This window comes from Enterococcus sp. DIV0421 (assembly GCF_051713745.1).
Taxonomy (GTDB): Bacteria; Bacillota; Bacilli; order Lactobacillales; family Enterococcaceae; genus Enterococcus_D; species Enterococcus_D casseliflavus.
Genome location: NZ_JBIOQM010000002.1, coordinates 173,015 through 403,700, shown reverse-complemented (window position 1 = coordinate 403,700; position 230,686 = coordinate 173,015). Strand labels below are relative to the sequence as shown.

At 44.0% G+C, this 230,686-nt stretch carries 196 protein-coding genes, 1 tRNA gene, 4 pseudogenes and 2 other annotated features (2 of these 203 cut by a window edge); of the genes and pseudogenes, 49 read left to right on the top strand and 152 right to left on the bottom strand.

All coding sequences use genetic code 11. The annotated features are described in order from the left end of the window. The 6 genes from IGI96_RS12970 to IGI96_RS12945 form a co-directional block, all read right to left on the bottom strand. Window positions 1-888 carry the 5' portion of a carbohydrate ABC transporter permease gene (locus tag IGI96_RS12970; RefSeq protein ID WP_005225516.1) on the bottom strand. Its footprint begins 33 nt before the window's first position, so the window shows 888 of its 921 coding nt (coding positions 1-888); the start codon lies at window positions 886-888; its stop codon lies beyond the left edge, outside the window. 13 nt (window positions 889-901) lie between these two features. Beyond that, on the bottom strand, window positions 902-1,783 hold the full coding sequence (locus IGI96_RS12965) for an ABC transporter permease (RefSeq protein ID WP_086294872.1): 882 nt from the start codon (window positions 1,781-1,783) through the stop codon (window positions 902-904). A 240-nt stretch (window positions 1,784-2,023) separates the two neighbouring features. Then, window positions 2,024-3,415 carry a glycoside hydrolase family 1 protein gene (locus tag IGI96_RS12960; protein ID WP_270287964.1) on the bottom strand — a complete coding sequence of 464 codons (1,392 nt, stop codon included), beginning with the start codon at window positions 3,413-3,415 and terminating at the stop codon, window positions 2,024-2,026. After that, complete coding sequence (locus IGI96_RS12955) at window positions 3,408-4,283, bottom strand: ROK family protein (protein WP_270287963.1); 876 nt, start codon at window positions 4,281-4,283, stop codon at window positions 3,408-3,410. Before IGI96_RS12955 ends, IGI96_RS12960 begins: the two co-directional genes overlap by 8 nt. A gap of 3 nt (window positions 4,284-4,286) precedes the next feature. Further along, window positions 4,287-6,965: an alpha-mannosidase gene (locus tag IGI96_RS12950; RefSeq protein ID WP_270287962.1), complete on the bottom strand. Its 2,679-nt coding sequence runs from the start codon at window positions 6,963-6,965 to the stop codon at window positions 4,287-4,289. A 73-nt stretch (window positions 6,966-7,038) separates the two neighbouring features. After that, a complete protein-coding gene (locus IGI96_RS12945; protein ID WP_142967119.1) occupies window positions 7,039-8,328 on the bottom strand; it encodes a glycoside hydrolase family 125 protein in 1,290 nt (429 codons plus the stop codon). Between the two features lie 155 nt (window positions 8,329-8,483). Between IGI96_RS12945 and IGI96_RS12940 the strand changes: the two genes are divergently transcribed. Then, on the top strand, window positions 8,484-9,536 hold the full coding sequence (locus IGI96_RS12940; RefSeq protein WP_270287961.1) for a GntR family transcriptional regulator: 1,053 nt from the start codon (window positions 8,484-8,486) through the stop codon (window positions 9,534-9,536). A gap of 5 nt (window positions 9,537-9,541) precedes the next feature. Further along, window positions 9,542-11,692: a GH92 family glycosyl hydrolase gene (locus tag IGI96_RS12935; RefSeq protein ID WP_270287960.1), complete on the top strand. Its 2,151-nt coding sequence runs from the start codon at window positions 9,542-9,544 to the stop codon at window positions 11,690-11,692. Window positions 11,693-11,777: 85 nt separating this feature from the next. Here IGI96_RS12935 and IGI96_RS12930 read toward each other — a convergent pair whose 3' ends face one another. Next, window positions 11,778-12,584, bottom strand: coding sequence for a Cof-type HAD-IIB family hydrolase (locus IGI96_RS12930; protein ID WP_015509304.1), 807 nt, complete (start codon window positions 12,582-12,584; stop codon window positions 11,778-11,780). Between the two features lie 172 nt (window positions 12,585-12,756). Here IGI96_RS12930 and IGI96_RS12925 point away from each other — a divergent pair, with 172 nt between their 5' ends. The 5 genes from IGI96_RS12925 (at window position 12,757) to IGI96_RS12905 (ending at window position 19,943) form a co-directional block, all read left to right on the top strand. After that, the gene (locus tag IGI96_RS12925) at window positions 12,757-13,752 is read left to right on the top strand and encodes an ROK family protein (protein WP_115232098.1); all 996 of its coding nucleotides are present in this window, start codon (window positions 12,757-12,759) and stop codon (window positions 13,750-13,752) included. Between the two features lie 37 nt (window positions 13,753-13,789). Continuing rightward, window positions 13,790-15,631: an FAD/NAD(P)-binding protein gene (locus tag IGI96_RS12920; protein WP_438785189.1), complete on the top strand. Its 1,842-nt coding sequence runs from the start codon at window positions 13,790-13,792 to the stop codon at window positions 15,629-15,631. A 192-nt stretch (window positions 15,632-15,823) separates the two neighbouring features. Continuing rightward, window positions 15,824-16,762 carry an AAA family ATPase gene (locus IGI96_RS12915; RefSeq protein ID WP_060791815.1) on the top strand — a complete coding sequence of 313 codons (939 nt, stop codon included), beginning with the start codon at window positions 15,824-15,826 and terminating at the stop codon, window positions 16,760-16,762. A 2-nt stretch (window positions 16,763-16,764) separates the two neighbouring features. Continuing rightward, window positions 16,765-17,808, top strand: coding sequence for a DUF58 domain-containing protein (locus IGI96_RS12910; RefSeq protein WP_060791814.1), 1,044 nt, complete (start codon window positions 16,765-16,767; stop codon window positions 17,806-17,808). After that, on the top strand, window positions 17,805-19,943 hold the full coding sequence (locus IGI96_RS12905) for a transglutaminase-like domain-containing protein (RefSeq protein ID WP_270287958.1): 2,139 nt from the start codon (window positions 17,805-17,807) through the stop codon (window positions 19,941-19,943). Before IGI96_RS12910 ends, IGI96_RS12905 begins: the two co-directional genes overlap by 4 nt. Window positions 19,944-20,001: 58 nt before the next feature. Here IGI96_RS12905 and IGI96_RS12900 read toward each other — a convergent pair whose 3' ends face one another. Further along, a complete protein-coding gene (locus tag IGI96_RS12900) occupies window positions 20,002-22,653 on the bottom strand; it encodes a cation-translocating P-type ATPase (RefSeq protein ID WP_016608271.1) in 2,652 nt (883 codons plus the stop codon). A gap of 349 nt (window positions 22,654-23,002) precedes the next feature. Here IGI96_RS12900 and IGI96_RS12895 point away from each other — a divergent pair, with 349 nt between their 5' ends. After that, window positions 23,003-23,746, top strand: a complete 744-nt coding sequence (locus IGI96_RS12895) for an NADPH-dependent oxidoreductase (RefSeq protein ID WP_270287957.1) — start codon at window positions 23,003-23,005, stop codon at window positions 23,744-23,746. Window positions 23,747-23,865: 119 nt separating this feature from the next. On the opposite strand, the gene IGI96_RS12890 is transcribed toward IGI96_RS12895, so the two are convergent. Further along, a complete protein-coding gene (locus IGI96_RS12890) occupies window positions 23,866-24,216 on the bottom strand; it encodes a hypothetical protein (RefSeq protein ID WP_074932192.1) in 351 nt (116 codons plus the stop codon). 160 nt (window positions 24,217-24,376) lie between these two features. Between IGI96_RS12890 and IGI96_RS12885 the strand changes: the two genes are divergently transcribed. Both IGI96_RS12885 and IGI96_RS12880 read left to right on the top strand, forming a co-directional pair. Then, window positions 24,377-24,685, top strand: coding sequence for a DUF5960 family protein (locus IGI96_RS12885; protein WP_008378984.1), 309 nt, complete (start codon window positions 24,377-24,379; stop codon window positions 24,683-24,685). 128 nt (window positions 24,686-24,813) lie between these two features. Then, complete coding sequence (locus IGI96_RS12880) at window positions 24,814-25,020, top strand: hypothetical protein (RefSeq protein ID WP_010747766.1); 207 nt, start codon at window positions 24,814-24,816, stop codon at window positions 25,018-25,020. A gap of 140 nt (window positions 25,021-25,160) precedes the next feature. Here IGI96_RS12880 and IGI96_RS12875 read toward each other — a convergent pair whose 3' ends face one another. Further along, a complete protein-coding gene (locus IGI96_RS12875; protein ID WP_060791810.1) occupies window positions 25,161-25,454 on the bottom strand; it encodes a hypothetical protein in 294 nt (97 codons plus the stop codon). Window positions 25,455-25,764: 310 nt separating this feature from the next. Here IGI96_RS12875 and IGI96_RS12870 point away from each other — a divergent pair, with 310 nt between their 5' ends. After that, window positions 25,765-26,220: a type II toxin-antitoxin system HicB family antitoxin gene (locus IGI96_RS12870; protein WP_060791809.1), complete on the top strand. Its 456-nt coding sequence runs from the start codon at window positions 25,765-25,767 to the stop codon at window positions 26,218-26,220. A gap of 162 nt (window positions 26,221-26,382) precedes the next feature. On the opposite strand, the gene pepV is transcribed toward IGI96_RS12870, so the two are convergent. Then, window positions 26,383-27,807: a dipeptidase PepV gene (gene pepV / locus IGI96_RS12865; RefSeq protein ID WP_005225493.1), complete on the bottom strand. Its 1,425-nt coding sequence runs from the start codon at window positions 27,805-27,807 to the stop codon at window positions 26,383-26,385. Between the two features lie 159 nt (window positions 27,808-27,966). On the opposite strand from pepV, the gene IGI96_RS12860 reads away from it, so the two are divergent. Next, on the top strand, window positions 27,967-28,803 hold the full coding sequence (locus IGI96_RS12860) for an NAD(P)H-hydrate dehydratase (protein ID WP_086292014.1): 837 nt from the start codon (window positions 27,967-27,969) through the stop codon (window positions 28,801-28,803). Between the two features lie 74 nt (window positions 28,804-28,877). On the opposite strand, the gene IGI96_RS12855 is transcribed toward IGI96_RS12860, so the two are convergent. The 9 genes from IGI96_RS12855 to IGI96_RS12815 all read right to left on the bottom strand — a co-directional run bounded on the left by IGI96_RS12855 (window position 28,878) and on the right by IGI96_RS12815 (window position 40,017). Beyond that, the gene (locus IGI96_RS12855) at window positions 28,878-30,932 is read right to left on the bottom strand and encodes a beta-galactosidase (RefSeq protein ID WP_270287956.1); all 2,055 of its coding nucleotides are present in this window, start codon (window positions 30,930-30,932) and stop codon (window positions 28,878-28,880) included. Next, window positions 30,929-33,169 (bottom strand): alpha-galactosidase, encoded by a 2,241-nt coding sequence (locus IGI96_RS12850; RefSeq protein WP_438785188.1) that lies wholly within the window; start codon window positions 33,167-33,169, stop codon window positions 30,929-30,931. The genes IGI96_RS12855 and IGI96_RS12850 overlap by 4 nt, the downstream gene beginning before the upstream one ends. 8 nt (window positions 33,170-33,177) lie before the next feature. Beyond that, window positions 33,178-33,645 (bottom strand): hypothetical protein, encoded by a 468-nt coding sequence (locus IGI96_RS12845; protein ID WP_086338491.1) that lies wholly within the window; start codon window positions 33,643-33,645, stop codon window positions 33,178-33,180. 53 nt (window positions 33,646-33,698) lie between these two features. Then, window positions 33,699-35,033, bottom strand: coding sequence for a PTS sugar transporter subunit IIC (locus IGI96_RS12840; RefSeq protein WP_086338492.1), 1,335 nt, complete (start codon window positions 35,031-35,033; stop codon window positions 33,699-33,701). A gap of 100 nt (window positions 35,034-35,133) precedes the next feature. Next, on the bottom strand, window positions 35,134-36,168 hold the full coding sequence (locus IGI96_RS12835; protein ID WP_016621049.1) for a LacI family DNA-binding transcriptional regulator: 1,035 nt from the start codon (window positions 36,166-36,168) through the stop codon (window positions 35,134-35,136). Window positions 36,169-36,309: 141 nt separating this feature from the next. Further along, window positions 36,310-36,825 carry a hypothetical protein gene (locus tag IGI96_RS12830; protein ID WP_438785187.1) on the bottom strand — a complete coding sequence of 172 codons (516 nt, stop codon included), beginning with the start codon at window positions 36,823-36,825 and terminating at the stop codon, window positions 36,310-36,312. Further along, window positions 36,779-37,657 carry a carbohydrate ABC transporter permease gene (locus tag IGI96_RS12825; RefSeq protein WP_438785186.1) on the bottom strand — a complete coding sequence of 293 codons (879 nt, stop codon included), beginning with the start codon at window positions 37,655-37,657 and terminating at the stop codon, window positions 36,779-36,781. The genes IGI96_RS12830 and IGI96_RS12825 overlap by 47 nt, the downstream gene beginning before the upstream one ends. After that, window positions 37,657-38,568, bottom strand: coding sequence for a carbohydrate ABC transporter permease (locus IGI96_RS12820; protein WP_270287954.1), 912 nt, complete (start codon window positions 38,566-38,568; stop codon window positions 37,657-37,659). Before IGI96_RS12820 ends, IGI96_RS12825 begins: the two co-directional genes overlap by 1 nt. A gap of 132 nt (window positions 38,569-38,700) precedes the next feature. Beyond that, the gene (locus IGI96_RS12815) at window positions 38,701-40,017 is read right to left on the bottom strand and encodes an ABC transporter substrate-binding protein (protein ID WP_270287953.1); all 1,317 of its coding nucleotides are present in this window, start codon (window positions 40,015-40,017) and stop codon (window positions 38,701-38,703) included. Window positions 40,018-40,260: 243 nt separating this feature from the next. Between IGI96_RS12815 and IGI96_RS12810 the strand changes: the two genes are divergently transcribed. Next, the gene (locus IGI96_RS12810) at window positions 40,261-40,779 is read left to right on the top strand and encodes an isochorismatase family protein (RefSeq protein ID WP_010747758.1); all 519 of its coding nucleotides are present in this window, start codon (window positions 40,261-40,263) and stop codon (window positions 40,777-40,779) included. Between the two features lie 55 nt (window positions 40,780-40,834). On the opposite strand, the gene IGI96_RS12805 is transcribed toward IGI96_RS12810, so the two are convergent. Further along, window positions 40,835-41,119, bottom strand: a complete 285-nt coding sequence (locus IGI96_RS12805) for a hypothetical protein (RefSeq protein ID WP_005225480.1) — start codon at window positions 41,117-41,119, stop codon at window positions 40,835-40,837. 287 nt (window positions 41,120-41,406) lie between these two features. On the opposite strand from IGI96_RS12805, the gene IGI96_RS12800 reads away from it, so the two are divergent. From IGI96_RS12800 to IGI96_RS12785, 4 genes are all read left to right on the top strand, one after another. Beyond that, window positions 41,407-42,540 (top strand): alcohol dehydrogenase catalytic domain-containing protein, encoded by a 1,134-nt coding sequence (locus IGI96_RS12800; RefSeq protein WP_074534994.1) that lies wholly within the window; start codon window positions 41,407-41,409, stop codon window positions 42,538-42,540. A 28-nt stretch (window positions 42,541-42,568) separates the two neighbouring features. Beyond that, window positions 42,569-42,904, top strand: a complete 336-nt coding sequence (locus IGI96_RS12795; RefSeq protein WP_077452782.1) for a YrhK family protein — start codon at window positions 42,569-42,571, stop codon at window positions 42,902-42,904. Between the two features lie 28 nt (window positions 42,905-42,932). Continuing rightward, the gene (locus IGI96_RS12790; RefSeq protein WP_270287952.1) at window positions 42,933-43,148 is read left to right on the top strand and encodes a DUF378 domain-containing protein; all 216 of its coding nucleotides are present in this window, start codon (window positions 42,933-42,935) and stop codon (window positions 43,146-43,148) included. A gap of 182 nt (window positions 43,149-43,330) precedes the next feature. Further along, window positions 43,331-44,173, top strand: a complete 843-nt coding sequence (locus IGI96_RS12785; protein ID WP_060791800.1) for a hypothetical protein — start codon at window positions 43,331-43,333, stop codon at window positions 44,171-44,173. 51 nt (window positions 44,174-44,224) lie between these two features. Here the strand turns inward: IGI96_RS12785 and IGI96_RS12780 are convergent, their stop codons facing one another. From IGI96_RS12780 to IGI96_RS12735, 10 genes are all read right to left on the bottom strand, one after another. Further along, window positions 44,225-45,088, bottom strand: coding sequence for a formylglycine-generating enzyme family protein (locus IGI96_RS12780; RefSeq protein ID WP_270287951.1), 864 nt, complete (start codon window positions 45,086-45,088; stop codon window positions 44,225-44,227). 15 nt (window positions 45,089-45,103) lie between these two features. Further along, window positions 45,104-45,880 carry a sulfite exporter TauE/SafE family protein gene (locus IGI96_RS12775; RefSeq protein ID WP_128488153.1) on the bottom strand — a complete coding sequence of 259 codons (777 nt, stop codon included), beginning with the start codon at window positions 45,878-45,880 and terminating at the stop codon, window positions 45,104-45,106. Next, the gene (locus IGI96_RS12770) at window positions 45,877-46,989 is read right to left on the bottom strand and encodes a radical SAM/SPASM domain-containing protein (protein ID WP_270287950.1); all 1,113 of its coding nucleotides are present in this window, start codon (window positions 46,987-46,989) and stop codon (window positions 45,877-45,879) included. The genes IGI96_RS12775 and IGI96_RS12770 overlap by 4 nt, the downstream gene beginning before the upstream one ends. Window positions 46,990-47,007: 18 nt before the next feature. Next, window positions 47,008-48,513, bottom strand: a complete 1,506-nt coding sequence (locus tag IGI96_RS12765; RefSeq protein WP_086338500.1) for a sulfatase-like hydrolase/transferase — start codon at window positions 48,511-48,513, stop codon at window positions 47,008-47,010. Window positions 48,514-48,560: 47 nt separating this feature from the next. Next, on the bottom strand, window positions 48,561-50,462 hold the full coding sequence (locus IGI96_RS12760) for a beta-glucoside-specific PTS transporter subunit IIABC (RefSeq protein WP_164890364.1): 1,902 nt from the start codon (window positions 50,460-50,462) through the stop codon (window positions 48,561-48,563). Window positions 50,463-50,559: 97 nt separating this feature from the next. Continuing rightward, window positions 50,560-51,384 carry a PRD domain-containing protein gene (locus tag IGI96_RS12755; RefSeq protein WP_205820711.1) on the bottom strand — a complete coding sequence of 275 codons (825 nt, stop codon included), beginning with the start codon at window positions 51,382-51,384 and terminating at the stop codon, window positions 50,560-50,562. Window positions 51,385-51,598: 214 nt separating this feature from the next. After that, a complete protein-coding gene (locus tag IGI96_RS12750; protein WP_128488149.1) occupies window positions 51,599-52,912 on the bottom strand; it encodes a DUF438 domain-containing protein in 1,314 nt (437 codons plus the stop codon). Then, window positions 52,909-53,142, bottom strand: coding sequence for a DUF1858 domain-containing protein (locus IGI96_RS12745; protein WP_010747746.1), 234 nt, complete (start codon window positions 53,140-53,142; stop codon window positions 52,909-52,911). Before IGI96_RS12745 ends, IGI96_RS12750 begins: the two co-directional genes overlap by 4 nt. Window positions 53,143-53,255: 113 nt before the next feature. Next, window positions 53,256-53,990 carry an ABC transporter permease gene (locus IGI96_RS12740; protein ID WP_270287949.1) on the bottom strand — a complete coding sequence of 245 codons (735 nt, stop codon included), beginning with the start codon at window positions 53,988-53,990 and terminating at the stop codon, window positions 53,256-53,258. After that, window positions 53,987-54,706, bottom strand: a complete 720-nt coding sequence (locus IGI96_RS12735; RefSeq protein ID WP_270287948.1) for an ABC transporter ATP-binding protein — start codon at window positions 54,704-54,706, stop codon at window positions 53,987-53,989. Before IGI96_RS12735 ends, IGI96_RS12740 begins: the two co-directional genes overlap by 4 nt. A gap of 96 nt (window positions 54,707-54,802) precedes the next feature. Between IGI96_RS12735 and IGI96_RS12730 the strand changes: the two genes are divergently transcribed. The 3 genes from IGI96_RS12730 to IGI96_RS12720 are packed head-to-tail and all read left to right on the top strand — an operon-like array spanning window position 54,803 to window position 56,985. Further along, on the top strand, window positions 54,803-55,555 hold the full coding sequence (locus IGI96_RS12730; protein WP_176323971.1) for a polysaccharide deacetylase family protein: 753 nt from the start codon (window positions 54,803-54,805) through the stop codon (window positions 55,553-55,555). Next, window positions 55,552-56,529, top strand: coding sequence for an ABC transporter substrate-binding protein (locus tag IGI96_RS12725; RefSeq protein WP_086338506.1), 978 nt, complete (start codon window positions 55,552-55,554; stop codon window positions 56,527-56,529). Before IGI96_RS12730 ends, IGI96_RS12725 begins: the two co-directional genes overlap by 4 nt. 51 nt (window positions 56,530-56,580) lie before the next feature. Continuing rightward, the gene (locus IGI96_RS12720) at window positions 56,581-56,985 is read left to right on the top strand and encodes an arsenic metallochaperone ArsD family protein (protein WP_086338727.1); all 405 of its coding nucleotides are present in this window, start codon (window positions 56,581-56,583) and stop codon (window positions 56,983-56,985) included. Window positions 56,986-57,006: 21 nt separating this feature from the next. On the opposite strand, the gene IGI96_RS12715 is transcribed toward IGI96_RS12720, so the two are convergent. Beyond that, entirely contained in the window at window positions 57,007-57,666 is a 660-nt protein-coding gene (locus tag IGI96_RS12715; protein WP_086338507.1) for a YczE/YyaS/YitT family protein, read from the bottom strand. A 92-nt stretch (window positions 57,667-57,758) separates the two neighbouring features. Between IGI96_RS12715 and IGI96_RS12710 the strand changes: the two genes are divergently transcribed. Next, complete coding sequence (locus IGI96_RS12710) at window positions 57,759-58,430, top strand: cyclic nucleotide-binding domain-containing protein (RefSeq protein WP_086338508.1); 672 nt, start codon at window positions 57,759-57,761, stop codon at window positions 58,428-58,430. 121 nt (window positions 58,431-58,551) lie between these two features. Here IGI96_RS12710 and IGI96_RS12705 read toward each other — a convergent pair whose 3' ends face one another. The 3 genes from IGI96_RS12705 to IGI96_RS12695 all read right to left on the bottom strand — a co-directional run bounded on the left by IGI96_RS12705 (window position 58,552) and on the right by IGI96_RS12695 (window position 62,556). Further along, the gene (locus IGI96_RS12705) at window positions 58,552-59,994 is read right to left on the bottom strand and encodes a glycoside hydrolase family 32 protein (protein WP_270287947.1); all 1,443 of its coding nucleotides are present in this window, start codon (window positions 59,992-59,994) and stop codon (window positions 58,552-58,554) included. Window positions 59,995-60,037: 43 nt separating this feature from the next. Further along, window positions 60,038-61,414 carry a PTS transporter subunit EIIC gene (locus tag IGI96_RS12700; protein WP_096741465.1) on the bottom strand — a complete coding sequence of 459 codons (1,377 nt, stop codon included), beginning with the start codon at window positions 61,412-61,414 and terminating at the stop codon, window positions 60,038-60,040. A gap of 146 nt (window positions 61,415-61,560) precedes the next feature. After that, complete coding sequence (locus tag IGI96_RS12695) at window positions 61,561-62,556, bottom strand: LacI family DNA-binding transcriptional regulator (protein ID WP_010747735.1); 996 nt, start codon at window positions 62,554-62,556, stop codon at window positions 61,561-61,563. Window positions 62,557-62,920: 364 nt separating this feature from the next. Here IGI96_RS12695 and mazE point away from each other — a divergent pair, with 364 nt between their 5' ends. Next, a complete protein-coding gene (gene mazE / locus IGI96_RS12690) occupies window positions 62,921-63,151 on the top strand; it encodes a type II toxin-antitoxin system PemI/MazE family antitoxin (protein ID WP_270287946.1) in 231 nt (76 codons plus the stop codon). 282 nt (window positions 63,152-63,433) lie between these two features. Here mazE and IGI96_RS12685 read toward each other — a convergent pair whose 3' ends face one another. The 6 genes from IGI96_RS12685 to IGI96_RS12660 all read right to left on the bottom strand — a co-directional run bounded on the left by IGI96_RS12685 (window position 63,434) and on the right by IGI96_RS12660 (window position 73,778). Then, window positions 63,434-63,775, bottom strand: coding sequence for a DUF7006 family protein (locus tag IGI96_RS12685; protein ID WP_270287945.1), 342 nt, complete (start codon window positions 63,773-63,775; stop codon window positions 63,434-63,436). Between the two features lie 176 nt (window positions 63,776-63,951). Continuing rightward, the gene (locus IGI96_RS12680) at window positions 63,952-69,432 is read right to left on the bottom strand and encodes a MucBP domain-containing protein (RefSeq protein ID WP_438785185.1); all 5,481 of its coding nucleotides are present in this window, start codon (window positions 69,430-69,432) and stop codon (window positions 63,952-63,954) included. 247 nt (window positions 69,433-69,679) lie between these two features. Beyond that, window positions 69,680-70,660, bottom strand: a complete 981-nt coding sequence (locus tag IGI96_RS12675) for a hypothetical protein (protein WP_438785184.1) — start codon at window positions 70,658-70,660, stop codon at window positions 69,680-69,682. A 56-nt stretch (window positions 70,661-70,716) separates the two neighbouring features. Then, window positions 70,717-71,157: a helix-turn-helix domain-containing protein gene (locus IGI96_RS12670; protein WP_438785183.1), complete on the bottom strand. Its 441-nt coding sequence runs from the start codon at window positions 71,155-71,157 to the stop codon at window positions 70,717-70,719. Window positions 71,158-71,707: 550 nt separating this feature from the next. Then, window positions 71,708-73,018: an NCS2 family permease gene (locus IGI96_RS12665; RefSeq protein WP_016610053.1), complete on the bottom strand. Its 1,311-nt coding sequence runs from the start codon at window positions 73,016-73,018 to the stop codon at window positions 71,708-71,710. Window positions 73,019-73,178: 160 nt separating this feature from the next. Beyond that, on the bottom strand, window positions 73,179-73,778 hold the full coding sequence (locus IGI96_RS12660; RefSeq protein ID WP_010747733.1) for an NUDIX hydrolase N-terminal domain-containing protein: 600 nt from the start codon (window positions 73,776-73,778) through the stop codon (window positions 73,179-73,181). A gap of 189 nt (window positions 73,779-73,967) precedes the next feature. Between IGI96_RS12660 and IGI96_RS12655 the strand changes: the two genes are divergently transcribed. After that, window positions 73,968-74,972: a DUF389 domain-containing protein gene (locus IGI96_RS12655; protein WP_230472233.1), complete on the top strand. Its 1,005-nt coding sequence runs from the start codon at window positions 73,968-73,970 to the stop codon at window positions 74,970-74,972. A 43-nt stretch (window positions 74,973-75,015) separates the two neighbouring features. Here IGI96_RS12655 and IGI96_RS12650 read toward each other — a convergent pair whose 3' ends face one another. From IGI96_RS12650 to IGI96_RS12540, 23 genes and pseudogenes are all read right to left on the bottom strand, one after another. Then, on the bottom strand, window positions 75,016-75,642 hold the full coding sequence (locus tag IGI96_RS12650; RefSeq protein WP_016610050.1) for a zeta toxin family protein: 627 nt from the start codon (window positions 75,640-75,642) through the stop codon (window positions 75,016-75,018). Continuing rightward, window positions 75,643-76,509, bottom strand: coding sequence for a class II fructose-bisphosphate aldolase (locus IGI96_RS12645; protein WP_010747730.1), 867 nt, complete (start codon window positions 76,507-76,509; stop codon window positions 75,643-75,645). Between the two features lie 22 nt (window positions 76,510-76,531). Next, the gene (locus IGI96_RS12640; RefSeq protein WP_016610048.1) at window positions 76,532-76,924 is read right to left on the bottom strand and encodes a hypothetical protein; all 393 of its coding nucleotides are present in this window, start codon (window positions 76,922-76,924) and stop codon (window positions 76,532-76,534) included. Window positions 76,925-76,942: 18 nt separating this feature from the next. Continuing rightward, complete coding sequence (locus IGI96_RS12635) at window positions 76,943-78,232, bottom strand: PTS sugar transporter subunit IIC (RefSeq protein WP_016610046.1); 1,290 nt, start codon at window positions 78,230-78,232, stop codon at window positions 76,943-76,945. Between the two features lie 31 nt (window positions 78,233-78,263). Beyond that, window positions 78,264-78,566, bottom strand: coding sequence for a PTS sugar transporter subunit IIB (locus IGI96_RS12630; protein WP_015509266.1), 303 nt, complete (start codon window positions 78,564-78,566; stop codon window positions 78,264-78,266). A 24-nt stretch (window positions 78,567-78,590) separates the two neighbouring features. After that, a complete protein-coding gene (locus IGI96_RS12625; protein WP_270287941.1) occupies window positions 78,591-80,660 on the bottom strand; it encodes a BglG family transcription antiterminator in 2,070 nt (689 codons plus the stop codon). A gap of 235 nt (window positions 80,661-80,895) precedes the next feature. Next, complete coding sequence (locus IGI96_RS12620; protein ID WP_005234658.1) at window positions 80,896-81,945, bottom strand: FUSC family protein; 1,050 nt, start codon at window positions 81,943-81,945, stop codon at window positions 80,896-80,898. Between the two features lie 261 nt (window positions 81,946-82,206). Next, on the bottom strand, window positions 82,207-83,427 hold the full coding sequence (locus IGI96_RS12615) for an NAD(P)H-dependent oxidoreductase (protein WP_270287940.1): 1,221 nt from the start codon (window positions 83,425-83,427) through the stop codon (window positions 82,207-82,209). 26 nt (window positions 83,428-83,453) lie between these two features. Next, complete coding sequence (locus IGI96_RS12610; protein WP_005225450.1) at window positions 83,454-84,059, bottom strand: NADPH-dependent FMN reductase; 606 nt, start codon at window positions 84,057-84,059, stop codon at window positions 83,454-83,456. A 24-nt stretch (window positions 84,060-84,083) separates the two neighbouring features. Further along, window positions 84,084-85,022 carry an FAD:protein FMN transferase gene (locus tag IGI96_RS12605; protein WP_270287939.1) on the bottom strand — a complete coding sequence of 313 codons (939 nt, stop codon included), beginning with the start codon at window positions 85,020-85,022 and terminating at the stop codon, window positions 84,084-84,086. 201 nt (window positions 85,023-85,223) lie between these two features. Next, the gene (locus IGI96_RS12600; RefSeq protein ID WP_270287938.1) at window positions 85,224-86,075 is read right to left on the bottom strand and encodes a helix-turn-helix domain-containing protein; all 852 of its coding nucleotides are present in this window, start codon (window positions 86,073-86,075) and stop codon (window positions 85,224-85,226) included. A gap of 67 nt (window positions 86,076-86,142) precedes the next feature. After that, the gene (locus IGI96_RS12595; protein WP_270287937.1) at window positions 86,143-86,865 is read right to left on the bottom strand and encodes a deoxynucleoside kinase; all 723 of its coding nucleotides are present in this window, start codon (window positions 86,863-86,865) and stop codon (window positions 86,143-86,145) included. Between the two features lie 15 nt (window positions 86,866-86,880). Further along, window positions 86,881-87,234: pseudogene (locus tag IGI96_RS12590) on the bottom strand (nucleoside 2-deoxyribosyltransferase); the annotation flags it as partial. A gap of 81 nt (window positions 87,235-87,315) precedes the next feature. Beyond that, complete coding sequence (locus IGI96_RS12585; RefSeq protein WP_156235558.1) at window positions 87,316-87,894, bottom strand: LOG family protein; 579 nt, start codon at window positions 87,892-87,894, stop codon at window positions 87,316-87,318. Window positions 87,895-88,216: 322 nt separating this feature from the next. After that, the gene (locus tag IGI96_RS12580; protein WP_128488860.1) at window positions 88,217-88,624 is read right to left on the bottom strand and encodes a helix-turn-helix domain-containing protein; all 408 of its coding nucleotides are present in this window, start codon (window positions 88,622-88,624) and stop codon (window positions 88,217-88,219) included. A gap of 279 nt (window positions 88,625-88,903) precedes the next feature. Continuing rightward, complete coding sequence (locus tag IGI96_RS12575) at window positions 88,904-89,080, bottom strand: hypothetical protein (RefSeq protein ID WP_156235561.1); 177 nt, start codon at window positions 89,078-89,080, stop codon at window positions 88,904-88,906. 9 nt (window positions 89,081-89,089) lie between these two features. After that, the gene (locus IGI96_RS12570) at window positions 89,090-89,668 is read right to left on the bottom strand and encodes a WxL domain-containing protein (protein ID WP_438785457.1); all 579 of its coding nucleotides are present in this window, start codon (window positions 89,666-89,668) and stop codon (window positions 89,090-89,092) included. Window positions 89,669-89,889: 221 nt separating this feature from the next. Continuing rightward, window positions 89,890-92,163: a pectate lyase-like adhesive domain-containing protein gene (locus IGI96_RS12565; RefSeq protein WP_438785182.1), complete on the bottom strand. Its 2,274-nt coding sequence runs from the start codon at window positions 92,161-92,163 to the stop codon at window positions 89,890-89,892. Window positions 92,164-92,712: 549 nt separating this feature from the next. Next, a complete protein-coding gene (locus tag IGI96_RS12560) occupies window positions 92,713-93,936 on the bottom strand; it encodes an amidohydrolase family protein (RefSeq protein WP_438785181.1) in 1,224 nt (407 codons plus the stop codon). A gap of 16 nt (window positions 93,937-93,952) precedes the next feature. After that, complete coding sequence (locus tag IGI96_RS12555) at window positions 93,953-95,314, bottom strand: citrate transporter (RefSeq protein WP_128488865.1); 1,362 nt, start codon at window positions 95,312-95,314, stop codon at window positions 93,953-93,955. Window positions 95,315-95,341: 27 nt separating this feature from the next. After that, window positions 95,342-95,479, bottom strand: a complete 138-nt coding sequence (locus tag IGI96_RS12550; protein ID WP_016610026.1) for a hypothetical protein — start codon at window positions 95,477-95,479, stop codon at window positions 95,342-95,344. 184 nt (window positions 95,480-95,663) lie between these two features. Beyond that, window positions 95,664-96,587 carry a peptide-methionine (S)-S-oxide reductase MsrA gene (gene msrA, locus IGI96_RS12545; RefSeq protein ID WP_016610024.1) on the bottom strand — a complete coding sequence of 308 codons (924 nt, stop codon included), beginning with the start codon at window positions 96,585-96,587 and terminating at the stop codon, window positions 95,664-95,666. Between the two features lie 315 nt (window positions 96,588-96,902). Beyond that, window positions 96,903-97,448, bottom strand: coding sequence for a cysteine hydrolase family protein (locus tag IGI96_RS12540; RefSeq protein WP_206617849.1), 546 nt, complete (start codon window positions 97,446-97,448; stop codon window positions 96,903-96,905). A 102-nt stretch (window positions 97,449-97,550) separates the two neighbouring features. Here IGI96_RS12540 and IGI96_RS12535 point away from each other — a divergent pair, with 102 nt between their 5' ends. Beyond that, on the top strand, window positions 97,551-97,976 hold the full coding sequence (locus IGI96_RS12535) for an Lrp/AsnC family transcriptional regulator (RefSeq protein ID WP_115232060.1): 426 nt from the start codon (window positions 97,551-97,553) through the stop codon (window positions 97,974-97,976). 225 nt (window positions 97,977-98,201) lie between these two features. Here the strand turns inward: IGI96_RS12535 and IGI96_RS12530 are convergent, their stop codons facing one another. From IGI96_RS12530 to rlmH, 4 genes are all read right to left on the bottom strand, one after another. Further along, window positions 98,202-99,722 carry a C40 family peptidase gene (locus IGI96_RS12530; protein WP_270287935.1) on the bottom strand — a complete coding sequence of 507 codons (1,521 nt, stop codon included), beginning with the start codon at window positions 99,720-99,722 and terminating at the stop codon, window positions 98,202-98,204. A 422-nt stretch (window positions 99,723-100,144) separates the two neighbouring features. Continuing rightward, entirely contained in the window at window positions 100,145-100,903 is a 759-nt protein-coding gene (gene map / locus IGI96_RS12525) for a type I methionyl aminopeptidase (protein ID WP_005234612.1), read from the bottom strand. Window positions 100,904-100,945: 42 nt separating this feature from the next. After that, window positions 100,946-101,683 (bottom strand): tRNA pseudouridine(38-40) synthase TruA, encoded by a 738-nt coding sequence (gene truA / locus IGI96_RS12520; RefSeq protein ID WP_270287934.1) that lies wholly within the window; start codon window positions 101,681-101,683, stop codon window positions 100,946-100,948. A gap of 65 nt (window positions 101,684-101,748) precedes the next feature. After that, window positions 101,749-102,228, bottom strand: a complete 480-nt coding sequence (gene rlmH, locus IGI96_RS12515) for a 23S rRNA (pseudouridine(1915)-N(3))-methyltransferase RlmH (protein ID WP_008379108.1) — start codon at window positions 102,226-102,228, stop codon at window positions 101,749-101,751. A gap of 373 nt (window positions 102,229-102,601) precedes the next feature. Between rlmH and IGI96_RS12510 the strand changes: the two genes are divergently transcribed. Further along, on the top strand, window positions 102,602-103,906 hold the full coding sequence (locus IGI96_RS12510) for a S1C family serine protease (RefSeq protein ID WP_010747716.1): 1,305 nt from the start codon (window positions 102,602-102,604) through the stop codon (window positions 103,904-103,906). A gap of 68 nt (window positions 103,907-103,974) precedes the next feature. Here the strand turns inward: IGI96_RS12510 and ytpR are convergent, their stop codons facing one another. From ytpR to pepA, 4 genes are all read right to left on the bottom strand, one after another. Continuing rightward, window positions 103,975-104,589 (bottom strand): YtpR family tRNA-binding protein, encoded by a 615-nt coding sequence (gene ytpR, locus IGI96_RS12505; protein ID WP_005225431.1) that lies wholly within the window; start codon window positions 104,587-104,589, stop codon window positions 103,975-103,977. Between the two features lie 579 nt (window positions 104,590-105,168). Beyond that, window positions 105,169-105,630: a universal stress protein gene (locus IGI96_RS12500; protein ID WP_005225429.1), complete on the bottom strand. Its 462-nt coding sequence runs from the start codon at window positions 105,628-105,630 to the stop codon at window positions 105,169-105,171. Between the two features lie 12 nt (window positions 105,631-105,642). Then, the gene (locus IGI96_RS12495) at window positions 105,643-105,963 is read right to left on the bottom strand and encodes a thioredoxin family protein (RefSeq protein ID WP_270288010.1); all 321 of its coding nucleotides are present in this window, start codon (window positions 105,961-105,963) and stop codon (window positions 105,643-105,645) included. Between the two features lie 127 nt (window positions 105,964-106,090). After that, complete coding sequence (gene pepA, locus IGI96_RS12490) at window positions 106,091-107,167, bottom strand: glutamyl aminopeptidase (RefSeq protein WP_034870266.1); 1,077 nt, start codon at window positions 107,165-107,167, stop codon at window positions 106,091-106,093. Between the two features lie 292 nt (window positions 107,168-107,459). On the opposite strand from pepA, the gene IGI96_RS12485 reads away from it, so the two are divergent. Next, entirely contained in the window at window positions 107,460-107,804 is a 345-nt protein-coding gene (locus IGI96_RS12485; protein WP_005225425.1) for a peptidase, read from the top strand. A gap of 60 nt (window positions 107,805-107,864) precedes the next feature. On the opposite strand, the gene IGI96_RS12480 is transcribed toward IGI96_RS12485, so the two are convergent. The 3 genes from IGI96_RS12480 to IGI96_RS12470 all read right to left on the bottom strand — a co-directional run bounded on the left by IGI96_RS12480 (window position 107,865) and on the right by IGI96_RS12470 (window position 109,810). Then, window positions 107,865-108,899 (bottom strand): hypothetical protein, encoded by a 1,035-nt coding sequence (locus IGI96_RS12480; protein WP_153883354.1) that lies wholly within the window; start codon window positions 108,897-108,899, stop codon window positions 107,865-107,867. Window positions 108,900-108,976: 77 nt separating this feature from the next. Then, window positions 108,977-109,378 (bottom strand): Ohr family peroxiredoxin, encoded by a 402-nt coding sequence (locus IGI96_RS12475; RefSeq protein ID WP_005225423.1) that lies wholly within the window; start codon window positions 109,376-109,378, stop codon window positions 108,977-108,979. A gap of 183 nt (window positions 109,379-109,561) precedes the next feature. Next, window positions 109,562-109,810 carry a GlsB/YeaQ/YmgE family stress response membrane protein gene (locus IGI96_RS12470; RefSeq protein WP_005225422.1) on the bottom strand — a complete coding sequence of 83 codons (249 nt, stop codon included), beginning with the start codon at window positions 109,808-109,810 and terminating at the stop codon, window positions 109,562-109,564. Window positions 109,811-110,216: 406 nt separating this feature from the next. Between IGI96_RS12470 and IGI96_RS12465 the strand changes: the two genes are divergently transcribed. From IGI96_RS12465 to IGI96_RS12455, 3 genes are all read left to right on the top strand, one after another. Next, a complete protein-coding gene (locus IGI96_RS12465) occupies window positions 110,217-111,476 on the top strand; it encodes an ABC transporter substrate-binding protein (protein WP_270287933.1) in 1,260 nt (419 codons plus the stop codon). Window positions 111,477-111,568: 92 nt separating this feature from the next. Next, complete coding sequence (locus IGI96_RS12460) at window positions 111,569-112,441, top strand: carbohydrate ABC transporter permease (protein WP_270287932.1); 873 nt, start codon at window positions 111,569-111,571, stop codon at window positions 112,439-112,441. Next, complete coding sequence (locus tag IGI96_RS12455; protein ID WP_270287931.1) at window positions 112,431-113,282, top strand: carbohydrate ABC transporter permease; 852 nt, start codon at window positions 112,431-112,433, stop codon at window positions 113,280-113,282. The genes IGI96_RS12460 and IGI96_RS12455 overlap by 11 nt, the downstream gene beginning before the upstream one ends. 72 nt (window positions 113,283-113,354) lie before the next feature. Here the strand turns inward: IGI96_RS12455 and IGI96_RS12450 are convergent, their stop codons facing one another. Then, entirely contained in the window at window positions 113,355-114,296 is a 942-nt protein-coding gene (locus IGI96_RS12450) for a magnesium transporter CorA family protein (RefSeq protein WP_167822949.1), read from the bottom strand. A 185-nt stretch (window positions 114,297-114,481) separates the two neighbouring features. Here IGI96_RS12450 and IGI96_RS12445 point away from each other — a divergent pair, with 185 nt between their 5' ends. Together IGI96_RS12445 and IGI96_RS12440 are read left to right on the top strand one after the other, a co-directional pair. Beyond that, complete coding sequence (locus IGI96_RS12445; RefSeq protein WP_005225417.1) at window positions 114,482-115,309, top strand: manganese catalase family protein; 828 nt, start codon at window positions 114,482-114,484, stop codon at window positions 115,307-115,309. Between the two features lie 135 nt (window positions 115,310-115,444). Further along, the gene (locus IGI96_RS12440; protein WP_270287930.1) at window positions 115,445-116,284 is read left to right on the top strand and encodes an aldo/keto reductase; all 840 of its coding nucleotides are present in this window, start codon (window positions 115,445-115,447) and stop codon (window positions 116,282-116,284) included. Window positions 116,285-116,635: 351 nt separating this feature from the next. Here IGI96_RS12440 and IGI96_RS12435 read toward each other — a convergent pair whose 3' ends face one another. From IGI96_RS12435 to IGI96_RS12410, 6 genes are all read right to left on the bottom strand, one after another. Next, window positions 116,636-118,165: a hypothetical protein gene (locus tag IGI96_RS12435; protein ID WP_270287929.1), complete on the bottom strand. Its 1,530-nt coding sequence runs from the start codon at window positions 118,163-118,165 to the stop codon at window positions 116,636-116,638. A 67-nt stretch (window positions 118,166-118,232) separates the two neighbouring features. After that, window positions 118,233-119,774 (bottom strand): hypothetical protein, encoded by a 1,542-nt coding sequence (locus IGI96_RS12430; RefSeq protein WP_270287928.1) that lies wholly within the window; start codon window positions 119,772-119,774, stop codon window positions 118,233-118,235. 804 nt (window positions 119,775-120,578) lie between these two features. Continuing rightward, on the bottom strand, window positions 120,579-123,668 hold the full coding sequence (locus tag IGI96_RS12425; protein ID WP_270287927.1) for an alpha-mannosidase: 3,090 nt from the start codon (window positions 123,666-123,668) through the stop codon (window positions 120,579-120,581). Then, window positions 123,665-124,495, bottom strand: coding sequence for a carbohydrate ABC transporter permease (locus IGI96_RS12420; protein WP_034858274.1), 831 nt, complete (start codon window positions 124,493-124,495; stop codon window positions 123,665-123,667). The genes IGI96_RS12425 and IGI96_RS12420 overlap by 4 nt, the downstream gene beginning before the upstream one ends. Window positions 124,496-124,504: 9 nt before the next feature. Next, complete coding sequence (locus IGI96_RS12415; protein WP_008379138.1) at window positions 124,505-125,398, bottom strand: carbohydrate ABC transporter permease; 894 nt, start codon at window positions 125,396-125,398, stop codon at window positions 124,505-124,507. 85 nt (window positions 125,399-125,483) lie between these two features. Next, window positions 125,484-126,860, bottom strand: coding sequence for an extracellular solute-binding protein (locus IGI96_RS12410; RefSeq protein WP_034870262.1), 1,377 nt, complete (start codon window positions 126,858-126,860; stop codon window positions 125,484-125,486). Between the two features lie 215 nt (window positions 126,861-127,075). Here IGI96_RS12410 and IGI96_RS12405 point away from each other — a divergent pair, with 215 nt between their 5' ends. Next, on the top strand, window positions 127,076-129,217 hold the full coding sequence (locus IGI96_RS12405; protein WP_270287926.1) for a helix-turn-helix transcriptional regulator: 2,142 nt from the start codon (window positions 127,076-127,078) through the stop codon (window positions 129,215-129,217). Between the two features lie 148 nt (window positions 129,218-129,365). Here IGI96_RS12405 and IGI96_RS12400 read toward each other — a convergent pair whose 3' ends face one another. From IGI96_RS12400 to IGI96_RS12380, 5 genes are read right to left on the bottom strand one after another with little or no spacing between them, the layout of a single operon-like run. Further along, entirely contained in the window at window positions 129,366-130,103 is a 738-nt protein-coding gene (locus IGI96_RS12400) for an SIS domain-containing protein (RefSeq protein WP_005225415.1), read from the bottom strand. Then, complete coding sequence (locus IGI96_RS12395; RefSeq protein ID WP_016610654.1) at window positions 130,104-131,354, bottom strand: PTS ascorbate transporter subunit IIC; 1,251 nt, start codon at window positions 131,352-131,354, stop codon at window positions 130,104-130,106. It abuts the gene before it with no gap. 2 nt (window positions 131,355-131,356) lie between these two features. Next, window positions 131,357-131,638 carry a PTS sugar transporter subunit IIB gene (locus IGI96_RS12390; protein ID WP_270287925.1) on the bottom strand — a complete coding sequence of 94 codons (282 nt, stop codon included), beginning with the start codon at window positions 131,636-131,638 and terminating at the stop codon, window positions 131,357-131,359. A 12-nt stretch (window positions 131,639-131,650) separates the two neighbouring features. Beyond that, complete coding sequence (locus IGI96_RS12385; protein ID WP_270287924.1) at window positions 131,651-132,079, bottom strand: PTS sugar transporter subunit IIA; 429 nt, start codon at window positions 132,077-132,079, stop codon at window positions 131,651-131,653. Beyond that, window positions 132,076-133,716 carry a BglG family transcription antiterminator gene (locus tag IGI96_RS12380; RefSeq protein ID WP_123834259.1) on the bottom strand — a complete coding sequence of 547 codons (1,641 nt, stop codon included), beginning with the start codon at window positions 133,714-133,716 and terminating at the stop codon, window positions 132,076-132,078. The genes IGI96_RS12385 and IGI96_RS12380 overlap by 4 nt, the downstream gene beginning before the upstream one ends. Window positions 133,717-133,917: 201 nt before the next feature. Here IGI96_RS12380 and ypfJ point away from each other — a divergent pair, with 201 nt between their 5' ends. Next, on the top strand, window positions 133,918-134,808 hold the full coding sequence (gene ypfJ, locus IGI96_RS12375; RefSeq protein WP_123834257.1) for a KPN_02809 family neutral zinc metallopeptidase: 891 nt from the start codon (window positions 133,918-133,920) through the stop codon (window positions 134,806-134,808). A 285-nt stretch (window positions 134,809-135,093) separates the two neighbouring features. Here ypfJ and IGI96_RS12370 read toward each other — a convergent pair whose 3' ends face one another. From IGI96_RS12370 to IGI96_RS12345, 6 genes are all read right to left on the bottom strand, one after another. Then, window positions 135,094-135,909, bottom strand: a complete 816-nt coding sequence (locus tag IGI96_RS12370; RefSeq protein WP_016610651.1) for an ABC transporter permease subunit — start codon at window positions 135,907-135,909, stop codon at window positions 135,094-135,096. Continuing rightward, window positions 135,906-136,790 carry an ABC transporter ATP-binding protein gene (locus IGI96_RS12365; RefSeq protein WP_123834251.1) on the bottom strand — a complete coding sequence of 295 codons (885 nt, stop codon included), beginning with the start codon at window positions 136,788-136,790 and terminating at the stop codon, window positions 135,906-135,908. The genes IGI96_RS12370 and IGI96_RS12365 overlap by 4 nt, the downstream gene beginning before the upstream one ends. Window positions 136,791-137,233: 443 nt before the next feature. Further along, complete coding sequence (locus IGI96_RS12360) at window positions 137,234-138,064, bottom strand: energy-coupling factor transporter transmembrane component T family protein (RefSeq protein ID WP_005225404.1); 831 nt, start codon at window positions 138,062-138,064, stop codon at window positions 137,234-137,236. Continuing rightward, complete coding sequence (locus IGI96_RS12355) at window positions 138,054-139,763, bottom strand: ABC transporter ATP-binding protein (protein ID WP_270287922.1); 1,710 nt, start codon at window positions 139,761-139,763, stop codon at window positions 138,054-138,056. The genes IGI96_RS12360 and IGI96_RS12355 overlap by 11 nt, the downstream gene beginning before the upstream one ends. A gap of 26 nt (window positions 139,764-139,789) precedes the next feature. Further along, on the bottom strand, window positions 139,790-140,344 hold the full coding sequence (locus IGI96_RS12350; RefSeq protein ID WP_005225401.1) for an ECF-type riboflavin transporter substrate-binding protein: 555 nt from the start codon (window positions 140,342-140,344) through the stop codon (window positions 139,790-139,792). Beyond that, window positions 140,341-141,189 carry an SAM hydrolase/SAM-dependent halogenase family protein gene (locus IGI96_RS12345; RefSeq protein WP_005225399.1) on the bottom strand — a complete coding sequence of 283 codons (849 nt, stop codon included), beginning with the start codon at window positions 141,187-141,189 and terminating at the stop codon, window positions 140,341-140,343. The genes IGI96_RS12350 and IGI96_RS12345 overlap by 4 nt, the downstream gene beginning before the upstream one ends. Before the next feature lie 91 nt (window positions 141,190-141,280). After that, window positions 141,281-141,520: a binding site (T-box leader), on the bottom strand. A gap of 452 nt (window positions 141,521-141,972) precedes the next feature. Between IGI96_RS12345 and IGI96_RS12340 the strand changes: the two genes are divergently transcribed. Beyond that, window positions 141,973-142,054: transfer RNA gene (locus IGI96_RS12340), tRNA-Leu, on the top strand. Between the two features lie 93 nt (window positions 142,055-142,147). Here IGI96_RS12340 and IGI96_RS12335 read toward each other — a convergent pair. Further along, window positions 142,148-143,800, bottom strand: coding sequence for a peptide ABC transporter substrate-binding protein (locus IGI96_RS12335; RefSeq protein WP_060791756.1), 1,653 nt, complete (start codon window positions 143,798-143,800; stop codon window positions 142,148-142,150). A 562-nt stretch (window positions 143,801-144,362) separates the two neighbouring features. On the opposite strand from IGI96_RS12335, the gene IGI96_RS12330 reads away from it, so the two are divergent. Further along, a complete protein-coding gene (locus tag IGI96_RS12330) occupies window positions 144,363-144,815 on the top strand; it encodes a DIP1984 family protein (protein WP_005234539.1) in 453 nt (150 codons plus the stop codon). Window positions 144,816-145,050: 235 nt separating this feature from the next. Here IGI96_RS12330 and IGI96_RS12325 read toward each other — a convergent pair whose 3' ends face one another. The 4 genes from IGI96_RS12325 to IGI96_RS12310 form a co-directional block, all read right to left on the bottom strand. Next, window positions 145,051-145,767 carry an NADPH-dependent F420 reductase gene (locus IGI96_RS12325; RefSeq protein WP_142971685.1) on the bottom strand — a complete coding sequence of 239 codons (717 nt, stop codon included), beginning with the start codon at window positions 145,765-145,767 and terminating at the stop codon, window positions 145,051-145,053. Beyond that, window positions 145,760-146,821 (bottom strand): LLM class flavin-dependent oxidoreductase, encoded by a 1,062-nt coding sequence (locus IGI96_RS12320; RefSeq protein ID WP_142971684.1) that lies wholly within the window; start codon window positions 146,819-146,821, stop codon window positions 145,760-145,762. Before IGI96_RS12320 ends, IGI96_RS12325 begins: the two co-directional genes overlap by 8 nt. 153 nt (window positions 146,822-146,974) lie before the next feature. Then, complete coding sequence (locus tag IGI96_RS12315) at window positions 146,975-147,337, bottom strand: TIGR02328 family protein (protein WP_142971473.1); 363 nt, start codon at window positions 147,335-147,337, stop codon at window positions 146,975-146,977. Window positions 147,338-147,351: 14 nt separating this feature from the next. Next, complete coding sequence (locus tag IGI96_RS12310) at window positions 147,352-148,320, bottom strand: NADP-dependent oxidoreductase (protein ID WP_270287919.1); 969 nt, start codon at window positions 148,318-148,320, stop codon at window positions 147,352-147,354. 267 nt (window positions 148,321-148,587) lie between these two features. On the opposite strand from IGI96_RS12310, the gene IGI96_RS12305 reads away from it, so the two are divergent. From IGI96_RS12305 to IGI96_RS12290, 4 genes are all read left to right on the top strand, one after another. Continuing rightward, window positions 148,588-149,667 (top strand): ABC transporter substrate-binding protein, encoded by a 1,080-nt coding sequence (locus tag IGI96_RS12305; protein ID WP_270287918.1) that lies wholly within the window; start codon window positions 148,588-148,590, stop codon window positions 149,665-149,667. Then, the gene (locus IGI96_RS12300) at window positions 149,668-151,272 is read left to right on the top strand and encodes an amidohydrolase (protein ID WP_270287917.1); all 1,605 of its coding nucleotides are present in this window, start codon (window positions 149,668-149,670) and stop codon (window positions 151,270-151,272) included. Between the two features lie 464 nt (window positions 151,273-151,736). Then, window positions 151,737-151,883 (top strand): hypothetical protein, encoded by a 147-nt coding sequence (locus tag IGI96_RS12295; protein ID WP_005234527.1) that lies wholly within the window; start codon window positions 151,737-151,739, stop codon window positions 151,881-151,883. Window positions 151,884-152,101: 218 nt separating this feature from the next. Further along, window positions 152,102-152,686: an SOS response-associated peptidase gene (locus IGI96_RS12290; RefSeq protein WP_005225388.1), complete on the top strand. Its 585-nt coding sequence runs from the start codon at window positions 152,102-152,104 to the stop codon at window positions 152,684-152,686. A gap of 81 nt (window positions 152,687-152,767) precedes the next feature. On the opposite strand, the gene IGI96_RS12285 is transcribed toward IGI96_RS12290, so the two are convergent. After that, a complete protein-coding gene (locus IGI96_RS12285) occupies window positions 152,768-153,373 on the bottom strand; it encodes a short chain dehydrogenase (protein WP_270287916.1) in 606 nt (201 codons plus the stop codon). 201 nt (window positions 153,374-153,574) lie between these two features. Then, window positions 153,575-153,806 (top strand) — a binding site (T-box leader). Between the two features lie 49 nt (window positions 153,807-153,855). Here IGI96_RS12285 and IGI96_RS12280 point away from each other — a divergent pair. Both IGI96_RS12280 and IGI96_RS12275 read left to right on the top strand, forming a co-directional pair. Beyond that, entirely contained in the window at window positions 153,856-154,695 is an 840-nt protein-coding gene (locus tag IGI96_RS12280; RefSeq protein ID WP_086338581.1) for a MetQ/NlpA family ABC transporter substrate-binding protein, read from the top strand. Window positions 154,696-154,830: 135 nt separating this feature from the next. Then, window positions 154,831-155,742 carry a LysR family transcriptional regulator gene (locus IGI96_RS12275; protein ID WP_086338582.1) on the top strand — a complete coding sequence of 304 codons (912 nt, stop codon included), beginning with the start codon at window positions 154,831-154,833 and terminating at the stop codon, window positions 155,740-155,742. Window positions 155,743-155,879: 137 nt separating this feature from the next. Here the strand turns inward: IGI96_RS12275 and IGI96_RS12270 are convergent, their stop codons facing one another. The 11 genes and pseudogenes from IGI96_RS12270 to fdrA (IGI96_RS12220) form a co-directional block, all read right to left on the bottom strand. Further along, a complete protein-coding gene (locus tag IGI96_RS12270) occupies window positions 155,880-157,628 on the bottom strand; it encodes an ABC transporter ATP-binding protein (RefSeq protein ID WP_086338583.1) in 1,749 nt (582 codons plus the stop codon). Then, window positions 157,612-159,366 (bottom strand): ABC transporter ATP-binding protein, encoded by a 1,755-nt coding sequence (locus IGI96_RS12265; protein ID WP_086338584.1) that lies wholly within the window; start codon window positions 159,364-159,366, stop codon window positions 157,612-157,614. Before IGI96_RS12265 ends, IGI96_RS12270 begins: the two co-directional genes overlap by 17 nt. A 463-nt stretch (window positions 159,367-159,829) precedes the next feature. After that, complete coding sequence (locus IGI96_RS12260; protein ID WP_086338585.1) at window positions 159,830-161,479, bottom strand: peptide ABC transporter substrate-binding protein; 1,650 nt, start codon at window positions 161,477-161,479, stop codon at window positions 159,830-159,832. A gap of 28 nt (window positions 161,480-161,507) precedes the next feature. Next, window positions 161,508-162,218, bottom strand: a pseudogene (locus tag IGI96_RS12255) (gamma-glutamyl-gamma-aminobutyrate hydrolase family protein). A gap of 293 nt (window positions 162,219-162,511) precedes the next feature. Beyond that, complete coding sequence (gene ssb / locus IGI96_RS12250) at window positions 162,512-162,994, bottom strand: single-stranded DNA-binding protein (protein ID WP_016610622.1); 483 nt, start codon at window positions 162,992-162,994, stop codon at window positions 162,512-162,514. A gap of 228 nt (window positions 162,995-163,222) precedes the next feature. Beyond that, entirely contained in the window at window positions 163,223-164,284 is a 1,062-nt protein-coding gene (allD, locus tag IGI96_RS12245) for an ureidoglycolate dehydrogenase (RefSeq protein WP_086338587.1), read from the bottom strand. A gap of 48 nt (window positions 164,285-164,332) precedes the next feature. Next, the gene (locus IGI96_RS12240) at window positions 164,333-165,550 is read right to left on the bottom strand and encodes a dicarboxylate/amino acid:cation symporter (RefSeq protein ID WP_015509197.1); all 1,218 of its coding nucleotides are present in this window, start codon (window positions 165,548-165,550) and stop codon (window positions 164,333-164,335) included. 13 nt (window positions 165,551-165,563) lie between these two features. Then, window positions 165,564-166,496 (bottom strand): carbamate kinase, encoded by a 933-nt coding sequence (gene arcC / locus IGI96_RS12235; protein WP_008379201.1) that lies wholly within the window; start codon window positions 166,494-166,496, stop codon window positions 165,564-165,566. After that, window positions 166,493-167,743 (bottom strand): MFS transporter, encoded by a 1,251-nt coding sequence (locus IGI96_RS12230; protein ID WP_086338589.1) that lies wholly within the window; start codon window positions 167,741-167,743, stop codon window positions 166,493-166,495. Before IGI96_RS12230 ends, arcC (IGI96_RS12235) begins: the two co-directional genes overlap by 4 nt. Window positions 167,744-167,758: 15 nt before the next feature. Beyond that, complete coding sequence (locus tag IGI96_RS12225; protein WP_086338590.1) at window positions 167,759-168,580, bottom strand: DUF2877 domain-containing protein; 822 nt, start codon at window positions 168,578-168,580, stop codon at window positions 167,759-167,761. Next, on the bottom strand, window positions 168,570-171,578 hold the full coding sequence (gene fdrA, locus IGI96_RS12220; RefSeq protein WP_015509195.1) for a DUF1116 domain-containing protein: 3,009 nt from the start codon (window positions 171,576-171,578) through the stop codon (window positions 168,570-168,572). Before fdrA (IGI96_RS12220) ends, IGI96_RS12225 begins: the two co-directional genes overlap by 11 nt. A 116-nt stretch (window positions 171,579-171,694) precedes the next feature. Here fdrA (IGI96_RS12220) and IGI96_RS12215 point away from each other — a divergent pair, with 116 nt between their 5' ends. The 3 genes from IGI96_RS12215 (at window position 171,695) to IGI96_RS12205 (ending at window position 175,415) form a co-directional block, all read left to right on the top strand. Next, window positions 171,695-173,272, top strand: coding sequence for a PucR family transcriptional regulator (locus tag IGI96_RS12215; protein WP_086338591.1), 1,578 nt, complete (start codon window positions 171,695-171,697; stop codon window positions 173,270-173,272). Continuing rightward, window positions 173,269-174,066 carry an alpha/beta hydrolase gene (locus IGI96_RS12210; protein ID WP_016610618.1) on the top strand — a complete coding sequence of 266 codons (798 nt, stop codon included), beginning with the start codon at window positions 173,269-173,271 and terminating at the stop codon, window positions 174,064-174,066. Before IGI96_RS12215 ends, IGI96_RS12210 begins: the two co-directional genes overlap by 4 nt. Window positions 174,067-174,269: 203 nt before the next feature. Continuing rightward, window positions 174,270-175,415, top strand: coding sequence for a cation:proton antiporter (locus tag IGI96_RS12205; RefSeq protein ID WP_060791741.1), 1,146 nt, complete (start codon window positions 174,270-174,272; stop codon window positions 175,413-175,415). A gap of 156 nt (window positions 175,416-175,571) precedes the next feature. Here IGI96_RS12205 and abc-f read toward each other — a convergent pair whose 3' ends face one another. The 4 genes from abc-f to IGI96_RS12185 form a co-directional block, all read right to left on the bottom strand. Beyond that, the gene (gene abc-f, locus IGI96_RS12200; protein ID WP_086338737.1) at window positions 175,572-177,041 is read right to left on the bottom strand and encodes a ribosomal protection-like ABC-F family protein; all 1,470 of its coding nucleotides are present in this window, start codon (window positions 177,039-177,041) and stop codon (window positions 175,572-175,574) included. 359 nt (window positions 177,042-177,400) lie between these two features. After that, window positions 177,401-178,669: a dicarboxylate/amino acid:cation symporter gene (locus IGI96_RS12195; RefSeq protein WP_438785180.1), complete on the bottom strand. Its 1,269-nt coding sequence runs from the start codon at window positions 178,667-178,669 to the stop codon at window positions 177,401-177,403. Window positions 178,670-178,687: 18 nt separating this feature from the next. Continuing rightward, complete coding sequence (locus IGI96_RS12190) at window positions 178,688-179,938, bottom strand: MFS transporter (protein WP_005225368.1); 1,251 nt, start codon at window positions 179,936-179,938, stop codon at window positions 178,688-178,690. A gap of 151 nt (window positions 179,939-180,089) precedes the next feature. Further along, window positions 180,090-181,304 carry a pyridoxal-phosphate-dependent aminotransferase family protein gene (locus tag IGI96_RS12185; RefSeq protein WP_086338592.1) on the bottom strand — a complete coding sequence of 405 codons (1,215 nt, stop codon included), beginning with the start codon at window positions 181,302-181,304 and terminating at the stop codon, window positions 180,090-180,092. Window positions 181,305-181,434: 130 nt separating this feature from the next. Between IGI96_RS12185 and IGI96_RS12180 the strand changes: the two genes are divergently transcribed. Then, window positions 181,435-183,066 (top strand): PucR family transcriptional regulator, encoded by a 1,632-nt coding sequence (locus IGI96_RS12180; protein ID WP_438785179.1) that lies wholly within the window; start codon window positions 181,435-181,437, stop codon window positions 183,064-183,066. 30 nt (window positions 183,067-183,096) lie between these two features. Here IGI96_RS12180 and arcC (IGI96_RS12175) read toward each other — a convergent pair whose 3' ends face one another. The 7 genes from arcC (IGI96_RS12175) to allC are packed head-to-tail and all read right to left on the bottom strand — an operon-like array spanning window position 183,097 to window position 191,065. After that, entirely contained in the window at window positions 183,097-184,032 is a 936-nt protein-coding gene (gene arcC / locus IGI96_RS12175; RefSeq protein WP_015509188.1) for a carbamate kinase, read from the bottom strand. Beyond that, window positions 184,005-184,868 (bottom strand): DUF2877 domain-containing protein, encoded by an 864-nt coding sequence (locus IGI96_RS12170; protein ID WP_086338594.1) that lies wholly within the window; start codon window positions 184,866-184,868, stop codon window positions 184,005-184,007. The genes arcC (IGI96_RS12175) and IGI96_RS12170 overlap by 28 nt, the downstream gene beginning before the upstream one ends. Before the next feature lie 38 nt (window positions 184,869-184,906). After that, complete coding sequence (locus tag IGI96_RS12165) at window positions 184,907-186,169, bottom strand: DUF1116 domain-containing protein (RefSeq protein ID WP_005234461.1); 1,263 nt, start codon at window positions 186,167-186,169, stop codon at window positions 184,907-184,909. Between the two features lie 12 nt (window positions 186,170-186,181). After that, entirely contained in the window at window positions 186,182-187,936 is a 1,755-nt protein-coding gene (gene fdrA, locus IGI96_RS12160; RefSeq protein ID WP_086338595.1) for an acyl-CoA synthetase FdrA, read from the bottom strand. An 8-nt stretch (window positions 187,937-187,944) separates the two neighbouring features. After that, window positions 187,945-189,021, bottom strand: coding sequence for an ureidoglycolate dehydrogenase (gene allD / locus IGI96_RS12155; RefSeq protein ID WP_086338596.1), 1,077 nt, complete (start codon window positions 189,019-189,021; stop codon window positions 187,945-187,947). A 13-nt stretch (window positions 189,022-189,034) separates the two neighbouring features. Continuing rightward, on the bottom strand, window positions 189,035-189,820 hold the full coding sequence (allE, locus tag IGI96_RS12150; protein ID WP_086338597.1) for a (S)-ureidoglycine aminohydrolase: 786 nt from the start codon (window positions 189,818-189,820) through the stop codon (window positions 189,035-189,037). Window positions 189,821-189,835: 15 nt separating this feature from the next. Then, window positions 189,836-191,065 (bottom strand): allantoate deiminase, encoded by a 1,230-nt coding sequence (gene allC, locus IGI96_RS12145; protein WP_086338598.1) that lies wholly within the window; start codon window positions 191,063-191,065, stop codon window positions 189,836-189,838. Window positions 191,066-191,234: 169 nt separating this feature from the next. Here allC and IGI96_RS12140 point away from each other — a divergent pair. Beyond that, a pseudogene (locus IGI96_RS12140) lies at window positions 191,235-192,097 on the top strand (alpha/beta hydrolase). Between the two features lie 278 nt (window positions 192,098-192,375). On the opposite strand, the gene fucO reads toward IGI96_RS12140, so the two are convergent. From fucO to rhaB, 4 genes are all read right to left on the bottom strand, one after another. Further along, on the bottom strand, window positions 192,376-193,527 hold the full coding sequence (gene fucO / locus IGI96_RS12135) for a lactaldehyde reductase (protein WP_034858251.1): 1,152 nt from the start codon (window positions 193,525-193,527) through the stop codon (window positions 192,376-192,378). 84 nt (window positions 193,528-193,611) lie between these two features. After that, entirely contained in the window at window positions 193,612-194,436 is an 825-nt protein-coding gene (gene rhaD, locus IGI96_RS12130) for a rhamnulose-1-phosphate aldolase (protein ID WP_005234418.1), read from the bottom strand. Window positions 194,437-194,443: 7 nt separating this feature from the next. Next, window positions 194,444-195,697, bottom strand: coding sequence for an L-rhamnose isomerase (gene rhaA / locus IGI96_RS12125; RefSeq protein ID WP_016610602.1), 1,254 nt, complete (start codon window positions 195,695-195,697; stop codon window positions 194,444-194,446). Then, window positions 195,694-197,109, bottom strand: coding sequence for a rhamnulokinase (gene rhaB / locus IGI96_RS12120; RefSeq protein ID WP_153883577.1), 1,416 nt, complete (start codon window positions 197,107-197,109; stop codon window positions 195,694-195,696). Before rhaB ends, rhaA begins: the two co-directional genes overlap by 4 nt. Window positions 197,110-197,308: 199 nt before the next feature. On the opposite strand from rhaB, the gene IGI96_RS12115 reads away from it, so the two are divergent. Continuing rightward, complete coding sequence (locus IGI96_RS12115; RefSeq protein ID WP_005225353.1) at window positions 197,309-198,190, top strand: AraC family transcriptional regulator; 882 nt, start codon at window positions 197,309-197,311, stop codon at window positions 198,188-198,190. Window positions 198,191-198,382: 192 nt separating this feature from the next. Here IGI96_RS12115 and IGI96_RS12110 read toward each other — a convergent pair whose 3' ends face one another. From IGI96_RS12110 to IGI96_RS12010, 21 genes and pseudogenes are all read right to left on the bottom strand, one after another. After that, window positions 198,383-200,212, bottom strand: coding sequence for a hypothetical protein (locus IGI96_RS12110; RefSeq protein WP_034858247.1), 1,830 nt, complete (start codon window positions 200,210-200,212; stop codon window positions 198,383-198,385). Next, window positions 200,187-202,451 (bottom strand): glycosyltransferase family 2 protein, encoded by a 2,265-nt coding sequence (locus IGI96_RS12105; RefSeq protein WP_438785178.1) that lies wholly within the window; start codon window positions 202,449-202,451, stop codon window positions 200,187-200,189. Before IGI96_RS12105 ends, IGI96_RS12110 begins: the two co-directional genes overlap by 26 nt. After that, window positions 202,448-203,488 (bottom strand): bifunctional glycosyltransferase family 2/GtrA family protein, encoded by a 1,041-nt coding sequence (locus IGI96_RS12100; protein WP_074932399.1) that lies wholly within the window; start codon window positions 203,486-203,488, stop codon window positions 202,448-202,450. The genes IGI96_RS12105 and IGI96_RS12100 overlap by 4 nt, the downstream gene beginning before the upstream one ends. Before the next feature lie 59 nt (window positions 203,489-203,547). Then, window positions 203,548-204,600, bottom strand: a complete 1,053-nt coding sequence (locus tag IGI96_RS12095; RefSeq protein WP_086338600.1) for a GGDEF domain-containing protein — start codon at window positions 204,598-204,600, stop codon at window positions 203,548-203,550. Between the two features lie 332 nt (window positions 204,601-204,932). Continuing rightward, window positions 204,933-206,042, bottom strand: a complete 1,110-nt coding sequence (locus tag IGI96_RS12090; protein WP_086338601.1) for a GGDEF domain-containing protein — start codon at window positions 206,040-206,042, stop codon at window positions 204,933-204,935. Window positions 206,043-206,046: 4 nt separating this feature from the next. Continuing rightward, window positions 206,047-206,754, bottom strand: a pseudogene (locus IGI96_RS12085) (EAL domain-containing protein). Window positions 206,755-207,129: 375 nt separating this feature from the next. Further along, window positions 207,130-207,537 (bottom strand): NusG domain II-containing protein, encoded by a 408-nt coding sequence (locus IGI96_RS12080; protein WP_005237322.1) that lies wholly within the window; start codon window positions 207,535-207,537, stop codon window positions 207,130-207,132. A 25-nt stretch (window positions 207,538-207,562) separates the two neighbouring features. Continuing rightward, entirely contained in the window at window positions 207,563-207,958 is a 396-nt protein-coding gene (locus IGI96_RS12075) for a hypothetical protein (RefSeq protein WP_005225342.1), read from the bottom strand. 37 nt (window positions 207,959-207,995) lie between these two features. Continuing rightward, complete coding sequence (gene rpmF / locus IGI96_RS12070; protein WP_005225341.1) at window positions 207,996-208,166, bottom strand: 50S ribosomal protein L32; 171 nt, start codon at window positions 208,164-208,166, stop codon at window positions 207,996-207,998. 29 nt (window positions 208,167-208,195) lie between these two features. Further along, window positions 208,196-208,330 carry a putative metal homeostasis protein gene (locus tag IGI96_RS12065; protein WP_005237325.1) on the bottom strand — a complete coding sequence of 45 codons (135 nt, stop codon included), beginning with the start codon at window positions 208,328-208,330 and terminating at the stop codon, window positions 208,196-208,198. 15 nt (window positions 208,331-208,345) lie between these two features. Then, entirely contained in the window at window positions 208,346-208,615 is a 270-nt protein-coding gene (rpsN, locus tag IGI96_RS12060; protein ID WP_005225340.1) for a 30S ribosomal protein S14, read from the bottom strand. Between the two features lie 16 nt (window positions 208,616-208,631). After that, window positions 208,632-208,784, bottom strand: coding sequence for a 50S ribosomal protein L33 (gene rpmG, locus IGI96_RS12055; protein ID WP_005225339.1), 153 nt, complete (start codon window positions 208,782-208,784; stop codon window positions 208,632-208,634). Between the two features lie 300 nt (window positions 208,785-209,084). Then, window positions 209,085-211,064, bottom strand: coding sequence for a S9 family peptidase (locus IGI96_RS12050; RefSeq protein ID WP_016610594.1), 1,980 nt, complete (start codon window positions 211,062-211,064; stop codon window positions 209,085-209,087). Window positions 211,065-211,154: 90 nt separating this feature from the next. Then, the gene (locus tag IGI96_RS12045) at window positions 211,155-212,099 is read right to left on the bottom strand and encodes a tocopherol cyclase family protein (RefSeq protein ID WP_034858240.1); all 945 of its coding nucleotides are present in this window, start codon (window positions 212,097-212,099) and stop codon (window positions 211,155-211,157) included. A 118-nt stretch (window positions 212,100-212,217) separates the two neighbouring features. Further along, window positions 212,218-213,039 carry a hypothetical protein gene (locus tag IGI96_RS12040; RefSeq protein ID WP_438785177.1) on the bottom strand — a complete coding sequence of 274 codons (822 nt, stop codon included), beginning with the start codon at window positions 213,037-213,039 and terminating at the stop codon, window positions 212,218-212,220. Window positions 213,040-213,045: 6 nt separating this feature from the next. Then, window positions 213,046-213,363, bottom strand: a complete 318-nt coding sequence (locus IGI96_RS12035) for a PadR family transcriptional regulator (RefSeq protein WP_008377296.1) — start codon at window positions 213,361-213,363, stop codon at window positions 213,046-213,048. Window positions 213,364-213,519: 156 nt separating this feature from the next. Further along, window positions 213,520-214,224 carry a DeoR/GlpR family DNA-binding transcription regulator gene (locus tag IGI96_RS12030; protein WP_016610590.1) on the bottom strand — a complete coding sequence of 235 codons (705 nt, stop codon included), beginning with the start codon at window positions 214,222-214,224 and terminating at the stop codon, window positions 213,520-213,522. Between the two features lie 67 nt (window positions 214,225-214,291). Further along, window positions 214,292-215,158 carry a ketose-bisphosphate aldolase gene (locus IGI96_RS12025; protein WP_086338603.1) on the bottom strand — a complete coding sequence of 289 codons (867 nt, stop codon included), beginning with the start codon at window positions 215,156-215,158 and terminating at the stop codon, window positions 214,292-214,294. Window positions 215,159-215,211: 53 nt separating this feature from the next. After that, window positions 215,212-216,615 carry a PTS fructose transporter subunit IIC gene (locus IGI96_RS12020; protein WP_016610587.1) on the bottom strand — a complete coding sequence of 468 codons (1,404 nt, stop codon included), beginning with the start codon at window positions 216,613-216,615 and terminating at the stop codon, window positions 215,212-215,214. After that, the gene (locus IGI96_RS12015; RefSeq protein ID WP_231473535.1) at window positions 216,612-217,094 is read right to left on the bottom strand and encodes a PTS sugar transporter subunit IIA; all 483 of its coding nucleotides are present in this window, start codon (window positions 217,092-217,094) and stop codon (window positions 216,612-216,614) included. Before IGI96_RS12015 ends, IGI96_RS12020 begins: the two co-directional genes overlap by 4 nt. Before the next feature lie 320 nt (window positions 217,095-217,414). Beyond that, the gene (locus IGI96_RS12010) at window positions 217,415-218,452 is read right to left on the bottom strand and encodes an NADH:flavin oxidoreductase/NADH oxidase (RefSeq protein WP_016610585.1); all 1,038 of its coding nucleotides are present in this window, start codon (window positions 218,450-218,452) and stop codon (window positions 217,415-217,417) included. A 263-nt stretch (window positions 218,453-218,715) separates the two neighbouring features. On the opposite strand from IGI96_RS12010, the gene IGI96_RS12005 reads away from it, so the two are divergent. After that, entirely contained in the window at window positions 218,716-220,854 is a 2,139-nt protein-coding gene (locus IGI96_RS12005) for a HelD family protein (protein ID WP_438785176.1), read from the top strand. Between the two features lie 164 nt (window positions 220,855-221,018). Here IGI96_RS12005 and IGI96_RS12000 read toward each other — a convergent pair whose 3' ends face one another. Beyond that, window positions 221,019-222,365: a CHAP domain-containing protein gene (locus IGI96_RS12000; protein WP_438785175.1), complete on the bottom strand. Its 1,347-nt coding sequence runs from the start codon at window positions 222,363-222,365 to the stop codon at window positions 221,019-221,021. 391 nt (window positions 222,366-222,756) lie between these two features. Between IGI96_RS12000 and IGI96_RS11995 the strand changes: the two genes are divergently transcribed. Further along, on the top strand, window positions 222,757-224,157 hold the full coding sequence (locus tag IGI96_RS11995; RefSeq protein WP_086338605.1) for a metallophosphoesterase: 1,401 nt from the start codon (window positions 222,757-222,759) through the stop codon (window positions 224,155-224,157). A gap of 450 nt (window positions 224,158-224,607) precedes the next feature. Here the strand turns inward: IGI96_RS11995 and IGI96_RS11990 are convergent, their stop codons facing one another. From IGI96_RS11990 to IGI96_RS11970, 5 genes are all read right to left on the bottom strand, one after another. Continuing rightward, window positions 224,608-224,961: a nuclear transport factor 2 family protein gene (locus IGI96_RS11990; protein ID WP_086338606.1), complete on the bottom strand. Its 354-nt coding sequence runs from the start codon at window positions 224,959-224,961 to the stop codon at window positions 224,608-224,610. A 557-nt stretch (window positions 224,962-225,518) separates the two neighbouring features. Then, a complete protein-coding gene (locus IGI96_RS11985; protein ID WP_005225331.1) occupies window positions 225,519-225,719 on the bottom strand; it encodes a cold-shock protein in 201 nt (66 codons plus the stop codon). A gap of 247 nt (window positions 225,720-225,966) precedes the next feature. After that, window positions 225,967-227,427 carry a glycoside hydrolase family 1 protein gene (locus tag IGI96_RS11980; protein ID WP_074536531.1) on the bottom strand — a complete coding sequence of 487 codons (1,461 nt, stop codon included), beginning with the start codon at window positions 227,425-227,427 and terminating at the stop codon, window positions 225,967-225,969. A 1-nt stretch (window position 227,428) separates the two neighbouring features. Then, complete coding sequence (locus IGI96_RS11975; protein WP_438785174.1) at window positions 227,429-228,871, bottom strand: glycoside hydrolase family 1 protein; 1,443 nt, start codon at window positions 228,869-228,871, stop codon at window positions 227,429-227,431. Then, a protein-coding gene (locus IGI96_RS11970; RefSeq protein WP_086338607.1) for a beta-glucoside-specific PTS transporter subunit IIABC crosses the window boundary here: on the bottom strand, window positions 228,868-230,686 show its 3' portion. Its footprint extends 53 nt past the window's final position; the window shows 1,819 of its 1,872 coding nt (coding positions 54-1,872); its start codon lies off the right edge, out of view; its stop codon occupies window positions 228,868-228,870. The genes IGI96_RS11975 and IGI96_RS11970 overlap by 4 nt, the downstream gene beginning before the upstream one ends.

Sequence of the window (230,686 nt, the reverse complement as noted above, 5' to 3'; positions counted from 1 at the left end):
GACAAAATACCGTTGGAAGAATGGATAGGTGATCGCAATCGGTAAGGTTGCAACAACAACGATTGCCATGCGAGCAGTTTCGCTTGGCAAAGCGGCCAAACCGCCTTGGATCTGGGCAGCCATACCAGAGCTTTTGGCTAGATAATCCAAGTTGCTTTGAATCCGCATCAAAAGTGCTTGTAACGGCACTAAAGAGTCTTTTTGAATATACAACAATGCATTGAACCAGTCATTCCAATAGCCAAGAGCGGCAAATAGACTGATCGTTGCGATCCCTGGAACGGCTAACGGCAACACGATGGACAGAAAAATCTTCATTTCGCTGGCACCGTCGATGCGCGCAGATTCTATAATACTATCTGGTACCGTCTTTTTAAAGAAGGTCCGCATAACAAGGATATTAAAAGGCCCTAAGGCAAGGGGCAAAATCAACGCCCAAATCGTGTCTTTCAATTGGATCAAGTTGACCATCACTAAGTAATTGGCAACCATCCCTGGCGCAAACAACATGGTGATCAAAGCGAAGATCGTAAAGAAACGACGGAATGGAAAATTTGAGCGAGAGATGACATAGGCATATAGCGAAGTCATCGTTGCATTGACGAAGGTACCAAAAACAGTGATAAAAATAGATACGCCAAATGCTTGGAAAATTTTGCTGCTCATTTGTCCGCTAAACAGGTAGGTATACGCTGCGAACGAAAATTCTTGTGGCCAAAAGCGATAGCCGTTTTCTGCCAAAGAGGTTTCACTGGTCAATGAGATCGCGATCACAAAGAGAAACGGCAAGACACAGGAAATCGCGAACAGACCGATCACGATATTAAAAATCAGGTTGACCGTTGGGTTAAAGGAGCGGATCTCGACTTTCGTTACTTTTTTCTTCATTTATCCATCCTCCTTAGAATAATGCTGAATCTGGTTCTAGTTTACGAACAACCAAATTCGCTGTTAGTAATAATAATGCCCCAACCACTGATTGATAAAGGCCAGCAGCTGCGGTCATCCCGAAGTCGCCTGTGGCAGTCAGTCCATTATAAATGTACGTATCTAAAACGGAGGTGACTTGGTACAACGCCCCAGAGTTTCGTGGGACTTGATAGAAAAGTCCGAAGTCGGCACGGAAGATCCCACCGATGTTCAAAATCAACAAAACAGAAATCATTGGAATCAGCTGTGGCAACGTCACATTTTTGATCTGCTGCCATTTGCTGGCGCCATCGACCATCGCGGCTTCGTAATACGTCTGATCGATCCCGACCACTGACGCATAATAGATGATGCTGTTGTAGCCTAAGCTCTTCCAGACATTCATAAAGACGAAAATAAACGGCCACCATTTCGGATCAGCATACCAGTTGATTCCTTCACCGCCCATACCCGTGATCCATTGGTTGATGATCCCTTTGTCTGGACTCAAAAAGGCATAGACAAAGTACGAAATAACCACCCAAGAAAGGAAGTACGGCAACAGGGACATCGTGTGATACACTTTTACCAAGCGCTTATTGCGCAGCTCACTCATAATAATGGCAAAGGCAATCGCAAAGAATAGGTTGAATGCTAAAAATACGATATTGTAGAGTAGGGTATTTCTAGTGATCAGCCAAGCATCATTGGATGCAAATAAAAATTTAAAGTTATCAAAGCCGACCCATGGGCTTTGTTTCAAACTGGCAAAAAAGCCGTCTGGTGAAATGTGGAAATCTTTGAACGCCACCACATTTGCGAATACAGGTATATAGAAAAAAAAGATAAACCAGACAACACCTGGCAAAGCCATCAATATCAATGCTTTGTATTGCCAGACATTCCTCCAAAACCCCTTTTTCTTCACATCTCATCATCTCCTTCATGCTACTAGAATAACGCTTTCATCCCTAAAAAATAAGGAACAAACTAAAGATAAAATGAAACAAATTAAAGGTCTTTGTTTATATTTTGTTTTTATTCTCTAAAAACCTGAAAAACGTCCTACCTTTTGCAAGATAGGACGCTTCATTGATTTGTTTTTTATGAATGATCAGTCGACAAAGCCGTTTTGTAGAATCACTTCGTGGAACCACTCACCAGACTTTTTGATGGTCCGTTTTTGGGTAGCCAAATCGACAGCAATAAACCCGTAACGATTTTTGAATTCATTCAGCCAAGACCAATTGTCCATGCAGGTCCACATGTGATACCCGCGGCACTGGCTGCCTTCTTGTATCGCTTGGTGAACATACCGCAAATGATCTTTGATAAAGGTGATGCGGTACTCATCTTGGATCTGACCGCTGGCATCGATAAAGCGTGTTTCATCTTCGACCCCCATGCCGTTTTCTGAAATATAACAGGGGATATTGCCGTAGTTGTCTCGTAGGTTGATCAAGGTATCATAGATGCCTCGTTCATAGATCTCCCAGCCTCGATGGGGATTGATTTTCTTTTCTGGCCAATCATACACATCGAAGTAATCTTCTGGCATTGGTGTGTCCGCTGTTTTGGCAGAACGCTTTTGCTGCACCCGCCGTGGCTGATAATAGTTGACCCCCAAGAGATCGACCGTGTTTTCTTTAATGATCTGCAAATCTTCTGCTCTGGTTTCTGGCATGATCGCCAACTCGTTTAAGACAGCGATCAATTCTACAGGAAAGGTGCCTTTGACCGCTGGATCTAAGAAGGATCGGTTAAAAAAAGCATCTGCCAGTTGCGCAGCTTGGACATCTTTTTCATCGTTCGGATCTTTCGGATAAGTCGGTGTCAAATTCAAGATGATGCCGATTTCGCCTGATTGCTGAGATTGACGGAAGCGATGGATCGCTAAGGAGCTGGCGAGTGCTTCATGGTAGCCGACTTGCACCGCATGTGCCAAGTTGATTTCTGCTGGGTAATGCTGTTGATACAAATACCCCATCTCCACTGGCACGATCGGTTCATTTTGCGTGAACCAATAACGGACTTGATCACCGAACAACTCAAAACACAAAGCGGCATAATCTGCAAATGCTGTGACAGTCTCGCGATTGAGCCAGCCGCCTTCTTTTTGCAGTGCCATCGGCATATCAAAATGATACAAATTGATGAAGGGTTCGATGCCATTTTCGATCAAAGTGGCGAAGTACTCGCGATAAAACGCAACCGCTTGTTGATTGACCGCTCCTCTTCCTTCTGGCAGCAAGCGACTCCACTGGATCGAGGTTCGAAAAGAATTAAAGCCGATCTCTTTCATCAACGCCACATCTTCTGGGTAACGCTGCAGCAGCTGGACGGTATCTTTTGGTCCCCGTTTTTGATAAAAACGTTCTGGCTCCGTTGCGTACCAATAGTCCCAAATCGAATCACCTTTGCCATCATCGGCCGTTCGTCCTTCAGTTTGCGGACCGCTGGCAGCAGCTCCCCACCAAAAATCTTTAGGAAAATACAGGTTAGTCATGGGCAGTCACCTGCTCTTTGCCTAACAAGAGACAGCCGATAATCCCGCTTTTGTTCGGCAAGCCCCAAGTGACGATGTAGTCTTCCACTGGTGGTGTCTCCATATAGCCTGCCATTTGTTTTTGGAAGGCTTGTTGGATTTGAGCGAGTAGATGCGGCTGATTCATGACCCCACCGCCTAAAATGATTTTCTCAGGTGCTAAGGTCAACGTGATATTGACCAGCGCTTGCCCTAGATAAAAGGCCTGCAACCCCCAAATCTCGTGCGCTTGCGGCAAGTCTTGTCCTTTGATCCCCGTACGTCCTTCTAAAGAAGGCCCTGCGGCTAATCCTTCCAGACAGTCGCCGTGATACGGGCATGTACCAGCATACGTATCTTCACTGTGGCGTTTGACATAGGTATGACCGATTTCTGGATGACCGATCCCCTCGAAAATCTTTCCTTCACGAACGACTCCTGCGCCAATGCCGGTTCCTACTGTCAAATAGACACAGCTGTCTTTGCCTTGCGCAGCTCCTTGGCGTAATTCCCCATAAGCGGCAGCATTGACATCTGTTGTCCAAGCAAATGCTGTCTCTGGGTAGCGCTTCTTCAATGCACCGAGAAAATCGAACTGCTGCCAGCCCTGTTTCGGCGTCGCTAGTATGTGGCCATAGGTCGCTTGGGTTGGATCGATCCCGATCGGACCAAAGGAACCGACCCCTAATGACACGAGATTGTAGGGATCGAAAAAGGCAAAGATCGCCGCTAACGTTTCCTCTGGTGTTGTCGTTGGGATCGACTCTTGGGCGATGATCGTCAACTGGTCATCGGCAACGGCACAGATCATTTTTGTGCCGCCGGCTTCAATTCCTCCATAAACCATCATTACTCACTCCTTTACTCCAATGGTACGAATTTCATATGGGTGTAATTGCTCATTGACGGTCGATGCTTGTTCTTCCTCTAAAAGGTTCAACAGACAGAGCGTCGCCTGCTCTTTTTGCACGTGAAAGGCAGTGGCTTGATCCGCCAAATTATAGCCCCGCAAAACGATCTGCTGGTCTTGGCGATTGCGTTTTAAGGCGGTGATAGCTACCGTCGTTCCATGAGCTTCCATGTATTGGTTGCTGCTGGCTAGCTTGCCTTGATGCTTGTCGGTCTGACTTGCCGTCCAAGGAACTTGGGTAGCTTGTGCTTGGCGATACGTTTCATAACGTTCTACAGGAGCCCCATGACAGGCTACGCCGTATTCAAAGGTGTGGCTGCCTAAGCATTGCGCTTCTGGTGTTGGGAAGTAGCCCCAATCGCCTAGCTCTCCCGTACAGCGCAACAAGGTCAAGCAGATCTGATCCTTCACGATTTCATATTCGTTCAAACCAAAATTAGAAACCGTCATGCCGCTAGTTTCATCATGCAAGTTGACAAAGGCGTGCTGATGCTGCGGATTTGTTGGGTTTTCCCAATGACTGGAAACCTGATTCGGCCGTTTTACGACTTCATAAATGCTGTCAGCTTCATGGAAATCCGTGATGATCCCTGTTGGGAATAACACTCGCAGTCGGTGATCTTTGCTTTGGTTGTTGACGGTGGTTTTAAATGCCAGGCGGTTGCTGGTTCGTTCTAAACGGATCTCCGTCTCGATCTTGAAAGCAACCAATTCTTGACTCCGCTGTGCCTTACGGAAACGGAAATCGACGACAGCTTTTTGTTCTTCTAACAAACGGTCATCTGCTGAAACGGGAATCTGCAATTCTTGCGTCAGTCGCACGATCCCCACCAGTGGATCGTTTTGTTCGATCGTCACGTGATGCGGAAATTGTGTCGATAAGATTGCTTGATCCCCTTCTGGTTGTTTGAAGATGTACTCATTGGCGATATCCCCCACATCCTCGAAAACCAGTAAATTGCGATACGTTTTTTGGGTTACTTTGTCTGTAATCGTCAAGCTGCCGTTTTCAGTAATGACGGCTTCCAAATGTGCGTTGGCAAGTTTGCGCCCTCCTTCTGAAACGATCGGGGCGCTCTCTACTGGCGTAGCGGCTTTTTCTACTAGGGCAAAGGTCTGCCATGAAAATTCTGGCAACTGGTTTGCTTCAACTTGGACCTTGACAAAGCGTTTCATGAAAGGAATCCGAAAAGCATCTTTAGGCAATTCATAGTCAAAAAGGACCTCTTCTTCACTGATGATCGCAGCAACAGGGTTCCCCTGTTCATCGATCACCGAATAAGAACCTTTTGGCTTCGCCAACAATTCGTGGTAAAGCTTGCTTGGCAATCCTTCACGGAATGTTTTACGCTCAAGTTCGATCACGACTTCCACTAAACCAGAACGGGTGCTGCCAGTGGTGTTGAAGACCACGAAGGGGCGACTCTCCTCAGGAAACTGGCTCGTGTCGATGGCGGCTACTAAATTGCGTAACGCTTCATCTGCCACGAACTTGCCGATTTCATTGGCTTTTTCAAAGCGCGGCATCATTTCTCGGTGTACTTCGTCCACTGAACAGCCGCAGATACTGTCGTGAGGATGATTTTGCATCAGGGTTTTCCACGCATGATCCAACATATCGTGAGGATAGCTGCCGCTTGCTTCATAAGCCATAGTTGCTAATGGCTCCGCAACATTTTCTAATTGGCGGGAAACCTTTGTATTCCATTGTTTTAGATAAACTCGGGAAGAGGCGGTATTGGCTAGAGTATACCAACCATCGGTTTCTTGACTGGTCAATTCACCTGTGACAGTTCCTAGGTCATCTGGCAGATCTGCTTGCACCGCTTCAAGGTATTCGGTAAAGCTGGCGTGTTTGAATTCATACTCTGGGAAAAGCTCGTTGGCTGTACGAATCGCTGCCGAAATATCTTTTTGGACGGGTTGATGATCGACCCCATTCATCATTAAGTAATGATTGGTGGCTCCAAATTTTTCTACATCTTGCAGTTTTTGTGTCCAAAAAGCTTTGGCTTCTGCTTTATCCACTGGAATCTCATTGCCATTGGAGTACCAGTTGGCAAAAAGTAGACCAAAGATTTGACTGCCATCTGGACCTTCCCAATGCATTTCAGAATATTGGGAAGTAAATTGATCATCGGGTAAAACTTCGTTGTCAAAGCCGATCGGTTTGACGCCACGCCCAAATGCAGCACTTTCAAGATTGGCTTGTAGCATCATTTGCGGAGTTTGTCCCATATTGCCGAAGGTATCTGGGAAATACCCCAACATAACGGGGGTGCCCCACTTTTTGCTTTCTGCCATTCCAATCAGCATATTACGGGTGTTTGATTCGGCACTGATCAAAAAGTCATCTTGCAAAATATAAAACGGACCGATCTGTAATTTCCCTTGTTTGATGGCCGCTTTGACCGCCTCGCGTTTTTCAGGCCGCACTTCTAAATAGTCATCCAAGATGATCGTCTGTCCATCTAGATGGAAGCTGTGGAACTCAGGGTCATTTTCAATTAATTCTAAAAGATCATCCATCAATTCCACTAGCCGCATGTGATGCTGTTCGTAAGGCATGTACCATTCCCGATCCCAGTGGCTGTGTGAGATGATATAAACTTGTTTCTTCATTGATTTTTACTCCTCGCTGTTTGCGTCGTTGGACTGCTTTTTGTGTCACTCGAATGGTGATGGGTCGTGCTGCTTATTTTTCCACTCGGATATCGAAATAATCCATAACCAATTCACAAAACATCATATTCGCCCACGAGAACCATTCTCTCGTGTATTGCGAAGGATCATCGACATCGAACCCTTCATGCATCAAATTTGTACCCGCATCTGTCGCCACTAACTGATCCAAAATTCGTTTCTTTTCTTCTTTGTCAGTGGTGGTCATCCCTTCCATTGCCATGGCGATCGGCCACACATAATTTTCTGGCGTATGAGAGCTACCAATGCCTTTGGCGTATTTCCCTTCATAGAAATACGGATTTTCACTGCTCAACAACGTTTTACGGGTTTGAAGATAAAGGGGATCTTCCATGCTGCCATACCCCAAGTAAGGGGCGGCGATCAAATTCGGCACATTGCTGTCATCCATCAGGGTGCCATTGCCGAATCCATCCACTTCATAGGCGTAGACTTCTTCGCCAGCTTGGTTCGTGGTCAACCCGTATGCTTTAATCCCTGCTTCAATGTCTGCTTGTAGTTTTTTCGCTTGTGCCACGATCGCTGCGTCTTCTAAAACCGTCGTAAAGATTTCTTGGATATAGCCTAAGACCACCACCGCAAACATATTGGAGGGAATCAAATAGCCGTATTTGCAGGCATCATCACTTGGTCGAAAGCCTGACCAAGTCAAGCCGACGGGTTTCACTGGTGCGCCTTTGCCGTCATGAGTCAAGGTATCTTCTTTTCGCCAGGTATCCCGTTCAAAGCGATATGGAGACTCCTCATGATTTTGTTCTGTCACAAACACCTCCAAGGCTTTTTTGATACCTGTTACAAAATCATCATTGAACTGATCGGTTCTGCTTGTGTTTTTATATAGCAGATAGGCCAGTTGGATCGGATAACATAGAGAGTCGATCTCATATTTACGTTCCCAGATCCAATCGTTCATTTCTGTATCGTCTGTTTGGTGGCCAGCGCCATTGGCTGATTCGTTAAAGGCATTTGCGTAAGGATCGATCGTAATATAGTAGAATTGCTTTTTAACTAACCCGCTGATCATGCTTGCTAAGTCTTCATCTTCTTTGGCGATCACCAAATACGGACGAACTTGTGCAGTGGAATCTCGCAGCCACATGGCTGGAATATCCCCCGTCAGTAAAAAGGTCGTGCCATCCTCATGACGCTTGACCGTCGTTAATAGTGTATTGGCGAAAGCTGCGTTAAAATTTTTCGCCCAATCGGCATGCGTTTCTCCGCATAGATCCGTAATCGTTTCCATAAATGTTGCTACTGAAGTTGGTATTTCTTTATAAACCATTCCATCACCTTCCCTGATTTGATATATCAATTTACGAACCTAGTATATCATGAATTATCTGAATGTCTAGCGCTTTTCCAAAATAATTAAAGGGTTTTCATTTTTATTGGTTTATGGTATGCTAACAAATATGATATATCAAAAGGGGTTTTCTTATGAAACAACCATTATATAAAAAAATTTACGCGGAGCTTCACGAAGCCATCGTTGAAGGGCGATTAGCGCCTGGCAGTCGTGTCCCTACTGAAAAAGAACTATCTGAACAATACCAAGTCAGTCGGATCACCTCTAAAAGAGCCTTGACGGAACTGGAACAAAATCAGCTGATCTATCGCGTGCAAGGCAGCGGCAGCTTTGTCCGAGAATTGAAGGAAAAAAAAGCGACTGGACGAATTTTGTTTGTCTTGCCCTTTGCCAATGATCTCTCTTTAGGAAACTTTACCGAAGGCATTTACCCCGTGATGCAAGAACACGGCTTTGAACTTTTGATGACACCAGTGGATTATTTGGAAAAAACGACGGCAGCTGAGCTGATGCAAGAATTCGACGGCCTGATCTATTACGCCAGCAATACGTTTTCTTACTATGACTTGCTGTTCGAATGTGCTGAAAAGCACTTTCCTATCGTGACCTTAGATAAAAAGCTGCATGAGTTTAATTTTCCAGCGGTGATGCCAGATAACTTTCAAGGCGGACAGCTAGCCACAGAGCATTTACTTGCGTTGGGGCATCACCGGATCGCTTATATTTTTGGTGATACCCATCATCCGCAATCCGTCCGTCAGCGTTATCTAGGTTACATCGATGCGCTGAAAAAAGCCCAAAGAACCTTTCGCACCAAGCTCGACGACACGGCTGCCAGCATCGCAAATGCGCTTGCCTACTTGGAAGAACATCAGGTCACGGCAGCCGTCTGTGAAAATGACTTGGTCGCCATTGAATTGATGCGTGCTTTGCGCCAAGCAGATTTGCACGTCCCTGCCAACATTTCCCTGGTTGGTTTCGATAATATCCAAGCCGCAGCCCTCGTTGATCCAGCACTAACGACTATCGGGCAGAATTTTGCTGAGATGGGGCGCTTGGCAGGAAACCAAGTGATTGAGAAAATCAACGCTGCGAAGGCAGCAACCCCAGTACCAACGGAGACGACCACCCATCTAGTGGCGGTTTCTTTGATCAAAAGAGAATCAACCCAATTAAAGGAGTGAACCAAGTGAACGTATCAATGATCGACACACGACACGGAACAGACAACCAATATAGTTTTTCCCACGGCAACTGCCTGCCTTATACAGGGGTTCCTTTTGGCATGAATTACTTTGCCCCGCAAACCAGCGATCAACGCGGCAGTTGGTGGTTTCATCCAGAAGATCGAACCTTTCAGGGCTTTCGCATCACCCATCAGCCTAGCCCATGGATGGGAGATTTCAGCCATCTGACGATGCTGCCGATAAACGGCACTCTTTCTGAAAATACCCTTTTCCATGCGCAAAGCTCGTATCGTCCCGAAGAAAGCACCTTTAATCCAGCCTTTCTTAAAATCAAGACGCAGCGGTATTTAACAACAACGACTTTGATCCCCAGTATGTATGGCGGTATGCTGACTATTGAAAACTGCGGGGATCAGCCAGGTCTTGGCTTGTCACTGCCGGGTGACTATGTCTTAGAACAGTTGGATGAACAAACAGTGGCTGGTCAACTGATCGTATTTTCAGGGTGCGAAGATGAACGCTTCACCTTCCATTTCGTCTATCGTTTTGAAACACCCATCACGGCGATCGAAGGTACCTTGACAGGCAAAGAAGCCTTCGTCGTTCTCCGCTTTGATGATTGCCAAACACAGACGATCCGTTTTGCGACCTCGTTTCTCAGTCGCGAACAAGCTTGTTTGAACTTGCAACGGGAACAGCAATGGGCTCCTGCCGATTATCTGGCTTCTGTCCAACAGCAATGGAATCATTTTTTGCAAAAAATCGAGATTGAGCATCACGATCAAACACAAGTTTCTACTTTTTATCATAATTTTTATCGCTTATTCTTGTTTCCTCAAACCTTCTTCGAAATCGACCAAGAGGGCCGCAAAATGCATTGGGATACCTTGGCAAAAGCAATCAAACCAGGACCACTGTATACAAACAACGGCTTTTGGGATACGTATAAAACTGTCTACCCGCTCTTTTCACTCTTGGCTGTCGAACAATTGGAAGACATGCTGGAAGGCTTTTTGAACAGTTATCGCGAAAGCGGCTTTTTACCAAAATGGCTATCGCCAGATGAGCGTGGATTGATGCCAGGGACGCTGATCGATGCCGTGATCGCTGATGCCGCAGTAAAAGGCATTCGTCCTGATTTGATGCCCGAATTTTTAGCAGCGATGAAAAAAGGCGCCACCGTCCAAAGTGAAAATCCCAATTATGGTCGGCGCGGCACGACGGACTATTTGACTTACGGGTATGTGCCATTGACGCATCATGAATCGGTCAATCACACCCTTGATTATTGTTACAGTGATTTTTGTATTTCACAAGTCGCGCAACAGCTGGGTGACGAGCAAGCAGACTATTATCAGCAGCAATCGCAAAACTACCGCAACATTTTCGATCAGGAAACTGGCTTTATGCGGGCAAAAGATCCCGATGGTGCCTTTCGTCCAGAATTCAGTGACATACGCTGGGGCTTAGATTATGCAGAAGGCAGTGCGTGGCAAAGCAGTTTTGCTGTTTACCATGATTTCGCTGGCTTGATCGCCGAACACGGCGGCAAAGCGGCCTTTGAAGCAAAACTGATCGACTTGTGCAATCAAGAACCTCGCTATACGACAGAAGGCTACGGCTTTGAGATCCATGAAATGAGCGAGATGGCTGCACTCGATTTTGGTCAGCTAGCGATCTCCAATCAACCAAGCTTCCACTATCCGTATCTATTCAGCTATTTGGGCAAACCAGAAATGGCACAGCCCTTGATCAAGCAGCTATTGACACAATGCTTCAATGACTCGCCCAAAGGCTTTCCTGGCGATGAAGACAACGGTAGCATGGCTGGTTGGTACATTTTCAACTCCTTGGGCTTTTATCCAGTCACACCAGGGACGGGGGAATATGTCATCGGCATGCCATTATTTGATCAAGCAACACTACATCTTGCTTCAGGCAAAGACTTAGTGATCAAGAGCACGCCCAATGCGCCGCAACAGCTCTTCGTGGATAAAATCACATTGAACGAAGAACCCTTCGAGCGATTGTTTTTCACCCACCAAGAATTGACTGCCGGTGGTACATTGAACTTCCAGCTAGGTATCGTCCCTCGCACCAAAGAGTGGTCAGCCGATGCCTATCCTTATAGCGTCAGTCAACCACATGCATAACGAAAAAACCGCTCCGTAGCAACAGGCAGCAGTCTACTTTCAGTCAAATGAAAGTACGCGCTGTCCCTGCTAGGGAGCGGTTTTTTTATTGGTTCATTTGTAGCGGTAACAGACGTTCGATGGTTTTCAGCACGCCATTTTCATCGTTTGACTTGGTCACAAACGCTGCCGCTGCCTTGACTTCCTCAAAGGCATTGCTCATGGCGAAACTAAACGTGCCAGCTGCCATCAACTCCAAATCGTTCAAGCCATCGCCGAAGACCATTGTCTCTTCTGGTGTGACGTGCAGCAATTCTTGCAAGTGTGCCACAGTCGTTCCTTTGTGGACGCCTTGATTGGTGATATCGATCCAAGCGGCTTCCGAAGCCACGATGTAGGCGTCGTTTGTAAACTCACCTAACTGTTGGACATGCTCAAAGCAACGTAGTTTGGGATCAAAAATAGTGAGCTTCACAAAATCTTCGGTGATGGTTTGATAATCCGTCACCGTTTTGACCACCCGATAAGAGCCGCGAACTTTCTGGGCATCTGCTTCATTGGTCGTTTCAGCAATGTACGCCGCAGTCGGTGTACAGGCGATGATCACATGATCTTGCGCAATCGCAGCGAGCTTCGCAATGATCCGCCGCCCTAATTCGTTTGGCAGCAGTGATTCAAAGATGTATTCGCCTTGATGTTTGATGCGGGTCGCGCTATCCCCAAGAATCCAAACATCCGCTGCTGCTTCACCAAACAGTTCTTCCACTCGTTCACACTGTTTGCCGGTACACGCAGCAAAAGCAACACCCGCTTCTTTCATTTGTTGGCTGACTTGTTCATAATAAGGCCGATCAAAACTGCCTTGGCTGTTCAAAAATGTGCCGTCTAAATCTGTGATGACTAATTTGATCATACGTTTCTCTTCCCCTCTACCTCGTGTCCTCTTTATGGCGAATCACTTAATTAACATTATTAATTAAGTATACTTATTTTCAAGTTTTCCGTCAAGTCAGTCTTTTAAAAACTTTACATCGTTTCATCCCGTCGGTATACTTAATTAAATCACTTCATTAAGGAGAACACCTATGGCTTCTACCACCCATTCCATTCGTCAGCAAAACAAACAGCTGGTTTTAAAAACCTTATTTCAAAACGGGGCATTATTCGCCTCCGATTTAGTAAAGAAAACCGGCATCAGCATGGTCACCACTAACTCATTATTAAAAGAATTGTTGGCAGAGGGGGAAATCACTAAAGGTCCGCTGGAGCAAAAAGAGCTAGGGCGGCCTGCCGTGACCTATCAGCTCAACCAAGACCGAGGCCATTCTCTTTTGCTTAGTTTTATCGATCACGATGGTTCCTTGGCTCTTTGGTCCATGCTGATCGACCGCAAGGGGAAGGTTTTGGCAAAACACGACCAGCCGTTTCCTGATGTTGCCCCTCATCGCTTTCAAGAATGTGTAACGAACGAGCTAGCATTATTTCCCTCTGTGGAACAGATCGCCCTCTTTTTACCAGGAAAAATCAGTGGAGGAACCGTGACTTCCAGCTGGTATGAAAAATTCAATGGCTGGCAGCTGGCAGCTCTCGTGGCAGAGGTCACTGCACTGCCCTTCTACTGTCAAAACGATGCCCATATTTTAACGATCGGCTATTGCATCGCCCAACAGATCTCTTTGCAGCAAACCATCGTCGGCATGTACAATCCCGAAAAAAGCATGCCTGGTATCACGCTCCTGGTCAATGGTGCACTTTTAGAAGGAAAAGATGCCCTAGCAGGAGAAGCAAAATTTTTGCCCGGCTACTTGGATCAAGGGGCACCGCAAGACCGCACGGCTTTGGTTCAGCGTCTGACAAGCTTACTGCCATTTTATAATGCAGCTTTTGCCCCCCACTGTATTATTTTAGCCAGCAGTGATGCAGTAAAAACCGATCTCTTAGACGCGATCCAAAAAAATCCATTGCTGCAGCAACAACCCAATCAGCCTGCTTTTCATTATATCGATGCCATCGAGGAAGCCATGGTGCTAGGCATGCACTGGCTGATTTTCCGCAAGACACCTTTTGACTTAGCCCGTTGATGACACAAAGACCATAGAATAATTGAGGCGGTGTGATATGAAAATAGCTATCATTGGTGCTGGTCCTCGTGGACTTTCACTTTCAGAACGACTGATCGCTCATAGCAAACAAAACAAACAAGCCATCGACTTGCTGCTGTTTGATCCCTTTCTTCCTGGGGCAGTTTGGCGCACGGACCAATCGGCGGATCTGCTATTGAATTCTGTAACCAGTCAAGTCACCCTTTTCACGGATGACACATTAAGCACCGGCGGTCCCGTGGTCAAAGGACCTACCTTATACGAATGGGCAGTGACAGAAGGGAAACATTTCGCAGCCACGCATGCCCCTGAGCTCGTTGCGGAATGCACAGCACTTGATTCACTTGATCCTAACGGGCATTGCTCGCGGGCGTTATATGGCCTCTATCAGCAGTGGTTTTATCAGCAGCTATTAAAAGAGCTGCCTGAATCCATTACCGTCAACCATCTGTCAGACAGTGTCAGCTCCTTGACCCCTCTTTCCAAAAATCGCTACCAGTTGACGACGGCTCACCACACATTTCTTGTTGATGCCGTCGTCTTAGCTACAGGCCATTCACAAGCCCAACTGTCAGCAGCAGAACAACGATTGGCGGCGGCCGCAGAAAATAATGGCTGGTTTTATGCACCGCCAGCCAATGCGGCAGATACGGATCTAACGGCGGTGAAAGCTGGCGAACCTGTGATTTTACGGGGACTAGGACTTGCCTTTTACGATTACGTCAACCGCTTGACCAGCGGTCGGAGCGGCACCTTCGTCAAAGTCAATGGATCCCTCGTCTATCAACCTTCTGGTGAAGAACCACAAATCATCGCAGGTTCTCGTCGGGGTGTCCCGTATCATCCTCGTGGCCGCAATCAAAAAACACCGACGCAGCAGCGAAAGCCCGTTTTTTTGACCCCTGAACGCCTCGCTGCTTGGCAAGCAGCCAAAACGGTTGCTGGCAAGACCCTACTCTTCTATTTAAAAAAAGAGGCAGAACTCGTCTATTATCAGACGCTGCTTTTAGAAAAACAGCTACTGGACAAAGATCAGCTTGCCGCTTTTACCGCCGCCTTTGTTGCCACGGAAGGATCTGAAGACTTGCTGAAAAAATGGCAGCTTCCTACGACGGAGTGGTGGTCATGGCAACAACTAGCCGACCCCTTTGCTCAGAAAAAGCAACAGTCGTTGCAAGACTTTTTCATTGCACTATTACGTACCCAAATCCAAGATGCCGAAAAAGGCAATCTAACAGGACCTATCAGCAGTGCCTTGGAAGTCTTCAAAGATCTGCGGGACCCGATTCGGTTTGTTCTCGATCATCAGCTAATGCCAGCACAAGACCTGAAAACACTCTTTTGGCAGTCTTTCGTTCCCTTGAACAGCTTTTTATCGATCGGACCGCCAGTTCAGCGACTGCAGGAACTGGTGGCATTGATGGAAGCGGGAGTGGTGACCTTACTAGATCCCGACATGACTGTTGAGATCGAGGAGGCTTACTGTACGTATTCAAAGGGATTTGACGACACACACTATCACGCGACGCAATTAATTGAGGCTCGCATTCCATCGACAGCGATTCGTCGAACCAACAATTCCTTGTTGCGGCAACTGCTAAACGATCGGATCATTCACCCGCACCAGTTGGCGATCCCCAATGAGGTGCCTTTTGAGACGGGTGCGATCGCCATCGATCCTGAGACCAATCAGATCCTTGGACCAGATGACCGTCCTTACCCTACCCTCTATTGTTTTGGGATTCCCACAGAAGGCATCCACTGGCTGACGGCTGCCACTGCTCAGCCAGGAACCGATGCTTGGAATTTACGGCAGGCGGACCAGATCGCCACTGACCTCTTGCATCACACCTTCTAGTCGCTTCTTTTCTATCAAACGCAAACTTCCGAGGAAACGCTTCGGGAGTTTTTTGTTTTTCTTTCGCAAATCCGCAGAAAGGATTTTTCTTTTTTTGAATATTCTTGAAATTTTCTTTAATTGTTACACGAAAATTGCGACAGTCCTAGAAAACCGTTACAATGGAAGAAACGAACGTAGGGAGGTTATCAGATGACCGCTGAATTACAAAAAATAGATGCCTTGATCGCAGAAGTGGAAAAAGTGATTTTAGGCAAACGAGATGTGATCCAATTTACCGTGGCTGCGCTGCTTGCTGGCGGACACGTTTTATTCGAAGATATCCCTGGTGTTGGGAAAACGATGTTGGTCAAATCGTTAGCCAAAGCCATTCAAAGTGACTACAAACGGGTACAGTTTACCCCAGACCTTTTACCTAACGATGTGTTAGGTGTGTCGATTTTTAATTCCCAAAGCCACCAGTTCGAGTTTCGTCCTGGCCCGATCTTCACCTCCGTCCTCTTGGCAGATGAGATCAACCGAACCACACCAAGGACGCAAGCCTCACTCTTAGAAGCCATGTCAGAAAATCATGTCACCATCGACAATCAAACGTACCCATTGAGTCCCCACTTTTTTGTTTTAGCCACGCAAAATCCAATCGAGTATGAAGGAACGTATCCTTTGCCTGAAGCCCAATTGGATCGTTTTTTGTTCCGCCTGCATATCGGTTACCCAGATTTTCAAGATGAGCTCGCCCTCTTGACTGGAAAACGACAGCAAAGCTTGGATCAGATCCAAACCATTTTACATGCTGATGAAGTGACCGCTTTAAAAGCGATGGTCGATGACGTGTATGTCGATGAGCAGGTCGCCCGTTACGCATTGCAGCTGGTTCAAGCGAGCCGTCAGCATAATGCCATTGACCTTGGTATCAGCCCTCGTGGTGGGATCGCCTTCTTAAAAGGGGCCAAAGCGTTAGCATTGACGGAAGGTCGGACCTTTGTCACGCCGCAAGACTTGCAGCGAATTTTACCAGCAGTCTTCGGTCATCGTTTATTACTGAAAGGTGGCGTTCATGCCAGCACGGAGACCCTTTCAGACTTGATGAAACAGATGATCCAACGAGTGCCTGTCCCAACGAGGAGATAGCGATGAAGAAAAAGAAGCTTGAACGCCTGCTGCGCCTCCTGTTGTTTAGCGCTGCTTATTTTCTGCTGCTGGCTTACTGTGTGATCTTCAATAATAATGCTGGCTGGAGCCTTTGGTTTTTACTGACTTTGTTATTGTTGCTTGATGCAGTATTCTTGCTCCCCTCCCTCAAGAAGGTCCAAATCATTTTAGAAGAATCGATCCAAGCTGAAACACACACAGCGATCACCTTACCGCTGCAAGTCTTCAAGTATCGCCCGACGCTGCTGCCGCTGGTCGATTTCACCTTACAATTTGACGATCGTTTCAAGGAAAGTCATCACAGCGCCTTTTATCGAGGCAATCTGATTCGGCTGCAGCTGCCTTGGACCCCAAAGGAGCGAGGCATCTATGAAGAATTGCCCGTTCAATTGTACAGCCAGGATCTCTTTGGCTTTTTTGAAAAAAGCTACGCTGCAGTTGCGAAACAATCGATTTTGATCCTGCCTAAATTGGCGCCAGAAGCCGTTACCCTGCTGCCATTTTTTAAACAGCAAGTCCGCAGCCAAACCCACGGGGAACCCAATTTTTCTATTCGACAGTTCCGTCAATACCAGTTAGGGGATTCATTAAAAAATATCGATTGGAAATTATCCAGCAAACAACAGGAATTGATCTATCGCGAACGAGAACATGAAGAAGAACAAGACATCGTTCTGCTCTTTTGGGGAGAAGATCATCCTGCTTTTGAAGAGACTTTGACACTGTTTTATTCGATCCACCATTTCTCGCAAAATCAACGACTTTTTCAGCCGCTCTTGATTGGTGACGGATTGACTTCTCCTTACCAAACGGATGCCGCTGCCTATGCCCAGATCCTTCCCTTCGAGAAAGTTCCTGAAGGGGTACCGCTTTTGACTGGCAGCCATCTTGTCTTCATTACCCCGGTTTTCACCCCACAACTGGAAGACTACCTCAGTCAGTTGGAAGCAAAAAACAGCTGCCAAGTGTTTACCTACGCTGATTTAATGAGGCAGTTGAATAAACTTGAGGAGGCGGTAGGATGAGATTTATTAAGAAAGCGCTGATTGGTCTTCTGACCTTTCTCAGTCTATCACTGGTGATCTTGCCGTTTATCGCAGTTTATGACCTTGGCAATCAGTTCACCCTTTTAACTTATGCCTTTAGTGTCTGTTTGATTTTGACCGTGGTGCCGAAAGTCCGTTACAGTTTGCCTTTGCTGGCAGCCGCTTGGCTGATCGTCTTGTATCGGATCTTTCCTTATGGGACTGCCTTTTCTTTTGATTGGCTGTTGCGTTTTTGGCTAGACCTGCACCGTGCCTTTCAAGAAATCCTCAGCGGTGAAGTCGGCTATATCACCGAACTGGCGGCGGTGACATTGATCGTTAGTTGGGTTTTGTTTTTAGCGATCTTACCGATCGCTTATCAACGCTTTTTCTTGATTTACGCTACCATGATCGGCTACTTGCTAACAGTCGTGATTTTTAATCAATTTGATCTGACGTGGCATTTGATGGGTATTTTTCTTTGTGCCTTGGCTTCTTCACTGATCCAGCGCAGCGTCTTTCAATCCAGTCAAACGATCGCTCCCTGGTTCGCTGTGATGCTATTGATTGGTGGATTAGCCGTCACTGCTGTCTACTTGCCGCAAACGAGCCTGCGGGAACAGTTGGCAGCCCGTTCCACGCCTATACGGACAAATCTGAATCAGCTGGGTTTTTATCAATTTATTGAAGAACATGGCACGCCCAGCGGCTCTCGCACTGGATTCAGTGAAAACGACCGTCAATTAGGTGGACCACTACTGGATGATGCGACGATTTTATTTGAAGCACAACAAGAAACCCCGCATTACTGGCGGGTGGAAAGCAAAGATTTTTATTCTGGTAAAGGCTGGATCAGTACGAGCCGCGAAGAGGCTCGCTTAGAAGCAGAGGGCGTCACGATCGCGGATCAAAACTATCAGCAAGCCTATCTTGAGAACGAGTCTGTTCGGGTCCAATTTCAAAACCATGGAGACTATGTCCCATTGCCCTATGGACGCAGCACGTTGTCCCTTGAAAACGGTGCTCGCGGGTTTCAGATCAGCGACGCCATCCAGCGGGTCGATCTCATTGATCCACTCCCAGACACCACCTTGACCCTCGATTGGGACCATCCAGATTTTGCCGCAGAAAATCTCCAAAATCTGCCTTTGATCTATCCGGATTCTCCGATCGATTATATCCAGTTACCCGATTCTTTGCCGCAGCGGGTACGAGATCTCGCAGCTGAGATCACCGCTGACAGCAACAGTCTGTTTGATCAAGTCACGGCGGTTGAAAGCTATCTGAAAGATCCGCTAGTATTCCGCTATTCCAAAACCGATGCCGTCGTGCCTGCAGAAGAGCAAGATTATGTTGATCAATTTTTATTTGAATCACAAGTCGGCTACTGCGACAATTTTTCCACGGCAATGGTCGTGCTACTACGGAGTTTAGAGATCCCTGCTCGCTGGGCAAAAGGCTTTTCTCCTGGATCTCCTGCGACAGAAAACGGCATCACTACCTATACCGTTCGCAACTTGAATGCCCACTCATGGGTGGAGGTCTACTTTGACGGATACGGTTGGGTGCCTTTCGAACCGACCCCTAGTTTCCAAAATCCAGATCGTCCCGTGTTGACGCAAGAATCTACTAGCTCCGAAGAAACGCCGACCGCTAGCAGTGAAACAACACCAACGAGCAGCAGGGAAACAGAAAGCAGTGAAACCACGACCAGCAGTTCTGCAACAGCCGCGGTTACCGATGACGTTTGGTTGACTGAGGAGCTGAAACAAACGCTGCGCAATGGCTTCTTTGGAGGCTTAGCTATACTAGGACTTGGCCTACTTTTCTATTTCCGCCATTCGTTTTTCCGTATTCATTTATGGTTGATCTGCCGCTTTAACAAACAGCCGCTAGTTGCTGCCTATCCTTTGTTTTTGCGGCAAACGACGAAAGTTCTGTACCGTAACGAGGCGGAGCCGTTGATCGATTATGCCCAACGACTCGAAGCATTCTATCCACTGTTCCATGGTGATTTTATCCACTTGACGCAGCAATACGAAGCCTACCTTTACAGCCAAGAACAGCCGGCTAGTCAAGAAGCCTTCTTGAAGCAAGTCGCTGCCCAAATCAGTCAGCTGAAAAAAATCAACTAAGCAGTGAGGATAAACGACAAAAAAACGTATCGATCAAACGATCGATACGTTTTTTGCTTTAGGCGTTTCCTTGACGTTTTTGAACGGCAATAATAATCAGTTTCGTGATTTCCATCAAAACAACTGCCACAGCAGCCATTGCGATACATAGACCGACATGTCCTAAAGTGAAGGTTGCTGGAATCGCAAAGACTTCACGGATGCCAGGAATCAAGGTAATGCTGTATAGTCCACCACAAACGACGATCGCCAGCCATACCATTTTATTGGCAAAAAGGCCAGCTTGCCAAGCAGTCTCAGTGTTTGAGCGTGCTGGTAATGTTTGCAATGTTCGGCTCCAGATAAGTGTTGAGAAGGCCATCGCTACACCTAATTCAGGTGATTGGTTCATTCCTAACCATTGTGCCAAAATCACGACAGCGGCAATCAAAATACCGCGATACGTTACTGAGATCAATGTTTTTCCAGTGAAGATACCAGCATTTGGATCTCTTGGCTGGCGCTGCATGATCGTTGGTTCGGCCTTTTCCATTCCTAGAGCAATCGCTGGTAATGAGTCGTTGACTAGGTTGATAAAGAGTAGCTGCAAGGCAGTAAATGGATTGTCCCAACCCATCACTAAGGCAAAGACGATCGCAATGATCGCACCTAAGTTTCCAGCAAACAAATAGGAAATGGCTTTTTTGATGTTGTCAAAGACGTTTCGGCCAACTTCTACGGCTCGAATGATCGAGGCAAAGTTGTCATCCGTCAAGACCATCGCCGCTGCGTCTTTGGCAACGTCCGTTCCAGTTCCCATTGCGATCCCGATATCCGCTTGTTTCAAGGCGGGTGCATCATTGACCCCATCCCCGGTCATGGCAGAGATCTTGCCTTTGTCTTGCCAAGCCCGCACGATACGGATTTTGTTTTCTGGCGAAACACGAGCATAGACTGTGATTTTGTCTAATTGATCCGCTAGTTCGGTTTCAGAAAGAGCATCCAATTCCGTACCAGTCAAGGCTAAGTCGCCCTCGGCTGAAATACCGATCTCTTGTGCGATCGCCACGGCTGTCGTTTTGTGGTCCCCTGTGATCATAACTGTTTTGATACCGGCAGATTTAGCATCCGCTACGGCTTGTTTGACTTCTTTACGAGGAGGATCGATCATCGCCATCAAACCAACTAAAATCAGCTCATTTTCATCCTCAAGTGTCAATTCTCGTGATTGGGCATCGGTCAATGGACGGTAAGCAAACGCCAAGACCCGTAAGGCCCGTTTTGAGAATTCTTCGTTTTGATGCTGCAATTTCTGCTTGATTTCATCTGTTAAAGGCACGACTTGATCATCGATCAAGACTTTGGTACTGCGGCCAAAGACGATGTCTGGCCCACCTTTGGTCAACAATAAATGTTCGCCATCGATCTCATGTAAGGTTGACATCAATTTACGATCAGAATCGAAAGGCAATTCTTGCAAACGAGGAAACTGTTGACGAATTGCCCGATAAGGCTGATTTAGTTTCTCACTGTAATCCAGAAAAGCAATTTCAGTAGGGTCTCCTAGCTTCGCCCCATCTTCACTGATGGCAGCATCATTGGCCAAGACACTGATCTCTACTAAGCGTTTTTCAGGCAATGTCCAGGTAGTTGGCTCATCGGAGAACGTGCCCGTTTGCCCATTTGGTAAATAGTAGTCAACAACGGTCATTTTGTTTTGGGTCAAAGTCCCGGTCTTATCGGTACAAACGATACTCGTTGAACCCAATGTTTCAACCGCTGGTAGTTTTCGAATGATGGCATGACGCTTCGCCATTTGTTTTGTTCCGATCGAAAGAACGATCGTCACGATCGATTGCAAGGCTTCTGGAATCGCTGCAACGGCTACGGCTACCGCAAACATAAAGGCGTTGACTAAGTCTTGTGTCATATCACCTGTTCCGTCACCTAAGAACAACCGTGCGACTTGAACCCCTAAAATAATCAATGAAAGGACTAAAATCGCCAAGCTCAGTTTTTTACTGAAGCTGTCTAATCCTCTTTGCAATGGTGTTTTGTGTTCAACTGTACTTTCCAATAAGCCAGCCACTTGACCGATTTCCGTCACATTACCAGTCGCAGTTACGATAAACCGACCACGCCCATAAGTGACGATCGTTCCACTGAAGACCATGTTGTCACGGTCGCCGATCGGTGCGGTACGATCGATCACACCTAATTCTTTTTCCGCTGGCGTTGATTCCCCGGTCAGCATTCCTTCATCGACCTTCAAAGAACCCTCTTCGATCAATCGACCATCTGCTGGTACATAGTCCCCAGCTTCTAAAATAACGATATCACCGACAACCAATTCTTTCGCCAGCACACTTTGTTCTTTGCCATCCCGAATGACGTTAGCATCTGGTGCCGATAGGCTTTTCAAGGCGTCTAACGACCCTTCGGCTTTTTTCGTTTGAATCACACTGACGACGGAATTCAACAAGAGTACTGCGAAGATAACGATCGACTCAACGTGGGCACCCATAACCATTTGGATGATTGCCACGATCAGCAAGACGATCACCATCGCATCTTTGAAGGTATCTAAGAATAAGGCAAAGCTAGATTTCTTAGGTGCTTCCTTCAGCTGGTTCAAGCCATTTTCTAACCGCTTGGCTGCCTCTTGCTGCGTCAACCCCTCTGGACTGCTCTGGACCTCTGCCATAATTTCCGAGATTTCTTTTTGATACATTTCTTTCGCCAATTTTTTTGCCCCTTTTAATTTTATTTTCCTTAGGCACTCTGCTAGAAAAAAAGAGACCTAAGACAAGTATACGCTTGTCTTAGGTCTCACCATTTCAAATAATACCAGAAAGCTGTCGCCAGCTTACTTACTGTTGATATTATCGCAGCTTGCGCCACCGGTTACTCCCCTAAGGAATAATAATAAGAATGTATCATTATCATAACGGAAACTTTTGTGCTTGGCAACTATAAAACATCAATTTGAAAATTTTTTGAAAACATTCTTTTTGTCCCCATTCCTTTTTTTCTGTTACACTAAGGAAGAAAGAAATTTGTACGTTACAGGAGGAAAAACGATGGATCTTTTTGATACTTTTACCCGCCACAGCTCTGTCCGAGATTTTCAACCCCGCCCACTATCAAAGGAACTCAAGCAAAAATTAGTAACGGTTGCCCAGAGCGGTTCCAGTTCGAACTTTGTTCAAGCCTATTCGATCATTGAGGTCAGTGATCCTGAAAAACTGGCTGCCATCGAAAAAATTGCCGGTGCCCCAAATTACATCACTCGAACGGGCGTCTTCTATCTTTTTGTCGCCGACTTACATAAACACCAGCAGCTGCTGACCCAAGCAGGGGTGCCTGATACCCACTTAACCACGATGGAACCATTTATTGTGTCTGTCGTTGATACGACCATCGCTGCCCAAAATATGGTAGCTTACGCTGAAGCACAAGACTTAGGAATTTGTTACATCGGCGGCATCCGCAATGATTTGCCTCGTATCGCAGAACTTGTCGGCTTACCAAAATTGACGTTTCCGTTATTCGGTTTAACGATCGGCTATCCGCAACACAGAAATGAGCCGAAAGTCCGCTTGCCCCAAGAAGCGATCGTAAGTGTCGATCAGTATCAACCGCTGACGCAGGAGCAAACAGCTCAGTACAACCAAACAACAGAAGCCTATTATGCACAGCGCAGCAGCAATCAACAGCAAACCAATTGGCAAACGAAAATGACGGGATTTTTCCGTGAACCGCGACGTCCAGATGTCGCTGCCTTTATGAAGCAACAAGGCTTCTCAGACCACTTCGGCGAATGAGGACACTAATTTCCACGGGAAAATAAAAAACGATCTTTGGCAAGGAATCTTGTCAGGATCGTTTTTTGCTTAGTGTAAAAAATCAAGTTCAGGCGGCTCTTGTATCTTTGTCGCGCTAATTAACGTGTGGCTTCTTGTGCGGCTTCGTTGACGGCAACTGCCTGCTCACATTTTTCCATTAATTCTACTAACGCTTTATCTAACACTGCTTCATTTTCGGAGGTTCGCTGACTGATTTGCGTCATAGGCTGCGCCGCAAGATCCAGCAAATAGGTAGGGATTGCTTCTTTTTCAGCAAAAGTGCCCTTGATCAGCGGCTGGTAGACAGACTCGCCACAGGGTCCGGTTTTGATAAAGGCTAGTTCGAACTGCGCCTTCCCTGACAAACGCAACCGATAGACCCCTTCTTTGGTCAGCAGTTTTTCATCGGCAAAGCGTGCCTGCAATCGTGCGAAACGTTCGTAATCCATGGTATCTGCTCCTTTTTGATTCCTTCTTTTCTCTAGTGTAGCAAATTTCTTGTTAGCAAAACATCTTTTTCATAGAGAACGCCCCCTTTTTCCTCGCTTGGTGATTTTTCACTTTACAAACAGAACAAACGTTCGTATAATTCAAGTGAGGTGAATGTGTATGCCAGCTGCAAAAATCGCTTATGCAAAACAAGAAACCTATGCATTTGAAAAACACTATTATGAATTGGTAAACTTTCCCACACCAGTGGCGCTTTTGTTTGATGAATTCGCACTGACGATGGAGCGCAATCAAAAATCGTATATTGCGATCCCCGCGCGCTATTCCGTCTTAAAGGTTCCGCTCGTCTTTGTTTTTCGACTAGAGACTAAGGATGCGCCTGTTTATTATTATGAGCACGTACTCGCTGAAAATAAGATCATTCGCCGCTACAACCCCGAGCGTAACTATTTGCCCGGCGGAAGATAGACCAATGGCTCAACCCGTTTGCCATACTTAGCGGTTGCACTCTCCTGATGCATATCACTGAGCAGCAGTTCGAATATTTGTCATCCAAACGAAACCCCTCTATACTAAAAAGAAAGGGGTTTTTCACAATGACGAAAAAACCGCCGCAAACGTCTAAAGAAAAGGAAGCCGCTTCTAACAATATGGGACTGGGGATCGGTGTCGGAATGGCATTAGGTGCTGCATTTGGGCTGCTGTTTTTTGACAATCTAGCATTAGGCATGGGTTTAGGCATCGCACTAGGTGTAGCGATCGGTGCGGGCATGGATCAAAAAAGCAGCAAAGACAAGAAATAGCTGCAGCAAGGAGCTGTGTTTATCTGTCACAGCTTGCTGCCCAGTAAATACCAAAAAAGCCTAGGTTCTGCACTTGTTGTGCAGGACCTAGGCTTTTTTACTTCGAGCAATATTCTCGAAAGCAGCTGCTTCACAGTTGGTTACAGCAGATTTCTTTTCGCCATTTCTGCGCGATACAGTTCATAGATCGCATCACTTTGCTTTGCATGGCTGCGGTAAAAGAGCCCATAAGAGAAAATCGCTTGGAAATTGCTTCCTTGATTTGCTCGTGCTACAGCGTGGTACAAATTCGCCAACTGCTGATCAGACATCTTCCCGCTTTTGATTCGTTTGGCAACTGCTTTTTGGGAAAGGGTAAATAAAATCGTCGTAAATACTTGATAAACCACCCAAATCGCCAGAATAACCAAAATAAATTTCACCAAATCAGGCATCACTTTTCAACTCCTTACAAAAAGTAAATCATTCAGATGATTTGATGTCAATAATAAAATAGAACATTTTCATTGATAATAGACACAAAGATTTTTAAATTACCACAAAAGATGATGTTCTTTCAATCATCAGAATTTCTGAATTGATACTCTCCTCTTAAAAAAAATTGCCTATTGTTCAGTATTTATGACACTGGTACAATTGAAAAAGCGACAACTCTTGCTTAAGACTACTGGGTACTAGTAAAAAATAAGAGCGCTACCATTGTAATCAGATCTGTAGAGAATCGCGAAAAAGGAGTTGTACACTATGTTAGCAAGTTACCCTGCATTGTTTTATTACACCGATACAGACGGAAGCGAAGTGAAGTATTTTATTTCTTTTCCTGATTTTCCTGAGCAAGTCGGCACTCAAGGCTTAGACATCGCCGATGCTTTATTCATGGCATCCGATTGGCTCGGAATCGTTTTGGCAGATTGTATTGAAAATAATCGGGAGATTCCGCTCTCTACCCCCATTAATTGTTTATCACTGGAAGCGAACAATCCATTTATAGACGATTTAGATTTTGAATTCGATTACGATAAAGAAAAATCATTTCTATCGATGGTCCTTGTCGATGTTTCAGAATATTTAGAGAATCAAACCTTCGTCGAGAAAAAACTGGCGATTCCTCAATGGGCGGATAAACTAGGACGAACTATGCATTTAGATTTTTCAGAAATCCTCACTGACGCAATCCTAAAGAAAAAATGTAAAGACTGATTGCTTCTACACCTCATCACTATGAGGTGTTTTTTACTACTCAGCCCGCTATTCTATACTAAAAAAGTGCGGCATTCTCTCACATGAAAAAGATACGAGAATGCCGCACGAAACGTTCAATTGTATTTATTTAGCGAGTGAACAGACCCAATCAATGTCTCTTTATTTCGCCAAACGGTAGATAGCATCTGCATAGATCACCGCTGCGTTGAAGAGGTCATCCAAGCTCATGAATTCATTGGCTTGGTGCATGGTGTCGACATAGCCAGGGAACATTGCGCCATAGGCAACGCCGCGTTTCAATAGACGGCCGTATGTGCCGCCGCCGATGATTTGTTCGAAGCCTTTTTCGCCAGTGTGTTCTTCATAAACCGCCAATAAAGTTTCTACCAATGGATCATCTGCTGGCACGTAGTGAGGTTCCATGTTGCGGTCATTGCGGGTAACGGTTGCCCCTTCCATACCGACGGTGCGTTCCACACCGATTTCAAGTCCTTCCGCAGTTACGCCTTTAGGATAACGGAAGTTCAATGCGATAAAGTTGTCTGCTTGCGTTCCTGCTTGGTTCGCTTTGAAAGCAAACAAGCCAGCATTCATGGTCAATTTACCCATTTTTTCGTCTTCGTACGCCACACCTAATTTTTCACCGTAGAAATCTTCATGGACATAGGCTGCTGCTGCATGGATGAATTGTTTTGCGCCGCCGCCAAAGGCATAGTTATCTAAGAAGACTGCTAAGAAAGTCCCCGCATTGATTCCTGATTGTGGGCTGGCACCATGAGCACCTTTACCGACTAATTCGATCGTCACTTGTTCATTTTCTGTTTCAATCGTCCCCGTCACTGGATTGGCTTCAACGTAATCGAAAAAGGCTTTTTCGATCGCTAATGCTTCTTCTGTTGATGGAGCAATGAAGCTTGCTGTTGCCGTTCCTGGTACCATATTTTCTCGCAAGCCAGCAGTAAAGCTTTGCAGCGTGAAGTCTCCTTCATTGTTGCCTTGGAAATGGATCCCTAATGTCACATTTCCTTTTTCTCCATTAATGATTGGGAAATTGGCATCTGGTGAGAAGCCAAAATCAGGCTTTTCTTCATGCTCAAAGTAGTAATCCATATCTGCCCAGCCGCTTTCTTCATCAGAACCAACGACAAAACGGATTTTTTTCGATAATGGCAAGCCTAATTCTTTGATGATCTTCATCCCATAATAGGCAGCCATTGAAGGACCTTTATCATCAGAAGAACCACGAGCATAGATTTTGTTGTCATTGATGACTGGATCATAAGGATCGGTTGACCAGCCGTCACCTGCAGGAACAACATCCATGTGGCCGAAGATCCCTAATGTTTCGTCTCCTTCACCAAATTCGATGTGACCAGCGTAGTTATCGACGTTTTTGACTGTGAAGCCATCACGTTCGCCATAAGCTAGCATGTGTAGCAACGCATCACGAGGTCCAGGACCAAATGGCGCATCCGCAGTCGCTTTATCATCTTCTCTTTCACTTTTCACTTTCAATAGATCAATCAAGTCGTTCAGCAAATCGTCTTTGCGGGCTTCGACCTCTTTTTTCCAATCGATTGTCATAGTGTTCCCTCCATTTCTGTTCTCGCTATTTATGATAACACTCTTAAACCAAAAAAGGAAAAAAAATTGCGCCTTTTTCCATGGGTCTTTTCTATGAAATTTCTAGGAAACAGGTATAATAAATATAACTCGATTTTGATTAACGAAAGGAGTCATTGCATGGAGCAACTTGATTCTGCAATTTTATCCAAAGTGATCCAACAGCGCCCGACAAAAAGCCACAAAGGCACTTTTGGCCGAGCCGTTTTAGTAGGGGGCAACCGCCAATTCGGTGGGGCGATCTTAATGGCTGCGCAAGCCTGTGTGTATGGGGGAACTGGTTTGACCACCGTGATCTCCGATGGCGTCAACCGAACCGCCCTGCACGCCCGCTTGCCTGAAGCGATGTTTGTCGATTGGCAGCAAACAGAACTGATCGATACGGTCACCGAATCGGCAGACGTCCTACTGATTGGTCCTGGATTAGGCGAAGGAAAAAGCAATTTTGATCTGCTGCAGCGGATCGTTTCTGCCCAAAAAGAACACCAATGGTTGGTGATCGATGGTTCGGCGATCAATTTGGCTGCCAAATATCCGCTGATCATCCCCTTTCCTGAACAAGTCGTCTTCACGCCGCATCAGATGGAATGGCAACGGCTCAGCGGACTGGCAATTGCCGACCAGACAGAAGAAAACAACCAGCAAGCCCAACAAAAACTCGGAAGTCTGGTAGTCTTAAAAAGCCATCGCACACAAATTTACGGCAGCAGCATCGCCCAAAATCCCCTCGGAACACCCGCAATGGCGACTGGCGGCATGGGTGATACGCTGGCAGGCATGATCACCAGCTTTTTGGCACAGTTTGAAAAAACAGAGGAAACGATCCACGCGGCTGTCTATCTCCATAGCCTGATTGGCGAAGCATTGGCAAAAGAGCACTATGTCGTGTTGCCGACACAAATCAGTGCCGCATTGCCTCAATGGATGAAAAAGCACCAAGCATCCGATCCAGAATGATTTCTGATAAACCATTCATCAAAAAAACATCCCTTTCTGTATTTGTCGAAGGGGACGTTTTTTTCAATGGTCAGCTAATTGTTAAAATAAACCACTCGCACTTCATACGGCGCCAAGGTTGCTGTTTGAGGGACTGCTTGATTGGTCTCTAAATCAACGACTTCTTTGATCAAGTGTAGTGTCTGCTCTTTCTCAGAAAAATTCATGATGAAAAAATACGATCGTTCAGGACTGGACCTACCTTGGATCGAGACTGCAGGATTGGCATGCGCGATCCTTTCCTCTGCCAAAGACAGCTCACGGGCCAAAGAAGCATAAAACTGTTCGAAAAAGTCATAGTTGGTGCGAGCCGCCAGATAGTAGGCGGTGCCGGCACCAAAGGCATTTTTGGTGATCGCAGGGGTTCCTTGGTAAAAATCCGCTTGATACTCCCCTAGTACCTCCGCTGTTTCGGCTTCGATGATTGCAGAATAGTCCCGTGTTTCAAAGGGCTGTCCTTGAAAAACCACTTGATTGTGTTCAGTGTCAAAAAGAGTTTCCAGCTCCAGCACGTTGATGCCTAATAATGCTCGCAACGGCTGTGGCAAGCCCCCCAGATACAACAAGTCGGTTTCATTGACCATGCCGCTAAAGTAACTGGAAATCAAGGTACCACCGGCTTCCGTGTACTGGCAAAGTTTTGCCATCGTCTCTGATGTCATCAAGTAAAGCATTGGAGCAATCACCAACTGATAGTCAGAAAAATCTTGCTCTGGCGTCAAAATATCGACAGCGATGTCTTGTTCCCAGAAATAACGATAATGCTCCTGCAACGTTTGCGGATACCGTCTGGTTGGTCGACCAAACCCGCCGCCTCGCTTCAATGCCCAGTTGCTTTCCCAGTCAAAAAGGATCGCCACTGCTTTTTTTCTTGTGGTTCCTTGAATCTCTTTGATTTTTTCCAAGCGCTTGCCGTAAGCCGCAACTTCTTTGAAGACCCGATTCTCCGTGGAATCATCATGTCCCACGACTGCTCCATGGAATTTTTCTGAATTGCCGCGGGATTGGCGCCATTGAAAATACAAGGTACTATCTGAGCCGTGAGCGATCTGCTGCATGGCACTCAACTGATGGACACCAGGCTTTTTCGCTTTATTAAAGGAATGCCAGTTAACAAAACTCGGCGTGCATTCCATCACTAAAAAGGGCTGTTTCTTCAATGACCAGTACTGGTCATGCACATAGGCGGATTTCATCGCTGTCGCTGCCAAGGATTCAAAGTTGTTGTTCCAATCAGGGTAACTATCCCAGCTAACGATGTCCACATGACGAGCGAACTTGCTGTAATCAATGCCTTCCAAAGGAATAAAATCTTGGGTAGCATGTCCTTCCGCCATAAAATTCGTCGTCACAGGAATGTCCGGTGTCAGCTGACGGATCGGCGCACATTCATGCAAATAAAAATCGATCGTCCTATCTGTGACAAATCGTTTCCAATCAAGATCCATGCCATGCACTTTGTGTTCCCCTAAAGGTGAAGGCGGTAAAACCTGCGACCAATCGGAGTAAGTACCGCCCCAAAAAGAAGTCCACCAGGCATGATTCAACGTGGCTAAATCACCATATTTTTTTTGCAGCCAGCTGCGCCAGTTTTCCTGACAATAGGAGCAAAAGCATTCCCCAGAGTACTCATTGGAGATATGCCACATGGCTAATGCCGGATGCTTGCCGTAACGTTTTGCCAACTGCTGATTGATTTGCGTCACCTTTTCCCGATAGATCGGTGAAGAGTAACAGTGATTGTGGCGAAACCCATGGGTATGTTTTTGCCCTTGGGCGTTGGTCCGATTGACTTCGGGATACTTTTGGCTCAGCCATTGAGGACGCCCACCGCTAGGAGTGGCCAAAATGACTTTGCCGCCGATGTCATGGATCTGATCAAACACACGATCCAACCAGTCAAACTGATAAACGCCTTCTTGCGGCTCTAAGGCACTCCAAGCAAACACTCCTAATGTGACAGTGTTGACATGGGCTTGCTGCATATAAGCAAGATCCTTTTGCAAAATTTCTGGATAAGCCAGCCATTGATCGGGGTTGTAATCCCCGCCATGCATAAACTGCTGATCAAACAATTGATTGCTCATCATTCTACTCCTTTTTTGGCTTGTAACTGGTAGACAAATGATTGAAAATCGCCAGTGACTTGCGCTGTTCCATGGTTGACGGCATTAAACTGATAGGGTTTACGCAACCCTAATTGCCTTAACAGCTGACCAGAGACAGTTTCGCCATTGACCTGATACACCTGTTGGGCATTAAGAAAGGCTGCGGGCAAAAAGTCTTCCGCCGTCGGATTGGCTTGTGCCAACACGCGAAAGAAAGCAATCAAGGCTTCTTCGTTTTGCGGATCATACACTGCCCAAGTCGTTTCATTGGCACTTTTTACCAACTGCTGCAGCTGGTAAAAAGTGCCAAAGGTCAGCAATTGCCGCTGTTTTTTATAAAAGACGATTTGGGATTTGATCGCCTGCTTTTCGGTTTCAGACAAGTGAAAGAGATCGAGTTCATACCCCAAAGGCCCAAACATTGCGACGGTTTGCCGAAAGGCTAAAGACGTTGCCCGGCCGACTTGGTGGTTTGGTGCTGCCGACACGTGATTGCTGAAGGAGGACAAAGGATACCCTAACAACGTTCCGCTTTGGATGGCTAAACGTTCCACTGCATCACTATCATCACTAGGCCAAATCTGCGGACTGTAAAATAAGATCCCTAAATCGTATCTGCCCCCGCCGCCAGCACAGCCTTCGATCAAAAGGATCGGAAACGCAGCTAAGATTTTTTCATATAAGCGATAAAGACCTAAAATGTAGCGATGATAAAACTCCGTCTGAGAAATTCCCTGTTCCGCTAAATAGGGAGAGTAAGCTTCAGTGATATTGCGGTTCATATCCCATTTGATGTAATCCAGCTTGGTTTCAAGGATCACTTTTTGCATCGCTTCGAAAATCGCCTCAACCACTGCTGGATTGGCAAAATCCAACACGTATTGTCCGCGCCCCACAGAGATCCGCTCATAAGGATGCTTGACTACCCACTCAGGGTGCTCTTGGTACAACTGACTATCCGGCGAAACCATTTCTGGTTCAAACCAAATCCCCAGTTGCAGCTGCATGGCATGAATTTTCTCAGCAAAAGACCCGATTCCTTTTGGAAATTTGGCAGGGTCCGCCACCCAATCGCCTAATGAACTGCGATCGTCGTTGCGTTTTCCAAACCAACCATCATCCAGCACAAAGCACTCCATCCCTAACGCCTTGCTTTCTTGAGCTAAGGTCAACAGCTTTTCTTCATTAAAATCAAAATAAGTCGCTTCCCAGTTATTAAAGACGATCGGCCGCTGCCGCTTTTGCCAATAAGGAGCAATTACATGCTTTTCGATAAATTGGGCGGATTCTTGACTCAAGCCATTCAGACCAGCAGCGGTGAAGGTGAAGAGACATTCTGGGGCTTCAAAAGTTTCTCCTTGTGAAAGCTGCCAGCTGAAATGCTCAGGATGTATCCCCAACATCAATCGAACGTTGTCCCATTCATCCATTTCCGCTTGCGCCAAAAAGTTGCCCGAATAAATCAGGTTGGCACCATAGACGTGACCAGTGTCATTGGTGGCTTGCTGTTCTTTTAAGGCGACAAAAGGATTGTGCTGATGACCAGACGCTCCTTTTAACGAGCCGACACTGATCGTCCCTTGGGTCAAAGGGACCGTCTTGATATGCCGTTCTTTCAGCCATGCGCCTGAAAGATGCAGCAGTTCAAAATCGCGATTTTTCAGCTCCAAGACACCACTCAAAAAGCGCTGGATGGTTCTCGGCTTGCTCCCCCTATTGGTCAGTGTTTGCTGCCGCGTGATCGTTCCTGATCCTTTGAAGATCGTATAGGTGATTGCCATTTCCAGCTGTCGCTCTTGGTCTACTAATTCAAAGACGATGCTTTGGCTTTCATCGGCAGAAGCAAAGCTGGCTGGTTGTGCCAGCTTTCGTTCTTTGCCCTCAAAACAGTGAAAAGCTACAAGTTTAAAATCCACATAAAGAGGGGTTTCTTCCTCAAAAACCGACACTGCCCCTTCTCGAAAATCAGAAGTCCCATACGTTGGCAATTCTTGAAAACGGTCCGCCAAGGTAAAAAGATTGTCAGCTTCAAAAAACTTGACGGTTCCTGCCGATTTATTCTCTTTTTTCTCAAGGTACGCTTGATCAAATGGCGCCAGTGTGCCTAGAGATGGCCCAAAATAGACATGACCCAGTTGCTGATTTGGTAACACATTTATGATATAACTGATTTTTTCATTGTATAAGTGAAAGAGTTGTTCATTCCTAATTTCTATCATTGCTATCCTCAATTTTCCCCATTTTTTTCATTTGTCCCTGCTCGTTGACAAGCTGCTTCAAGATAACGCAAGCGTTTTTTGACGCCGCGATTGAAAAAGAATTTGTAAAACAGCGCCGCCAGCATAAAACTGTAGGTTGTTTTCTGCTGCTCAAAATGGCTTTGTTCCGAATACGTGACTTGCAGCTTCCCTTTTCGTCCTGGAGCAAAACTGTACCGTTGATCGATCACTCCTTCTTCATGGGTCGTACGAAGCCACAGCTCATCCGCGGCAATTTTTTTGACCGTCATGACGGCAGGTACCAACCGCGGGGCGGTTTTGGTTTGGATCATCGTTTCAATACGGCAGCCTTCCCCGAACGGTTCTTGGGCTTGTTTGGCTAGAAAAAATTTCTCTTGTTCCGCCAATAACACACGGGAAAAGTCCGTAGGTATCGTATTCATTTGATAACTGCAAGACAATGTATCGGTTCTCATCACAAATTCCTTTCTAAAGGGTGCGCGTATTGCATTCCTTTCCGTTTCTGGGCTTATCTTTCTTCTACCCTTTGATTGATCGTTTCAGATGCCGCTTGTTCATTTGATGCCGCTTCTGCTTTTTCTTCTTTCAAGTACCCGCGATCCATTACGATCAAGAATGGCACCCAAATCAAGGTCATTACGGCAACCGTCACTAACTGTAAGATTGCGCCGGCAACAGAACCCGTGCCTAACCAACCAGATAAGAAAACAGGGGTCGTCCAAACCACCGTTGCTCCAATTGGTCGTGGCACTAAGCCTGCGGCGATCGCAAAGTAAGAGATCGTCGTACTGGCTAATGGCGCTAAGATCCATGGGACAAAAGCGATCGGATTCAAGACGATCGGCAAACCAAAGGTCATCGGTTCAGATACGTTGAAAACAGATGGAGCGATCACCGTCTTCATTAATTTTTTCATCCGAATCGAACGAGCGATAAAGAAGGCCATTGTAATCGAGATCCCCAGCTGCATTCCTTGATTGACGAACACGCCCATAAACGTAGTGTTAATGATATGGGGCAGTTGTTCAGCCCCTGCTTTGTAGGCTTCATAGTTTTCAATCGCTAACGCATTCATGATTGGATCGATCACCGCATTGACCACTAGTGTTCCGTGAATCCCAAACCACCAGAAGAATTGGGTGAACAAGACGGCGATTAGTACTGCTGGCAACGTACCGCCTAAGCCCATCAATGGTTTTTGCAAAATCTCATAAACGAAATCAACGGCATTGCCCCATGAAGTAAAGGTGAACAAGTAGCGAATCAAATTGAAAAGGAACAACGGTGCCGCACCAGGAATGATGGCGACAAATGATTCTGCGATCATTGGCGGAACCGAATCTGGCATTTTGATCGTCAGCCCAGCCGCACTGATTTTGCAATAGATCTGCGTAGCGATAATGGCCGTGATGATTCCGACAAACATTCCCTCAGCCCCTAATTTCGACAAGGGGATCACTGTACCTAACTCTTCGGATGAGCCAAAAGGCAGCAGCATCAAAAACGAAGACAGTGAGATGGCACCCGCAAATAATTTGGCTTGTCCATACTTGCCAGCCAATTGATAGCCGATCCCAAAAACAACGAAAATAGCGGTGATACTCATGGTCGCATTTCCGATAGGACCAAAAAAGTCGTTTAGAAACGTGATGAATCCCTCTGGAAGTTTTTCCGAGAGTCCGAAAGTAGCAGGCAGATTTTGAATAATAATCATAATTGACGCAAACATTGTTGCAGGAAAAGCGACCATAAACCCATCACGAAGACTTAACAAGTATTTGTTGTTGGCAATGATCTGAGCAAAAGGCACCATCTTTTCGGCTAATTTATCAATAAACTTCATTTCGTTTTCTCCTTTATTTTTAACTGTAAACGTTTACTACAATCAGTATAGTTGCTTAGTTAATGTTTACACAACCCCTAAAATAAAAAAAGATCAGACGTCACTGATCTTTTTCGGCAATCGATTCTCTAATGATCAATTCACTGCCACAAACGACGCGAACAGGCATCGTCCGCACCCCAAGGATTTTATTTTTCGCTAATTCGACACTCATCTGCCCCATCTCTTCAGCTTTCATCTTGACGGAAGACAGTGCGGGCGTCATAAATTGCGCCATTTCGATATCATCAAAACTAACGACTGACACATCTTTAGGAATCGATAGCCCCGCTTCAGCGAGTGCCTTGTAAACCCCGACAGCCATAGGATCGCTGGCAACAACGATCGCTGTGGGGCGAGGATTCATTTGCGCGATCTGCTGACCAAAATGCAACCCAGTCTCTGGTGACCACTTCCCCTGCAGCACGGTTGTGAACTTTTCCAATTTATTGAGCAGCATCCATTGGCGATAATTTTCTGCTCGAATCTCTTGTTCATCGTAAACGACTTCGCCAGAAATCGTCACTCGGCTGGCAACACCGCCCACAAAGGCGATATTCTCATGACCCTTCTCTTTTAACAACGTGAGGATCTGGTGAGTCTTTTGGGCAAAATCGGTTTGGATGCAATCGTAGCTGGGTGCTTCACTATAATTATCCACCAGGATAATATTGGCATTTTGCTGACTGATCTCTGCCAAAGCATCGCTAGTCATCTCTCCAATAATAATGACTGCGCCATACTTCGCCAATTGTGCCAAATCTTTTTGAGGCTCCCGCATGGAAAAGGCCCGAATCGTTTTTAAGCGCCACTTCGCCGCTTCTTTTTCGATCCCATTGCGGATCATCATAAAATACGGATCGTTTCTTTCCGACTCTCGATCGTGGCGGGTAATGATGGCAATCGTGTTTTGGTCGCCGACTTCACGGGAATGGGGTTGATTTTTTTCTTTTGAATAATTCATTTGGTTGGCGATCTCAATGACTCGCTGACGCGTGTGTTCATTGATACTGAAGGTTTCATCATTGTTAAGGATTCTAGAAACACTTGCTACCGACACCCCGGCTAATTTCGCGATATCTCTCATACTTGCCATAGCTGCACCTCATCTGTTTACTGTTTACTAAATTTACATTCAGCATAGGCATAATTTTTGGCCCTGTCAACCTTCTTTTCACAAAAAAACCGAAACTCCTTAGCTTTTCACTAAGGAAGTTTCGGGATACCCATTTGTTTTCTATTTGAGCGCTTGGTCACAGAGCACGACATTGACTAAATACAAGGTGCTGATTCCTAAGACCAATAAGTAGACTGGACCAAACAGCAAAAAGGTCAAGACAAGCGTCACTGTTGCTAAAAGATGCGCCAGTACTCGTTTGGGTGAACGAGCAAACTGATAAAAACTATAAAACAATGAGCTGGGCTGCTGCGGATAGGTGTGAAGCAGCCTCGTTTGATAAAGTAAGACCAAGCAAAACAAGCCAAAGGTGAACGCTAACGCGTAACTAGCGATCTGAAACAGCGGGTGCTGCAAACGGCTAAAGATAAAGCTGTCCGCCAAAAGCAGCAGGAAGAATAGACTGAGCAAACGGTCTTGCCCTTTTCTTGTTGTCCACTGTTGATGAAATGCCTGCTGAAAACGAGCTTTGCTGCTTGCCTCCAAGCCATCGTTCCGCAGTTGCGTCAACGTCTCGATCAATGCTCGACTAGCGGTGGTACTGGTGATCAAAGGCAAGGAATACAACAGCCACATGCCTTGTAAAACCAGTAAATGCGGAAGCCAGTTGATGACAGTCAACAGCGCTTGGTTTAAGCGTTGCTCCTGCCATCAAGTAGTTCCACTGGGTCGTTGATTGGTTTTGGAAGACTTGCAGGCCAATCTGCAGCGTGTACTTTTCTTGGTTTTGAATATACAGTAATGGTCCTAAGAAATCATTCCATGCCCCATTGAAGGAGTTGATGGCAATCGTGATCAGCGCGGGTTTCGTCAAAGGGATCATTAGATGGCTCCAAATATAAAGATGATTGGCGCCATCGATCTTAGCGGCTTCGATCAATTCATTGTTGACGGACAAGTAAAACTGCCGCATCAAGAAAATGTTAAAGGCGTTGCCGAAAAACGCTGGAACGATCAGCGGCAGATAGGTGCCGACCCAGCCGATTTTGGAAAACAAGACATATTGCGGGATCATCGTCACAAAGCCAGGAATCATCATCGTAGACAAGACGAGGGCAAAGATCAGATTTTTTCCTGGAAAGGCCAATTTTGCAAACCCATAAGCAATGAAGGAATTTGATAAGACATTCCCGAAGACCACTAAGACGGTAATGAATAACGTATTTTTTGCATACTGCCAAAATGGAAAGGCGTTGATAGTCTCCAAATAATTGCCAAGATTGATTTCTTCTGGGAAAAAAGTCGGCGGGTAACGCACGATCTCCTCCATCGGTTTCAATGACGTAAAGACCATCCACAGCAACGGAATCAGCAGCACGATCCCGATGATCGACATCACCACATAGCTGATGATTTTTTTGACTCGCTGTTGGCTTGATTTGCTTCGTGTTTTTGTCGTCATTTCCATTAGCTGCCACCTCCGGTATAGTGAACCCAGCGCGGTGCCAGCTTGATATTGATAAAGGTCAAGACTAAGACGATCAAGAACAAGATCATCGACATGGCCATCGCATAGCCCATATCAAAGGCGACGAAGGCTTTGTTCCACATATGCAAATTATAGAAAAGCAGCGAATTTGCCGGACCACCGGTACCATTTTTGGTCATCACGTATGCTTCCTGGAAAATTTGAAAAGAACCGATCGTTGAAGTAATCACATCATAGAAGATGATTGGCGTGATCAAAGGGATCGTAATATTTTTGAATTTCGCCCAGACTCCCGCCCCATCGATCTCAGCCGATTCGTACAGCGTCGGTGAAATATTTTGCAAGGTAGCTAGATACAAGAGCATCGCGCCCCCCGAACTCCAAATCTTCATCAAAATCAACGCTGGTTTCGTCCATTCGGGATCAAACAGCCATGCTGGACCTTTGATATTGAACCAGCTCAAGAAGGTATTGATCAATCCTGCGGAAGGAGATAATAATTGCATCCATAAGACGTAGACGGCAACCCCTGAAAGGATCGCGGGCAAGTAAAAGGTGGTTCGGAAAAAACTGATTCCGCGGATTTTTTGATTCAATAACGTGGCTAGAAAGACACTGAACAACGTGGTTAAGGGAACATTGAAGAGTACAAAATACGCCGTGTTATAGAGAGATTTCCAAAACAGGGTATCTTGCGTAAACATGCGGGTAAAGTTCTTAAAGCCGATAAAATTCATTTTCGACGTCAGATTGTAATCGGTAAAGCTTCCTACGAAGGAAAACAGCATGGGCCCTAACATAAACACCACGAACCCAAGCAAAAATGGTGCTACGAAGAAGTAGCCCCAAAGAGCTTCTTGCCGTTTACTTTTTGAACGCTTCTTTGGCATTCCTTCCACTCCATTCTATTTTTACTCATTGTTTGTTCAAGAAAACACGTCCGCTTCGCAAAGCAGAAAGCAAAGCCCAGTCCGCTAACCGACTGGACTTTCCTTCTTTTTTTAAAACGCTCGTTTTAAGGTTTATTTGTTTTGCTCAACAAGATCTTCCACCGCTTTTTGCGCATCTGCCAACCCTTCAGCCGGTGTTTTGCTACCTAGCATGATTTGGTCGATCTGTTCATTGACAAGACTGCTGAAGTCAGGCGCTGTCAATGGCACAGGCGTGATCACCGTATTGGCAAAGTTTCCATCCGCCATTTGGTAGATCATTTGGCCGTTTTCATCTAGATTGTCGTTGTTGACCAAGTTTTCGTTGGCTGTCCGATTCGCCATGATATCAAAGCTCTTCTCACCAAATTTCTCTTGAACTTCTGGTGTCGACAAGTATTTGATAAACTCATAGGACGCTTCAGGATCTTTGGCACCGTATGGCACTTCTAGGACGAACCCGCCGCCCCATGACCAGTGACCAGAGCCACTTTCTTTTTCAGGAATTTGAATGACCCCAAATTCAAAGTCATCTGGTGCATTTTCCGCTAAACTTGAGTAGTAGTTGATGTTTTGCGCACGCATCGCCACTAATCCAGAAATAAATGGATCGGCAACCCCTGAACCAAATTCAGCTTCTAAGCGATTGATGGTATCTTGACCATAATACTCTTGCCAGTCTAAGATCCATTCCAACGCTTCCACTTTGTTGTCTGTATCGATTTTGACGTTCTCATCCTTGTCAAACCAGCTGACGCCATCGTCGGCATTCAACGCCCACACGTCAGCGCCTAAATTCCACAATGGGTAAAAGCCGATCCGCTCAAAGTCATCACCGTTTTTGACATCTAATTTCCGAGCAACTGTTTCTAACTCCTCCCACGTTTGTGGCAGTTGCTCTTCACTGATACCAGCCTCTTTAAAGAGTGTCTTATTGTAGAAAATCACTTGCGTATCTGTATTGAAAGGAACGGCATAGGCATCCCCTTCGTACTCCACTGTATCCCATAATTGCGGATAAAATTCATCAGAAAAGCCCTCTTCGATATACTCGCTTAAATTCGTTGCTTGCTGCGCTTCTGCCCGCTGAGCAACAGAATTGATATCTTGTACAATAACATCAGGCGGATTGCCAGCAGTGATCGACGACAGTGATTTTGTCCAAATATCGCCCCAAGGCTGGTAGCTGTATTTGACCTCGATTTTATCTTGTGACGCATTAAAATCATCAATAATTTCTTCAATTACTTCTTGTCTTGCACCAGACCCCCAGAAGGACCAAAAGTCCAACGTCGTTTTGCCATCTGCTGACTCATTCCCCGAGGAATCAGCGGTTTCACTGTTGCCGCATCCTGCCGCCAGTACACCAACTGAAAAAAGCAAAGTCCCCATATAAAATAACTTTCTCATTTAACCTAACCTACTTTCATTTATTTTTAATGTACTATTTAAAAGCTATCACTACTTCTTCTTTTCAGCAAATAAAAAGCATCGTGATTCGAATAAAAAAATAACGTTTTTACCGTTTCTCGACAAGAAGAGCGTTTTCTTTGAAAATATAAAAAAAGTGGGGCATCATAGAAATAGCACCTATTTTTTCAACTTCACGTCAGACCATTTGAAAAACGATGTTTATAGAAAGGGAGTAACCACATGCTAGTCATTGTCGATATGCAAAACCAAATTCTCGATGAAGAGAACGAAGCGTATGTGCCAGATGGCGCCGCTCTCGTCAAACGAATCGCCAAGCGCCTAGAACAAGCGCGGGCGGATGGGGAGTACATTTTACACACCCGCGACATTCCAATCGAAGTCAAAGGAACGCCTGATGAAGAAGCCGATGCCCTGCAGCTGATCCCAGAACTTAAGCCCCTCGAAAATGAAAAAGTCGTCAAAAAATACTATTACAGTATTCCACCTGAAGTCTTGATCGATATAAAGAAAAATCTATTTGAACCTGAAGAAGAAAAGAAAATCGAAATCACTGGTGTTGAAACCAACATCTGTGTCCTTTCCAATACCATCGAGATCCAAAGCGCCTTTCCTGACGCTGATTTTACTATCAATAAAACATTAGTCGCTGGTAAAAACCACGAGTCACAAGGACTCGACATCTTACGAGACTTCAATGTCCAAATCATTGATGGCACAAAACAAACCAATGACCAATAGGTAACGAAAGCTCCCTGTTCAAGGAACAGAGAGCTTTTTCAATTTGATTATTCATTTAATTCATTGAGCCATCTAATAGCTCGGTCGGAATTTCAATCCGAACCTCATTTTCAGTCTGACAGTTTGGACATATGAAGGTTCCTTCGATGGCTTCCTTCACTTCCCCGTAAGCATAATGAATAGCGATTTCATCTTCTGCCAATTCATTCGTTTCCAACGGTGGTACCATGGTTAATTGCCCCTCGCTGTCTTCTTGTAAATGAACGACCAGCTTCCCATCAAAGTTTTCATTGCAATTGGTGCAGGAAGCTTTTCCTCGAATCGTTAGATCCATGATCATCCCTCCTCATTTCTTGTCACTGGTTGATGCAGGTTCCGTTAGATACTCGTAACGCATGCATGCTTCACTTTAATAGTGTCACGCTTTCACTTTTTTAGCAAATCATCTGTTTTTCTTTTTTTAAACCATTGATGAAGAAAAAACAAATCAACCGTTTTGAGCGTTTTCGTTGTCAAATCCTTAAAATCCTTGCAGAATTAAATTATCTGTTACTAAAAAGTAAAAACGTGTTGTTGAAAAAATTAGTGATTGTCCGAACTTATTTGAACAAACAAGGAGGAAAAATGATGCAAGCAGTAACCTGGCAAGGAAATCAAAAAATGGACGTTCGTCGTGTAGAAGATCCAACGATTTTAGAACCGACGGATGCGATCATCCGAATCACCGCAACCGCAATCTGCGGCTCTGATCTCCACCTTTACCACCATGGCGGCTCGGTTTTGGAAGAAGGCTATGTCGTTGGTCACGAACCAATGGGTATTGTCGAAGAAGTTGGCAGTCAAGTACAGAAACTAAAAAAAGGCGACCGCGTCGTCATCCCTTTCAATATCGGGTGCGGCCATTGCCACTTTTGTCAAAATGAAATGGAAAGTCAATGCGACAATTCTTCAGAAGATACATTGTATGGCGGCTTATTCGGTTTCGGAAAAATGAACGGTAACCACTGGGGCGGTCAAGCCGAATTCTTGCGCGTACCTTTCGCAGATTTCACCTCGTTTATCGTACCTGAATCAACGATCCCTGATGAAAAAGTATTGTTTTTATCTGACATCTTACCTACAGCGTATTGGAGCGTCCAAAACGCTGGCGTCAAAAAGGATGATACCGTGATCGTCTTAGGCTCAGGCCCAGTTGGGTTGTTTGCCCAAAAATTTGCCGTGATGGCAGGCGCTAAGCGGGTGATTGCCGTGGATCCTGTTGCTCATCGCTTAGAAAAAGCCAGCAGCTACAATCAAGTCGAAACATTCCAATTGGATGATTTGGCTACTAGTGCTGATGAACTGTATGAGCTGACCAAAGGTGGCGCTGATGTGATCATCGACTGTGTTGGGATGGATGGTTTAGAACCCGTCAAAGAAAAAGCCAAAAACCTAGTCAGCTTACAAAGTGGCACGATCTCACCGATCCAGATGGCCGCCAAGGCAGTCAAAAAATTTGGTACCGTCCAAATCACTGGTGTTTACATGACTCCTGCTTCTTCTTATCCATTGCAAGAATTCTTTATGCGCAACATTGATGTCAAACACGGGCAAGCACCTGTGATCCATTTAATGCCAAAAATTTATGACATGATTGCCGATGGTTTGTTTGACCCGTCACAGATCATCACCCACACGATGCCTTTAGCAGATGCTGCCAAAGCGTATGAGATTTTTGACAAAAAAGAAGACAAGAACATCAAAGTTGTCTTGAAACCTTAGCACAAACAAAGGAGCAGTGATAGCACCTATGCCAAAAATCAAACGGAGTGAACATCAATTCGATCCGGGAAAAGAAGAAGATGTGATCATCAAGGCAAGCCGCTTTCGCATCTACTTTCAAAATCGCTACATGTTGATCTCACTTACGAATGATATTTTGACGGGCTTGTTTTATATTTTCGGAAGTATCGTTTCATTAACTAGCTTGCCTGCGATTTACGGAACGATCGCCTATTTGATCGGCGGAGTCTTTTTGACCATTCGCCCGCTGATTAAAATCGTTCGCCATGTCTATATCTATAATGATCGCAATCAACAAGGCGAGAAAGAAAAAGATGTCACCATCACCGACGATGAAAGTTGATGGGACGACAACTAGAGAGGAGTTTCCTATGTTAAAAACATTTGATGGGATCGCACTGACACTATTGATCATCGGCGGTATCAATTGGCTGCTGGTCGGCGCCTTCGAGTTTGACCTTGTCGCAGCGATCACCGGCGGCAGCACGTCGATCATTGCCCGCGTCATTTATATTCTAGTTGGGATCAGCGCGTTCTATAGCCTGAAATTCTTTCCAGCTATCGCCCGCCAACAAACCCTCGACTAATTGAAAATAAAACCTGCATCTGCGGTGTACTGACCCCAAAAAAGTTAGATTTTTGGTCTAACTTTTTGAGGTCGCATCTGCGGATGCAGTTTTTTTGTCTACAATCATTGAAAAAAAACACTAGTTGTACTACTCTTGTATTTAACCTACTATTTTCGAAAAAAATAAAAAGGACGTGACTCATGACCCCACCTACTAGACCCTCACTGATACGTCGGATACTCGGCCGGATACTTTTGCTATTGATTTTCTTATTTATTCTAAGTATTATTGGCGGAATCATTGTTTTAAATAATCTCACCATCGCAGAAAATTGGTTTGGTCTGAATGAATACCAAGTCGTTGAAACCAGACATCAGATCATTCGTTTGTTCCCCTACTTTTGGGTAGCAGGGATCCTGCTGGTCTTTTTGATCGGTCTGATCATCGGCATCAAGAAACGCAAAAAATCGCCATTCTATTGGTTATTCTCATTGCTCTTGCTGCCAGTGATTCTCTTTTGTATTGGCGTAGTTTCCACCTTTTTACCTGTAGACCGCCAACTCTTTCGAGAAGAAGCCAGTGCCAAAGAAATCATGGCTGCGCTGCCGAATCAATCCTCACTCAAGGACAAAGAGCTGCAACTGGTCAGCTATAGTTTTCACATCCGCAATGTCCCGCTAAAAAGCGGCATTTATGCAGTTGCGCGAGTGATCAATCCAAACACAGGCCTGCAAGACGAGTATTGGTATTACCCAGAAAATCTGTTGACCAAATGGAAAAAAGACGACGATACGATCGAGCTTTCGATGGAAGATACCATTGCCTTTGATGCCATCGATTGGGGCGTCATTCCCAAGATCATCAAGGATTCTGAGGCACGAGCAGCTCAGCTGGATCACTATGTCCCTGGCGTCAGCATCGTCATTTTAAACGGCTTCCAAGGTGAATGGACTTGGACCGTTGGTTTAAATGGGATTCGTAATCGCACCGAGATCAATTATGTTTATGATCTCAAAGGAAATTATCAATCCGAATGGCAATAAAACAAGCGGCACCTATCCACGTGAATAGGTGCCGCTTTTGCATTTAACGATTTACTGATCCAAGTCTTTGACACACCGAAACCCTAGATTATTGGCTGCCGACATCCCAGAATTACCATCTCTAGCGGCAATTCGGTATCGTTTGCAATAGGATTCGTGGCACAAAAACGAACCGCCGCGAGTCGCATACATTTGATCATCTTGTGTTTGATTCCTTGCCCAAAAGGTTTGTCCCGTCTGTTGTTGAAACTGTGTCAGCGGGATGCGGGCAGGATTGACGCACCATTCCCAGACATTGCCGATCACTTGATAGAGACCAAAGCCATTGGGCTCATACCATTTCGCAGGCGCTGTATTGGCAAAGCCATCTGCTCGCGTGTTGCTTTTTGGAAACTCTCCTTGCCAAATATTGCAATGATAGGTATTTTCTGCCAAAAATTCCCTTCCCCAAGGATATTTTTCAAAACTTGTCCCGCCTTTTGCAGCGATCTCCCACTCTGCTTCTGTTGGGAGGCGTTTTTTTGCCCAGTGGCAATAGGCGATCGCATCGTTGCGAGACACCTGAACCACTGGGTGATCCATCCGCTGGGCAATCGTTGAATCAGGTCCTTCAGGATGACGCCAATCTGCGCCGCTAACCGCGTACCACCAAGCCATATTTGGTACCTTTTGACTGCGGTGTTTCGTTTGCTCACTTAAAAAATAGTGAAAAACGAACGACCAGCCAAAGCGCTCGGCTTCTGTGACATATCCTGTTGCTTCCACAAAAACTTGGAAAGCTTGGTTCGTCACCGTCGTGGCATCAATGGCAAATGCTGGGCTGTCGAGGCTGATTTGCGGTCCCTCAAGATCCTCGGCAAAGCCGTCCATCGTATTCGTGCCGATTCGATAAGTTCCTGCTGGAATCGTGGGCATCTGCTTGCCTCCTTTTTACAATAACTGATAGCCATTGTACAGATTAATCAGTAACACCAGCACGATCACAGTTTGAAATACCAGTGTCACTCGCTGCGGTGACAGGACGTTGCTGGCCTTGGCGCCTAACAGTCCTCCCACGATCGCGGCTGGAATAACAAACCACAAAATTTGCAGATCATACGCACCAAAACCTGTCGAAAAAGCGATCGTCAAAATTTTTGCCAGCTGCGAGAAAAAAATCGTACAAATTGAATAGATCGTCGCCTCTTTGATCGGCATGGCAAACAGCAGCATCAATAAAGAAACATTGATGGGTCCGCCGCCGATCCCCAGCAAACTGGCTAGAAAGCCGAGAATCAAGCCGCAAGCTGCATACCAGCCGACTTTTTCCAGCGCAAACCCACGCCAGTTATATTTTGTATACAAAAAAGCAAACAATAGTGTCAGCACGGTCACAAGGATTTGGATCAGCTGAACCAGCTTGTCGTCTCGAAAGACAAGCAATAGCTGTTCAAAGGCAACATTGCCTAAAACACCGCCTAACACAGCGCCGCCAGAAACCCACAAGGCAATCGACCAATTGATTTTCCGTCCACTGGCTAATTGTCTAGCTGTCGAAACGATGGACATCGTGAAGACCGCTGTCGCCGAGTAAAAAGAGATCGCAGCAACAGAATGGGCGCCGATAAAATCGAAAATCGGTTTGATCAGCACGCCACCCCCCATGCCGGAAACTGCGCCTACGGCATTTGCTAAGACGATCACGAGAAAATAAATCAGTCCGATCATTGTCTCACCCCTTGCAAAAGCCCCAGTATCTCATTGATTCTAGGTGCGAAGTCTTTTAACAGCTCCTGATAACCGCAAAAACCCTCACTATCCACGTACATTGCATCTTTCATTCGTTTACAGCCTCCTCGGCACATTTTTTGGAAAGGACATTGCGTACACTTCGAAGGCATGTCTTTTTTCTGGCACAAAAACTGCTGCGAACAGTCTTGAGAAAACAATTCCCGTAACGTTTGCTCTTGGATATAGCCCATGCGAAACTCATCTAATACATAGAAGTCACAAGGATAGACACTGCCGTCGGCTTCGATCACATACTGCACTTGGCAATTGCCTAGAATCCCACAGGCAGTTACTTGCTGCCGCACCAATAGATTCAATAAGTCATCGAACAGCTTGATACTTAGGTAGCGCCCTTGCGTCAATTCCTGCAGCCAAAACGCTAACAGCTGCTGATAAAAGCCAGCAAAGCTTCTTGGTGTCAAGGCATAGTCGTTGGTTGATGTGGCATCCAAATCAGCCAAGCAAGGAATGAATTGCACAAATGCAATCTGCTCTTCCTTGAGAAAGTCAAACACACGCTGGGCTTCCTTTGCTAACGGATTTGTCAACACGCACAAGACATTGTACTCGATCTGATAGGCATCCAATAACCGCTTGGTCTGTAAAACCCGCGCAAAGGTTCCCCGCCCTTTGGCGTCTAATCGATGCCGATCGTGCGCAAGCGGATGCCCATCGATCGACAGCCCGACTAAAAAGCGATGCTCTTTCAAAAAACGACACCACTTGTCATTGATCACCATGCCGTTGGTCTGGATCGCATAGTGTACTGTCACTTGCTTTTTTTGCGCCGCAACATAAGCCGTTAGTTTTCTAAAATAACTCAGCCCCGCCATCGTCGGCTCTCCGCCTTGAAATGCCAACGTCAAATGATCGCCAGCTTCTAAGTCTGCATAAATGTTTGCAATCATCTTTTCCATTACATCCTCTTTCATTTTGCCAAAGGAACGCACTTCGCGCAAGGAACTGACGTTAGCATAAAAGCAATAGGTGCAGCGCAGATTGCAAAGAGAGGATGCTGGCTTGATCAATACGGAGATGTGTTTCATTTGTTGTTCCTCGCTTTTTTATTTCTTTTGTGCAATTGTCTGCCTCTGACTATTGCTTAAACCTAAGCGCTGATACTCGCTTTCAGGGGCTTCAATCTGATCCATTACTTTAATCAATTTCTGAATCATTTCTTGTTCAATCAGTGGGTCATGAAGCGGTGTTAACTGCTTTGGATCATTCTTTAAATCAAAGAGCAAGTGGCCTACTGAATAAGAATCGATATAGGTGGAAACTTCGACTTCTGTGTAAGGAAAATGATTTGTAAATCGATTGCCCTCTTTCAAGACCATGCTGTCTAAGACCTCTTTATTCAAAAAACCACGCAATGAAGCATAACTAAGCGTCTGCATGGTGATTGGTCCATTCGAAGGGTGAACCGATGCACGCATATACACATAACGACCATCGTAGATATTGACATGACCGCCGTTTGTACCAAAAACAATTTCTTTATGAAGCGGTTGGGAATGCTGTTTTTTCAACACAGGCAGCAAAGATTTGCCATCCATATCTAAGGTGTTCTCAATTTCAAAATAATCCAATAAAGTTGCTGGAATGTCGATAGTTTGACTCAATACTTGGGTATGGGTTCCCGATTCAGCCTGTGGGTAACTGATGAAAAAGGGCAGATGGATGATTTCTTCATACATCGGTGCGACGTTTTTTCCTAACCAGTCATGTTCCCCTAACAAAAAGCCATGGTCGGTATTCACAATGATCAAGGTATCCTCCCACATATTATTTTTTTCTATAAAGTCCAACACTCGTCCTAAGTGATGGTCACACATACTGATCAACGCTGCGTATTCTTTTTGCAGCTCAATCAAATCCTGCTCGCCAACGTCTTCTATTACACGACCATATTTTGGCCAAAAGTAAGGTGATTCATTTGGTGTCTCCTGGTACAATTTGCGATAGGTTTCTGGCACATAAAATGGTTCATGGGGATCAAAACATTCGACTTGCAAAAACCATTGATCTTCATTTTTGTACTGTTCCAAAAAATCCAAGCCGGCTTGGATCGTTTGAACCGTGGACAGGTCTTCTTCTACTGCTTGCCGTGTTCGATTCGCAAAATGCTGTTCCACAGAAATACCACTCTTATTTAACGGATTCAGCGGTGGATGATTCTCTGCCTGTTTTCTTGGAACCCATCGGTCACCTTCTTGTCCTCTAAATCCTTCCCATGTGGAATAACGGTTATGATAAGTGGCACCGCCATCTTCAAAGTAATGGGAATGGTCGGTTACCAAATGACAATAGACACCATTTTGCTGCAGCGTATCAAAAATTGACGAATCAAACGGTTCTAATTGACCCCACGAACGATGCATAAAATTGTAACGACCTGTATGAAGTTCTCTTCTCGCTGGCATACAAGGCATGCTGCCACCATAAAAGTTGTCAAACGTAACCGTTTTTTCTCTTAGCCGTTCAAAGTTTGGTGTGTTGATCCAATCGTTTCCGTAGTTTGATAAAAAATCTCTAGCCAGAGTATCAAACATCAGCATAATTGCTCGCATAGCATTCTTTCCTTCTTTCTTTTCTTTCCTTTTCTTGGTCATTGCGACTACTTGACGATCGTTATCGCCCCTCGATTATCATCAGCGATCACATCTAAGTATGCGGAAGTATTCGTAACGACGATCGGCGTCACTAACGAGTATCCTGCCTCTTCAATTTCTTCTTTATCAAATGTAAGCAATACCTCTCCTTGCTTGACCTGATCCCCTTGCTTGACTTTTGTTTCGAAAAAACGACCATCTAAGTTCACTGTATCCATGCCGATGTGAATCAACACTTCCACGCCATCGTCCGACTTCAAGCCAATCGCATGCTTCGTTGGAAACAGTGTTTCAACTACTCCGTCAAAAGGAGCTCGAACCAGTCCTTCATCTGGTGAAACTGCTAAGCCTTTTCCTAATAGTCCATTTGCAAATGCTTGATCTTCTACTGCCGACAAAGGCAAAACGATGCCTGTTAATGGTAACGAAAAAGTGATTTCTTTCGCTTCTCTTTCTGATGGGATCAAAGGTGAGGCTTCATTATCACTAGTTATCGCTTCTTGCCGATCCTCTTGCGGATCATACAGGAAAGTAATCGTTAAAATAAATGATAAGACGAATGCTACAGTGATTGCTAATACATACCCATAAAAGCCGCTTCCGATGCCTTCTGTCGGATCAATGTAGTTGGGTAAACTGAAGATACCCATCCCACCTATAATAAAGGATTTTGTTCCCATTGCACCCATGATCAATCCGCCGATCGAGGCTGAAATCAAGGTCGCAATAAATGGTTTTTTTCTAGGCAAAGTGATACCGTACAAGGATGGCTCTGATACCCCAAACAGACTGGAAATAAATGCGGGAATCCCGATTGCCCGAATAGAATTATTTCTAGACTTAATAATAACTGCCAGCACAGCTCCTGCGGTCGCAAAAGGAGTCGCTTGTCCTAAGACCATCACTGGGTCGTAACCAAGAACACCAATATTGTTGATTGCGATCGGAATGATTCCCCAGTGAAGACCAAACATGACCAACACTTGCCAAACAGCACCAACTGCAATCCCTGCAATAATTGGGCTGAAGTTATAGATCGCCAACACAGCCGCACCCAACAAATTGCCGATCCACGTCGCGATCGGACCAATGACAATGAAAGTCAGCGGAACCATGATCAAGACGGTTAGAAAAGGAACTAAGAAACTCCGTACAATACTAGGAATGATTTTTGTAATGCCTTTTTCTAATTTGGCACCAAAATAGGTAGCAATGACGATTGGAATAACGCTGGAACTATAACTCATTAAAATGACTGGTATTCCTAAAAAAGTGACATAAACAGGCGATTCAAAAACGGTTCCTGCAAACAAGGAATACAACGGTTCGGCATTTGCCGTCAAGCCAGACAAGGCTGGATAAACAAGGGCAGCACCGATCGCCATACCGACAAATTGCTTTAAACCAAATTTTTTCGCTGCGGTATATCCTAAAAAGATTGGAAAGAAGTAGAAGAAACAATCACCTGCTGCTTGCAAAATCGCATAGGTTCCTGACGTATTCTCAATCCATCCCAAAGAAACAAATAGCGCATTTAATCCTTTGATCATTCCTGTGGCAGCTAGAAGACCCAATACAGGTGTAAAGATACTGGAGATCACATCGATAAAAGCATCCAGCGGTCCTTTCTTTTCTCCCGAAGGTGCCGCATCATTTCCTGCCAATCCTGCATGTTGAACAAATTCTTGGTACACCTCTGGCACATGATTGCCGATCACGACTTGGTATTGACCGCCGCTTTGAACGACTGTCACGATCCCTTTCGTCTTTTTCAGTGTTTCGGTGTCTGCTTGCTCCTCATGTTTTAAATCAAAACGCAGTCTTGTGATGCAGTGGGTCACCCCATTGATATTTTCTTTTCCGCCGACTCCTTTTAAAATTTCATCGACCAATTCTTGATATGCCATCGTTCTCATCCTTTCAATGTAAAAATAAAAAGCAAGACAAATAACTATTCCTTGATGGAATAATTATCAGTCTTGCCTGCATTATCAGTAACAACCTTTATTCGTTCTCTATTAACTTTTGAATGTGTAATGTTAAGTACAGCTTTTCATCATCGTTCAAGGGAACATCTAAATACTTTTCAATCAAAAGCATCGTCTTATAAGCGTCTGCATACTGTCCACTCACGTGTCCCAATAGTGGATTTGCTTTTACCACATCTGGTCGAGCCTTCAATCGTTGGAAAAAAAAGCGCAAATGGGTGATAAATCGATCGAATGCCAAAGAATTTTCATCAATTTGTATCTTGTTTGAAAATCGTATAAGTGAAATAATATCGCGAATCTTTTTTGCAATCGATTGGACATCTTTTGGCTGATCAACCTCATCTGTTACTTGTGCATTGATCAAATGCATTGCTATATTTCCTGCTTCTTCTTCCTCAAAGACGACCCCTGTTTCTTGTCCGATCATTTCCAATGCTTTTTTACCAACTTCAAATTCTTGCGGATAAAACTTTTTTATTTCCCATGATAATCGGTTCGTAACTGTGATTCCTTGTTCATGTAGTTTGAACAGGTTATACAGATGATCGGTAAGTGATACATATAGCGTCTCGCTTAACTCCTGTTTTATTTCCGCTTTTGCAAGTGAGATAATATCATCCGCTAAAGACACATAGTTTGTCGGTATGGATGACAATAAACTTAAAAACCGCTCGGAAACTTTGTTCTTATGAAGCACAAACACTTTTTCAATTTTTGATTCATCGGCGGTTTGTCCTGGTTTCATTTTGAAGCCAAGGCCGGTACCGATCCAGATAAAATCTTTGCCATCTTGTCCGACCAAAACTGCATTGTTGTTTAAGATTTTTTTGATCTTCAAGACGCTTCTCACCTCCTTAAAATGAAAAAAGGCGATACCTTAATACATGTGTAGGATCCATACACACGTAAAAAGGTATAGCCTGCATTATCAGTAACTACCCATTTGATTGCCTTTACTATACTATTTTTCTAGAAACGTTGCAAGCGTTTTATTGATTTTTCTTTTTTTGCTTCGTTTCAAATAGACACGGATCAGCCTTTCTCCAAACTGCTCACTGATCCAACAATCGGCTTTGCCCTTCGATTGTTTGGATCTCCGTAATGTCTTGCGTGACTTCTAGACAACCTAAATAGATGCCTGCTTCATTTTTTAATGCAAAGTAGCGAATATAGATTTTACGGCCCCGCATATCGATCCAAAATTCAGCAGTCTCCCTTGTACCCGCTCGAAAATCATCCAAAATCTGTTGCACGAGATGCATGCTTTTCGGTGGATGGCAGTTGACGACTTCACGACCTAAAACCGAATTCGTTCGTGGAAAGACGCGACTCTTGCCTTCTGAATAAAAGCGCACCCGCTCTTCACTATCTACAAAGGTCAAGTCCACTGGCAACGTTTGAAAAATTGCACCCAATTGCTCAAATTGCAGATTACCAGTAGGCAATGAAACGGTCGGCTGTTCAGCAATTTGCGGCGAATCTTCCGTTTCTGTGACTTGAAATTCATCGAATCCTAAACCGACTGCGATGCCAGCGGTTGTTTCTTGGGCTTGTTTGATCGCCGCTTGCCGTGCGGGTTCTGCCGCCTGTTCCTTTTCAAGGGCTTCTTGGCTCGGTTTCCAAGGAAGCGGTTCTGGGATAAAGGCAAAGCCGATGTCAAAACTGTCAGCCGCAATTTGTTCCCAATCTTTAAGACTGAAGACATCCAGCGTCATGGGCACCATGATTTCTTCTTCTTTGAAAATCATCTCTTCGATCTCGTTTTTGACTGCTTCCCATTGGACAGCGATTGGATTATAGGCAGCTTTTTCGGATGCCAAAAGCTCATTGAGCGCTTTGATCATAACCCGAATATCATCATCAACACCCCACATCACTTTTGGCGGCGCAGTGATGCCGTACTTCTCCATGTAAGAAAAAATCAACGTTTCTTTTCGCGCATAGTGTTTGTCGATCTGCATTAAATCATTGCAGGCAGCTTGTAGACGCTTTTTAGGCGTCCAATCACCGGTTTTGATTTTGGCTAAGAGGCTGTCGATCTCATCGGTCAACAGGGATTGCAGGACTTGGTTCTCCAATCTCAGGGTATGCACAGGATGGCCTGGTTGCCCATATTCTTCATTGGAGTGATGGATCTCATTGATCGATCCTTTAAAAACAGCAGCATGAATATTGCACAAACGCTGAATCTCAGAAGGGTCCAACCCCGTTTGGATCAAAGCTTTTTCAGCAGCAGTGATCTCCGTCACATCCACACCATCAAATTCTTCGTTAAACAAGCGTTTAGCTTCTTCAAAGGAACCGCCTTGGTGAAGCAAACTCAGTATTTCGACGATCCGTTCTTGTCTTTGACTGTTGGTTTTCATTTCGTCGCTCCTTTCACAAGAAACCCTTGTTTTTCGAAAGCGAGACAAACCATTTCCAAGGGGATTTTCTTCATCTGAGCACCCTTGGGTATCGTCATATAACGTCCAGCAGTTTGCAGCATCCCTGGTTGATTGATCGCCGTAAACCCTAGTTGACTCATGATTTCTTGTATTTCAGGATATTGTGCCACAAGTTCATAGAGCGTTTTTGACAGATCGATTTCTTTCATAGTAAGGTCTTCCTTTCAGTGAGAATGATTCTCAATAAGATATCCTTAGTATAAATCATTTTGTTCAAAAATACACGAACTGCCGCAAACATTTATCAATCGATCATTTTTTTCTAAGATTGTCGGTAACGGCACACCACTTTTTCCAACCAATCGATACTGGCAAAAAGCAGATAGCCCATCAAAGCAATCAGGAGGATACCCGAAAGCATTTGTGGGTAGTCCATTTTTGACCACGCACTTAAGATCAGATAGCCGACACCATACGTCGTGTTATAGTTTTCGGCAAAAAAGAGGGAAGCCAACGCGATCCCGATACTGACCCGCACACTGGCAAAAAGTGCTGGCATAAGCGCGGGCAAAATAACGAAGCGCAAGACATGGCGCCATTGATTGGTATAATTTTTCATGACCTGAAAATACGCTGGTGGGATCTTTGTGACTGCATCACGAATCGAGACGATCACTTGAATGACGATCACCGCAAAAATCAAGAGAACTTTTGAGAGATTGCCTAAGCCAAAGAAAATCATAAAGACGGGTAAAAACGCAACTTTAGGAATCGGATATAAAAAGTAAAGCAGTGGACCAAGCAGCCGATCCACTCTTTGGGATCGCCCAATCAAGATTCCTAACGGCACCCCGACTAGCAACGCCCCACTCAACGCCGCAAATACCCGCAGCAAACTGGCACCTGCGTGGATCAGCAAGACTTCTCGCAGTGCCCAAAAACGTTCAGCTGTTTCTAAAGGATTAGGCAGTGAGCGATTGTTGGTCACCCAGCTTACACCCCACCAAACCACGACAAACGAACAGAAGCCCCAAGCAAAAGATTTGATGGTTTTCATTGCCTTGCCTCCCTCATTTGTTCTTTCAACTGCAAGACGACTTCATAAAAAGCCAATGAGTCTCGTTCCTGCTGGCTGCCGTAAAAAGGATTACTGATCGGCGTAACGCTCTGATCTTTTAGCAGCAAAATCGTCTGCCCCAAAAACACTGCCTCTTCTGGATCGTGGGTCACCACGATCAAGCTGTTTTGTCTGCGCTGCTGTTGAGCAGCGATCATGGCTTGTGCATTTGCTTTGGTTTCTTGGTCCAGCGAAGCAGTCGGCTCATCCAATAATAAAACATCGGGCTGTGTGATAAGTCCCCGCCCCATGGCAGCCCGCTGTTTTTGACCGCCGCTAAGCTGATGCGGATAGCGGTCCTGCACCTGCGTCAATCCCAACTCAGCCAAACAGCTGGCGACCCGTTTTTTACGGCGCTCACTGGGCGTTTGATTGATAATCAGCGGCATTTCCAGTGCTTGGTAGACTGTTTGCCAAGGAAACAAATGCAGTTCTTGGAAAACGACCTCGATGTTGTCAGGGGAACAGCCTTGGTAAGTGATCGTGCCCGATTGCGGTCGCTGCAACCCTTTGATCAAGGATAAAAGCGTGCTTTTGCCAATCCCCGATTCTCCCAGCAGCACATAAGTCGCGCCTTGCTCAAAACAAAACGAAAGGTTTTTAAAAATGGCGGTATCTCCATAGGTAAAGGAAACGGAATCGAATAGAATACTCATCAGAGAATAAACTTCTTTCTTCAAATTATTTGTGTTGGTTTTCACATTTTGTGCTATACTATTTTTTGCGTGATTGACAAGAAAGGATGGTTTATGATGTTTCAGACCCTCGTATTTCATGAAATACGTCCCGAAGCAGAACTTTATGATCAGGTTCGCCCGATCAAAGTCGCAGACGGTTACCAAGATGCCTTGCCTCTGCCCTTATTCAATAGCACTTCTCATTTTAAACAACAAATCGACTTTTTGAAAGCAGAAAATTACCATACGTTGACTCTTGCAGAAGTCAAAGATTTTTATTTTCGGCAGCAGCCGCTACCAGAAAAATCCGTGTTGTTGACCTTTGACGACTGCTATCAATCGATGAAAGAATATGCCTACCCACTGTTGAAAGAAGCTGATTTCAAGGCAACAGCCTTTGTCGTGACTGGCTGGCTTTTTGATGCCCCTCAGCCTTACGAGTCAGAAGTTTCGCGGACATTGAGCAGCGGCGAATTAGCCGAAATGAGCGATGTCTTCGAATATGCCAACCATACCGATCATTTTCACGAACGCAAGGACCAGCAAGGGCGTTCGATGTGGGAAACACCAGCAGCCTTTGCGCAAGACTTACGAAGCTGCAATCAGCACGTGGCCATCAAGGATGTTTTTGCCTATCCCTTTGGCTTTTATGATCCGCAGACGATCGCTACCTTGGAAAAGGAAGGCTTCGTTCTAGCATTTACCACCAAACCAGGTATCAACACGGCACAAACCAAGCCAATGGAACTCCATCGGGCAGTCATCCCGTTCTCACTACCAATGGCTGCTTTTGAACAACGATTTAGAAACGAGGAAATGAACCAATGAAAAAAACGATTTTAGCAAGTATCCTAGCACTATTCGCTGTTGGCGCTGCCGCATGCGGTAACACTGGCGAAACAGCAAGTACCAGCAATTCCAGCACTAGCAGTACAGAAGCTGCGGTCACAGATCAAACATTGACGATCGGGGTGTTACCAGCAGAATCAGCGATTCCGATCATTCTAGCAAAAGAAGAAGGCTTTTTCGAAAAGCAAGGATTGACTGTGGAACTCAAATCCTTCACTTCCCCGAATGACCGCAATGTGGCGGTGCAGGCAGGCGAGCTGGATGGTACGATCAGCGATGTCATGACAGAAGCGACCTTTAAGCAAAACGGCATTGATATGACGATCACTTCTGATATTTTGGAAAACTTCAAGATTCTCGCTTCACCGAATTCAGGGATCACTGAGATGAAAGGGTTAGCGGATAAAAAAATCACCCTTGTACCGAATTTCATTTTAGAATACATCATGGACCAATTTGCACAGGAAAATGATTTTACCTATGACATCGTGGATATCGCTTCTTTTTCTGCCCGTTCCGAAGCATTGCTCAATGACCAAGTCGATGGCGCTGTTTATACGGAACCGCAAGCCAGCATGTTGGCTGCCCAAGGGGCGATTGTTTTAGGCAGCTCTAAAGATGCTGGCATCAAAGGCGGCACACTGCAATTTATGGACGAAGTTATCCAAAATCGCCCGCAAGACCTAAAAGCATTCTACACTGCTTACAACGAAGCCATCGATTACATGAATGCTCATTCAGCAAAAGACTATGCCGACATCTTGGCAGACTATCAATTTCCCGATGCTATGAGTACCTACTTAGACAGCCAGGAAGACTATCCGTATGCCCAGGCAGTGCCGCAAGAGCAATTCGACGCAATCATTGATTGGACGAAAGATAAGGGTCAAATCGACCAAGCGTATTCTTACAACGAGTTGACCAATTTCGATTTTTTACCCGCTGACGAATAAGAAACAACAAAAAAGACGCATTTGCGTCTTTTTTTGTTGTTTCACTTCTTTTTGATACTCTTTTTTGCTCGTAGCAAGAAATTCAGGTATACTTTTGACAAATCAGCTGCCATGAAAGGATTTGATGCAATGCCAACGATCGCTGTTTATGCCGACCAGAAAGAAGATACTTGGGAAGCACACTTGACTCACCAGTTAAAAATAAATGAAGAAAGGACCCAGGCTCATCAAACATTCCATAACGAACCTTTAACGATCGACGAATACTTCTTTACAGAAGATGCTGCCCCTTTTCATACGAATCAAGCCGTCAGGCAGCAATTAGCAAGCTATGGCCGCAGCTGTCTGCCACTCGTGTATGTCGACGATCAGCTATTTTGCCAAGGTCGCTTGCCAACGATCCGTGAATGGGAACAATTGACGAAATCTGGGATCACTGTGCAATTTGATGCGTAAGATCAAAAGGCGTTGAAGGATTTACCCTTGACGCTTTTGCCGAGTCGGTATTCCCAAAGTCAAATCACGTTCCTTCGACCAAGCAATGGCACCTGACAGCAAAAAGAAACTAATGACCGTCCCTTCCCTCACCGCTAGCGGTAAGCCCAAACTGATCGCTAGCAAGAGTGCCCCCGAAATACAGACTGCATCAACGCCATAACGGTACTGCTTAAATGTCCAAAGACTGCGTTGCGCCAGCAAATGACACCAGTGCTCGATTGGAAATTTCAAGACCTGCAACCGTAGGACTTGTCCCGTCGCCGTTCCAGAAATCAAGATCCCACCGATCAAAGCAGCTAGTTGGCTCCAATAATTCGTCAAGTGCAGTGATGCCAAGAAGTAGTAAACAAAGCCATTGATCAAATAGCCGAATGCCAGCAAAGCGAAAAACATAATCAAGTACTCACTGCCTTTTTGTTTGAGGGATGTCTGCCGCCGATCCAATAGCCAACAGGCAGCTAAAAAGCCCAAGTTGATGGCTGTTGTGATGGTGCCGACTTTGATTCCTGACATCGTTGCCAGCGTAACATTCAAGGCATTAAAACTACTGACCCCAACGCTTGCCTTAATGGTCAAGCTGATCCCGAATGCACTCAACCCATAAAAAATCCCTGATCCTATCCATTGCTTTTTATTCATTTTTTCTCCCACACTTTCTTTTTTGCTTTTCTAAGTATGTGCTATACTGACTAAAAACAAATAGGAGATTTCTCCTAGTTCGGAGGAAAAAAGTGAAAAAAACCGCTTATGCCTTGGCAATAAAGCAGGTACCAATCAAAGAAAGCTGCCCCTTGCCGATTCCTGAGGAGATTTTACAACAAAGTGCCCTCTGGACCTTTGATCATCGAGAAGCGATCCAAAAAGAAACGGTGCCGATGTCGGTCTTTTTCGTCCTATTGACTGGCAAAGCCAAGATCATTCAAACGCAAGAAAACGGCAAACGTGCCTTGCTGCAGTTTCTCCATCCTGGTGATTGCATTGGCGATCTCACGTTGATTGGCGCCGAAACAGTACCGAAAACCGTGGTTGCGATCGGTGAAACAACATGTCTGGGCATTCCGATGCAAGCAGCAGCCCACGGGCTCATGCAAGACCTGGCTTTCGTACAAACACTAGGCAAAACTATCGGTGAAAAATTGCTGCTGCGTATGGATCATTTTTCCGTCAATCAAACCTATCCCTTAGCTTGGCGTCTTGCTCATCTACTGTTGGAAGCTTCGATCGATGATCTTTTTCAAGAAAAATTGACGGAGACCGCAGAATACTTAGGCGTGAGCTATCGCCATTTGACGTATACCTTAAAAGATTTCAAAATGCAAAAACTAGTCACAAAAACTGCAGACGGCTATCGGATCGATGCGCCTGCGCTGCAGACCTTTATCCAAAACCAACAAAAGCAGTAACAAGCAAATAACGACAGCAAAATAGTTGGTATGATGCCCCCCTAAAAGCCAGAGAAAAAACTGACTCTTGGGGGTGCAACAAGAAAAACCAACTGTTTGCTGTCGTTTTCGGATCGTTGCTTTATTTTTTCGCCAATGCCCAAGCATTGACACAAACCGTGCCGGTTCCGCTGAGAGCGATCGCCTCGGTCCGTTTGGGATACACGCGAGAGGTCAAACAATATTGCCCGCCATTTAGGAAGATCTCAATCGAAGACGTATCGACAAAAATCTGCAGCTGCGTCAGTTCATCGACCTTGACACTGCGCTGTTTACGACCGTAGCCAGAAACGCCATGATGGATCGTGAAGACACCAGCTTCATAAGCCAAAGTCGTATCTTGCAAAAGTCCAAGCTGGAACTGCTGCAATGGGGCTTCCGCCGTAACTTGCAACTCATATGCCAATTCACCGAAAGACAAGTGCTGCGGTTTCTCTGATAGCACAATTTTTTGGCTGACTTGCTTGTCTCGCAATTTTTGGAATTCTGGCAAAGGTTCTTGATACAACTGGTCATTTTTGACCGAAAGCTGTCTTGGCAGCGTTGCGGCATGCTGCCAGCCACGAGGGATCGTAGGATTGCTGTATTCAGGACTGGTATCCCCTAGCCCCATCCAGCCCCACAAGATCCGACGTTTCTGCTCATCTTCAAAGGTTTGCGGGGCATAGAAGTCAAACCCATAATCAAGTTCACGAAACGCAGAAGTTTCTTTAAACGTCAGGTTTTCCCAATCCACCTCACCAATCAGATACCCTGATTGATGAATATTTTGGTAGGCATGTTCTTTGGCTGCCAAGCCTTGCGGTGAGAAGACCAACACATCTTTGCCATCTAAATGGAAGTAGTCTGGACATTCCCACATGTAGCCTAGAGCATAGTCCTCACCGAAAAAGATTCCTCGATAGGTCCATTCATTTAAATCCGTCGATTCATAAATCAAAATTTTGCCTTCGTTTTCCAACGTACGCGCGCCTAGCAGCATATAGTAGGTGTCTTCGTGGGCAAAAACCTTTGGGTCACGAATATGATCGGTAAATCCTTCAGGGTAGTCCTCATGAGGAATCACGACTTCTTGCTTTTCGACGGTATAGCCGTCTTTGCTGATTACATGGACCGTGTTTTGTTCTCGTCCACTAAAGGTATAGTCATGATCACCAGGATGTTTGACATTCCCAGTATAGAAGAAATGGATCGCGTCATTCTCGATAAAGGCAGAGCCCGAGTAGACCCCGTCTTTGTCATAGTCGTGTTCGGGAGAAAGAAACAGCGCTTCTTCTTGAAACGTGACATAATCCGTCGACGTTTTGTGTCCCCAGTGAGGTGGTTCCCCGCCATGGGGCGTTTGCGGTACATATTGATGGTAAAAATGAACCACGCCTTTGAATTGGCAAAGACCATTCGGGTCGTTCATCCATCCTGTTTCTGGCATCAAATGGTAGTTCAAGCGCCACGCATCAGCACTGATTTTTTCTGCTAATTCGCTTTGGGTTTGGGCAAGCTGTGCCCAGTATTCCTTCGTTAACAATGTGGTACCTCTTTTCTCTTGCCGATGAACAGCAAGGGATTATTTATTGGTTCAACTCTTTGGCTAGCGGTTTGCGCTGCAATTGGACACCAGCAAAACCGACACCAAAGGCAATCAAAATCACGACAACGTATTTCAGCATGGCACCGAAATCTCCAGTATACAACAACAGGCCTGGAATAAAAGTGATGCCCATCCCAGTGGCAGCTAATTGAAAGACATACGTCGCAAACCCGCCGACTGCGCCTCCCAGCATGCCTGCGCCAAAAATGCGCATCGAGCGTAAGTTGACCCCAAATAGTAAAGGTTCAGTGATCCCAAATAAGGTTGGAACCGCCGCACTGATGGCATTTGAGCGTTTGACTTTGTTTTTATAAATAAATGCCGCAGCAATCGCAGCCCCAAATTGTCCCGCCATACTTGCTGTACCTAAGACTTGTAGGACGTTTTCGCCTGTCGTATTCAATAAACCTAACTCAATAATACTTAACGAATGGTGCAATCCAGTGATTACGATCACTTGCTGAACCCCTCCGTAAATGATGTAACCGATGCCCAATGGTGCTTGCACCAAGTAGACGATACTGTTGATGACTGCTCTTTCAGCTACTTGCAAGATTGGTCCTAACGCAAACAAAATCAAACCTAAAGTAATGACAATCGTTAAGAATGGTGTCACGATCAAGTCCATCATTTGCGGAACAAATTTACGGAACCATTTTTCTAGCTTAGAAACTAAGAGCCCAACAATAATTGCTGGAAAAATCGACCCTTGATACCCAGAGATCGATAAACCGAATAAGTGCAATGGCTCTGCATCCCCGCTGGCAACTGCCCAAGCGTTCGGCAATTGCGGTGCCACCATCATCAATCCTACCACGATCCCGATGATCGGATTACCGCCGAATTTTTTCGTCGCACTGTAGGCGATCAAAACAGGTAAAAAGGCAAACGCTGTATCCGTTAACATTTCAAACATAGCTAACCAGTCAGCACTATAAGTGACCCCCAACTCGGTCAATAATCCCCGAATCCCCATCAAAAGCCCCGTCGTTACCAAAGCTGGAATCAATGGCACCAAGACATCTGACAACGTGCGGACAACTTTTTGGACGGGTGACAGATTCGAATAGACATCATCTTTGAAGCCAGCTTTATCAGCGGAGGCGTCATTGCCCATTTCTGCTGCGAAGGCTTGATAAACTTCATTGACTTTTCCTGTTCCAAAAATGAACTGATGCTGTCCCGTGTTGAAAAAATAGCCCTTGCTGCCCTCAACTGCTTCCGCTTTGTCTTTATCTACTAACTGATCGTCTTTCAAAATCAAGCGCAAACGTGTGGCACAGTGTTCAAAGTTTTTGACATTTTCTTTGCCGCCAACAGCTTCTAACACTTGGTCGATCGTTTTTTGTTCCTTCATTTTTCCCACTCCTTTGATCGTCGGTCCATTTGTGGAACCGGTTCTACATTTGTAGATTAACAGAAACCGTTTGCAATTGCAAGCAAAGAAAATAAAAAAACAGAACGCCGCAACTGGTCGTCCTGTTTTCTCTAAAAATATTTGCTTTATTTCTCCTGCTTGTCAAGCTTGGCAGTCGACTGTTTGACCACTAATCGATTCGGTAATTCGATCACCTCAGGAACCTCTTCCCCTTGCGTCAGTTTTTGGATCGTTAAGACGGCATCGATGCCTAATTGGACATAGGGATATTGGGTCGTTGTGATGGTCGGATAGACATAATCCGTCGAATCATAGCCGCCAAATCCGTTCAAGGAAAAGTCTTGCGGCACTTGATACCCTAGTTCATGGGCGGCTTTCAATACAGCAACAGCAATATTGTCGGTAGCACAGGCGATGTACGTTGCCGATTGATCTTTCAAGAACACAAGGGCTTTTTGGTACGTTTCTCTTCTTGAAAAGGACGTTTCGATAAAGTCGACTTTGACGTTGGGCGTTTGTGCCAAGACATCAAGAAATCCTTTTTTCCGCAAGACACCTACCGCATAATCATTTTCGCTGACACCAACAAATAAATAACGTCGGTGGCCAGCGCTGACTGCATATTCTGCCATGGTTTTGCCAGCTTGATAATCTTCATGGACGATGGAATGAATGCCAGCTAACTGTTGACCTAACAATAAAACAGGCATAGGAACCTCTGCCAGCACCGCTTGCAGCTGCGGCGTGATTTTGCGCGCAAACAGGATCATCCCTGCTACTTTTTGTTTGACCAGCATTTCGATATTTTCTAATTCCCGTTCATCGCTTTGATCAGAGTTGGTGATTAGCATTTGATAGCCGTTTTCCCGTGCCGTCGTATCGATCCCTTTCAACACATCATTTGTCGATGGTGAATTCAGTCGAGGAATGATCACGCCCAGCAATTTCGTGTCTTGGGCTTTCAGCGAACGAGCAAATGTATTGGGGCGATAGCCAGTTTCAGCAATGATCTGATCAATTTTTTTGCGCTTTTCTTCACTGATATAACCATTGTTCAGATAGCGGGAAACCGTACTTTTCGCTACTCCCGCCTTTTCAGCAATGTCCTTGATCGTTGTCATGATTTCCCACCTTTGCGTTTTCTTTTATTATAACAATAACTGAAAGAAAAGCGCAGGTTTTGCGTGAAAATTGTTGGGATGGGCGGTTTTGGAATGAAGCTTCACTTTTTCGTTGCTTTAATACCCTGATCATTGGTATGCCATAAATGATCCATCTAAAAAACTTCGTAATTCTACGTAAAATCTAACATCTATTTTTCTGAGATGTTCATCCATCTTTTCAAACAATATTTCATTACGGTTTCTTATCTATCTTATGTAAAGTGCATTTTGAACTTTTGATGTGTTCAAAATACATTAAATCTCATTGTTGTCTTCTCCTTCCATAGTATTGCAAGGTATACTATCTCTAAGAGGTGATACTATGCTTATTACTAAATCAAGTCTACAAGGCAATTCCATCGTCGTTACGCTTCCTTCTGATAACGGAAAAAATCCTCCTGAAAACCAAGAATATATTGTTGTCTACGCAGAGGATGGGACGATCATTCTTGTTCCTAAAATTGAAGATCCTTTTAATGGTGGAGTGGAATCAGAGTTTTATGAAAAAGAGGCGTGGGAAGACCTTTCATCTGAAGGGAGAATGATTTTTTAGTAACTAATGGTCAAACATACATTTCCAAAAAGCGACTATCGCTTGGATCGACTTTGCCCCTTCGGCTGGAAAGGAAATTCAAAAAAGACGTCCTGGCTTAGATATTTAACCGTTATTGGATTATGAACATTTTTATAGCAAGCGACATATAATAAAAAAACCAGCTAAGCTGCGCTTAACTGGTTTTTTCATTAGTAGAAATCGTACTTTAACTTTACTTTAAAGCACCTCTACCACACGGTCCATCTTAATCCCGATGCTTTTTCGATAAATTACTATTTTTCAGCAGACATTAAATACCATTGAGTACTTCGTTTGCATACTAAGATCGTACCCACACAATTCTTTAAAATAATTTTGATAATCACTTTCAATAATTCTTATAATGTCGGCTTCTGAAAAATCCTCATACTTTGATAAATCAGCTAATAGATTCAGTTTCGCATCAATCCCAAGAATTTTAGGAAAAACCTTCCAAAACGTATCTTTCGAAATTTCATCTATCAATTGATTTAACCGTTCCAGTTGTTTTTCTAAGTAGTCTTTCAGCATGTCTTTCTCTCTTGGCAGACATCTAATCTCTTCTTGAAAATATTCGTTATATTCTTTTTTCGTCGAAAACATCAATTCAATTGAACTCCTTTCCGCTTTTTACTGATTATTACCACCTAAAATAAAAGTAAACCGTAATCCTCTTCATTTAGTGAATGATTTTTCTGAAGTTTTTTAGATTTGAGAAAGCAGCAAAACCTTCACGGGCTTTGCTGCTTTCTTTTTATATTGACTATTCTAAAAACTAATTATCTTGTTTTTTTCTTCTTGTCAAAGATAATGAAAATGGCAAATAACAGTATTAGTGATCCAACAATGATCATGATTCGTTGTCCAACCATCGCTTCCCCAGTATTGGGAAGTTTTGGATCGTTAGAATCTTCCTTCTCATTTTCTGGATTCTCTTTTTCAGGTGTATTTTGCCCACCGTTATTTTCTTCTTTATGATAGACATAAATCACTTCTTGCACGTCATTTGTAAACGTTCCAGATGCGTTATCTGGTATTTCCTTCACGGTCCAACCAGAAATTTCTTTTGGCTTACTCTCGTATGGCAGACCGACTTTTCCACTTAGAATCGTTGGTTCCGACAGTTGATTTCCTTCGGTGTCTTCATATTTAACTGTTACAGGTGCCGCATCTGAACGGTCATAGATATAGATTACTTCTTGCGCTTCTTCAGTAAACGTTCCAGACACATTGCTTGGCATTTCTGACACATACCAGCCTGGAATTTCTTTCGGTTCGCTTTCATATGGCAGACCAACTTTTCCGCTTAGAATCGTTGGTTCCGAAAGCTGATTCCCTTCGGTATCCTCATACTTAACTGTTACAGGTGCCGCATCCGAGCGGTCGTAAACATAGATCACTTCCTTTGGATCTTCGCTAAAAATTCCATGAGCATTGCTTGGCATTTCTGACACATACCACCCTGGAATTTCTTTTGGTTCGCTTTCGTATGGTAAGCCAACTTTCCCACTTAATATCGTTGGCTCCGAGAGCTGATTCCCTTCGGTATCCTCATACTTGACTGTTACAGGTGCCGCATCCGAACGGTCATAGACATAGACCACTTCCTGCGCTTCTTTTCCGAAAATTCCACGGGCATTGCTTGGTGTTTCTGGTACATACCACCCTGGAATTTCTTTCGGTTCGCTCTCGTATGGCAGACCGACTTTTCCACTTAGAATCGTAGGTTCTGATAGTTGATTACCTTCGATGTCTTCATATTTAACTGTTACAGGTGCCGCATCTGAACGGTCATAGATATAGATTACTTTTTGCGCTTCTTCACCGAAAATTCCATGAGCATTGCTTGGCATTTCTGGCACATACCAGCCTGGGATTTCTTTCGGTTCGCTTTCATATGGCAATCCAACTTTTCCGCTTAAGATCGTTGGTTCCGAAAGTTGATTTCCTTCGGTGTCTTCATACTTGACGGTTACAGGTGCCGCATCGGAGCGATCGTAAACATAGAGCACTTCCTGTGGCTCTTCGCTAAAAATTCCATGAGCATTGCTTGGCATTTCTGGCACATACCAGCCTGGAATTTCTTTCGGTTCGCTTTCATATGGCAATCCAACTTTTCCGCTTAAGATCGTTGGTTCCGAAAGTTGATTTCCTTCGGTGTCTTCATACTTGACGGTTACAGGTGCCGCATCGGAGCGATCGTAAACATAGAGCACTTCCTGTGGCTCTTCGCTAAAAATTCCATGAGCATTGCTTGGCGTTTCTGGAACATACCAGCCTGGAATTTCTTTTGGTTCGCTTTCATATGGCAACCCAACTTTTCCGCTTAAGATCGTTGGTTCCGAAAGTTGATTTCCTTCGGTGTCTTCATACTTGACGGTTACAGGTGCCGCATCGGAGCGATCGTAAACATAGAGCACTTCCTGTGGCTCTTCGCTAAAAATTCCATGAGCATTGCTTGGCGTTTCTGGAACATACCACCCATGGATTTCTTTTGGTTCGCTTTCATATGGCAACCCAACTTTTCCGCTTAAGATCGTTGGCTCCGATAGCTGATTCCCTTTAGTATCCTCATACTTGACGGTTACAGGCGCTGCATCGGAGCGGTCATAGACATAGACCACTTCTTGCGCTTCTTTTCCGAAAATTCCACGAGCATTGCTTGGTGTCTCTGGCACATACCACCCTGGAATTTCTTCCGGTTCGCTTTCATATGGCAGACCAACTTTTCCGCTTAGAATCGTTGGTTCTGACAATTGATTCCCTTCGGTATCCTCATGCTTAACTGTTACAGGTGCCGCATCCGAGCGGTCGTAAACATAGATCACTTCCTGTGGGTCTTCGCTAAAAATTCCATGAGCATTGCTTGGCGTTTCTGGAACATACCACCCATGGATTTCTTTTGGTTCACTTTCATATGGCAGACCAATTTTTCCGCTTAGAATCGTTGGTTCCGACAGTTGATTTCCTTCGCCATCTTCATACTTGACCGTCACTGGTGCCGCATCCGAACGGTCATAGATATAGATTACTTCTTGCGCTTCTTCAGTAAACGTTCCAGACACATTGCTTGGCATTTCTGGAACATACCAGCCTGGAATTTCTTTCGGTTCGCTTTCATATGGCAGACCAACTTTTCCGCTTAGAATCGTTGGTTCCGACAGTTGATTTCCTTCGCCATCTTCATACTTGACCGTCACTGGTGCCGCATCCGAACGATCATAGATATAGATTACTTCTTGCGCTTCTTTTCCGAAAATTCCATGAGCATTGCTTGGTGTTTCTGGCACATACCACCCTGGAATTTCTTTTGGTTCGCTTTCGTATGGTAAGCCAACTTTCCCACTTAATATCGTTGGCTCCGAGAGCTGATTCCCTTCGGTATCCTCATACTTGACTGTTACAGGTGCCGCATCCGAACGGTCATAGACATAGACCACTTCTTGCGCTTCTTTTCCGAAAATCCCACGAGCATTGCTTGGTGTCTCTGGCACATACCAGCCTGGAATTTCTTTCGGTTCGCTCTCGTACGGCAGACCAACTTTTCCGCTTAAAATCGTTGGTTCTGATAGTTGATTTCCTTCGGTGTCCTCATATTTGACTGTTACGGGGGCTGCATCCGAACGGTCATAGATATAGATTACTTCTTGCGCTTCTTTAGTAAACGTTCCATGAGCATTGCTTGGCATTTCTGGCACATACCAACCTGGAATTTCTTTGGGTTCGCTCTCGTATGGCAGACCAACTTTTCCGCTTAAAATCGTAGGTTCCGACAGTTGGTTTCCTTCGGTGTCTTCATACTTGACCGTCACTGGTGCCGCATCCGAACGATCATAGATATAGATTACTTCTTGCGCTTCTTTTCCGAAAATTCCACGGGCATTGCTTGGTGTTTCTGGTACATACCAGCCTGGAATTTCTTTTGGTTCGCTCTCGTATGGTAAGCCAACTTTCCCGCTTAAGATCGTTGGTTCCGACAGTTGATTTCCTTCGGTATCTTCATACTTGACCGTCACTGGTGCCGCATCGGAGCGATTGTAAACATAGATTACTTCCTGTGGGTCTCCGCTAAAAATTCCATGAGCATTGCTTGGCGTTTCTGGAACATACCACCCATGGATTTCTTTTGGTTCACTTTCATATGGCAGACCAATTTTTCCGCTTAGAATCGTTGGTTCTGACAATTGATTTCCTTTGTCATCTTCATATTTGACTGTTACAGGTGCTACATCTGAACGGTCATAGACATAGACCACTTCCTGTGGCTCTTCGCTAAAAATTCCATGAGCATTGCTTGGTGTCTCTGGCACATACCACCCCGGAATTTCTTTTGGTTCGCTCTCGTATGGCAACCCAACTTTCCCTCTTAATATCGTTGGCTCCGAAAGTTGTTTTCCTTCAGTATCCTCATACTTGACTGTCACTGGTGCCGCATCTTTATGTTCTATTTTTTCCCAAATATAGGTTCCTGGAATGGTTCCGTCATATAAGTCCATAAAATCAAACGAGGATTCATAAACCATTGGTACACTTGGCTCATTCCCATAAGCATCTTCTTTTTGTATCCACCTGCCAGTATATCCGTTCTCAATAAGAATCTCTGGCAAACGAGTAGACGTAGAAAAGATCGAATGCTCGCCTACTACTAGTTCGTTCAATTGTTTCGCGTCTAAAAACATCTGAGCCATACTTTCCACTATCGATGTGTCGAAATTTGATACATCAAGCTTTTCTATGGCTGATTCGCGAAACATCCACCACATATTGGTTACTTTCGCGGTATTCCAATTTGACAGATCTAAGTTTTTCAATGCTCTTGTATACTGGAACATTTCTCTAATATCAGTGACATTTTCAGTATTCCAGTTGGATACATCGAGAGAAGTTAAAGAATGAGTGGAGGCAAACATGTTTCTCATATCAGTTACGCTAGATGTATCCCAATTGCTAACACTAAATTCAGTTGGTACCCGTACTCCGCTGAACATATACGCCATATTTGTTACTTTGTTTGTTTTCCAATTGCTTGTATCAAGTGATGTCAATCTTGAAGCATTTCTAAACATGCTTAACATGCTCGTCACATTCTCTGTATTCCAATTAGATACGTCCAGAACTTCTAAATGAGGTAAGTTCTCAAACATCCAATTCATATTTGTTACATTAGATACATTCCAGTTTGAAACATCTAATTGACTCAGTGAACTATTTCCTCTATTGAATCCTCCAGCAAACATGCCATCCATCCGTTCTACTTTAGAGACATTCCAGTTGGATACATCCAAAGAGGTCAAATTCTTCTTTCCCCCAAACATATACCTCATATCTGTTACATTTCCTGTCTTCCATTTAGATACATCCAAAACAGTTAACGGTGTTACTGGGCTAGCAGGATTATCTAATTCTCTGAACATTTCTGCCATGTTTGTAACATTTGAAGTGTCCCAGTTAGACACATCTAACTCTTCCAAACCATAAGCATATCTAAACATGGCGAACATGTTAGTAACTTTAGAAGTGTCCCAGTTCGAAACGTCCACTTTTTTTAATTTTGGTAATCTAGCAAACATGCTTGCCATTGTCGTCACTTGGGAAGTATTAAAATTATTCCCATTTTCTATAATCATAAGCTCACTTAAATCACTGAATAAAACCGCAGAATTTACTGGCAACAATACTGGTGCCTTAACAACGATTTGTGTCACAGACGTGTAGGTTTTCCAAGGCGCAGTTGCAACGGTACCCGCATTTCCTTCTTCTAACACAATTGTTTTCGTTTCTTCATCCCACGTCCACGGAACAGTTCCCCATACGCCTTCCACAATTTCATCTGACTCTTCATGACTATCTTCCTTACTACTGTCTTCTGCACTACTATCTACTGATTCTTCATGACTGTCTTCTGTACTACTATCTAATGTAGCTTCAGTGGAGCTTTCAGATGAAGAGCCTTCAGATGAATCTGCCTCTATACCACTGTCTGTTTCGGTATGTTCCCCAGATCCATTGGTACTTATGTTTTCTTCAGTTGCTGTCAACGGTTGATCGTCTTCTATCAATTGCCTTTCTTCATAACGATCTGCATTTCCATCCGCCAATTCACTTAGAAACCCTTCAGCAACAGAAACATCCGTCATTTTCAAATTATTTTCTAAGCTGTCGTTTTGAGAGCCATCCTTTACTGTATTAGCAAATACAGTGAGCGGCTGTCCTAGAGTCATTGCAATGACCAACATTATGTAACCTAACTTGCGTATCACTTCCCTAACACTCCTTTTCTTTTTAACGTAAACTTCTTGAAACATGAAAAATAATTATTCATGCAGACACTGCCGAATTGGTAGAATAATCTATCACGAGCTTGGAAGTTCTAAACAAAAGTATATAAGGATGTTTTTTAATAAAAAAATCATGTTTTTCACCCTAGGGGGAAATTAAGTATAAAAAAACCTATGCAAAAGGCTTTCTTTCCTTCTGAATAGGTAAAAAATAGGGTTATTATTTTAATTATTTTATAAGTTCGAACATTTTTGGTTCGATCGTTTTGAATAAGAGTTCCCAATCTTGTTTATCTGGAACTGTTTTCAATAATAGGCAGTTGGTGCTCACCTTATACTCTGACAAGTATTCACTGTAGTTTGTCACAATTAAATCAATATCTTCTTGGTTTAAGAATTCTTCCGTCAAAGCTGGAATCGTAATAAAAAAGATTTGATGACGATCACCAAAGTATTGATATACTCGCGATCTTATCAATTGACAGACATACAGATCGCCTTCTAATAAAAAAACAATTCTCTTGCTTTTGTACAAATACTGTTCTTTCAATCTTTCTCCCAGCAAAGTTAAGCTCGCCGTAATATCTTCCAAAAAGTCTTCTGCTATTCCTGATTCAGCGAAAAAGGAGCGCAAAAAGTGATGATTGTTGATGTATGATTCTTTGCATTCATGTTTTGTTTTCTCTATGATTTCTGACATTATTCTATTTTGAACTGGTGAAATTAGATGATTCACGTACCTAGAAAGGAAGAACGCACGATAGATCCATAAAATTTCTGATGTATACAACTCAGGCGAGCAATTCTTGAGATAGTTTTCAGTTAAATGAGCAAAAGAATCAATGCGCTGCAATTGCGTACAGAATACCTTATCTTGGTCTATTTGATCAAAAGGCCGCTTGGCAATCGTTACTAAAAATAGCCAACAGAGCTCATCTGCACATAATTCCACTTGATAGATCTTTTGAATTCTTTGCTGAATCAAGAATAAATTAAGAAAATCCTTGTTATTCCTAACACTCTTGTAAAGATTTGTTGGTACATTGATCCTCTTTCCCTGGCGTACTCGCTCGATAGCAATATATAAATTATAGTAAAATTCATTTGGAGAAGTACCTGTACCAATCGTAATTTCCTTGATTTTAGATAAAAAAGTTTGATAGATCAATTCATGAATCTCTTTTGGAGGAACCAACGTATGAGGGGTCATTTCCCCTTCATAGTAAAAATCTTTGAAAAACTTTCGGATGTTTGCTTCATCGCCTTTTAAATCAATGGAGTGAGTGATAGTTTTAATCCGTATTCTTTAAGAACCGGCTCAATTTGTCTCAAATAGCGTCGAAATGACGTTTCTGATATGTGAAATCGGTCAATTAATTCCGCTACGTCCTCTAGCTCTCCATAGAAAACGTTTCCCAATAATTCAAACAAAATTTCATTTTGCAATAGTTTTTCTTTTTGTTCAATAAATCGAAGGGAGTTCTTTTTTTCGAAAAGGTACCCATTGTTCGTTGAAACAATATGCGCACTATCAGAAAAATACTCCTTTAGCTTATTTATATCAGTTAAAATCGTCCGTTCTGAAACCTCATTTAGTTTAGCTAATTGACCCTTAGTCGCTTTTTGTGTCCGCTCAAAAAGATTCAATATACGAAACCAGCGAATAGTTGTTGGATCAACAATAAACTTTAACTGCAGATCTTTCATCCTAACACCTCCCAACTTTATAGAAAATCATACCATGTATTTTTAACCCATAATCATTTTTTCATTCCTTTTCTAACTTACTACATTTTCTCAATGATGTGAACGTCACTTGTAAATGAATATTTTTTTGCTATTGATCAAAGACTCTAGTCAAAAAATATCAAAACAATTACTGCTGAAAAGAAGGCGTTATTTATCTAATCTAAACAAAGAACAATTGAAGTAAGAAAACCTATACAAAATCAGCTACGCCAAACCTTTTCCTTTTGCATGTGCTATCATTTGATTGAAGAAAATTATAAGTTAGAATCAATGATTCGTTTTTTTAAATCTGAATAAAATCATATGAATGTTAGGTAAAAATAGATTGCCTTAACCACTCCTCGTATTTGTAAAAAATGAAAAAAACTACTATTCAGCATCCATCGCTTTAATAAACACTGTTTTACTTTTTTCAGTTTGTATTTATCAACTCTTATTCTCAATACAAAAAAAACAGCTAAGCCAAAAGCTTAACTGTTCTTTCTTTTATAATTGATAAACGTCTCTCTCACACATTCAAAATCCACATAAACCCAAGAAAGACAAAGAACAAGCCGTACATGATCGGTGAGACTTCTTTGCCGCGTTTGGCTGCTAACATGGTGATTGGGTAAAAGATGAAGCCCAAGGCGATCCCATCGGAGATGCTGTAGGTCAACGGCATGCCTAATAGAATCAAGAAGGCTGGGATTGCAATTTCCATTTCGTGCCATTTGATTTCTCGTAGCGATTGTGCCATCAGCACGCCTACGACGATCAGAGCTGGTGCTGTCACTTGGGAAGTAACAACGGATAGCAATGGTGAAAAGAACAAGCCGAACAAGAAGAAAACTCCAGTCGTCACGGCAGTCAAGCCAGAACGACCGCCCACGGCGATCCCAGCGGAGGATTCGACATATGCGCCTACTGGTGAGGTCCCTAATAAAGAACCAGCGAGCATGGCGGTGGAGTCAGAAGCAAGTGCTTTGCCGACCCGCGGCATTTTGTTGTCTTTCATAAAGCCCGCTTGATTGGCAAGTCCCACCAAGGTGCCTGCCGTATCAAAGAAAGTGACGAGTAAGAAAGTCAGTACTACGACCCACATTTGCAGGGAGTTGATGTCTCCTACATGGTTTAGCGCCACTAAGAATGTGGACGAAATACTCGGTGCAGCAGAAACGATACTGGATGGTGCTTGGATCAAGCCAGTCAAAAGACCTAAAACAGTTGTTGCGGCCATCCCGATAAAAATTCCACCAGGAACTCTGCGAACCATCAAGACGGCAGTGATCACTAAACCAAAAATCGTCAGCCACGTCGTACCGACACTCAATGACCCTAGTGCCACAAGGGTCGAATCGTCGGAAACGATGATCCCGCCTTCGCTCAATCCCAAAAAGGCGATGAACAGACCGATCCCCCCAGAGATGGCGTATTTTAAATCAGCAGGGATCGCATCAATGATCAGCTCCCGTAATTTGAAGATCGTAATCACGATGAAAATCAGTGATGCCACAAACACACCCGCTAATGCTGTTTGCCATGGAACCCCCATTCCAATACAGACTGAATAAGAAAAGAAGGCGTTGATCCCTAATGCGGGTGCCGTAGCGATCGGGTATTTTGCTAAAACTCCCATCAAAATACAGCCCAATGCGCTGGCTAACGCCGTTGCCGTAAAGACGGCACCTTCGTCCATCCCAGATGCCCCAAGGACCGTTGGATTGACGAATAAAATATAGGCCATCGAGATAAAGGTGGTAAAACCAGCTAAGATTTCTCGTTTGACCGTTGTTTGTAAGGCATCCAGCCCAAAAAAGGAATTGATTTGATTCTTCATTTTTACTCCTCCAGCAATCAAGCAAAGGTGTCGCCATTGCTTGATTTTTTATAATGAAAACGACGAAATCAATCATAAACCAACTTTATCTGCAAGTAAATATTATCCAGTTAAAAAAACCAATAAAACGCTTTTTCCAACATCTTACCCTTAGCTGTTTCTAATCAACGTGTAACGACTTCTCATTCACCAATTGCTCCAACTGTTCCTTGGTGGTGCGCTTGATGGAAAGCTTCGGCAGCTCCTTCAACGAAAAGTAATCGCTGTTAGAGGTTTCACTGTTTTTGATGAAGTCCCCTGCCAAAACATCACAGGCAAAGACCAGCTTATAGTATTGAAACACTTGCGGAATGTCTGGTCTTAGATTCGTATCAAAAATTGCTCGCAGTTCCTTGACCTCAACGAGCAAACCGGTTTCTTCCAGCACTTCTTTTTTGATGTTTTCCCGTGGCGTCAAGCCAATTTCTGCATAGCCTCCTGGCAGTGACCATTCTTTCGTCAGGCTGTCTTCCACCAGCAAGATTTTTTCGTCTTTTTGGATCAATGCCCGTACATCGACTTTGGGCGTAGGATAGCCCTCATTTTTTTCTGTTAAAAGGGTCAACGCAGCTGCGTCTTGATCCACGACGGTACTCATCAAATGCAATGCCAACTCTTTGATCTCTTGGTAACGTTCCTTATCGTACACATCTTTGCCATAGTACAAACCTGCTTCAGCGATCGATAACAGGCGTTTGTATTGCGCAAAATAATCTTTCATCCATTCCCCGCCTTTTCCATTTCTCTGTTATGCTTCTTATTCTAGAGGAAATCGGCTGTTTTGCAAAAGATTGGCAACCCAATCCTTGAATTCTCATGGCTGCCAACGCCTAATAAACGCAGATTTTTGTAAAATCAGTCGATTTAAGGGACAATGAAAAGAGTAGAACGATTTTTCTCAGAAAGGATGATGAAGGTGAACTTAACGCCTGATTTAGTTTCCAAAGAACAATTGATTGGAAAAATTCAAAAAGATATGGACCAAACGATGCTCGTCTATGCACTTTTAGTTTGTGCAACGCTGATTGCTTCGATTGGTTTGAATTACAACTCTACGACAACGATTATCGGGGCGATGTTGATTTCGCCACTTTTAAATGGGATCAACGGGATCGGCTTTGGTTTAGGTCTTTCCCATTTACGTTTGGTTAAAAAAGGACTGCTGGTCTTTAGCATCCAAGTCATCATCGTACTAATCATCTCATTTGCCTTTTTCTTACTCACGCCAGTCAAAGATACAACACCTGAAATCATCACCCAAACGTCTGCGACGATTTGGGATATTTGCGTCGCATTGATCGGTGGTTCAGCACTGGCATTTGCCAAAGTCAGGGGCCGCGACAACGATGTCATTATCGGTGTCTCCATCGGGACGTCCCTGATTTTGCCGCTTTGTGTAACGGGTTATGGGCTGTCGATCAAAGACTATTCGATTTCATGGGAATCCGCTCAACTCTTTTTCACCAATTCCTTTTTGATTTGTTTTTCCTTGTTCATTACCATCTGGCTGTTGCAATACGGGGATTTTCGTCATCAAAAATGGTGGAAGTTTGCCGTGGTTGCCTTACCGATCACGGTCATTGGTAGTTTCTTCGTTTATACGACGATCCAAACGACCATCGTGGAATACCATGCCAAGCGTTTTGTAGAAGCCAAACTGGGGGAACATTATTTGCTAGAGCAAACACTTAATGAGCAGAAACAATCCCTTGAATTAAAACTCGTCGGTGAACCACTCTCGAAACGAGCGGTCGCGCAGCTTGAAGCAAGTCTTGAAAATTATGCTTTGCCCGACTACCAGCTCAAGGTCAATGTCTATTCTGCCAATAAAGAGGGGCAATTTGATGCCAAAGTATTAGCCGAAATCCTCCAAGTCCAAAACCAAGGAACTTCGAAATTTTTGGGTTTAGACTAAAAAAATAGGCGCTGCCCTTTTCAGGTGTAGCGCCTGTTTTTCTTCAATTTAAGTCATTGAGTTGCTCAGCGATTCTCTCGATTAATGGGCGATAATCCACTTGCTCGTAATCTTCCACATTGACTTCGATAAGCGCTCCTAACTGAAAGTCATCGTAACGGCGATCAGTGATGATTTGCCGAAACGCTTCTTTGGTTATATGGTTGGTTGCAGCTTGTCTATCTTCCAGCACATCCCCGTAATGGTACCGTTCCATGATAAAACTCAAATGGCGGTCATCCGCTCGATCACGTAAGTAACGTCTTTCCCATAAGGTTTCAAAAGAAGCTGTCAAACGTATGGTCAAGCACTCATAGCCATAGCTTTGGGCGAGAAAAGTCAGCAAGGGCTTCTGCTTTTCACTAAAGGGGTATTCCGAGACCACCAAGCGTTTTCCTAAAGACATGTACAAACCCAATGCCTGATAGTAAAAAGGCCAAACATACTGCTTTTCGATCTGGGCTTTTTCTGCCAATGAATCAAAGCCGAGGGATTCGGCAGAGCACTCTTTGATTTCATCTGGCGTAAGAGCGAAAAGATCAGGAAAACGTGTCTTCAACAGGTTCAGTAAATAACTTTTTCCAGTTCCAGGGCTGCCTGCTAATAAAACAAGCATCTTTTTGCGTACCATCTATTTGCCGATCGCAGTCGGCGCTTTCGTATTCATGAAAAGGCCGATCTTATGCTTGACGATTTCTTTGATGGCTTCATTGGATGGGATCACGTTGTGGCGCAATGATTTGTTGACTTCCGTTGCCCCAAAATTTTCTTTCGCAATCTTCGTCCAATTGACCAACAATTCAGTACCTACATTAAACTTGCGAATGCCGTTATTGATCAATTCGGGATAATCTTCTTCTTTGACGCCAGTTCCTCCATGAATGACTAGCGGCACGTCGACGACTGCATGGATCTCCTTCAATAACTCAACATTCACTTCGGTTTTTGAGCGGAATTGACCGTGATTGGTTCCGATAGCGATGGCTAGCGCATCGACGCCAGTAGCAGCAACAAATTCTACCGCATCTTCTGGGCGTGTGAAGACTTTATCGTCTTCTTCCACATGAATGCCTTCTTCTGTGCCGCCGATCGTTCCTAGTTCTCCTTCGACGGACACCCCATGAGCATGAGCGTATTCGACGACTGCGCGCGTCTTCAAAATGTTTTCTTTGAAGGGCAAATGCGAGCCATCATACATCACCGAGCTATAGCCGCTATCAATCGCCGCTTTGATCTCATCGAAATCTCTGGCATGGTCCAAATGCAAGACAGCATCTACTAGCTCGTGATCGGCAATCGTTTTGACGACATTGACCAAGACATCATAGCCGATGTATTTCGCCGTATCGATACTTGTTTGAATGATGATGGGTGCCCCCATCTCTTTGGCTGCCCGCAGCATACTTGGCAGCATTTCTAAATTATGGGTATTAAAAGCCCCCACTGTAAAATTCAATGCTTCTGCTGTTTTCGTTACTTCTTTTAATGTTGTATACATCCTTGATTCCACCTCGTCTAGTTTAATTGCCGCTGATCGTAAGTTGTTTGGCGATTTGCCGCATTTCTTCCATTTTGTCCATGTAATAGTCGATCTTTGCATCGTCGCCGTTTCGTGCAGCGGCGGCACGCTGAGCATTGTATAGGGACATCAGTTTTTTGTAGCCGTCCCCGATCGATTTTTTCGCCTGCAAGCTTTTTTCCAATGCGTCGATCGCTTCTTCTGTGCGGGAAAGTTTTGCCTGCGCCAAGCCTAACGCTTCATACAATTTTGCTTGTTCGTCGATGTCAGTTTCTGCTTGCAACTGACTTTCTAGTGTTGCAATAAGCGCTTCTGCCTCTTGGCTTTCTTCAGCGGTCAAAGGAACCGCTGGTGTTTCTGTGGGCTTTTTTTCTTTTTTGAAAAAAGAGAACATGCGTCTTCCTCCTAGCGATTAAAAGTTTTTCAATAAGGGACTGATGATCCAAGCATATAGCAAGGCTGCCGTGACGGTATCCACATCAGTTGCCGTAGCGTTAACAAAGCCCATTTGATTGAAGATCGTTACAAGTAGGGCTGGCAGTAACGTAATGAAGAAGCCGTGAAAGATCCCTCCGATGATCGCCCCTCGACGTCCACCGACCGCATTGCCGAAGATCCCAGCGGTACCGCCTGCAAAGAAGTTCGTCAGCATCCCTGGCAAGATCATCGCCAAGCCAAAGACTGGTAAAACGAACATGGCGATGACTGTCCCAATCGTTGTAGTAATGAAGCCTAAAATAACTGCATTGGGGCTATATGGGAAGAATACTGGGCAATCGAGTGCTGGTTTTGCATCAGGCACCAATTTCATGGCGATCCCACGAAACGCAGGGACGATCTCGCCTAAGAGCAACCGAACGCCTGCTAGCAAAACATAGACCCCAACCACGAATTGAATGGCTTGCAAGAAGGCATACATGATGTAATTTTGATCACCAGAGAGCGTAGAAGCAAAGGTTTCTCCAGCAAACAAGACCGTCACGATATACAGTGGAACCATCACGACCATGACAGAAAGATACGTATCTTGTAAAAATTCAAAAGAACGTGGCAGTTTGATGTCTTCGATCGATTTTTTCTTCTCGCCTCTTTCTCCAAACAGATAGGCAACGCCTGCTTCAAAGAGGTAGCCGATCGTACAGAAATGTCCGAGAGCAATGTCGTCTGACCCAGTGACTTTGCGGATGATGGGCTGAGCCATCGCTGGCATGGCTACGGCAAAGATCGCCCCAATCACCCCACCGACAAGAATCAAGACAACGCCGCGTAAACCAGCGAAATAGCCAAAGACCGTCGTCATGGTCGCCATCCATAAAATGGCTTGACCCGTTAGGAAGATATATTTCCATTTTGTAAAGCGTGCCAATAAAATATTAAAAACAAAGATGGCTAAAAATGTCAGCGCTATGTCCCGACCCAAGCCCAACTCATTCATCGCTTGCCCGTTGATGGCTTCGATGGAAGGAATTATGCCTTGCATGTCGAATCCTTCTGTGAAAATCTCGCCGAAATAGGTCAGACTACCGACGATGATGCTAGAACCAGCGCTTAAAACCTGGAAGCCCAATAGCGTCTTCAAACTTCCTGAAATGACTTGACCTGCTGACTTTTTCTGAAGCAGCAGCCCTAACATCGCGATCAAAGCGATCGTGATCGATGCCTGCGTTAAAATATTATCAATGATAAAATTGATGATGCCCATTTTTTCAAACTCCCTTCGTCATGCCTCTTCCTTACAGTGCGCCTTTTTCCGTTAATACTGGGATGATTTTTTCTTCGATTTCTGGTTTGGAAACGATGTTGCGTAAATAAATAATTGCGGTTGTCGGGTCCAAGGCAAACTTTTCAAATTGCGTTCGGAAATTCTCTGCCGTAATGATGATGTCTGGTTTCATTGATACCGCTGATGAGATATCAACATGATCCAATTTCGCCTCCACTCCTAATTTCGTTAAGACATCTTCTGTTGACATCTGAGCCGCAAAGCTGCTGCCAAGACCTGCACCGCATACGAATAAGATCGATAATTTGTTCATGATTTTTTCCCCTTTTCTTGTTTTTTATGAAAATAGCAATGATTGAAAAGCTTCAATCGTAGAGCAAGCCAGCAACTGCGTGACTTTTTCTTCATCATTGATCAGTTCGATCAATTCCTTCATGATGGCAAGATGAGAGTAGGAGTCCACCGCAGCCAAGCAAAAAATGATTTTGACGGGGTCCATTTCTGGGTTCCCAAATGCGACTGGCGGTGCCAAGGTGAGGACACTCACACCCAACTGCTGGGCGCCATCTTCTGGTCGAGCATGCGCCAGCGCCAAATGTTTGCCAATGACGATATAAGGACCGTATTCCTTCACCGCAGCAACCATTGCCTCGATATAGCGTTTTTCGATGATCTGTTCTTTTAGTAGCGGCTGCGCAGAGCGTTCAATGGCTTCTTCCCAATTTTGAACAGGAACGTTTAATTGAATATGACTAGCGGATAAAACATCTTTTAACATTGGCTGAATCTCCCTTGCATTAATGGCTAATTGATTTTGTTCAAACAAGTGTGTCAATTTGCGATAGGCGACAGCATCGACTGTCCCGCCGCTTTCTTCAATCACTGTAAGCAACTGATTGAAGAACAGCGTGGCATTTTTTTGGTCAAAGGCGATCCGCTTGAATTGTTCATTGTTGTTTAAGAAACGGCGGATCACTTGGTGATTTTCTTCATTGATGATCGGTGGGATCAGTAATACTGGCTTTTCTCGATAATCGATCTCATAGGTTGAAAAAACCAGATCCACATCGAATTTCGTAATCAAATTGACTTCTTGTGAATTCAAGACTGCCGCGACTTCTACTTCTGGAAATTTCTCCTTGAGGCTGGCTGCCAGCAGATTGCCGGTTGCCATTCCATGGTTACAGACAACGACCGCCTTATAGATCGTAATAATCTCGTGGTTCAGTGAACTTAGGGCTGTAGAAAAATGAATCACGAGAAATGTCAGTTCATCTTCTGATAGTGGTTGACCGACGATCTCTTCGATCGTAGGAGCGAACCCCTTGACGGCTTGGTAGATTTGTCCATAATTTTTGCGAACGGTCTCTTTGATCGGATTGGGTACTTGAATGCCGCTCTTGGCTCGAACGATCAGCGCGGCCATATGTTTATACAATCCCTCTAACAGCTCTTCTTCCTTTTTACTAAAAGGGATCTTGGTTTGGCATTCCACAAATTGAATCAGCTGCAGCGACAAAAGTTGCGCATGCGCCCATTCGATGGAATTGGACAAATCTTTAAAGTTCAGTGACTCAATGATGAAAGAAAGATAGTTGACTTCGATTTCTGGTGGCTGGATCGAAAAGGTTTCAGCGATCGCCTGGATATAGGCTGACCCTTGAAGCTGATTGCTGGAAGTAGACCAGTTCATGCGAGTGATAAATTCCTTCATTCTGATACGCATCAGCCAAATGGCGGTAAACAATAAGATTTGGCTACTGTACAACTCATTTTGATTTGGCGGCAACACTGTTTGCATCACTAGTTGGATCTGTTTGATTTCTTTTTGCGGCAAATAGCGATAAAGCAATTTCGTAAAGACTAGATCTGGGGTCTGTTTATCAAGTGGCAGCCTACCGATCCGCTGATTGATGATGTCAAAAATCATCGTCCGAATCGCTCGCTCCGATCCATTCAACCGCAGTCCTTTTTTTCCTAGGCTGATGATCTCAATGCCATATTTATTGATGTCCGCCCGCAAACGGCGCATGTCTTCATCCATGCTGCTTTTTGATATCTGGTACGCTTCTTCTTTTTTATTCAACACCAGGATCTCTTTTGAAAATGTCAGATGCAGCAACAGATCAAAACTACGCTCTTCACGGGTCATATATTCCGACTGTTGTGAGTGTAATGCCTGCCAAACGATGGCTTGTTGTTTCGAGGTCAGTTTCAAAAGGATGCCCTTTCCTCGAAGGGTTTGGATCGGTCCGATGTGTAAGTCAGCAAGAAACGTGTTGATCTCATTCAAATCATTGCGGATCGTCCGCCCACTGGCTGCGGTCTCTTCTGCCAGTTGCTCGATGGATAGTGGATAATCAGTCACCAACAGGCGATGCAAAACATCTACGATTCTTTTTTTCACAACTTTCTCTCCTTCTCTGATTTGAGTATATGATTTCGCTTACAACAAAAAAAGTAGATGTTTCTGCCACTTTAGTTTGCAAAAATGTAAACGCTTCTATTTCAAAATAGGAACCTTTGCTCGATTATTTCATATTTCCCTTAATTTTCCTATCCGATGGAGATAACGTTTAGATAGAGGATCAAAGGCAAAAAAAGCAAGAGCTGCTGCTCTTGCTTATCGATGATGGTGCATTCTATTGTGTTTGATCCGTCGTGTCTTCTGGTTTATTTCCCAGTGCTTGTTCCATTTGCTTTACTGCCCAATCCATTAGAAAGATCAACAGCATTGCCAGCACGCTGCCGATCAATGCCCCTGAAAAACGCAATGGGATCAATTTCAGCGGCGTAAAACTAGTACCGATGGTCATTAACAGCAGGACTTGCGGGTTGGTAAAAAAATTAGCAACGGTATAATTGACTGGCATAAAAAACTCCGTCAATATGTTTAGAATGATCAATACCACTGCGATCGCTTCAAGGGGCATATGCAAGGACATCAATAAGAAACCCAGCAGCAGCCCCACGATTCCTCCCAGTACCCTACCGATCGTGCGATTTTTGATTTTTTCCATATGTTCTCCTGCCAAGACGGCAGCAGCAGAAATCAAGATCCAATAGCCGTTGCTGTCCCGCAACAGATAGGCAATGTAGGTCGCAATAAACAATATCAAAGAAAAGTGCAGCGCCTTGATGACCATTTCTGGTTGCTGAGATAATGCTAGCGAATATTTCTCGTGCAAGCTCAGTTGTTGAAAGGCCGTTTTTTCTTCTTTCAACGGCAGCTGTTCAGCCAACGAAATCACCAGTCCAGCAAGCAGTGAGCCTGCGATGCCATAAAGCAAATAGGAACTGTGGTGCAAGATCTCTCCAAGGTGCGCTGCGTGAAAATTAAAGCCGGTGGCATAAAGCATCAACACGAAGAAATAATCGGGCTTGGGGATCCGCATCACTTTTGACAACAAAAACGCAGAAAACGATAACGCACCGATGATAAAAGGCGCGCTCCAAGGAATCAGTGCTGTCCCAGCGCCTAAAATAAATGCCAGCAGCAGCGCAGCGCCGTGGGTCAAAATGGCGCGCAGATTATAAAAAAGGGACCGATGTTGAAAAGCCAAGTAGGAAAAAGCCCCCATCGCCCCCACAGAACTTATCAAAGGGTCCTGAACGAGGATCCCTATAAACAAAGGAACCGCCATCGCAAACCCTGATCCTAACGGACGCAAGACTTTTCGTTTGTCTTTCATGCAATTCCTCCTATCAAAAAATATGTACGATGATACAGCCGTTTTATAAGCAACGTCCTAAACTAGTATACGAAGCAAAAGATGAATATGCAAATTTTTTTCAGAAACTTTGTGAAATCCTCGCAACGATGTCCTTGATCAACTCAATCGCTCATAGAAAACCGTTTATTCATGAAAAAGCAGCAAAAAGAGAAGCATTCGCTTGGCAACTGATTGCAAGCGAATGCTTCTAGCGATTCCTTCTCTCCCTTTAGACAACCCTTATTTCACTGAAGCGCTGGTGACCGCATCTGCTGCAGGTGCGTCATGAGTACTGGCACAAGTGACCGCATCGGTCGGTTCTTGGTGCACAGAAGCACTGGAAATGGCGTCTTCATTGCCGACAAGTTTTTGGCCGGTTTGTTGCAAATACCATTCGATGATTGGCTTGAAATCAAGGATGTATTCGTTGATCCCCGCATATTCGCCGTTTTCATCGTGCATCGCTTGATAATTGTGGACGATGTATTTTTCTGGCACCTGTTTCGGCACATGGACCCGAACCGCGTCGGTTGCCCCACTGCGCAGCTGTTGGATCACCCACTCAACATTTTTGAAAGATTTTTCAGGATGGCATTTTGCTAACGGATTGCCGACTTGTCCTGGCACACGTGCTGCCAGCATATTTTGGGCTTCTTCCCGCAGATTGTAATACAAGAATTGGTTATTGCTGTCGGCAAATGTCAATTCCATCGGCATCGAATCTAAGAAGTAATTGATCTGATCAACTGTCAGCAAGCCGCGATTTAGTTTGACGTAGGTATTGCCAGAAACAGCACCGACTGCTTCAGCGGCTTTTTCCAGCCATTGATCATCATACATATCCACCCCTTCCACGGTGGTTGCGATTTTCCCTGTGGCGTAGAGATCTTCGGGCGGCAATTGTTTAGGACCCGCTAAGGCAGAAACGACTTTGATAAATTGCAAGAAGCTGTTGATCGTCGCATCTAAAAAAGCAACCGTTCGGGCATCGATCAAATCACCCGCTTCATCAAAAGCTTCTTTGGCTTTGCCTAACAAAAACTCATTCCCTGGCATCACTAAAGCATTGACTCCCGGTGCGTCCAAAATCTGGCGCAGATGCAGCTGGGCCCTTGAAGTTCCTTGATCATAGTAAGAGGCACCCACGATCATTACTGGTTTGTTTTCCAGAGGATGGATTTTGAATGAAAGCCATTCTAGCAAGCTTTTCAGTCCTGCTGTCACGGTATGGTTGTGCTCTGATGTAGCAATGATCACACCGTCTGCCATCAATAATTGCCGATTCAAACGCTGGATGGCTGGGCTTTGGGTTTGATCTTCCTCTTGATTAAAGAGAGGAAAGTCTTTGATCTCTACAAGTTCTAACGTGAATTCCTTTTTGTATTGCTTTTTGATAAAGTTCAGCAGCTGACGATTGGTGGAGACTTCAGCGGCTGATCCGACGATTCCGATCAATTTCATTGTCTTTACGCTCCTATCTTTTGCGGTTAGATGGTTTCCCATGAAAATTCAGCAGCTTCTTTTTGATTGGCGGCATGGGCGTGCTGCAACTGGCTGGTAATTTTTACAAATAAAAGAAAATCGTTGAACAGTCCTTGCAGTTTTTGGGTCTGCTCTTCATCGATCAAGTTGCCTTGCTCGTCAAACGCTTGCAGCGAATGACCTAATAGAAATTCAGAGCTAGGCATGATCCGTGCTTTTAACTCTGGAGAGTCCAGAATCTGTCTTAGATGGGCTTGGGCACGAGAAGAACCTAACGTCCCATAAGAAGCACCAGTGATCATCACTGGCTTGTCAACAAACGGGAAAATTCCATAGGACAACCAGTTCAAGGCATTGATCAACGCTGCGGGTACGGCATGATCGTATTCTGGTGTGCTGATGATCACACCGTCTGCTGCCGCGATTTTTTCGGCAAGCTGGGTTACTTGTACGGGCAACTCTTTTGATTCTGGTTTGTTGAACATTGGAAGATCTTTGATCTCGACTAGTTCGATCTCTGCCTCATTGGCAAACATTTTTTTCATAAACTGCAACAACGTGCGATTGGTGGAACGAGTGGCATTGGTTCCTACGAATCCGATAAATTTCATCCTGTCTCTTCCTTTCTGGTTGGGCTATCTTAAAAGTCTTGCCTGAATGCCTTTAGAGGCAATGACTTCATTTTCTTTGGTTACGATGATTCCTTCGATTTCTGGCTGCTGCTGAATCTCTTGTAAAACAACTGGAATGGGCTTGCCAAACAAGCGCGAAGTCCAGATTTCCCCCAGTAACGATGTCGCTGCAACGATCGTGATGCTCAAATACCCACATTCGATGGGAAAGCCACTCTGAGGATCAATCAAATGATGATACGTTCCTTCAGCGGTGGTCAAAACCCGCTCATAGATCCCCGAAGTGACGACGGTTTGGTCCTTGATTGGCAGAATGCCCAAGGTGTCTGCCCGACCGCCTTTGGGATCTCGGATCCCGATCCGCCAATGCCCGTCCGAATGATTTGGTGCAGCGCCGAAACAGACAATATTTCCGCCTAAGTTGATCAATCCATACGCTACGCCACGGGCTTGGCAAAGGGTGCGTAACTTATCAGCGATGTAGCCTTTTGCTAATGCTCCGAGGTCGATCCTCATTCCAGCTTTTTTCAAAAAAACCTTGCCTGCTGCCAATTGGATCTGTTGCGGGTCTGTTAACGCAAGCAACTCTTTGACCTGCGTCTCTGTTACGATGCGGGCATCTTCAAACCCGATGCGCCATGCTTGGACCAGTGGACCGATGGCAATATTCAGCTGACTGTGAGGAGCACAGCTATGGTGTTTGCCGATTTCGATCAGCTGGTACAATTCTGGATCAAGCACAAGCCCCTTTTGTCCTGCCAACTGATTCAGCTGATTCAATTCCGATCGCGGATCATTGGCACTAAAGCGATGGTCGTATCCTTTCAGCTGGGTCTCCAGCTCGTCCAGTACACTTTCTGGTTTTGTATGAGCGACTTTTAACTCAATGGACGTGCCCATCCGCTGAATCGTGCGAGCGGCTTCTCTCACTGCTGCCTTCATAAAATCTCTTCTCCTAAAAACGATGCATCACAAATTATGTTAGTTTTTTCACAATTAAAGAATACTTCCGATATATTTTTTTGTCAACACGATTATATATTTTTTTATATAAGAAAAAACAAAAAAAGCAGTCCCTTCGTCGAAAGGACTGCTAGTTATCAAGCATTTGAGCAACAAAACTTTTTTGTCGAAAATATATTTTTATTCGATCGTTTCTTCGACCGCTTTTAAATGCGCCAGTAATTTTACGTTTTTATTGATTTTGGCATATGCTCGTGCATCGTGTAACATTTCCAAAATTGTTTCTTTCGGCTGTTGTTCGCGAATGGCATTTTCGGTCAGTTGGGCTGCCGCGCGAGCCAAGTAGTAGGTCAAATGATTGTCAGAACAAATCGCCAACACATAATTCAACAAGGTATCACTAGTTTCCAAATCATCGACTTTGGCATAAAAGACGCCGCAATGAAAGACGATGTTCAACACCCGCCACGTGTCTTCGATCGTTTTGATCGGATAGGTATAAATTTTCTCAAAGACCTTCGTCACATAAAACTCGGCCTTTGCCCATTCTTCTTCTCTGGCATACACCAAACCGATCCCAGTATACGCTAAGAGATCAAACAATTCCTCCGCCGTTTCATTCATCAATAACTGATCGAATTGAAACAGGACATCGGTAATCGCAGCTTCATTAAAAATCATTTCAAAGCCTTTTAAATAATCATATTGCGCTTTTAATGCTGGTTCATCGATCAGCTTCACTTCGATTTGACTTAACAATGCAGCCAACTGTTCATACTCGCTCGTGATCAAGTAGAATTCGGCTTTTGCCAATTCTTCTTTGACTTTGGTCGTTGCGACATTCATGGAAGAAAACAAGTCGACCAATGGCAAGCCGATCCGATTACACAATTTGATCAAAATTTTGAGGGACGGTGCCTGCCCGTTGTTTTCAAATTTACTCAAAGTGGCTTGCGTACAGATTCCTTCCGAAAGTTCTTGCTGCGAGAAGCCCGCCTGTTTTCTCGCTTCAATAAATCGTTCAACATTCATCGCCTTGCTCCCTCCCATTGTCGATAAGACACTTCTTTTTTTTCGTAAGCTGGCCTCAACTGCTGGATCAGTTTGTCACAGATGCTGCGTTTTTCTTAGAAAAATCACCTTTTGCGATGGCTTTGTCCGTACAATAGTGGCCTTTGCCATGGGTCTGACGGACTTCCGCCAATTTTTCTTGGATCATCTCGAGGATCACCATGAGGTTGTCTTCATTGGCAACAAAGTCCAATTGATCCCCATCAATTTGCATTTTCGGACACACGTCAAAGTTTTCATACCATTCATCGTATCGCTGGTTTAATTCTTTGTAATAGTCGTACAATGTCGGATCGTTGGCAATTTGTTCATAGGAACGACCACGTTTGTTGATCCGTTCAATCATTGTATCCAAGGAAACCTTAATATGAACCATTAGATCTGGATGTTTCAATGGCGCTGATTCTTCCAATTCCCGCAACATCGTGTTCAACAGGTTATCGTATTGTTCGACTTCCATCGGTGCGATGCGACCTAGATCCGCATTTAGATGAAACATCAAACTATCCTCATAGATGGAGCGGTCAATGACATTGTCATCATTGGACAAAGCTTCCCGCATCCCTAAAAAGCTTTTGTTTAAGAAAAAAATCTGCAATAAAAAGGCGTATCGTTCTGGATTGGAATAAAACAATGGCAGAACATCGTTGTCCTCCACGTTTTCATAGAAAGGCTTCGACGCCATTTCCTTCGATAAAAAATCAGTCAAACTGCTTTTTCCTGCCCCGATCGTTCCTGCGATTAATAACACATTCATCATCCTTTATTAAATATAGTCACCGACAAATGCTCGGTGCGCCATCGCTTCAAAATCATACGCTGTTCGTGCCGCCAAATCAGTCAAATACGCTTGCACCGACTCCGTCAACATTAGATTGACCGCCGCGGCTTTTTCCTGAAAAGCGATCACTGGTTTATTTCGTTCGTGTGCTGCGCCGATTTCAAAGACTGTTCCCGGATCGGTGATCCCTTCATGGTCATCCAAAACGGCAACGACGACGTCGGCTCGTGTCAATTCCAGCATGTCTTTTTCGAAAATTTCTCTCGCCCATTCTGGTGTATTGGGTTCAGATGAACCTTCTTGGTAAAAGCGTGGCGAATAGACCGCCAAGGGCTGCGGGTTTTCAGCTAAGCCGCGTTCTACTTGTTTGAGTCGGGCGACTTGTTCGTTTGAAAAAAGGTCCCGCTAAATAGGCATGCTTCATCCTGCCAAGCACTCCTTTCCTGATCCCTTCGCTGCCAGTCGTTGGATCAGCGACTCAACGTCAGATAGGAAAAAGAGCGTTTCAGACAGTTCAGCCCAAGCAAAGCTAGAAGCTTCAAACATTTTTAGCAGCGGCTTCAGTCCATCATTTAAGCCTTCGGTCATCAATACACCGATCGGCTTGCCTGACAATGACCCAAGAGTCATAAAAGAGCATACTGATGACAACTCCTCTAGTGTACCAAATCCACCAGGTAATACAAGGTAGGCATCGCTCATTTCCAGCAATTGTTGCGTTTGTTCCTCCCTCGTATCCGTATAGAACTCGGTGTATGTGCTTGATCCAGTGATGATTGGCGGCAAATCTTCTGCAAAGGAACCTGATGGATAGATCCCTGTCACTGCGCCTTCTTTCTCAAAGACCCCTTTCACGATCTCCCTCATCAAGCCAGCCAAAGGGCCGCAATACACCAACTCGATGTGATTTTTTGCCAAGGCATTGCCGATGGCACGAGCGGTCTTTGCCAACTTTTCCTCATTTTCTAAACGGGTGCCGCAACATACAGTTACTCTCAAAAACAACAGCTCCTTCTTCACTACATCTGCTATTTTACACAATCTCTTAAAAAAGTAAACACTACATATTGTGTTCCATTCGAAAAAAATCCATTGTATTCACCATATATTGTATATAGTCGTTAGCATCTTTTCGCTTTTTCTTAAACGTTACAAACCTTGAAAATAGCAGAAAAGGAAAAGTAGAATCAGCTTTCATCGATTGCCTCAGCCCTCTTTCATCCCACATAAAAAAACACGATGCAGCTAGGCTCGTGTTTTTTTATCCATCACTTTTTTTCTCTTGTCCAAGCAAAATTTAGCAAAAAACTGTATAAAAAATTTATTTTTCGTCAGTAGCTGCTTTCAGTTTTTCCAACTCCTCTTGCTCGACAAAAAAGGTCACTTCTCCTGTTTCTAAATCGACGGATGCTTTGACTTCAACCCCTCGTGGGAAAAACTTGCTGGCATCGGTCTCGATTTTCAAACGCATCGTTCCATCTTTCAATCCAGCACCATAGGTCATCGTACGAAAGTTCTTTTTCATTCCTGCTCGCTCCTTTTTTAATAGCTCATCGACACTGCACCCATAAAGGGTACTCAGTTTCAATAAATTCAAACTGTCTGGGACCGTCTTGCCGGTTTCCCAATTTGAGATCGATGTGCGGGTCACTAAAATTTTTGTTGCTACTTCTTCTTGGCTCATTTGCTGTGTGACTCGATGGTTCTTTAGTGCTTCCCCAATCGTCATCTTGCCCTCCTTCTCCTACCTTAACGCAGACCTGCTGTGATTTCTGCTCAAATCCATTGATATTACGGCATTGTCAAACAGTTTTGACAGGATTTTCTTAAACGAACTCTCCGTGATAGCGGTTTTCTTTCTATCATAGTTGAAAAAAGAACAAATGACTAGAAAATGATCTTCTTATTTTTGGGGAAGCATTTAGCGATCGACTACATCTTTTGTGACAGAATTTTTCCGATCTACTTCTTGCCCTTCAACGTGAAGGAATAAAAAGCATTATCTGCTCTAGTAAACGCAATGAATGATCCCCTCATTCTCTAAGCAAAGAAGATTCGCCAAAGCATAAAGAGCGCTATCGGTTGCTTCATCATCGATGGCTGCTTGCAGATAAAAAAACAGCTGCAGATTTTCTCTGCAGCTGCTGGCTCCATTTTCTTCCTTTTTTCGATTACTGAGAAACATTGGGGCGGCTCAGTCCATCTCTGGGACAAAGCTTAATTCCCAATGGATAATGCCCGTATAGCTTGTTGCTTGCGGTGTAGCACTGACAGGAACTTCCAGCATCACACTTTGATCCATTGTTTCTCCATCACCAAAACGTTGGATCCATGTCCCGCTGCCTTGTCCCTCTTCTGCTTTTGCCAAGATTTGTCTGCCTGCATTTAGTTCACGACTTTCCCAGTAGGTTGGGGCGCTGGAGGTATTCGAACTTGTCGTTGCCATGCGGATGTTGTTGAGTAAGAGCTGGACTCCCCGCAGCTGATGGCCTTCCTCACTGACAAACCCTGCTTCATCAAGCCGTGCGCTCAGTGTCCAGCCGGTGGACTCCTCACGCCGATCCGAAATTTGAACATAATTTGGACGTTCTTCACCAGCAGGATCATTCTCTGCATTGCGCAGCTTTTGCGGCAGTGCTGGATAATAGGCTTGACTCGAACGAATCGGCACGTGTCCGAAATCAAATTGCGAGATAAAGTCGATACTGATCAACCCTTGGTTTTCAGGAAGAGTCGGACGATTGTCTGGATCAACATCTACATCAGGATTCAGAGGATCTCGAGGATCGACACCGTCTACGATGACGGAGGTCTCATCGCGTCGTCCATTTAAAAATGCCGTCGCCGTTACAACTTCTTGCCCGCGGAAATAATCAAAGTCATCAAATTGGGAGAGATCAAATTCAAAGGAGCCATCTTCTTCGGCAATGACATGGAACCTTTCTGTTTCGCCCTCACCATTTACAACAGTATCTAAGGTTGGTTCTGGTAAACTCAGATCCCTACTGAAACGAACGTAAGCGCCGGACTGGTTTCTCCCGTGATCGTATAGGAATTGCGTTGAGAGCGATCATTGGTCAGAGGATCAAGCGCGATCTCGACAGGAGGAATATTCTCAAACAAGAGACGTTGCGCTCTTGGCGTAAAGTTCGCTCTGGCATGTTCTGCTATATTGGGATCTACTGCGCTAACCGTATTAGTCGGTATTCCTGTTGCATTAATATTCGCGTTCAACCTCAATATATTCTCCCAATCAAAATTAGGATTCTCGTTTGTATTTCCAGGGATCCATTGCTTAATCGACTGATTACTTACATTTAGTCTTGCATTTCGAATCACGTGTGCCGTACTTGAGGTGATTGATCTAGTCCTTTGTAAATTTATCCTTGCAGCATCATCTATATTGATCGTTGAGTTATTCGTATTATTGTTGGTCGAAAACATAATTAAACTTTGGCTTGCTGAGAGACTGTCTGACTTAATATCTAGGGTAGCATCTTCATCAATATTAATTTGTCCAGATGCGTGAAAAAAAATAGGATGACTAGCAGAGTTATTTTGATTGACTGCTTCAATATCAAGCGTACTCCCTTTTCTGAGATTAATACTGCTACCATGACCAGGTGGCATAGAAATGATATTGGTCGTATCATTATTAAGCCCCGTATTACGTCCAGAATTGGAGATTTTTAATGTGCTTTCCTCTAGTAGATTGATATGAGTAGTCTGAGCCGGAGTCCAGCCATTAGTTGAAATAGCAGGAAAATTGCTTTTAGACGTCAAATCAAGGGTCGCACCTTTACCTACGGTTAAGACAGGACTAAATCTAAAGAATATATTTGCTCCCCACGCTTCACCTTGTCCTGTACCATTTGCAATGATCGTAACCTCCGCATTGTCTCCAATCGTAAACGTTGGATTGGGACTATGAGGAAACCAAACATTTCCTGAATTGATTGTCGAAAGGTGAACTTTAGCCCCCTCAAGAACTTCCAAATAACCGACTTCAAAATTCACTTGGTTGGTCGCATTAATATTCCAATTACCACGTCCGAATCCTACATCATAAGGATCCATTTGTACAGAAGAAACATGCCCCGATAAACTAGCTGTAGCATGAAACCCATGAAACAATTGATTACCGACCTGTGTGACATTATGGTAACGCATCGTTGCATTCCTTTGATCAGCATCATTTAAATCATTGTATTGAATGGGTCCAAAATAATTTCCACTATAAATTTCAATATTTTGGAGTGTAATATCCCACGGTATATTTTCTTCATCATTGACCGTTGAGCTCCAAAAACATACCGACACGGCTCGAAAATCAATTTTATGTTTTCCTTGTCCATCGATGATTAACGTTCGAGAAATGTCTGGTCTCCTATTATCTAGGTAGGCAACTCCTCGACTTTCATTCATAACCGTATTGGCAGGGTGCATCCACACTCCCCCCCAGTCACGTAAAGTAAAATGTGAACTCGTCGACGTTCCTGCTCCAGGCAATCCCTCCATCGGGCGATCAGGAGATTCAAAATCATCTACCAAGAGAATATGATTATATCTAACATCCTGTATAGCAATCATAAAATCCACCCAATTATCTACCTCTATCGTCCGAACATCATCCCCTAATAAATACAGATTGCCCGGATCATCGGCATCATAGAGAAGCGGTTGACTCGTTTGCTCTGTTTGGTCAGGATCGTTTGTTTCTGGCTGCTCTTCGTTTTCAGGTTCTGCTTCCTCTCGATCACTTTCTTGCGCTTCTTCCTGACCTTCCTCACCTTCTGCTGGTGGATCTTGGATTTCTATCTCTATCCGTTCTTCTCCTACCATGACTTCGTAGGTTCCTTCTTCTTCAAAGGTTATCGGCAAAAGCCAATTGCTCTGAGGTATTTCGCTAAGCAGCTGCCATTGGTCAGCCTCCACCTGTTCAATTGTCATTCCTTCGGGAAACAAGGAGGGCTCGATCACTGCCTCTGGCGGCAGAACCACCGCCACTTCGGTTACTGGCTGATGTGCCACGATTTCGATGGGGATTTTCTCCCCTAAATAGCCTTGCTTGTTACTTGTTAAAAATTGAAAATCAACGTCTGTTAAATCAGCCATTTCTTCCGCTGAAGAAAGCTCATCCTCTTCTCGTTCTTGCTCTTGCAGCGCATACAATGGCGCAATAAAAGTATCTCGTAAGAAGGGAAAACTCAACGGAATACTCACTAGCCCAATCACTAGGAGCAGCAATTTTAGCGGCTTCTTTTTCATTTTGTTGATCTCCTCCTTTCTTTGTCTAGGTACTATGATTGTGACGATTGGCTAGTGACTGCTCACAACAACTAGGAAACACAGCCAACGAAATACTCAAAGCCAATACAGTTTTTGCCCCTTTTCTTCGCTTAAGCTGAGCAATGCGTTTCTTATGGATAGCTGCCAGAGGTCCCAGCCTAAACGCTTTTGAAAAATCTGATTTAGAAGTGAAAAACAAGTACTTACTCCTCTTTTCCTTCGGAGAAAGACCCACACTCCTTGATTGTCTCTTTAAGTATAATGGACAGCGCCACAGATCAAAAATCAGGATATTCATCAGTCAAGGAAATCCTTGCATGGGCGGCATTTCCTACTTCTAGATCAGGAGAGGTCATTGAAGCGAAAACGTCCCACTGTCGGTTTCAGAAAATCAAAGCGCATACCGTTCGACCTGGTTGCTCCTATACAAAAAAACATCCGTCAAAAGCAGTCAGACTGCCTTTGACGGACGTGTTCTTTCAGTGATTCACTTTTTTTGTGACAACCCCCATAAGGGCGAAAAATCGCTTAGCGGTGGATCGTCACTTCTTTTTTGACTTCCACGGTGATGCGGCCATTTTTGATGACCACTAAACGTTCAGGAATATCGATCAGCACATCGGCTTTTCTCTGGGTATCTAAAAGAATCAAATCTGCGCGATTGCCAACAGCGATTCCATAGTCTTTGATATTTAATGCTTTGGCGGTATTGGTCGTAATCATTGGCAAGACCGTCGGCAGGTCATCGGCACCGCCTAAATGCGCCACTGGCACAGCCAACATAGCGATTTGGATCAAATCCCCATTGCCATAGGGCGTAAAGGCGTTTCGGATATTGTTGCTGCCTAAGCAGATATTCACACCAGCATCACGTAACTTGCGAATCGGCGTCACGGCACGGCGAACGTTGTAGGCATCGTTTCTAGCACCTAAGTGCAAGTCGGTCGCAGGCAACGGCATCACATTGATTTGGGCTTTGACCATCAAATCGATGACTTCTGCCAGCTGATCTGGTTCCATAGCGTGCAGCGCAGTCAAGTGTCCTACTGATACCCGACCTTGGTAGCCTTCTGCGATGGTTTTTTCACACAGGTAGACGATCGATGTATCGTCTGCTTCGTCGGCAAAATCTTGATGCAAGTCAATGTCTTTATCAAATCGTTTGGCGATCTCAAAGATCAAGTCGATGTGCTCATTGGCTGGCGCATCATTGTAAGGAATCCCGCCAACGACATCGGCGCCTTTTTCCATCGCTTCGATCATCATTTTATCCGTCCCTAGGGCTTTAAAAATCCCTTCTTGCGGAAAGGCAACGACCTGAATATCGATCAAGTCGCGGTATTCTTCTTTTAAGCGCATGATGGTGTCAAATCCAGTGAAGCCTTGTGCTGGATCAAATTCGGCATGGGTGCGCACAGCAGTCGTGCCGTGCAGGATCAGCATTTCTAATGCACGTTTCGCTCGATCATAAATATCTTCTTCGGTAAAAGTCGGTTTCAGCTTTGCCGTAACTTGGATCGCTTCTTGCAACGTACCTGAATTATTGGGCTCACGATCGGCGATCAAGGCTTTGTCTAAGTGGATATGGCTTTCGATCAAGCCAGGGATCACCACTTTGCCTTTCGCCTCAATCGTTGTTGCTGCTGATTCTTCAATGTTGGGTGCAACTGCGGTGATTTTTCCTTCTGAAATTGCAATATCTACTAATTCTGCATCGTCTTCAAGACGTGCTTGCTTGATCAATAAATCCATGTTTTCCTCCTATCCATCAGCCAAACACTAAGCCGATGACTAATAATAATACGGCTGCTAAACTCAACCACTTCACGTTTCCTTTGACTACATCCAGAATCGGAATTTGGAAACCAGAAGATAAAGCTTGCATCGTAATGTTGACGAAACTCATTTGACTGCCGAGGCCAACCCCCATCGTTACAAAGCCAAGAGCTAAGACTGGGAAGCCTAATGAAACGGCAACTGGTAGCACGAGTGTTAAAACGGAGCCGACATAGGCACCCGCGGGAATCCCAATCAAGACACCCGTCAAGATCGCCACGGGAACGACGATCGCTGCGGGGGCATTTTGTGCCGCACCGGCAATTACAGCAAACGTCCCCGTTTCAGCGATTACGTTGATGAAGGCTAAAAAGATCCCCACTTGGAACAAGCGGGTCAAAATATACGTCGATCCGTCCACCATCGCTTCCACCGATTGATTCATCGAAAAGTCGGTACAAACAAAAATCAACGCCAACGTGACCACCATATAAACTAGCGGCGTAAAGAGGACAAAGCCCATCAGGTCATTGATCAACGGACCAAAGATGACCGCAAAAAGCAAGAAGATCGCAGGCAGTGTCGTTTTGAATAACTCGCCATTGCTTTTGTTTTCGTACTCTTGGTTGGCTGATTCTTTGAAGCCTAGATGACGACGCTTGGTCCCGAAGAATGCCAATAAAATCGCCAAACCAACGAATAGCAACCAAAATGGGCGCATTTGATCAACGTAAGAAGCGACACTAAAACCGCCTAGTTCAGACACGATACTAGATTCCAAAGAGGCAGGAGAAGTCGTAAAGGAGACCGCTGCCGCCAACGACATCGCTGCGATCAATTCGGGTACCACCCCAACTGCCGCAAATGCTAACGGTGCGATCACCATCGCACTCCCGCCGCCGATTCCAGACATATAAGTCGCTGCTGCCAATAAGATGACAATAAAACCAGCCACATATTCCACTTTTCCTTTGGTTCCTCTTTTGGCTAAGGTTAAGGCCGCCGTATAACTACCCGCTTTGAAGACCGCCATCGCTACAGCGGAATTGATGATTGGCACCGTAATACTCAACATCGTCGGAATAGCTTCCAACAGTTGCGAATTGGCTTCAGCTAAACTGATCCCGCCAATAATCATCGCCAAGATCCCAGCAATCAAGCCAGCAATGATCATATCTACTTTTTTAAAGAGCAAAACCAGCACTAACACTAATGGAATCAGTACTAGAAATGCTTTGACTCCTGTTGGTGCGACGATCTCATTGATCGCTTCTGCCGCAAACACTGTTCTTTCTGAAAAGATAAAAAGAATGAGAGCCATAAACAGTGAGACGAACGTTCCCTTTTTTTTCATCACATTTCTCCTAACTTATATGAACCTTCATATAATAAATGTTGTGTTGCTATGGGGTGTTGCCGATTGATTTTCCCGCTGATTTTTCTCTGGTGTTTCCCACCTTCTTTCCTCGAAGAAAGGAATCAAGCAAAAGACACCTGCTTTTTCGACCTTTTTCGCCACTTTTTCTTTCTCTATTATAATTCTTGTTGTTAACGCTTTCTTTGGACATTATTCTAAAATAAATATACGTTTTTTATCCAATTGGCTAAAAGCGCAGAAAAAAGCGCAGCTTGTGGAGAAAAGAGCCTTCATTTGATCCTTTTGCCCTTTTCTCGGAGCCCCGCTTTTTTTAGTGATCTTCTGTTTATGATCGTTTTTTTCCTCGGTTTGTCCAGCGTTTCAGCCGATAAAAAAGCATCAGTTGTTTGCGCGCTCGCTTGATCCGCTGGTAGCGCTTTGGCTGCTTCTTGTAAAATGCTTGATGGTAGTTTTCCGCTGGCCAAAACTGCGTGGCCTTGCGGATCTCAGTCACGATGGGTTGCTGATAATAACCAGATTGGGCTAGTTCCTTTTTGGCTTCTTGCGCAAGCACTTCCTGTTCAGCAGTCGTATAGAAAATGATTGGGCGATAAAAATTGCCGCGATCTTGAAATTGTCCGAAAGCATCTGTCGGGTCTGTCACTTGCCAGTACAACTGCAACAAGTCCTGATAGGTGATGATTTTGGGATCAAAAACGATCTCTACCGCTTCGACATGCCCTGTTGTTCCGCTTAGTACTTGATCATACGTCGGATTCGGGACTGTTCCCCCGGTATACCCCGACAAGACGGAAAGAATGCCCGGCTGGTCTTCAAAAGGCTCTACCATACACCAAAAGCAGCCGCCAGCAAAAATAGCCACTTCTTGTGCTTTTCCACCTGTTTCGTTCGGCTCCACGGAAACTTCTGCTGGTTGGACTTTGCTTGTTTCTTCATTCATTGCCTTTTTCGGTGCTGACTGGCTGATTGTTTGATAAAACTCGGCAACATTCGGGGTCAGATTGTTTCTCAGTGCCAACGGACGCAACGACGCTTCTAGTTTTTCCAAAACCCGCTTGGTCTGTTGGTCTTCAAGGCTATTTGACGATTCCTTTTCGTGTTTGCCTGCTTTTTGTTTGGTCGATAGCTGGGTTTCCAGTGTATTTTTTGCTTGCACCAGTTGTTCTCGTTCCCACTGTCTCGTGCCAGGATGCAAGATCAAATTATAGATTTCTGACAGCCACGCCATCGTTGTTTGCTTCATCACCATTGCCCCTTTGCCTCATGAAGGAGCGGCTCTCGCTCCTTGTTTGGTTGCACTGTACCATAGTTTCGCCGATTCGCCCAATTTGATGCCCAAAAAACGTTCGAGAGAAATCCTCGAACATTTTTGGCTTTTGTATGGGTTGGTTCTTATTCATCCTCTGAGGGATCAGCTCAGTATCATTGGTGGGTACGCAACTGGGCATTCATTTTTTTTAGAAACATTGAAGCGGAATGAGATAGGATCGCCAATTTCAAAGAGTGATCAAGAACCACTCAATGCAAATGAACCTTTGCCTTTGTTAGTAAATACGCAATTTTTCTACAATCCGTTTAAATAGTCATCGGTTTTCATCACCGTAGAGAAGGTTTCCAACGCCGATAAAAACGCTCGTTGAACAGCTTCCGCAGGAATTTCGTGTGCTTCAAATGTTAATGCTTTCGTTGCCGTGGCATCAGAAATCAGTATGGGCTGATAACCGAGTTCTTTACTAGCTCTTGTGGTTGAATCGATACACATATGCGTCATCATCCCAGTGATGATAACTTGTTGAACACCTAAAGAGTCTAACGTCTCTTTTAAATTTGTTTCAATGAACGAGTTGGGAAAGTGCTTTTCGATAATAATAGAAGAATGCGTTGTTTTTAACTGTTCATGCAGCAGTACACCTTTGGTCCCTCGTTCAAAAAAATCAGCTGCTTTTTGATCGTTGATGTGTTGGATATAGATGATCGGGAGTTGCTTTTCGATAAAAGACGCTTCTAGTTTATTTATGTTCGCAAGCGCCTGTTCAGGGGAATGAAGGGCCATTCTCCCCTCTTTAAAATAGTCATTTTGGACATCAATAATTACTAAAGCTTTTTTCATAGAATCACCATTTCTTTTCTTATTTGTTATAATCCAGTATAAATACATATGACCCTACAACAAAGCGTCTCTTGAAAAAGATAAAGTCAATTTACTTTCATTATGAAAGGAGGAACCCTTATGGACATCATCGATGAACAAATCCTAGCTATCCTGAAACACAACGCCAAATTATCGAACAAAGAAATCGGCGAAATGGTCCACCTGACGGGACAAGCCGTGGGCAATCGGATCTTGAAATTGCAAGATGAGGGAATCATTCAGCGATTTAGTATTGTGGTGAATTACCCAAGTACGCAATACATCCGGTTTTTTATGGATTCAAATCGCTATACAGCTTTTGAAGCCTTCGTGAATCAATACAAAGAAATTGAGGTTTTTCATAAAGTTTCAGGTCAAGCTTGTTATCTCTTGGTCAGTCATTTTACAGATGTAACCTTCCCTTTATTTATAGAGAGTCTCTCAAAGTGGGGCAGGTATAGTGTAGAAACCTTTGTGGCTGACAAACTCAATCATGGGGATGATTGATGTGCTTGCTAAAGGGTTGTTGAATAAAGCTTTCACTGGAGCGGTGAGAGGGATAAGAAAAAGGGGCAAAACGATTTGAGTTTTTTTCCTTTTAAATGAATTGTTCGAAATTCATTGTCCTAATTATATTAATTAAACTTGAGAAAGCAAAAAGCGAATCAAGTGTGGATTGGCTTTTTGCTTTCATCTAGGATAATAAAAAATATTGATAATTTTTGCGAGAACTTATTTAACACTTGTACCTTGAGTGTTAACATATCCAATCCATGTATTTGTATTATCATATAAGGAATAGAAGGTCTTTCCATTTCCTAATGTATATTTTACTTTAGCAGTGTAACTATTACCATACAACTGACCTGCTTCGAATTTTTTACTAGTCCAATAAAAATTGTTCCACATAGGATAGTTTTTGCTAGTAATCTGTACTCCTATGTTAATATTTTCAGTTCTTAAATCTTCAGTAGCATCAGAATTAATATAACCTATCCATGTGTCGCCTTGATATATAGAATAAAATATCTTTCCATTTGACAGAGTATATTTATATTTTGCTTTATAGACCAGACCACTCGAATAATTTTCTGTACTTCCCAATTTACTCGTCCAATATAGGTTTCCCCAAATCGGATAATTCTTCGTCGCACTGACAAATTTATCAATATTTTCAGCCTTCAAATCAATAACCGCTTCAGCATTGATATAACCAAACCATTGATCACCACGATAGAGAGAATAAAACTTTTTACCATTTGTTAAAGTATAACTAACAGATGTATAGTACACTGGATTATCGGCGAAATCAGAAGTATCGCCTAGTTTACTAGTCCAATAGAGATTTCCCCATCTTGGATAATTTTTAGTTGCCATAATATTTTTATTCTCGCTTGTAGCGGTTAATTCTTCAACTGCTACAGTATTAATAAATCCTACAAAGGAATCTCCACGATATAGTTCATAAAACGTTCTACCATCACTAAAAGAGATTTGATTTTTCGCATAATAAACTAAACCATCTTGAAAATTAGAAGTATTTCCATTTTGAGAAGTAAATTCTAAGTTGTTCCATATTGGATAATTACTGACCGCCATAACCGTTTTTCCATAAGGCACTGTTTGGTATTCTGATAGATCCATCCGGATGGCAAATGATGGATAGAAACTGTCCCAGATTGGAGATAATTCAACCGTTCTTCCAAAAGTTGGAGCATGAATATACTGATTATTTCCAATATAAATGGCAGTATGACTCGTTTTCCCTCTACTTCCCCAAAAAAGTAAGTCACCTGGTTTAGCCTCAGAGATAGGAATTTGCTTTCCAGCATACTCTTGCTCCCACGTCAATTTTCCGACATCTTTTCCTGTAACTTGATTAAAAACATAATAAACTAAGCCAGAACAATCAAATTTGTCAGGTCCCAATCTATCAGGATTTGTTTGAGTATATGGTTTACCTATATGTTTTTTTGCTTCTGCTACAATTTGCTCTCTTTGACTCAGATTACCGCCTGATAATGAACGAGATACGACCTCTCTTGTTAGTTGATTATTTTGAGAATTAATTTCATTGATGAATTCTACATATTCTTCATATGTCATAACTGAACTACGATTATCCTTTGAATAGTCTTCAAAAGTCACCTGCCCATCGTCAAACTCATCTGCTTGTACAGATTGGAATGTGAAATTATGAACAAAAAAACAACCAATTCCTAATAATAAAATACCCCATACACGTTTTTTCACTTTATCTCTCCTTTATTTTTTTATCTTAAAAGTATATCACGGTTTTTTTCAGTAAATAAAGGCTATAAAGAGATAAATATAGATGAATAAAAACTTCTAAATTTAACGATTCTGATTTTTCCAAGAATTTTTTTCGTTCTCTCAAAACTATGACGATATTTTAAAAAGGAAATAACAAAAAAATAATTCGATACTGACTATTCTTATATCCAGCTTTTATATCTTTTAATGTTTACTCCAAAAAGCTTCTACTGGAAGTAGTTTGATTGTTTCATAATCATTTCCTAAAAAGACCTACTTTTCTTCCAATTTGAATGTGCTATACCCTAGCTTCGCAACTTCGACAAGTAAATGCAAAAAATCGTTCGTGTAGAAACACTCGAACGATTTTCGTATTTTCTTCTATTCTATCGGCCTTGTGTTCACGTTTCTTCCTTTTGCAACGTCATGATGACTGGACCTTCTTTGGTGATGGCGATCGAATGTTCATATTGGGCACAATAACTGCCGTCAATGGTGCGTGCTGTCCAGCCGTTCGGGTCCATTTTCATGCGCCAAGTGCCGGTCGTGATCATCGGCTCGATAGTGATCGTCATGCCTTCTTTCAACCGAATTCCTTTGCCAGGTAACCCGAAATGAGGAAAGAATGGTTCTTCATGAATGGTTGGGCCAATGCCGTGAGCAATAAAGTCCCGCACGACACCATACCCTTTTTCTTCAGCGAAGCTTTGGATCGCATAACCAATATCGCCAACTCGGTTGCCAACCTGTGCTTGCTCGATGCCTCTCATCAAGGCTTCTTTCGTGACTTCCATCAGTGCTTGATGTTCTGGTGAAATCTCTCCTACCGCATACGTCCAACAGCTGTCAGAGATTGCCCCTTTGTAATCGACACAAAAATCGACTTTGACGACATCGCCTGATTTTAAAACATATTCTGAGGGGAAACCATGACAAATCTCTTCATTGACACTGATACACGTCGCAAATTCATAGCCTTCAAACCCGATTTGCGCGGCTGTTGCCCCTGCAGCTTCTATCTGTTGATGGACAAAGGCGTTGATTTGGTTCGTAGTGATACCGGGAACGATTTTCTCTCGTAGCTGTTCGTGAATACTTGCCAAGATACGACCAGAAGTTTTCATTTGTTCGATCTCTCGTGGGGATTTTAATGTGATCAATAGATGATCTCCTTTCCTTAAATAGCCATTACCCTGTTTCTTTTAATAATACACCTCATCTAGAAATAAGCCATGAGAAGGCACTGTTTCACCAGCTGCTTGTCGTACTTTATCGGCTAACACTTGATCGATCACTTCTGGTGGCAGTGTGCCATCGCCAATGGCAATCAGTGTGCCTATCAAGATTCGGACCATTTTATGCAAAAAGCCGTTGCCTTTGAAGGTAAACCGCAATAGGTCGCCTTCTGGTGTGATGGTGATTTCATCGATCGTGCGCACCGTTGATTTTTTTGATTTTTTCAATGCAGAAAAGCCGATAAAATCATGGGTGCCGATCAACTTCTCAGCCGCTTGCTGCATTTTTTCCAAATCAAGGGGCTGCGGGCAATGAAAACTAGTATTGCGAGCAAAGACTGATGGGATCGCGTTGTTCCAAACATAATAGCTGTATTGCTTGCCTTTGGCGTGATAGCGTGCATGGAAGCGCTCAGGCACCTCTTCAATCTTGTTGACGACGATGTCTTGCGGCAAATAGCGGTTAAAGAACTGCTGCATCTCTGGCAAACTCATTTGATGGGTCGTCTTGAAATTTGCCACTTGTCCTCGAGCATGCGTGCCCGCATCGGTTCTACCAGAACCGACGATCTCAATTTCTTCTCCCGTCAATAATTTGATGACCCCTTCAACTTTTTCTTGGATCGTTTTTTCAGAATCTCCTAGTCGTTGCCACCCTAAGTAGCGCTTGCCGTCATATTCAATCGTTAATTTGATATTTCGCATGGTTGTTGCTCCTTTTTACCGGTAGTACCGGTGGATAATTTTTTCTATTCTATTGCTTGAGATATTTACTTATGATACGGCGCCCCCGTATTGATTCGATACGCGCGATAGATTTGCTCCAATAAGATCAACTTCATGAGTTGATGCGGGTAGGTCATTTTGCCAAAGGAGATTTTGGCATCACTGCGGGTCATGACTTCTTGGCTTAAGCCTAGGGAGCCGCCGATGACGAAGGTCAGTTGGCTTTTTCCTTGGATGCCGAGTTGATCGATTTGTTTGGCGAAGGCTTCGCTGGTGGGGTTGGTGCCTTCGATCGCTAAGGCAAAGACATATTCGGTGTCTTTGATTTTGGCTAAAATGCGCTGCCCTTCTTTTTCTTTGATCTGCAGCATTTGGGCTTCACTCAAGGTTTCTGGTGCTTTTTCATCTGGTACTTCGACAAACTCAAGCTTTGCGTATGCCCCCAATCGTTTGGCGTACTCGTTGATGCCTTGAACTAGGTACTTTTCTTTTAATTTTCCTACTGTGACGATTTTGATTTTCATAGATTCCTCCTCGTTATCCCTTTATTTTATGAAAATGTGGACAATGCTATCCACAACCTTTTACACACTTTGACTTTCTTTGAAATTCTTCTATCTTATCTATAAAAATGCGACACTTCAAGGGTTTCTTCATCCACCCAACCAAAGCTTTCAAGTTTGTCCACACACTGTGGATAAACAGACCTTCGCTTCTCCCCAGTTTTGCCTGCTATTTTTATTCAAAAATGAACGGGTTTTGCGAAGAAAATTTCATCGTTTGAAACAGATTCTTACGCAACTTCTTCATATTTTTTTCAAAATCTCTTAGTAGACTAATCTCAGATAGAAGGAATATACTGATTATAACGAATTATTCATTAAGGGGGAAATAGTAATGGCAAGAAAATATGTCACACCAGGCAAGAAAACTTCTCCTGGTTTATTAAAACGATTAGGCATTGGGATTTTAGGCGGTATGGTCGGCGGTTTATTGACCTTCGGCGGTCTGTATCTGGCAATGGGGTCATCTTTGACTTCAACACCAGAAACCACGACCAACAGCGGGGTCCAAGATTCTAACGGACAAACCCAAGTATCCAATGTAAAACTTGATGTGACTAGCGATGTCACTGAGGCAGTTGAAAAAGTACAAGATTCTGTCGTCTCCATCATTAATCTACAACAAAGTCAAAGCAACGATTGGAACAGCCTCTTTGGTCAGCAAGGCGGACAAAGTGAAGGCGATAGCCAAAGCGACGACGACAGTGCCTTAGAAGCTTCTTCTGAAGGGAGTGGGGTCATCTACAAAATCGATGGCGACGATGCCTATGTCGTAACCAACAACCACGTCGTTGAAGGTCAAGACGGTTTGGAAGTTGTTTTAGCTGACGGTACGAAAGTCAAAGCTGAATTGGTCGGTACTGACGCTTACACAGACTTAGCTGTATTGAAAATCTCTTCAGAGCATGTGACGACTGCCGCAACATTTGGTGATTCAAGTGCCTTGAAAGTCGGCGAACCAGCCATCGCGATCGGTTCACCTCTAGGCTCTGATTACGCAAACTCTGTGACACAAGGGATCGTTTCTTCCTTGAATCGTCAAGTAACAAGCCAAAACGAATCTGGTGGTACGATCAGTATCAATGCGATCCAAACGGATGCTGCGATCAACCCAGGGAACTCAGGTGGTCCACTGATCAACGTTGATGGCCAAGTGATTGGGATCAACTCAAGTAAAATCGCCAGCACCTCTGGCTCTGCTTCAGGTGTTAGTGTCGAAGGGATGGGCTTTGCGATCCCAAGTAACGATGTCGTTGAAATCATCAATCAACTAGAAGCAGACGGCAAAGTGGTTCGCCCTGCACTAGGGATCCAAACGATCGATTTAGGTTCCATCACATCACAACAACAAGAACAAATCTTGAAAGTTCCTTCATCCGTAACTTCAGGCGTTGTGATCTACTCAGTCAACAATGCAACACCAGCAGAACAAGCAGGATTGCAACAATATGACGTTATCACGAAGATCGATGACACAGAAGTCAGCACAACAACGGATCTGCAATCTGCGTTGTACAAACACAAAGTCGGTGACACGATCACTGTAACCTTCTATCGTGGCGATGAAGAAAAAACAGCAGAAGTAAAACTTTCCGTTGATACGTCGATCAACGAACAATCAACAGACAGCAGCAACTAATCACCAAAACCAATCGAAACAATCAAAAAATGAACTGCCGCAAAAACAGGAAGCGGCAGTTCATTTTTTTAGGCTTTACCGACTGGAAAAGCTTCACCTACAACGGCATCTTGAGGCAGCTCAAGGATGCCTTTTTTCATTGGTGCACCTTCTAAATGCAGTTCTTTAGCAGAGCAGATCATTCCGAAGCTTTCTACGCCACGAAGCGTCCCCGGCCAAATCATCAAGCCATCTGGCATCATTGCCCCAGGTTTTGCGACAACGACTTTCAAGCCTTTACGGATATTGGCAGCACCACAGACGATTTGCAAGACTTCCCCATCCCCGACTTCTGTTTCCGTGATAGACAGATGGTCGCTGTCTGGATGTTCCACACAAGATTTCACATAGCCAACGACGATTTTTGGTTCTGTATCTGCTGGCAGTTCTTCGCTGAATCCTGCTTCTTTGATCATGGTGTTCAATTGTTGGATTTGTTCTTTCGTCAACGTCACTTGGCCACGACCTTCGATCGTCATCACTTCTGAGATCGCAAAAAAGTTCCAGCCGACGATCGTGCCTTCTTCATTTTTGATTTGGGCAACATTGCCTTTGCGTTCGACGGTTTGTTCTAATCCTTTATCATCTGCTGTGATGGCAAGCAGTGTATCACTGACATATTCTTTGTTATAAGCAAAAATCACGTTTTTTCCTCCTTAGGTACTTACACATTCCGCCCATAATCTTAACAAATTTTTCGGCATCCGTCATGGAATTTCTTTGTTTTCCTTGAAATTCTACTCATTTTCAAAGACAAAAAACGCCTGAGAACCAACTTCTGCTGGCTGGCTTAGTTTGAAAATTGACGAAGGAGCAGAACCCGCGGCTTCTCAAGAACTTGCTGGTAGAACTACTTTCTACGAAAGAAGGCAACAACAATAAGTTTCCCAAAAAACGGATACAGGAAAAAACTAAGAACCAGCTGCGGCTTATTAGCTAAGACGCTGCTTTGCTAACGAGCCGATAAACGCTGGTTCTAAAAACTTCTGTTTGGCACTATTACCTACGAAACAAGACAACAGCGACAGATGTCTTCCCTCAAAACGAGCACAAAAAAACCTAAGAACCAGCTGCAGCTCATCAGCGAAAGACGGTGCTTTGCTAACAAGTGAAACATCGCTGGTTCTCAGGAACTTTCTTTTAACCCTTGTCTTCTTTTGCTGCCATCTTCTCTAAGAAAAAGAACTCGGCAACGACAAGCTTATTTTTTTTAAAAAATGACCTTACGCTTTGGTTTCTTCAGGCGATACGATCAGCACGTCGCACCGGGCTTCACGGATAACGAAGCTGGCGACACTCCCCATCATGAAGCGTTCCACTGCGTTCAGCCCAGATTGCCCCACCATGATCAAATCGATGTCGTATTGGTCTGGTAATTGAGTGGCAAGGGCGTCTTTGATGGAGCCGTAAGCGACGATGCCTTCTACTAAATCAAAATCCACTGATTTTGCGTAGGCTTTGCAGTCGTCGATCAGATTTTTCGCCGTGTCTTTTTCTTGTTCCAAGATGGAACTATCCAAAGGTGCATAGCCCATCATGGTAGGCACTTGCTGATCGATGATCGTTGCGGCATAGACCTTCCCTTGATTTCGACGAGCGACTTCCACTGCTTTTTTGAAGGCAGACATCGCTTGATCTGAACCGTCGATCCCTACTAAAATGTTTTGATATCTTTGTGCTTCCATCTTTTTCCCCTCCTATGTTGATTGTACGCTGGTTAAAAAGGCTTCGATCTCTTCTTTGGTTTTGCGATCCTTGTTGACTAACCGTCCCAGCTCCTTGCCGTCTTCGATAACGACGAGGCTAGGAATACCAAAAATGTTCCATTCAACCGCTACATCCATGTATTCATCACGATCGACTTCGATAAATTGAAGATTTGGAAAGTCCGCTTCGATCTCAGGCAATTGCGGTTTGATGTAGCGGCAATCCCCACACCAATCGGCGGTGAAAAAGAAGACATTTTTGCCTTTCTCCACATATGTTGCTAACTCTGCTAAATCTTTTGGAATAATCAAATGCTCACCACTTTCTTTTCTTTTAGTATACACCTTTCTTTCAGGGACTACCAACTGACATGCTGATCTTGCAAAACCCTGCAAAAAAAGAGACAACGGATGGCTGTCTCTTTTCGTTCGTTCTCGCTTATTGTCCAGCCAAGATCGTATCAACGGTTGAACGATCCAAACCTTTCAAGACTTGAATCACCATTTCCCGTGCCGCTTCATAATCAGCGATACTGAATAGGGTTTGGTGGGTGTGGATGTAACGTCCAGGAACACCGATGACTGAACTTGGGATCCCTTCATTTGCCATGTGTGCCGCACCAGCATCGGTACCGCCTTTGGAAACAAAGTATTGGTAAGGAATGTTGTTGGTTTCTGCTGTATCCAACAAGAATTCTTTCATCCGTGGCAACATGATCATGCCTGGATCATAGATTCGCATCAAAGTCCCTGCCCCTAGATGACCAAAGGTGCCATTTTTGGTGACTGTGTCATCTGCTGGCGAGCAATCGACCGCAAAGAACAAGTCTGGTTTGAATTTCGTCACAGACGGACGAGAACCTCGTAAGCCGACTTCTTCTTGAACATTGGCACCAGCAATCAGCGTATGGCCTAACGTTTCCTCTTTCAAGGCTTCAAGTGCTTCTAATACGACTGCACAGCCGTAACGGTTGTCCCAAGCTTTCGAGATGATGTTTTTCCCATTAGCTGTTTTGATGGTTTCCACTTGTGGGACGATCGTATCGCCAGGACGTACACCAAAACTTTCTGCTTCTTCTTTTGATTCAAACCCAGCATCAAACAAAATATCTGTGACTTCAACATTTTTTTGACCGCTGCTTCCTCGCAACAAATGTGGCGGTACTGAAGAAGAAACACATGGATAATCGCCTTTCGCGGTTTTCAATGTAAAGCGTTGGGCAGAAACCACATAAGGGTTCCATCCACCTAAAGGAGTGACTTTGAATAAGCCACGATCGGTGATCGTCGTCAATAAGAAACCAACTTCATCCATATGAGCAGCTACCATCACTCGCGGTGCATCTGCTTCTTGGTGGTGACGCAAACCGAAGATGCCGCCTAAGCCATCTTGTTGGATCTCGTCCACCAAGGGGGTCATCGCTTCACGCATATACGCCCGCACGTCGTGTTCAAACCCACTGGTTCCTTGTAACTCCGTTAGTTCTTTGATGCGTTGAAATGTTTTTTCTTCCATGATCATTCGAGAAACACGTATCGGTTGTTTGCTGCCCTAAAGAAACAAAGCTGCTTTTTTTGAAAAAGCAACGCTTGCTGTTGCTGTGTTTTCCAGCAATTTTTGGGTGAAACAACGGATGTGCTCTCTTCCTCCTTATTCCTACTGATATTCTTTATTATAGCGCAAATTTCTATTGTTGGTTATTTTTCTTATAGAATATTTCTAAACTATGGTAAACTATTGTTAAGAGAACCTGTGCTTTCACCGAGATCAAAACATTCGGGAAAACTTACTTTAGGAGGGACATTAGATGGAGAATGAGCATCCATTGCATTATTTTAAAAATGGACTGACCATCGGTTTAGGTCTTGGCTTTGCAGGAGGGATTTTTTCAACGATCTGGTTGAAGAAAAGGCAAGCCATGAATGCCGATGATGTCTTAGACAATATAAAAGCAGCATTTATCAAAGAAGGACCGATCGAAGGTTCCTGGATCAATTTCGAAAAACAACCTTTGCGCAAATTTGCGATCACTTCCCAAGGATATACTGGCGGCATTACCCGCACCGAAGACGGGCAGCTTGTCACCTATGAATTTTTGGCAGATGCTCATACAGGCACCGTCTTAGATATCCAACGAGCAATCGTGGACTAATCACTGCACTTACGACCAGCTTCTTAAGAGGCTGGTCTTTTTTCTTTTTAAGCAGTGCTTTTACTGGAGCAAGGTCGCAAGATCCAATACCACGACTTCATCGATGCTGCCGCCTTTTTGCCGATACGCCCATGCCCCACTTTCAAACAAGCAGTACAGCTGTCCTTTTTCTACCACGATCTGTTCAAGGTAATGGGGAAACTTGATGCGCCGCAACGCATGTTTGCGGGTCAGCACCGTTGCATCCTTTGAAAAGACCCATAACTCCGCCGACCCTGGTCCAAATGAACGTGCCAGCAACATGTATTCAGTGGTAAAGGCGATACTTTGGACTTTCGTGGTGGTGACCCTTCTCTTACGAGGCTTGATGCGAGGAGGCGTTTTGCGACCGCTGTCTGAAAGAACAGGCAGCGGATAATTCGCCACCACGCCTCCTTGTTTCAAGGCAAAGGTCCCTGAGACAAGTTCACCGCCATCGGCTGCCAAATAGGAGCTGTGAGTGATGCCTGCCAATTCGATGACTTGCTGATAAGCGATAGGCTGATTGATTGCCAAGGAATCATCTTCCAGCAGTGCTTGTAGAGAAACACACGCCACGCGCCCCATTCCTTTTCCAGTGATGGTTAGCCACAGCAATTGCGTTGCTCGATCAAAGACTAGGCCACCGACATGGGGGCGTTTTGGTAGAACCACCGTTTTCAGATGCCGCCCGCTCGTTCTTTCTATTATATAAAGCTGTGAGTGATGTTCCTGCTGCGAACAATACGCTGAGATGAACAAATAGTCCTCTGAAACGGCCAACCCTTGTGGGGTCATTGCCTGACATTGATCTGCATGCTTGTGCAGCCTCGTTTCTGCTTTCGCCGTTGCCGTCGTTGCCACTGCGGCAGTGGCTTCTTTTAAACCAGGAACCAAAAGGACTGCTTCCCTTTTTGCCCCGGCTGCCAGCCACGCCTGCCGGACGCTGGGGTAACGCTTCAGTTGAACTGCCAGTGCTTGGTTGTGGCGTGTATGTCGTTGCTTTTTCAGCCAGTACACCACAAAAAGGCCAACCACAAACACGCCCAAAAGCAGCAAGCTCTCTGTTTGTCTCATTGATTGGCCTCCTTGATGAATTCCCTCTTGTCGGTTGATTTACCAACCGCTTATTGTTTGTCTATTCGTAATACTGCTTAGACTACTTGAACTTCAACATCAATGTTGCCGCGAGTGGCCCGAGAATACGGACAAAAATCGTGGGCTTCTTCTGCGATTTTCTCTGCCTCGGCTTTTTCAACGCCTGGTAACGATACTTCTAAAATCACGCCGATTTGGTAACTACCGTCCTCATGCTGATACAAAGACACTCTTGCTTTAACTTCGGATTCGGATTCGATGTTATGCTCTTTCAGCATATGCTGTACGGCACCGTTGAAGCATGAAGCATAGCCTGCGGCAAATAATTGCTCTGGATTGGTCCCTTCACTATGAAGACCTGGCTTGTCGATTTTCAGGTGAAAACTACCGTTTGGTGCTTCGACCTCTCCGACACGTCCGCCTCGATTGATCATCGCTGTTTCATATTGCTTTTTCATTGAACCTCTTCCTTTCTTTTTTGACCTACTTCAAGTGTAACGACAATTTTCTAATCTGACAAAAGGATTGCTTATGCATCCTTTTAAAAAACAAAAAAGGCAAACCCAGAAACTCTGGATTTGCCTGTCTATTCAAGGTAGTTCCTACCCGAAATAAATGAATGAAAACAATTGCTGAATGGACTAGCCGTTTGAACGTCCTAAGAAGAATGAAACAACAGCAACTACAATAACCGCACCAATAATTGATGGGACGATTGCCATTCCAGCAAGTGATGGACCCCAAGAACCTAAGATCGCTTGTCCAATAGCTGAACCTACTAAACCTGCAACGATGTTGGCGATCCAACCCATTGATCCACCTTTATTTGTGATAGCTCCGGCGATCAAACCGATAATAGCTCCTACGATTAATACCCATAACCAATGCATATTTTTCTCCTTCTTTCTTTTAAGTAGTTATTACACATATTATGTTACGCTTAATCCCCGTTTTAGACAAAAGATTTGCACTCAATTTGCAAAAATAATTTTCAAGCCTTGTTATATTAACGTTTATCAGCACTTCTTAATTATCGTTGTAAGAGCTTTAATTCGTTTTTTTTAGTATTGGTGCATTTTTTGAAATCGTTTTATTTTGTATTTTGCATCTTATCCGCTAAACTGAGGGAGAACCACTCTTATTTTGTCAGATAATTGGCACTTTTCACTCCTCGATCAGTCCTAGGACTGCTATCTTTTCAGTACATCAGCTATTTTTCATTGGGGGACGTTTCGATCGTTTTCGATTGGAAACGTTTTTTTGAACAAAAATCATTCAATAAAGGAGAGGAACAAAATGAACAAAAAAATAGGGTATTCAATTTTGTCTTTGGCGGCAGTGATGTTAGGAATCGCTGGCTGCGGCAGTGGTGACAGTGCCAGCGAGAACAAGCAGATTCGTATGTTCGTTTCTGGAGATACCAGTGAAGGCGGCGCTTATTCGAAAATGGCGGAAAAATACAAGGAAGAAACTGGTGTGACTGTCGAAGTCACCGACGTGCCTTATGCGGACTTGCTGACAAAGATCACCAAAGCTGTTCAAGCGGATGATGCGCCAGAGGTCGTGCGGGTTTCAACCGTTCAACCTGACTGGAATGACTATCTGATGGATCTATCGGACATCGCCAGTGAGGCAAAAACATTGGAATCGATGACGATCAAAGATGAAGCAGATGTCGTCAAAGCACTTCCTTCTGATGTCACTGCCACTGGGTTGTTTATCAATACGGATTTGTTTGACGAAGCTGGTGTGACCTACCCCACTTCGGAAGAGGACATTTGGACTTGGGATGAATTTTTAACCGCGATCAATGAAGTCGTTGAAAAAACCGATGCCAAATACGGCATGGTCATGGACGCGTCGGATCACCGTTTACGGGCTTTCACCTATCAATACGGGGGACAAGATTTCTTTTTAGATGACAGCGGTGATTCTTACACGACCGATGATGCTACGAAAGCGGCTTTGCAAAAATTTGTTGATTTGAACAATGACGAAGTAATGCCAAAATCGGTTTGGACCTCTGGAGAAGATGCTTCTGCTATGTTCAAGAGCGGCCGTGTTCCAGCTTACTTTTCTGGCAGCTGGCAGATCGTTGATTTTTCTACCAACATCAGCAACTTTAACTGGCAATCCACCTATTCTCCTTATGAAGAGACCCGCGCGGTCAATATGGGCGGCAACTTCATCACTGGCTTCAACAATAGTAAAAACAGTGAAGAAGGCGAAAAATTCATTAAATGGCTGTACGAAGAAGAAAATTACAAACAGCTTTGTACCTATGCTGGCTACTTACCTGCGGTGGAAGATTTGACGGTCGACTATGAACAAGGTCAGGATGCTTATGAAATCTACAACCAAGAGATCGCAGCCGCTGCTCAACCAATCAGCAGCAAGCAAACTACCGATCAAGTGACGATGAGTATGAAAGGCTACACTGGATTGACAGGGGCTTACCGTGATGCCATCGTGCAAGTATTAAATGATGAAATTACATTAGATGAGGCAATCGACAAGACGATCAAGGATTACAATGATGGGTTTTTGAAGAAATAAACAGACGTTCAACCACAAAGAACCCATAGTCTGACTTTTTGCAGACTGCGGGTTCTTTGTTGCTGATACGATCGTCGGAGGAGGAATTTTCTGTGAGTACTTTACAAAAAAACAAATGGCCGTTGCTATTCACTGGCGCAAGCATCATTTTGTTCATTATCTTCTTTTTGATTCCAGCACTCTTAGGACTTTATTACTCGTTAACTGACTATAAAGGCTTTGCGACAGCCAATTTTATCGGCTTGGCGAATTATCAAGAATTGTTTCAAGACGCCAGCTTCTATAAAGCACTATTTCGTACATTTCGTTATGTGATCATTCTGGTCCCAAGCATCTATGTCGTTTCTCTCGCCGTCGCTTTGATGTTGAATAGTCAGCTGGCGAAAGGCAAATTTCTCGCAAAGATCATTTTTTTCTTACCATGGACTATCTCTGGGATCATCGCTGGGGTTATCTGGAAATGGTTGTTTGGTGAAAACTTTGGCTTTATCAACTTTATTCTAGAGCAAGCAGGACAACAAACTGTACCGTGGTTTACCGACTCGAATGCTGCCTTTTCTGTCATTATTTTGGCTGCCATCTGGGGCGGGACTGCCTTTAACATGCTGCAATTTACTGCAGCTTTGAAAAATATCCCCCGCTCGTTGTATGAAGCTGCCGAGATCGACGGCGCCAGCTTTGGGCACAAATTACGCTACATCACCTTGCCTATGCTGCGGCCGACTTCCTTTATGGTCATCTTATTGGCTTCGATCGGCGCTATGAAAGAGTTCGCCCTCGTGCAATCGCTGACCAATGGTGGTCCAGGAACCGACAACATGTTGATCGTGCAATATATCTATACGACTGGGTTTGACAAAATGCGGGTCGGCTATGCCAGTGCTGCCTCCATGGTACTTTTCGTGATTCTTTTACTGTTAGGCTTAGCACAAATGAAGATTGGAGGCGGCAAGAATGACATCTAAGACCATCAAAACCAAACGACCTGTCACAAGAAAGTCAGCGATGTTTTTTTTAACGCTGGCACTGATCATCACTTCCCTGCTGTACCTTTTTCCACTACTTTGGTTCTTATTAAGTGCCTTTAAACCAGGGACTGAACTATTTGCTTATCCCTTGAAAATCATTCCTGAAAATCCAACCATTCAAAACTTTATTGATGCTTGGACAACATTGGATTTCTTTCGTTACTTCAATAATACGTTGATTTCAGCGGTGGTCACCACTTTATTGACGATCCTAGTCAGCGCCGCCTGTGGCTATGCCTTTGCAAAATATGATGCGAAATGGCTGCGTTTTTTCTTCATCTGTATCATCGCCACCACCATGCTGCCGACGGAAGTTATCATGAACCCAACGTTTTCTGTCATTCGTTCACTAGGCTTATATGATAAATTATTGGGGATCATCATCCCTTCCATCAATACAGCAACCGGTATCTTTATGTTCCGAACCTTTTTCGTCTCCGTTCCTGACGATCTGATTGAATCAGCCCGCATCGATGGCGCTTCGGATGGGATGATCTTTTTGAAAATCATGCTGCCGATTGCCCGACCAATCATTATGACACTGGGGATCTTTTCCTTCCAGTGGCGGTGGAATGATTATATCTGGCCCTTGATCGTCTTGAATGATCCGAAAAAATACACCTTGCAAGTGGCGATCCGCAGCTTGGTGGGCGCGGAAAATATCAATTGGACGATTTTGATCGCTGCCTCGGTAATTTCCATTTTGCCTTTGCTGCTGGTCTTCCTCGCCTTTCAGCGCTGGATTCTCGACAGCAATTTAGACAGCGGACTAAAATAAAAAAAGTGCCGACTGCTTCGTCACACCTTTCTCCTTTTATGGATGAACGGTGCCACAGAGCAGCGGCGCTTTTTATTTTGAAAAGTCTTTTCGTGACAAGTAGACGGCAGTTAAAATGCCGACTAAAATAGCCAAGCCAAAGACGACGATCGTACCGATCGCATTGTCTTTTCCTGGCAGTCCTCCGGTGTTGATCCCCCATAGCCCCGCGATCAAGGACGGCACTGCCACCACTAATGCTGCAGAGTCTAAGTATTTCATCAGATGGTTTAGATTGTTGTCCATCATATCGGAGAACAAGCCACCGATGGTTTCTAACAAGTCGCGATAGATAGTGACCATTTTCATGGCAAATTTTTGCCGCAGCTTGATGTCATAAACAAGGGCTTCATTATCCAAACGATCCAAAAATTCTTTGCGATCCATCAAACGATCGACGGTATGGTTTTGGTCCCGCAAGGTGTGATCAAGATAGACCATGTCTCGCTCGGTATCGGCTAAGTTAAACAATTCCTTGTTTTCTGTCGTTTTACGGGCTGCTTGATCCAAATCATCGATTTGCTTCTTCATCTCCTGCAGACCTTTGATGTAATGGGTGTAGATCATCAACGTCGAATAGGCAACGATATCTTCATACCGCTGGATATCTTGCTCATGCTTTTCGATCAATCGTTTGATCAGATTGGATTGATGAGAGACATACGTGATCAATAGATCTTTGGTGTAGATAAAAGTCACAGGCTCAAGACGGTCTTCGATTCGATCCTCAGTCACTTCCGACAAATCGATCAAGGTATAGAGAATCGGATGATTCAACTTAGTGTTGCGCAAGTATTCCAACCGTGACACTTCTTCCGGTTCATTGGCGCCAATAAAAATATCTTCAGGCAGTTGATACTTATCTAACAAGTGTCGTTGTTCCTCTGGATCTGTGCCAGAAACCACTAGCCAATTGTAATCTTCCTCCGAAGATTTTCTTATTTTTCGGTCTTCCATTTTGTAATACTGAAACATGGTGACTCGCTCCTTTTCTAATTCTCTCTTAATTTAACTATCTAACGCTTCAGGCTTTTTGTCAAAATAAATGGCTTTTCTTTTCGATGCTTTTTTCATTTTGGCAAAGTGCGTTTTATTAGACGAACGTTTCGATTCATGAGAAACTTTTTATGGGCCCAATAAAAAATTTTAGGAGGAATCGTATGTTTCGTCATCAGAAAGAATTACAGTTTGAAGCTAAGCCAGAAAAACCAAATCCGTTAGTTGCGAAATACCTTCAAGAATTAATCGGTGGACAATATGGAGAAATGAGTGTTGCCATGCAATACTTATTCCAAGGATGGAGCTGCCGTGGGGAAGAAAAATACAAAGACATGTTAATGGATATCGCTACTGAAGAGCTTGGACACGTTGAAATGTTAGCAACGATGGTTGCACGTCTACTGGAAGGTGCACCTGTGGAAGATCAAGAAGCGGCTATGAAAAAAGACCCAACGATCGGTGCGATCATTTCTGGAATGAATCCGCAACATGCCATCGTTGCAGGCTTAGGACCACGTCCTGCTGATAGCGTCGGCAATCCATGGTCAGGTGCGTATATCATTGCTAGTGGCAACTTACTTGCTGATTTCCGTGCCAACTTAAATGCGGAATCACAAGGTCGTCTGCAAGTAGCACGCATCTATGAAATGATCGATGACCGTGGGGTCAAAGACTTACTTTCGGTCTTATTAGCACGTGATAGCTACCACCAAAATCTTTGGGCAGCTGCCGTGAAAGAATTGGAAGAAAACGAAGGCTCGATTTTAGTGCCGACTACCTTTGACCGCAAAAACGAACGCTTAGATATCGCTTATGATTTCTATAACTTCTCAGAAGGCGACCAAAGTAAAGAAGGCTCTTGGGCGAAAGGCAAAGCCCTTGATGGTGAAGGCGAATACCAATGGCTAGACGAACCAAAAGTCGAAGGAAAAGCGCCAAAACTCGATCAAGTCACACCAAAAATGTATGGCACACCGCCTGAAAAATAATTTGATCAAAAAGAGCAATTGTTTCTGTAACAGAAACCGTTGCTCTTTTTTCTTTGTCTGTTTGAGCAAGTTGGTTACGTTCCTGTCAAAAAAGCGTTAGAGTAAAATGTAGAGAAGAAAAGGAGGAATCATTTTATGAAAGCACCTTTACTGACATTAAACGACGGCAATTTACGCCCCGCAGTGGGCATCGGTACCTATCAGATCCGTGGTGGCGAAGGATTGAGCCAGCTGCAAGCAGCGATCGCCGACGGGTATCGCTTGATCGATTCTTCAACCAATTATGACAATGAAGGCATTGTCGGCAAAGCGATCCGTCGCTCGGGTATCCCACGTTCAGAATTTTATATCACCTCAAAATTACCAGGAAAATACCATGGCTATGATGATGCCTTAACCAGCATTCAAGAATCCCTTGCTCGCATGGGGCTCGACTACTTCGATGCCTTTTTGATCCACTGGCCATTACCAAAACGCGGCAAATATGTCGAAGCTTGGCAAGCCTTAGTGACCGCCCAAAAATTAGGCTTGATCCGTTCCATCGGCGTTTCCAATTTTGAACCAGAACATTTGGATGCCATCATTGAAGCAACTGGTGTGACTCCTGCACTAAATCAAATTGAGATCCATCCTTACTGGGTCCAAGAACGAATGGTCGCAGAAAACAAAAAACGCGGCATCGTAACGGAAGCTTGGAGCCCATTAGGTCGTGGCAGCGATGCCCTGAAAGAACCACTGATCACTGAATTAGCTGAGAAATACCAAAAATCAGCTGGTCAAATCATCTTGCGCTGGCATGTTGCTCGTGGCATATTGCCCCTTCCAAAATCAAGAAACCTCGCCCATCAACGAGAAAATCTTGCGATCTTCGACTTTGAACTGACTGAAGATGAAATCAATCAAATCAATCAGTTAAACAAAGCAGACGGCCGCATCGATGGGCAAGACCCAAATGAGTATGAAGAATTTGAATAAACAATTTCAACTGGAAAAAACACCATAGCTATCTCTTGGTAGACAAAACCTCTCAAAAATCAGCGACCAGCTGCTTTTGAGAGGTTTTTTATGTAACCAAGGCTCCAGTGGTTAGCTTTGCGTGAATCAAAGTCGTACGATCAAAATATTCTTTTTGGCAGAAATATCCTTGCTAGCAGTTCGATTTTCTTAAAGGTGACAAGCGTCAGCTAGGCGTTCATCACAGCTTTTAATCGAATGTCAGTTTCTCGAAAGAAGGTTGTCCTTCACTGTTTCGACACTTAAAGACAACAGCGTTTCCCCCGTTCTCCTTCAGCTTGAAAGGACTTTCCACATGCCAATCAGTGAACGTTATCCCCAAAACTCGTGTTTCTTGCGAGGAGGTCTTTTTCGGTAAATGAAGATGGCGAAATTCAGAATGCCACAAAATAGACCGGCGCCTCCTAGTAGTTTCACGATAGTGGGCAGCCCTCTTAAGCCCATATCTGCCATTGAAGAAACTGTGCCATTTTCATTAATCCTTCCCCAAAATTGGTATATTTGTTGTTCTAAGTGATTTAATCGCCTATCAAGAGGTTTTCTTTCGTATTCAGGAATTGTGGCATAACGTGGTGTTTTTATGTCTGCCAATATAGCTAAACGTGCTTCTGCAAAAATGTTGGGGTGCTCTGCCAATAGTTTTTGGGCTTTTTTTATCAATTCTCTAGGTGTCCCATCAGCAACCTTTACGCGGAAAAGAGAATAACTAGAAGGAATTCTTTCCAAGCGAATCCCATCTATTGCTGTAATTGTTTCATCAATCTTATTTTCTATCAGTTTTTTACTAAGGTAAGTCTCTGGAAACGTTTCAGCATTCAAAAAAGATGTTTCTTCATGCAATTGAAAGCTCAACACATTGTTTTGATACCTTCTCAAAAACAATCCAGGAACAAAACCAACTCGCACCATTTCAGGTTTTAACTCAAAGGAGCGGTTGACAGGTTCTTCCTCACTAGGCAATAAATCTGATGTGGCTAAAGCTATCTCTTGGATCTTTCCATCAGCGATAAATCCATAGGATTCTGAGATTGACTTCTGTATAATCCTTTCAAGCTCTTCATAAGAAGTTCCCTTCAAACGAATTGTTGCAAAATCATTTTTATCTGGACCGGATAGAAGTTCACCACCAAAATATGAAAGTTCATAAAGCAATTTGTCTAAAACCGTTTCATGGTTTGACCCGAATTCTCGATTAAAGCGCTCCCTATCCAGTTGAAAATGGAGCCGATTGTTAATGAAGGTCACTTCTTCACCGGAATACTCTTCCGTCGTTACATCAGCGATAGTCGGCAACGGCGGCTCGGGATTTTCCGATAACCAAAATGACTGCTCTATGGGATAATAAGTCCTTTTGTTACTACTATCGACGGCGACCAATTCAAATTTACTTTCCTGTTGGTCAGCAGAAAGAAAAAGCCTCGCCTCACCAAATGTTCGCTCCGTGAACTTTGGCTCTCCCATCGCTCTTTGATACAAATGCCGATCATATTCACCGTTCACATTGACATAGACTTCTTTCAGCATTTCCCCCTCGCTTGGTGTTACCGCATAAATCAATTCAAAAAAGGGAATCATTAGTTCTGAATCGGGTAGCTCTGTGACGATTTCCAGCAATGGTTCAGTTAGCGGCTCTGTGGGTTCTGAGGTATTCCTTTCGCTGTTGAGGATGTCAGCTAAGACGCCTTGGGACTGGTCGGTTGGTACTTCGGCTGCTAATACTTGCCAACTGGTCATATGATAGATGGCAAGAGCAAAGAAACACAGACTAAAGATTTTATAGATGGGAAAGATATTTTCAAAAAATTTCTCTTCGGTTGAATTTATTTGCGCAGCGACTTGCATTCACTTTGCTCCTTTCTTCTTTAGAGGTAACAGAATTCTTTCAGATTTTAAGAATGACAAACGGGTATCAGTTTCTACCTGATTGCCTATTCCTCTTCCGTTTTTCTGCCCTTTGACAAGCAAAAAATTCAAATAAAAACACAATAAAGCCGATAGAACCAAATCCTATCACTAACGCCATGCTGACAGTCAAGCCGTGCCAACCCATACTCGTTAACGACGAAACTGTGCCATTCGGGTTGATGATTGCCCAGATAGGGTAGTTCCGTTCTTCAAAGGTGCTCATAACACGCCATCGTCGTTTGTATTCGGCTGTGGTATTATAGCCATAAAAATTTTGCCTTCCTCTGATTATTACATACCCTTTTGAAAAGACTTCGGGATAATTCGTCAGTAGTTGTTGCCCTTTCTTCACTAAATTCCTTGGTGTATTTCCTCCTACAGCTATTTGCACATAAGGATAAGAAAGTCGATTTTCTTCTAAACGAACGCCATCAATCGCTGCAACAGCTTCGTCGATTTTTTCATTTATCAGTTTCTTACTGAGATAAGTTTCAGGAAACGACTCGGGATTTAAAAAAATGGTTTCTTCATGCAGCTTGAAACCTACCACGTTGTCCTGATATCTTCGGAAAAACAAACCCGGTACCCAGCCGATTTTTAACATATGCCGTTTAAACTCAACCGAGCGATCGACGGGTGCTGCTGTTTTGGGTAACTGGTCCGCCTCAGCTAAAGTCATCTCTTCAATTTCTCCATCGGTAACAATACCAGAAGTAAATGTTTCTAAATCACAAAAGAATCTATTAAGCTCTCTATAAGGAGTTTGCTTTAACTGAATCGTTACTCTCTCATTCTTGTCTGGTCCAGCAATCAACGCCATGTCATAGTAAGAAAGTTCATCCAACAGCTGATCTAAACTCGTTTCGCCGTTTTGCTCGTTTATTCCTGTAAGTATCTCGTCATTATATTGGAGATGGAGACGATTATGTACAAAAGCTATCTTTCCTTCATAACGATCAAGTATTGATATGTCGGCAATAGTCGGCAACGGCGGCTCGGGATTTTCCGATAACCAAAATGACTGATCTATGGGATAATAAGTCCTTTTGTTACTGCTATCGACAGCGACTAATTCAAATCGGCTCTCCTGTTCATCGGTAGAAAGAAAGAGACGAGCTTCACCGAATGTTCGCTCCATGACCTTCGGCTCCCCTATCGCTCTTTGATACAAATGCCGATCATATTCACCGTTCACATTGACATAGACTTCTTTCAGCATTTCCCCCTCACTTGGTGTCACTGCATAAATCAATTCAAAAAAGGGAATCATTAGTTCTGAATCGGGTAGCTCTGTGACGATTTCCAGCAATGGTTCAGTGAGTGGCTCTGTGGGTTCTGGGGTAATCCTTTCGCTGTTGAGGATGTCGGCTAAGACGCCTTCTATCTGAATTGAACCAGTATCTGAAACTTCGGCTGCTTTTACAGGTAAAACTAAAAAGTGACAGATGGTGAAATAGATAAATAAAATACAAAGAATGATACATAAGGGATCTGCTCTATCAGCCTCTTTCTTATTCATTGCGGTTATGCGTTTATCTGATTGCATTCAATTCACTCCTTACATCTAAGGTTTTGGAAGTTTATGAAAAATGTTCATCAAATGATTATTTTTTCATTAGTTAAACATCAACTAATTGACAACCATTTGATGAACAACAAATTCAGATTCCTTAAAAAGAACCTTATGCTGCTAAACGTTCAGACTCCACATTGATCGTCTGAAGATTTTGAGCAATAGTATCTGAAAGTTCGATTTGCAGCTTTTGGATATCTTCGTCAAATAGTTCGTAACGAATTTTTTCAAAAATTTCTGCTAATTGTTGGAAGTTAGAGATATGGAAGAATTCACCATCTGTTACTCTTACAATGTTGTCTTTTTTCGATTTTCCTCACTACCTACTCCATAAGCTGCTCCTTTCTAATCAACGGTTTGTAGATTTTTTATTCATTATTCGTTGTCTTGCTGTAGCTCCCAAGCTAATTATACCGAGCGGGAAGTTAAACAACAATCGTTTTCGTAGAATTTTATTCATATTTTATATATCATTTTACGTATTTTTATTTTTAAAGACCATTATACCGCAAATGAACTCCAGACCTCTATCAATCTTTATTTATTTACTTAAACCACTTTGTCCCATCTATACCAATATCCTCCTCTAGCAAGCAATCACCAAAAAAGACATTCTCTCGTAATGAAAAAATGTCTTTTTGTTTCTCTTAGTTTTTTTATAAAACCTTCTAAGTTTTTAAGACTTATAAGAAGTAGTACTCTGTATCAGACAGGTGCGAAACCTAATACTTTTTTAAACACACGACACATTTAATAGGTAGACCCACTTGTGTTATTTCAGTCTAGATAAAAATGAAATGTCTTTATTTCAAAGGGTGACAAGGTAAATGAGACTTTATCTTTCCACTGCTCATTATTTAAAGGTATCTCCATTAAATCTGTTTCTTGCCAAAAACTGCTTGGCAACTGCAATGTAACCTTTCTAGTTCCTCCCGTGTGATCATGTAAGCGTAAAATCCACCCTTTGCCGGTTTCTGCTTGCTTGATTGCGTCGATGGTAACTGAGGTTTCACAGTCTATTTGCAACGGAAGCAACCAAGAATGTTCTCCGTTAATAACCGTTAATGGCGAGTTGAGGGACCATGCTTCTTCCATTGTTCCCCCATCGATGGCATCGTGCTCGTGGGCATAAAAACTGTAAGTAAATTTGTGATCGCCATCGTCAGCCAGTGGATCAGGATAGATAGCGCCTTTAAGCAAGGTCAAGCTTAATTGATTTTCCTTAACAGCATAACCATATTTACAGTCATTCAATAAACTTACCCCACAATATTTTTCTGAAAGATCTGCCCATTGGTGGCCTACTGTTTCAAACTGAGCCAATTGCCAACTGGTATTAGCATGGGTAGCTCGTTTTACATTTCCGTACTGAATATCAAATACTGCTTCAGTTGATCGAATTGCTGCATCAAAGTTTACCTTCAACAGTTGTTGGCGTTCATGCCATGACACGTTTGTTAAAAAATCGATTCGTTGTGTATGAGCATAGACCCGCATTTCCTGATGTATCTGCGAATTACCAAACGTATACTCAAATACTACGGAAGCGTAAAGTGCATTATTTGAGCGTAATCGTATTTGATTGGCTTGAAGCACTGTTGCTTTTTCTTGATAAAAACTATCGATATCCCATGCATCGTAATTTAAAGGTTTGTCTTCAAATAGCTGAAAAACATTCCCTTTTCCTTCCAACATTTCTCTACCTAGTTTCTTATCAAAAATGCTGATTAAATTTCCCGATGTTTCCCATAAAATTCGCAAACGATCGGTCTCAAGCGCTCCCTCTGTGAACTCAGCGAGCGGTTTGATGTCTTTATTTTCTGCTATCGGTTGAAACTCTATCATCACCTGACTCATTGGCGGAACATTTGTCACAAGAACAGACTGTTTTTCTCCATCAAAATAAGCCGGAAGTTCTTTTCCTTGTGAATCAATAAAGCGACCTTCTTGTAAAAGTGGAAGTTCAATCAGTTCATTCCTTGACCAGCTAGCTGTATTGATGACTGTATACTTTTGATTAGCAGGTCCATCTAATTGTTCAAATAACTGTTGAATGGTCTGAGTCACGACGGCAAACTCTGCTCTATGGTCTTGATAAACTTCTTTGATCGAAGAACCAGGAATAATATCGTGGAATTGATTACGAAGAACCGTCTCCCATGTTTCAAAAAGCGGATCCTTAGGATACTCGTCTTCTTTGCTGGCTGCTAAACATGTATAGAGAATCTCAAGTTCCCGTAGAGCAATTTCAGCTTTTCGATTCATTTTTTTGACAAACGCTTGCGAGGTATAGGTTCCTCGATGATATTCCAAGTACAATTCGCCATCCCAACGAGAGACCAGCGGCTTATTTTGTTCTACTGTCTGATGCAGTCGTTCAAAAAAGGCTTTCGCTTTTCCTGTTTTGACTTGCGGCAATCCTGGAATCTGGTCAAGGCGTCGTCGATTTTCCAGCATCTCTCTAGTGACACCGCCTCCGCCGTCCCCATGACCATAAGACAGCAGAAATTCTTGATTCAAACGCTTGTCTTGATATCCGTCGTAAATTCCTTGAACGGTCTCCGGAGAAAGCGTTCCATTGTAGGTATAAAACCATTCTTCTGCCCATTCATCCGTTTTACCATCAACTGGCGTGGTGATAAAATGCGTCAAAATATCTGTCCCATCGATTCCCCGCCAATAAAAGGTATCATGAGGCATCCGGTTATATTGATTCCAGCTGATTTTGGTCGTCATAAACGTCTCAATGCCGGATTTTTTCAAGATTTGGGGCAGTGCCCAAGAATAACCGAACACATCCGGAAGCCACAAGAAATGCATTTCTTTGTCAAATTCTTCCTTCACAAATTTCTTCCCATGGAGTATCTGACGGACCAATGATTCGCCTGACGGTATATTACAATCGGCTTCCAGCCACATGGCTCCGTCCACTTCCCAACGGCCTTCTTTGATCCTCTTTTTGATTTTCTCATAAAGAGCTGGATAGCTTACTTTGACATATTTGTATAGCTGAGGTTGGGTTTGCAAGAAAATATATTCTGGGTATTGTTCCATCAAACGTAAAACCGTTGAAAAACTGCGGACAGCTTTTTCCCCTGTATGCTTCAGCCGCCACAACCAAGCAACATCGATATGTGTATGGCCGATAGCCGTTACAGTAATCTCCGAAAGTTTAGGTATTTTTTGCAGTTCTTGATTTAAATAATGATCAGCTTCCTCAACGCTATGGTAAAAAGAGATAGATCCGGGTACCTGCCACTGAATCAACCGAAAGGCATCATCTAAAAGATTCAACAGCTTGTATCGTATTGGTTCATTTTCCGGTAACCCATCGATAGTTTTCGCCATCATATCAGCGAGAAAGAAACAGTCATCAGCAGCTAAGTGTCGTTTTGCCAAATAAGCTTGCCGAAACTCATGCCGTTGAATGACTTCAGCCCCACCGCCTTCCAAGCCCGACCATAGTTTTAAATCAAGTCGGATGGTTTTCCCCCGGTAATGATCCGCCAGAAAAATCTCTGTATGATTCGAATCGACACCCTGATAAGGTTCCCCATCGATCAACAGCAAGGACTCAAAGCCTGAATTATAGCCACCACCTGTACGACCAAAATCGATCAGTAACCATAAGTCTTCCTCCTCTGGAACTGTCAATTCATAATGAGCCCAAATATAACGGTCTCTCCCTTGCCAGAAATCGCCAACTGAAAGTGTAAAGTCCCACTCTTCTGGTGGGTGTTTTTCCGTTTTTGACTTATCTTCTTTTGCCGACCACATTGTCAGGTCTTGTACTTTTTGAAAACGATACGCTTTTAGTTCAGTGATTCGTTTCGTTAATTTTTTTGTCGTATGAAATGGATCTTTCATCCTTTCGTCGCTCCTCCCATGCTAAATCCTTTAGACATATACGTTTGTGACAAAGCATATAAAATGACGACTGGTAAGGTATATAGCACCGAAAAAGCGGCTAAACGGCCATAATTGACCATACCAAAGTTGCCGAAAAACTGAAAGATCGAGACCGATGCCGGCATTTTTTCGGGTGACTGAATCAAAATATAAGGAACAAAGAAGTTGCCCCAGCTTCCAGTAAAAGTAAAAATACCAACCGTACAAATACCTGGAACCATCAGCGGCGCTACGACTTTTCGTACCCCTTGCCATGTTGAAGCCCCATCGACCCAAGCGGACTCTTCTAAGTCGATTGGTACCGAATCCATAAAGTTCTTCATCATCCAAATCCCATAAGGCAGTGAGGACGCCGTCAAGAAGAACGTCACCGCCAGTAATGAATCTTGAAACTTCAAAAAGATAAACAGTTGATAGACCGGCACGATGACAGCAGTCATCGGTAATGAGGTCATGAACAGCACCGCCATCAAAAAACTTTTTTTATATCTTAGCTGATACCTCGACAAGGGATATGCTGCCAAAACACATAAGACAACAACTAAAATCGATTGACAGCCGGACAAAAGCAAGCCTATTCCGAATGACCGAATGATAGTTTGATCAGAAAGGATCGAAGTAAAATTTTCAAATGATACTGCTTCAGGTAATTTCAAAGTTTGAATAGCGCCCGGATCAATAGAGGCGATCAGCATCCACAACAATGGGAGCAAAAACAATAAGGCTAATACTGCCAAAAGCAGATAATGAATCATGGTCTCCAATTTTTCACTGCGTTTTACCATTTTTTTCACCTACACTTTCACTTTCAGCATTTTCATATAAATCAAGCTTGCGGCAGCACCAATCAGCAGCAAGACCAGCGAAATCGCTGTTCCGTATCCTAGCTGATAGCTCACAAAAGCTTGTTTGTACATGAAGACCGGCAGGGTTGCAGTCTGATTGCCGGGACCACCACCAGTCATAGTATAAATCAACGTAAAGACACCCAATGTCTGCAAAGTGACGAGCATCAAATTCGTTGCAATGGTACCTTTGACCATCGGTATCGTAATTTTTCGAATCACTTGCCAGCGGCTGGCGCCATCCATAACTGCAGCTTCCTCTACTTCCTTAGGGATCTCATCTAAAGCGGATTGAAACACCATCATTGAAAAAGCGGTTCCTCGCCAAATATTGGCAACCACAACACTTATCATAGGAAAAGCAAACAGCCAAGCAACCGGCTCAAATCCCATCAGTCCCATCAACCAATTAGCTGTTCCGCTATCTCCTAAAAAAGCGACCCAGCAAAAGGAAACAACCACTTCCGGTGTAACCCATGCAGCAATGATGATCAGACCAACGACTCGCCGAAAGGCTCGATTTTTCTCTCGCATCATAAATGCAATCAAAAAACCTAAGAAACATTGACCAATCACTGCAGAAAAAATGACAAAAATCAAGGTTCGTACGACACTAGTTTGAAAAGCCGGATCATTGAACATGCGCACAAAATTTTCAAAGCCGATGAACCGCAATTGACTTGCTTCAGCACCGGTCAGAGCCAAGTTCGTGAAGGAAAAGATAAAAGTTAAGATAACTGGACCAACAAAAAATATCAGCAGCAAGAGCCAACTGGGAAATAAAAAAATCAACGCTTTTTTACTATTGGACATTTGCTGCTCTCGTTTTAGCGAATTTTCCATTCTTTTCTCCTTTCTTTTTTTAAAGAGAAGAAACGTTAGCCTCCATTCGGATTGTTTGCTGCAATTCCTTCTCTTTATTAATGATTTAGTTAACGGCATCGTCTCCAACGATCCTTGTTACATTGGCGGCATAATCACTAGCTGCTTCTTCTGGTGTCTTGCTGCCAGTGGCAACTGCTTCAACCATTGTTTGGATCTCTACTGAAACATTTGGATATTTGTCATCTGCCGGACGGAAATGAGCATATTGTAAGAAAGAGGTTGCTTGCTCAATAAAAGGTTGCTCCTTATATTCAGCTATTTCTGCTGAATCGTCTCGGACGGTTAAATTCCCTTCAGCGATTGCTCGTGCAGCTTGCTGTTCTTTTCCACCGAGTGCTTGAACTACTCGCCATGAAGCTTCTTTATTTTGTGCTTTTTCAGGAATGGCCCATGTCCAGCCTCCGGACATGGTCGTAAATGGCGGTTCACCACCATTTTGTGTAGGCATGGCTGCAAAACCAAAGCGTTCTGTCATATTCTCAACAGGAGTTGCCCCATTTTCGGCCCAATTACCTGCACTCCAAAATCCATCTAAAAGCATGCCGACTTCATCATTAGGAAATTTATCTTGGAACATCACAGATCCGTAATTGCTGTTGATCGCAACGGATAATGATGGTCCTAATTGTTTTTGGTTATACACTTCATCAATGAAAGCCAATGAATCAATGATTCCTTGTGTATTCACTTGCCATTTACGCGTTTCACTATCAAATAATGTATCTTGAGTACCATATAAGAGCATCTGGAAAGTCTGCATCGAAACCGACTCACCATTGGCTTTAGCCACACCTAATCCTAAGGGGATCACATTCTCATCGGAAGCTTTGATTGCTTCAGCTGCCTCAATGATCTCCCCCCAAGTTGTTGGCTGCCAGTCTTCAGGCAGACCGGCTTTCTTAAAGACATTTTTGTTGTACCAAATCCCGCGAGAATCAGAAGTTCCTGGAATGGCATACGTACTACCATCTTCAGCAATAACACCAGCTTTTAAGTTTTCTGTATATTTATCCCATTGATCCCAGTCAGCAACATATTCATCAAGATTGGTTAAGTAACCAGCGTTTGCATCAGAATTCAACATAAACGAATCTTCTGCCACTACATCGGGTGCTGTGCTTTCCGATTGCATAGAAAGAGCAACTTTTGAAAAATAATCCCCCTCACTTGCGGTAATCGGAGAAAGTACGATTTTTATGTCCTCATTTTCTTTCTCAAATTGTGGAATAAATGTTTCTTCCAAATATTGGGTCATTTTATCGTTTTCCCCAGTATTGCGCCAAGTGATCTTTATCTCGGTTTTCCCCTCTGCCCCGTCCCCATTTGACGAGCCCTCGCTGTTCCCACAAGCAGCTAAAACCATTGGAAGTGTCAGTAGAGACAGTAATGATAGAGCTTTTCTTTTCATCGACATAATCATTCCTCCTGAATTTTTTCATTTTCTCTCGCTTAAAGTAAGCGCTTTAAATATAGCGTGTTTAGACATTGTTGAATATCATTATTATTCGTTGAAATATACATTTTTTACTCTTAATATCAAGTTTTGTAGATAACTACAAATAATGATGATTTGACTCAAGCTGATTTATCTCTATAATCAATGTAAACGTTACCAAAAAAAAGAAAGGAGCACTTATGAAATCAAAAACCTATCGTAAAATATTCTTAACCTTTTTAACGGTTATTATTGCATATACTATTTTTATTATGGTGATCGTCATCAATAATGAAGTCAATCAGCGGAAAACTGAACAAACTACCCAAAGTATCATGACGCTAGAAAACAGTGCTTTTCGCATTGATCAGCAACTTCGATTTGCCCTCAATTCAATGAAATCTTTAGCAACAAAAGAAAGTATTATACTGTTTTCCCAAAGTACTGAATCTGATTATGCGCTGTTTTCAGCGATGTATGATGAAATTCGTGAAAACTATTTATTAATGAATCAGTTTGAATACTCTATCGGAATCTTGAATCCAGAGAATCATATCATCGTAAGTTCTGACGGCTATTTTGTTTACAATGATTTCTTTTCCTTTTTGAATATAGAAACAAAAGCCGGGCTTCTTTCCGAAATGCTGGCAGATGCCAGCTTCAGTTCCTCCATCTTCGAAACCCTTGATCAACGGCTGATTATGCTTCATAAAGAGCAAGTAGAGAATCAGACCCTCTACTTCTTTGCCTACTGGAAAAAAAATGAACTACTGTCTCCGATGAATCAAGAAATACAAGTTACTGATCACCAATATCCTTCTAGTGAGACCAATTCACCGATACTTACTGATTTTACACAAAATACCATTCAGCAAGAGACCAAATCAGATACTATCGTTTTTACAAAAAATTCAGAGGTGCTCCCTTTTGCCAATTATCAATTGACATCCGCGATTCAAAGCAGTTTTCCACTATCTACGATTTCTTCCTTTCTCCTTCCATTAATGGTTTTGATCGTACTGGGTGCTTTGATCGTCGTTTTCTTGAGTAAGCGGATGTACAAACCTTATCTAGAAATATTAGATGAAATCAAAAAGAGTAATGTTGATATTTTAACGGTTGATGATATCAACTTAGCTTTGCACCAGATAATCGAGTCGTCTAGTTCGATCAACCAGCTCCAGTCCCCTGTCTCAGAAGAAGTAAAGGAACTATTCTTAAAGAATCTGCTTTACGGAAAATATACGTACAATATGAGCAAGAGTTTACTGCCTACTTTTCATCTTGAAGGCATAGAAAAAGGCGGGAGTTTTGCTTTTCTGACCTTCTCAGGTGAGATGGCAGAAGAAGCAACTTTTAATGAAACAGAGATCATTCATGTACGCAAACAGTTGATCAAGAAAAATCTTCCTATCGAGCGTTATGATATCATCAGTTTTTCCGAAAAACACCTTGTCATTCTTTTTTACGATCAGGAATATTCACAAATTATGAAAGAGATCGATCAATTGAAACTAACGATAGAAGACAGTTTGAACTTGAGAATGACTTATCTACTTTCCAAACCTTTTCATTCTCTCGAACATTTTATCGAAGTCTTTCATGAAACCTGTCAGTGGTCAGATGAATGCAACGGCAATAATCATTTCCATCAAATACCGGTTCCAACATCCAATGCTTTTCATAAAATCAATTATACCGTTGATGAAGAACAGTTACTGATCCAATATTTCAAAGTAGGTGATTTTGTCCATGCTAGAGAATTATTGCAACAAATCGTGGATATCAATATTTCCAGCAACCGTTCTCTAGGCTTCCTTCAAGAATTTTCAGCCGCTCTGACCTTAACAATAAAACGTATCGCTGTGATCAAAGAGATTTCCTACCCTGAATTCTACGAACAAAATAAGAAACAATTTCTTTACTTAAAAAAAGGTTTTTCAGATCCCGATGTGAAAAAAACGATTTTTTTCCTTTTTGACACGCTGATCACTCAGATCGAAACCACTGAAAATAATAATGGATCCAAAACAGATGAAATCATTCAATTTATTAATAGCAACTATTGCAGCGACCTCAGTTTAACAGATATTGCCCAGCAATTTCATCTAAGTGAAGCCTATTTAAGCCGTTTGATCAAAGAACGATTGTCCATGTCCTTCAAACCATATGTCAATCAACTACGTGTGGAAAAAGCCAAACGTCTAATGAGTGAACAAGAAAGTTCAATCAATGAAATTGCTAGCAAAGTCGGCTTTAAAAATACCAATTCCTTTATTCGGGTATTCAAACAATTTGAAGGGACGACACCAGGTACTTATCGTACCAACAAAATTCATTAAGCTTTAAAATTCTAATACACAAAAAACGATCTGAACGAGATTTGATCCCTACATTTACGAAATGATTCCCCAAGGCATTTCATTCTTTTAGTAGTTTTCAAATTTATCGTTCTGATCGTTCTAATAAAAAGATAAGTTACTTATACAGTCACAGCTGATAATGGATCGCTTCTTGGTACTTTTCAAACAGGGACTGGTTCAATTCATCCCCGCCGTCTAGGTTCGCTGAGTAAAAAATCGGCGGATAGTCGACACCGGCTTCTTTTAGTTTTTGGCAAACTTCAACGATGATCGCATTTAAGATCGTTGCGCCGACCACAGTCGATGTAGGCCCGACTTTTTGTTCGACGTCAGGAATCGTACACGCTGCATCGCCAATCTCCCCATGATTGTCGATGACGATATCCGCCGTTTCAAATAAACGCAAGCCTGATGTATGACGGCTGGTGACTGTTTTTGAATAGGTAAGATTCGTTAATGCGATGATCTTGACCCCCTTTTCTTTGGCATGAAGCGCCATATCGATGATAACTGGGTTTCGCCCAGACACCGAATGCAAGATCAGCACATCACCTGCTGTAAAGGGTTGGGTCGCCGCCAAGGCACTACCGTAGCCTTCTAAGCGCTCCATTTTACTAGTGAAGGTGATTGGACTGCGATCAAGCATCAGTTCTCTTCCAAAGATCGCATTGATGGTCATCATGCCACCTGCTCGATAATACATCTCTTCAGCTAAGATCCCAGCGTGACTTGCGCCAAAAATGTAGATGGCTTTTTTGGTCAAGTTGGCTTGCGTCAGTAATTCAATGGCTTGCTCAATCGCTGGTGCTTCTTTTTCTTCTACAATAGACAATAGTTCTTTTGCTTTTTCAAAGTATTGAAACATTTAAAACCCTCCAAACAGCTTGCCGATCAATTCACCAAGGATGCCCCATAGAGATAAATCGTTCCCACCGAAAATCAAGATCCAGTTTTGAATCGTCGTTGAGAACAACGCTGCAGAGATCCCAACGAGTGCTACCATAACGACAGAAGCTGTGATCGTACCAATAATGGCACCTCGCAAGCCCCCTTGTCCTTCGCCAATCACCGCAGCACCGCCACATTCAAAGAAGCTGGTGATGACTAAAGGAACGATCAAAATGCCAAAGACGTTGGTCGTATTGGCAATGACCACTAAAATCGTTGAGGTGATCATCGCCACGATAAAGCCGATGATTACAGCATTTGGACGATAGTTGAACAAGATGGGCACATCAAAAGCTGGTTTTGCTCCAGGAACGACTTTTTCTGCGATCCCTTGAAAGGCGGGAATGATTTGGTTGATCAATAGACGTACCCCATACAACATGATCAATAATCCTGCACCGAAGTTCAAGCCAGCATCAACCGCAAACATCACCAAGTTGCCCCCTTCAGGAACTAATACGGGCGCAATCAAACCGATGACGACATTCATCAAAAACATCACTAACGCGCCAGTAATCGATATTTCACGGAAAAACGATAGATTTTCAGGCACTTTCAAATCTTCCGTCGATTTTTCTTTGTTTCCGACCCGTTTTGCAACAAAGCCTGAAACCAATGACAAGATCCCCGTTGGATGACCGATCAAAAATGAATCATCGCCTGTGGCATCCCACACATATTTACGCATGATCCATGGCATGAAGGACCAGTAGCAAGCAGATAGAACCGCCCCTAAGATCAACAGTGGGATTCCGGTAAGTCCGCCTTCAACGCCCCCAGCGACGATGACGAACGGGAACCACCACAACATGTGACCGGTGAGGAAAATCGTCTTCACAGGTGTAAAGCGAGCAATCAATAAATGAATGACAAGTCCGAAAAACATCGCTAAACCAACTGTTCCGCCGTATTCTGCCGTAAAGGTGATGTCAGAGAGTCCATCTGACACAGCAACGCCTAATTGGGTTTGAACCGCTGCATTGATCGGTGCGATCGTTCCCACCAACATATTTACCCCAGCCGTCAATGCCACCATCCCGAAGGAAGCTGTTAAGGTTCCTTTGACGACTTCTGCAAAAGGTTTTCTTTGTACCAATAACCCAATCATGGCAATGATCCCCAGTAGGACTGGCGGATTTTTTAAAATATAATCCGTGACAAAATTCATGATTATCCCTCTCTTTCAGCTAAAAATTTTTCCATTTGCTGTTTGACTTCTTCTTTATCCATATACTTTTTGATTGGATAAACGGGTGCTTTCACGGATGCTTTTAACTCATTCAATAATTCATTACTCGTAAAATAAACATCTACTGGTGTCGCTTTTGCCGTCGATAAATCAGTATTCTCGGCAGTTGCCGTTAACCCTAACTCTTTGATCACCTTGTCGATCGTCATCTTCAATACCATTGAGCTTCCTACACCAAATCCACATACTGCTAAAATTTTCATATCCTTTTCCTCCTATTGGAATAATTGACAAATTTGTTCCCGATCGCCATTTAATATCACGTTGTATTTTTCTTCATCCATAAAGATCGCCATGATCTCTTTCAAGCTTTCTAGATGGCTTTCACTATCTGCGGCGGCTAAGACAAGAAATATCCGCACCGGTTTACCCTCAAGATCGATGGGCTGTTTCGTTACTAAAAGGCTCATACTTTGTTCCAAAACCCCTTCTCCAGGACGGGCATGCATCAGCGCAAAGTAATCCGCCAACACCATGTAAGGACCATTTTCTTCCACGCTTTGAATCATCGCTTCGATGTAAGCTGACGTGATCAGCGCTTCATCCAGCAAGGGCTGGCTGGCTAATTTTACGGCTGAGCGCCAATCTGTCACTGTCTCATCCGTTTGTATATGCTTTTCAGGCAAAGAATCCTTCACTTTCATTCTGATTTAACCTCCAACATTTTTGATAGGAACCATTCTTTGTTTTCGATTCCTTGCATGATCAATTTCATCATTGGTTCCACCTTTTGCGTCTCATCCTCTCGGATCATCAATAAAATAATGATGTCGGCTTTTTGGTTGCCCCATTCTACTGGCTGATCCAAAAGTAAAATCGAGATGGCTGTTTTTTCGACATAATTCGGATTGCCGTGAGGGATGGCAAAGCCATTATCTAAATAGGTTGATTGTAGCTGCTCTCTTTCAATGACGGATTGCTGAAACTGCGCTTTTCGTTTTTCATCACTAAAAGGGGTTTGTTCGATCAAAAAATTGATGGCTTCTGTTTTGCTGGCAAATCGCTCGAAAAAGACGGTTGGCTGGATCATCGATTGGGCTTGAAGAAGTAAACCATTTTGATCGACTACCGCCTCATTATCGATGACTAAATCGATGTAGTGATTCATGATCCGCTTCATGTCGCGATTGGTCACCATAGGCGAGATCCGTACCACAGGTTTTTGAATCCCGACGAGATCGATGGTTGAAATAATAAAATCGATCGCCGAGATGTCCATCTGCTTTAATTTTTCTACTGAAACGGTTTCGATACTGTCGATCTCTGGCAGAATGCGACGAATTTTCGCAGAGACAAACGAGCTAGTGCCGACGCCATTGGGACAGACAAAAATGATTTTGTTCATGCGGCGCATTCGCTCGATCGCTGCTTGAAAATGGATCGTGACAAATCCAATCTCATCATCAGAGATCCCCACTTGATACGCTTTCAAAAAATCATGGAGCGAGAACCAGACCACGCCATACAAGGCAGGATAGTTTTGCTTGATTTCCTCTAACAAAGGGTTGATGACTGTGGTTTGCGCTTCGATCCGCAACAGCAGCTGATACAGATGGATCGTCACATCTTCTTCCAATCGATTGTCTTGGGTCAAGTCGGTGCCTAAGCCTTCGCTGATTTTTTGAATCAAGTTGCGTACTTTTCCCCGAAAGACGAAAGGAACTTTTTCACTTTTCATAAAAAATTTCAAGCCGCTACCGACGATCAGGTAGGTTAGATATTGCACTTCTTTTGGTGAAAATTGATAAATGTGCTGTTCTTCGATTTCTTTCAGTAGCTCATAGACTAACGGATATTTGTCGAACTCCAAAAACAGCTTCCCCACTTGGCGATTTTCTTCAATCACTAAGTTTTCCGCATGACTCGCCCGTTCGATCAGCAGCACGATGGAAAGGACGATACTTTGGATGTAGCTGTCGGGCATTTCCACTTGTTTTTCCATTAACGCTCGACGAAACGCCTGATTTACTTCCTGGTATTTCTCAGGTTCCACCAACAAGGAAAACGCCGCTGGTTGATCCAGCATCATTAAGCAAAAGCGTTTGAGCACCCGATGAATCTGGGATTCACTTCCTTCAAAAAATGTACCTGAATTATCAAATCTCAGGCGCAAGCTTTCTTTTTGAAACAGTTCTTTTAAATAAGAAATATCTTTTGCAATACTGCTGCGGGAAACGAAATAATCCTCTGCTAACTGCTGATAGCTGAGGTGCTCGCCAGCAATCAACCGTTTAAAAATCAAAATCCTTCGTTCCGATGTCCCCGAATAATTCATTTTCATACGCTCACCCTCTACCTCTATTTTATTGCTACTGTACCAAATTAGAAGGCTAATTGTTAGATTAAAGAATGATTAAAAGGAGTGTACACTTTGATTTTCAAAGCTCCTGCAGGCATTTTATAACAATTTCAAGGCGCTTTTTTTCACAATCTGCCGCCTTTCTCTTATAATTAAGCTAGGATTTATATAGGAGGAGATAACATGAAATGGCGTGGGGGTAGACAAAGCAGAAATGTCGATGATCGAACGGGGCGATCATCTGGCTCAAGCGGGATGCTGGCTGCTGGTGGCGGGATCGGTACGGTGATCATCGCTGTTTTATTTTTCCTGTTTAGCGGTGGTGATTTAAATTCGCTGCCGGATGTCTTGGGTGGCAGCGGTCAAGCAGCCAATTACCAGACAGAAAATGTGGGCACCAGTGAGTACACGGAGGAAAAAGAGTTTTCCGCAGTCGTATTCGGCTATTTAGAAGATTACTGGCAAGACGTTTTTCAAGAGCGGCAAGAAACCTATCAAGACCCGACACTTGTATTATTTACGGGAAGCGTCCAGTCGGCATGCGGCTATGCCACGTCACAGGTTGGTCCGTTTTATTGTCCAGCAGATGAGAATGTGTACCTTGATCTTAGCTTTGCCAATGAGCTTTCCGATAAATATGGCGCAAGCGGCGACTTCGCAATGGCCTATGTCATCGCCCATGAAGTCGGTCATCATGTGCAAAATGAGCTGGGGATCACCCAACAATTGGACAAAATCCGCCAGCAAGTTTCAGAAAAGGAATACAATCAGTACAGCGTTCGTTTGGAGCTGCAAGCTGACTACTTAGCTGGTACTTTTGCGAAATACTTGCAAGGCGAAACCTATCAAGGACAACCGATCTTAGAAGCTGGCGACATTCAAGAAGCAATCACAGCTGCCAATGCCATCGGGGATGATACGCTGCAAAAAGAATACCAAGGCTATGTTGTTCCAGATAGTTTTACGCACGGCACATCGCAGCAACGCGTTGACTGGTTTAACCGTGGCTATCGTTATGGTGACTTAGCACATGGCGACACCTTTAATGTCGATAGCCTTGACTTTAGCAAGTAGCTTCAACTAAAAAATCACTCCGAAACAGCATGAACCGCCTGCTGCTTCGGAGTGATTTTAGGTTCTTGTTGCCCCTTCAAGCCTTTTGGTGAAGGGACGCTTTACGCTTTCTTAACTTTCGCAATGATTTTTTCGCAAAAACGTGCCTGCTTCGTCATACTTTTTTCACATTTCGAGACTATTATATAAGCATACCAACAAACAACCCTAACACTTTTTCATTTTTACTCCTTTGCCTGTCAGTCCCCGCTGACAGGCTCTTTTTTTGTCTTTTGATTGATATACTCAGACCTGCAAGTCTTTGCGCTCATAACGGGAAAAGGTGCCAAAGAAACAGATGATACCGATCAGCAGTACCCATAGGACTGATGTGGCGCCGTTATCCATGAGTTGGACGGGTAATGCCATGCGGACGGGTGAAAGTCCTGCTAGCCATTCCAATTTATCGTAGAGTTCCCCCACGATGCCGAGCAAATACAGACCGAACACGCAGCCTAAGCCGACGCTGGCGGTTTGTTTGCTGGAACGCAAGATCGTGGATAAAAAGAAACCTAGACAGAGGAAAAAGACTAAGACACCATACTCGGCAACGAAGATTTTGCTGATTTCTTCAATAAAAGCGGACAGGTCATCTTCAGGTAGTTTGAACAAAGCAAATGAGGCCAGACTACTGCCATAGGCAATCAGCCAAAAGCCAGTCAGCAACAACAATCGAGCGAGGAACTTCCACCCAACGATTTCTCTGCGGCTAATAGGCTGAGCATATAAATACTCGATCGTTCCTTCTGATTCTTCAGTGATCAGGCTGTTCAAGCCTAAAAGCATCCCATAAATACACGCAGCAATAAATAAGTATTGAAAGTAGTACCCGAAAAAACCTGTTGGAGAAACCAAACTTGAGGGTCCTGTCAGTTGGATGTTAAAGATGCCTAGTAATTCTGGGCTGAAAGAGCCCAACATCTGGTCTAACGACGTTTTCATTTCTGGCGTGATCATTTGAGGATAGATAGCCGTAAATGCAAAAATGATTGCTGCAAAAAGGATCGCCCAGACTAGCCAGCCTTTGAAGGTATTTTTAAGATCGATTTTCATTAAAGTCATTTTTGAGAACCTCCTTCATACAGGAGCATAAATTGCTGTTCAAGGGTTGGGTGTTCGATCGTGAACTCTTTAATGGCAGGATTGGTTAAAAAATGTGCCAGCTGATTCATGTCCCCTTGATAGAAAAAACGCAAGCTGTGTGATTCCTGAGCAAGAACCTGTACATTTTCCAAGCCGGCTAATGAGAGGCTGTCCTCATTCGTGAGCGTTACAACTTTGCCGAAATTTTCTTCCTCACTCAATTCTTTTACGGTGATGATCTGTCCTTCACGAATAAAGGCGGTCCGATGGGCATAGGTCTGAATTTCATGCAGATCATGACTGGATAGAAAAATCGTCATCCCCTGTTTGTTTCTTCTGAGAAGCTCTTCAAACAGCCGTTTTTGGATCAAGGGATCTAAGCCATTGGTCGGCTCATCTAAAATCAACATTCTCGGTTGTGCAATCAAGGCGCTCGCAAGCCCGACTTTTTTCTTGTTCCCTAAAGAAAGTTCTGCGATCGATTTGTTGGGATCAATTTGAAAAAGCTCCATCAACTCCTGAATCTCTTTTTTTGGCTGCTTGACTTGATGAAAATCTGCCGTAAATGCAAGTAGTTCTACTGTCGTCATTTTTGAATAAAACCGTACATCACTGGAAACATACCCAGTAAACGTTTTGATCTCTTTGGCTGCTTGTTGGCAATCTCGTCCAAAAATCGCCGCCTGTCCTGCATCTGGTTTGATAAAATTCAACAATACTTTGATGGTCGTTGATTTTCCCGCACCATTTGGTCCGATAAAGCCAAAAATCTCTCCTTCTGCCACTTGCAATGATACATTCTCGATGGCGTACTTCTTGTTGTATTGTTTGCTTAGTCCGTTGATCGTAATGGCATCCATCCTGTCCCCTCCTTGTACTGCTTTGATGCCATCAGTGTAGCCTTATTTCATGTTTCCGTCAATCAAAGATCTAAAAGGCTTCCGCTGGAATGTTTTACGAAAATCATCAACAGATTGACACACTTCTATTGCTTTCTCTTCCTATTTTTTTCACATTTTCCCGCTATTATCAATACATACCAACAAACAACCCTAACACTTTTTCATTTTTACTCCTATCCCGCCAGTCCCCGCTGGCGGGCTCCTTTTTTTATCGGCAAAAAAACGCAGACCTAGCAGCAACTGACTTTAGCAAATGTAGCATTCGCTAAAGTCAATTGTCTGACTATCCTGCGTTTTTTGGCTCGATCATTTCTGGGACGGATAAATCAGAGTTGACTCATCCGTCCCACTTTCATTATTGACAATGCGTCCGTTTTTTTAAGTTTTCATGGGGTGATTTGTTAACGAAACGGATTGTAGAAACGTCCGCCATTAAGGACCATCAAGGACAGTCCGAGCGCCACGATCAAGCAAACGACAGCAATCGCCAAGAGATCTTTGCCTTGGATCGGCTTAGCTTTCAGCCAGGTACGCTGCTTATGCTTGCCAAACCTTCTTAGCTCCATGGCAGCAGAAATATGGTCGATCCGTTCCAAGCTGGAAAAAATCAAAGGAATCGCGATCGCGACATTGCCTGCCACTCGCTTGCGCAAAGGTGCTTTTTTAGAAAGCTCCACGCCCCGTGCTTGCTGCGCTTTGGCAATGGTCCGAAAATCATCTTGAATATCGGGAATGTAACGCAAAGCCAGTGCGACTGCATAGGCGATCTTGTAGGAAATCCCGATGCGGTTGATACTGGACGCCAACTCACTAGGATTGGTGGTAAACAGGAAAATCAACCCTGGGGGAATCGTGACAAAATATTTGATCAACAGATTCAGCTCATAAAACACTTGCTCTTGAGTCAATGTATACCGACCGATCCCTTCGAAAATCACATGGCGCGTACCGTAGATCTCCACCCCATATTCTGGTGCGAAAAGATAGACCGCCACCAAATTCAAAAGCGAAAAGAAGATGATAAATTTCAATACAAAAGCGATATCTCGGTAGCGAATTCCAGCACTGGCAAATAGAAAGACCGAAAACAATGCCAGTCCAATGAGAAAACGCGTATCATAAGAGATCATCCCGATGACGGATAGCAGCAAAAAACAAATCAGTTTTGCGGCACCGCTTAATTGGTGAATCCACGTTTTGCGGTCAAGATAGCCGATTAGATTACTTTCCATCGTGCTCCTCCTTCTCGCTGGCAATGAAGGCAGCAGTAAAAGCGGCGGGATCTGTCAGCTGGTTAAGGGTCGCCAGTGTGTACAAGCTGGTTTCTTTGAGGTTCGCGGCACTCACCACTTGTTTGTCTGCTAAAACAACTTCTGGCGGTGCGTCCAGCAAAATCGTTCCTTGTGTCAAAACGATCGTCCGCTGTGTATACTCCAACATCAAATGCATATCGTGGGTGATCATAACGATCGTTAATCCCCGCTGGTTCAACTCCTGTAAGAATTGCATCATTTCGGTGTAATGGCGATAGTCTTGTCCCGCTGTCGGCTCATCCAATAAAATGAGTTCAGGATCTAAGACGAGGATCGCTGCAATGGCGGCTCGGCGTTTTTGCCCATGACTTAGTGCCGACAATGGCCATGAGCGAAACGGATAAAGACCACAGATTTTTAAGGTCTGGTGAACTTTTTCTGTGATTTCAGCCTCTGGAACGTTTCGGTTGCGCAAGCCTAAGGCAACTTCGTCAAACAGGAAGTTTTTCGACAGCATTTGATTGCTGTTTTGTAAAACATACCCGATTTTTTGCGCTCGTTCTTTGATGGAATCATTGCCCATGTCCGTTCCTTGCCAAAGCAACTTGCCAGAAGTCGGAGTCAAAAAGCCAGTAATCAAATGGGACAAGGTCGATTTTCCTGCGCCATTATGACCGACCAAACTAATCATTTCTCCTTGATGGATGGTAAAATCCAGTGCCTGCAAAATTGGTTTGCCCACTTGGTAGGAAAACGATAGATTTTTTGCTTGCAACAACGGCGGCTGGTGGCTAGGAAGTGCCGTTTTCGGAAATTTTTCCTGAAACTGAGTCAGTTTTTCGGCAATCTCAGGTGATGCAAATGCTTCTACCGCGACCAAATCAGCAGCGTCGGTCACGGGAACCCCCGCTTTTTTTAAAGCAGCTAAATACAGTGGTTCACGAATGCCGACTTGCTGTAGCATGTCCGTTTTTAATAGTTCATTCGGTGTACTGTCGGCAAGGATGCGGCCTTCTTCCATCACGATGATGCGATCGACAGCTGCGGCTAACACTTCTTCTAAGCGATGTTCAATGATGATGGTGGTAAAACGCTTCTCTTGATACAGCTGGTCGATCATTTTGATGGCTTCCACACCTGTTTGCGGATCCAAGTTGGCTAGCGGCTCATCAAACAGTAGAATCGGTGTTTCATCGATCAAAACACCTGCCATTGAAACACGTTGCTTTTGGCCACCCGATAATTCCTGCGGTTTTTTCGCCAAATGATCCATTAAGTCAGTCTTTTCTGCCCAAAAACGCAGCGCCTCTTGCATCACTGCTTGACTACGCTGATCGTTTTCCAATGAAAACACGATATCTTCTGCTACGGTCAAGCCTACAAATTGGCTATCGGTGTCTTGCAGCACCGTGCCGACGGTCAAAGACAGCTCGTAAATGGAAGCTTGCCCAAAGGCATTGGTACCGATCGTCAATTCTCCAGTACTACTGCCTTTGTCGTTTTGCGGGATCAAACCGTTCAAACATTTTCCTAATGTACTTTTGCCAGAACCGCTGGCACCGACGATCAGGACTTTTTCTCCTTCATAGATCGTTAGATCGATGTTTTTCAAGGTCGGTTCCGCTTGTGCATCATATTGGAAAGAAAAATTCGTAAATTGAATGATTTTTTGTTTCATTTTTTAGCCTTCACACATTTCTTTGGTTAGGATTCCTTGCTCAAGCTGCCTTTTTTGGTTTTGGTTTGGGCATAGGCTTTTAGCAGGATCACTCCGATTATCCCAGTTACGACTGCATTGGTCAATCCCGCAATGACTCCTTGCGTAAAGACTTTGTTCGCTGGTTCGCCATAGATCAAAATATCCCCGATCGGGGCAATGATCACCCAGACGACCAAATTTGCGATCGTTTCACCGATCAAGAAGGTCCGAATTTCTTTAGCGCCAAAGGTTCCTTGCTGGATTGGAATCCAACGAGTCAAAAGTCCAAAGAACACCCCTAAGATCCCAGAGGCGGCGATCCAAGACCACCATGGACCATAAGTCGTTAAATCTCCTAGGGCATGCCCGATAAAGCCTGCTAAACCAGCCACGATCGGACCGTAGACAACGCCTAATAGCGCCAAGAAAGGATAGGCTGTGGCGATATCTGTATTTGGGAAACCCGTCGGGATCGTGACGAAACGTTTTAAGACGAAAAAGACCGCAGCACCGATACCGATTGCAACAATGTGTTTTACTGTAAATTTTGATTGATTCATTTTTCATTTCTCCTTTTTTTGAGGGTAATTTTCCAATTTGTGCCAGTTCCGATTTTATAGGTTTCAGCAAATGAAGCCAAGTTGAGCCCTAAACCGATATTCAGCAAGGAATTGACATATAAGACGGGTTCTTGTTCTGCCACTTGCGCAAAGGAGCGTCCGAAACGCACTTCTTCTTGATAACGCAGGGTATCTTGGTAGTAGATACTGACGAGCAGCGACTCATTGTATTGGACCTGCCATTGCTTAAAGAACGTGTGGGGAATATTCGTCCACAACGAACCAAAGCGGATATCGAGAATATCGATCGTCCCTGTGATCGTTTCAGCTGTTTGGCTTGGCTTTTCAATGGCAAAAACTTGGATCGCTTCTTTAGGTTCAGGTGTTCCTAGCTCTTCAAAGCTGATGGCGCCGCTGGCGAGCCGAGCGGCATTATACATATAAACATCCCGACCATGAAACGTATGGCTTTCGGCTGATCCTGCCAAGCGCTCAGTTGCCTCATTGATCACCCGAAGTTCAGCGATTCCGATATAAGTCGCTAAATAGGTCAGGGTGCCGTTATCTGGTGTCAAAACCAACTGCCCGGTCGCCAGCTTGGCAACCACACTTCGTCGATCAGACCCTACGCCAGGATCGACCACTGAAACAAAGACTGTTCCTGCTGGCCAATAGGTGACGCTTTGCAGCAGGCGATAGCTGGCGTCATGAATGTTGTATGGCTCGATCTCATGAGTCAAATCCGCAATGACCAGCTCTGGTGCCACTTGATAGGCTACCCCGTACATCGCATTGACCGCTCCATCTTGCAAACCAAAATCGGTTTGAACCACTAATTTGTGCATTTTCTCTCCTCCCAACAACCTTTCTCCTTTTCAACAAAACCTTCGCATGAAACAGCTGACCCTACAGACACAAAAAAAGCCCTTAGCCAAAGCTAAGGGCATCACCTGCGGTACCACCTTAATCTGTAAAGCCTTCACAGGCCTCACCTCATTCAGTACCCGAAAACACTCGGAGACTGTCGCTTGTTAACGGGGCAACCGTATTTTCCTAATTAGTCAGAAAATCCGCTCCAAAGTCATTTTCAAATCATTTGTTGTCGTTCCTTCTCACCTGCTGGAACTCTCTGCTAGACAACGCCCGTGATTCTACTTTCTTTTTCATCGCGTTTGCATTTTGTTTCATTAAAATTATCAAAGCTTGTGCCTTTTGTCAATTCTCTTTTAAGAAAAAATTCAAACAGAAGCCATAATTTGTCAAAAGATTCACGCAATTTCTAAATTTCACGCGAAAATTCTTCATATTTTCTCGGTATGATACTTGTATACCAACAAACAACCCTAACACTTTTTCATTTTTACTCCTTCCCGCCAGTCCCCGCTGGCGGGCTCCTTTTTGTCTTCTGACTGTTTTAGATGGTATCACTTTTTCTTGGCGATTTCTTCTCAGAATTCTGTTTGATTCGTCAATTTTTTTTCACATTTTCCCGCTATTATAAATGTATACCAACAAACAACCCTAACACTTTTTCATTTTTACTCCTATCCCGCCAGTCCCCGCTGGCGGGCTCCTTTTTGTGAGATTGGACTTGATTTTCTTCCTAGAAAGGATTATCTTTATCTTATGCGGAAGTGGCGGAATGGCAGACGCGCACGCTTCAGGCGCGTGTGAGTTTATCTCGTGTGGGTTCAACTCCCATCTTCCGCATTTAGCAGTTCAGCTTTCTGAACTGCTTTTTTTGTTGCAAAACGCGCATGTTCATCGAATAAACATGCGCGTTTCATTCAACTATTTTTCCCCTTATTCACTAACATAGGCGGTGCGGAAAAAGAAATGCGCGCCATAAGCTGGGAATTGGATGTCTTTAACATTTGATTTGATCAGATAATTTGAAGCACTTTGGTAAAGAGGGACTTGCGCAGCATCTTGTTCCAACAAAATTTCTTCTGCCGCTTTGTAATCTTCAAAATATTGATCGGGGTCATTGGCATGAACGGTGCGCGCATCTTCCGTCAACGCCGTATATTCTTCATTGACATAGCCGCCGTAGTTAAAGGAAGCGCCGTTTTTGTATAAGATAAAGAACATATCCATGTCACTGCTTCCAGCGATCCAGCCAGAAACGGAAAGCTCATAATCACTATTTGCTCTTGATTGATTCAAGCTGGCACGTGGCTGTTTGTTGATGGAGATCGACAAGCCTGGCAAGTTTTCTTGCAGTTGGCTTTGCAAGTACTCCCCGATTTTTTGACCATTGTCATCATCTGTCACTAATAAACGCAGCGTCGTACTTTCGCCAATTTCCGCTTGGGCTTTTTCCCACTCTTCCTTGGCAGCCTCTAAATCATACAGATTATAATCACCGCTATATGCTCGAAAATCTTCGCCAGTATTTGGATTCGCTGCTAAGCCGGTAGGGATCAATCCATTTAAAACTTTCGCTCCATCGTTCAACACATTATCCACGAGACTTTCTTTGTCGATCGCCAACGCGATCGCTTTACGCACATGAACATTTGCTAAGGCATCGTTGGCGGTTTTATTGAAGTCTAAGAAAAAGTTCGCCACATCGTTTTGCGTAACTAGTTCTTCATTGTCCCCGTATTGTTGGACGTAGATCCCGCTGATTTTTTGCAAATCAAGGTCGCCGCTTTCAAACAATTGGATCCCCGTATTTTCTTCTTTGATGGTGGAGCCTTTGATCTCCTCCAATTGAACGACATCAGCATCGTAGTATTGGTCGTTTTTCACTAGCGTCCACTCATCTCCAGTCTGTTGCCAATCGGTTAAAGTAAAGGGACCAGAATACAACAAATCTTCACTTGTCCGGGCATAGGTCTCGCCTTTTTCTTCAACAAAGGCTTGATTTTGCGGTGCCAACCAGCCGATGGAAATCAAGGATAAAAACGAAGGCTGCGGCTGCTCCAACTGCACGATAAAGGTCGCGTCATCTGGGGTTTCCAGACCAATCGTTTCTACGTCTGCATTGCCTTCACGAATGTCTTTACTATTGACTACATTATCCAACAAATAGGCATTTGGTCCCATCGTTGCTGGATCGACTAACTTTTTCCACGCATAAGCAAAGTCAGCCGAAGTGATCGCTTCGCCATTGCTCCATTTCGCATCGTCTCGCAAAGTAAAGGTATAGGTTTTGCCATCTTCACTGATTTCGACTCCTTCTGCCAAGCCTGGAACTGGTTCGCTGTTTTCATCGAAACGGTAGAGCCCTTCGAATAAATGTTGTACGATGGTAAACGTTGCTTTATCCGTCGTTTGGGTCGTATCGAGAGTCGTCAGCTCAGCTGGTAGACTCACCGCGATCGCTTGATTCGGCGCTCCGTTAGTTTCAGCCTCTGATCCCTCAGTATTTCCTGTTGTCGTGCAGCCAGAAAGGGTCAACCCAATCACTCCTGCTGCAACCAATAAACGCTTCTTCCAGATCATTTTCATTCTTCCTCCTATGTGATTGCGCAACCAACGCAAGTGTTTTTCATGACATCAAAAAACGCATTCAACGATAAAAAGAAAAAAACTCATCCCTTTGCTTATCAACTTTGACAAACAAAGGGACGAGATTTTCGTGTTACCACCCTTTTTCGCACCATTCTCACAAATGGCACCTCAACAGTACGCTAAGATACTTGGCACGGTAACGGCTGCTTTCCGTCTGAGTTGCGTGAACAAATCAGATCACTCAGAGCTCATCTTCACTTTTTTTCTGCTGCCCTTTCTCACCATCCGGGTTCTCTTCTAACAGATTCCAAAGCTACTCTTCTCTTCATCGTCTTTCTTTTTATCTAAAAAACAGGTAAATGACGTTTTTTTGTCTATTTCATGATTGTTATAAAGTATACTATTGGTGTTTTTGGAAGTCAACAAGAATTGCGAATATTCAGTTTTTTATGATTTTTCTGGCAGACCTTTTTTTGCATCTTGCTTGCCTTTCATCACGTTCTTCTCTAGGATAAGAACTAGATAAGCTGTTCTCATTTGTAAAAAGGAGTGTGCCAAAATGAAATTAGCAGAAGCGTTACTTTTAAGACGGGATTTGAACAATCGTCTGTTTCAATTACGTAACGAGATCTCTAGCAGTGTGTTAGTCCAAGAAGGCGATACCTTGGATCGTAGTATCACAGAATTGTTCAAGGAATACGATGAGATCAATCAACAATATTCAGAATTAGTCGTTGCCATCAATCGGAAAAATGCGACTGCCTCTTTAGCAGATAGTGCGTTATTGCTGATGGAAGCACTAGAACAGCGAGAACAGCTGCGCCGCAAGCATGCACTGCTAACGCAAGCACTGGATGAAACCAAAGCAGCTCCCCGAATAGGTCGCAACGAAATTCGACTGGTGCGTACGATCGATACAAAAACGCTAACGGAGCAATTGAATGCGACCGCCAAGCAGCTGCGAGAATTAGATGGAAAGATCCAACAAACCAACTGGCTGGTCGATCTTTAATCAATATGGGTGGGTGTCAAAGGCGAGCACAAAGCAGGTACAGGCTGATATGTACACTATGGAACGTCTGGCAGAGACGTAAACGTAACAACCACTGCTTACGAATCACAATCGTAACAATCACATTGTATTTTTTAGCGACCACGTGCTGATTTGACTGGATGGGAAAAACCCTCTTCTTTTTTGAGAAGAGGGTTGTTTTTATCGTATCCAGTCGTACATGGAGGCGGCTCTTTTACTGCGAAGCCTGCTGCTTGTTACTCACAGCGGAAGGACGCGCCAGAAACGCTTGCCCTTTCTCACTGCTCCAAAACTCCTTCATCAATGCCGTCAATCCCTCTTTGGTTTGATTGGCACCAAAGAAAGGACTGCCGGGTTCCAACATGATGCCATTAGCTAAAGCACCGATAGGAAAGGGATCAAAGCCGAAAGCGTCAACGATTTCGGCTGTCTGATCGAGGGCGGTTTGGTCATCACCAGCAATGGCGATGGCTTTTTTGGCAGTTCCTTGAGCAGCCGTTCTCGTCAGCAAGGATTCCTCTTGGATGTCGTGGTACCCCATATGATTGAATCCTTTGACTACTTTACTTTGGGAAAAATAGCGTTGCACACGTTCCGAAGAAGTCTGCTCGATGGATGAGTATTCTGTTTCTTTGCCATCGACTTCCCACCAATAATTCATGGCATCGATCACTAGCTTACCAGCCAAAGCTTCTGCCGGCAGCTGTTGGTACTTACTCAACGGAATGGCCAAAATGATCGTTTGAGCTTCCGCCATCACTTCAGCGGCATTTTTTGCGATTGCTCCCGGAGCCAACACAGAAACGGACAAGGCGATTTTTTCTGCTGGCTTCGTACTAGCAATCAAGACCCGATAGCCCGCCTGGGCACCAAGATTTGCGAGCGCTAAGCCTAACTTGCCTGCGCCTAAAATACCGATGGTTTTAGGCATTGCCATCACCTGCTGCCAACAATTCTTTCACTCGTGGAATCACTTTGGTTCCATACAATTCAATCGTTTTGAAACGGTCTTTTTGCAGTTGTCCGCCAGTACCGTATACCAGATCAAAGCGTTCTACTCCGACTTGCGGCATCATACGAGCGATTTTTTGCGCCACGGTTTCTGGACTGCCTACATAATAAGACCCATGTTCGACTTCAAAGTCAAAGCGCTCTTTGCTCATGGCTGGCCAGCCGCGATCAAGACCGATTTTGTCCATGCTCTTTTTGATGTAATTCCAGCCGATTTCATAAGCTTCTTCGTCGGTATCGGCGATCACACCATGAGAGTGCATGCCGATTGGTAAAGTCGGTTGCCCTAGTTGCTGCGCTGCCTTTTTATACAGGTCAACATAGGGCGCAAAACGAGCGGGTTCGCCACCGATGATCGCTAACATAACAGGAAACCCATAACGGACGGCACGAATGATCGATTCAGGGGTTCCACCGACACCCACATAGGTATCTAGTTGATGCCCCTCAATTTTTGGAAAAACGTCGGCATTTTTTAAGGATTGCGTAAACTTGCCTTCCCAAGTTAATGGTTTGCCTTTTCTCAATTCACTGAACATTGCTGTTTTTTCTTCAAATAGTTCTTCATAATCTTGCAAGTCATAGCCGAATAGAGGGAATGATTCAGTAAAAGATCCTCGTCCCAGCATGATTTGTGCGCGACCGTTCGACAACGCATCAACGGTCGCGAACCGTTCGTAGACCCGCACAGGATCATCCGAACTCAAGACAGTTACACCGGTACCTAATTTGATGGTTTTGGTAACCATTGCTAAAGCCGCTAGTAACGTATCAGGACTTGAGATCGAATATTCTTCCCGATGGTGCTCCCCTAAGGCAATGACATCGATGCCGACTTCATCGGCTAATTTTCCTTCTGCTACGATATTGCGCAACGATTCGCTGTAACTGATTCGTTCTTTCGTTGTATCATCAAAGGCTAGATCGCCAAAAGTATCTAACCCAAATTCAAGATTTCTGTGATTGATGGTCATTTTCTTTTCCTCATTTCTCATTACTGATTCTCTGTTCTCACTATAACAAGGAACAAAAAAAGTTGCGAACAATATGCTTACTTTTTGTAAGTTAACGATTTTAAAGCGAAAGAAACACTTTCCCGAACAAAAATTCAGGAAAGTGTTTGGTCTTTAAAGATAGATCCCCTTACGATGGAGATTCACTAAGCATTCTTCCAAGTATGCTTCATCATGTTCTGGATAGATCGGCGTAGTCAAAGGGACGGCTTGAACGGAGGGTTCCAGCGGCAGATTTTTGCCACGATACGCCGGATCGTACCATTCAGGTGCTGGCCGATAGCCTCGACGGGTCATTTCATCCAGCACTAACTGATGGTATTGAAACAATTTATAGGGTGGATGAGTAAAAACGTAATCGACGGTTGCATGCTTCTTGCCCCAGCCTAACCCTCGTAAGGCTGCTGCTTCACGATGCTGGCCTAACAGCTGCTGCCGAGGCAAAGCAGGTATCAGCGCTTCATGCCATAAGCGCATCGGTTCAGCCTCCTTTATTCTGCGTCTTGGCTGATGAAATTGTCTTGGTTTTCAATAACGATCTTGCCGACTGCATGGTGTGTTTCACTCAATGCGTGGGCATCGTAAATTCCTTGTGCTGTCAATGGGAAGGTTGCACCGATGATACTGTTGACTTTTTCTGCTTCGATCAGCTCTGTCAATTCTGCCAATTGTTTGCCGTTGGTTCGTAACCAAATTGCTTTGGCGAAGATGTCTTTTTCTTTTGCCAAGTCTTCGTCTTCAATACTCAAAATCGAGATCAGACGGCCCTTAGGTTTTAAGACAGTGAAACTTTTCTTCTGGGTGTCGCCCCCCATCGTATCAAAGACCAAATCGATGTCTTGCAAGACTTCTTCAAAATCTGTCGTATGGTAATCGATGATCTCATCGGCACCAAGTTTTTGCAATAACTCATGGTTACGAGGACTAGCCGTCGTGATGACGTAAGCGCCAGTTGCTTTTGCTAGTTGGATCGCATAGGTACCAACTCCGCCTGCTCCGGCATGGATCAAGACTTTTTCCCCTTCTTTTAAACGACCGTGTTCAAACAACGCTTGGTAAGCAGTCAAACCAGCTAATGGCACTGCAGCTGCTTCTGCGTAGTTTTGGTTTTCTGGTTTGATCGCTGCTAACTCAGCATCCACGATGGCGTAATCAGCATACGTCCCAAAACGAGTCGTTTCAGGGCGGGCATAGATCGCATCACCAACTTTGAATTCTGTCACGTCAGCACCTATTTCTACGATATCCCCTGCGACATCCCAACCTAAAATAATTGGGAAGTCCCACGGAAACATTTGTTTTAAATAGCCTTCTCTTAATTTCCAATCGATCGGGTTGATGGACGTTGCGGCAACTTTGACTAATAATTGATTTGCTTTTAATTCTGGTAATTGGACCGTTGCTTCTTTTAATTGGTCTTTTCCACCATAGGCTTCAATAACGACAGCACGTGTTTCCATTGATGCTTCACTCCTTACATTCATTCTTCATCAAAGAGAGGTTCCTGTTTTTCCATCCCTTGATTTCTCACTTCCCTAGCTTAGGCAAAAGGAGGGAATTTGACAAATGATATGTTTGGAAACTGCCCCAGCCACCTGGCCGTTCCTCCTTCAAAGCCTTGAAAGAAACGGGTTTATTTTTTCTTCATTTTTTTATTGCCTTTTCTTTAAAAATCAATTACGCTACTCAAGAAATACGAAATTGTAGAGAAAGAAGGAATTGATGAATTGAAAAGGTTGTGGGTATTTTTTGGCGGTGTGATCGGCATCACCGCGTTGCTGTTTTTAGGTGCTTCGGTTTTAACGAAAGAATCGGGGGCAGCAACGTCGTCCGACAAAAATACAGTGATTATTTACAATTGGGGCGAATATATTGACCCCGAATTGATCAAAACATTCGAAACTGAGACTGGTTACTCAGTGATTTATAATACATTTGACTCCAACGAAGCGATGGAAACGAAAATCAAACAAGGCGGCTCGCGCTATGATTTGGTTTTCCCTAGCGAATCGATCATTCCGAAAATGATCGAAGAAGGACTGTTAGTGCCTTTAGACCATCAGAAATTGACGGGAACGGAAGATCTGTCGCCTTTTTTGATGGATCAAGCCTTTGATCCTGACAATACCTACTCGATCCCCTATTTTTGGGGCACGATCGGAATCATGGCAAATACTGAAGAAGTTGATGTTTCTTCGATCCATGGCTGGAGTGATTTATGGGACCCTGCATTTAAAAATGATTTATTGATGGTGGATGGTGCTCGCGAAACCTTAGGAATCGCGTTACAGACGCTCGGTCTTTCCCAAAATGAAAAAGACCCGACCAAGGTCGCCAAAGCCTTGAAGAAGCTGGAAAGTATCCGTCCCAATGTCAAAGCAGTTTTGACCGACGAGATCAAAACCTTGATGATCAACAACGATGCCCCTTTAGGAATCGGATATTCGGGCGATGCCGCTTATGTGATGGCGGAAAATCCTGCCGTCACCTATATCGTTCCCAATGACGGCGGTGCGATTTGGACAGACAATTTTGCGATCCCGAAAACCGTTGGCAATCTTGAGGGAGCCTACGCCTTCATCAATTTTATGCTGCGACCAGAAAATGCCGCACAAAATGCCGAATACGTGGGCTACGCCACGCCGAGTGAATCGGCCAAAGCCATGCTGCCAGCAGAACTGACTGCTGACAAGGCTTTCTACCCTGAGCCAAGTGCGATGGAACAAATGGAACATTATGAATACTTAGGAAAAGAAGCGGTTGAGCTTTACAACGACCTTTTCCTTGAATGTAAGTTGGGATTATAATTGTCACTATTACTAAAATCTAAACACATCTTTGATACCAAAACGAAAACGACTTTTGCGGGCTTTCTCCTGATAGAAGACCAGAAAATCACGGCTGTAGGTCCTCTTTCAGCGCTGCCAACACTTGCTGAAGACACCCAGGTCATTGATCTCAAAGAACAAATGATCATCCCAGGCTTTATTGATGCTCATGTTCATTTTTATCTTTCCGCATTACTCCATCAAGGGGCACTGACCCATCTTACGGGAGTGACAGAAGAAGCCGTTGCCCAGCAAGTACCCGCCTTGCCCATCACCCATGGATGGAAAATCGGCATCGGCTGGTTCAGCAGTGATTTCGGTCAGCAAGTCTACCCGACGAAAGATTCAATCGACAACTATTGTGCCGACACGCCTGTCATGCTGATTTCAGGTGATGCCCACAGTATTTGGTTGAATAGCCAAGGGATCGCTGCTTTAGGGATCACACCTGAGAACTTACCAGCAGGGATCAGCGGGGAGGCACTGCTTGACGAAAACAGCGGACAATTAAGCGGCTGCTTTTTAGAAGCGATCGCCATTCATTATTTAGCAAAGGTCTTACAGTCATTCCAAGCACAAAGCCCTGCTGCCTTTCTGACCTATATGAAGCAGCTCAATCAATACGGCATTACGACGATCGGTGATGTTGCCTTGACAGGAGAAAGCTGGGACGATTTGGTTTACCCCACTCTTTATCGGCAAACAGAAGCAGAAGCGACCTTGCGCGCTGTCTTTTATCCAGCCATGCGAGAAGACATCACGCAACTGAAAGAAACTTACCATACTTATCGCTCCGAAAAAGTACAAATGGGCGGCGTCAAACAATTTTTTGATGGCGTGACGAGTACGCACACAGCTTTTTTAAAAAAGGAATATGAAACACCGTATTTTGCTGGTGATGTCGGGATGCCGTTGATCGATGTTCAACGGATGCGCCGCTTTATTTTACAAGCCAACCAGCAAGACTGGCCGATGCGCATCCATACCATCGGTGATGAAGCGATTCGACAAGCACTCCTCTTCTATCAAGAAAGTGCTGCTGCTCACCCGCTTTCTAAAGGCAAAGCCAATACCTTGGAACACTTGGAAGTGATGGATGCCGCTGATCTGCCACTAGTTCGCCAAGAACAACTGGTACTCTCCGTACAGCCTAGCCATTTATTAGTCGGTTATGAGACCCTCGATGAAGAAGTAGGACCTCAGCGTGCCAGTCAAATGTTTCCTTTTCAGTCCTTTCTAGAGCAAGGCGCAACCTTGGCTTTTGGGACTGATACGCCAGTCGTGATCGACGTGACCCCTTTAGACTCGCTGTATTATGCGGTTGCTCGGCAGGAAAAAAACGGCCAGCCAGCAGGCGGATTGATGCCTCAAGAAAAAATCTCCATCGCCGATGCCCTCTATGCCCACACCGCAGGCGCCGCCAAAGCCTTGAGTCGGCAAGATATCGGTCGATTAGAAGTTGGCTGTTTAGCCGATCTTTGTATTTTGTCCCAAAACATCTTGCCTTTGACTGCCGAAGAATTGCTTCAAACGACTGTTGAAGCGACGGTATTTGATGGGCGGTTTGTTTATCGGGATAACTGATGAAACACCAGATCTTGTGAAAGTACAAGGTCTGGTGTTTTTCTTTGATCAAAAAATACAGAAACAGGTGCTTAGTTTGGACCACTCTCCCTTTTCTTACTTGCCCCTATCCCTTACGATGGATTCCCTGCTTGGCAGCTATGCTTTATCATAGGTTTTCTTTCGGTAGTTTTGATTCGCGGGGATTGGTCTATTCGATTGGCACAGCAAAAGAATAATTCAAGCGGTTGCCAGTTTCTTTATTTGATGGAAATTCAGAAACATGCCTCTTTTTCCTTGGAGCTTTTCCTTTTAACAGCAATCATTGGTCTATTCCACCACCCCTTACTTTCTCCTTCAATCGTTTTTAAACCTTTGAATAAATTCTTAATAAAATAACTAACAAAAAATAAAAATTTACTATAGCCCTTGAATGTAAGCGGTAAATTTGTTATTATTACCAAGGATAAGGAGGTGTTTATCTATTGTATGCGATTAAAATCTTTCATGGTTATCTAACCGCCGAAGGAAAAAGAACACGGGACAAAACAATTGCATTGACCTATACTTGCAGAGAAGATGCTGAACGTTTCGCAAATAAAATCGGCGGGAGAGTTAAAAAAATTGGCTAACCAACTAGAATAAAAAAGGCTGTCAACCTCAGTAGGTGACTGCCTTTTTTTGTTATCTGATTTCCAGCAAATCAAGCGATACTCCTGACTTTTTACATATGTTTAAGATCTTTTTCTTGTTGAATCGAGAAGTGAAGCAAGTTAGTTGGTTTTGACGCCTTGAGTCTTTATACTGAAACAAAGGCACCAGCCAATCCAAAAAAAGGAGTGACCCGTCCATGTGCGGCCGATACTTATTTGACCCAACAACTGGCGAATTGTCAGAATATTATCAAGAAGCCGCGGCGAAAGCCCGCAAGCGCCAACAGACTGTCGCTGTCAATGATGTTTTCCCTTCCAATCATGTCGTAACCATCGGTGCAAATCAACAACAACAAGTTGTAGCTGGTGTGACAAGATGGGGCTTTACCGGCTTTAAAAAAGGGCATTTGATGATCAATGCGCGTTCTGAGACCGTTGAAGAAAAACCGACTTTTCGCAAACCTTTCCAAGAGCATCGCTGTGTCTTTCCGATGTCTGGTTTCTATGAATGGAATCATGAAAAGGAAAAGTTCCTCTTTTCGCAAGATCACGTGATTTATGCCGCTGGTTTTTATCGCATCCTTCAAAAAGAGGATCAGATCGAAACCGAATCAATCATTCTAACGACTGCCGCGAACGATTCTGTTGAACCAGTCCATGATCGAATGCCTCTGTTCTTAGAAAAAGAAGCGATTGCTTCTTGGATCAATGACTTGGCTTTTGCTCGCCAACAACTCAAAGCAGAAATGCCCAAGCTGAAAACCCAATTGCTCTCTTCTTAACTGCTTGCTGCTTCTTTTTCAGCAGAACAAAAACCGCCAAGTCAGCTTTGATTTGGCGGTTTTTTCTACTTCTGCTTTTTCTTAATAAACGGTGAAGGTTTTGCCAGTCATGATCCCAAAGACTGCTTTTTGATACGCTGCAAAAACGGGTGCGTCACCAACGGGAATAAAGCCTTTGAAAGAATCGGCGAAGGTTTTCCAAGAGCCTACAAGCGCATTGGGACTGACTGCATTGATTCGTATCCCATGACCGATTTCAAAAGCTGCCGATGCCACGAAGGCTTCCAAACCGCCGTTGACCAGTGCTGAAGGTGTGCCCATTGGGATAAATTCGTCTTTGATAATTCCAGAAGTCAGTGTGATACTGCCGCCTTCATTGAGAAAATGCTGGCCAATCAACGCAAGGTTGACTTGTCCTTGCAGCTTCGAAGCCACCGACTGTTGAATATCTGCTGGCGTCAATTCCTCAAAGGGTTTAAACACTGTGCTTCCCGCAGCGGAAACAATGGCATCCACTTTCCCAGTAGCTGCAAATAGCTGGCTGACACTGTCTGCATCCGCAATTTCGACCTGATGATCGCCGCTGCTACGGCTAGCCGTGATCAGCTCCACCTCTGGTAGCTGCTGAAAGCCTTCAACTAAAAGCTGCCCAAGTGTGCCGGTGTGTCCAATCAAAAGTAATTTCATTTCCTCGCCTCTTTTTTCGTTTTGTGCTTCGATTCTAACCCAACCAAGCGATTTCGACCATTCATCTGCTTTTCCTGACTTATTGGTCTATTCTTACCCTTACCCATTTGTTCCCCTACTACCTGCGTAGTGATTGGAATCACCTATCACGAAAGCAATTGACAACTTTCTCATCTTGTTCTAAGATACTACTAATTTCATACACATGCAGTGAGAAGAAGAGTACGATCCCCCCTTTCTTTCAAGAGAGCTCGGAACTGGTGGAAACGAGTAAGGAAGACGATCCGAAGATGACCTTTGAGCATTCGTGGACGAACAATCCCCGACGGAGAAAGCCCGATAGCGCAATGCAGTTTATTTGATGAACTGACTGAGGTTTTTTGTTTCAACAAAAAACAAATGAAGGTGGTACCGCGAAATGATCGTCCTTCCCAAAGAATTGTCTTTGGGAAGGTTTTTTTTATAAAAAAGGAGGAAGAGGTATGAAACGAAGGATTCGATTAGGTATGGGCATTGGTCTGTTGTCCTTGGTCTTATTTTCTGGCTGCGGCAACCAAGAAGAAGTGACCGGAAATGCCGAAGAGCAGCAGACAGAAATCAGAGTTGGTACGACACCAGGACCTTACAGCGAACTGTTTCTTCAGGGAATCAAACCGATTTTAGAAGAAGCAGGCTATACCGTGACTGATATTGGCTTTACTGGGGTATTGGAAGCAGACATTGCACTGAACGATGGCGAAATCGACTTAAACGTCGATCAGCATACCGCCTATTTAGAGAACTTTAATGAAAACACGGGTGCCGATTTGGTGGGTATCACACCGATCCCTACTGTTCCAGCTGGCTTGTATCCTGGCAGAAAGGACAATTTAGCAGCGATTGAAGCAAACGATACCATCGGGATTCCCAATGATCCGTCAAATAGCGCCCGTGCCCTGTTGCTGCTGCAAAAAGCTGGATGGGTCGAACTTGACCCCGAAGTGGCGCCCATTGACGCGACGTTAAGAACCATTACTGACAATCCTTATAACCTGGATATCGTCGAGATGGATTCTGCGCAAATCCCCCGCAGCTTAGCAGACTTAGACTATGCGGTGATTCCCGGCAGCATCGTTTATAGTGCTGGAATTGCTGCAGAGGAAAGCTTATTAAGTGAAGACATTTTGCAAGAGTATGAACTGGTGGCAACGGTCAAAGAAGCCAACCAAGACAGTGATTGGGCACAGGCAGTGGTGGCAGCTTATCGTTCCAAAGCCTTTAAAGAACTGCTGGCAGAAGAGAATCAAACGGGCTATTGGTTTATTCCTGAAGAATTGCAATAACCGCTTCACAAGTAGCAATAAGTAGCAACTGTCGTCTTATTTTTTAAGAAGCTTCTATTATAGAAGGAAAAGAACTGACTACTATTGATTGGTGGACCCTTTTTCCGTCTGAATCTTTGTAAAGGAGGTCAAAAATTGAATATTCAACAAATGCGGATCGTGCAAGCGATCGCTGACCATGGAAGTTTTCGTGAAGCAGCCAAACGGCTGTATCTCTCACAGCCAAGTCTTTCCCAAGCCGTGAAAGAGTTGGAAGCAGAATTGGAGGTCCAGCTTTTCGAGCGTACGAATCAAGGTGCCCGCTTGACTGCCGAAGGCTCGGAATTTCTAGACCATGCCCAGCCGATCTTGAGTCAAGTGGCGCAGCTGCAAACGCGTTTTTCCAGCAAGCAAGCAGCGAGTCAAACCTTCGCCATCGCAAGCCAGCACTATGATTTCACGGCTGGAATTTTCAGTGAGCTGCTGCAGGAATTTCCCGACTGTCGCCAATTTCGCCTATTAGAAACCACGACCTTAAAGGTAATCACGGACGTGCAGCAATATCGAAGTGAATTTGGGGTTCTTTATTTGAATGAGCAAAACCAAGCAGGATTGGAACGACTGTTACAAGGCGCCCAATTGTCCTTCGAGGCGTTGGGACGGTTTCGCCCCCATGTCTTTTTACGAGGGACTCATCCCTTGACAGAAAAAACGCGGCTTTCCTTAAAGGATCTCGCCCCTTATCCGCAAGTACGCTTTTTGCAAGAAGATGAGCGCTATTCGTTCTTTTCCGAGGATTTGATCGACTTTGCTCAAAGCCCCCAAGTGGTGCATGTCAGCGATCGAGGCACAATGGTCCAGCTATTACAGCAGACGGATCTTTATGGAACCGGCTCGGGGATCGTTGCCCAACCAGAACGCCAAGGCTTGGCTTTTCTTCCTTTGATCGACGCGTCCGAGGGTGAGATCATCCTCATTAAAAAGAACGCTCGCCCATTATCAGTGATCGGCGAGCGTTTCTTAACAAAATTACGACAACACCTTGCCGCTTTTCCTACTGATATATAAGCGAAGGCCTCCTCTTCCTACTCCCCATAGATGATTGGCTGCACCTTCGCATTATATAAAAAATCCTTGAGCCACTTCCCATGCAGGAGGCTCAAGGATTTTCTTTTACGGTTACTGTTGTCGGCAATCACCTCTGATTACAGCTGCTCTGCCTGCATTTGATACATTTGCTGATAGATTCCTTGCCCTTGGACAAGACTCGCATGGGTTCCCCGTTCCACGATCTTCCCTTGGTCTAGGACCAAGATTTGATCGGCTTGTTTGATCGTTGACAAACGGTGAGCGATCATGAAGGTCGTCCGTCCTTTTTGCAAGACGGTCATCGCCTTTTGAATGATGGACTCTGTTTCAGTGTCCACATGGCTCGTCGCTTCATCCAGAATCAAGATTTTTGGATCAAACACCAGCGCACGGGCGAAACTGATCAGCTGGCGTTCTCCACTAGAAAACTCATTGCCTTTTTCAACGACTGGATGATGGATGCCTTTTTCGTAGCGGCTCAAAAGGTAGTCAGCGCCGACTTGTTTCAAGGCATCGATAATCATCGCTTCGGTGATCGTTGGATCATTCATTCCGATGTTGCTGGCGATCGTTCCAGTAAATAGATAGGGATCTTGCATGACGATCGCCATTGAATCTCTTAAACTATGACGATCATAATCAGCGATCACTTGTCCATCCACAACGATTTTTCCCTGCTGCGGATCATAAAAACGGAACAACAGGTTCAAAATACTCGATTTTCCAGAACCAGTATGACCAACTAAAGCAATGGTCTCTCCTGCGGCAACGTCAAAGTTGATATCGTGCAAGATCGCTTGCTTAGGGTCGTAGCCAAAGGTCACTTGTTGGAAAGAAACATCGCCATTCGTGACAGTCAGCTGCTCACTTTGTTGTTTTTCAACCGGCTGATCAGCAAACTCAAAGACCCGCTGTCCAGCAGCTAATGATTGCTGCACATTGGTGATGGTTTGGACAAGCCCTTCGATGGGATCATACAGGCGGTTGATGTAATCAATAAAGGCATACAGCAAGCCTGCTGAGATCGCCAAGCGGCCATCAAGGAAAAAGGCGGCCAAGGTCGTGATCAAAATCAAGATCGTTGAATTTCGCAACAAGTTGCCTAATCCCCAAGCGATACTTGAATCGAGCAAGAGGTATTTACGTCCAGTTTTGAACCATTTCTCTACTGTTTCATTAAATTCTTTCTGCAACTGATTTTCTCGTTGGAAGGCTTGGATGATCGCCATTCCTTGGACAAATTCATTCAACTGCCCACTGATTTGTGAGATGTACTCCCGCATTGCTAAATTGTAACGAGAGGCATATTTGGTATAAAAATGCTGCCAGATTCCTAAAATCGGGATCAAAATCAGCATCGCTGCTCCTAAGGTGCGGTTCAAAAGAAACAATGCAATAAACGCACCAATGATTTGGATGATGTTGCTTAACAAATTACTGATCACGATCACGTAGAAATTCGACCGCAAGACTTCGGTGTCATTCGTGATTCGTGCAACGACTTTACCTGCTGGGATTTGGTCAAAGTAAGAAACGGGTAATTTGTGCATATGGTCAAAAAGCTGATCCCGCATTTTTTTGACGATACTGTTGGACATTTTTCGCAATTGCAGCAAGCTGATATAACGAAAGAGGGAACCAATCAAATTGACCAGCAAATACCCAGCGAGCAATTGGATCAAAAGCATCGTGTCTAAATTGCTACTGTTAACCGCTGGTGTCATCACTCGGTCGATCAGCTGCTTGGCAATCAGTGGGGAAGTCAGTTCGAGCGCTGCAGCCAGCAACAGCAAGATCGCACCCACGGTAAATTGTTTTTTATAATAGCTCAAATACGTGAGCAAACGTTTAATCGTTGAGAACACTCGTATCGTCCTCCTTTAACTGTTGATGATAATACTGCTCTTGGTACCAGCCTGGCGTTTCGATCAACTCCTGATGGGTACCACGCTGTGTGATCCGTCCGTCTTCTAAGACGATGATTTGATCCGCTTCGGTGATGGCGGACAATCGATGGGTCACGATGATGGAGGTCGGTGCCTGCTTCATCGTTTTCAAATTCGTGATGATGGCTTGTTCCGTTTTGGCATCAACTGCCGAAAGGGCATCATCCAGTAAGAGGACTTCACTGTTTCGTAAAAACGCCCGTGCTAAGGACAAGCGTTGTTTTTGTCCACCAGAAAGGGAAACACCTTTCTCACCGACGACCGTTTCGAGCCCTTCTGGCATCCGCTTGATGTCTTCGCTAAAGCAAGCAGCTTCCAGTGCTTCCCACAATACTTCTTCGGAAGCGTCTGGCTGTCCGAATAACAAGTTCTCGCGAATCGTTCGTGAAAACAAGGTATGTTCTTGCGGTACTTCTGCAAAGTGGTTCCGCACTGCTGTTGTTTGATAGGCCGTCAACGGCTGCTCGTTGATCAAGGGGACTTGATCAGAGTATGGATAGCGGTGACCGAATTGTCTTAGCAGCGTCGTTTTTCCGCTGCCGGTCTTCCCAACGATCCCTAAGACTTCTCCACGAGTGATCGTCAAATCCAGTCCTTCTAACACATAACGAGCTGCTTGCGGGTATTGGAAATGATATGCTTCAAAACGGATCGTATTGATAGCTTGCAGGTCGGCTTCACCTGGCGTTTCTAATTCATCCCCCGTCTGCAGCACTTCATTGATCCGACGCCAGGATGCGGCACCTTGCTGCATCACATTCACAAGATCTCCTGCTGAGATCATCGGCCAAACGACCATTGTCAAGTACACTTGGAAAGAAACCATCGCACCGATGGTGATCGTTTGGTTGGCAACAAGAAACGCCCCGACACCAAAGCTCATCACAAAACTGATTGCTAAGATGATGGTAATCAGCGGCCCAAAACGGGAATCGATCTCAGAAACGATATTGTTTTTCGCTCGTGTTTCCAGTGTTTTCTTTTGAAACTGTTCCGTGGTGGCTCCTTCTAGTCCATAAGCTCGGACGACCCGAATGCCATCAATGATCTCCAGCACTTCACTGTTCATCTCAGAAACAGAATTCTGCGCTTCCGTAAACGCCTTATCGACTTGCGAGCCCCATTTGAAAATGTAATAGGCTAAAAGTGGCATGGGAATCAGGGCAATCAAGGTCAGTAGCCAAGAAACCGTCCCAGCCATCATCGCTACGATAAAACTTAGATACAAACTAGTATTTAAGAAAACCATCAGTCCATACCCAATGGTCATCCCCATCACTTGGACATCGTCACTGGAACGAGTCATTAAATCACCTGTTCGGAAACGATGGTAAAACGGCGCCCCCATTTTGAGAAAGTGGCTCATCAATTGTTCCCGTAATTGTTTTTGCAGATCGTAGGAACCAATAAATAAATTAAACGTCCAAACAAATTCCGCCAAATATCCTAACAAGATAGCTCCCGCGAAGAGGCTCACATATTGGATCAGTACGGAGTAATCAAAATTATCTTGAATCAACGCATCGATGAACAAGCGCAGAATATAGATCGGTGCGACATACATCGCACTAGCGATCACCATAAAGACGAATACAAAGGTATAGCGCACCTTATGTTCTTTAAAATACGATGTTAATTGTTTTAATACATACTTCATGTTTTATCCCTCACATTCTAAAAAAGTACACAAAAAAGCTCTGTCCCTTCGGAAAAAGGACAGAGCATAAACGTCGTTATTATAGACATTATCTGTACACTAATGGTTACCGAATGAGGGATTCACTTTATTCAATTTGGTTGTTTTTTTATCAAATACTTTTTGCATCGTAATCCCTCCTTCTCTTTTTATTTTTGCTGACTACACCTAACACTTTACAGATAAGTTTCTGAGAATGCAACAACTTTTATTAATTTTTTTTCAAAAAGATTGACTTTTCTAAAAAGGCGTTTCTCAATTTCTCGCTTTTTAACAACTATTTTTTGAAAACGAATTCTCGATTTATCCTAAGCGCTGCAAGGAATCTGGCAAAATAAAAAAACAGATTCCCCTCTCTTCAACAAATGCTGTTTGGTCAGCACACTTGGTTGAAAAAAAGTTCCTCTGTTTTCTTACTTCCTGTTTATTCTGTGACAGATGCTAGGCGATAGGATACTGTTCGTCCAAAAGGAAACACTTGCACCCCTTGCAAACGATCTGTTTTCAAATACGCTACCGCCCCTTGATATAACGGCAAGACGGCTGTATCTTCAACGATCAATTGCTTTTCAAGTTCTTTCAATAAGTCCCAACGGGCAGCTGGGTCGTTTGCTAAAGTCGTCCGTGCTTCTTGTAACCCTTGGTCGTACCTTTCACTAGCATACCCAGAGGTATTCAAGCCACCTGTCGAATCATAAAATTCTAAGAAGTTGATCGGGTCCGCATAATCTGGTGTCCAAGTCCCGAAGACGAGATCAAATTCACCTTGGGATTGCAAGTCCAAGCGGTTTTGTAAAGGAATCGACTTGGCATCGATGGTTAATCCAGGCAAATTAGTTTCTAACTGTCCTTGGATAAATTCGATGGTTTTCTTGGCTGCTGCTGTATCTGCTGACAACAGTTCCAAAGTGATCTCGTCTTGTCCCAACTCTTCTTTGGCTTGTGCCCAAAGCGCTTGTGCGGCTGTTAGATCATACGGCAGTAAATCGCCATTTTCTTCACGAAAATCTTGGTCTGTTTCAGGATCTTTGGCAAAGTTGCTTGGCACAAAGCCGTTCAATGCAGTGGATCCATCGCCTAAGATATTTTCGGCAAATGCCTCTTTGTCGATGGCTTGTAAAATCGCCTGACGTACCTTGACATTGCCTGTGACTTCTCGTTTTTGGTTGGCACTTAAATACCCCACCAGCGCCTTTGGCACATAGTTGGCTTGAGCTGAGTTTTGGTATTGCTGCGCGTAAGTATCCGTTAAGGTGGTGTAGTCCAGTTCTCCTGTTTCAAAAAGGCTGACACCAGTTGCCGTTTCCTTCACTACTTGCACGTCGATCTTGGTCAATTGGACATTCTCAGCATCCCAATAATCAGGATTTTTCGTTAACGTCCATGATTCGTTGGTCCCGTTCCACCCTTCGATCAAGAATGGGCCGTTGCCAACAAAATTTTCCGCTGATAACCCATAATCGGCGCCTTTTTCTTCAGCAAACGCTTGATTTTTTGGCATAAAAGGTGTCCCGACCAGAATCTGATCCAAATACGAGATCGGACTTGCCAATGTCAGCTCTAACGTCTGCTGGTCCAATGCTTTGGCACCTAACTCACTGACCTCAGCGTCTCCTTGACGTACTTGACTGCCATTTTTCAACACATCCATTTGATTGCTGCTGCTAGAACCGTTCTCTGGATTGGCAACATATTGAAAGGCGTAGACAAAATCATCCGCTGTAACAGGATCGCCATTGCTCCATTTTGCATCACGAATGGTGAAGGTATAAACCAGTCCATCTTCTGATACCGTAGGCTCTTCAGCGGCCATCGCAAGCTCAGGATCCCCCTCTTGATCCAGACGGTATAACCCTTCTGCCACTTGTCCGATCATATCGGAACTGTTGACATCCGTGTATTGCCCGCTATCAAGGGTCGATAAGGCGCCAGCGGTTGACACTTGAATCTCTTGCGCAACAGCTCCAGCTCCTTGCTCCTCTTGCTGTCCAGAATCCGTCGTGGGACTCGTGGTACTGCAGGCACTTAAAACCAATACTGTGAAAGCAGTGATACCCATCATTTTCTTTTTCATTTTTCTCCTCCTTGCGTGACCCTCTTTCTTACAACACGTCAACGACATACTTGAAAACCGCTTGTTCTTGTAAAAGCGCATCATAGGCAAAGTCTGGATGCCATTGAACCGCCAACAAGCGCTGATCCACGTGTTCAATGCCTTCAATGATGCCATCAGGACTCCAAGCTGTCTTTTGCAATGGACGAGCCAATCGATCCACCGCTTGATGATGAAAGGAATTGACCTTTGTTTTTTGACCGTATACACGAGCCAACATGCTTTTTTCAGCCGTCGCGATGGCATGGGTCGGCACTTCTTTCGGAATCGGCGCCTACATATGAATGATCTCACTGAAGGTACTGATGTCTTGCTGCAGCGTGCCCCCAAAGGCCACGTTGACCAGCTGCATCCCCCGACAAACCGCAAAAATTGGTTTCTTTTGCAGCAGCGCTTCATCGATCAGCGCCAGTTCAAACTCATCCCGTGCCAAAAAGCCGCTTCCAGTTGCCTGATGAGCCTCCTGCCCATAAAACTTGGGTGAAACATCTTGTCCACCAGCTAACACCAGTTTATCGATCTGTGAAACATAGTCCTTGGCTGCAGCTGGCTCACTGATTGGCAAGAGCAATGGCAGTCCGCCCGCTTGCTGGATCGCTCGCACATACCCTAATGGTGTGTAGGCGATCGGCAAATGATGCAGCACATCGCCAGCATCTTGCACTTCATTCGCAGCGATCCCTATAATTGGTTTGCCCATCGACATCCCTCCCTGATTAACGATTTTTTCAGAAAAAAGCGGCATCTAGCAGTTGAACAAGGCAAGCGCCGCTTTTTCCCTCAAGATATGTTTCAACTATTCTAAACCAATCGACACTTTTTGTGAAACACTATTTTCACTTTCGCGATCATTTATTACAATCACCATTCTATTTAACCGCCTCTATGATTCGCAATAAAGAACACCGCTAGTCAGATATAATTGAATTTTACCAACGCTTTCTCTACGTAAAAAAACATGCGAGAAGCCGTTGCTTTCCGCATGTTTCGTCATTAAAATAATCGATTGTCTTTTAAAAACTCCAGCATCTGTGTTTTTAGGGGATCTTTTTCATTACGGATCGACTTTGTTTGCGTCGGTTCATCAAGTGTCGATGGTCGCTTTTTAGGAAAAGGCGCCGCTGGTTCTTCTGCTAACTCTAAAATTTGAAAGGTATCCACCACGACTTCTGCCGCACAAAATCTTTGCCCTTCTGCTGTTTCATACGGACAGCCTTGCAAGTGTCCGTTGATTTTGATACTTGCTCCTTTTTGAGTATACCGTAAAAAGGTCTCTGCCTGTTTCCCATGAACGACACAAGCAAACCATTCATGATGCACTTCTTCACTGTTTTGCCATTGAGATACAATGACAAGATCAAAACGTACGCCCTGATCGTCCGCCGCATCAAACGCTTCTTTACTAGGCATCGCTGCGATTTTCCCAGTAAGAACCACTTTATTCATTGCCACGCTGCATCCTCGCTTTTCTCTCATTTCTTGAGTGATCTAAACTTATGCGACCTATTCTACCATATTCCAAAAAACAAGCAATCAAAGGTTAAATGGCTTAAGAAATGCTTTGAAAAAAATGAACCAACTCAAAGAATTCGTCTGCTCCTGTCAAAAAGCTGCGATTTTTTACGGAAAAATCCTCTTTGCTCCACACAGCAAAAAAAACAGTTGGTTCAATACCCCTATGAACCAACCGTCTTCTGCAGATCTTTATTTAGCAAAGGAATCTTGACTACCATAGCGATCAAAATGGAGGGTTTCGCTTTCGAGATAATCGATGATCGCTTTGGGGATCATGACCCCTTCTTGCTGAGCTTTTTCAAAGTGTATTTGGCTGATCTCTCCAGGATAGTAGACTTGTGATTGCCCTTTTACTGGCGGGATTGCATGCAGCTCAGTCACCATCTGATCGACGCTTTGCTTGAAGGTTTCGGTGTCCGTAAAACGAGACGGATCGATCACAAGAAGAAATTGTCCTAAGCGGCGTTTTTCCGTCAAATCCGCATACATGGAGGTGACCTGTTTACCAAAAGCTAAGCCCAGCATCGAGCCGGCTAAAATATCCACCATCATCATCAAGCCATACCCTTTGGCACCAGCGATTGGCAATAATCCTTGGACTGCATACGGGTCGGTGGTAGGCAAGCCTTGCTCGTCTACGGCCCAAGTATCGGGAATCTGCTGTTTCTTCGAGCGAGCGTCCAAAATTTTGCCCCACGCTTGAACCGTTGTCGCCATATCAAAAACCACCGGTGGATGGTTGGCTCGTGGTGCTGCAAACGCAATTGGATTGGTACCAAAATAGTTTTCGGTCCCACCAAAAGGCACCGCCATCGGATCTGATTGACACATGGCGATCGCCACTAAGTCGGCTTCAGCAGCCTGTTTGACGTAATACGCCATCGTCCCGCTATGGCTGGTCTGCTCGATTCCTACTGCAGCGATCCCTGCTTCTTTCGCCAGATGAATGGCGATCGCAATCGCTTCGTTGCACACATAATGCCCCATGCCGTTATCTCCGTGAAAAATTCCAGTAGCGGCGCCTGTTTTTTCAAAAGACATGTTTGGTTCTAGCGTGATGCCGCCTTTTACTAAGCGCTCGGCATAGTAGTCCATCCGCACGGCACCATGAGAATGGATCCCGCAAGCATCCGCAAAGGTCAAATGTGCCGCTGTTTCACTGGCAGCGGCTTCTGGCAAACCAGCAGCCAAGAGTTTCTTTTTCATCAATGCTTCTAATTCCAGCAGAGAACGTCTGCTCATTTCTTCCATCTTTTCTCCTCCTTAGAAAAAGAGAAGCACGCTTGGCAACGGCTTCTCTTATTGATTAAACACGCGATGATCAAGTTCATCAGCTGATTTAGCGATCAAAAGCGCTGAATAGACGTCTGAGTTCACGTTCAAGATCGTCCGCAACATGCCAACAAACCATTCGACACCAGCAAATAGCGCAATGCTTTCGATTGGTAAACCGAGCTGGGGAACAATGATTGCCAAGGAAACTAACCCCGCTCCGGGAACAACTGCATTGGCTAAAGAAACGAAAGTCGCAGTTACAGCTACCGTCACCATTTGGATCCCGTCAAAGTTGATTTGATACATTTGGGCGATCGTCATGACTGTAATCGCCATATGCATCGCTGACCCATTGCTGTTCAAAGACATCCCTAACGGCAATACCAAATTGGTGATGCGGCTACTGAGTCCTAATTTATTCTGGGATTCTTCCATAGCGATCGGCAGCGTGATGGCAGAGGAGGTTGTCGCCAATGCCATGACCGACATATTTTTCATATTTTTGATCAATCGTAACGGATTGATCCGACAATACACGGTCAACAAGACTAGCCACAGCCCAAGGAACGTGACGGTGGCTAGACCGTAGACGAGCAAATAGCTGCCTAATGGCAAAATGATCTGCAAGCCCAGGGAGCTGATCGTTGAAGCGATCAAAGCAAAAATACCGATTGGTGCCACGATCATCACGTAACGAATGATGGCAATGACGACCTCATTCAGATCCACGATCAGCCCATAAAGAGCTGACTCAGGTTTCTTTTGCATAAAGCGATTGAGGGCAACACCAAAAAATAACCCAAAAACGATGATTTGAATAATTGACCCTTTACTCAACGCATCGAAAATATTCGTGGGAATAAAGTTGATCACTGTCTCTGATATAGAAATTTCTTGTGCTTGCAGAGGTTCGCCGGCAGCTTGTGAAAAGTCGATCCCTTTGCCTGGAGCAAAGAAGAGCGCCATCAGCACGCCCCATGCAGCAGCGAATAAGGAGGAAATCCCAAAGACAGCGATCGTTTTTCCACCCAAACGAGTGAGTTCTTTCGGGGCAATCCCCCCAACTGCTTGAATGATTTGGCCAACGATCAATAATGGGATCGCCATTTGCATCAGACGCAAGAAAAGATCGCCCAAAATTTTTAGGAACGAAGCGGCTTGCCCAAAGAACAAACCGCAAAGAATCCCTAGAAGAACGGCAATAACGATCTGCGTCACCATCGGTAGTTTTTTTGCTTTCACTTTGATCCCCTCTTTATTTTCGAAGTATGGTTCCTGTATGCTGATCCAGTTCAGCTAACTTTTCGATTGAGGTAATAATCGCGGTTCTGGCTGCATCTTCTTCGACAAAATCAATCGCAGCTTCTATTTTTGGCAACATACTACCCGCTGCAAAATGGCCTTCCTCGATGTAGCCCTTGGCTTGTGCCACACTGATTTCCCCTAGGGCTTGCTGATTCGGCTGGTTGTAATTGATGTAGATATTGTCGACACCAGTCAAAATGATCAGGCGATCGGCCTGCACGTCTTTTGCTAAGACACTAGCGGTAAAGTCTTTGTCGTTGACGGCTTCCACGCCAGTAAACCCATTGTCGTTTCGAACGACAGGTACGCCACCACCACCGGCGCAAATCGTGATCACACCAGCATCGACCAATGTTTTGATGGCTTCTTTTTCAACGATTTCTTGCGGTTTCGGAGATGGAACCACTTTACGGTAACCACGCCCAGCATCTTCTTGATATACCCCGCCATTGGCTGCCATCGCAGCATTGGCTTCCTCTTCACTATAAAAAGGTCCGACTGGTTTGGAAGGTTTCTCAAAGGATGGATCTGCTGGATCGACACGAACTTGGGTGACTAATGAGATCACCGAAGGATGTGCTTGACGTGTGGCAAACTCATTGATCAAGGCATTTTGCAGCCAATAACCGATACTTCCTTGGGTCATAGCCACGCAGCTGTCTAATTTCAATTGGGGATTTTTTTCACTTTCCCCTGCTTTTTGCTGCAACAGTAAGTTGCCGACTTGTGGTCCATTGCCGTGACAAACAATGACTTTTTCCCCTTTTTCGACAAAATCGGCAATATAACGTGCTGCTTGCGCAACAACTGCTTTTTGTCCTTCATCACTAGGGTCTTTATCTAAAATAGCATTGCCGCCTAACGCGATCACATTCAAACTCATTTTATGCTCTCCTTCTGATTTTCCTTTGCTAATACGGCAAAAACACCTAATCCGATCAGCAGTAATAGACAAGACAGGTAAAACCCGACCTGCATCGATCCTAAAGAATCGGCTAAAAAGCCAGTAACATAAGGTGCTAAGATCGACCCCGACATCCCGATAAAATTATAAGCACTCAAAGTCGTTCCTAAGGCGCCTTTCGGTGCGTTTTTCGTCACAAAGGTCACGACGATTGGATCAAGCGCCAGCTTGCCAGTCAATCCATACAAAATCAAGACAGTGATCAATAAGGTACGATCCGTTACAAAGGCAATGGCAAATACGGAAAGGGTCGCCAATGGGACCAATAAATAGACTAATTTTTTCGTTGCGCCTGTTTTATCATTCAATCGAGCAAAAATCAACGCACCTGGAATTGATGCCCATGGGACTAAGGAAGCAATAAAGCCGACACTCGCCCCTTCAAAGCCACGCTCGGCAATCAAGAATTGCGGCAGCCAAGTAATGATCACAAAGTTTGCATAAATGCTGGTAAAGCATAGAACAAAGGCTGCCACGAGATTGCGGTTTGAAAAAATCTGCTTCAAGGAAATCTTTTCTTTCGGCTCTTCTTCTTTTATTTCTTGTCCTTCATCTTCTGGACGAATCACTTTTTCTTTCAAAACAAAATAGAACAAGACACCGACGATCAAGGTCGGAATCGCCATTAGGAAGAAGGGTTGGCTCCAATGGCCCCCGTTATCCAAGACCAATTTACTAGAAAGCAAGTACCCGCCAGACGTTCCAAACGCCATCCCACTGTTGATAATGGCATTTCCGACGGTTCGTTTGTTGTCGGGAATCGCTTCGGTAGACAATGCGTATTGCGGACCGTAATAGGCACCTTGACCAATCCCTGCAATGGCACGAATCACTAAAAACAAAACAAAGCTTGTGGCTAGCCCACTGAAGTACGTAGTCACCGCCAATAAAACAAAGCCTAGAGCGATCACTAATTTACGACCGATTTTGTCGCCGATAATCCCAAAAGGAATTTGCGCAACGGCATAAGTCAAAAAGAAAATACTATTGGCAAGTCCTAGTTGTGTGTTACTTAAATTGAATTCTTCACCGATCACACCCATGATTGGATTGAAGATCGTCCGTGTGGCGTACATTAAAATCCAGCCGACAAAGAAAATAGCAACGACTTTTTTCCAGTAAGAATTGCTTACTTTGACCGCATCTTTCTGGTTACTGATTTCCATGATTTCTCCCCTTTTCTATTCTTTCTCCTCAAGTGACAATGACTCCAACGCTAACAACAACCCAAAGCTAAGATCTTTGCCTGACGAATGACCGATGGACATCAGCTGCTGCACATCGTTTTCCAGCACCTGCGGGTTTTTACTTTTTACGTCTTGGAATAATTGCAGCATTACCGAATTGACATACCCTTGACTGGCACTTTGAATATATGCAAGGCTGACATCCGTCGTAGACAGCGGTTTTGCCAATGCTTGCGCTAACGTTTCGGCTTCTGGCTGCTGCAAGGCATAGAGCATCGCTTGATAGGCAACGAGAAGATCATCGCCGCTAGGTGTCAATCCTTTGCCGCGGCCAATCAGGTGGTCAATGATTGGTTCCCAATCTGAGACAGGCTGCCGCAATGCCGCAAACACTGCTTGGGTTTTCTCATCTTCTGGCAACCCAATCTTGGTTTCTAGTTTTTGTTGAAGCAGTATTTCTTTCAAAAGCTGCAATTCCGCTGAGGTGAAAGTTAACTCCTTCACCTGCAGCGAAACCAATTCTTTCTCCTCTAATGAAAGAGAAAATGTTCCTTTTGTGCTGTAAAAGGTCAGACCATGCTCTCGGACTTGCACCCGATTGCCGACCTCGATCAAAGGTAGGACTTGTACAAACAATGCATCAGGTAAAAAGACCCCGAAGCCAGTCAAATAGTTGCGATAGTTGTTGATATTGACCAGCTGCTGCCCGATCATCACATTGAATGAACGATCAAACACGCTATGCACCCGACCGGTACGACCGAATCGTTGCAGTGGGTCTAGATAATCACTGATTTTGATTTTCTCAGTCAACATCGATCCCCAGATCCTTCGCATAAGCCGTCAAAGCATTTTCAAAACAGCCTAACGGTGCACGCACCGTGCCTGCGCCGACTTGACCGACACCTGCTTCTTTATGGGCGATCCCAGTATTGATGATTGGGGTGATGCCTGTTTCAACGACTTTGCGGATGTCGATCCCCAAACAAGTCCCTTGGAAGTCCCATGTTGGGATCGAGAAGGTCGGATTATGACCGAAACAGATTTTTGCCATTTCGTTGGAAGTTTCCAGCGCATCCTCAAAGCCCCCAGCGCCGACAAAGCGTGTTACCCCTGGTGCGGCTACCATCGCCATTGCTCCGACACCGACGGTTTCAGTAATGGCACTGTCCCCAATATCAGGATTGCCATCTGCTTCGGTAAACCCAGTAAAGTACAAACCTTTCGGCGTATTGACTGGTGCAGTATGCCATTGGTCTTCTGTTTGGGCGACACGAACCCCAAAGTTAACACCGTTTCTCGTCATGGTGGTCACGATCGTTCCTTTAGCATCGACACGGGCACCGTCAACGATGGCTTTCCCGGTTGCCATCATGATATTCAAGAAGAACTGATCGGTATCTGCTAAGAACTTGATCACTTCATATTTTTGCTTTTCATCGATCTCTGTTTGGATGATCAACGGCGCGATTTCTTTCAAAAAGTTCAATGATGCTGCAATATTTCGTTGATGGAATTCATCCCCCATTGTGATCGACCGGGCAATCAATACATTCAAGTTGATGCCTTCTTCTGTTAATTGCAATGCCTTGGCAATGGTTGGTCCTAAGACGTCTTTGATCCAATCCAAACGATCGATGACTTCTTGTGAATAGGCACCAAATCGTAAGACTTTACCGATCCCTTCGTTCAAAATACAGTAGGCTTTGTTGCCGACAAGGCGGTTTTCAACCACAAAGACAGGCATATTCCCAGAAGTGATCCCGCCCATTGGTCCAACTGCCTGGACATGGTGACATGGCATAAAGCGGACTTCCCCACTTTCGAGTAAGCGGCGGGCTTCGTCTTCATCCTTCGCCCAGCGTTCAAACAAGGCAGCGCCGATACAAGACCCTTGCATCGGTCCCGTCATTTCCGACCATTGGATCGGCGGTCCTGCATGCAGCAAGGTTTTCTGGCTTTCGTTTAATTCAGCAATCACTGATTTAGCTGGAACGACATCGATCAAGAATGGTTGGGCATTTTTGATTTTATCCGTCACTGCTTGGTTTTCAGCTGTGATTTTTTCGTCAAATTCTTCTAACGCGTCTAAAATACGGATCATTTTCTTGTTGCCGTTGGCACGAGGACGCCAGTTAAATTGTTCTGTTTTCCCGCCATATTGCAGGATCGATTCATTGAAGCTTTGCAAGCCAACATTGATGATCCGTGGTTTGGTGGTCAACAGCTCCATCACTTTCTCGCTAACTGTCGGCACCTCAACTTTGCTACCAGTATAGTCATTGACCGCTTTGTCTGCTTCAGAAAGAGTCGCCCCTTTTAAGGCGAGGGCTAATTGCACTGCTTGAGCATTGCTTGGTGCCACATAGACGCCAGCTGCTTTCAAACGGTTGACTGCTTCTTGATAGTTTTGCGGATCTTTTTCAGTTCCGCAGACGGTAGCAACAAAGTACAACGCGCGATCGGCTGCTTGGGCTGTTTGCTGTGCAGCTTCGATGGCTGGTAACAGTGCACCTACCATATCTGCATGTGCGCCGTAACCTAACACCACATCAAATAAAATGACCCCGGTTTGCTCATCTTGCGCATAGTCTTCGATTTTTTTGATGCGCACTTCAGGATCGATCATTGGGTGCGGTTTGCCTTGGGTATAGATATCATCACCAAGGTCGATCACATCATAGCCGTGGGAATGCAAGATATAGCCTTCTTGTTTTACAAGGCCTTCTAGATTCAAGGCTTCGGAGATCAGCATTCCTGCTTCGGCAGCTAATGTACCGCCAGAATAAAGACCTTTGACCACTTTGTCTTCAGCGAGTTTGGGCACATCTGGGGTTGCCACGCGTTCAAAATAGTTCGCTTTGACGGGTTCTTCATTGGCAAGATCAACAGCGATGCGCGCTGTTTCTTCCAGAGTATGTGCCAAATAGACTTTTCCTTCATGGGCTTCTGGTTTTTCTCCTAAGAAAATCGCTACCACTGGTTTGCTGATACTTTGCAGCAATTGAACGACTTCATCTCGCACTTCTTTTGCAGGTGGTTTCGAGATCACGCAAATCACATCTGTCGGTTCATGATTTTCTAAAGCAACGATGGCATCTTTGACAGTGATCGCCCCAACTTTGTCGCTTAAGTCACGTCCGCCGGTCCCGATGGCATGAACGACACCACCGCCTAATCGGTCAATGATCGTCGTAACTTCTTGAATCCCCGTACCAGAGGCACCAACGACGCCGATGTTTCCTGGTGCCACGACATTCGTGAAGGCAATCGGAATGCTGGAAATAATACCGGTCCCACAGTCTGGCCCCATCATCAATAAGCCTTTTTCATGAGCCAGCTTTTTCAAACGCACTTCATCTTCGATAGCGACATTGTCCGTAAACGAGAAAACATGCAAATCATTTTTCAAGGCTTTTTCCATCTCGGCTGCGCCATATTCCCCAGGAATACTAAATAATGCAACATTGGCATCCGGCATTGCGCTCAAGGCTTCTTGCCATGAAGCCGCCGCTGGCGTTTCTTTGCCTTGATCTTTTGCTGAAAGATCAGCTAAAAATGAATCGATCGCTGGCATTACTTGATCCATGATCTGTTCGTTTTGGCTATCGACTACGATCATCATATCGTTGGGTGAAGCACCTTCAGCCTCTTCAGAAAGCAAGCCAGTGTTATTTAATATGTCTTTGTTTGCATCCGTCCCCATCATGATTTGACTCATTTCGACATCGCCTAGATCATTGATCGTATTCGTCAGCAGCATTAAGTTAATGGAATCTTGGTAGTTATTCTTTAAGATTACTGTGTGCAGCATTTGTTCTCCTCCTTTTCTTATACTCTCATTCTAATGAGCCTTGTTTGCGTTTTCATTGGATAAAGTTCTAAAAAAATGCTATACTTTTTATCCAAAAGAGAAAAAAGGAGCGTTTTATGAAATTAAAAGAATTGGTTGAACTGCCGCTTTTTGAAAAAAGTAAACTCCTGACTGGCTCCATTGGTTTAACAAATTCCGTTGGTTCCGTCATGGTGCTGGAAGCGATGGACATTGAGAAGTGGAGCAAAGCCCATCAATTAATTTTGACTTCTTTTTATGCCTTCAAAGACCAATCCCCTGAGGAACTGCGTGTTTTTTTTGAAAAAATGCAGCAAATCGGTGTCAGCGGTTTAGTGATCAAAGTGGATCGCTTGATCCCTATGATCCCAGATTGGGTGATTGAGCTTAGCTTTGCTTATCAGATCCCTTTGATCAAAGTGCAGCAAGAAGTCAGCTATGAAGCCATCATGCTAGCGGTTTACGAACCATTGCTAAATCACCAAACCCAGCTGCTGCGTACCTATTACGAGGTTCGCCAGCGCTTCATGAAAGTTGAGCGCAACCACTCTTCTTTCGATCAGATCATGCAGGAGTTCTATCAATTGATCGAAAAGCCTTGTTCGTTGCGCATCCCCCATTTAGATGTGCATGTGTCCGTCGGTCAATCATTTAAGAATTTCGTGGTGACCAAACAAGAACCCATGAAAACCATCGAGTTTACCAAGAACCACTACGAATATTTGGAATTATTTTCTCATGAGAACAATCAATATGTGACCGCCATAAAAGTAGAGATCATCAATCCTTACAATGATCTGTGTACCTTGATCGTTTATCAGAAAGATTCGCAGATCCGTGAGGCAAAAGTCATGATCATTGAAAATGTGATCGACGTCATTTATGAACGCCTCCAAATGGAGTATTTGTTGAAGAAAGAACGCTACAATCGCATGAACAATCTGGCCGATGCGATCTTACAAAACACTCCTAGTAATTTGTCTGAGCTGGATCTTTTGTTAGAAGAAGCGCAACTGGATCGCTACGATTTCTACCAAGGCATTGCCTTTGCTTCCAACAGCTTTAAAGATAAGGAGCGTAAGTCCGTCGTTTTGCACAAGCTACGGGCGTTGAAAACACCCCACGTCTTTTTTGAACACCACAATTATTTGGTGATCCTCTATAATTTCCAATCGATCGCCCATCAGGTGACGAAACAGATGCTGCAGACACATTTTGATGATGCCCTGTTAGCCGATGAACATGGCTGCTTGGTGGTCAGCGAAGTCTTGCGCAAGGAACAGATCAAAGAGATCCTGCCAGAGTGTTTGGATGCGATCCGCTTCAATCGGCAGTTTTATTTGGCGCCGATCATTGCCTATAGCGACTTAGGTATCTTTAGTTCCTTTATCAAGGAGAACCAACTGGAAAAGCTGCAGCAAAGCATTCCCCCGAAGCTGTATCAACTCTCGGAAGAAAATGAAGAGCTGTTCAAAACGCTGTATACCTTTTTTATCACGAATCGCAATTACAAAAATACGGCTGAAACCTTGTTTCTTCATGCCAAAACGATTCGTTATCGGCTAAGCAAAATCGAACAGCTACTAGAGATCGATCTGACAAGTCCGATCCAATTAGTCAATTACGAGATCGGCACCTATTTATTAGAGCTTCAGAAAAGGAGTCAAGCAAAATGAAAAAAGAATGGCAATTGACCACCGGTGCTTCGGTGTCCCTTTATCCTGCTTCGGAGAAATACCTGATTTACTTTCACGGCGGCGGTTTTGTTTATGGAACCCGTCAAGACATTCCCGCATCACTGATCGCACTATTTCAAGAGCAGCAATACAGCGTCCTCACAGTCGATTATTTACTGGCGCCCAATTCCTCGTTAGCGGAGATTTTGGCGCTGAACTGGCAAAATTTTCAAGAATTGCAAGCAACTGTGCTTAAAGATAACCCGTTTTGTTTCTGCGGACGCTCAGCTGGCGGTTATTTGATGCTGGCGCTGACCCAGCAATTACTGAAGGAACAACAGAGATTGCCTGAAAAACTGGTCAATTTTTATGGGTATACCGATCTTTCTTTTATTGAAAACAAACGAGTCTTGCAGCAGCCGCTCTTAAGCAAAGAGCAAGTCCCTTCTTTGGATCAAACCGAGATCGTTTGGGATGATCCGCAGTTTCAGCGCTATTTGCCTTATGTTTATTGGGTTCAACAGCAAGAACTCACCACGATCTATGGTCTAACAGCTGAAGCTCTTTCTGACTATGCCATTGATCCTGAGCTGCTTGCTCAATTTCCTCCAATTTTCAGCAGTGCCAGCAGTACCGATGAGGAAGTTCCTTTTCGTTACAGCAAAGGCTTGAAGAAAGTGCCTAAAAGCAAATTTGTCCCTGTCTATGATTTGCCCCACGACTTTTTGAAAAACGTCGAGGAGCCGCAAGTCCAAATGGTGTTTCAGCAGCTCGCCCGTTGGCTCAAACAATAATTTGATACAAGTAAAGTGAAAATAATGTTTTTTTATTTCGACGAGTGCACAGAAAAACTCTGATTGCCTTCGCTTCCTCCTTATCTCAAAAAACGTGTGGTTTAATGAAACTCTTTTAATAAAAAAGGCTTGATACAGGCTCAATTCAAGAGAGAATGCTATACTAAAGGGGAGTATGTTATAGGAAAGAAGGATGAGGTTTTATGCATTTTGTCGGGATTTTGTGTTTGATCCTAATCACGACGACCCTCTTCTCGCATCTGGCGAGACGGATGGGCGTTCCTGCTGTTATCGGGCAGTTGTTAGCAGGGGTTTTATTAGGAGGCGCAGGACTCAATTGGGTCCATCCAGATATTCTGGTTCATGATTTTTCAGAGATTGGTGTTATTTTGCTGATGTTTTTAGCGGGACTGGAAAGTGATATTTCTTTATTGAAACGCTATTTTCGTCCTGGGATGCTCGTTGCCCTTTTGGGGATCGTGTTCCCAATGCTCTTCGGGTATGCCACGGGGGTCGGTTTTCAAAGCAGTCCCACAGAAGCGTTCTTTTTCGGGATCGTATTAGCTGCCACCTCAGTCAGTATTTCTGTCGAAGTATTGAAAGAGTTGAATGTGGTGAATACGAAAGAAGGGTCGACGATTCTTGGTGCTTCCGTCGTGGATGATATTTTGGTCGTGTTGGTTTTGAGTCTTAGCCTTTCCTTTTTAGGCGGCGAAAGCAGCCAAGCAACACCACTGCCGGTCACCTTATTGGTAGAATTGATTTATTTTGTGTTGATTTTTCTATTAGTGAAATGGATCGCTCCGTTCTTATTGGCACTTGCAGAAAAGCTATTTGCAAATTCCGCGGTGATCATCATGTCACTGATCATCTGCTTAGGAATGGCGTATCTTGCTGACCTCGTTGGGTTAAGCTCTGTCATTGGTGCCTTCTTCGCAGGGATCGCTGTCAGTCAAACGAAGGTTCGTGAGGAAGTGGAACACAGTGTCGAAGCATTAGGTTACGCCGTCTTCATTCCGGTGTTCTTTGTCAGCGTTGGCTTAGAAGTTGATTTTTCCCGCTTAAATGAGCAATTATTCTTTATTCTTGCCTTTACCGTGGTCGCGATCTTGACCAAACTGGTCGGCGGCTATGTCGGGGCGAAAATCGCGAAATTCTCGAACAACAGTGCTTGGATGGTGGGAGCTGGAATGATTTCCCGAGGTGAAATGGCATTGATCATTTTGCAGATTGGTCAACAAAACCAATTGATTTCGTCCGCATTGTATTCCCCTTTGGTGATCGTTGTCTTGTTGAGTACCTTGATCTCTCCCCTGATCTTAAAATACTTTACGAAAAAGATTTATTAAGCGATGTAGCAACAGCTAGGCGATACCGATGATTGCGAAAAAAACAGAACGGGTTTTGTAGTGACCGCTCAACGGCCGATTGTTGATCGAACGTTGGGCGGTCGCTTCCTTTTCCGCGCTGTTTTTCTTTATACAGTTATAAAAGCGACAATGCAGCTAGTTACTGGAAACCAATGTTAATTTTCCATGATCGATTTGATACACATCATCCGCGACGGCATCGATAAACGCTTGATCGTGAGATGTGAACAAAACCATGCCTCGATAGCTGCGAATCAATTGTTCCAAGACGGTGATTGTCGGCAGATCAATAAAGTTCGTCGGTTCATCAAGTATCAAAACATTGGCAGGTTGAGTAAAGATGCGTGCGAGTTCGACCCGTGTCGCTTCTCCGCCGCTTAGCACATTGACTGGCTTCATCACGTCAATCTGGCTAAATCCCAGATTGTGTAAAATACTGCGGACCAGTGGTTCCTGATAGTCTGTTTGAGCCATCAATTCCGTCAAAAGCGGTGTGGTGCTGTTTTTTCGATAGCCCATTTGCTCGTAGACCGCAAAGACGATTTTCGGTGATACATAGATTCCCTCTCCACCTGCGATGATTTCTTTTAGTAAAGTCGACTTTCCCGAACCGTTCGGACCCACGATAGCGATTTTCTTCCCGGCAGCAAACTGGAAACTGCTGCTGTCTAGCAAACGTTTCGCCCCTCTTTGAATGGTTACTTGCTCCCCACGAATCGGTCGTTTATTATGCAGCTCCACTGCAGGGACTACTGGAAAACGAATCACCTGCTGCCGGGCGACACCCTTCACTTCTTCCAAGTGATCCAAGCGGCTTTCCATGGCTTTGACTGTTTTTTGCAATGACTTTTGCACCGTGTCTTTTTGTTTTGATGACGACAAACGGTCTGGTCGGATGTTCTGCTGTCGCTTTTTTTCAGAAATGCGACTGCTCTTGATCGCTTGTTCTTTTTTCTTTTGGATTGCTTGGGTCAACTGCTGTTTTTGTTGCTGATACTGCGCAGCCTCCCAGTCAATACGCTGTGCCGCTTGCTCTTTTTGCTGTCGGTAACTGTCATAATTGCCAGCATACTCGGTGACTTTTCCTTGATCGACTTCCCAGATTTTCGTTGCCAGCTGATTCAATAGATACCGATCATGACTGACCACGATCAGGGTGCCATAATAATACTGCAATTCCTCAATCAAGACTTGAATTCCTTGCTGGTCCAAGTGGGTCGTTGGCTCATCGAGCAAAAGTCCTAACTGATAGGAAGATAACGTTTGTGCCAATCGGTATTTGGTCTCCTCCCCGCCGCTTAGTGTCGCCAATTCATTTGTTGGGATCGAAAAACGACCGAACAGCGCCCAGTCAAGGGCATCCGTCTTTTCAGTCACCTCAGCGATTTGCGGGAAATAGTGAAACGAATTTTCTTTTTGGATCGTTCCTGAATCAGGATCGACGACTCCCGCAATCAATTTCAGCAAGGTAGACTTGCCTTGCCCGTTTGCTCCCACGATCCCGATACGATCCGTTTGATAGGTGCTCAGTTCTTCAATGTTCAGTACTTCTTTGGACCCATAATTTTTGATTAGATTGTTTATTTTTACACTTAATTGTTCAATCAGTCTGTCCTTCCCGTCTAGGAAAACGCAAGCACAAAAAAAGGGCATAGCCTACCGCTATACCCTGATTTTAATAAGAAATTGGAAAAAAGAGGACACTCATCCCTTGAAATCACGATTGCCTAGACTTTTGAAATAGATTTAAATTAGCTATTCAAAAGGTCAATCCACAATTTCATCGATGCTGTCATGTTTTTTCCTCCTCTTTTTGTCGTAGTTGTCTGTTGAATGACCAGCGGAAAATCAGCCGCTACTGGTTACCGTTCACGGTATTTCAGGAAGCTTCTTTCGTCTATCAACGAATCAATCGTAGCACGTTTTCAAAAAAGAGTAAAGTTTCATCACAAGAATGATTGGTCTTATACGCCATCGGTGATTTTTTCTGCTAATTTGACCGAGGCTTTTTCACCATTGAAGACTGCATGATCCAGTTCTCCTTCATCATGAGCAACGATCAACGCCACTGTGACGTCAGGGTCAACATTCAAGAGGGTCCGAAACATCCCAGAAAACCAATCGATCCCAGCCAGTAAGGCGATGTTTTCATTAGGCAGTCCTAACATAGGTAAAACCGTAGCCAGTGTGACTAATCCGCCGCCTGGAACGACGATCGTTCCCAAGCATGCCAACGAGGACAACAAGACCACTTGCAAAAGATCCCCCCAGCTCAATTGGATCTGGTACGCCTGAGCAACGGTTACGATTGCCAGGGCTAAAAATAAGGAGAGTCCATTGCTATTTAAGGTCATGCCCAGAGGCATCACGAGCTTATTGATTCGATCACTGATCCCAAATCGCTCTTTGCCATCTTCGATTTGAAACGGCAATGAAACAGCAGAGGAGGTGGTCGTAAAGGAAACCACCGAGAGGCGCCACATGTTCTTTATCAAACGAAACAAGGAAACTTTGCAATAGAGCGACGTCAAGAGAAACCAAAGAAACAAAAAGAGCAAAGATGCTGCTGCTAACGTCAATAAAAAACTGGCTAACATTCCCAACACACGAATACCGGTATCTTCTACTAAGGAAGCAACAAGGCCGAAAATCCCGATCGGCGCCAACTTCATGATCATGTTGACCATTTTTATCAAAATATTATTAAAACTGCTGATCATATCTAGAAACAGCTGATTCTTTTTTTCATGCTTGATCAAGCTCAAGGCAAGGCCAAAGAAGAGCGAAAAAATAATCACTTGGATCATATTCTGCTCCACCATGGCTTGAATAATGTTCAGTGGAACAAAGTTTAAGATGACTTCTTCCATGCTGCTGGTACTTAATGCGGTTTCTGTACTTTGCAGCAGGGACTGATCAAGGCCTGCGCCAGGCTTGAGGATCAAGGCGAACAAGAGACCGAAAATAGCGGCGACGAGGGTCGATCCAGTAAACCAGAGGAAGACTTTCCCGCCGATCCCACCTAATTCTTTTGGATCAAGTCCCCCCACCGCTTCAATCACCGAGCCCATGACCAGCACGACCACAGACATTTGAATCAGTCGCAAGAAGAAGTCCCCGACTAGCTGCATTTGATCACCTAACCCGGGAAAGGAAACGCCCCAAAAAATCCCCAATACCGTTGCAATCATGATTTGGTTGGTCAAACTGATTTTTAAGGATCGTTTTTTCATCTGTTGTGCCTCACTTTTCTACTTGGCTGTTTTCTTAGAGTTTACAGTCAAGAATAAGAATGTACCACCGATCAACAAAATAATTGCGATATAAAAGCCCATTACTTTTGAACCTGTTGCATCCGAGATCGATCCGGTCAATGTTGGTGCGATAACGGAAGACATCATGCCGAAAAAGTTGAAGACCCCTAATGTCGTACCGACCCCAACTTTGGGTGCATTTTCCCCTAGCCAAGAAATGATGATTGGTTCAACCGCTAATTTCCCAAGGAACCCGTACAAGATCAACGCGATCATTAAGAAGGTCGAATTTGTCGCTTGCACCGTTACTAATAACATCAACGCCGCCAATACTTCTAAAATAACGATAAAAGTTACTTTTTTGTGCATGTATTTGTCTGCCAAGCGGCTAAAGAACAATGCCCCAGGAATGGAAGCAAATGCTACCAATGAAGAAGAGAAGCCGATCGCGACTCCTTGGAAGCCTCGCTCTGTTCCTAAGAAGTTTGGTAGCCAAGTAACCGTCATATAGTAGGCATAACACGTCGCAAAATATAACACATAAGTAAAGAGCATCCGCAGTGAGAACAAGGTCGAAAGGGAAACTTTTTCTTTCGGCTGATCCGTTGTTTCTTCTTCAGCTGCTGCTTGGCTCTCCAAGAAAGCCACGTCTTCTTTGTTGCTGCGGATCACCAATGCAAAAGCGATCGTCATACAAACGATCAAGAAAGCGGATAAATACATCATTGTTTGCCAAGGCATGTTCATCTGAATAACGATAAAGCTTGATAAGATCATCCCAAACCCTGAACCAACGGCAGAACCACTATTGACGATCGCTGTTGAGAAGCTCTTCTTTTCTTTCGGAATGTTCTGTGAGGTCAAAGAATACGCTGAACCGTAAAATGACCCACAGCCGATCCCTGCTAAAAAGCTACCGGTATAGATCATGGAGATTGAAGAGGCTTGTGAAATCAGTAAAGCTGCCAGTGCAAATACCACGAATCCTGGAAGCAGAACTGTTTTCTTCCCAATCTTATCCACCAAAAAGCCGGCCGGGATCTGCATGATTACATAGCCGAAAAAGTAAAAGCTGGCAATCGATCCTAATGCTGTATCAGAAATATTGCCGCCAAGTGACTCATTGATTTGCGGATAGACTGGAGATAACGCAGCGCGATAAATCCAGATAGTGACCCAGCCTGAACACATTAAGATAATAATTTGTTTCCAGTAGGCAAGCCCACCACGTTCTTTATTGATTTCCATTTTTTTCCCTCCATCAGTTACACAAGTAAGGTTTGTGAAGCACGCCAACGAAAGCGCTTTAAGATAGTCTTAGTGTACGTTTTTTTGCCGACGATTGCATTTGTCATTTTTCACAAAGCGCTTTCAGTCGTTGTGCATTTGTGCTAAAAATTTAAGTCGTTTTTTGGTAGTAATTTAACGCAGCGATGAGCGCTTTGCCAGCAGAAATTGGTGCTTGCTGGTACAATAGTGCCCCTTCTAACGCGGCTAGGACATGTAAAATATTTTCTTTGCGGCTGCTGTAGCCCATATTTCCAATCCGCCAGATTTTTCCTTTTAGATCACCAAATGAACTAGCAATCTCTACACCAAAGGAGTGAAGCATCTCTTCTCGGACAGCTTCGCCATCAACCCCTTCTGGAATAAAGATGGGGGTAACTGTCGGCATTTTGGTTGCTTTTTCCCCATAAATCGACAGCCCCATTGCCTCCAGTCCAGCGACCAACGCGCCTTCATTCGTCAAATGACGTTGATAGGCTGCATCAAGGCCTTCGTTTAGCAGCATCCGTAATCCTTCATGAAGCGCATAGATCATACTCGTCGCTTCTGTGTGATGGTTGATTCGCTCTGTGTTCCAGTAGCGTTGCAGTTGACTCAAATCCAGGTAATTGCTCATAATGTGCCGCTTGTTTCGATCCGTTTTACTCAAGCCTAATTCTTTTTGGTAACGGGCATTAAGGACGGCTTCGACGCGATCGTTGTAGGTCACTAATGAAAGACCAGACGGCACACTTAAACACTTCTGTGTACCGGCAATCGCTAAATCGACACACCAATCATCGACTGACAGGGCCACGCCACCATAAGTCGCCACCATGTCAACGACAAAGAAAATATCTTTTGCGCGACAATACTGCCCGATTTCTGCTAACGGCTGCATTTGCCCGTTGGCGGTTTCCCCGTGGACCATCGCCACGATCTTAGGTTGAAATGCGTCGATTTCTTTGATGACCTCTGCGGGTGCAAAAGGAGCCGTCCACTCTTTTTCTACATATTTGACTTGTGCTTGAGCACGTTCACAGATTTCTCCCAGTAAGAAAGCAAAGCGCCCATAGGCTGGGATCAAGACTTTGTCCCCTGGTTCGATCAAAGCGATCAGCGCCGCTTCTAAACCAGCTCGGGAAGTCCCGTCAATGGCAAATGCTTCTTTATTTTTGGTTCCAAACGGTTGTTTGATCATTTCTTTGACCTCATCCATGATCGCCAAAAAATTCGGATCAAACTGCCCCAAAATGCGATTGGTCATTGCTTGTAAAACAGCAGGATGGGCTTCTACAGGCCCAGGTGTCATGATCGTACGTTGTGCGATCGTTAACTCTTTATACATCTTTTCCCCTCATTTCTCTTTTTGATTTCACTGTCCAACGCCTTGTCAACGTTTCCAAGTTTGTTGTACAATAAAGCTAAAAAAGGACATATTTTTGTTTATTTTGTTCAATTCCAAAAGGAGTTTCTCTATGAAGTTAGTTGCTGAATTGCTTGCTATACCACGCTTTTCCAATTTGCGTTTATTGACAGATCCCCTGACTGCGGAAATTCCCGTCGACAGTATCGAAATTACCGAGACCCCCGATATCGCCCACTATATTCCTGAGCATACCTTTATCTTAAGTACGGCGATGGTTTATAAAGATAATCAAGGAGCGCTTCTGGAGCTGATCGATTCTCTCGTAGCCAAAAATGCCGCTGGATTAGGCATCAAGATTGGTCGTTTTTTGGATGTCATCGATCCTGAAGTCATCGCCTACGCCGATAGTTTAGGTTTCCCCATCGTAGAAGTACCTGCCACGATGCCGCTGGGCCGTTTGATGCACCAGCTTTTGAATTTACTATGGAACACCAAAACCGAGCAGTTGAGTTATGCCTTAGATATCCAAAAACGGTTCTCTGCTTCCTTGATGAAGGATGTCAGCATCGCTCGCTTTATCGCTGATTTTGGCCAAATGGTCAATACACCGATCATTTTGTTGAATCCTTTCAAACAAGTGATTGCTCACTCCAAGCATTTCACCCGCATGTCAAAACCCGCGGAGTACTACATCCATCAATTAGGACAAACGAAAGGGGTTTTTACTGGTGAAAAAAGCGGGGCGATCCCTATCAAAGATCTCCATGAAAAAACGTCACAAATTTCTTATTATGCCATTGAAACCTCCACTTATTTCCCGCATTATTTAGTCATTTTGAATCCTGAGGCAATTCCTTATCCTGTCTCGGATTTTGCGCTGGAACAAGCAGCACTGGTCTTGTCATTTATGCTCTACAAAAACCAAAAAGTGCAAGAATCTTTTGAAGATTTAAAAAGTGACTTTTTAACACGGATGATCGAATACCAGCAATCCACCAAGCAAGAACAAAAGGATTGGTTAGATCTCGGAAAGACTTACGGGTTAGTCAAAGCCCGCCATTATCGTGTCATCTATGGTGCCTGCGAACCAACCAAAGAAACCAAAGGCAAAGACAAATACTTAAAAGAAGAAAGTGACTTGGTTTATCAGTGGTTTAGTGAACAACTGCCTTATCGCATCAAAGATGTTTGTCTCTTTCGCTTAAAGGGCAGCAATCACTTTGCGATTTTCGTGCAGCACAAGTGTGACGCCTTAGAAGACCATTTGATCGAGACCGCCAATGCTTTGACCAATCGGTTGCCATTTCGAATGGCCTTTGGGGTAGGGAGTATCTGTGAAAGTATCAATGATTTAGCCAGCTCCTACATCGAAGCAAAGACTGCTTATGAAGAACGAAGAGGCCAACATGATTCGTCCATCGTCTCTTTCTACCATCAACGGGGAATGCGGAGTCTATTTGAAAAAATGAGTCCTGAAGATATCCATTATTTCTGCCGTACGATTCTTAAAGAATTGGCGTTTCCGCAAGAAGATGCCACCATCGAATTGCGCAAAACCTTACGAGCTTACTTGGATTATCAATGTGAGATCACCCGCACCGCCAAAGCCTTGTTCGTTCATCGCAACACGATCAAATACCGCATCGAACAGTGTCAAAAGCTACTAGGAAAAAACGTGCATAATCCTAGCATCAGCCTGGATCTGCGTTTAGCCCTTGAGCTGTCCGAAGAAGGCGACTAATAGGCGAATCAAGCAGTTGGATCGCTGGTGTTACCCAGCGATCCTTGTGCCTGCTTCACCTAACAATGCTAAGTCCGCTTCTTCCAATGAGCAGATGATTGCTGTCTTTCCTTGTTTGGCAAACGCAATCGCCGCTTCCATTTTCGGCCCCATACTACCTTCTGCAAAATGCCCCGCATCAAAATATGCTTGCGCTTCACTTACGGATAAGCCCGTTAATTTTTCTTGCTCCGGTGTTCCGTAATTGATATAAACGTTGTTGACGTCGGTCAGCATCATAAATACATCGGCATCCACTTGTTCTGCCAATTTCTTTCCGGTTCGGTCTTTATCGATGACTGCTTCGATCCCTTTCAAGCCTTCCGCTTGTTTTACGACTGGAATCCCTCCGCCACCACCAGCGATCACGATGGTATTTTGATTCAATAAATGAACCATTGATTCCACGCCGTGGATCGTCACAGGTTGTGGAGATGGCACGACGCGACGGTACCCACGTCCAGCATCTTCTTCCATCACCCAATGCTTTTCCTCAGCCATCTTTTTTGCTTCTTCTTCTGAGTAGAACAAGCCGATCGGCTTCGTTGGCTTTTCAAACGCGGGATCATCCGCTGCCACTTCCACTTGGGTCAATAAGGTCACGACATTGCTGGTCAGTTCTTCTTGCTCGATTTTATTTTTGATGCTTTGCTCCATTAAATAACCGATAAAGCCTTGTGACTCTGCATTACAGACATCTAGTGGAAAAGGCGGCACGACTTCTTTGGCTTCTTCATTTTGTCGTAAAATATTGCCGACTTGCGGACCATTGCCGTGCGTCACGACGATTTGATGGTCAAGCTTCTCGATTTTAGCGATCTGTTCTGCACTTAACTGGATATTTGCAAGCTGTGTCTCAACGGTCGCTGGTTGATTCGGTTTTAAAATTGCATTGCCCCCTAGAGCGATGACCACTCGTTTTGCCATATGAATTCCTCATTTCTATTGTTTTGAAATTGATCGATACTGCGAGCAAACCCTGCCAAAAAGTCGGCCCCCGAGGTATGACCGATCGCTAGTATCTCTTTAATTACTTGGGAAAAAGCCACTGAATCGGTACACTTGGTCAAGGATAATGCCGATTGATTGAATGCGCCTGTCAGTGCATGCAGAAGATAATGTTTACTGACGTCAGTCGTTAAATCATTGACTGTCAACAGCCTTCTTTGTAGATAAGCCACCAAGCGGGTATCTTCTTGCCCCATCACTCGGCGAGCCAGTAAATGACCAACTAGCATATCATCGCCTGTGGGGGTCAATCCGACACCCCGTCCGACTAAATAAGCGACTGCTTGCCGTTGTTCCTTAAATGAAGGCTTGCATAGCTGATCGATTGCGTCATAAAACGGATGATTGCTGCGGATGGTTGCTGAAACAGCTTCTTGAATCCCCGTCTTTTCCGTGACGTTTTGAAGGGTTGACCAAAACAGTTCTCGATCAAATGGGACTGTGCCAGCTGGAAAGGTGGTTGTAAATTGGGCTGCCTTTTGAAAAGACAGACGATGATGCGGAAAATGGATCACCCGTTGCTGAACCAAAAGAGTGGTACCAGCAACTAAGCCTGTCGCCAATGCTGCATAATCGTCGGCAGCTAAAATCATCCCTTTGGGCACGCGAGCCGCTTGTTTGGAGACAAAGATCAGCTGATCCTGACGAGGATCTTGCAGATTGAAACTATGCTGAAACACACTGTGAACGAGCCAGTTGTCATTGATAAATGCGGGTTCAAATAAAGCTTGGTCGATCCATTTTGCCTGTATCATCACTATGTTGCTCCTTTTTCACGTTTTCAGTTCCTGATTTATTCTTCAAATCCTAATTTTTTTGCATAAGCCAAGACAGCTTTTTCAAAGCAATCCATTGGTGGTGTCACTGTCCCGGCACCAATTTGTCCCCGTCCAGCTTGTTTGTTGGCGATCCCTGTATTGATCACCGGTAAGATCCCTGTTTCTACGACTTTACGAGCATCGATCCCTAAACAGATCCCTTTGAAGTCCCATGTAGGAACGGGAAAATTCGGATTGGTATCAATGGAAATCTCTAACATCTCATTGCTGGTTTTCAACGCATCGTGAAATCCCCCAGAACCAACGAAGCGTGTCACAGCTGGGGCAGCAATCATTGCCATTCCCCCAACACCAAAGGTTTCCGTAATGGCACTGTCGCCCATATCTGGAGAGGCATCTTCTTCACTGAATCCTGAGAAATACAGCCCTTTTGGTGTATTGACAGGTCCAGTAAACCACTCATCTCCCATGCCAGAAATACGGATACCGAATTCATGCCCGTTGCGACACATTGCGGTCACAACCGTGCCTTCTTCAATCGTCCGGGCGCCATCAAGCACCGCTTTTGAAGAAGCCATCATGATATTCAAGAAGAACTGATCCGTGTCTGCTAGAAACTGAATGACTTCTGGTTTTTCTTTTTCAAATCCTTCCAGAGTAACGATCGCTGGTGCTACTTCTTTTAAGAACGCCAACGAAGCAGCGATATTCCGTTGATGGAACTCATCCCCCATGGCGATTGCTTTTGCGACTAAGACATTGATGTTCAAGCCATCGGGTTTTGTTTGTAGTGCAGCACTTAAAACTGGCGCTAACGTATTTTTCATCCAATGCAAGCGATCAATGACTTCTTGAGAATAGGCGCCAAATCGTAAAACTGCCCCGATCCCTTCGTTCATCGTACAATACGCTCGGTTGCCATCGGTTTTGTTTTCCACTACGAGCACTGGCATATTGGCAGAGGTGATGCCCCCCATTGGGCCAACCGCTTGCACGTGGTGACAAGGAATCAGTTGAACTTCCCCAGATGCTAATAAATGACGTACCTCTTCTTCCGTTTCGCCCCAGCCTTCAAAAAGCCCCGCACCAACACAAGCACCTTGAATCGGATCGATCATCTGATCGTAGCGGATCGGTGGTCCTGCATGCAATAGGACTTTTCCTTCACCTAACTCTGGAATGACACTGACTGCTGGAACGACATCCAGCAAAAAAGGCGAACCGGCAACGATCTTGGCAATAACGGCTTGGTTTGCTTCTTCAATAGTTTCGTACACGATAACTTCCTCCTACTCTGATAGTGACACTTGTGCTAAGAAACGTAAGGCTTTTTGTAACGTTACGTTTCCACCAGCAATTGGCTGCCAGTCATATTGAACGACTTGACCGTGATGCGCCTGGATCGCTTCCGCAAAGCTACGCAATCCTACATTGATGAACGCGTCATTGGCTAACAATTCGCGGCTCTTTTCAGATGGCTCTGGCAACGCATCGGCAGTTGTCACTGCTTTTGGCAACAGCTTACGACTAATTGGTGAAAAAGGGTGACCGAGCATTGCTAAAGCTTGTTTGACTGCTTGGGCATTGCTTTGACACAAAATCACGCCAGCTGCGGTTAAAATCTCAGCTTGCTCGTTGCTGTCTTGGGGGTCTAAATCAGTTCCGACGATCGTAGCGATCACCGCTAACTCTCGGCCAGCTGCTTGCGCTGCTTCCTTCAACGATTTGATGGTCGGTGCCAATTCACTCGCCATATCTTGATGAGAGCCGTACCCTAAAACGATATCTAACAAAATCACTGCCGTTTCAGGATCTTCTCCGGCTTGCTTCAACAGTTCGATCCGCTTTGTTGGGTCGATCATCGGATGGGGCTTGCCTTGCGTATAGATGTCATCACCTAAATCGATGATCTCATGGCCAGCTGCTTTTAAAATGTACCCTTCCTGATGGGCATCTTCTTGTTCTAGATTTAATCCTGCTTTGACCAGCATCGCTGCTTCGTACGCCAATGTTCCGCCAGAATAATAAGCTTTGATTTTTTGCTGTTCAGGTCCAAAAGCGGCAGCTGCCGTTTCCTCTTTTACTGGCTCTAATCCAATCTGTTCTTGACGTAGCAGCTGCACGGCTAATTGTGCCGCTTCTTCCAGCGTGTAAGCTCGGTAAAGATTTTCTTCGTGGTCCGTTGGCTCTTCCCCCAGAAAAATCGTGACTGCAGGTTTTGTTCCTCTTCTTAATAATGCCAACACTTCATCTCGGACACGTGGTGCAGGTGGTTTGGAGATCACCACGATCACCTCCGTATCAGGATCATATTCCAAGGCAAGAATGCTGTCTTTCATGGTGATCCCACCGACGGCTTCTTTGAGATCTCGTCCACCGGTTCCGATGGCTTGTGTCACACCGGCACCCAATTTATGAATGATGGTGGTGACTTCTTGGATGCCCGTACCCGAAGCGCCGACAACACCGATTTTCCCTTTACGAACGGCATTCGTGAAGGCTACTGGTATCCCATTGAGAATCCCTGTGCCACAATCTGGTCCCATTAAAAGAAGTCCTTGTTCATGAGCCATTTTCTTTAGCCGAACTTCCTCTTCCAATGAAACATTATCACTGAAACAAAAAACATGTTTGCCCGCTGCTAATGCGGTTTCAATTTCTGGTGCTGCCATAGTACCAGGAATCGATAAGACAGCGACCTTCGCATCTTTTCCAAGATCTAAGGCTTTTTCCCAAGTTTTGACGCTTTGGGTTTCTTCTCCTGCGCTATTGCTTTGGTCCGATAAGAAGGCATCGATTTCTGACAGGACTGTTTCGATGATTTCTTCCTCTTCAATGTCTAACACGAGCACCATATCGTTGGAGGTCGCATTGCTCATCTCCTCGGTATAAAGACCACCCGTCTTGAAGATATCCTTATTGGCAGGTGTACCCATCATGACCGAAGCGTTGTTGATCCCTTCGATCGTCAGTAAACGATTGGTCAAAAGCATTAAAACAATGGAATCTTGGTAATTGTTTTTTTGAATAATAGTGTGTAACATGGGTCTCCTCACTTTCCTGTTCCTGTCTGTGCAAAGGCATCTGACCCAGAATACTGGTCAAAATGAACCGTGTCGCTAATGAGATAGCGATAAATGTTCTTTTCGATAGGAATGCCTTCTGCCATATATTTTTCATAGGTTAGTTGATTGATCTCGCCTGGATAATAGACTTGCTGGAACTGTTCAGCAGCCGGTATGGCGTGTAGCTCTTCGATCATCGTTTCGACTGACTCTTTAAATGTCTCTAAATCTGTAAATCGTTGCGGATCGATCAGCAAAATAAATTGCCCTAAGTCGCGGCCTTTCGTCAGATCGTTGTACATAGAGGAAACATGCTTGCCAAAAGGCAGCCCAAGGAGCATTCCAGACAAGATATCCACCATCATCATCAACCCAAAGCCTTTTGGTCCTGAGATTGGCAATAACCCATGAACATGATGCGGATTTGTCGTTGGCTTGCCATGGGCATCAACGGCCCATGTTGCTGGAATCTCTTTATCTTTGGAACGAGCATCTAAAATTTTGCCCCACGCTTGGACCGTCGTTGCCATATCAAAAACCACCGGCGCAGCATGCTTTCGCGGTGCCGCAAAGGCAATCGGATTGGTACCAAAATAATTTTCTTTGCCGCCAAAAGGAACCACCATTGAATCCGATTGGCACATAGATAATGCAATCAAGTCAGCTTCTGCAGCTTTTTTGACATAATAGGATAGCGCCCCACTATGACTCGTTTTCCGTACACCAACCGCCGCGATCCCAGAGCGTTTGGCCATCTCAATGGCATACTTTGTCGCTTCTAATACGACGACCTGCCCTGCGCCATTTTGACCGTGAACGATCCCGCTGCTCGGCCCAGTCTCTTCAAACGTGATCTGTGGAGTGCGATTCATCCCACCTTTAGCGATCCGCTCTGCGTAATAGTCTACCCGCACAGCCCCGTGAGAGTGGATCCCGCTGGCATCGGCAAAAACCAAATGCTCTGCAACGATGGCTGCGTGCTCTTCAGACAAACCAGCAGCCGCTAATTTGTTTTGGATCAATTGCTGTAACTCTTGTGACTGTACAATAACCGTTTCTTCCATCTTCTAAACTCCTTTAAATTTCCGGATCGCGGTTGCAATCTTTGGAATAAATATAGGTCAATGGTTCGTCACGGCCAACACCATAGGCCGCTTGCTGTACATAGGCACTCATGAAAATGTAGTCGCCTTTTTCCACTGGGAACCACTCATTATCTAAGTTATACATCCCTTTACCTGACAGTAAGTACGCCCCATGTTCTTGGTAATGGGTCTCAATGTAGCCATGACTTGCCCCTGGTTCAAAGGAAAGGATATGGATATTCATGTCAAAGCCCAGCTCTTTTGGCAGGAAATCCCAAAGTAGGACGTCTGCCATCCCTTCGTATTGGATCGGTGTCAACTCTGAAAGATTCCCCACTACTTTGTAGGCTTGGTGATTTTCAAGTGGTTGGTAACGTTTCTTATACAAGAACACTTCTGTCGCTTCTTCTTGGAGATTTTTCATATACAGTTTTTCTCCAGCAGGCAGATAGATATAGCCTCCGTCCGTCAATGTATGGGTTTCTTTGCCATCACTTACTTCCAGTTTGCCCGAGATGACATACAAGAAACTCTCGATCTCTGGACCGCCGAAGCCCAATTGGTTGGCGCCATCTTTTTTGAATGAAATGATGTAATCGACAAAAGACGCCCCTAATTTTGGTGAGCCGAGTATCGAACATTCACAGTTTTCGAAGCCTGGAATGACATTATTCACTAGCCCATCATGCGGCAAGATCGCAAAATTATTTTTTCTAATGACTGCTCGTGATTGCAGCAATCCATCTAAATAGCCCGTATTATTATTTTTATATCCCATGTGTGTCCCTGCTTTCTATTCTTTGTATGCTAGCTCGTAAAGGGAAGCTGCTAAAACTTCAACCCCAGCTACTAAATCTTCGATAGTCGTTGCTTCGGCTGGGTTGTGGCTAATTCCATCAATACTTGGTACAAACAGCATCGCAGTTGGAAAATGTGGTGCAATGATTTGGGAATCATGCCCCGCCCCACTATGCATGACTTTGTAGCGTTTGCCGGTTTGCTTCACTGCTTGTTCCACCATGGCAACGATCGTATCGTCCATCGGCACAGGGCGTTCATCCATCCATAGATCCATCTCCACTGTCAGGTCGTGCTCTTTGGCGATCGCTTGAATGATCTGTTCTGCTTCAGCAGTAAAGGCATCCAATAGCTGCCCATCGGTATGGCGACAATCCATCGTAAACAACACTTCACCAGGAACCACGTTGACCGTATTCGGTTTTGGCTCAACTTTACCGAATGTCACTACTAATGGATCCCCAAGCTCTAAGCCACGGTCGATCACTGCGGCACACATTTTGGCAAAACCATACACAGCATCTTGGCGATAGCCCATCGGTGTGGTTCCTGCATGATTGGCTTGTCCTTTTAAAACAAAGGTGTAGCGCTTTTGACCAGCGATACTATTGACGACACCGATCTGCAAATTTTCTTTTTCTAAAACACTGCCTTGTTCGATATGGATTTCCACGAAGGCTTTGATGTCTGATCGAACCGGTTCTTGTGGGTCGCGAAAATCAAAGCCTTGGCGTTGCATCTCTGCCACGAAGCGATTGCCTTCAAAATCTGCGATCGCTTCAACATCGGCTTTTTTGGCCTCTCCGACAAAGTTTTTACTTCCCCAAAAAACGGTTGGAAAACGACTGCCTTCTTCTTCTGCCATTGAGATGACTTCCAAGGAGCGTAAAGGTTGCCCATAGGTCTCTTTTAAATACTTGATCGCTAAAGCAGCAGCAACGACCCCGTATTGACCGTCTAATGTGCCACCGTTGACGACGGTATCGATATGTGACCCTGAAAGAATCGTTTCTTCTGGATACTGGCTGCCTTCCAATCTGCCGAAGAGATTGCCGACTGCATCATAGGACGTCGTTAAGCCAGTTTCTTTTAATTGTTTTTCTACAAATGATTGCGCTTCTTTCCATGAATCGGTATAAAGCAGTCTAGTCATTCCTCCAGTGGGATCACTCCCAATCTGAGATAGTGCATCGATCATTGCCGCTACTTCTTTTTTCAACTCCATTGTTCTGCCTCCTTTGATTTATACGGTTATTGTAAGCGTGTTACTGAAGGACATCATTGTTCACTTTCGACAAAACCGTTTCTATTTTTAGTCATAACGCTGTTTTTTAAACCGCTTCCTTCTCCTATACTCTTCCTTATACTATCGAAGAAGAGAAAGGAAGAAAACAATGGTTTATCCTAAAAATGCCTTTGCGCAAACAGAAAAAATCCAATTTGACACCTACGGCACTTTGCCGTTAGAAGTGACGATCCTAAAAGCAGCGCAGCCTCGGATCAGCCTTTTGTATTTTCATGGTGGTGGCTTCCTCTATGGTCAGCGAGAAGACCTTCCGCAGGATTATGTCCACCAATTGCTGGCTGCGGTGTTAGCCTTTACCTGTTCGATTATCCACTGGCTCCCGAAGTAGCGCTACACGATATCTACCTTCATGCAAAAAAGGTAGTGGAGTGGTTTTTGGACGAAGGCTGGCAGTTCAGCGGCGTTGGTACAAATGAGTACGTTTTGTTCGGTCGCTCCGCCGGCGGTTTTTTAGCGACCTTACTGACCGCACGCACAAAGCACTCGGAGCAAAAGGGCTTGATCCGATTTTACGGTTACCAAGAGTTGTTTTGTAAAGAATTTTTGCAGCCGGCACGCTTTTACACACAATTTCCGAAAGTCCCACCATTCGTCGCTGAAGCCATGATCGAAAGCCAACCCATCACCCACGGCACGTTAGAAAAACGATTCCCTTTGTACCTTTCCGCCCGTCAATATGGCAACTGGCAGCGTTATTTAGGGAATCGGGAACAGCTAGCAGCCTTGGCGATTCCTGCTGCCGCTTACCAAGACTTTCCTCCTTGCTTTGTCGTTCATTGCAAAAAAGATCCAGATGTTCCCTTCAGCGCATCCGAAGCTTTCGCTGCACAAGTCCCCCATACCAAAACACTTTGGCTCGACTTAGATCAGCATGACTTTGATCGGACACCAAATGTGATCGCTGATGAGTGCTATCGAGAGATGATTGGGTGGCTGACTAACCAATTCTGAAACTCTCAGCTCTTGATAGGTGATGATTTTGAAGCGATCGGTACGCTGTGATCTTGCGTACAGCAAAAAAGTGACCATTAGAGAACCAACTCTAATGATCACTTTTTTTGATTTGATTACTAGTATATGGGCACAACGATTTCTTCAAAAATCTAACGCTTTGCCTCGCAATTTTACTGAAGTCTTCAGAATAAAACAGCAACTGATCAGCAGATCGTTGTTAAGGGAAACTTGCAGAAGCATCTTTCATTTCTTCGAATTTCGTACCTTTAACAAGATTACATCAACGAACGATAAAGCTCAATAATTTCTTCTAAAGTCGTATCCCGCGGGTTGCCTGGTGTGCAGACATCGTTCAAGGCATCTTTGGCGATGGCTGGGATATCTTCTTCTTTGACGCCTAATTCAGAAATGGTCGCTGGAATGCCCACATCTTTGCTTAACTGATCGATTGCTTGGCAAGCAGCATCGCGGACGTCTTCAAGTGACATCGTTTCTGCCCCTTCAATGCCTAAAACGATCGCGATCTCACGGTATTTTTCACCCGTAAAGTCTTTGTTGTATTTCATGATGGTTGGCAACAAGGACGCGCACGCTACTCCGTGAGGAATGTTGTACCAAGCGGACAATGGATGGGCCATGCCGTGGACTAAGCCCAAGCCGACGTTTGAAAAGCCCATACCGGCAATGTATTGTCCTAACGCCATCGCTTCTCGTCCTGCTTGATCGCCATTCACGGAATCTCGCAATGAGCGGCCGATGATCTCAATTGCTTTGATGTGCAGCATATCAGTCATTTCCCAAGCGCCTTTGGTGATGAAGCCTTCGATGGCGTGGGTCATGGCATCCATTCCCGTTGCGGCTGCCAAGCTCTTAGGCATCCCCATCATCATATCGCTGTCCACAAAGGCTACCAGAGGAATATCGTGAGGATCTACACAAACAAATTTCCGATGATTGTCTTCATCTGTAATCACATAGTTGATCGTTACTTCGGCTGCAGTCCCAGAAGTTGTCGGTACCGCTAAAATCGGCAAGCATGGATTTTTCGTGTCTGCCACGCCTTCCAAACTAATCACATCGGAAAATTCAGGATTCGTAGCAATGATCGCGATCGCTTTTGCCGTATCGATCGGTGAACCACCGCCAATCGCAATGATACAATCGGCTTGGGCTTCTTGGACAAACGCTAAGCCGTCTTTGACATTTTGGATCGTTGGGTTCGGCACAATCCCATCATATAACGCATAATCGACACCTGCTTCATCTAATAATTTCGTCACTTTGGTCGCAACTTCAAATTTCACCAAATCTTTGTCGGTGATCACTGCCGCTTTTTTAAACCCTCGTGCCTTGAATTCGGTCGGTACGTTCTCGATCGCTCCTTTTCCAAAATACGATGTTTCATTCAAAATCATTCTATTTGCCATTCTTCCTACCTCCATTTGTTTGTTTATTCACAATATATTTTAAATAGAAAAGACTGAAAGCCTTTTCTATTCTTCTACCATTGATTATACCTCAAGATAGCCTGCTCGGGGAGTGACTTTGAAAGCGTCAGCCAGTTTTTTCAGATTTTCATCTGTAATGGTTTGTAAAATTGGGCCTTGCGCTTTGACATAGGTGTACACTTCCGCAGCTTTCTCTGCCGTTTCAATCAAGCCAAAGACTTCGTCCATATCTTTGCCAGCACCATAGATCCCATGTTGCGGCCAAAGAACCAAACGGGTCTCTTTCATTTTAGCAGCCGTTGCTTCGCCGATCTCATTCGTTCCTGGGACCATCCAAGGAATGATGGAGACGCCTTCTGGGAAGACCACCAAGCACTCCGTACACATTTGCCACAAGGTCCGCGTGAAACTGCGTTCATCCAACTCATGGGTAAAACTCATGGCTAAAAGATGCGATGCGTGGTTATGCATGATGATTCGGTTTTCTGGATCGACCGACAAGCGAGCAATATGACTCATGAAATGACTTGGCAGTTCACTCGTTGGCACCGCACCATTTTCCAAGCCCCAAAGCAATTCCAATGTTTGCCCATCTTCTTTGACTCGAATCACACCAAGGTTTTCCGCTGGATGTGCCGCTACATTTTTAAAGTATTTTCCTGAACCTGTCACGATAAAGTACTTGCCAGCTAGTGCCGTGGCATCAAAAATCATGGGAATTTCCCGCAAGACGCTTTGCGGATCGATGAAAGGCAAGATCTCTTCTTCTGTTAATAAGTAAGAAATATTGCCGCCGTTGCGCTCATCCCACCCTAAACGGTAAAGGTTTGCTGTCGTTTCCATCATTTCTTGTACAAAATTCGCTTGTAAAATATCAATCTTTTTCATCGTTCTCCTACTTTCTGGCTTTTAAGACGGTTTCTTCATAGGCTTTCACTTCTGATAGCCAATCCAGACCTGCTGGTACCCCTTGGCTTTCACAGAAGTAATTCCAAACATCTGCATACGGATAGTCTTTTAATTCTTCCGTCATGGCTAAACGAGTGGTGAAATCACCTGACAATTCGATTGCTTTTAGTTCTTCGATCGGTTCTAGCATCGCTTTTAGCAACGCTTTTTGAGTATTGCGCGTCCCGATCACCCACGCAGCGACCCGATTGATCGTCGCATCAAAGAAATCTAACCCAATGTTGGTTTTTGGCAATAAGTCATTGCGAACCAATTCGCGACCAATCTCTTGCAATTCATCGTCCATGATCACGACATGATCACTATCCCAGCGTACAGGACGGCTGACATGCAGCAAAATGCCTTTGCTAAATAGTGCCAGTGAAGACAGTTTATTGGAGATCACTTCGGTTGGATGGAAATGTCCAGCATCCAAACAAATCAATTTATCGCGTGTCAAGCCATAGCCCATATAAAATTCATGAGAGCCGACGGTGTAGGCTTCGGCACCAAGACCAAACAACTTGCTTTCCACGGCATCTACCGTGTATTCCGCTGGCAATTCTTCATCAAAAATCTCATCTAATGCTGTCATCAAGCGTTCCCGTGGTGTAAAACGATCGATTGGGTTGTCTTTGTAGCCATCTGGCACCCAGAAATTATTGACACAGACTTGCCCAGTTTCTTTCCCCATATAAGCAGCGATTTGACGAGAACGTTTGCCGTGTTCGATCCAGAACTGACGAACTTCTTCATCTGGTGAAGCAAGGGTAAAGCCATCTTTGAACATGGGATGTGAGAAAAAGGTTGGATTGAAGTCTAAACCTAAGCCTTGTTCTTTCGCCCAAGCAACCCATTTTTCAAAATGCTTCGGCTCCAATTCATTTAGATCCACTGCTTCCTCGGTGTCTAAATAGATGGCGTGAAGGTTCAATTTGTGTTTTCCAGGAATCAAAGAGTAGGCTTTTTCTAAATCTTGGCGCAACTCCTCTGGGGTATGGGCAGCACCAGGATAATTCCCCGTTACAGAGATCCCACCAGATAATGCTTCATCACTCAAAAATCCTTGGACATCGTCCCCTTGCCAAACATGCATCGAGATTTTCACATCGGCTAATTTTTTCAAAACCGCATCCGTGTCGACGCCTAATTTGGCATATGCTGTCTTAGCTTCTTCATAACGCTGTTGAATCGTTGTCATTTTTTTCCTACTCCTTCTATAAAACGTTGATAGTTGCTTAAAATCTTGTGATCAAAAGGCTGTGGTTCATGAACACTGCAAGGAAATGAGTGTTTGACCGCACGGCGTGCTTCAGCCAGCGACGTGAAGATGCCAGCACTCATCATCTGCATTAAAAGATTACCGATCGCCGTTGCTTCACTTGGGCCAGCTTCGATCGTCAGCTGCGCAGCATCAGCCGTCAGTTGATTTAAAAAGCGATTGTTGGAACCGCCCCCCACGATATGCAGTTTTTGCAGCTTGCTCGTCGTACCTGTCAGCTGTTCCAGTTTTTGTAATTCACTGGCATAACAAAGCGCTAAGTTATCATACACACAGCGAGCCAGTTCCCCTGCGGTTTCTGGAACTTTCTGCTGGGTTTCTCGACAATACGCTTGCAGTTCAGTAATCATGTTTTCTGGATTCAAAAAACGAGGATCATTGACATCGACAAACTGTTGAAAAGCAGGTGTTGCTTGCGCCAATTCCGCCAATTCTGCATAGGAATACTGATAGTCTTGCTGCCGAGCCACTTCTTGGATCAGCCACATGCCCATGATGTTTTTTAAAAAGCGAATCGTGTTGTGGGCACCCCATTCGTTCGTATAATTTTCATCAAAGGCGGCAAGGGAAACATTGGGTACTTTGGTTTCGATCCCCAGCAATGACCAAGTCCCGCTGCTGATGTAGCCCCAATCTGCCCCCTCTCCAGGTGTACCGATGATCGCTGATGCCGTATCATGACTAGCGACAGTGACAAAGGTCGCTTGTGGCAAATCATAGGCTGGAAACTTCTGTGTTTGCAGTGCGCCTAAAACCGTTCCAGCATCAACCAATGGTGGGAATAGGCCTTCTGTTACGCCGATCTCAGCTAACAATTCTGCATCCCATGTTTGGATGTTGGCATTTAGAAGCTGCATCGTCGAGGCATTGGTTTTTTCCGTGACCATCTTGCCAGTAAAAACGTAGCCCAAGTAGTCTGGAATCAGCAGTAGCTTGTCGGCTTTTTGCAGCAGTTGCGCTTCTTCTGCGGCTAACTGAAAAATCGTGTTGAAGGGTTGCAGCTGAATGCCTGTTTTCTCATACAGTTTTTGCAAAGAATAGCGCTGACCAAAAGCTGCGATCGCATCATTGGTGCGACTATCTCGATAAGCGACTGGGTCGCCTAAACGTTCGCCTGCTTGATCGATCAAACAGTAATCCACTGCCCAGGTGTCGATTCCGACGAAGCAGTCATTGATACCTGCTTGTTTCACTTTTTGCAGTCCTACTAAAATCTCTTGGATCAAATAATCGATCGCCCAACGGTCAAAGCCTTCATGAGGACGAAAGCCGTTATTAAAGCGATGGATCTCTTCTAAAGTGATCTGCTCATTTTCCCAACGGCTCAGCATCAGACGACCGCTTGATGCACCGATATCGATTGCGATAAATGTGTTCACTGGTCTCCACCTTTCATTATCTTGTTTAAAAATAAATCGATTACAATTCACTGATTCATTCTTGTTGACTCAATTTTAGCTTGACAATCAACGAGTTTCATCACACAATTTTGATAAAGACTTGCACAATCTTGGTAAAAAGGAGGATCCGATGGATTACTGGGAAAAAGCCAACCACTCATGGTCAACTGATTCACTGCGTTACATCAATACTTCAACCCAAAAGCAGCGTGAACTTTTCTATTACATTCAAGAAATCGGCTATTTCAAAGCCAGCAAACCTTACTTTACAGAACGAGAGAACCTGCCTTCTTATTTGATCAAGTATACATTGTCCGGCTGCGGTGAATTGCGCTACAAAGGAAAAAGCTATCAATTGAAAGCAGGTGATGTGTTTTTTATCGACTGTCTAGACTATCAGTACTACCGTACCGTTAGTCAAGAGCCCTGGGAAATGGACTGGATCCATCTATATGGCGCCAACGTCGCAGCGTTTTATGAGGAATTCCTCAAAAATGGCAGTCCAGTTTTTCACACCAATCCTGCCAGCAGCCGTCAAAATCCGATCCATTTGGTCTTACAAGATTTATTGATGTTACAGCCAGAACCAAATGCGAAAACTGCCTTCCAAAGCTCTGTTTTGATCCATCAGCTGCTCAATGAGCTGCTCCTGCAAAAATATCATCTCGACTTTTCGGATAGTGAAATCCCGCCTTATATTTTGCAGATTCGTGACCAGCTAGAAGAAGATTTCCGTCAAGGGATCACCTTGGAATCTTTGGAGGAAAGGTATCATATCAATAAGTATCAAATCGTCAAGGAGTTTTCCAAATATATGGGCTTGCCCCCCATCGAGTACCAGATCAGCAAACGCATCTCTTATTCGAAAGACCTTTTGCGCTATTCTCGGCTTTCCATCAAAGAGATCTCATTGGCGATCGGCATCGAAAACACCGCCTATTTCAGCCGTTTATTCAAGAAAAAAGTCGGCATTTCACCTAGTGATTATCGCCAGACGGAGAATGGACGGTAGGACTGGTTCTTATTAAAAAAGCACTTACTACCATGTGTAGAAAGTACGACCGCAAAAGTTTAACTTTTTAGGGCCTATACGCATGTCAGCCGTTCCTTTTATTGATGCTCATTCCTTATAAATCAACCTTCAGACACCACAAAAGCCGATCCTCTCTAGAGTAGGATCGGCTTTTTTGTGTATAATCTTCATTTAACGCCCCAACACCTCCGCCACCGAATAAACGCCTGGGGCAAAGGTCTTGCCTGTTAGCTTCTTCGTCATGGCATTAAAGGTATAGTGCTCTTCTAAGACGACGACTTCATCGTATTGCTTTAATAGCGTGCGAAAATCTGCATCGGATAAGAGGAAATTCTCTCGCCCATCGACATTGGGTGAAAACAAGTAATATTTGCCGACATAGCCAACTAAGTAGCTATCTACTGCTTCTTTGTTAGTACTGACCACCAAATATTTTTTCTGGTTTAGGTCAAAGTGATCGCCAGTAACGGCTGAAACTTGTGCTGGAATCGAAGCAGCATATTCACGATTGGTATAACGCATGCCATTATTTTCTGAAAGGATCAGCAATGTCGCAAAAAATAACAGAATCAAGGTGCTGTATTGATAGATTTTTTTTGTGGTCAAACTGGCAAAGCTACGGTAGTTTCGCCGGTCGATTGCTTGTTCATGATACAAATGATCAATGCCTCGGACCATGAAAAAGGTCATTAAGCCAAGTGCTAAAATCACGATGCTTGAGGCATAGCGATCGAACCCTGCCAAAGACAGTGCTTCATCAGTGGGCATCGAGAACAAGAACATGGCATAGATTCCTAAATAATACCCCACAATGATACCATCGATCAACAGCAGTTCTTTTAAAAATGGATTGCGTTTTTTCATGATAAATCGGACAAATAGCCAACTGCCCAAAAGGATGACCTGGATCAAGAGAATCCCTTGCGTGGAGATCGTCGCAACAGCCGTGATCGTTTTGACAAAAACATCCGTTATCTGCTGCAGTATCTGAGAATCCTTTTCGCCAAAAATCTGTTTATAAGCGGTCACGCTGACTTCATGCTTCGATTTAGGAAAATTCGCTTTGACATGCAGGTTCCAAAGAATCGCCGGCAGGACAGATAGCCCAATGGCAGCTAATCCTACAATCATCATGCCCAGCCGTTGCCGCCAACGAACTGATGCCTGCCACAAGCAGACTAGTAAATAGCCACCTAAAATCAGCAGAAAAAAGACGGCGCTATTTTTGACCAAATCAAGAGAGGCGCCAATCAAAAGAAAGAAACCGATCGACGGTAGTACTTTGCCTTTTAAAGCGAATAAGCCAGCGATGCCAGCTAAAGTCAACACTGGCAGGATAAAGTCTACTAACAAATTATTCATTCGAATCGCAATATTAAAATAATTGAAAACGGCCATGTTGGTGAAGATCAGGACAAAAGCCAGCTTTCTTTTCGGATCACGAATAATCGCAAAAAAACTATACAGACTACAGAAAATCAAAATCAATTGACCAATCAGCAAGACATTCTCATGATAGCCAACGATGATTGCTGTATAAGTAACAAATAGCGAGCTGCCTAAAGGATAGGAAGTAAAACTGATGATGGCATCGGCTGCCGTTGGCAATTGTCCCTGCGTATAAAGGAATTTAACGATCGTCGCCCAATGGGAGAAGTTGTCATAGTGGGTCAAATGACTGTGAAGCAAGGTTAAAACGAACAAAGTAAAATAGCCGTAAAACCACAGCATGATTGGCTCTTGTAAGCCCCAACGCACCTGATGGCGCTCCTGCCAAAAACGCCAAACGCATAATAGTAAGCCAAGACCAAATAAAACCCATGCCCCCCGAATCAACCATCCTTTTGGACCATATGCGACAAAGGAAAGAACGAGGATCGGCAAACAGCAAGCAGCGATCCAGCTGATGTGTTTGGGAAAATGGCAAACTCGTACAAAAAGATAGGCATAGCCAGCTAATGATAAACCAAAAAGACTAAATCGCAGCAGGATCTCGATCATCATCTTCCTCCTTTCTCAGCAAGCTGTCCACCCATTCTTGAAAGGCTGCTGTAAAACGCAGCTCGGAAAGATTGCTTACTTGATAAATCACTTGATTTTCTGTTGGTTGAAGCGTTGCTTTTTCAGCGTGAAGCACAAGATTACTGATCGGCAAGGTTAGACGGGCAGGCATCTCGACTTCTTCTGTTTTTACCAACGTGAGCTGGTCAAAACCAAACGTTGTGACCGCAAAGGTTCCTTCATCAAAGTTCCATTTTTGATCAATGGTCAGTATGGGCACTCGTTGAGGCGGCAATGGCTTTTGTTTGGCTTGCAGCAGATGCTTACCGAGATTTTCAAAAAGACTGTCAAAGAAGGTCATCCACGGGTCACGCAGAACTGGCAGGCTTTGATTGAAGCCATCATAAATGATCTGCAAATAAGCCAAGTAGTCTTTTTCTGATAATTGGTGTAAAGCAACCCCATAGACCCAGCGATCCTTGCCTGAAAAGACGCGGACGACGTTTCCCGTCATCTCTGCTTGGTAGCCGTTACGGGTGATTTTAAACGTCAGCTGCGCATCTGGCGGAAAATAAAGAGGAACGTCAGAAACGAAGGACAAGCCGTTTTCTGAGATATTTTCTGTCATCAAAGAATAGCTGGCGTCTTGGTCGGAAACTTCAACAGGATAATGGGCTCTGAACCGTTCCGTCGTTCGGTAAATCGGGCGACCGAGATAAAATAAGACCGCAAAGGTTAAGTTAAAGAAATGGGTCAGCAGCCAGAAGGTCAACACGCTGCCATAGAAAATCTCTGAACCGAATTTGCCGTAATTAAACTTCACTAAGCCGATAATCGTCAAAATCAACAGCAACAAATGCGGCACCACAAACAACAAGTCTTTTTTAGACTGAGTTGCTGCTTTATTGGTCACTTTGAAACGGGTCTCTTTGATGCCAATGGCTTGTAAAAAGACAGGAATCACTAGGTAAGGTGCAAAAATCGTTTCCTGGATCTCGCCCCAGCGCTGCGTTCGAATATCACTGCTCAAATCCTGCATCGCCAAATGCAAGAACGTATAGCTTGGCAGCCAAAACAGTAGCAAGACCCAAAAGTTGGTCTCTACGACCCTTACATTAAAGACGGTGTACAAAATCGGCGCGAAAATAAACAGCAACCGACGTAAAAACGACCACCAATACAAATAACTGTTTAAGAAAACCATTTTTTGCGCCAAAGACAACGTCTTGTTCTTAAAAAGATGGAGATTGTGGACACTTTGGACCACTCCTCTTCCCCAGCGAATCCGCTGCTTTAAGGCACTTGGGATATCAATGGGAAACAGACCGCTGGCCATGGGCTGCAGTGTTGATAAACTGCGATAACCTTGGCAATTGATCAAGGCGCCTAATTCAAAATCCTCCGTGATCGTGTCCGTCGGAAATCCGCCAGCGGCTTCGATCGCTTCTCGTGCGATCACCGTATTGGATCCTGTATAAATAGCTGTATCATGGGCGTTGTTCAAAACATTGACTTCTCTGGAAAAGAAGTCCTGCTCGTTAGGGATCGCCGCTTCTGAAAAAAGATTGTACTGAAAAAGATCCGCATTGTAAAAGCTTTGCGGTGTTTGGACAAAGCCCAACGGTTTGATGGTCTGATCTTTGCGGCGTTCCTGCTGATTTGCCACAAAATATGGCACTGTTTCCAGCAAAAAATCTGAGTAAGGGATCATATCTGCATCAAAGGTCGCCACTAGCGGCGAATTGGTTTTTGACAATGCATGATTGAGATTGCCTGACTTGGCATGCTGATTGCCTGTCAATCCGATATAGCCGATGCCAAATTTATCTGCCAGTGCTTTGACCTCTGGACGGTTGGTGTCATCTGACAAGTAGATGTGAACTTTTTTGGGATCGGGGTATTTCATATGAACTGCCGCATTGACTGTTTTTAATAAAAGCGGCACTTCTTCATTATGGGTAGCAATCAACACATCGATCGCTGGATAGTCGGCTTCTGGCACGATCGGTTTTTCAAAAGGCTTTGCTTTGTTTTTGTTCCAAATCAACAGCAAGCCCGTAAAGTTCGATACGATCTCACTGCCCCAAAGCAGCAAACCAAACAGCAGGGCAAACCAAGACTCGTGCCATGGCAATGTATACAGCCCCCGCCATGATAAATAGATCAGCGAAAAGACAAACGCCAGAAAGTAAACGACTTTTTTCGCCCAAGGCAAACGTTTTTGTTCCACCTCAATCACTCCTTAAAGATGACATTTTTTTGCACATGGTAACTAAAGAAAAAGAGCAGGCAATCGACGCCTATTTTTAACAACACAGAATCCCCGATCGGCAGGATCAAATAGATCAGGTAGACGAGGAAAGAGGACAGCAAAATCTGTACGATCACTAATAAAAAATACTGCAGCATACTGTTCTTTGTCCGTTGACCAAAAACAAGCTCGCGATTGATGTAGTAATTGACGATCGCCGAAATCAAGCGGGCACCCAACGAAGCGATCACGATGGAGGACAGATCGATGACAGACAAGAAATGGATCAATAACGCATAGGCAATCACATCGACAAAGAAGGAGACCACAGATGAAAACAAATACTTCAAAAAGACGCTATAGATAGCGACGGAATCTGCCAAGACCCGAAAATGGGAAGAGGCATTTTCTTCAATATAGATAGTGGCGATCGGTTGCGAGAGAATCGGCCACCCCCGTTTCTGGGCTTCGATCAGCATCCGCGTTTCATATTCAAAGCGCTCACCTGAGATCGCCAACAAATCTGTCATGAATTTCCGAGGGAAAACCCTTAAGCCCGTCTGCGAATCCTCGATGGCAAGACCAGTCGCTAAACGTAGGATATTTCGGGTCAAAATGTTGCCGAACTTACTCCGCAAGGGCACTTCTTTGCCAAAGGATCGGGTCCCTAAAATAATACTGTCGGGATGGGCTTGGGCCTTTGCTAAGCAAGCCATCATATCGGTATACTCATGCTGCCCATCCGAATCAATGGTCACCATAAATTCAACAGCTGGCTGGTTTGTCAGCACTTCAGTGAGAGCGGTTTTGATGGCTGCGCCTTTTCCAAGATTCTTTGGATGGGTCAAAACCTGACAACCAAACTGCTGTGCCAATGCCGAAAAGACAGGCTGATAAGCTACCCCACTGCCATCATCCACGACCAAAATCGGCAGGTGCTGGTTATGCAAACGAATTTTCTCCACCAGAGCCAGCAGTTTGTGGTCAGGTTCTAGCGAAGGAATCATGATTAAACTATTTTCCATATGCGCTCCTCATTTAAGGTAGTATTTTTGAAAATAAAAAAGAAAAGAAGCCAACCCCGTCAGTAAAGACAGAGTTGGTCGCGACCGCTGCGCTTGGCTCGATACAATGCTTGATCGGCTCGTTCTTGTGTTTGCTGTAGCAACTCGCCCTTTTGCCGTTGTGCGATCCCAATCGACAACGTGATGCTGACCGAATCGCCTGCATCCAAGATGATCTCTTGGTAACGGATGCGCTTTTGGATTTTTTCGAGGAGATCAGCAGCAGCCTGTGCGTCTCCTTGGATCAAGATCGCAAACTCTTCCCCACCGATGCGATAGACCGGGTTGCTCGCCGTACAGTAGGTCGAAAAAATACGAGCGATTTCTTGCAAAATCACATCCCCAGCACGGTGTCCGTAACGGTCATTGTAATTTTTGAAATGATCGATATCGATCAAAGCGATCGATAAGTCCACCTCGGTCGTGTCTAGGCGTTGGCGGTCATCTTGAAATTTACGGAAGTTGTTCAACTGCGTAAGATCATCGATTTTGACCAATGCCAAAATGCGCTGCATATCATTTACTATCGAGTAAAGGAAAAACGCCAACGTATAGGCGAGAATGCCATAAACTATATAAATTAGGGTCGTTTTTTGAATATCGCCCGTCAGATAAAAACCAAAAAGAAAGGAGATAGCGATCAAGTAGGTAATTGATAGGAATAACTCTTGTTTGTCAGTAAATCGCCGTTTGGCCCAAGCATGCAGAAATGTCAGTGTCACTATCAAAAAAAACGTAAGATATAAGTTCAACCAAGACGATTTTGATACTTCAAACAAGAAACGCCCTAACGCTAGATTGACCATCGTCGGTACGGTCACCTTCCACCCCAGATATTTCATGGAAAAAGCGTAAAGCAAAAAGCGCAGGTCAAATCGCGTTTCGTATACGACATAAGAGAAATTCATCATCAGCATCCCCACCACGGTTTCACAAGCAATCGCCGCTGCGATCTGTTTCGCTTTGAACGTCCCTTGGCCAACGAATCCGTCACTGATTTTGAATAACAAATAAATATTGATGATAATTGCGCCTAAATTTGCGAGTGTATTGACAACCAGCGTATTTGCCATTTCCTGTGCTTCCTTTCTAAAAAAAAGAACCCTTACTTGCTGATTCGACGGGACAATTCCAGAAACATTTCATTGGAAAAGCGGACAAAGCATCAAGTAAGAATCACTATTAATTATTGACAGTTTTTATCACTCTTGATTTAGAATAATTTACCAGAAATTATACATAGTTTCAATCTTTTTGTTAATATGCGAAGATTCTCAAGATAAATAAAATAATCAAAATGTATATTTTATAAATAAATAACATTATTTCTTTATTATTACTAACTTTTTGTGCATAAACATTTAATTCTTTGTGAATTTGTGCAAATTATTTTTCCATTATTTTTTTACGTCTCAGGCAAGGTGCACACCCGGTTTCGACCACTTTGTTTTGCGAGATAGAGTGCTTGATCGGCTCTTTCAACGGCTGCCAAGATATCCCCATGACAAACGGTGCTCGCTTCAACGCCGCAAGACAAAGACATCGTCCCTTTTTCAAAATTAGCGACAGGAAACATACTACTAGAAATGGTTTGACACAGTGTCGTCATCGCAGCTACGGTCTGTTCTTTGACATCCCCTTCGATCACGACACAGAACTCTTCGCCGCCATAACGATAAAAGGAAAAGGTCTCGGCAAAATGCGCATCTAAAAAAGTGGACGTCCGTGAGGCGAAAGTTCTCAATAGCTCATTTCCGGCGATATGACCATAACGGTCGTTGACCTTTTTGAAGTGATCGAGATCGATCATGGCGATCGTCACAGTCTTTTTCTGTGAAACGGCTTGAAGCAGATCGTGGTTATAGGTCCCATAGTTGAAGCAGCCGGTCAACGCATCGATCTTACTATTCGCCAACTCTGCCAGTACTTGGTACTCTTCGCCTTCAATCAACCGATGCAGCCACATAAAGCCACCCAACAGCACAAAAGAACCAACAAGTACTGCTAACATCGCTTCCCAGTCATAGGTCGTCGTATGATGGACCAACATCGAAAAACGCGGTGAGATCAGACAGGTCAAAAAATACATCAAATAAAATTGCTGTTGCGGACGCAACGGCTTGATTTTTGATAAGAGAAAATCAAGGACAAAGACGCCGACACCTAATAGTGGTAAATAAAAGGCTTTGCCAATGTCAGAAAAACCGACAAACAGTAAATAGAACACGACCATACACGGCGTTATCAAAATCAAGATCTTGCCACGATCACCATAGAAAAAATGACTCGCAATAAAAGCAGTTGTGTATTGATAACAGATAAACCCAACTGAATTCATTGAGAAAGAAAGAATAAAATACAAATGCGTAAACGTCAGAATACCAATAATAAAATACTTAAATGGACGAGAAACCGATATTTTTTGCACACTTCGTACAAAAACATCTGCGGTCACCAGTAAACTGGCAATCATCAGCGGCAAACCAAACGCCAAGAGCACGCCTCGTTCTAACATTCCATCACAATCGCTCTCCTTTAGACCATAAATATCCTTGTTGTAAATGAACCCCCATCTCAAGCAGTTGCGCCATCTTATCGCGGGTCTCGATGCCTTCAACGATCAACTCAAGCTGATACTTTTTGGCGACCTTCAACCAACAGGTCAAGAAACTAAACCCGATCTCCTCATCGAGCTGAATAAACGGCAGTAGTGAAAATTTCAAACAATCCACATTTTCAAGATTGGCAAAGACCAATGACAGGGTATTTTAGCCACAGCCGATGTCATCGACAGCGATCACATAGCCATAGGCTTTGATTTTTGCAAGGGCAGTAGACAAATCAAAAGAATCATGCTGACCTTTTACAGGATGCTCTGTTAATTCGATCTGCAACTGCTCTTTGTGAGCAGTCATCCCATCAAAAAAGGTCCACGTTGACTGCCACAGCAGCTGTTGTGGATGAATATTGACACTAAAGCGGGTTTTCGGCTTTTCTTGGCACAACCGTCGCAGCTCCTGGGCATACCACTCCATCAACTGCTGGTTGCCACTTTCAGATTGAATCATTGCGCTGAATTCTTGTTGCGGAAAGCGGTTGTTTTTCTCGCTGCGCAGCAAGACCTCATAGCCGTTCACCTCTTGCTGACTTAGCGATTCTACCTGCATGATTGGTTGACATAACAGATAAAAATTGTCTGTGTTTTCCCAAATTGTTTCATTTCCCATCTTCGTTAAGCCCCCATCTAGTAAAGTTATCACTTCCGAAAATTGGTCATATTTGTATCATCGCTCGTTCATAGTCCTTAGAAAAAGAAGCTTCAAAGGAACTGACTTGCCTAAGTATACCAAATAGAGCCGCAGTTCCCCAACTATTTTAGATGATTGGGCAGAAATTTTTGTGAACGATTGGACAGAGATTGCTATTTCCACCCATAGTTCCCATTTCTTCTGACGGTTGGAATTCTGCGCTTTTCTTGTATCAAAAACGCTGTTTCTGGCTGACTTACACGTTGGTCGATTGTCGGTTTTGACAGCTTCTTCTGCTCATCCTCATAAAAAAGCCAGCTGAACAGGAATTGTTCAGCTGGCTTCCTTTTTCTGTTAATAAATTAAATAGTCAGAGGCACCGGCTTGCTTGATCTCGATCACCAGCTTATGAGGCAGGCAAATGCTCGTCTGCCCATTGCGATAGATCCAGCTGGTTTTGACAGCAATCTGGTCGGGACTATTGTCTTCACGAACTCGGATCGCGCCATCTTTGATCTCGACGATATTGTACTGACCTTCTGCTGGATAGTAGGTTTTTTCCATCGCATCGATTTCTTCTAAGTTAAAACGGTCAACCTCTTCTCCATTGATCCGCACGATTGCATACCGATCGCCGGTATCACTTTGAGCTTGTGCTTCAAATAGAAAAAGTGGTAAAAAAGAGCCGACAACTAACAGAACAAACAGCAGATAATCATAGGGCTTTAGAAGTTTTAAAAATGGCTGGATCGTCTTTTTCATCACATGTACGCCTTTCATGGTTCATTCACTGTTCCTTTTTAGAAGGTAATCGCTCTTCAAAAAAAGCAGTTAGGTCGATGATCTCTTCCTCTGTGAAGGTTTCTTGCTCCCATTGGGCAAGAATTTGTTCTTGCAAAGCCAAATCCATTTCCCAAAAATGCTCGATCTTCTTGAAATGCTTTGAGTCAAAGGAACGAAACACGGGGTAGATCATCAAAAATTCTTCAAAGGTAAGATCCCAGTCCTCAGTATAATCTTTAACGACCCCTTCTGACAAGGCTTTTTCCGTCGGATCGCCGTTTTCTTTAATCAAGCCTGCTTCGTAAAAATGGCGATAGATTGCCTCTTTGGTGATCTCTGGATGAAATTTTTTACTGTGACGATAGGCTTCTTCAATCAATGACGGATAGATGATCTCCATTTTCCCCCTGCTTTCTGGACGGCGTCATAAGACGGCGTTAATTCTTTTCGATTGGGTGCTGCGCTTTATATTCTGCTAATGATACATGGTGGCTGCGCTTGAAGGTTCCTGTTGTCCCATCAAACGAAATCGCTGGTGCTTTGACGCCATAGTGGGTCCGGCGCTTATTCTTTTTTGCTTTTGATGTTTTTCTTGCAGGTACTGCCATGTCATTTCCAACTTTCTTTCACTTTCTCATTATGCACGCAGCTGCAATGCATTTTTTCGTTTATTTCGCTTAAATTCATGAATGATCTTTAATGCGCGTTTCCTTGTTTTGATGTTCGGGCTCTTTAAACGTCGATACGCACTAGACAAGTCCGTTTTTTCCATATTGACTCCTTTCTGTTACCAGCTTGCTTTTGTAACGCCGGGAATTTCTCCGAGATGTGCATGCTTACGGAAATTGATCCGTGACATGCCGAATTTATTCATGTAGCCGCGCGGACGACCATCGATCATATCCCGTTTCTTCAAACGAGTCGGATTCGAATCCTTCGGTAGTTTGGCCAATGCTTGGGTATCTCCTTGTGCTTTTAGTTCTTGACGTACTGCTCGGTATTGTTCGATGAGTTGTACTTGTTTGTTGTATTTTGCAATTTTTGATTTTTTTGCCATTCAGTTATATTCCTTCCTATTTCTTGATTTCACGAAAAATCGCTCTGCGCCGCAACTTTGGTGAATATTTTTTTAATTCTAAACGTTCCGGCGTATTGCGCTGGTTCTTATTGGTCAAATAAAGTCTTTCCCCTGTCTCCACACATGCCAAAATAATATTGTTTCTCATAATAACCAGCTCCTTTCTCTTGCGTCACACCAAAAGAACACTCAAAGTGTAACGATTACGTTTTGTATCATATCACACTAAAACACAGGAAGCAAGCAAAACTATTTCTTCTTTTTGTTATTTAACACGTGAAGAAAACGTCATATGAATTTGTTTTCAACCGTCGCTGTCATTGGCGGCAAGATATCAGGAACCTATAGCTTTTGATCCCGCAAAAAAATCACCTGATCTTTAAGAAATCACTGGTTGGGCTTTTCAAGCAGCCCAAGTCGTGATTCTTTGTCAGGTGATTTCATTCGGTTAATTTACTGATTGGTTCTCATGTGACGCAAGCCATTCACTAATCGCCTGCAAGCGTTCTATCCGCAGGTTCGGCAAGCCATTGCGTGATAAACCATGAGAGGATTGGGGAAACAGCATCAGCTTCGTATCGACGCCTTGACGTTGCAATGCCATGTAAAACTGCTGTCCTTGTTCTTGCGGACATCGCAAATCATTTTCCCCATGGAGGACTAGCGTAGGTGTCTTGACTTGGCTGGCATAGGCCAAAGGCGACATCTTCCAAAGTCCTTCGGTCTCATCAAGTTCCCGCAACAATTGGAATTTGACAAAGGCAGGTCCAATGTCACTCGTCCCATAAAAGCTGATCCAATTTGAGATCGAGCGTTGCGTAACGGCCGCGCAAAAACGATCGGTATGGCCAATGATCCAGTTGGTCATAAAGCCACCATAACTGCCGCCAGCCACATGGATGGTGTTCGTATCGATTTCTGGATGGTTTGCCATCACGGCATCCACCCCTAACAGCAAGTCTTGATAATCTTTATTGCCATAATCACCTAAAATCGATTTGACAAATGTTTGACCGTATCCTTGCCCGCCACGAGGGTTCAACAAGATGACCCCATAGCCATTAGCGGCATGGACTTGCATCTCCTGGAAAAATGTTTCCCCATAACAGACCTGCGGACCGCCATGAATGTACAAAATCGCTGGATGATTTTCCTTTGTTTCGGTCGGAGGCAAATACCAGCCTTGAATTTGCCAGCCATCTGCTCCTTCGTACCAAAACGCTTCGGGTTTACTGATCGTTAATTGTGACATAACTGCTTGGTTAGGATCATAGAGATCGGTTACTTCGCCACTTGTTAAGTCAATCAACGCTAAGCGACTAGGGATCGTTGGCGTCGCATAAGCAACAGCAAGTTTGGCTTCTGAATAGATCGCCGCATCGAGGATATCCATTTTTTCATCAAGTAGTTTGGTCCATTCTCCTTGGGTCGTGGCACGGTACAATTGTAGCTTGCCATGTTCTGTTACGGGTACAAGGAATGTGTCATCCGTCAACCAGGTGATCGCTACGCCACGATTTTTTTGTTGAAAATCACTGATGATCGCATTGCCAAAGGCAACATCTAACTCCTTGGAAAGATTTTTGACTGCTTTCGTTTTTAAGTCGATCAAAAACAAATCATCCAAGGTCACAAATCCGTAAGAGAGATCATTGCCTAATAGTAACAGCTGATCATTGCGCACAGCAGCAAAAGTGTAGGTTCCTTCTGGCAGGATGTTTTCTAAACTTTCTGTCTTTTTCGTCTGGCTATCAAGGAGACAAACCTTCGAGCCATAGTCCCATTCATCTTCTTCCTCTTTGTCAAAGGTGAGGAACAACGTCTTCTGATCATCCGCGATGCCAGAAAAAACAAAGGGAGAATCATGCTCAAAAATCAGTTCCGTTTCTTGTGTCGCGATCGTTTTTTTGACGATCGAATGTTTTTTTTCTTTTAAAAATCCGACGCCATCCGCCAAATAATTGACTTTCGTAGTAGCTTTTACTTCTGGAAATTCCTTTTGCTTGTCCGTCTTTTCTGTGTCGTCTTGATTCTCTGAGACCGGCTCTTCTTGTGCCAGCTTATAATAGACCGCCGTTGCGTCTTGCTTCCAAAAATAGTCCCCCAGACCCTTCTCAGTGACAAGTGCTTGGGGCTTGCCTCCGGACACTGGCATCGTCCATAACGTACTTTCACCTTTCTTTGGATCGGTCGTCACAAAACTGAGCCTTTGCTCATCTGGCGAGACCTTTAGGTTGTTGTGGGTCGTCGCTTCGGTGCCCCACTCACGCCGTTCGTTGGTCTTTGGGTCAATACTATAAATCGCTGAATCATACGTATTAGTCTCTTGGTTGACTGCCGTTTCCAAGTAAAAAACCTGATTTTGCCCCACTGCAGGCTGCGCAATCGTTTTCAGTTCAAACAGTGTCTCATTCGTTATTTTTTCCATCCGTTTCCCTCCAAAGATACGTGTTTTCGCAGTAACTATCTACTAGTATATCAAAAGAAACGAATTTTTCTGCTTTTTTCCCGCCTTTTTTTAATAGTGAAATCCTCGCAGATTCGCTACTTCTTCAAAACCAGCCGACGTTCCTGTCTGCCGCAAGATCTCCTGCCCATTTTCTAAAAGGGTCAAGGCAATTTCCGTACTGGCGCTTTCGCGAATGATCCGATTCATTTGCCCAATAGAAGGTGCTAACAACGAATGGCCTTCTTTCGTCAACACTTCGATCGTCAGCAGCCACTGTTTTTGTTTGAGATGGATCACTAAACGGTCTTCCGTACGTTTGACATCATGAATCTTTGCACCATGATAAGTAGCAAAACGATATTCTTGGCTGCCGACTTGCAGAACACAAATCGTTCCCAAAAAAGCAAAACCAGCAAAGGGAATGTCGGCTGCGGAGAAAAAGAACCGTACATCTGGTGCATCAAAACTGTTGCACTGAACCCAGATATAAGCTGCTGGAAAGGAGGTACCCCAGTCTTTTTCCAAATAACCGATCCCGTTCGTGAAATCGATTGGTTCTTCGTTCCAGTACAGCGTACCTTCTAAGGTATGACTCATGCTCAAGACACCGTGGTAGCACTCCATAAATGACAGGTACGAAAAAGGCCCCATGATACTCGGCGCATAACGTGTCCGCTGAATCGGTTTGTGGTCGTTATATTTTACTGCTCCTTGTACTTGGAGATCGTTATTTTTTAAAGAAACTTGAATGCCTGCTTCACTAAAGATATTGTCACCAATCGTTACTTTTCGCTCCTCTTCTGAAACCTGAAAATCAGTTTCTGGAAAGGAGAAGTAATGCGCGCCCTCATGATTGATCACTTGAATGAACACTTCTTTGGTACCGTCTTCTTGAATCGAAAGACCAGGAATAAAAGCATAGACTTCTTCACCAATTTGGTGCTTATGGTACCAGCCTTCAAAAAAAGCGGTCTGCTTGTCGTGGCCGTGAAAGAACCGATCTGTTGTCAACATCTTGATTTCCCTCCGTTTCTTTTTTAAGTGTAGCATGAAGCAGAAAGATTCCTCAGGATAATGCTTTTGTCCATGTAAAAAAGCCAGAAACAAGCAACACACTTGTTTCTGGCTTTGCTTATTGCTTTTTCATCACTCGACGGGTCCACCAGAGAAAAATAAGAAACCCTACAACGAGCAGTGTCAAAAGTCCTCCGGTCTCCCCAATGTGATAAAATGCCATGGCTTTTTGTAGGCAACCAAGCAACACAAATACCCCCAGTAGAAAAACGATCGGATAAAAAGCTTTTTCTTTGCGTGATACAACAAAAACGATCGCCGCTACCAGCAAACTGCCAACCAATACTACATCAAAAGGAAATGCGATCGTCAGGAGCCACCAGTTTGGGGTCAGCAGATTGATCAACAGTGAAAGACCAATCCAGCCACTCACAACGAGCCAAAGGGAGCCGAAACGAATCACCTTGCTTGTGTCCTTCTTTTGATAGATGGTTTTGCTGATGATCGCAAAAATCCCGATGACCGCTACCACAGTTACCAATCCTGTTAAAAGATAATCCAGCAGGTTAAGAACCAGTGGTCCTTGATTTGTAAAATCAGCTATAAACTTGATCCCCCAACTGATACCAACCGCTAGATATGCCAATTTGAGACGCTCTTTGAGATTGCTCTTTGGCGTGTTTGCCAACAGTTCATCTGCCACCCCTTTCGGATCATTGCCAAAATAGTGTTGCGCCTCTTCTCCATGAGTTTGTGCTTCTAATAAATCCATTGCAATCGCGTATACCTGCTCTGTGACTTTATGCTCATCGTAAAAAAGGCTGGAAAGTAAGAGGTAGCTTCGAAAATCATCAAAAAATTGGCGATTTTTCTCATTGAATTGTTGCTCGATCAGATTGGTTTGCTCTCGCCAATAGGTCGTCTCTTGTTTATTTGCCATGTTTCCTCACTCCTTAAATAATCCTTCGACTTTCTTCATTAGGTTCGTCCATTGTTCTCTAAATTGTGCCAAATAGTCTATGCCTTTCGGGGTGATCGAGAAATACTTGCGATCAGGTCCTTCAGGTGATTTTTTCATCTCAGAGGTAATAAGTTCTTGTTTTTCCAACTTCTGCAGCAAAGGATAGATCGTGCCGCCAACGATCGTTTCAAAGCCTCTTTGCTTCAGTTCCTGTACCAGTTCATAACCATAAATCTCTTTTTGAGCAATCACTTGCAAAACACACCCTTCCAAAACCCCTTTTAGCAATTGCGTCTCTTTCACGATTTCCCTCCTTTGGTTCCCTTTATCTAGTTTGTTATACAAACTAGTGTTGTACCTAGTATACGTGTTTGTCACTAGTTTGTAAAGCATACTAGTAGTGAAAATAAAAACGGCCTTTTAAATAAGACCGTTTTTGACAAACTCGATGCTTTTTTTCTAGATGACAATATCGATATCCTCGGGTAAGAGGCTCTTGTAAAAATATACTTTATTCCGCTTTGATTCTAAAACCATTAGAATAATTTTTTCGGTGCAGTCTTTCAATACCTGTTTAAATACTGCTTCCCCTTCAGTATTCTCAGTGGCTCCTTTTTCTTCATCGTATCCCCTACAAGAGAGAAGCGCAAGATCAAAATGATAGGTCCTGAGCTGGTTGACTGCTGTAACTGAATTAACGGTAAACTTTTTGTTCGTTACCGTCCCGCCAACGATGGTCACCTCAGCAGCAGTATGTTCCGATAGTAGTGCGGCAGTTAGCACACTATTGGTTACCACTCGTAACCCATGAATTTTTTTCAGGTAAGGGATCAGGTGCAAAGCTGTGCTAGAACTGTCTACGAAAATGGTCATATCGTCCTCAATATACGTCACTGCACGTTCTGCAATTCTGCGTTTTTCTTCATCATTGACATAATTCCCCACTTTTGTCAGATAAGCCGCATCGACCTTCTCTGAATCGATCAGCATAGCACCACCTCGGGTACGTCTGATTTGTTCTTCGTTTTCCAGTTCAATCAGATCGCGTTTGACCGTAGCATCACTATAATGTAAGAATTCAACTAATTCCCCCAGAGAAGCAAATTTCGTTTCATTTAAATACATCATGATTTTCTGCTTACGCTCATCTTTTGCTTTCCCCATACATAAACTCCTTTTAAAAAAGAAATTCCCACCAATTTAATCCTGTGCCAATCAATCATTTCCTATATTATCTCTGATAAAAACTTGCTTTGTCAACCGTATTCAGCAGTGTCAATTTATGGCGTACAACAGTTTTCACATCTTCTATTGGTTGTACATATACTTGATTTGGTTCATACATAGCAGGGGTTTCCGTCAATACTTTTCTGACTGAATCAAAAAATACGGATTTCAAATCAGAACTAAGATTTACTTTGCATACGCCATATTTTACAGACTCTCGCACTTCATGATCTGGGTTTCCTGACCCACCATGCAATACAAATGGTAAAGCAATACGATCGTTCAACTTTTTCAACAAATCGATGTTCAGTTTAGGGATGATATTTTTTGGATACAACCCATGAGCCGTTCCGATCGCAATGGCAAGGGTGTCAATGCCGGTAGCGCGTACAAAGTCTTCGGCTTGGTCGACATCTGTGTAAATAATTTCTGCAGCTCCCCCTTCTGCGGAGCCGTTGTTCCCAATCGTACCAATTTCTGCTTCAACGCTGACACCAACCGTATGTGCCAGTTCAACAACTTCTTTCGTGATTTTTTTATTTTCTTCGTAATCGGCTAATGATGCATCGATCATCACCGAGGTATAGCCATTACGGATCGCACGCATGACATCGTAGATTGATCCCCCGTGATCCAAATGAATAACGACTGGTACCTTACTTTTTAATGCGTACTCCCGCACTGTCGCTATGAAACAATCTCCTAAGTATTCGATCTCATCAGGATGAATTTCTAAAATGACTGGTGCATCCTGTGCCTCAACTTCTTCCATGATTGCTTTTAACATATCAAAACTGCAAATATTAAATGCTGGAACAGCAAATTTATGTTCTTTTGCTACAGCAAGTAATTCTTTCATTGTCATTAACATTGTGACATTCCTCTTTTCTTTTGATTCGTTGCGCTTCAACCTATAAATAGTTTCTAAATCAGTTTTCCTTCATCGGTTGGTTGGCGTTCCATTTCAGTTCTAGATTTTTTCAGAAATCCTAACATCAATGCTGTAACCACCGTTCCAGAAACGATTGCCACGACATACATCAACGGATTGTTCAATACATTGGGAATCGGTAAGATCCAGATACCCCCATGTGGAGCTAATGAAGTTACGCCGGCGCCCATTGATATTGCAGCAGCGGTTGCTGAACCTGCCATCAAACTAGGTATTACTCGTAATGGGTCAGCGACAGCAAATGGAATCGCACCTTCAGTAATATAAGATAATCCCAAAACCCAGCAAGACTGAGCGGAAGTTCGTTCTTCTTGAGTAAATTTTTGCTTAAACAAGATAGAAGCTAAGGCAATGCCTAGAGGCGGTGTCATCCCGGCAGCCATACAAGCCGCAATTGGTGCATTAACTCCTGCCGACATCAAACCAATACTAAAGGTTGAAATCGATTTATTGATGGGACCGCCCATATCAGCTGCCAGCATAATGCCTATCAGTAAGCCGAATACCACACCACTCGTAGAACCAAGTCCATTAAGCCAATTCGTCAAAGCATCCAATACATAAGAGATTGGTTTATCAATGAAATAAAACATGGCAAAGCCAGTCACAGCAACTGAGATCAAAGGAACAATAATCAACTGATAGAGTGCGGCAAATGATTTTGCTACTGTTACTTTATTCGCTAAATAATCCGTAGCATACCCAGCGAGTAAACCACCAACCATCCCACCTAAAAAACCAGATCCTCCACTTGCCGCCATCGTTCCCGCAACCAAACCAGCGGCAAAGCCCGGTCTACCTGCAATGGAAGTGGCAATTCCTGCTGCAAGTGCAGGAACCATCAATGCAAAAGCCGTATTCCCACCAATCGTGCTTAAAACTTCGGCAATTTGATTGTATGAAGGATCGCTAGGATCAGCTGCATTGATCCCAAAAGCAAAACTAAACGCAATTAAAATTCCACCGGCGATAACCAAAGGCAACATGTAATTAACGCCATTCATGAAATGATTATAAATGCCAGCTTTCTTTCCAGATTCGTTTGAAGCATGCTCGGCTTGGGCAATCGTGGTCACTTCTACCCCATCTATTGCCTCTTGAATTACTTTTTCTGGTTCTCTGATTGCTCTTGCGGTTGACACTCTTTTAACTTTTTTTCCAGCAAATCGGTCGGTCTGTACTTCTTTGTCAACCGCTAAAATGACAACCTCTGCCTGTTGAATTTCTTCTGTACTCAAAATGTTTTCGACTTTTACACCTTGTGTCTCGATTTTGATTGTATATCCCAATGATTTTGCCGTTTTTTCCAGTTTTTCAGCAGCCATATACGTATGCGCAATTCCAGTCGGACAAGCAGAAATACCGACAATTTTCATACAGGTTCCCTCTTTTCTGATTGATTTGATTGAATATTGTTAATAATATCTGAGGCGTCTTCTGCCTTTTTTACTGCATTTCGAAATCCTTCGTGCATCAACAATCGTGCGAGATTGCTTAAGATGATTAAATGATCGTCAGTACTCTTTTCAGGTACTGCGATGACAAAAGAATAGGTGACTGCCGTTCCGTCAATTGCTTGATAATCAGTAATTGGACTCGACTTTACGAAGGCGATTGCGGGTCTTAGCACTGCCTTACTTTTTGCATGAGGAATACCAAAATGATCCTCAATCCCAGTAGAGGTTTGTTTCTCGCGACGAAATAAATCGTTTTTGTACTTCTTTATATTACTGATAACTCCTGAGGACTCGAATAAAACAGATGCTTGAGTAAACAATTCTTCTTTTGTCCGAATTTGTTCATCAAATAAAATGAATCGTTCATCAATCAGTTGACCGATATCCAATTTCAACACCTCCATTTTTTGTAATCGTTTTCGAAAACTTGCCTAAACTATACCATCGTGAACTAAACAGTTCAATGCTATGAGCTATTTAATGCAAATAGACGAAAAAAAGTGGGATAAGTTCATAAAAATGATCTATAAAAGTCAAAAAAAAGAACAAAGAACGACAAATCATCGTCCATTGCTCTCTTATTTCGATTAATACCTAACCTATACTAAAAAATTTTTTAAAAGAAGAACCGTAAGTAAATCTCTACTTTTCTTCCATTTCCGATATCTACACTTACAAGTCATTCTTTCGAATCAACGCTCATGTAATAAAACATGAATCAACGCTTCCCCCCGCGTTGATAGGAATCATTGTACGCTTGAAAGGACTTATCGTGAAGTTTCGCCGCTGCATCTGCCAACCAGTTGACATTTCTGATCAATGCGCGGCCTTGTAAAACCAAATCCACTTGATTGGTTTGCAAAAGATATTCGCAAAGATCAGGATTATCCAATAAACCGACTGCTGTTACGGGAATATCGACCACTTGCTTGATAGCTGCAGCAAAGGGCACTTGGTAGCCATCATAGATCGGAATATTAGGCTTTTTATCCACCACACCGCCTGTGGAACAGTCAAGACAATCAATGCCATCTGCTTGAAGCCATTGGGCTACTTGCTGCCAATCTTCCAACGAATTTTGGCGTCCTGGTTCTTCATAGTCTGTCAGTGACAAGCGCATCCACAAGGACCCAGAAAAGACTGCTCGAACTGCTTGTACCGTTTCTTTTACAAAGCGATACCGATTCTCTAAGGAACCACCATACAGGTCGGTTCGTTGATTGACGAGAGGCGAAAGAAATTGATCCATCAAGTAGCCATGAGCCCCATGAAGTTCGATCATCGTGACACCCGCTTTGGCTGCTCGTTGGGCAGCCTGAACAAAACTATCTTGCACCCGTTTGATTTCCGACAGGGTCATTTCTGACGGTAACGGGTAGCGTTCGTTAAAGGCAACGGTACTTGGTGCCAAAGGATTGGTGGCATCAACTGCTTTTCGTCCTGCATGGCTTAGTTGGATGCCTACTTGCGCATCGAACCCATGCAGCAGTTCCACCAATTTCGTCAGCTCTGTTTGCTGCTCTTCATTCCATAACCCTAGATCATTGTTTGTGATTCGTCCGTCTGGTTCAACGGCAGTCGCTTCAATAATGATCAAGCCGACTTTGCTTAATGCTCGTGCCCCGTAGTGAACAAAATGAAAGGGTTCCGCAACACCGTCTTCTTTTTTTACTTCATACATACACATCGGCGACATAACGACGCGGTTGGCCAATGCTAAATTCGCTAGCTTCACTGGTGACAATAATTTGGACATGCTGACACTCCCTCAACGATTCTTCGCTTTGTATTTTTCTCTATATTCAGTATAAACAGCCCCTTCAAAAACACAAGCAATGACCCTTTTTCTCATTTTTAAAACAAAAAAATAGACGCATTCTGCTTGCTCCCATGACATTGGAACAATCAGCTGCCTCTTCCCACTATTATTATACCGCATCCAGAGTCAAAAAAATAGACTAGTATTTTTGGTGGATGCTCGTATAATTGAGATACTTTGGAGAATGGATGTGAGTCTGAATGAACGACCTAAAGGCTGAAAAGAAGCATCTCGCAGACACGTACCAGCAATTGCTGACGCGAAAGACAGGGCTGAGCAGTTTCTTGACTGAAGGCAGAAAAAAAGATCGCCTTGCGATGCAAAGCATCGGCGAAGAGATTCGCTTAAACTTTGATAATTTTGCTGACCGTTTAGATACTTTTGCTGCCATCGAAAGTAAGAACCGTGAGATCGACCAAATGAACGCCGCTCTTCAATCTGCTGAACGTGAATTAGCTGCCATCGACCGTCTACTGGATAGTCCCTACTTTGGTAAAATCTCCCTACAGTTTGAAGATGAGAAAACAATAGAAGATTTTTACATTGGGATCAATGGTTTTGTTAATGAAAATAAGGAAGGGCTGATCTATGATTGGCGCTCCCCAATTGCCGAATTGTTCTATGCCAAACGCTTGGGCCCAGTCTCTTATCAAGTGAACAATCAGACGATTTCTGCCGCTCTTGAACATCGCCGACAATTTATTATCGAAAAAGATCAATTGAAGCAAGCCTTCGATACCTCAGTCGCGATTCAAGATGAAGTGTTACTGGCAGCCCTTGAGGCCAATAATAGCAAAAAAATGCAAGACATCACTGCTTCGATCCAACACGAACAAAACGTCATCATCCGTGACTTAGCGCATAAAAACCTACTGGTCAACGGTGTTGCTGGAAGCGGAAAAACGTCTGCTGTCATGCAACGGATCGCCTTTTTGCTGTACCATTTTCGTGAAGAGATGACCGCAGAGAATGTCTTGATCCTCTCCCCGAACTCTCGGTTTATTGATTATATTTCGCAAGTGCTGCCTTCCCTCGGTGAAAAAAATCCATTGACGTTGACCATGCGGCAGTTTTGCCAAGCATTTCCTAGTGTTGACTTAGAATCGGAAGAGGCGTATTTTGACCGCATCCAGCAAACACCCAGTGAAGCAATCGACCTTTTGCGCAGTGCTGACTTCAGCCGCTTTCTTCAATCCTTGAGCAAACAGCTGCCAGAAGAACTTGTGCTTCAGTTTAAACCAATCAAAAGAAAAAACGTCGTCCTTTTTTCTGAAGAAACGATCGACACTTTCTTCCAAGAGACACCGAAACAGGCATCCTTGCGCGATCGCATCCAAGCAGTCAAAAAGAAATTGGCTTACGCTTGGGAGGAACGACTGCAAAAAAATGCCTTAGCAACAAATGTTCACGACCAAGTTCGTTCTTTGACTGAAGACGAACAGCGCTCCCTATTAGGGACAGTTTTAAAGGATGATTCAGAAAAAACAATTCAGAAAGCAGCCATTCGCCTCCTGAAGAAAAAATACGCAACGGTTTCCAAACAAATCAAAGACCTTACTTGGTTTGATACGAAACGATTGTTAGCAGACAGTGCCGACTATTTTACTCACGGACAGATCACTTTGACGCAAACAACAGATAGTTTGGATTATACCGTTTGTCTATTGCTGATTCGTCATTTGCTCGCCGAAAAACAACCTGTCCCTGCGTTACGCTATCTGTTTATCGATGAAGTCCAAGATTATACGCCAGCACAAATTCAGTTTCTATTATGTCTTTTTCCTATGACCGCTTTTACCCTCGTGGGGGATCAGCAACAGGCGATCTTTACAAGTGCCATCACCGTATCAGAAATCCAAACGTTATTTCAACAACAGGCGAAATTCCTCGAAACGTATCAGCTGACTACGAGTTATCGTTCTAGCGGTGCAATCACGCGGTTATTTGCCCAAATGCTCCCAAAAAAAACCAATTTAAACATCTCTGCCGTTCGACCAGAAGGAAAGTTGCCACAGTTTTATGCCAATCTGCCTGACGTTGCGTTAGTAGACATAGTAAAGGAACTTAAGCAACCAGTAACGATCATCACCAAAGATAGTCGATCCAGTGAGGAGCTCAAACAGTTCTTCGATAAACAGGCCGTGTCATTTCATGGAACGGTTTTACCGATTCATCTTGCCAAAGGATTGGAATTTAAGCAGGTCCTCTTATATGATGTCTCAGAAGAAAATTATCATACCGATCAAGACCGGCGAATTCTCTACACGGCGATTTCTCGTGCAATGGAAGAACTGGTGGTAACTTCAAAAGGAACCTTTTCGCCGTTTCTCACTCCTTGAATAGTAAAACGAGAAACCTCCTACTTTCTATAGAATCTTGATGAGATTTGAGAGAACCCTGTCTTGCCTCTCTGAGTAGTTCTCTTATCTGATTGATTTAGAAAGCTATCGATCAAATAAAAAAGCATCAACGCGATTGCGTTGATGCTTTGCTTTTGAATTGATTAGCGATGGATGTAAGTATATCCAGATGCGTTCATCGTAGCTCTATTTGGTCCACCAGGACTGTCAAAGCCCATTCCGCCTTGAGAGATTGTGATGGTATTGTTTGATGGGTTGTATGATTCAACATAAGCAACGTGTCCATAAACTGGATCAGCAGTCCATTCGCCACCAACTGATTGACCAGCGGCAAAGACTACAACGGCACCGGCTGCTGGTGTACCATTGACAGTGTACCCATCAGCTGCAGCTGACGCACCCCATTGTGCTCCGTTACCCCAGTAAGTACCTACCCATGGTGCAACACTTTTCACGTACCAAGTACATTGACCCCAAGCATACATGTTACCTGAGCTTGAATGATCTTTTCCGCCGCCAGTAGAAATACTTCCGGTAGAATTATTGTTTGATGAAGAGTTTGAGTCTGAGTTACTTGAGCTTGAATTGCTTGAACCAGTGTTTGAAGAGCCTGCGTTCGATGAACTTGAGCTGTTAGAACTGCTGGTATTGCTTGAGCTTGTGTTGCTTGAAGAACTACTTGTTGCTGTTTCAGTAGAAGCTGTTGTATTCTCTGTCGTGCTTTCAGTTGATTGAGCAGCAGCTTGTCTTTCTTCTTCTGCTTTTTGAGCAGCAGCAGCTTCTTGTTGTTCTTTCAAGATACGGGCTTTTTCAGCTTCCGCTTCTTGTTTTTTCTTGTTCAATGCATCTTTGTCTTTTTCAGCAGTCGCTTGTTCTGCTGCTAAGTTTGCTTTCAAGACATTTAAATCAGCTTGTTTTGCTGCGATGGCATCTCTTTGTTGGCTAAGTTCTGCTTGGTTCGCAGCAACTTCTTGGATTTTGCTTTCGTTTTCTTTGACTTTGTCTTCAACATCTTGTTTGTCTTGTTTTTGTTGTTCAACTAAATCATTGTTTGCATTGACAATCGTTGTCATCGCTTGTACGCGACCGATAACATCCGTTAAAGAATCTGCTTCTAAAACAGCATCAATGAAATTGGTGCTTTGACCGTTAACTTGTACATCACGGGCTTGCTTTTGGATTGCTTCTTCACGTTTGGCAATACGCAATTTCAATGTTGCGATTTTGTCTTGCAATTTCTCAGCTTCTTGACCTAACTCAACTTGTTTCGCTTCTAATGAAGCAACTTTTGCACTCACTGTTTCAATTTCTGCTTCTAGAGAATCGATTTGTGATTGGGCGTCAGCTTGCTGACCTTTAAGAGAATTGATTTTTTGGTCTTGCTGCTCGATTTGATCATCAATGGAATCTGCAAATGCTAATGCAGGTGCTGCAACTGCTGTTAATGTTAGTGAACACACCATTAATGCTGATAACAAACTATTCTTCACTCGTTTTTCCTCCGACTAGCTGGTTGATTTGACAGATGAACTGCCTTTATAAAAACTTAATTTTGTCTAAGAAAGTTTAATGTTCGATTTAACGACAAATGAATTCTACCATAATGATATGACACACAGATAAAGGAAATGTTACAAAAATGTTTCAATCTAACACTCCCTTTATCTCAACGATAAATAACAGGACAATTAAAGACCGTTAAATCAACGTTTCTGAATAAATTACCGCGTTTTCTTTTCATTTTCATCATCAAAACTAAAATCAATTCATGTTATCTTTATCGAAAATAAAGCTAATTCGTCAGGGTTTAAAGCTTGATCACACTTTTTTTAATAAAAAAAACTATGAAAACAAGAAATCATTCAAAAAAAGACCATTTATGTGACAAGATCCCTATTCCTTTCTATAATAAATAAAACAAGCGAGGAGGGAATCGCGATTCGTACACACAAAAAATGGTTTTGGCCATTGGCACTACTTACACTTTTTGTCACCTGTTTCCTGTTATTCTTTCAATTTCGTAAGGTGCATGAAGCCGATACTCCATTGCAACAGGCGAGCAACAGTGAGTTTTGGCTCTTAAGTGATATTCATTTTCTTTCCTCCACGCTCCATGATAACGGCGCAGCCTTTCAGACCTTCACAAAGGGAGCTGCTGGCAAAGAGATGACGTATCAAGAACAATCGATCGAGGCCTTCACCGCTCAAGCCTTAAAAGAGAAACCCACGGGAATTATTTTGACCGGTGATATGACGCTCAATGGCGAGAAAGCAAGTGCTCAAGAGTTGGCAAGATTGCTTGAACCATTGCAAGAAGCTGACATTATGGTTTTAGCATTACCTGGCAACCACGAGATTTACAATGGTTGGGCGCGAGCATTTAAAGGTGAAAAGGAATACTACGCAGATCAAATCAGTCCTGAGGATTTTCAAACGATTTTTGCTGAAGGTTACGAAAAAGCCAACAGTATCGACAAGTCTTCCCTTAGCTACAGCATTCAGTTAAACGACAAGTATCGTCTCTTTTTGCTCGATTCATGTATCTACGATTCTGAGGTTAATTGGGATGACCCTACTACGAATGGTGAGTTGAAACCGGCTACTCTAACTTGGTTGGAGGAGCAATTAACCCTGACGAAAGAAGCGGAGCAAGTACCACTGGTCTTTTTGCACCATAACTTGTTTGGTCATAATGAACTCTTACAAGACGGTTATGTTCTCGACAACGCCTCTGAGACTGTCGCTTTGTTGGAACGCTTCAACGTGCCAGCCGTTTTCTCTGGTCATATCCACATTCAAGACATTAACGAAGGGAATGATTCGCTTTATGAAGCAGTCACTGGGTCTTATTCAACAGCAGAATTAGGCTACGGCGTCCTTTCTCTTTCTGACAAGGAAATCAACTATGAAGCTCGGCAGATTGATCTCGATGCTTGGGCGGCTGAAACGAAGCAAACTGATGAACAGTTGCTGAACTATCAAAACTACCAGAAAAGTATTTTTGAAAAAGACACCGACCAACTGGTCCGTGACCAATTGTCCGCAGTGTCTGAACTGTCAGATGCCCAGATGACAAAACTTTGCACGTTTGTCACGAAGTTGAACACTGCCCTTTTTACTGGCAATGATACTTACTCAGCCGAAGAAAAAGCTGCCATCAAAGACTCCGAGGAGTATCAGTGGTTAGCGACCTATTCTTACTTTTTGAAGCAATATGTCGATTCAATGCTGGACGATCAAACCGATGATCGCAAGCTGACGATCCCCCTCACAGCAGAATAAAGCTAAAAAGTGTCTTCTTCCTTTCTTTTAGGAAAAAGACACTTTTTCTTTTCTAATGAACGATAGCCCTCTCGTTTGGGTAAACGAGAAGGCTATCTGACGAGTCAATATTTATTCTTTGAAAGTGCAGCATACTATTACTACTATTATTTATTTCTCATTTAAACGATACAATCCCTAACCTCTATTGTATCCTTGTAACTCTGAAGTTACGCCAGGTTTGAATAAATTTCTTCAAAACAAGTAACGTGTGGTACAAAAATATTTGTCGCTTATCAATAACTATACCACGCAACAAGGCGCCGACGGAAGTAAACTAGCTTATTCTTAATCATTACTTAAACAAAAGGTATTGTTTTCAAACAGTGTTGCTCCTTTAAGAATTCTACGTGAAGCGATCAACCTTCCTGTCATGCATATCTGCTAACCATTCCTATAAGGGAATTCCTTTTATTCAATAGGCAAGTCGTGCTGTTTTAAGAAAGATAATTTATCCCAGTAGCCTCTTTGAAATAAAATTTTATCATTTACTATTTGAAAAAAACCGCAGCCTCTCAAACCTAAGGGGTCACGCCACTCTAAAATTGCCCATTGTCCATCTTCGAAAATGTTCTCAACGATACAAACCATGTTTGCGTTAGAAAAATCTTGCTCAAACATCTGCTTGATCGCTTCTTTCCCAACAACTGGCTCATTGGCAACCTGGTGGTTTATTGCATTCTCATCATATAATTCTGAAATACATCCTACATCTGCCTGATTAAACGCATCAACCCATTGGCAAAGTATTTCTTTTGGCTTCATATAAATCCCCCTCGAAATGTAATCATCTTTGTTCCAATCGCAATAAAAAAAGCAGCTAATTTGTACCAATATATTCTACTTTTACAATTCATTCAAGACAATATCGATGAAACGAATAAGAAATATCGATCTTTCACATCGATTACTCTTGTATAAGTACGGGGTACCATATATTGAATCGTAGCATGTTTTGCTTTACCTGTTTCTTTATTCCATTCACATGAGTCATGCCATTTGAATCACTAGTAATCATTGCTTTTAATGGTAGCAACGCCACTAAACCTATTCAACCACTTTATTAATTTATTGAATACGGTATACAGCCCCTCTTTCTTTTTATACGCTTATCATCGAATGAGAAATCATAGGTAAGTAAACCGCGACGCTTAGGGCTAGTTGAATAGTGAAATCAAAGATGTACTATTTACCATGTCAGGTCCTCAAAACCTGCAACTATTCTCTTGTAGCAGATCATCAACACCCGATCCATTTCAATATTTATATAAAATAAAACAAAAAAAGCGAGAACCCAATGGATTCTCGCTTGTTAACGTCAATTAACCTTTAACGATGTTTGTTGCTTGTAAGCCACGTTGGCCTTCTTCAACGTCGAAAGTCACTGCTTGACCTTCTTCTAAAGTTTTGAAGCCGTCGCCTTGGATAGCTGAGAAGTGAGCAAATACATCATTGCCGTCTTCACCTGTAATAAATCCAAAACCTTTATCTGCATTAAACCATTTTACTGTACCGTTATTCATAAACGTATACCTCCATATTACACATCGACTGTGTTTATTTGTTTGTAATAGAAAATGATGTGTAATTGAAGTGTGTATCAATAGAAAAGATAAACAAGTATTAACATATCAGAACTTTACCTATTCATCATAGCATGGTTAAAATAAAATAGCAAATAAAGTTGGCTTTTTTTCTTGATAAAAAGCTAAATTGTTAAGAAACCTTATGATTAAGCCTAGCAATTGCTTTATCTGGAAGAATCAAAAATCAAAGAGTTGCGCCGTTTGAAGCAATTACTTTTTTGTACCAATCAAATGACGCTTTCTTGATGCGTTTCTTTGTGCCATTGCCTTCATCGTCTTGGTCAACATAGATAAAGCCATAACGTTTCGACATTTGTGAGGTTGAGGCACTAATGATATCGATACAGCCCCATGCCGTATAGCCAAAGACCTCGACGCCATCATGCAACGCTTCATTGATTTGTTCAATATGCTGACGCAGATAGTCGATTCGATAAAAATCATCGATGGTGCCATCTTCGTTTACGACATCTTCTGCTCCCAAACCGTTTTCGGCAATAAACAAAGGTTTTTGGTAGCGGTCATAGAGTTGATTCAATGCTGTTCGCAACCCTTTGGGATCGATCTGCCAGCCCCATTTACTGCTTGGCAAATAGGGATTTTTAATCCCACCAGTGATCAGATTCCCAACAGCACTTTCCAATCGTTCTGGATGTGCGCTGACTGCACTGGACATATAGTAACTAAAGGAAACAAAATCAACCGGGTTTTCTCGGATGACTTCTAAGTCTCCTGGTTCGATCACCAATTCCACTCCTTTTTCTTCAAACATGCGGTTGGCATATGCTGGATAATAGCCTCTTGCCTGCACATCACTGAAAAAGAGTGAGGTACGTTGACTTTCAACTGTTTTTTGGACATCGTCTGGATCACAGCTGTACGGCGTTAATAATTGATAGCTGATCATGCAGCCGACCTTGGCATCGGGAATCAATCGATGGCAATAGTCAGTCACGATTGCGCTGGCGACAAATTGATGGTGCGCCCCTTGGTACTTGTCTTGTTCAATATTAGGATGACCTTCTTCAATGATCCCGACACTAACATATGGATGGTGTTTGACACAATTGATTTCATTAAAAGTCACCCAGTATTTGACTTTCTTTTGGTATCGCTCAATCACCGTCTTGGCAAAACGGACGTAAAAGTCGATCACTTGCCGGTTTGGCCATCCTCCATACTCAGTCACTAAATACAAAGGCATCTCATAATGGGATAGTGATACCACTGGTTCGATCCCATACTTCAAACACTCATCAAAGACTGCGTCGTAAAATGCCAATCCAGCTTCGTTTGGCTCTACCTCATCCCCCTTTGGAAAGATCCGTGTCCAGGCAATTGACATCCGATAGGCTTTGAAGCCCATCTCAGCAAATAAACGAATATCTTCTTTAAAGTGATGATAAAAATCGATTCCCTGTCTTTTCGGATAGTATTTCGTGCTGTTTGGATCCTGTGCTTCTGCAACTTGCTGATGAGTCATCATATGCCATTGGTCAGTCCATCGTTCTTTCGGCATTGAGGAATCGAATAGATAGACATCAGAAACCGACAAGCCTTTTCCATCGATTCCAGAACCTCCTTCAACTTGGTTGGCAGCTGTTGCTCCTCCCCAGAGGAAATCTTTTGGAAAATAACTTTTCATTTTACTTGCCGCCTTTCAAAAATGATTCGTACGCCAACGCTTCCCCATTCGTGGCGATCACTTGCTGATAATACGCAAAACTAGCTTTTTTCTTGCGGGAAAGATCTCCGCTACCATCATTTTGCTTATCAACATAGATAAAGCCGTATCGTTTTTCCATCTCTCCTGTCCCCGCAGAAACGATATCGATCGGTCCCCACCATGTATAGCCTAGAATCGTTGCGCCATCTTTGATCGATTCCGCCATTGCTTCTACATGGTCTTTCAAATAGGCCATCCGTTCTTCATCGACGATCGATCCATCTTCATTGACAACATCCTTTAAACCAATTCCATTTTCAACGATAAATAATGGTTTTTGATAGCGATCAGTCAATTCGCTGCAAACATAGCGTAATGCCAGCGGATCGATCGGCCATCCCCAAGCAGTTTCTTTTAGGTAAGGATTCTTTTTCCCTAGTAATCCGCCAGTATTGCCTAAAATTTTCATGCCTGCTTCATGCAATGAGCTGCGGTAAAAACTAAAGCCTAAATAATCGCAGGTCCCCGCTTTAATGATCGCTAGATCTTCTTCTGTAATGTCCAGCAACAGATGATTATCCTTCACGATGCGGTCGAAGTATTCCGGATAGGCTCCTCGCAATTGCACATCACTATAGAACAAGGAACGACGGCGCAGTTGATACGATTCAAAAACATCTTGCGGGTTGCACGTTGCAGGGTAAATCGGACTCAGTGACAGCATACAGCCAATCTGATTGTTTTCATCTACTGCCTTCCCATTCAGAACTGCTTTGGCACTTGCAACAAACATATTATGACTTGCTTGATAAAGTGCCTGTAATTTTTCTTCTTCAGTCTCGAAAGAAAACACATCGATACCTGCTGCGAGTAACGGGATCGTATGGGTATGGTTGATTTCATTGAAAGTCATCCAATATTTCACTTTCCCTTTGTAGCGTGCAAAAACCACTTTTGTATACCGATCAAAAAAATCGATCAGTGCACGATTTTGCCAACCACCATATTTCGTCACCAAATGCAGTGGCATCTCAAAATGAGCTAATGTAACAACTGGTTGGATCCCTTTTTCATTCAAGGCATCAAATAAATCATCATAAAATTGTAAACCTGCTTCATTGGGTTCCGTCTCATCCCCATTCGGAAAAATGCGACTCCAAGCAATTGAGGTACGCAAACACTTCAAGCCCATTTCCGCAAACAGTTCAATGTCTTCTGGGTACCGATGATAAAAGTCGATGGCTTCATGGCTCGGATAAAAGTTATCCTCTTCAAGCTGCAGTGAAACTTGCTCAATACGTTTTTCACCAACTGGTAAAATATCCGCTACACTTAATCCTTTTCCTCCTTCCAAATAAGCTCCTTCGGCTTGATTTGCGGCGATTGCGCCGCCCCATAGGAAATTTTTTGGAAATACACTCATGAAATCGCTCCTTTTAATAAATCATTTGCTACCAAAGCGGTAACGTCTTTTTTCGCTTGATCCACAACTGTCAATGCATCTTCTTTGATCACACTGGTAAAGACCAGCATGGTTGTCGGATCATATCCTTTTTCAATAATTTTTGCTAAGTCAAAGGTGCCAATTTTTTGCCCCTTCACGACTTGATCCCCTTGTTTCACCGAAATCTCAAACACGCCTTTTGCTAAATCAACCGTGTCTAAGCCGATATGAACCAACACTTCCGTCCCAGCAGCTGATTGGATCCCAAAAGCATGTCCAGTTGGAAAAACTGTCACAACCGTACCAGTAAGTGGCGCATAAATATCGCCGGCTGATGGATAAACGGCTAATCCATCCCCCATTGCTCGAGAAGAAAATACTTCATCTTTGACATCATCAAGCGTGATCGCTTCACCAGCAACTGGTGTCATCACTTGCAGCCCTGCACCTTCTTCTAAAACAGGTTCTAGCGTCTCTTCAAATCCTAATACATAGGTCAAAATAGCAGTACCGAAGAACGCAAAGGCAATGCCGATCAAATAGTACACAAAGGTGTCCCCAAAGAAAGCTGGCAATGTCGTCAATGCTGGGAAAACATAGACGATGGCCTTGGTTTGCATCATTCCCATAAACGCACCAGCAAGGGCACCAACGATGGTTTGAGCAATCAACGGCTTTTTAAATTTTACCGAAAGTCCATAGACGATTGGCTCTGTAATTCCTCCAAGCAATGCTGGAAGCAAAGAAGATAGCGCCAGGCCTTTGGTTTCTTTTCTGCGAGAGCGTAAAAACACACCTAAAGCAACCCCAGCACTCGCAAATGTTGCTGCTGCGATCATCGGGCGCAGCGTATCATAGCCATATACCGCTAGGTTATTGACCATGATCGGTACAACTCCCCAATGGATCCCGATCATTACTAAGAATGTCCAACCGCCACCGATCAACAAGCCAGCCAACAGCCCACTCTTATCGCTGATAAAGTTCATGGCATTGCCTAAACCGTCCCCAAGCATTACACCGACCGGTCCAATGATCAAAACGGTCAAAGGCACCATGATCAAAAGAGCCACTAGTGATAGAGCAAAAATCTCGATACTCTTAGGAATGATCCGTTTAAGTAGTCGTTCCAAGTGCGAGTAGATATAGATCGAAACGATCGCTGGAATCACGGTACCCGAATACCCCATCAACACAGCTGGGATGCCAAAGAAATCGACCGTCACACCGTTTTCCGTCACCATTGCTGTAAAATTCGGCTCCAGCAACGCCCCAACGATTGCTAAAGCAATAAACATATTGACTTTGAAAATCCGCGCTGCACTGATCGCTAAAAATAAAGGCAAGAAATAAAAGACACTATTGCCAGCAGCAGCTAATATTTTATAGGTGCTTCCTTCCGCATCCATCAAATGATAGGTTGTAAAAACAACTAGCAAAGCTTTCAACATCCCTGCCCCTGCAAGAGCAACAATGATTGGATTAAAGATCGCAGACAATACATTGAAGAATCGGATAAATACATTGCCTTGTTTTTCTGTTGATTCTTCGGCATCCCCATCACTTTCCAAAGCATTTTGGATCGAATACTTGCTCATGATCGTTTGAAAAACATCTGCTACATGATTACCGATCACGACTTGAAACTGGCCATTTCCTTCAATGACAGACAATACCCCATCAAGCTGCTGAATCTTATCCTTATTTTTTCGTGCCAACTCGACATCTTTCAACTTAAAACGCAATCTAGTGATGCAATGATACAGGCTAACGATATTTTGTTCCCCACCGACC

What these genes read in the sequence shown, in the direction of transcription:
- IGI96_RS12435 (WP_270287929.1), bottom strand. Translation starts at nt 118,165, where the DNA reads ATGCAAGTCGCTGCGCAAATAAATTCAACCGAAGAGAAATTTTTTGAA.
- IGI96_RS12415 (WP_008379138.1), bottom strand. Translation starts at nt 125,398, where the DNA reads ATGGAAAATTCGCTAAAACGAGAGCAGCAAATGTCCAATAGTAAAAAA.
- IGI96_RS12765 (WP_086338500.1), bottom strand. Translation starts at nt 48,513, where the DNA reads ATGCGAGCAATTATGCTGATGTTTGATACTCTGGCTAGAGATTTTTTA.
- IGI96_RS12945 (WP_142967119.1), bottom strand. Translation starts at nt 8,328, where the DNA reads ATGGTTTATAAAGAAATACCAACTTCAGTAGCAACATTTATGGAAACG.
- IGI96_RS12940 (WP_270287961.1), top strand. Translation starts at nt 8,484, where the DNA reads ATGAAACAACCATTATATAAAAAAATTTACGCGGAGCTTCACGAAGCC.
- IGI96_RS12090 (WP_086338601.1), bottom strand. Translation starts at nt 206,042, where the DNA reads ATGTTAGAACGAGGCGTGCTCTTGGCGTTTGGTTTGCCGCTGATGATT.
- IGI96_RS12315 (WP_142971473.1), bottom strand. Translation starts at nt 147,337, where the DNA reads ATGCGCTTATGGCATGAAGCGCTGATACCTGCTTTGCCTCGGCAGCAG.
- IGI96_RS12875 (WP_060791810.1), bottom strand. Translation starts at nt 25,454, where the DNA reads ATGCCTGATTTGGTGAAATTTATTTTGGTTATTCTGGCGATTTGGGTG.
- IGI96_RS12670 (WP_438785183.1), bottom strand. Translation starts at nt 71,157, where the DNA reads ATGAAAGATCTGCAGTTAAAGTTTATTGTTGATCCAACAACTATTCGC.
- IGI96_RS12760 (WP_164890364.1), bottom strand. Translation starts at nt 50,462, where the DNA reads ATGGCATATCAAGAATTGGTCGATGAAATTTTAAAAGGAGTCGGCGGA.
- pepA (WP_034870266.1), bottom strand. Translation starts at nt 107,167, where the DNA reads ATGGAAGAAAAAACATTTCAACGCATCAAAGAACTAACGGAGTTACAA.
- IGI96_RS12600 (WP_270287938.1), bottom strand. Translation starts at nt 86,075, where the DNA reads ATGAATGTTGAACGATTTATTGAAGCGAGAAAACAGGCGGGCTTCTCG.
- rhaB (WP_153883577.1), bottom strand. Translation starts at nt 197,109, where the DNA reads ATGCTGAGCCGTTGGGAAAATGAGCAGATCACTTTAGAAGAGATCCAT.
- IGI96_RS12635 (WP_016610046.1), bottom strand. Translation starts at nt 78,232, where the DNA reads ATGGGCATCATCAATTTTATCATTGATAATATTTTAACGCAGGCATCG.
- IGI96_RS12695 (WP_010747735.1), bottom strand. Translation starts at nt 62,556, where the DNA reads ATGACAACGATCAAGGACATTGCTGAAAAGGCGGGAGTAGCGAAAAGT.
- allD (WP_086338587.1), bottom strand. Translation starts at nt 164,284, where the DNA reads ATGGAAGAAATGAGCAGACGTTCTCTGCTGGAATTAGAAGCATTGATG.
- IGI96_RS12510 (WP_010747716.1), top strand. Translation starts at nt 102,602, where the DNA reads ATGGCAAGAAAATATGTCACACCAGGCAAGAAAACTTCTCCTGGTTTA.
- IGI96_RS12405 (WP_270287926.1), top strand. Translation starts at nt 127,076, where the DNA reads ATGAAATCAAAAACCTATCGTAAAATATTCTTAACCTTTTTAACGGTT.
- IGI96_RS12345 (WP_005225399.1), bottom strand. Translation starts at nt 141,189, where the DNA reads ATGCACAAATTAGTGGTTCAAACCGATTTTGGTTTGCAAGATGGAGCG.
- rpmF (WP_005225341.1), bottom strand. Translation starts at nt 208,166, where the DNA reads ATGGCAGTACCTGCAAGAAAAACATCAAAAGCAAAAAAGAATAAGCGC.
- IGI96_RS12685 (WP_270287945.1), bottom strand. Translation starts at nt 63,775, where the DNA reads ATGTTTTCGACGAAAAAAGAATATAACGAATATTTTCAAGAAGAGATT.
- IGI96_RS12790 (WP_270287952.1), top strand. Translation starts at nt 42,933, where the DNA reads ATGTTAAAAACATTTGATGGGATCGCACTGACACTATTGATCATCGGC.
- IGI96_RS12215 (WP_086338591.1), top strand. Translation starts at nt 171,695, where the DNA reads ATGAAATTAAAAGAATTGGTTGAACTGCCGCTTTTTGAAAAAAGTAAA.
- IGI96_RS12650 (WP_016610050.1), bottom strand. Translation starts at nt 75,642, where the DNA reads ATGGTACGCAAAAAGATGCTTGTTTTATTAGCAGGCAGCCCTGGAACT.
- arcC (WP_015509188.1), bottom strand. Translation starts at nt 184,032, where the DNA reads ATGGCAAAACGAGTGGTCATCGCTCTAGGGGGCAATGCAATTTTAAAA.
- IGI96_RS12420 (WP_034858274.1), bottom strand. Translation starts at nt 124,495, where the DNA reads ATGGTAAAACGCAGTGAAAAATTGGAGACCATGATTCATTATCTGCTT.
- truA (WP_270287934.1), bottom strand. Translation starts at nt 101,683, where the DNA reads ATGCGAAATATCAAATTAACGATTGAATATGACGGCAAGCGCTACTTA.
- IGI96_RS12615 (WP_270287940.1), bottom strand. Translation starts at nt 83,427, where the DNA reads ATGAAATTGATCGGAATCGTCGGATCAGCCGCTGAAGTCTCCACCAAT.
- IGI96_RS11980 (WP_074536531.1), bottom strand. Translation starts at nt 227,427, where the DNA reads ATGAAAAGTTATTTTCCAAAAGATTTCCTCTGGGGAGGAGCAACAGCT.
- IGI96_RS12180 (WP_438785179.1), top strand. Translation starts at nt 181,435, where the DNA reads ATGAAGTTAGTTGCTGAATTGCTTGCTATACCACGCTTTTCCAATTTG.
- IGI96_RS12455 (WP_270287931.1), top strand. Translation starts at nt 112,431, where the DNA reads ATGACATCTAAGACCATCAAAACCAAACGACCTGTCACAAGAAAGTCA.
- IGI96_RS12795 (WP_077452782.1), top strand. Translation starts at nt 42,569, where the DNA reads ATGCCAAAAATCAAACGGAGTGAACATCAATTCGATCCGGGAAAAGAA.
- IGI96_RS12775 (WP_128488153.1), bottom strand. Translation starts at nt 45,880, where the DNA reads ATGATCGGACTGATTTATTTTCTCGTGATCGTCTTAGCAAATGCCGTA.
- ssb (WP_016610622.1), bottom strand. Translation starts at nt 162,994, where the DNA reads ATGAGAGAAAAGCGAGGATGCAGCGTGGCAATGAATAAAGTGGTTCTT.
- IGI96_RS12080 (WP_005237322.1), bottom strand. Translation starts at nt 207,537, where the DNA reads ATGAAAAAGACGATCCAGCCATTTTTAAAACTTCTAAAGCCCTATGAT.
- IGI96_RS12965 (WP_086294872.1), bottom strand. Translation starts at nt 1,783, where the DNA reads ATGGCTTTGCCAGGTGTTGTCTGGTTTATCTTTTTTTTCTATATACCT.
- IGI96_RS12365 (WP_123834251.1), bottom strand. Translation starts at nt 136,790, where the DNA reads ATGGATGCCATTACGATCAACGGACTAAGCAAACAATACAACAAGAAG.
- IGI96_RS12735 (WP_270287948.1), bottom strand. Translation starts at nt 54,706, where the DNA reads ATGAGTATTCTATTCGATTCCGTTTCCTTTACCTATGGAGATACCGCC.
- IGI96_RS12665 (WP_016610053.1), bottom strand. Translation starts at nt 73,018, where the DNA reads ATGAAGAATCAAATCAATTCCTTTTTTGGGCTGGATGCCTTACAAACA.
- IGI96_RS12540 (WP_206617849.1), bottom strand. Translation starts at nt 97,448, where the DNA reads ATGAAAAAAGCTTTAGTAATTATTGATGTCCAAAATGACTATTTTAAA.
- IGI96_RS12350 (WP_005225401.1), bottom strand. Translation starts at nt 140,344, where the DNA reads ATGAATCAATCAAAATTTACAGTAAAACACATTGTTGCAATCGGTATC.
- IGI96_RS12675 (WP_438785184.1), bottom strand. Translation starts at nt 70,660, where the DNA reads ATGACCCCTCATACGTTGGTTCCTCCAAAAGAGATTCATGAATTGATC.
- IGI96_RS12890 (WP_074932192.1), bottom strand. Translation starts at nt 24,216, where the DNA reads ATGGATTACGAACGTTTCGCACGATTGCAGGCACGCTTTGCCGATGAA.
- IGI96_RS12330 (WP_005234539.1), top strand. Translation starts at nt 144,363, where the DNA reads ATGAAATTAGCAGAAGCGTTACTTTTAAGACGGGATTTGAACAATCGT.
- rhaA (WP_016610602.1), bottom strand. Translation starts at nt 195,697, where the DNA reads ATGACAACGATTCAACAGCGTTATGAAGAAGCTAAGACAGCATATGCC.
- IGI96_RS12910 (WP_060791814.1), top strand. Translation starts at nt 16,765, where the DNA reads ATGAAGAAAAAGAAGCTTGAACGCCTGCTGCGCCTCCTGTTGTTTAGC.
- IGI96_RS12930 (WP_015509304.1), bottom strand. Translation starts at nt 12,584, where the DNA reads ATGATCAAATTAGTCATCACAGATTTAGACGGCACATTTTTGAACAGC.
- IGI96_RS12335 (WP_060791756.1), bottom strand. Translation starts at nt 143,800, where the DNA reads ATGAAAATGATCTGGAAGAAGCGTTTATTGGTTGCAGCAGGAGTGATT.
- IGI96_RS12310 (WP_270287919.1), bottom strand. Translation starts at nt 148,320, where the DNA reads ATGGAAACACGTGCTGTCGTTATTGAAGCCTATGGTGGAAAAGACCAA.
- IGI96_RS12005 (WP_438785176.1), top strand. Translation starts at nt 218,716, where the DNA reads ATGAACGACCTAAAGGCTGAAAAGAAGCATCTCGCAGACACGTACCAG.
- fdrA (WP_086338595.1), bottom strand. Translation starts at nt 187,936, where the DNA reads ATGTTACACACTATTATTCAAAAAAACAATTACCAAGATTCCATTGTT.
- IGI96_RS12810 (WP_010747758.1), top strand. Translation starts at nt 40,261, where the DNA reads ATGCTAGTCATTGTCGATATGCAAAACCAAATTCTCGATGAAGAGAAC.
- IGI96_RS12560 (WP_438785181.1), bottom strand. Translation starts at nt 93,936, where the DNA reads ATGGATTTATTGATCAAGCAAGCACGTCTTGAAGACGATGCAGAATTA.
- IGI96_RS12830 (WP_438785187.1), bottom strand. Translation starts at nt 36,825, where the DNA reads ATGTGGCTGTTGTATTCCTTGCCTTTGATCACCAGTACCACCGCTAGT.
- IGI96_RS12800 (WP_074534994.1), top strand. Translation starts at nt 41,407, where the DNA reads ATGCAAGCAGTAACCTGGCAAGGAAATCAAAAAATGGACGTTCGTCGT.
- IGI96_RS12475 (WP_005225423.1), bottom strand. Translation starts at nt 109,378, where the DNA reads ATGAAAAAGCAATATGAAACAGCGATGATCAATCGAGGCGGACGTGTC.
- IGI96_RS12410 (WP_034870262.1), bottom strand. Translation starts at nt 126,860, where the DNA reads ATGATTATGTCGATGAAAAGAAAAGCTCTATCATTACTGTCTCTACTG.
- rlmH (WP_008379108.1), bottom strand. Translation starts at nt 102,228, where the DNA reads ATGAAAATCAAAATCGTCACAGTAGGAAAATTAAAAGAAAAGTACCTA.
- IGI96_RS12645 (WP_010747730.1), bottom strand. Translation starts at nt 76,509, where the DNA reads ATGTATACAACATTAAAAGAAGTAACGAAAACAGCAGAAGCATTGAAT.
- rpmG (WP_005225339.1), bottom strand. Translation starts at nt 208,784, where the DNA reads ATGAGAAACAATATTATTTTGGCATGTGTGGAGACAGGGGAAAGACTT.
- IGI96_RS12380 (WP_123834259.1), bottom strand. Translation starts at nt 133,716, where the DNA reads ATGAAAATGAATTATTCGGGGACATCGGAACGAAGGATTTTGATTTTT.
- IGI96_RS12960 (WP_270287964.1), bottom strand. Translation starts at nt 3,415, where the DNA reads ATGACTAACCTGTATTTTCCTAAAGATTTTTGGTGGGGAGCTGCTGCC.
- IGI96_RS12750 (WP_128488149.1), bottom strand. Translation starts at nt 52,912, where the DNA reads ATGAAAACCAACAGTCAAAGACAAGAACGGATCGTCGAAATACTGAGT.
- IGI96_RS12185 (WP_086338592.1), bottom strand. Translation starts at nt 181,304, where the DNA reads ATGTATAAAGAGTTAACGATCGCACAACGTACGATCATGACACCTGGG.
- IGI96_RS12605 (WP_270287939.1), bottom strand. Translation starts at nt 85,022, where the DNA reads ATGAAGGCAGCAGTGAGAGAAGCCGCTCGCACGATTCAGCGGATGGGC.
- IGI96_RS12770 (WP_270287950.1), bottom strand. Translation starts at nt 46,989, where the DNA reads ATGAAACACATCTCCGTATTGATCAAGCCAGCATCCTCTCTTTGCAAT.
- IGI96_RS12955 (WP_270287963.1), bottom strand. Translation starts at nt 4,283, where the DNA reads ATGATGGTTTATGGAGGAATTGAAGCCGGCGGCACAAAAATGATCTGT.
- IGI96_RS12030 (WP_016610590.1), bottom strand. Translation starts at nt 214,224, where the DNA reads ATGGGGAAAGCAAAAGATGAGCGTAAGCAGAAAATCATGATGTATTTA.
- IGI96_RS12610 (WP_005225450.1), bottom strand. Translation starts at nt 84,059, where the DNA reads ATGAAATTTATCGGATTCGTAGGAACCAATGCCACTCGTTCCACCAAT.
- IGI96_RS12095 (WP_086338600.1), bottom strand. Translation starts at nt 204,600, where the DNA reads ATGGCAAATACGCTGGTTGTCAATACACTCGCAAATTTAGGCGCAATT.
- fucO (WP_034858251.1), bottom strand. Translation starts at nt 193,527, where the DNA reads ATGGCAAATAGAATGATTTTGAATGAAACATCGTATTTTGGAAAAGGA.
- IGI96_RS12640 (WP_016610048.1), bottom strand. Translation starts at nt 76,924, where the DNA reads ATGTTCTCTTTTTTCAAAAAAGAAAAAAAGCCCACAGAAACACCAGCG.
- IGI96_RS12045 (WP_034858240.1), bottom strand. Translation starts at nt 212,099, where the DNA reads ATGTTGACAACAGATCGGTTCTTTCACGGCCACGACAAGCAGACCGCT.
- IGI96_RS12915 (WP_060791815.1), top strand. Translation starts at nt 15,824, where the DNA reads ATGACCGCTGAATTACAAAAAATAGATGCCTTGATCGCAGAAGTGGAA.
- IGI96_RS12225 (WP_086338590.1), bottom strand. Translation starts at nt 168,580, where the DNA reads ATGTTGACTGAGAAAATCAAAATCAGTGATTATCTAGACCCACTGCAA.
- IGI96_RS12920 (WP_438785189.1), top strand. Translation starts at nt 13,790, where the DNA reads ATGAAAATAGCTATCATTGGTGCTGGTCCTCGTGGACTTTCACTTTCA.
- IGI96_RS12805 (WP_005225480.1), bottom strand. Translation starts at nt 41,119, where the DNA reads ATGATCATGGATCTAACGATTCGAGGAAAAGCTTCCTGCACCAATTGC.
- IGI96_RS12400 (WP_005225415.1), bottom strand. Translation starts at nt 130,103, where the DNA reads ATGTTTCAATACTTTGAAAAAGCAAAAGAACTATTGTCTATTGTAGAA.
- IGI96_RS12385 (WP_270287924.1), bottom strand. Translation starts at nt 132,079, where the DNA reads ATGAAAGTGAAGGATTCTTTGCCTGAAAAGCATATACAAACGGATGAG.
- IGI96_RS12465 (WP_270287933.1), top strand. Translation starts at nt 110,217, where the DNA reads ATGAACAAAAAAATAGGGTATTCAATTTTGTCTTTGGCGGCAGTGATG.
- allE (WP_086338597.1), bottom strand. Translation starts at nt 189,820, where the DNA reads ATGGGATATAAAAATAATAATACGGGCTATTTAGATGGATTGCTGCAA.
- IGI96_RS12025 (WP_086338603.1), bottom strand. Translation starts at nt 215,158, where the DNA reads ATGTTAATGACAATGAAAGAATTACTTGCTGTAGCAAAAGAACATAAA.
- IGI96_RS12195 (WP_438785180.1), bottom strand. Translation starts at nt 178,669, where the DNA reads ATGAAAAAACGATCCTTAAAAATCAGTTTGACCAACCAAATCATGATT.
- IGI96_RS12370 (WP_016610651.1), bottom strand. Translation starts at nt 135,909, where the DNA reads ATGACTTTAATGAAAATCGATCTTAAAAATACCTTCAAAGGCTGGCTA.
- IGI96_RS12485 (WP_005225425.1), top strand. Translation starts at nt 107,460, where the DNA reads ATGGAGAATGAGCATCCATTGCATTATTTTAAAAATGGACTGACCATC.
- ypfJ (WP_123834257.1), top strand. Translation starts at nt 133,918, where the DNA reads ATGAAATGGCGTGGGGGTAGACAAAGCAGAAATGTCGATGATCGAACG.
- IGI96_RS12445 (WP_005225417.1), top strand. Translation starts at nt 114,482, where the DNA reads ATGTTTCGTCATCAGAAAGAATTACAGTTTGAAGCTAAGCCAGAAAAA.
- IGI96_RS12450 (WP_167822949.1), bottom strand. Translation starts at nt 114,296, where the DNA reads ATGTTTCAGTATTACAAAATGGAAGACCGAAAAATAAGAAAATCTTCG.
- IGI96_RS12630 (WP_015509266.1), bottom strand. Translation starts at nt 78,566, where the DNA reads ATGAACAAATTATCGATCTTATTCGTATGCGGTGCAGGTCTTGGCAGC.
- fdrA (WP_015509195.1), bottom strand. Translation starts at nt 171,578, where the DNA reads ATGCTGCACACAGTAATCTTAAAGAATAACTACCAAGATTCCATTAAC.
- IGI96_RS12880 (WP_010747766.1), top strand. Translation starts at nt 24,814, where the DNA reads ATGACGAAAAAACCGCCGCAAACGTCTAAAGAAAAGGAAGCCGCTTCT.
- IGI96_RS12285 (WP_270287916.1), bottom strand. Translation starts at nt 153,373, where the DNA reads ATGAAATTACTTTTGATTGGACACACCGGCACACTTGGGCAGCTTTTA.
- IGI96_RS12855 (WP_270287956.1), bottom strand. Translation starts at nt 30,932, where the DNA reads ATGATGAGCAATCAATTGTTTGATCAGCAGTTTATGCATGGCGGGGAT.
- IGI96_RS12885 (WP_008378984.1), top strand. Translation starts at nt 24,377, where the DNA reads ATGCCAGCTGCAAAAATCGCTTATGCAAAACAAGAAACCTATGCATTT.
- IGI96_RS12440 (WP_270287930.1), top strand. Translation starts at nt 115,445, where the DNA reads ATGAAAGCACCTTTACTGACATTAAACGACGGCAATTTACGCCCCGCA.
- IGI96_RS12725 (WP_086338506.1), top strand. Translation starts at nt 55,552, where the DNA reads ATGAAAAAAACGATTTTAGCAAGTATCCTAGCACTATTCGCTGTTGGC.
- arcC (WP_008379201.1), bottom strand. Translation starts at nt 166,496, where the DNA reads ATGAGTTTGAATGTGATCGCGTTAGGCGGCAATGCTATTTTAGATAAA.
- IGI96_RS12115 (WP_005225353.1), top strand. Translation starts at nt 197,309, where the DNA reads ATGGATTACTGGGAAAAAGCCAACCACTCATGGTCAACTGATTCACTG.
- IGI96_RS12010 (WP_016610585.1), bottom strand. Translation starts at nt 218,452, where the DNA reads ATGTCCAAATTATTGTCACCAGTGAAGCTAGCGAATTTAGCATTGGCC.
- IGI96_RS12555 (WP_128488865.1), bottom strand. Translation starts at nt 95,314, where the DNA reads ATGAAAAAAAAGGGAACGTTCGTCTCACTGTTTATGGCTCTCATTCTT.
- pepV (WP_005225493.1), bottom strand. Translation starts at nt 27,807, where the DNA reads ATGACAATCGATTGGAAAAAAGAGGTCGAAGCCCGCAAAGACGATTTG.
- IGI96_RS12535 (WP_115232060.1), top strand. Translation starts at nt 97,551, where the DNA reads ATGAAAGGAGGAACCCTTATGGACATCATCGATGAACAAATCCTAGCT.
- IGI96_RS12700 (WP_096741465.1), bottom strand. Translation starts at nt 61,414, where the DNA reads ATGAAGGAACAAAAAACGATCGACCAAGTGTTAGAAGCTGTTGGCGGC.
- IGI96_RS12740 (WP_270287949.1), bottom strand. Translation starts at nt 53,990, where the DNA reads ATGAAAACCATCAAATCTTTTGCTTGGGGCTTCTGTTCGTTTGTCGTG.
- IGI96_RS12500 (WP_005225429.1), bottom strand. Translation starts at nt 105,630, where the DNA reads ATGGAAGCACAAAGATATCAAAACATTTTAGTAGGGATCGACGGTTCA.
- IGI96_RS12925 (WP_115232098.1), top strand. Translation starts at nt 12,757, where the DNA reads ATGGCTTCTACCACCCATTCCATTCGTCAGCAAAACAAACAGCTGGTT.
- IGI96_RS12835 (WP_016621049.1), bottom strand. Translation starts at nt 36,168, where the DNA reads ATGGCAAGTATGAGAGATATCGCGAAATTAGCCGGGGTGTCGGTAGCA.
- IGI96_RS12780 (WP_270287951.1), bottom strand. Translation starts at nt 45,088, where the DNA reads ATGCCCACGATTCCAGCAGGAACTTATCGAATCGGCACGAATACGATG.
- IGI96_RS12655 (WP_230472233.1), top strand. Translation starts at nt 73,968, where the DNA reads ATGAAGGTGAACTTAACGCCTGATTTAGTTTCCAAAGAACAATTGATT.
- IGI96_RS12355 (WP_270287922.1), bottom strand. Translation starts at nt 139,763, where the DNA reads ATGAAACAAAAAATCATTCAATTTACGAATTTTTCTTTCCAATATGAT.
- IGI96_RS12065 (WP_005237325.1), bottom strand. Translation starts at nt 208,330, where the DNA reads ATGGAAAAAACGGACTTGTCTAGTGCGTATCGACGTTTAAAGAGCCCG.
- IGI96_RS12480 (WP_153883354.1), bottom strand. Translation starts at nt 108,899, where the DNA reads ATGAGACAAACAGAGAGCTTGCTGCTTTTGGGCGTGTTTGTGGTTGGC.
- IGI96_RS12845 (WP_086338491.1), bottom strand. Translation starts at nt 33,645, where the DNA reads ATGAGAACCGATACATTGTCTTGCAGTTATCAAATGAATACGATACCT.
- IGI96_RS12040 (WP_438785177.1), bottom strand. Translation starts at nt 213,039, where the DNA reads ATGGCAAATAAACAAGAGACGACCTATTGGCGAGAGCAAACCAATCTG.
- IGI96_RS11985 (WP_005225331.1), bottom strand. Translation starts at nt 225,719, where the DNA reads ATGAATAACGGTACAGTAAAATGGTTTAATGCAGATAAAGGTTTTGGA.
- IGI96_RS12425 (WP_270287927.1), bottom strand. Translation starts at nt 123,668, where the DNA reads ATGAAAGATCCATTTCATACGACAAAAAAATTAACGAAACGAATCACT.
- IGI96_RS12430 (WP_270287928.1), bottom strand. Translation starts at nt 119,774, where the DNA reads ATGCAATCAGATAAACGCATAACCGCAATGAATAAGAAAGAGGCTGAT.
- IGI96_RS12280 (WP_086338581.1), top strand. Translation starts at nt 153,856, where the DNA reads ATGAAACGAAGGATTCGATTAGGTATGGGCATTGGTCTGTTGTCCTTG.
- IGI96_RS12730 (WP_176323971.1), top strand. Translation starts at nt 54,803, where the DNA reads ATGTTTCAGACCCTCGTATTTCATGAAATACGTCCCGAAGCAGAACTT.
- IGI96_RS12565 (WP_438785182.1), bottom strand. Translation starts at nt 92,163, where the DNA reads ATGAAAAAGAAGCCGCTAAAATTGCTGCTCCTAGTGATTGGGCTAGTG.
- IGI96_RS12785 (WP_060791800.1), top strand. Translation starts at nt 43,331, where the DNA reads ATGACCCCACCTACTAGACCCTCACTGATACGTCGGATACTCGGCCGG.
- IGI96_RS12050 (WP_016610594.1), bottom strand. Translation starts at nt 211,064, where the DNA reads ATGGAAAAAATAACGAATGAGACACTGTTTGAACTGAAAACGATTGCG.
- IGI96_RS12905 (WP_270287958.1), top strand. Translation starts at nt 17,805, where the DNA reads ATGAGATTTATTAAGAAAGCGCTGATTGGTCTTCTGACCTTTCTCAGT.
- IGI96_RS12470 (WP_005225422.1), bottom strand. Translation starts at nt 109,810, where the DNA reads ATGCATTGGTTATGGGTATTAATCGTAGGAGCTATTATCGGTTTGATC.
- IGI96_RS12020 (WP_016610587.1), bottom strand. Translation starts at nt 216,615, where the DNA reads ATGAAAATTGTCGGTATTTCTGCTTGTCCGACTGGAATTGCGCATACG.
- IGI96_RS12870 (WP_060791809.1), top strand. Translation starts at nt 25,765, where the DNA reads ATGTTAGCAAGTTACCCTGCATTGTTTTATTACACCGATACAGACGGA.
- IGI96_RS12820 (WP_270287954.1), bottom strand. Translation starts at nt 38,568, where the DNA reads ATGCCAAAGAAGCGTTCAAAAAGTAAACGGCAAGAAGCTCTTTGGGGC.
- IGI96_RS12390 (WP_270287925.1), bottom strand. Translation starts at nt 131,638, where the DNA reads ATGAAAATTTTAGCAGTATGTGGATTTGGTGTAGGAAGCTCAATGGTA.
- msrA (WP_016610024.1), bottom strand. Translation starts at nt 96,587, where the DNA reads ATGGTGATGAAGCAAACAACGATGGCGTGGCTGTCAGAAATCTATAAT.
- rhaD (WP_005234418.1), bottom strand. Translation starts at nt 194,436, where the DNA reads ATGAAAAAGATTGATATTTTACAAGCGAATTTTGTACAAGAAATGATG.
- IGI96_RS12265 (WP_086338584.1), bottom strand. Translation starts at nt 159,366, where the DNA reads ATGAAGTATGTATTAAAACAATTAACATCGTATTTTAAAGAACATAAG.
- IGI96_RS11990 (WP_086338606.1), bottom strand. Translation starts at nt 224,961, where the DNA reads ATGAAGCCAAAAGAAATACTTTGCCAATGGGTTGATGCGTTTAATCAG.
- IGI96_RS12210 (WP_016610618.1), top strand. Translation starts at nt 173,269, where the DNA reads ATGAAAAAAGAATGGCAATTGACCACCGGTGCTTCGGTGTCCCTTTAT.
- IGI96_RS12895 (WP_270287957.1), top strand. Translation starts at nt 23,003, where the DNA reads ATGGATCTTTTTGATACTTTTACCCGCCACAGCTCTGTCCGAGATTTT.
- IGI96_RS12840 (WP_086338492.1), bottom strand. Translation starts at nt 35,033, where the DNA reads ATGAAGTTTATTGATAAATTAGCCGAAAAGATGGTGCCTTTTGCTCAG.
- IGI96_RS12395 (WP_016610654.1), bottom strand. Translation starts at nt 131,354, where the DNA reads ATGAATTTTGTCACGGATTATATTTTAAAAAATCCGCCAGTCCTACTG.
- IGI96_RS12850 (WP_438785188.1), bottom strand. Translation starts at nt 33,169, where the DNA reads ATGATAGAAATTAGGAATGAACAACTCTTTCACTTATACAATGAAAAA.
- IGI96_RS12110 (WP_034858247.1), bottom strand. Translation starts at nt 200,212, where the DNA reads ATGATCGAGATCCTGCTGCGATTTAGTCTTTTTGGTTTATCATTAGCT.
- allD (WP_086338596.1), bottom strand. Translation starts at nt 189,021, where the DNA reads ATGGAAGAAACGGTTATTGTACAGTCACAAGAGTTACAGCAATTGATC.
- IGI96_RS12190 (WP_005225368.1), bottom strand. Translation starts at nt 179,938, where the DNA reads ATGGAAATCAATAAAGAACGTGGTGGGCTTGCCTACTGGAAACAAATT.
- IGI96_RS12950 (WP_270287962.1), bottom strand. Translation starts at nt 6,965, where the DNA reads ATGAAGAAACAAGTTTATATCATCTCACACAGCCACTGGGATCGGGAA.
- IGI96_RS12170 (WP_086338594.1), bottom strand. Translation starts at nt 184,868, where the DNA reads ATGATACAGGCAAAATGGATCGACCAAGCTTTATTTGAACCCGCATTT.
- IGI96_RS12360 (WP_005225404.1), bottom strand. Translation starts at nt 138,064, where the DNA reads ATGGAAAGTAATCTAATCGGCTATCTTGACCGCAAAACGTGGATTCAC.
- IGI96_RS12580 (WP_128488860.1), bottom strand. Translation starts at nt 88,624, where the DNA reads ATGACGATTGGGGAAGCACTAAAGAACCATCGAGTCACACAGCAAATG.
- IGI96_RS12745 (WP_010747746.1), bottom strand. Translation starts at nt 53,142, where the DNA reads ATGAAAGAAATCGATCTGTCAAAAACGCTCTATGAACTTGTGGCACAA.
- IGI96_RS12825 (WP_438785186.1), bottom strand. Translation starts at nt 37,657, where the DNA reads ATGGAAATGACGACAAAAACACGAAGCAAATCAAGCCAACAGCGAGTC.
- IGI96_RS12290 (WP_005225388.1), top strand. Translation starts at nt 152,102, where the DNA reads ATGTGCGGCCGATACTTATTTGACCCAACAACTGGCGAATTGTCAGAA.
- mazE (WP_270287946.1), top strand. Translation starts at nt 62,921, where the DNA reads ATGCTTATTACTAAATCAAGTCTACAAGGCAATTCCATCGTCGTTACG.
- IGI96_RS12325 (WP_142971685.1), bottom strand. Translation starts at nt 145,767, where the DNA reads ATGCCTAAAACCATCGGTATTTTAGGCGCAGGCAAGTTAGGCTTAGCG.
- IGI96_RS12660 (WP_010747733.1), bottom strand. Translation starts at nt 73,778, where the DNA reads ATGAAAGATTATTTTGCGCAATACAAACGCCTGTTATCGATCGCTGAA.
- rpsN (WP_005225340.1), bottom strand. Translation starts at nt 208,615, where the DNA reads ATGGCAAAAAAATCAAAAATTGCAAAATACAACAAACAAGTACAACTC.
- IGI96_RS12260 (WP_086338585.1), bottom strand. Translation starts at nt 161,479, where the DNA reads ATGAAAAAGAAAATGATGGGTATCACTGCTTTCACAGTATTGGTTTTA.
- IGI96_RS12815 (WP_270287953.1), bottom strand. Translation starts at nt 40,017, where the DNA reads ATGAGAAAGTTATTTTATATGGGGACTTTGCTTTTTTCAGTTGGTGTA.
- IGI96_RS12860 (WP_086292014.1), top strand. Translation starts at nt 27,967, where the DNA reads ATGGAGCAACTTGATTCTGCAATTTTATCCAAAGTGATCCAACAGCGC.
- IGI96_RS12900 (WP_016608271.1), bottom strand. Translation starts at nt 22,653, where the DNA reads ATGTATCAAAAAGAAATCTCGGAAATTATGGCAGAGGTCCAGAGCAGT.
- IGI96_RS11975 (WP_438785174.1), bottom strand. Translation starts at nt 228,871, where the DNA reads ATGAGTGTATTTCCAAAAAATTTCCTATGGGGCGGCGCAATCGCCGCA.
- IGI96_RS12715 (WP_086338507.1), bottom strand. Translation starts at nt 57,666, where the DNA reads ATGAATAAAAAGCAATGGATAGGATCAGGGATTTTTTATGGGTTGAGT.
- IGI96_RS12575 (WP_156235561.1), bottom strand. Translation starts at nt 89,080, where the DNA reads ATGTTTCTCAGTAATCGAAAAAAGGAAGAAAATGGAGCCAGCAGCTGC.
- IGI96_RS12620 (WP_005234658.1), bottom strand. Translation starts at nt 81,945, where the DNA reads ATGAAAGACAAACGAAAAGTCTTGCGTCCGTTAGGATCAGGGTTTGCG.
- IGI96_RS12320 (WP_142971684.1), bottom strand. Translation starts at nt 146,821, where the DNA reads ATGACCATCAATCACAGAAATCTTGAATTTGGGTTAGATACTTTTGGC.
- IGI96_RS12230 (WP_086338589.1), bottom strand. Translation starts at nt 167,743, where the DNA reads ATGGAAATCAGTAACCAGAAAGATGCGGTCAAAGTAAGCAATTCTTAC.
- IGI96_RS12205 (WP_060791741.1), top strand. Translation starts at nt 174,270, where the DNA reads ATGCATTTTGTCGGGATTTTGTGTTTGATCCTAATCACGACGACCCTC.
- allC (WP_086338598.1), bottom strand. Translation starts at nt 191,065, where the DNA reads ATGGAGTTGAAAAAAGAAGTAGCGGCAATGATCGATGCACTATCTCAG.
- IGI96_RS12100 (WP_074932399.1), bottom strand. Translation starts at nt 203,488, where the DNA reads ATGGAAAATAGTTTAATCATGATTCCTTCGCTAGAACCTGACCACAAA.
- IGI96_RS12075 (WP_005225342.1), bottom strand. Translation starts at nt 207,958, where the DNA reads ATGGAGATCATCTATCCGTCATTGATTGAAGAAGCCTATCGTCACAGT.